A 230,686-nucleotide genomic window follows, 5' to 3' on the forward strand; every position below is an offset into this window, starting at 1 on the left:
TGGCCTGCACAGCCAGCAACAACGCCATGAAGCCCACAATCACGGCACATGCAATCGCCACGCCAGAGCGGTGAAAGGCCTGTCCCGCGCCACGAGGCCAGGCGTGATCCTGCCAGCTGTCTTGACGCACCTGCGCCAACACACCGGGCAGGTTCAGCGCAAATTCATGGGGTTCGGTGTACTGACAGGCGTAATAACACCCCCGACAGTTGTGGCACAGGTTGGCCAGCTGCGAGATGTCACCATCGCCAAAGGTCTTTTGTTTGGTGATCGCCGGGAACACCGCGCAATAGCCTTCGCAATAACGGCAGGCATTGCAGATTTCGATCTGGCGGCGGGCCTCGTCGATGGGGTTCAGGGTTTCGAACGCCTGAGGTGTTTGTTCAATGGACATAGGCGGCGGCCTCCTTGCCTGCGATGCGGCCAAAAACGGTGCCGATGGTCATGCCGAACCCGGCCAAATAGCCCTGACCCAGGATCGACCCGGCCATGGTTTCGCCGGCAGCCCACAGGTTTTGGACTGGGCCTGTGGCTCCTTGGACCTGGGCCTGTGCGTCGACCTTGAACCCGAGATAGGTAAAGGTCACACCGGGGCGCAGGGAATAGCCATAGAATGGCGGGTCGACGATGGGTCGGGCCCAGTTGGTCTTGGGTGGGTCCAATCCTTCGGTCGCCACCCCGTCCAATTCGGTCGGTTTGAAATCACCGTTTTGGCAGGCGGCGTTGAATTCAGCAATGGTGGCGGCCACCGCATCCGGCTCCAGCCCCAGTTTCACTGCCAACTCGGGGATCGTGTCGGCCGTCACCGGCGGGAACACAGACGGCATGAACAGGTCGCGCGATTTTGAATCGATGATCGAATAGGCCACCTGATCGTCTTGGGCAGCCACCAACCGTCCCCAGATCGCATAGCGTTTGGGCCAAACGTCTTCGCCTTCGTTATAGAACCGCTGACCATGGGTGTTGACCACCACGGAAAATGGCACACAGTCCAACCGGGTCACGATGCCGCCGTCGAATTTGGGGGCGCGCCCGTCAATGGCAACCGCATGGCATTGGGTCGGATCCCCAATGGATTGCACCCCCTGATCCAGCAGGTCAAACAACACATCACCACGGTTATAGGGCGTGCCGCGGATCAGGAAGTTTTCAGCCTCGGGTCCCCAGGCCGCAACCAACCGTTCGATATTGCCCTGAAACCCACCCGAGGCCACGACCACTGCGCGCGGGGTCAGGCTGTGTGCAGTGCCGTGTTGGGTGAAATCGACCCGCGTGATGCGGTCGCCCTCCAGCTCCAAATGGTTGACATGGGCATCATACAGCACTTCGACGCCCAGCGCCGCAGCGGTGCGGTAATAGGCATTCACCAGTGCTTTGCCGCCACCCAGAAAAAACGCATTGGTGCGCGACAGGCTGAGCGTACCTGACAGCGACGGCTGAAACCGCACCCCATGCGCCTCCATCCACGGCTGGCTCTCCTGGCTGCCGCGAATGGCGATGCGGGCCAGGTTCTCGTCGGTGTTGCCCTTGGTGACCAACAGCAGGTCGTTGTAATATTCGTCTTCGCCGTAGCTGCCGGTCAGCACCGACAGCGGGCCATCATGCATACAGCGGAAATTGCGGGTGTGGCGCGAATTGCCGCCGCGATACTCCTTGGGCGCGCCTTCAAGGATCAGCACCCGCGCACCTGCTTCGGCAGCCGTGATTGCCGCGCACAAGGCAGCATTGCCGCCCCCGACAATCACAATATCGGGCGTTTTATTGGTCATATTCAGGGTGCTCTCTGTCCAGGCGCCGCAACAGGGCGGGCCATTCTTTCCATCCGTGCGGACCGTTTTCCGGCGCGCCCCATTGCAGCAGCGGGTCAAGCGCATCAGGCGAAATCAGAATCGGGTCATCCGTCGCCGCCATCACATCCACCTGTATCTTGCACGATGCTTCGAGGTGATAGTGATACATGAACACCTCTGCCGCCGTCCGGCCCAGCGTCAGCAAACCGTGGTTCTGCAACAGCATCGTATAATTCTGCCCCAGATCCGCCGCGAGCGCCGCGCCTTCATCCGCCACGGCGGTGCTGTCCTGAAACGGGTGTGTCGCCAACGTCCCCAGAACAAATCCCGAATGCTGCGAAATCGGCAATAATCCCTGTGGCATCGCCGACACGGCAATCCCGGCGCGCGTATGGCTGTGCAATACAAAGTTGACGTTCGGGCGGGCCTGCAAGACCGCCGAATGGATCTCGTGCCCAGCCCGGTTGAGCACCCGCCCCGGTGTCAGCATCCGACCATCAAAGCTGATCTCACACAGCGACGACGCGGTGATTTCATCGAACAGTTCGTCGTGGGCGTTCATCAGATAGGCATCATCACGCCCCGGAATCCGGGCCGAAATATGCGTGCTGGTCAGATCGGTCCACCCATAGAGGTGACACAAACGGTAAAGGGCCGCCAATTGCTGGCGGGCCTCTTGTTCGTTTGTGGGGCGCGGGCAGGTGCTCATGCTTTAGTCATCCGCTTTTTTGAACAGATCCTTGCGCAACGTCATCAGCGCCTTGGGGTCGATCTTGGCCTGAATAACCGTGGTCTCATTGCTGGCGATCGCCTGAACCAATGCATCGCCCAGCGCGCCGGGGCCATCGACCCAGATGCCCTTGCCCCCGCAGAGTTCGGCGAATTTGTCATAGCGTGGCGATTGGATTTCCGCGCCCAGCAGACGCCCGCCATAGAACTCCTCCTGATAGGCCTTTTCCGCGCCCCAGGCTTCGTTATCCAGAACCACCGCCACAATGGGAAGCTTGTTCTGAATGGCCGTTTGAATTTCGATCATCGTGTACCCCATGGCCCCGTCCCCCATGATCGCCACCACCGGACGGTCTGGTGTGGCGGCCTTGGCGCCGATGGCGGCAGACAGGCCAAAACCCACCAGACCAAAATCCAGCGGCGTGATCAGCGACATCGGTTGATAGTGCGCTAGACGGTCAGCACCCTGCAGACAGGTATTGCCGGTGTCCAGCGTGACAATCGCATCCCGTGGCAACGCACCGCGCAGTTCGGCCAACGCCCGACGGGGGTGCATCGGCAGGGTGGCGATTTGGGCCTCTTCAACCCGCTCGGCCATCAGGCTGGCCCAATCGTCCCGGAAGGACGCGCGCCATGCATCGGCGGCAGGCTTTTGCGTCGCGTTGGTCAATGCTTCGGCCGTCAGGCGGGCATCGGCCTGCACCGCGATCTCGGCGGGGAAGTAGCGCCCAACGGCTGAACCATCAATGTCCACATGGGCAATGCGGGTGTCTGCCCCCACATAGTCGTTGCTGTGAAAGGTCGAATTGAACCCCAGTCGCGCGCCCAGCACCACCATCACGTCGGCTTCGCGTGTCAGACGGCTGGCCACACGGTTGCCGCGCGGACCGGCCTGTCCGGCGAACCAGGGATGGCCGTGTTCCATCACGTCCGCATGCCCGGTCGATGCCACAACCGGCACCTCCAGCTTTTCGGCCAATGCGGTCAGGGCGTCACGACCCTGCCCCCATTTAAAGCCACCGCCCGCAAAGATGACGGGACGTTGCGCGCCGGAGAGCATCGCCGCGATCGCCTCGACATCTTCACCGGCCGCAGGGCCGGGGCGGGCGATGTTCACAGGTTTGGGGTCATTGGCCGGGACCATGTCGGCAAACAGATCGCGCGGCACATGCAACACCACCGGCCCCCGACGGCCCGAGTTGGCCAGACGAATTGCGTCCTCCAGCATCGCAGGCAGGCGTGCCGCGTCGCTGACCAGTACCGATTTCTTGCTGATCGGTGCGAACAGCGCGACCTGATCCACCTCCTGAAAGGTGTCCTTGGCATGGTCACACCGGCTGATCGCACCAGCAATCACAACCAGCGGGCTGTACGCCAATTGCGCCTCGGCCACGGCGGTCACGATATTGACCACGCCGGGTCCGGCCTGCGCGCCCAGAACGACGCCGGGTTTGCCGGTCATCCGCGCCCAGGCGTCAGCCATATGGCCAGCCGCACGTTCATCGCGGGCACCGACATAGTTGATTGCGCCGTCCTGATACATCGCATCATAGAGTTCGAGCATCGAACCACCCAACAGCCCGAACACAGTGTCGATTCCATTGGCCTTGAGCACGCGATAGGCGGCTTCCCCGCCCGTAATCTTATTGGTCATCTTCAGTCCTCTGAACGGGGGCGCAGGTTCTGCGGGTCAAACACCGCGTCCTCATGCACCGTCACATCGTATTCTGTATTCAAAATCTGCACTTTCAGGCCCTGCTTGGGCGTGCCCTTGCGCACGAACAACCAGCCCAGGCTTTTACCGACGGTATAGCCATAGCCGCCCGACGTGGTCAGCCCGACAATCGCGCCGTTACAGACAATTGGCTCGCCACCGTGGATGTCGATGCCATCGGCGTGCAGTTCACCATAGAACAGCTCCCACGTCGGAGTGCGGTCCATCACGGCGTCGCGACCGACAAAATCCCGGTCGATGGCGCGCACAAACCGATCCAGACCAACGTCATAGGGGCCCACATCAGTGGTCAGTTCACCTGACGCGCGATAGGCCTTTTCCATGCGCATGCCGTTAAAGGCATAGCTGCCCAGATCGACCAGCCCGTGTTTGCCGCCCACCTCGTGCAGCGCGTCATAAAGCGTGCCCATATGTTCCAGCGGGGCGTGCAGCTCCCACCCGAGTTCACCGACAAAGGAGACCCGCAGGGCGTAGACCGGGATGCCCGCCACAGTGATCTCCTGCCCCGACAGCCAGGGGAACGCCGCGTTGGACAGGTCCGCGTCGGTCAGGTCGGCCATGATCTTGCGGCTGTTGGGTCCAGACAGCGCCAGCATCCCCCAGTCGGCTGTGTGGTTGACCATATGCACGTCTTCGCCGTCGCGGATGTGCGATTTGATCCAGGCAAAATCCGGGTTGGCGCGGGCAATCGGCGAGCCGGTGAAATAGCGCCCCTCGGCGATGCGCCAGATGGTCACTTCGGTTTCGAAGCGGCCCTTGGGAGTCAACAGATGGTTCAGGGTCAGCCGCCCGTCGCGCGCCGGGATCTTGTTGGCCGAAATCCGATCCAGCAGCTTGCCCGCGTCACGCCCGGTGATTTCAAACTGGGCAAAGGCACACAGGTCGATGACCCCGGCCCCGGCACGGGTGGCTTTGGCTTCGGTCAGCGCATTGGCGTGCCAGGCCTGATGCCCCCAGCCCATCTGTTCGACCTCGCCCACATCGCCGAAATAACGCGGACGTTCCCAGCCTGCGACTTCGCCGAACACCGCGCCTTTGGCGGCGAGACGATCATACAGAACATGCCGGTTCAACGGGCGCATGGCGTTGAACTGTTTGCCCGGTACCGGGGTGTCATGGCGGCGCATAAATTCGTCTTTGGTCCGTTCGACGATGTAATTGTCGGTCGAGAAATCACCATACCGACGCGGGTCCATCGACCGGGTGTTGATCTCGGCCTCGCCATGCACCATCCAATCGGCGAGCACCTTGCCCGCACCCCCGCCCCAGGCCAGCCCAATGGACGACCCACAGGACAACCAGACATTGGGCGCGCCCGACGGGCCAACCAGCATACCGCCATCCGGCGTGTGGGTGATCGCCCCCCGCACCACGCGTTTGATGCCCAATTCCGCCAGGATCGGCATCTTGTCAAACGCCACCATCAGGAAATCGCCGATGCTGTCATAATCGGCCTCGAACAGCTCGTTTTCGGCCTTCCACGGCGCGCCTTCGGGCATGGTCCAGACCGTTGGGCAAACGTGCCCCTCATAAATCCCGATCAGACCGGACTTCTGCTCCTGCCGGATATACCCACCAAAGGAGTTATCCCGCATCACCGGCAGTTCGGGACGGTCGGCAAATTCGGGCACAGTATCGGTGACCAGATAGTGGTGCAGGCAGGAAACGGACGGGATTTTCAACCCGAACCATTCACCGACCTGATTGGCATAGGACCCGGCAGCAATGACCACATGTTCGGCCAGAACCTCGCCGTTTTCGGTTTGCAGCAACCACATGTCGCCTTTGCGCGAGGCACCCGTGACCTGATTGCGGCGTTCGATCTTGGCCCCGCGGGCGCGCGACGCGGCGGCCAGCGCCATGGTGACCGAACTGGGGTCGATGTGACCGTCTTGGAACGTCTGGATCGCCGCCTTGACGTTGTCGACCTTGTAGAACGGGTTCACTTTGGCGACCTCTTCGGGGCCGACCAGCTCCATCGGCAGGTCCAGCAAACGCCCGACCCCCATGATGGATTTCATCCAATCGACTTCGTCATCGGTGGTGGCGATGCGAAATCCGCCGACCTCGTGCCAACCAATGCTTTGCCCGGTTTCCTGTTCAACCCGTTTGTACAGTTCCAGCGAGGTTTTGTTGATCCAGCCGGCAATGCGGCTGCCAACGGCATGCGCGATCTGGCCCGCAGCATGCCAGGTCGACCCGGATGTCAGTTCGGCCTTTTCAAACAGGATGGTATCGGTCCAGCCGTTTTCAGCCAATTGCAGCTGGGCCGCGACCCCCATGATGCCGCCGCCGATGATGGCGACTTGGGTTGTTCGGGTCATCAGTTTGATCCTTTGAATGCGAATTTCGCGGGTTTCAGCGACGCCTTGGCACTGTAGCGGGTACAGGCGATTTCGACCTCGAACCCGTCAACGATGTCCTGACTGACCAGCGCCTCCAGCGGCGCGTCGATCATTGCCAGCGCAACCGAGCGGCCAAAGCGATAGCTCCAGGCGGCCGAGGTGATCTGACCCACCACCTGACCATCGCGACAGATCGGTTCATCATGGATCGGGAGCGCGTCCGGATCGTCAAACAGCATCGACACAATGCGGCGTTTGGGTGGGGTCGTGCGGGCGGCCAACAGGGCGTCCTTGCCGACAAAATCGCTGTCCCAGCCAATGAACGCCTCGGTCCCGGCCTCGAACGGGGTGACGCCGGGTGACATTTCGTGCCCCCATGCGCGGAACCCGCTTTCGATGCGCAGTGAGCCGCTGGCAAACAGCCCGGCGTGGGTGGCACCGGCAGCGATCAGCGCCTCATAGGCAGCCATGGCCATATCGGCGGGGATGTAGAGTTCGAACCCTTCTTCGCCGGTGAACGACAACCGCCCGGCCCAGCCGCTGGCCAGCCCGATTTCGACCGGGGCAAAGCGGAAGCGGCCAATATTGGGCAGTTTTGCGGTCGATGCCTTTTGCAGGATTTCCGCCGCACGTGCCCCGGCCAGCCCCAGAATGGCATAGCCCGAGGTCACATCAGTCACTTCGACCCGGAAATCTCCTTTGGTTTCGCGCAGGCGTTTCATGTCGCGTACGACCTCGCCCGCGCCAACGATCAGCATATAGGTGTCGGCCCCGTGGCGCTGCACGGTGATGTCGGATTCAATCCCACCGCGCGCGTTCAGGATCTGGCTATAGACAATGCGGCCCGCCGCGACGTCCATGTCTGCGGCGCAGACCCGGTTCAGGAAATCGCAGGCGTCCGGCCCCTGCACCATGATTTTGCCAAAGGCGGATTGGTCCAGAATGGCAGCCCCATCGCGACAGGCGGCCACCTCGGCCCCGACCTGATCGCGCCATTTCGGTGCCTCAAAGGTCAACGGCAGGTGGTTTTCGTCGCCGCCGAAATGTTCGACCCGTTCCCATCCCGCACGCGAGACGAATTTGGCCCCGACCTGTTGCAGGCCCGAATGGATCGGGCTGCGCCGCTGGCCACGCGCGGTGTCCATGGAGCGCCCCGGATAGGCAATGTCGTAATGGCGGCCCAGAACTTCGGGGATCCGGGCCTCGAGCGCGCCCAGCACGTTCATTTCGGGGCCAAAGCGGCGAATATCGGCCTCGTTCAGCTCCATCGTCGGTTCGCCTGCCATGATCCATTCGGCCATCGCCATGCCCGCGCCACCCGCCAGCGCAATGCCGGTCGAATTCATGCCGCCCATCAGGAACAACCCCGGCACTTCGGGGCTTTCGCCCATCATGAACTGGCTATCGAGCGTGAAGCTTTCGGGCCCGTTTAGCAGCATGCGCACCTCGGCCTGTTCCAGCGCCGGGATACGGTGCAGGGCGTTCTCCATCATCGGCATGAAGTGGTCCCAATCCTCGCCCAGCAAATCAAAGCTGAAATCGGCGGGAAGCTTTTCCATTGGCAGCCCCTTGGCGTGGGGTTCAAAACAGCCGACCAACAGCCCTTCGACATCGTCGCGGGCATATAGAAAGGCGTCCTGATCGTTCAGCGTCGGCAGATGCGCGCCCTTGCCCAGCGCCTGTACCTGTTCCAGCGGCTTGGTCAGGATGTAGAAATGTTCGCAGGCATACAGCGGCATATGCGCGCCCGCCATTTCGGCGACCTCGCGCGACCACAGCCCACAGGCGATCACCACCTCGTCGGCCTCGATCACATGATCGCCGACCTCAACCGCGCTGATGCGGCCGCCCTGTTTTTGCAGGCCCGTAACGCGGGTGTCCTCGAATATCTGAACGCCGCGGGCACGGGCACCTTTGGACAGCGCCAGCGCCACATCCGACGGGTTCACCCGGCCATCAACCGGCGAATAGACCGCGCCGATCACATCGTCGGTGTGCAGCAACGGCCACAGTTCTTCGACCTGCTTACGGTCCACCACTTCGGCTTCGAGCCCAAAGGCCCGGCCCAGTGAAACCTGCCGTTTCAGGGTGGTCAGACGGTCCTGATTGGTGGCAATCGACAGGCTGCCGGTCTGGGTCCAGCCGGTGCCCTGCCCGGTCTCCTGCTCCAGGTCCTTGTACAGGTCGATCGAATAATTGATCAGCTTGGTCAGCGTCGCGGACGGGCGCAGACGGCGTACCAGCCCGGCGGCGTGCCAGGTGGTCCCGGAGGTGAGTTTGGAGCGTTCCAGAACCACGATATCCTTGCGCCCTTCGCGGGCCAGATGATAGGCGATGGAACATCCAATGACCCCGCCGCCGATGATCACGGTACGGGCCTGTTTGGGCAGAGACGTCATGGGGCAATCACTCCTGCTTCGGTCAACTCACCGAGCGTTTCGTCAAAAATTTCAATGGCTTCGTCAACCAGATCCGGGGTGTGGGCGCTGGACGTGACACAGGAGGTGAACGACATGAAGTCCACCCCGCGTTCCAGCAGTCCATTGCGCAGCCCATTGACCAGCGCCGGGGGCACGGTGCGAATTTGCGCCGCTGTCAGCCCGTCGATTGAGCTGCCGCCGAAATAAAGGTGGCACGTCGAACTGTCGCCATAGGCCACCGCCGCCATGCCGCGGTTGGTGAAACAGGTGTTGATGCCGTCGCGCAGACGTGCGGCCATGGCGTCGGCCTGTTTCTGAACGTCACCGGTGGACAACAGCTTCATCGCGGCAATGGCACCTGCGGCGACCATCGGGGCAGCGTTGAACGTGCCCTTGTGGCTGACCGGCGGGGCCAGACCGTCGCGCGGTTTGCCGGGATCCAGCAGCTCCATGATATCGCGTCGCCCACAGATCGCACCGCCAGGCAGCCCACCGGTCACGACCTTGGCCAGCGTGGTGATGTCTGGCGTCACCCCATCGCGCGCCTGACGCCCGCCGGGGGCCCAGCGGAATCCGGTGATCACCTCGTCAAAGATCAGAACCTTGCCGCGCGTCGTGGCCAGGTCGCGAATGCCGGACAGGAAGCCATCCGGCAAAGGCACCGAGCCATAATTGGCCCCGGATGCTTCGACAAAAATAGTCCCGATATCGTCGTCCTGATCCAACAGCGCCGCGATGGCGTCAACTGACGGCGGTGCCACCACGGTCAGATCGGTGATCGCCGTTGGCACGCCCAACGACGGTGCCGTGTTGGTGCCAGGTTTAGCCCCTTTGATCAGCATATCGTGCCAGCCGTGGAAATGCCCGTCGATGCGCAGCACCTTGTCCTTGCCCGACCACGCACGTCCCAGACGCAGCGCCAACATGGTGCTTTCGGTGCCTGAACCGGTAAACCGGACCAGATCGGCCGAAGGATACAGCCGCGCGATCCATTCCGCCCATTCGATTTCCAGCGCGTGACAGTCACCGGTATAGGGCGTTTTGGTCAGCTGTTCGGCCACGGCCTGCATCACCTCGGGACAGGAGTTGCCCAGGATCTGGCTGGCAGCGCCCAGTTTGAAGTCGATATAGCGTTTGCCTTCGACATCCCATTTTTCCGCGCCCAGCGCGTGATCGATATAGATCGGGTGCGGCGCGCGATAGCGCAGTTCATGGCTGACCCCGCCGGGCATCACCTGGCGGGCGCGATCTGCGAGGGTCTGGTTGCGTGTCATGTCAGCTCTCAGTTCGATGTCTCAGTGGTTCAAAACGATGGATTTCGTGGCGCAATAGGCGGCGAGCCCCGCCAACCCCTTTTCCCGGCCAATGCCGCTGTGTTTGACCCCGCCAAACGGCACGGTATCGCCGCCTTGCAGGAAGCCGTTGACAAACACCTGTCCGGCCTCGACCCGGCGGGCAAATTGCATCGCGTGGGTGGCGTCGGCGGTATAGATCCCAGCGACCAGGCCAAAATCTGACTCATTGGCGAGCGTCAGGGCGTGATCGGCATCTTCGCAGATCTGGGTGACCAGCACCGGGCCGAACACTTCGTCGCGGGCGATCTCGCTGTCAGCAGGGACATCCGTGAAAATGGTCGGGGCATAGAACAGCCCGTTTGGCAAGGCGTCGGGGCGAACCCGATGGCCGCCAGTCACACAACGCAAACCTGCGGTACGTGCGCGATCCACAAAGCCGTCGACTCGCGCGAGCTGGCTGGCAGACACCAGCGGCCCCAGATCCGGGTCGTCCAGGGGATGGCCAAATGTCAGCGCCTCGGCCCGTGCGATCACCCGTTCGATCAACGCATCATGCGCATCACGGTGACAGATCAGCCGGGCACCGGCGGCACAGACCTGCCCGGCGTTAAAGAAGATCCCGCGCACCACGCCATCCGCGGCGGCATCCAGATCGGCATCGGCCAGCACCACCACCGGGGATTTCCCGCCCAGCTCCAGCGTCACACAGGCCACAGGAGCCGAGGCCGCTTGCATCACGCGGCGGCCCGTCGCGGTCGATCCGGTAAAGGTCACATGGGCAATGTCAGCATGCCCAGCCAGCGCCGCGCCCACGTCGCCCGCACCACAGACCACGTTGAACACCCCCGGCGGCACCCCGGCCTCCAGCGCCAATTGCGCAACCATGATGGCAGACAGCGGCGTCAGCTCGGACGGTTTTGCCACAATCGTGGCCCCCACCGCCAACGCCGGGGCCGCACCACGTGCCAATGTCGAAATCGGGTAGTTCCACGGCAATATGTGGGCGGTCACACCCACCGGTTCCAACACGGTCAATGCTGTCTGATCCGGTCCCAGGGGAATGCTGTCACCGTTCAGCTTGTCACAGCATCCGGCGTAGAACCGGAAATACGCCACGGCCCGGATCACGTCGCGGCGCGCCTGAGACAGGGGTTTGCCCACGTTCACCGACTCGACCGCGGCCAGCCGGTCGGCCTGTCCCGCGATCAGATCGGCGAGGCGAAACAGCACCTGCGCGCGCGCACCCGGCGCGGTGTCGGCCCAGCCGCGCAATGCTCCCTTGGCGCTCGCCACGGCCTGCCCCACCTGCGTGGGGTCAGCGTCGACAACCGACAGATAGCTCTCTCCCGTCGCCGGATCGATCAGCGCGCGGGGCTGCCCCCCACCGCTTTGCGCCACCCCATCGATCAGGTGATGCGGCAATCGATCCAAATCAGGGGGAAAGAGCGGATGCGCAGTCATCAACCGCGACCGATTTGTGCAGAGCTGAGACAGATGTTGAACCGATCCCGCAATTCGGCGTCTTTTTCATTCGAGATATGCGCCGGGAAATGACTGGCCAGCAATTCCCGCGCCTTGTCGCGGGCTGTATCGCCAATCGGGCGCGATCCGTCTTCTTCCCATTCACGCGGCGTGCGCCGGTCGCCCAGATGCGGATAGAAATAATCCGATTTCATCCGGCTGAACGTGTGACGATGCCCCAGATAATGCCCCTCGCCCCGGCAGACATCGGCGATGACCTCGGCCCCGATGTTCTCGGCGTTGACCTCGATCCCACGCACAGTGCGCAGAATGTTGCCCAGCATGTCATTGTCGACCACATAGGCCTCGAGCGAGACCCCCAGCAGGCTGGCCTGCATGCCGCAGGATTGGGTGATCAGATTTGAACCCGCATGAGCTGCAGATGACACGGCGAGGTTCTTTTCGCTGCCATATTGGGCATCGAGCGTCTTGGAGTCGGAAATCCCGGCAATCGACGTGGTGGGCAGATTGTAATAACGCCCCATCTGTGCCGCGCCGGCCATCAGGATGGCCTGTTCACCACCGCCCGCACACATAGATCCGGTGCGCAGATCCGCAACCAGCGGCTTGGGGCCAAACAACGCCGCCACATTCGGGTCGACCAGACGGGCAAAGACCAAACCGGCCAGGGTTTCGGCCACGGCCTGAACCAGCGACCCGGCGATGGTCGCGGGGCTGGTGGCCCCGGCCTGTCCCGCCGAAATCAACTGAACCGGAAAGCCCGCCAGAATGGCCGCCTCCAGCGTGTCCAGCGCCTCTTCGGCAAACCGCATCGGTGGCACCACGTGACAGACCATGACGGTCAGAAAGGGACGGGCCCGGAACGCGTCTTCGGATCCGGCGAGCGCATAGCACAGATCGGCCAGCTGCTGGAGGTTCTCGGGCTCAGATACCGACACCGAGACGTGTTTGGAGGTGCCCATCAAACAGGCATAGGCCGTGTTCAAATCCATGTCCGCGACATTCTCGACGTCGCGCGCCACGATCGAGCGGCTGAAATGGTGGATGTTCTCCATCGCGTCGCAAATCCGCGCCGCGTCATACAAATCCTTGAGCGATCCATCGCGATAATGGCCATCGTCGATGTCAAATACCCCCGGCGCCCCCCCGCCCGAGCTCATGTGAACCCGTGCGCCTGACAGATCCAGATCATGTTTGCGGTCCTGACCGTACAGCACCACATCCCGGCGCGCCTCGGCCACGGTTTTCAGAACCAGATCACGGGGGAACAGCAGACGTTTGTCATCCGTATACGTGCCGCCATGGGCACAGACCTTTTCGATCATCGACGGGGTCGCCTGCGACAATCCCAGGGTTTCGAGCAGCATCAGCACTGCTTCATTCACCTCAGTCAGATTATCATCGCTCAGCGGACGAAACGCCCCCCCCGTCAGTCCGCCCCAAACCGGAGGCTTTTCGTTGCCCGGGTTCGCGTTGCTTTCAATGCGGGCTTCTCTGCCTCTGCGACCTGATCTGCCAGCCATGTCAAACTCTCAACGTCTGTTTCGGTTGCCATAGGGGTACGCAACCGGGCAGCCCCAAGCAAAAACATGTTTCTCTTGCTATTGGTGAGTAAACCTCATCTATAGTGCCGACATGACAAATCTTCCTTCCCTCCCGGCGCTGCGGGCGTTCGAGGCAGCCGCCCGGTTGGGCAGCTTTCAGGCCGCGGCCGAAGCGTTGGGCGTGTCGCCCACGGCGATCAGCCACCATGTGCGCGGGCTCGAGGCGCGGCTGGACGTTCAGCTGTTCACGCGCGGCACCCGCCAGGTCCACCTGACGGACGAGGGCGAGCGTCTGGCACATGGGGCCACCACCGCGTTTCGGGTGTTGGAGGCCAGCGTGGAATCGGTGCTGAATCGCCCGCGTCAAAAGCCCAAAATCCGCATTGCATTGGGGCCCAGTTTCGCCACCCGTTGGCTGTTGCCCCGGTTCGCCGAATTCTGTGACCAATTCCCCGCGGTCGAGCTGGAACTGGTGCAGACCCCGCTGCTAGTATCGCCGCAGAACGTCGACGCAGATATCTTTATCACCTGGGGGGACGGGAGTTTTCCCGGAATGATTGCCGAACCATTGGTCAATGTTCTGTCGGCCCCCGTGGCCAGCCCCGGGTTGCTGGCCCGACTGGGACGTCCTGATCAACCGTCAGATCTGTTTCGCTATCCGTTGATCCACCAACGGGACACACTGGGGTGGAACGCGTGGTTCATGGGCGCGAATGTCACGCCTCCGACCCTGCACGGTCCGGTCATCGAAGACACAAATGTGGTGTTGCAGGCGGCCATTGCCGGTCAGGGCGTGGTCATGGGATGGGTGCCGCTGATCAACGCGGAATTGGAAAATGGCACGTTGGTTCAATTGTTCGATGCGGTTCTGAGCGAAAACCGGGCTTATCATCTGGTGCGCCGCAAATCCGACCCGCGCGAGGCAGAAGTCAGCGCGATCTGTACCTGGCTTCTGGCGCAGGCCGAAATGTGACCCGGCCGCCCCCAGAGCAAAGTCAGGCAGCCCTGTGCCCCGAATTGCTGCGCCAGAGGATAAAGAGCCCCGACACAACGATCAGGCCACAGCCGACCACCATGGCAACGGACAGGGTTTCGCCGAACAGCACCACGCCACAGCCAATCCCGAACAGCAACCGGGTATAGCGAAACGGCGTGACGGCAGACACATCGCCCGTACGCATCGCCTTCATCAGGGCGCTATAGGCCGCAACTCCGGCGAACACGGCCCCGGCCATGATCCCCCACGTGCCCGCGTCGGGCAGAACCAACGGGCGGGCCTCCCACAGCGAAAACAACGCACCCGCGACAATGACGGCCAGAAATCCGTATACGCCCAGAACCGACGTCCCCAGCGAAGCAGGCGCGGCGCGGCTGGCCAGATCACGACCGGCAAACCCGAACATCCCCAGCACCGCTAAAAGCGACAGGATTGAAAAGCTGTCGGCACCGGGCTGGATGATGACGATAACCCCTAACAGGCCGACGAGAATGGCAGCCCATCGGCGCCATCCCACCCGCTCTCCAAAGAACAGCGCAGCCCCGGCCACCACGACAATCGGTGTCGCCTGCAAGATTACGGTCGCAGCAGACAATGGGGTCAGCGCAATGGCCAGAACATAAAACAGCCGCCCCAGTATTTCGAACACGACCCGGATACGCATGGGGCGTGACAACACCGCCCGCGACACCAACGCGTCACCAGTCACGCGTGCCCAAAGAGCAAAGACAGCCGCCCCCCCGGCCCCGAACATCATCAGGATCTGGCTGATCGACAGAGTCTGTGCTGCGATCTTGAGAAAAACATCCTCGATGGCAAATCCGGCCATGGCCGCAACCATCCACAGACTGCCGATCAGATTGGCCCGGCGGCCATGGTCCACATCGTTCATCCTGCCCGCTCCAATCCGGTCCCGGACTCCGACTGAAACACGGGCCCATCCTGTGGCTTACGCGAAATCCCGCAGCGGGCCAAGATACCACCGCCGACGGACAGCGCCGTCTGCCTGGATGCCACCCCCGGTTCAGTGGTGCCCGAATATGGCGACACCAATCAGAACAAACACGGCGATAAACACCGTTTCGGCCACGATCAGACCAATTGCCTGTCCGCCTACGTCCAGAATTCGTTTGAGCGAAGTTTTCATTCCCACCGCGGCGATCGAAATCAACAGCGCCCAACGGCTGAGGCTGGACATCCAGTCAACAACCACGGCCGGGATCAACCCCAATGAGTTCAACGTCGCAAAGATCAGGAACCCGATGACGAACATGGGCAGGATCGGCGGGCGATCTCCCCCCTGTGCAGTGTCATCAGCGTGGCGACGCACCATGATCGAAATCACCAACACCACAGGGGCCAGCATTGCAACGCGGATCAGTTTGACCAAAGTGGCAACTTCACCAGTTTCATTCGACACCGAGAACCCGGCACCGACCACCTGGGCCACATCGTGGATTGTGCCCCCCAGAAAGACGCCCGAAACTTCATCGTTAAAGGCGAAATATTCGGTCAGGATCGGATAAAGGATCATCGCCAGTGTCGACAGCACCGTGACCGAAAGCACGGTGAAGATCAGATTGCGTTCGGAATGTTCGTTTTTGGGCAATACAGCCGAAATCGCCATAGCTGCCGAAGCTCCACAGATTGCAACCGATCCGCCCGTCAACAATCCAAAGCGCCACCCCCGACCCAGCACCCGCGCGCCCAACAGGCCAAACAGGATGGTCACAATCACGCCGATGACCACAACGGCAATCAGCTTGGGGCCCAATCCAACCATCAGTTCAACTGAAATCCGCGCGCCCAATAACGCCACCCCGAACCGCAACACCGTGCGGGCGGTGAATTCGATGCCGGGTTTGCACACACCCTCTTCGGCAAGAAAGTGAAAGGCGATGCCCAACAACAGCGCCATCAGCATTGCCGGGGCACCGTAATGTTCCGAAAGGAACTGGGCCGCCGCTGCGATGACGGCAGACACCAGAAACCCCTGCCCGTTCTTTTGCGTAAATTCGATAAGCCCGGACATCGGGCCGGACGAAATGGTCTGCATCAAGGTCATCCTTCATTGGTCCCGCGCACTTTGGCTGTGTCGCGACCCCGGGGGGTATCGGTGCGCGGCCCCCGCATGTTTCATCTGATCCATACCCGAGTTCCCTGACCTGGTCCTGACTTGGTGCTGACCTGGTAATACCGTGGTCGACATTCCGATGTCAGGCACCTGTCATGGCTCGTAATCTGTGATCACAGTTATGGTATCGCAACCTCTGGGCGCCTGCAACATCGGCACCGTCAGCCAGTGCTCTATTTCCGTCAACCTGCACCACGACAGCGCAATTGCACCCAAAATAAATCGGCTCAGACAGAGACCTTGCGGTCCTCCAGGATCATGTCGCTGGCCTTTTCCCCGATCATGATGGTGGGCGCATTGGTGTTGCCCGACACGATGTCCGGCATGATCGACGCATCCGCAATCCGCAATCCGGCGATACCTCGCACCCGCAGCCGGTCATCGACCACCGCCTGATCATCATGCCCCATCCGGCAAGTGCTGGTGGGGTGATAGATGGTCTGGCTGATATCGCGGGCACATTGCAGCAATTCTGCGTCCGATTGCGGATTGTTGGCGGGAACATGTTCGCGCAGGACATAGGGGCTGAGCGCCTGGGTTCTGGTCATGGCGCGGGCGAATTTGACGGCCCGGACGGCACACAGCTGATCCGCCGTTGCAGACAGGTAATTCGGCACGATTTTGGGATAGTCCGACGCATAGGGTGTCGCGATGTGGATGTGGCCCCGGCTTTCGGGGCGCAATTGGCACACCGACGAGGTGATGCCGGAAAACGGATGCATTTCAATCCCCGGCTTGTCGGCGCTGAGCGGCTGGAAATGGAACTGGATATCCGGCGTGGCCAGCCCTTGCATGGATTTGGCAAAGATACAGACCTGGCTGGCACCCAGACTCATCGGGCCCTTGCGGAACAGCACATAATTCAACCCGATCCCCATGCGGGGAACGAACCGGTTGATGGCATCATTCAGGGTCTGGGCATTCACCTCATAGACCAGCCGGATCTGCAGGTGATCCTGCAAACATTCCCCCACGCCGGGCAATTCGTGGCGCACCTGTACCCCCGCCTTTTGCAGGACGTCACCCCGCCCAATTCCAGACAGCTCAAGGATCTGTGGCGACCCGATGGCCCCTGCCGACAGGATGACTTCGCCACCTGGGTTCAACAGCACATCGTGCACCTCGCCCTTGCGCGAATACCGCACCCCGATCACGCGGCGCGGGTCATTCCGGTCGAAAATCAGCTGTTCGGTATGCGCATGGGTCACAACTTCAAGGTTGGGTCGTTTCTTGGCCGGGTTTAAAAAGGCACGCGCGCTGGAGCAGCGGAAACCGCCGCGGGCGGTCTGGTGAAAATATCCGACCCCTTCCTGATCGACGCCATTATAGTCTTCATTGCGCGGCACCCCCATTTCCACAGCGGCGTTGATAAAGGCCTCGGAAATATCGCTTTTGGCCCGGATCAGCGAGACCGACAGACCGCCGTCTCCCCCGTGATAGTCATCAGCTCCGTTTTCATGGGCCTCGGACCGTTTGAACAGGGGCAGCACGTCGTCATAGCTCCAGCCGCGATTGCCGCGTTGGGCCCAGCGATCATAATCTTCCTTCTGGCCGCGCACATAAAGCAACCCGTTGATCGAACTGGACCCGCCCAGTGTCTTGCCCCGCGGCCAATCCAGCGACCTGTCGCCCAGCCCCGGATCCGGTTCAGTCTTGTAACACCAGTCCGTGTTGGGATTGTGCAGCGTTTTGAAATAGCCCACCGGCACATGGATCCACGGATTCACGTCCCGCCCTCCCGCCTCAAGCAGAATCACCCGATTCGCAGGATCTTTGCTCAGCCTGTTGGCCAGAACACAGCCGGCAGACCCAGCGCCTACGATCAGAAAATCGGCTTGTTTCGGTGACATACGGTGTTCCTCCCCGGGCTCAAGTCGCGAGGCGTTCAAAAACTCCTTGCGTCACACTTCAATATGACACTATTAATGAGACAACAAGTCTCAATAATCATCAAACGGGAGGAAATTTGGATGAGTGTTGGTGGAAACCTGCGAGGCATCTCGCGTCGTGATCTGTTTCGTGTGGCAGGTCGGTTCGGGATGAGCTCGACCTTGCTGGCAGCTGGTGGATTTGGCGGGGCGATGTCGCTGGCCAATCTCGCGGCGGCAGCTGAATCGACCTATGAAAAGCGCTATTCCAAACCGGCGAAGCACACGCTCAAGTTTGGTGCATCAGGCTTTAACGCGCAGAACCTGTTGATCGAACGCGCGGGTGCGCTGGAATTCGCCCGTGATCTGGAAAGCCGCACTGATGGCGAGATCCGGATTGAATTCATCGGCAACAACCAGATCTGCGGCCAGACATCCTGCGTCGAGAAAACCCAGCAGGGTATCGTCGACATCTATGCGGCATCGACCCAGAATTCGGCCGGTGGTGCGCCCTATCTGAACGTGCTGGACTATGCCTATATGTTCCCGGGCCGCGCCTCGCAGTATCATTTCCTCTACAGCCCCGAATCCCAGCGTATCCTGCGTGACCCGCTGGAAAAACGGCACGGGCTGAAATTCCTGTTCAGCCATTGCGAACTGCGCGGTATCCAGCTGGGCCTGGGATGGCAGGACAAACCAACTGTGACCAAGCTGGAACAATTGTTCGGCACCAAAAACCGCGTCACCGGCACTCAGCTGGGCCGCATCGCCATGCAGGCATTGAACCTGAACCCGGTTCCCGTCGCATGGGAGGAAACCCTGGATGGTCTGAAACAGGGTCTGATTGATGGTGCGGAAACCTGGGCCTCGGCTGTGGCCTATGCCAATATGTCCCCTGTGGTCAGCCAATCCGTCGATCTGAAATTCTTCTGTGGCACGGAACATACCTCGATGAGCGCGAGCGTGTTCGACAGCCTCGAAGGGTATCTGCAGGACGCGGTGATGGAGAGCGCCTATTGGGCCCAGACCCACGTGCAGGCCGCCAACGAAGCGGCGCTGGTCAAGACCGTCGGTCATTCCGATCCACAGATGCCCGGCACCATTTTTGCGGAAAACAACGTCCGCAACGCCTTCCTGGCCGACGACCAGATCAAGATGGCCGAAGAAATGTGTTCGCCCGAGTTCCAACCGCAATTGTGGGAACAGTGGCGGGATCGTCTGAACAATTGGGCCGGTGGCATCGACACCTATCAGGAGATCTATGACATCGCCCGCCAAGTCCCCGCAGACATGAAGCCTGAAAACGTCGAGCCACGCCGGTGGTGGAAAGCCTGATCTGACAGGCAAATTTTCGGGTCGGCGCGTGGTATCATGCGCCGGCTTGTTTGCATTTACCAAGACCGGGCACACCCGGCGCACAGGAGGGGGAGGATCCAATGGCACTCTGGTCCGAGATCAGCGACATTTTCAGCGCCTTTGCGTCCCAGGACAGCTGGGAAATCCGCAACGCACTCAAATCTAACGGAGCCTGGGTGTTCGGTGCCGTGGCGACCGCTCTGGGCGGGCTGGCCGTCATGTGGATCTATAGGTTGGTGCCCTGGCTGGACCGACATCTGGAACGCACCATCATGGTCTATAGCTATCTGGCGATTGCGTTCATCATCTTTTGGGGTGTGATCGACCGGTTCATATTCTCCAATCAACAACCCTGGTCCACAACCATTCCACCCTTGCTGTTCATGATCATGGCATGGTTTGGCGCAGCGTTTAACGTGCGGTTGCGCACGCATCTCAGCTTTGCCGAATTTCGAACCATTATGCCGCGCGGTGGACAGATGGCCTGTTTGACGCTGGACGCGGTGCTGTGGTTCATCTTTTCGGTCATCGTGCTGGTCACGACGGCCCGTATGACGGCATTGTCGGCCTCAAACTTTCAGATCGTTCTGGGCACTGACAACGTGATGCAGTGGTGGTTCCTGATCACCGCGCCAATGTCCTTTTTGCTGATGGCCGCGCGGGTATTTGAGAACCTGTTCGAAGACATCGCCAATTTTCGCAGCGGCGACCCGCTGATCAAACAAGCCGTGATCGGGGGAGATGTATGATGACCGATGGAACCTGGGTTACGCTGATCTCTCTCGGGGTCACCATGTTGTTCATGCTGGGGGTGCCGGTGCTGTTGGTCATCGCCTATTGGGTGATCGGCTGTTCGTTTGTGCTGGGACTGACGTTGGACAATATGGGGGCCGAGCTGCTCAATGTGTTCAACAAGGGGTTCGCCTTGTTGGCCATGCCCCTGTTCATCCTGACCGGCGACCTGATCAATCAATCCGGCATCGCCCGACGATTATCCGATTTCGCCTATTCCTGTCTGGGTTGGCTGCGCGGTGGGCTTGCCATGGCTGCGCTGGGAGCGTGTGGGTTGTTTGCCGCCATTTCGGGGTCGAATTCCGCCACGACTGCCACCATTGGCTCGATGTTGCACCCCGAAATGGTCAAGGGCGGATATGACGAACGATTTTCCGCCGCCACGGCCGCTGCGGGTGGCACCGTGGGCATCATCATTCCACCGTCAATCATTTTCATCGTTTACGGGTTCCTGATGAACCTGCCAATTTCGGATCTGTTCGTGGCCGGCATTCTGCCCGGTGCCCTGATGGTGATCGGCATGCAACTGGCCTGCTGGATCATCTGCCGCATCAACGGTTGGGGCTACCTGATCCCGCTCCAGCTGAACCGGGTGCTGAAGACAGCCTTTGGGGCCTGGCTGGGATTCTTTGCAATCGGGCTGGTGCTGTGGGGCATCTACACGGGGAAGTTCTCGCCGACAGAAGCCGCCGGGGTGACCGTGGGATTCTGTGTGATTGCCGGGCTGGTCAGCTATCCGTTGAACCGGATGATGGGGTCAACGCCGGACAAACCGGTTTCGGACAAAAGCTATGGCGAGATGTTCGTCGTCGAAGGGTTCACCCCGTTTCAGATCCCGTCCATCGTGGTGCGATCAGCCCAGATCACTGGCATTCTGGCGCCGTTGATCGCGATTTCGGTGGTGATGCAACAAATTCTGTCGTTGCTGGGAGCACAACAGACCATCGGTGATTTCGTCACCTCGATGGGTGGCTATCATGCGGTCTTGTTCACCTCGATGGTGATCGTGTTCTTTTCCGGCATGGTCCTGGAAAGCCTGCCTGTCACCATTATCCTGGCTCCGATCCTGGCCCCGATTGCGGCCTCGGTCGGGATTGATCCGATCCATTTTTCGGTGATTTTCCTCGTTGGTGCGTCGATCGGCTTCATCACGCCGCCCTATGGTCTCAACCTCTATGTCGCATCGGGTGTGACGGGCGTTCCCTACTTCCGTCTGCTGCGCTATACAGTGCCCTACCTTGCAGCCTTGATCGGCGTTTGGGTGCTGGTATCGCTGGTGCCGGAGCTCGCGTTGATCCTGTTGCCCAACAGATGAACGTGATGCGATGCCCGACCCGACCCTGGACAATGCGAGCCCGGAAAAAGAGGCGCAGATTCCCACCAATCTGCGTCTTCTTCTGCTCCTCGAAGAGGTCGCCCGCCTGGGCACCGCCGTCAAACCCGGTCAGCTGATCGGCACCATGGGATTGCCCAAGCCGACCATCCACCGGCTGCTGCAAACCGCCGAGGCCGAAGGGTTCCTGCAACGCGACCTGGACGGGCGGTCCTATGGGCCGGGGCCGCGGCTGCGGGCGCTCGCGGTACATACGATGTCCTCCGAACATCTGCGCACCGCACGGCTCGCCATTCTCAAGGCCGTCGCCGAGGAAATCGGCGAAACCTGCAATCTGGCCACGCCCGACCGCGAAGGCATGACCTATCTGGACCGGGTCGAAACCAAATGGCCCCTGCGTATCCAATTGCCCATCGGCACCCAGGTGCCGTTCCATTGTACCGCCAGCGGCAAGATGTACCTGTCCACCCTGCGCCCGGCCACGCTGCGCGGCGTGCTGTCGGCCCGGCCACTGGAACGTCAGACCGGTCGCACCATCACCGACCCCGACGCGCTGATCGACGAACTCGCACGGACCCGCGCCCAAGGTTATTCTACCGACGATGAAGAATTCATGAACGGCATGGCGGCAATCGCGGTGCCGATCCTGGACGGTCAGAACCGATTGCTGGCCACCCTGTCGGCCCACGCCCCCGTCCAGCGCCGCACCCTGGACGACATCAAGGCCTTCCTCAGCCCGCTCAAAACCGCAGCCCACAAAATGGCCAAATTGCACACCGACCCGACATGATGCACGAAAAATGCCCACCTGTTTCCAGGTGGGCATTGTCGTCTGTCCGGTATGGTGGCGGATCAGGTCGTAGCCGCCGCCAATTCGCGCTTCTCTTCACGGGCAAAGAAGATCAGATAGAACACCGGCGCAGCCACCAGGGTCAGGATCGTGGCAAAGGCCAAACCACCCATGATCGTCACCGCCATCGAGACAAAGAACGCATCCCCCAGCAGCGGCACCATGCCCAACACAGTGGTCACCGCGGCCAGCATGACGGGGCGCAGACGTGACACGGATGCCTCGACAATCGCCTCGCGCAGCTGTTTGCCGTCGGCGCGTACCAGGTCGATTTCCTCGACCAACACAATGCCGTTCTTGATCAACATCCCCGACAACGACAACAGCCCCAGCAACGCGGTAAAGGTAAACGGCAGCCCGGTTCCCAACAGGCCGATCACCACCCCGTTCACCGACATCGGCACCAACAGCCAGATAATCACCGGCTGGCGGATCGCATTGAACAACAGCACCGAAATCAGCACCATGATCAGCGCCGACAGCGGCAGTTGTTTGCCCAGGCTTTCCTGGGCTTCGGCTGAATCTTCGATCTCGCCGCCCCACGCCATCTTGTAGCCCGGCGGCAACGGCATGGTGTCGATGCTCTCTCGGATCTCGGCCATAACAGAGACCGCTGTCAGATCCGGCGGAATATCGGTGCCAACGGTCAGCGTCGCAACCCGATCACGGCGATGCACCAACGTGTTCTGAACTTCGGTTTCCACACCGTCGATCATCTGTTCCAACGGCACAACAGTCCCCGCCGAGCTGGAAAACACCATCTGATCCATCAGGTTATAATCGCCGTCGCGTGGGCGTCGAATAATGATCGGGATCAATCGGTCACGCTCGCGAAATACGCCCCCGACGATGCCGTCAGTCGAAAACAGCAACGTATCGGCAATGTCCTCGCGGCTGATGCCAGCCGTCTGCGCCCGGTCGGTGGCATAGGTCGGTTTCAACACCAGTTCCTGTTCGCGCCAATTGTTGCGCACATCCAAAACGTTGTCCGATGCAGCAACCAGCCGGTTGGCGGCTTCTTCTCCCAGTTGGCGCAGCACCTGCGGGTCCGGGCCGTAAAACCGCACCTGGATCGGATCGCCGCCTCCGGGGCCAAATACCAGGCGTTTGGTGCGGAATTCACCCTCGGGGAACCGTTCCTTGCCAAAGCGTTCTAGATCGGCCTGCAGCGCGGGAATGTCATCAATGGTTTCGGTGCGAATGATCAGATGGCCATAGCTGGGATTCGGCTTTTCCGCCGAATAGGTCAGCATAAAGCGGCTGGCCCCCTGCCCGACAAAGCTGGTCACGGACACCACGTCATCGCGGTCTGCCAGCCACGTCTCATACACACTCAGATGGGACGAGGTGGTGGCGATGGCGGTGCCTTGCGGCAGCTTGTAGTGGACAAAGAACAATGGCGTGTTCGAGTTGGGAAAGAACTGTTGCTTCATCAGGCCAAAACCCGCGAAGCAGACAACCGTAACCGCCACCAGACCAATCACCACCAGCCAGCGCAGCTTCAGTGCCAGCCTCAGCATGGAACCATAAACGCGGAACAACAGACCGTCATAACTGCCGGCATCGCCGCTTTTGCCCTGTTTAAAGAAGTAATGCCCCAACAATGGTGTTGCAGTCAGCGCCAGCACCCAGCTGAGCAATAGCGAAATACCGATCACTGCAAACAACGAGAACAGGAATTCCCCGGTCGCATCCGGGCTGAGCCCGATCCCGGCAAAGGCCATGATCCCGATCACAGTGGCCCCAAGCAGCGGGATTTGGGTTTTCGAGGCGGCTTCGTCCGCGGCATCGCGCGAAGATTTTCCCCGCAGCATCGAAATCTGCATACCCTCGGCAACCACGATGGCGTTGTCCACCAACATCCCCATGGCAATGATCAGCGCGCCCAGCGAAATCCGTTCCATTTCGATGGAGAACAGGTTCATGAACATCAGCGTGCCGACCACGGTCAGCAACAGCGTTGCCCCCACCACGATGGAGGCCCGCCACCCCATGAAGATGGCGAGCACAGCAACCACGATGGCCACAGACATGGCCAGATTCACCAAAAAGTCGTTCGACGCCTGTTCCACCACCACATGCTGTTGGTAAATCGGTTCCAGTTCGACGCCATACGGGATCTGCGGCCCCAGTTCGGCCAGCTTGGCGTCAACGCGTTTGCCCACATTGACGATGTTTTCCGTCGCCAGACCGGCAATCCCAAGGGTAAAGGCCTCGGTACCGTTGAACCGTACGATCAACGCGGGATCTTCCTTGCGGGCGCGATACACATCCGCCATGTCGATCACATTGATGACCTCGCCCTGGGCACCGACCGACAGACCGGCGATCTCGGACACGCTGTCAGAGCCATCCGGAACCTGCAGGATCGTCTTGGCCGGACCGGCATCCAGCGCCCCGGCAGAACGTACCGAATTCGAAGTGGCAATGGCGTTCCCAATCGCGGACATCGGTACATTCTGATTGATCGAAATCGCCAGATCCGGTTCGACAAAGATCGCCTCTTCGGGCAGCCCGGACACTTCGACATCAGCGACCCCGTCCACGGTCAGCAATTCGCGCCGCAAAAAAGTTGCCAGTTCGTGTTTTTCGGCGTCGGTATAACCATCTGACGTGACCGCGTAAAACAGGCCGAACACGTCACCAAAGCTGTCATTGACATAGGGCTGCCCGACACCATCCGGCAATCCACGCGCAGCGTCACGGATACGGGCGCGCAGTTTGGTCCAGATTTCAGGCAGTTCGGTACCGTCATAGGTCGATTTCACCTCGACCTCGATCAGCGAACTGCCGGGGCGGTTGATCGAGGTGATCAGCTTGACCTCGCCCATTTTCTGGATCGCTGATTCCAGCGGTTCGGACACCTCCAATGCCACCTGTTCGGCGGTGGCTCCGGGGTATTGGGTCGCAATGACCACCTGTTTGATGGTAAAGGCCGGATCTTCGAGCCGCCCCAACGACAAAAACCCCCATATGCCGCCAAACAGGGCGATCAGCATGATCAGCCATGTGATCAACGGCCGTTCAATGGATGCGCGTGCAATGTCCATGATCGCAGCCTCAGTTCGCAAAACCGGTAAAGCGGCGCACCGCTTGACCGTCTTTTAAGGCGTTGCCCCCCACCAGGACGATTTCCTGCCCGCCGGTCAAACCGCTCAGCACCTGAAAGGCACCCTTTTGGGTCGGCTGTATTTCGACAGACGTCCAGGTCACAGTGCCTTCGTCTGCGCCCATGGGGTCAAAGACCATCACGCCGATGTCACCGCTGGGCTTGGTGACCAAAGCGGTAGGTGGCAATGTGATTGCAGTTTGGTCGGTGTTGACCCGAACTGAAACGGTCGTCGACGACCCCGGATAGATCTCGAACCCGTCGGGCGGGGTCAGGGCGAATGTCACACGAAAGGTCTGACCGACATTGCTGGCTTCGGCGTCGAATTCCAGAATGCGCAACGGAAATTCTTCGTTCCGGCCCGGAAAGGTCGCGGCAATGTCGAACCCGCTGTCACCATCGGTGCGCTGGAACAGGATTTCGGGTACGTCGACTTCGATGTGCAGTTCGGACATGTCGTGCAGACGCACAATGGGCGTGCCAGCCGATACCGTTGAATAGATCGCCACTTCGCGGCTCGAAACCAACCCGTCGAATGGCGCGTTCAGGGACGCATGTTTCAGGTCGTATTCGGCATTGCGCAGGGCAATGGCTGCCAGCGCGGCGTGGGTTTCGGCGTCATCAATCGAAACCTGGCTGACCGTGCCCTTGAGACGGGTCAACCGTTCGACGGTGCGTTCGGCCTGTTCCAATTGCAGCCGGGCCTGGTCCAACTGCAACTGGAACTGCTCCAGATCCAGTTCGGCGATCAAATTGCCCCGGTTGACGATGAATCCTTCGGTCACCGGGAACAGGACCACCTGCCCCCCGACCTGAAAAGCCAGATCAACCGTATCCTTGGCCGCGACCTGACCGTAAAACTGGCGTTCCACCGCCATGCCGCCTTCTTGGGTGGTCATCAATTTGACCGGTTTCAACACCTCCTGCGCAAGGGCCGGATGGGTGGTGGTGAACAGGGGGATCATAAGCGCCAGAAAGGCAGTTCTCATTCGCATTTTGCGAGTCCTTCGGGAAAGCTGTTGCGCATAACATTGTCATGGATCTTGTCTGCCAGTTCGGCAAAGATCCGGGTTTCTTCCGGCGAAAGACCGGCGGTGGCGCGGAAGAGTTCCCCGGCCGTCTGTTCCATTTGGCGTCGGCGTTCCCATCCGGCTTCGGTCAGCTGCAACAGCCAGGCGCGCCGGTCTGCGGGATCGCGTTTGCGTTCGATGTATCCCAGGTTCTCCAGGCTATCGGCTGCGGCAGTGATCGCGGAGGGCACCGTCAACATCAGCCGTGCCATCACCCCCATCCGGCGCGGTTCATCCAACCGGATGATCATGTGGCATTCCTGATCTGCCAGCGCCGGTTCGACATTGATGCTCTCGATGCCTTCATCGAGCTTCCAGTAAAGCGCGAACACCCCCATCATCGCCCGGATTTCAGGCGTCAGGGTTTTCAGCTCGTCATCGGATTCATCCAGGGCCATGCCAACGCTCCGCATAGGGTTGCGAGCTGATATACTTCTGAATTTGAACTATTCAATAGGCAAAGCAATGGTTTTTTGTGCACCCAGCGCGCACAATTGCGCGGCTGCGCACAGGCACAGCCGCGATCACAACCGCGATTGGGCTGACACAGTGTCGCCGCCCTATTGATTATCGGATCACAAAAACCGATTGCGTCGCGTGTCGGGCAATACGTGCAGCATTGGGGCCGATCAGATAGTCCTGCAATTGCGATTTATGGGCGCCAACGACAATCGCATCGGCCCCGATGATTTCGGCTTCCTGGAGGACACGGTCGTAGATGGTGCCCTGATCCACCAGGAAATGCACCTCGGGCAGGTCGGCGAACCGGTCCTTGCCCCATGTCTCCAACGCGGTGCGCGCCTCGGTCAGGATTTTCTTGGAGTGTCCGGGCCCAAAGAACGACCCGACAATGGCCATGCCATAATCGGGCACCACGTTCATGACGTGTAGCGCGCTGCCGTCGGCTTGCGCCATCTGCATGGCCACTTCGGCGGGGCGTTCGGCCCCTTTGAAATCGTTGACGTCAACCGTCAGCAGGATTGTCTTGAACATCTTGTCCTCCCTCAAAAGGCGGGTTGCGTGGCACGCGGACGCTGGATCAACACCAGCCCCGCAAGCAGCAACAGCGCCGGGATAAAGAACAGCTCCTTGGGCAAGCGATCATTTTCAACCTGCACCTGGGCAATGACCACCGGGCTGTCGCCGTAGAAATCATATTCGTTGCCCAAAGCTTCGAAATGCGGCGTGCCGGGGAAGGGTTCGTCCAAAAGCAGGGTGTCACCCTCTTCGATCACGCTGAGCCCCTGGTCCGACAATGCCGTCACTGCATCCCCCGCCACGGCGGGGATTACCACGGTTGTCGGACGGATCTTGCCCGTGTCAAAATCGGGTCCTTCGATCAACAGCCGAATGTTATTGCCGCTGGCCTGATCCGTCATCAGGCTCAAGGCCGCAGGCCCCGAAGATGAAGCGTATTTGTCCGACACCTGATCCAGGAAGAAATCAGGCCGGAACAGCATGAAGGCAATGACCAACAGCAGCGCGCTTTCCCATTTGCGGGATTTGGCGATGAAATACCCCTGGGTCGCAGCCGCGAACAACAGCATGGCAATCAGCGCAATGACAAACACCAGCACCGCCTTGAGCGGCCCCACGTCGATCAACAGCAGGTCGGTGTTGAAGATGAACAGGAACGGCAACAGCGCCGTGCGGATGTCATAGCCAAAGCCCTGAATGCCGGTTTTGATCGGATCGCCGCGGGAAATTGCCGCCGCCGCATAGGCCGCAAGCCCCACAGGGGGCGTGTCATCCGCCAGAATGCCGAAATAGAACACGAACATATGCACCGCGATCAGTGGCACCACCAGGCCCGATTGCGCCCCGACCGTCACGATCACCGGCGCCATGAGCGAACTGACAACGATATAGTTCGCCGTGGTCGGCAGCCCCATGCCCAGCACCAGGCTCAGCACCGCCACCAGGAACAGCAGGATCATCAGGTTGCCACCCGAAATCACCTCGATCACCTGACCGATCACCTGATGGGCCCCGGTCAGGCTGATGGTGCCGACGATGATACCGGCAGCCCCGGTGGCAACGCCGATACCGATCATGTTGCGCGCGCCCATGATCAAACCCTGAACAAAGTCGCCCCAACCGGCGCGGCCCTCGCCACCGATATCGCCACCGCGAAAGAACGCCTTGAGCGGGCGATGGGTCAGCGCAATGATGATCATGAAAATGGTGGCCCAAAACGCCGACAGCGCCGGCGACAGCCGGTCCAGGCTTTCGGTGCGCACCATCAGATTCCACACCAGAATGAAAATCGGCAGCGCGTAATAGGCCCCACCAATCAGCGTCGGCGTCAGGCGTGGCGCATGGGGGACGGGCGCGTTGGGATCATCCACCGCAATATCCGGGTACCGCGCGGCCACGGCCACCAGAAACACATAGAGCACCGCAACAATGGCCACGGCGGCATAGACCGTTTCCCCCATCATCGGCTCCAGCAGCATCCGCACGCCAACCATCAGAAACGTCGCCACACCCAGAAAGATGAAGCCGGAAAGGAACAGGATCAGGATCATAAGAACGCCGATCTTGCGACCATCCTTCTTCAACCCTTCCAGACCCATTTTCAGGCTTTCCAGATGCACGATATAGAGCAGCGCAATATAGGAGATCACCGCCGGCAGAAACGCGTGTTTGACCACGTCGATGTAGGGAATATTGACGTATTCCACCATTAGGAAGGCCGCAGCCCCCATCACTGGTGGCGTCAGCTGACCATTGGTCGAACTGGCGACTTCGACCGCGCCGGCCTTTTCCGCCGGAAAGCCAATGCGCTTCATCAGCGGGATGGTAAAAGTGCCGGTGGTCACCGTGTTGGCAATCGAGCTGCCCGAAATCATCCCGGTCATCATCGAAGACAGGACCGACGCCTTGGCCGGGCCACCGCGCAGCGCGCCCAGCAGCGCAATCGCCACCTTGATGAACCAATTGCCCCCGCCCGCACGGTCCAGCAATGCACCAAAGAGAACGAACAGGAAAATCATCGTCGTGGACACGCCCAAGGCAACGCCGAACACGCCTTCGGTCTGCATCCAATAGTGCCCCAATGCCTTGGTCAAAGAGGAACCGCCGTAGTTGGTGATATTGCGGATCCATTCGCTTTCACCGCCAAAGAAGGCCAGCAGCAAGAACGCCGACGCAATACAGACCAACGGCAGCCCAAGCGAACGGTAGACACAAATCAGCAGCACGATCAGACCGATCGCGCTCATCACGACATCGGATGTGCTCCACAACCCTGGCCGGTCTGCAATCTGGTAGCGAAAGAAAATGAGGTAGAGACAGGCGCTGACCCCGAGGATCAGCAAAGCCCAGTCATACAGCGGGATCCGGTCCTTGGGTGAATTCTTGAACAGGGGAAAGGCCATTGTCGCCAACGTGATGGCAAAGGCCAGGTGCACGAACCGTGCCTGCGCCACGATATTGGCAAAGTCGGAAAATCCGGTGGCCAGCGCCAGAACCCCCGGCAGTTTGGAGGCGATATACAGCTGAAACAGAGACCACAGGATACAGATCGCAATGATCGCCCGCCCCTGAATGCCGGATGGATTGCGTGCACCGGTGTCCGCTTCGGCCACCATGGCGTCGGCTGTGGCGGTGCCATCTGTCTGATGATCTTGTGCCATATCACTCCCCTATGTTCTTTTTGGATGCGCCCCTCGTTTGGTGGGGGCGCATCGCATCATTCAAACATCCGTTGGGAAAAGGTTACTTCAGACCCAATTCCATATAGGCTTTTTCGGCCCCGGGATGCAGCGGTGCGCTCAGACCGTCGCTGACCATTTCTTCGGCTTTCAGATTGGCGAACGCCGGGTGCAGCTTGCGGAAGTCTTCGATGTTTTCCATCACCGATTTGGCAACCACATAGACAACGTCATCCGACACAGTAGCCGACGTCACGAATGTTGCGCCCACACCAAAGGTGGTGGTGTCGCCATCGGTGCCCTTGTACATGCCGCCGGGAATGACCGCCGTGCGGTAGAACGGATTGTCGGCAACCAGCTTGTCGATCTCGGGTCCGCTGACCGACACCAGTGTTGCGTCACAGGTGGTGGTGGCTTCCTTGATCGCGGCGGCGGGGTGACCGATGGTATAAATCATCGCGTCAATATTGCCATCACACAGCTGTTTGGCCATTTCTGACCCTTTGTATTCGGTTGCCAGCGCCAGATCACCCATACCGATGCCAAAGGCGTCCATCACCACTTCCATGGTTGCGCGCTGACCGGATCCGGGATTGCCCACATTGACCCGCTTGCCTTTGAGATCGCCAAAGCCTGCAATGCCGCTGTCGGAGCGCACGATCAGTGTAAAGGGTTCCGGGTGGACCGAGAACACGGCGCGCACATCCGGGAACGGGTTGTCCTTGAATTTGGAAGTGCCGTGATAGGCATGGTACTGCCAATCGGACTGGGCAACGCCAAATTCCAGCTCTCCGGCCTTGATGGTGTTGATATTGTAAACCGACCCGCCGGTGGACTCCACGGCGCAGCGAATGCCATGTTCCTTGCGGCTTTTGTTCACCAGACGGCAGATCGCGCCACCTGTGGGATAATAGACCCCGGTGACACCGCCGGTGCCAATGGAAATGAACTCTTGCGCAGTGGCTGCACCCGAGAATGTCATGGATGCGATCAATGCCGCACCTGCCAATTTAAGTTTCGAAATCATCTGTACTCCCCTTTTCTAGTATAGCGATGATCATATTTCGGTCGGCGTTTCGTGTCCGATCACCCGATCTCTGCGCGGGCCTTGGGTTGGATCCCAAAGTCCCGGAGTACCGAGCGCATACCTGCAAGCATATGCCGCCATATTCTGGACCAGCTGCCTTTCCTTTCGGTTCAGTGCCAAGACCTTGGGCAGAGCCAACCATGAAGGCCCACAGGCGTAACGGAGAAAAAAATCAAACTCTCGTCACCAGAGCCGTTTTGCTCGAAACTGCCCCACACCCAAATTCGGCTTGCATCGCTCACCGCGACCGGCACCAAACGTGAGAACCCTCACGATAGCACATCATCCCGGTATGCGGTGACTGGCTTGCATCACCTCGTCCACGAATCCTCCGATCGCAGTCAAAGGATTTCACTTGGTGTGCCATGCGTCAACATCAGGCTCCGTAACGTCACCCTGGCGAAATCCGTTTCGGATCAATGTTTTCAACGATCCTGTTCACCAAACAATGCCCGGTGGGCCGAGCGCAAAGACAGACGCCGCCCCCTGAGGGACGGCGTCATTTTCATCACCCGACGGGACAATCTGCAATGGTCGGCTCTATTTTGCAGGTGCGTCCATCGCGGCCCGAACACCATCCTGCAGGATATCGAACATCTGGTTGATTTGCGTTTTTGTTATGATGAGGGGGGGAGAAAAGACGCACATGTTTATGATTGGTCTCAGGATCAGGCCGTTTTTCTGGCAATGTGCATCGATGATGGTTCCGAGTTGATAGTCGTTTTCCAGGGATGTTTTGTCACCCATTTTGCATTCGACACATCCCATCAGGCCCATTCCGCGTGTATCGGCGACGATGTCCAGCTCAGACAGCGCGTGCAGTCGTTCCTGGAACAGCGGTGTGACCTCACGCACATGATCCAGGATGCCTTCGGATTCGATGATTTCGATATTCTTCAGCGCGGCCGCGGCGCTGACCGGATGACCCGAATAGGTAAACCCGTTCGAAAATGTCGCCCCCTGCGCGGCGGCACCGGATACCTCGTCAATCAGCCGATCCGAGATAATGCAGCCCCCCATTGGCACATAGCCTGATGTCATGCCCTTGGCGCAGGTGATGATGTCGGGGGTGATGCCGAACACCTCCTCGGAGGCGAACCAATGTCCCAAACGGCCAAAGCCGGTGACGACCTCGTCGGAGATATACAAAACATCGTGGCGGCGACAGATTTCGAGGCAGCGTTTGTGATAGCCCGGCGGCGGTACGATCACCCCACCAGAGGCCAGAATGGGTTCTGCGATAAAGGCCGCCACCTTCTCTGCGCCCAGGTGCAGGATCGCCTGCTCCAGATCCTGCACCTTCTGGTCCAGAAAATCCTCCATGCTGGTGCCTTCATCCCGGTGCAGCGGGTTCACATCCGGCAGGAAATGCGCCAGCCCCTCGGCCTTGTCCAGCCACAGCCGGTCACGCTCCTTGCCGCTGACGCTGGCCGCCAGATAGGTAGAGCCATGATAGGCTTTGTGCCTGGAGATCACGATCTTCTTTTCCGGGTGTCCCAACAGGTTGTTGCGGAATTGAATGAACCGCAGTGCGCTATCGACCGCCGTGGACCCGCCGGTGGTAAAGAACACATGGTTCAGATCCCCCGGCGTACGGGCGGCAATTTCATGGGCCAAACGCGCAGCGGTCGAATGGGCATTGTTGAACGGCGAAAAATAGGCCATCTGACGGGCCTGATCGGCCATGGCATCGGCCATGTCATCGCGCCCATAGCCAATCTGGACACACCACATGCCCCCCGGCCCGTCGATCAGACGATCGCCTTTTTCGGTAACCACATAGACGCCCTCGCCCCCTTCAACAAAGGTACGCTCGTTGTGGCCAATCGCCTCCATGCCCTCCCAGGGGTGGACAAAATTCTCATTGTCCCAGCGGTTCATCGTGGCGTGATCATTGTATTTCAGCATGTCATACCCCCCATCAGACGACATTGGCGCGTGGGGCCGGACGGGTCATGGTGTCGGCCTCAAAAACGATGTCGAATTCGCTGCGCACCTGGGCATCTGCGCCCCCAAAATAATTCGGGAAATGGCTGTTCAGGATGGCGTCGGATTTGACCCTGGCCCGCTCCAGCAGGTCGGTCTTGCCTTCGGTTTCCCAGGTGTCCGTGCGTTCGCGGTCCATCAGCTTGGGATAGACATATTCGTTGTTCATATAAGACAACGTATGCGGATTGCCCAGGAAATGCCCCGGATCGATCGCGCAAGTGTGGATGACGTCAACGGCCAGGGTCTCGTCCGACACTTCGATGCCGCGCAGAGTGCGCAGGATCATGCCGCCTGCTTCATCATCAATCACCATGCTCTCGAAACTGCACCCCATAAGGGATCCGATCATGCCGCCAAATTCGCACAGTCGATTGGCGCCGGCATGGGCCGCAAGCGTAAAGGTCAGCGCCTTTTCCAACCCGTATTGCGCATCCGGGATCTTGGCATCGGTCATGCCCGCGCCCACCGACGTGGGCAGGTTATAGAAATTGCCCATCTGAACCGCGGCTGCGCCGATCAGCGCCTGTTCTCCGCCACCGCCGGTGAAGGATCCGCTGCGCAGGTCGGTGATGAAGGGCCAGGCCGCAAAACACACCGGGCACCCCGGATTGATCAGATTCACAATCGCCACACAGGCCAGGGTTTCGGCAACGGCCTGCGCCAACGTCCCGGCCAAAGTCGCGGGAGCTGTAGCCCCGGCCTGCGGCGGGACGGCCAGATCGACGGTCAGCCCCAATTTGGCCGTGTCGATCATCAATTCCAGGTTTTCGCGACCAAAACGCAGCGGCGACACCACAGGGCAACCGCCAAAGATCACCGAAGGTTTCTTTAAAAAGCTCCCTTCGCCACCCGAGGCCAGATCGAACATGCGGATCGCATGGGGCAGATGGCTGCGATCGCGGAAGGTCAGACAGGCGGGTTTCTGACTGCCCGCAAGAATGGAATAGGTGACATTCATGTCATGGGCCAGATCGCCCGTCACATCGGTGGCCAATACCGTGTCACCCAGCATGTGGATGTTTTCCAGCTGATCGACCAGCCGGGTAAAATCATAAACGTCCCGCAGGGTTGATGGGCGATAGGATTTGGTCTCGGCGTCAAAGGTGGTAACCGCCGTGCCCGAGTTCGAGAAATATACGCTTTGCGCGGTGCAATGCATGTCGTCTTTGCCAGCGCGCTCGCCCCGCGCATGGACATAAAATTCGCGCGCCGCCCCAGCCAGCAGATCCTCCATCAAGGCGCGGGGGAAACACAGCCGGTTGTGCGCATTCAGCACGGCCCCCTTTGGCAGCACCAGATCCAGCAGCTCGGGCGTGTGATCGGACAGGCCGGTTCGGTCCAGAATGGTCAGCGCCGCATTGTGGATGCGCTCCATGTCGACATCCGACAGGGGCTTGTAACGCCCCCCGCTCAACCCGGCGCGCACCGCTTCGTTGCCGGTGGTTTCGGACTGGGTAACAAGGCGGGCCTGACGCCCTCCGCTGCGGCGGCTGGGGCGTCTTGCGGACATGTTGGGCATTAGATTTCCCCTTCTTCAAGGTCGATGATTTCACGGCGGAACCAGTCGCGGTCCACCTCTGTGTCTGAGCGTTCAAAATTCCGGGCAGCCATATGTCCGCTGTATGTCGCGTCTGCGATGAGCGCCGGGGCGGCGGCGTCCCCGATGAGCTGGAGAGTTTTGAGCCCCTTGGCTTGCAAACCGGTGTAAAGCGCCGTTTCGCGGGTGCGTTCGGTGACCAGCACCGCAGACCCGCAGGAAAACTGGGTGGGACGGCTGGTAAAACTGCAGACACTCTGCACCGTGGCCGCGTCCACCCCGGCCAGGATCTGATTACAGCGGATGTCCACCCCCAGCTCGATCAGGCGGGTCTGGATGCGGTGCTGTTCCAGGGTCAGCCCGGTAAAGGACGACACCAGCGGTTCGGGGGTGACGAAGGTCACCGCATGCCCGGCCACGGCCAGCTGTTCGGCGATCACCCCGGCGATATAGGCGTGATCATCATCATAAATCACCACCGGCCCATCGGGCGGCCGGATCCCGGCCATGATGTCATCCGGGGTCAGGATCACCGCGTCCGGTGCAATCGTGGGACGCGCGCGCAGCGTGTTGCGCCCGACACCATCGGCGCGCCACTGGGCCCCGGTGGCGACAAAGACATTGGGAATACCCAACTCCAGCACTTGGGCGGCATCAAGGCGGCTGTCCGTATAGATCTGCACATTGGCGCGTTGGCGCAGGTCGTGCAGACGGTAATCGGCCACCCGGATCCAGGCCCCCAGGCCAGGCAGCCGGCTTTCGCACAGCACCCGTCCGCCCAGCTCGGCGCGCGCTTCGGCCAGGGTCACCTGATAGCCGCGCCGGGCCAGTTGCATGGCACATTCCAACCCCGCAGGACCGGCCCCGATCACCAGCGCATCCTCCTCCTCGCCCTTGGCAGCGATCTGTTCAGGATGCCAGCCGCGGCGCCATTCCTCGCCCATGGTTGGGTTCTGGGTACAGCGGATCGGAACCCCGGCGCTGTCGGCAGCAACACAGATGTTGCACCCGATGCATTCGCGGATCTCGTCCACTCGACCCTGTTCGATCTTGGTCGGTAGGAAGGGATCGGCAATCGACGGGCGCGCGGCACCGATAAAATCGACAATCCCCTTGCGCACCATCGACGCCATCATGTCCGGCGAGGTCAGCCGCCCGACCCCGACCACTGGTTTGGAAGTCACGGATTTCACGAACGAGATATAATCGTTCTGATACCCATCGAGCGGCTGGAACCGTGTGGTGGCGGAATCATTGGCCCAACTCGTCACATTCACGTCCCACAGATCCGGCAGCTCTGCCAGCATCTCGACCACGGCGCGCCCCTCTTCGGCGGCCTGCATGCCATCCGCGCCCAGCATCTCATCGACAGCGAACCGGAATGCCACCGCACAGGTATCACCCACCGCGTCATGGGTCTCTTCCAACAGCTCGCGGGTCAGACGCAGCCGGTTTTCCAGGGATCCGCCATATTCATCCGAGCGATCGTTCATATGGGGTTTCAAAAAGTGATGCGCCAACGTCATGTCATGCCCGGCATAGACATATACAATGTCAAACCCCGCCTCGCGCGCCCGCAGCGCCGCCGCCCGATGCCAGCGGCGCAGATCGCGAATGTCGGATTTGTCCATGGCACGGGCCTGTTTGGGATAAACCAGCTCCAGCGACATGTCCGAGGGGGCCAACACCGGAGCCCGGCTCAGCAGGTTCTGGGCGTGGCTGCCATTATGGGCCAGCTCTATGGCGGCCAGCGACCCTTTGGCGTGCACGCCTTCGGTCATCAGCCGCAACGCCGGAATGTCGCGGGCATCCCACAGCCGGTTTTCCGCATAAGGCGACAGATCCGAGGTCGGGTGGATCTCGGTCTCCTGATTGCAGACCACAGCCCAGCCACCTTCGGCCTTCATCGCCCGCATTGCCGCCTCTGCACGGGGGCGCAGATGGCCCATGCCATTGCAATGAGGCACCTGAAAGAAACGGTTGCGCGCGGTCACCGGACCGATCTGCACCGGTTCAAAAAGCACAGAATATGGGTTCGCCTCTGACATGAGAACGCCTTTTTGTCGGGTGATTGTCGGGGACCCCATATGGAGCCCCCGGTGTTGGGGGTGTTTAGAAGCCGGCCTTGATGCGCTCGAATTCCTTGAGCATCTTGGCTTCAAGCTCGGGTGTGACCGCGTCAAAGAACAAGCTGCCTTCAAAGAAGGATTTGGGGTCGTCAAACCCGTATTGCGCAATCAGGTCCTGATCCGAGATACCAAAGGCCTCGGCATTGGCATGCGGATAGCCCCAGCTTTCGATGATGTATTTGCCGCTGGCCGCATCCGAGAGCGCGTTCAGGTGATCATAGATCTGATCCACCGGCGTGGTTGACGATTTCAGATGCACATAGCCGCAAACCCAGGTGGCAATGCCCTTGTCGATGTCGCGCATCATCTTGGCCGGGGTTTCATTCCAGATCAGGTTCAGCTCGGACTGGTTCCAGGCCCAGCCCATCTCCAGCTCACCTGACGCCATCGCCTGGTCCATCTGCCCTGCATCCGACCAGTAGAACCGCACATTGGGATGGATCGAACGCAGGAAGTCGGAGGCCTGTTGGAACTGTTCATCGCTGAGGCTGGTGTAATCAGCGCTGTTGCCCGTCGCCAAGGATGCCAACGCATAGGCCGACGAGGCCGCATCCGGGATCGAGATCTTGCCCTGATAGGCCGGATCAGCCAACAGCTGCAGTGCGATCTGTTCATCCGTGATCTTGTCCGTGCGATAAATCAGACCGGTGTTGCCCCATTCAAACGGCAGCATGTACAGCTTGCCATCCAGCATGATGCCATCGACATCCTTGATTTCAGGCAGCATCGCGTCCCAATTGCTCAGCTTTGCGGGATCCAGCGGCTGGATCAGATCAGCTGCCACCCATTTGCGGACCGCATCCGAACAGGGATGCGCCAGATCCGCCGCAAACCCGGACTGAAGCTTGGTGAACGCCTCTTCCTGGCTGCCAAAGAACGTATAAGACGGGGCCGCGCCGTATTTCTCCATATAGGCCCCAAAAAACCCCTGATCCTCGTAGCCGGACCAGTCAAACACCGTTAGCGCCGATCCATCGGCCAAGGCCGTGTTGGCGGTCAGAACGGCCGAAATGGCCAGTGACCCGAATGTTGTAAATTTCATCTGTATTCTCCCTGAGTGATTATTGGTTGCGGTCCTGATCGGCCCCCGGATCAGGCCCCAGATCAATCACCGAGGCGCTTTGCACCCCCAGCCAGACCTGATCGCCGGGCCTGTGATCGACAGTGTGGAAGTAATTCGGAACCGAGGCCGCAATCGGCCTGTCGATGCCCGCCACCTGCACATGGTAGTGAACATTCTCTCCGTAAAAGGCGACATCGCGGATGGTGCCCTGCACGGTGGCGTCATAACCGTCGGGCCGAGTGCCCGAGATCTCCAACTGTTCGGGACGGATCCCGACCGAGATCACCCGCCCGCCCGGGCGGACATTGGGATTGCGATCAATGGGCAACAGACCAAAACATGGGGTTGTCACGGTGATCCGATCCCCGTGGTCGTCGGTGATTTCAGCGGGCAAGAAATTCATCTCACCAATGAAACTGGCCACCTCGCGGGTGCCGGGTTTGGCATAAAGCGTCTGGGGCGCATCAACCTGTACCAATTCGCCGTTGAACATCACCCCGATGCGATCGGACATGGTCATCGCCTCGTATTGGTCATGGGTGACCATGACGAATGTGATGCCCAGGCTTTGCTGTAGATGACGCATCTCGAACTGCATCTGCTCGCGCAGCTTCTTGTCCAGCGCAGACAGCGGTTCATCCAGCAACAGCACCTTGGGCCGCATCACCAGCGCGCGCGCCAGAGCCACACGCTGACGCTGACCACCTGACAATTCGGTGGCACCGCGGGTTTGCAAGCCGCCCAGCTCGACCATCTCCAACGCCTCGCTGACGCGGGCCTCAATCTCGGATTTGGCAATCCCGCGCCCGCGCAGACCATAGGCCACATTGTTACCCACGTTCAGATGCGGAAAGATCGCATAGCTCTGGAACACCATGTTGGTGGGCCGCTTGTTGGCCGCAATCCCATCCATGTCCTGACCGTCGATCAGAACCTGACCCGCTGTCGGGTCCTGGAACCCCGCGATCATCCGCAACACCGTGGTCTTGCCACAACCCGAGGGGCCCAACAGCGAGAAGAATTCACCTTCGCGCAGGTTCAGAGACAGATCCGATACCGCCTGGAAGGTGCCGAACCGTTTCTGCAGGCCCTTGATTTCGATAATGTTCTTCTGGTGCACGGGCGGCCTCATGATGCTGTGGATCGGGCAGATCTGGTCGAGCGGGAACGGAAGTATTCGGCCACCACCAACAGCAGCACCGAGGCCAGCAGCAGCAGCGACCCCAAGGCCAGCGTATTGGGCAACTTGGCCGGAAAGCGGATCTGGCTCCAGATATAGACCGGCAGCGTCGGCTGGTTGCCCGACAGAAAAAACGCCAGAACAAATTCATCAAAGCTGACCGTGAAGGTGACCAGAAAACTGGCGACAATCCCCGGAGCCACAATGGGCAACGTCACCCGGCGAAAGGTCTCGACCACACCACATCCCAGATCGTATGACGCCTCCTCGAACGAGACATCAAAATCGTCAAACGCCGATTTCAGGATCGACACGGAAAACGGTAGCGCCAAAAACGTATGCCCCAGCATCACGGCGGTCAGCGACGGCTTCAGCCCCATCGAGATGAACAGAACCAGCATCGAAGACGCCACGATGATCCCCGGAATGACCAGCGGCAACATCACCAGCGCCTCCGACGCCTCCTTGCCCCGGAACCGGTAACGCACATAGGCGCGCGCCGCGAACAACCCCATCGACGTCGCCATCAACGCCGTCACCATCCCCACCAGCAGGCTGTTGAGCAACGCCTGGATCAGCGTCTCCTGCCCGCCCAGCTGGCGGTACCATTCCAGCGTCCAGCCCTTGATGGGAAAGGCCACGATGGTGCCGTCATTGAACGAAAACAGCGGCAGAAACAGCACCGGCAGGTACAGAAACGCCAGATAGGCCACCGCATAGATCGTCAGCGCATTGAACCGCTTCATTTGATGCGTCTCCCCAATCCGGTTGCCGACAACACAAACAGCACCGCCACAAACCCCACCGCCAACATCGCAAGCAACGACAACGTCGCACCCAGCGGCCAATTGTTCGCCGCGCCGAATTGAACCTGGATCAGATTGGCAATCATCTTGCCGTCCGAGCCCCCCACCAGCGACGGCGTCACATAATCGCCCACCGTCGGGATAAAGATGATCAGACAGGCGGCAATGATGCCCGGAATGGTCAGCGGCAGCGTCACCCGCCAGAACCGCTCGGCTGTGCTGGACCCCAAATCCCGCGCCGCCTCCAGCAGCGAGGGATCTATTTTTTGCAACGACACATAAATCGGCAGGATCGCAAACGGTGCCCAGGCATGGGCCAGCGTCAGCACCACCGCAAATTCATTGTACAGCAGAAACGTCAGCGGCGTGTCGATCACACCCAACCCCAATAGCGCCGAGTTCAACACGCCGTTGAACCCCAGGATCAGCTTCCAGGCAAACACCCGCAGCAGATAGCTCGACCAGAACGGAATGGTGATCAATAGCAACCACAACGTCTGACGCCGCGCCCGCAACGCGATGAAATAGGCAATCGGATAGGCCAGCGCCACCGTCACAATCGTCACGGCCCCCGCAATCAGGATCGAGCGGATCATCAGATGACGCACCAGTGGATCATGCAACGCCTCGACGTAGTTGGCCAGCGTCACCGTCCTGTCAATCGACACATATGTCTGCGTCCACAGCGAATAGGCCACCAGAATGACCAAAGGCGCCGCAACCAGGAACCCGACGTAGACCGTCGCAGGCGCGCTCAGCGCCACTCCCCGTCCCGTTTCGCTTCGCAGATTGAACACTTCGCCCTCCCAGTCGGGGTCTACCAAAATCACACCCATTAATGGACGATCGTTCATTAAGTATTGCCCGCATGCCGCGTTTCTGTCAATCTCGCAGACAGATAATCTCGCCGCTCAACCCATTTGAGGATCTCACGACCTTGAAAACGAACACAAAAAAATCCGACAGCTCAGATCAAAAACGCACCGCGCGAAGGAATCCAAAGGCCAGCAAGGAAACTCTCATCCGCGCAACTCTCGACACAATCGCTGAAATCGGAATCACAGACACAACAGTCTCCAAAATCATTCAAAAGGCAGAGCTGTCGCGCGGCATGATCCATCTGCATTTTGGTGGCAAAGACCAATTGCTGGTTGCGGCAGTTCATTCCACAAGCATCGAATACTATCAGGAAGTCGACCGGCGGGTTGCCATGGCCGGGAACAATCCGGCCGATATCGTCATGGCCGTGATTGAGGCAGATCTGAGCGAAACCCTGCTCAATGAGCGGTCGGTCCGGATCTGGCACGCCTTTCGGGGGGTCGCCAGAACAAACCCGGAAATCGCACGCTACAGCAGCACCCGGGATCGCCGCCTGCGCGACATGATCCGGGGCGCATTCGACACATTGGCCGAAGGTGGCGATCCCGACGAGGCAAGAGTTCTGGCCCGTGATGCGACATCGGGAACCCTGGCGCTGTTGGAAGGCATGTGGGTGGACTTCATGTCCAACACCGACGATTTTTCCCGCCCGGTCGCCGTTTCAATCGTGTGCAGATTTCTGGCCGGGCTATTTCCGTCCCATTTTGAGAACAGGCGTCAGCCCGAAACACCCTGACGCCCGCTGTCAGGTGCGGTGGCACGCCTGGTTTTTCTATGGTGCAAACCCGCCATGTTCCCCCCTGCTATCGAATATTGAGTTTGCACGGGCAAACACATCACTTGGGCCAGGGCCTCCGCCCTGAACCGATGGCCTACATTCTGCGAGCGACATGAAATTGCCTGCGGATGCCGCTCCCGGACCATGGGCGATCCGGGAGCCTGATAATTTTGGTTTCAGGATTGCAACGGAGAAGCTGTATGAAAATCGCCCGCATCGAAGTTTACTCGGTGACTTTGCCCTATGCTGGCGGCACCTACCGCCTGTCAGGGGGGCGCAGTTTCACAGCCTTTGCGGCCGTGTTTACCCGGGTCATGACCGAATGCGGACTGGAAGGATGGGGCGAAAGCACGCCGTTTGGGTCGACCTATATCGCGGCCCATGCTGGCGGTGTCAAAGCTGGCCTGGCCGAACTGGCTCCGGCGCTGATCGGGATGGATCCGCGCCACCATGACCGGATCTATGACGCGATGGACGCCGCCCTGGTTGGTCATGCCCATGCCAAAACCCCATTGGATGTCGCCTGTTGGGACATCGCGGGCAAGGCCGCTGGAGTGCCCGTCTGTGACTTGTTGGGAGGGCGTGTGCCGGGGGCAGTGCCGCTGATCTCCTCGATCGGCTCTGACGATCCACAGGCGATGCGCGAAAATGTGGCCCGACACCGTGAACTGGGGTTCCTTGGCCATTCCGTCAAGGTCGGGTCAACCGAAGCTGAAGGTGGCCCGATGCTGGACGCCGAGCGGGTACAGGCGTGCCTGGCTGACCGTCGCCCCGGTGAATGGTTTCTCGTTGATGCCAATGGCGGGATGAGCCCGGAACAGGCGTTGCGGTTCCTGGCATTGCTACCGAAGGGGCTGGATTTCACATTCGAGGCCCCCTGCGCCAGCTGGCGGGAAACCCTGAGTTTGCGCAAACGCTGTCGAGTGCCTTTGCTGCTGGATGAACTGGTGCAGTCCGACGCCGACATCGCCCAAGCAGTGGCCAGCGATGCCTGTGATGGGGTCGGGCTCAAGATCTCGAAACAGGGCGGGCTGACCCCCACCCGGCGTCAGCGTGACATGGCGCGGGCCGCTGGGTTGGTCATGTCGGTGCAGGATACCACCGGATCCGACATCGCCTTTGCCGCCGTGCTGCATATGGCGCAATCGACGCCCCGCCACGTGCTGCGCTGTGCGCTGGACACCCGGTCGATGGTTTCACTGACCACCGCTGCATTTGACGCCCCGGTCCAGGGTGGCGGTGCCCAGGCCCCCGCCATACCGGGATTGGGCGTTATGCCCGATATGTCGATCATGGGGGCCCCCATTGCAATTTACGAGGACACGCCATGAAGATCACACGCATCACCGTCTATCAGATTGAACTGCCGCTCAACGAACCGTACTGGCTCTCGGGGGGACGATTGAAATTCGAACGCCTCGATAGCACATTCGTGCGCATAGATACCGACGCTGGGTTGACGGGCTGGGGCGAAGGATGCCCCTGGGGCCATACCTATCTGCCCGCCCACGGCCCCGGCATCCGCGCCGGGATCGAAACGCTCGCGCCGTTTCTGATAGGCGAAGACCCCCGCAGTCTGGACCATATCAACCGGGTGATGGACCTGCAGTTGCCCGGACATCCCTATGTGAAATCCCCGCTCGACATGGCGTGCTGGGATATTGCCGGACAGGCCGCTGGGATGCCGCTTTGGCAAATGTGGGGCGGTGCCGAGGCGGCGCAAGTGTTGGTCAACTCGTCCATATCGACCGGCACGCCGGACGATATGCTGGCGCGGATCGAAACGGCGGCGGCAAAGGGCTATACCGTGCATTCAGCCAAGGTGGGCGGCACCGATATCGGATTGGACATTGATCGGATCGAGGCAATTTCAGGTGGGCTGCCCAAAGGGCACAAGGTGACCTTTGACGTGAACCGCGCCTGGCAACCCGGCGTGGCGGTGCAGGTGCTGAATTCGGTCAGCGCCCGTGATTGGGTGGAACAGCCCTGTGAAACACTGGACCAATGCGCGCATGTGGCAGCGCGTGTCTCCAACCCGATCATGCTGGACGAATGCATGCATACGTTCATCGATCATCTCGATGCCTGGAAACTGCGCGCCTGCGAAGGGGTCAAAGTCAAACCGAACCGTGTCGGTGGGCTGACCCGCGCCCGCCAGATCCGCGACTTTGGTGTTTCAGTCGGCTGGCAGATGCATGTCGAAGATCTGGGCGGTTCGGCGTTGGCGGATACGGCAGCCATTCACCTGGCCGCATCGACACCCGACGCCAATCGGCTGGCCAGCTGGTTGTGCCACTACCATCTGTCAGTCGACCCGGTTCCCGGCCAGGGTGCGCGCAACGATCATGGCGTCGCGACCCCGCCCAGCACGCCGGGGTTGGGCGTCACCCCCGACCCCGAACTGCTGGGCCCGCCGGTAGCCACCTATGAGTGACCTGTCATTGCCCACGCAGCTGCTGCACAACCTGACCACCCTCGCCCGTCATCACGTCGGGGAGCTGGACTGGTTCGCCGATCGCATGCAGGACCTGCCCCGGATCGCGACCCAACCGCACGCCTTGCCCGTATGCCGTCTATTACCAGCGAGCGCCGGCGCAGCTTCGGACCAGACACGGGACACCGTGGCGGCGCTGATCTCCGCCGCCCCCGGGCTTTGCTGGCAACAAAGCTATAGCGAAGCAGACGGGTTTTCCCGCGACTGGCTGGACAATTATGGCTGGGTCAATCTGGTTTCTCCCGAAGGGATGTTCCATTCCGACACGATCCGGGTGTCGATCGGATATTGGGGTGCGGGTCAGCATTATGATGAACATTCCCATGCACCCGAAGAATTCTATCTGATCCTTGCCGGTCGCGCCCGATTTCATTCCAAAGGCCGTGGTTCTGTGGATGCAGGTCCTGGTGACATCATTCATCACCTTCCTCACCAGAAGCACGCCATCGACATGGTGCCCGGCCCGCTGTTGGCAGCCGCCTTTTGGCGGGGCCAGGATCTGTTGCGAAAATCGGATCTTGGGGCCCGTTGAGACAGCCCTGCTGGCAAGGCGCATTTTTGGCTTTGCCAGCCCTTGGCCGGATTTTCCCGGACACGCCAGCAACCGCGCACATGCGGCCACTGGCCCCTAAAGATCCAGCGCCAGCTTGCGCCCGTCATGAAACGCCAGCGCGGCGTTGCGCGGCGCATGGGCATCGCCGATCAACTGGGCCGAAATCCCCAATTCGGCCAGCGCAGGGCGCAAGTCGCAATTGGCCCGGTTCACCGTCGACAGCACCAGCGAGTCCGCCGCCATATGCTCCTGCGCGCCTGTGAGCAGCGATTGCAACACTGCCCCCGCATCGCCCCATCGCATCACCACGGTTTCCGGGCGGAACACGACCCCCAAACCGGCCAGCGTCCGACGCAGCGGAAAGTCGGCAGAGGGGCGCTGTAGCTCTTTGCCCACCAAGCCGTCCGGCGTGACAATGGTGACCCGATGCCCTGCCTCGGCCAAGGCCCAGGCTGTCCCGCAGCCTTTCCAATGCCCCCCCTCGTCCAGCACGATAACACGATCTCCCAAACGCGCGGCCCGGCCCATCACATCAGCGACGGACCAGACATTGCCGTCCAACCCCGGCAGTTCCCGCAGGTGCGGCAACGCCTTTTGGAACCCCGCCTCATCCGGTAACGAACCGGTCGCCAGGACCACCTCGTCCATCTTCAGCGCCGCGATGTCGTCAGTTTCCAGATAGGTGTTGCACCGCACATCCACGCCCAGACGTGCCAATTGCCGGTCATACCACGCCAACAGGTCCAGGATCTGCGCGCGCCGCGGTTGTTCGCCGGCCAGTCGAAATTGCCCACCTATCTGTGGTCCGGCCTCGACAAGAACCACGCGATGGCCCCGTTCGGCTGCCACCCGAGCGGCCTCTAAACCCGCTGGCCCGGCCCCGACCACCAGCACGGATTTCGGGCGATCCGTTGTCGCAAACCGATCCCCGCCCCATTGATGTTCGAACCCGACAGACGGGTTGATCAGGCAGGAAATCCAATAATCCCGCCCGCGCCGCCCCCAACATTGCTGGTTGCAGGACAGACAGCCACGAATGTCATCTGCCCGCCCTTGTTCGGCCTTGGTCACCAGATGCGGATCCGCAATTTGGCCGCGCACGATTGACACCATGTCCGCCTCGCCCGCGCCCAGTACCGTATTGGCGTTTTCTGGTGTGCGAATGTGGCTTTCCGCCGTAACCAACGCGTGTTTCACGACCCTCTTCAATCGGGCGGCCAGATCCACGCCCAGCTTTTCGCCATATTGAAAGGTTGGGATAATACCATAGAAATCAAGATAGCTGCTGGACCCGACAGTGACATAATCCATCAGCTGTTCGCCGTCGTGCCATGCGACAATCTCAGCCAGATCCTCGCGCCCCAACGCGGCTTCGACGGCCGGTTCATCCGAAATTGACAGACCTATGATGAAATCCTCGCCACAGTCCGCCCGGATCCGGCGCATGATTTCCCGGCTGAACCGGGTGCGGTTTTCCAGGCTGCCGCCCCATTCGTCGGTGCGTTGGTTGGAAAACGGTGTCCAGAACTGTTCCAGCAGGCAATGATAGGCCGCCCAGACTTCGACCCCATCAAAGCCCGCCTGTTGGCAACGCCGCGCCGCATCAACAAAGCCCTGGATGGTCTCTTCGATTTCGGCGGCATTCATTTCGTGGCTGCCGTCACTGTCGTGATAGCTTGGTCCACCAGACGGGGACCAGGCCGCGTGAAAGCTGTTGTCCTGATCACCATGGGCTCCGACGTGATAGAGCTGCTGGATCATCACCGTGCCTTCGGCCTGGCAGGCCTCGGTCAGGCGTTTGAAATGCGGAATCACTGCGTCGCTGGAATGGCGGAAATTGCCCCGGGTCAACACCGCTGCCGGATGGACAGGCATCGGTTCAACCACGATCATGGCCGCGCCCCCCATGGCCCGCTCCCGATAATAGGCCAGATGCTGATCCCCGGGCAGGCCGTTTTCGGCCATATTGGTGGTATGGGCCCCAAACACGATACGGTTGCGCAGGGTCTTGTGCCGCAGAGTAACCGGCGAAAACACATGTTTGAACTTCATCAGCCGCCTTTCAATTTTTGTGGGCAGGACCCGGTTGCCCCCCAGGTCCGTTGTCCCAGTTTACAGGTCCTTCATAGTTCTGAGCGCATCATAGATTGCGGCGTGTGTGTTTCTGGCGCTGACGGCGTCGCCGATGCGGAAGAGTTGGAATGTGGCGTTCGGGTTTGTGTTGATGGTCTGGGGCTGGCCGGTGATCAGGGCGGTGTGGTCCACTTCGCCCCGGTTTGAGGACAGCGGTTTCAGGTCGAAGTAGAGATCGTCAAGCGGCAAGGTGCCGTAGTTGACCACCACCTGATCATAGGAGGATTGGGATGTGAAATCACTGTAATCCGTGCCGATTGTGGCGCACAGGCGATTGCCGTCGCGCATCACGTCCAACAGGCGGCGGGTGACGGTGAATGTCACGTCGCGGGCCTGCAATTCGCGCATGTAGGGCACCAGGTTCATCGCCATGATATCGGGGGCAAACACCCGATCCGGGGTCATGACTTCGACCTTCGCGCCCGCTGCTGCGGCGATTTCCGCCGCCATCAGACCGGGATGATCGCCGCTTTCGTCATAGATCAGCACCTGTTGGCCCGGTTTGACATCGCCCGAGATGAGATCCCAGGCGCTGACCACCAGATCGTTTTCCTGGCCCGATTCGAACAATTCGGTATTGGGCAGACCCCCGGTGGCGATGATCACCACATCCGGGTTCAGCGCGGTGACGTCATCGGCTTCGGCCCAGGTGTTGAAACGAAAGTCCACATCCCGCGCGGCGCATTGCGCCATGCGCCAGTCGATGATGCCGATCATCTCGCGCCGGCGTGCGTGTTGCGCGGTCAGCCGCACCTGACCGCCGGGATCGGGCTGGGCCTCGAATACGGTCACGGCGTGGCCGCGTTCGGCCGCCACCCGCGCCGCTTCGAGCCCGGCCGGACCGGCACCGACGATGACCACCCGTTTGCGGGTCTCGGCAGGGGCGATGTCATGGGGCATCGACAGCTCGCGCCCGGTGGCGGCATTGTGCAGGCACAGCGCTTCGCCCGCCTGATAAATTCTGTCCAGGCAATAGGTTGCGCCAACACAGGGGCGAATGTCATCCTCGCGCCCTTCGACGATCTTGCGCACGATATGCGGATCGGCCATATGCGCCCGCGTCATCCCCACCATATCCAGAAGCCCCGCCTGCACCGCATGGCGTGCGGTGGCCACATCCGGGATACGCGAGGCGTGGAACGTAGGCATGCCGGTGGCCCGTTTGACCGCGCCGGCAAAATCCAGATGCGGTGCCGATGGCATCCCCTGCACCGGGATCACATCGGTCATCGCCGGATCGGTGTGGATGCGCCCGCGGATCACATTCAGAAAATCGACCATGCCGCTGCGCGCAAGCCGCTTGGAAATCTCGATGCCTTCGACCGGCGTGATGCCCCCGGCGGCGGCCTCATCGGCCGTATAGCGCAGCCCGACGATGAAATCGTCGCCCACCCGGTCGCGAATGGCGCGCAGCACGTCCAGCGGGAATTTCAACCGGGAATCAGGTGTTTGCCCCCCGTATTCCCCATCCAGATCATTGGTCAGAGGCGACCAGAACTGGTCCAGAAGATGGCCGTAGACCTGCAATTCAACCCCATCCATGCCCCCTTCCTTCATCCGTTCGGTGGCATCGGCGAAATCGTTGATGATGCGGGCAATGTCCCAATCCTCGGCCAGCTTGGGAAACGCGCGATGCGCTGGTTCACGGTGTTTGGAGGAACTGACCGAGGGCAGCCAGTCGCCCTTGTTCCACCCCGTGCGCCGCCCCAGATGGGTCAGCTGGATCATCACCGCACAGCCATGCGCGTGGCAGGCATCGCTAAGGCGGCGGATGTGGGGCACAACCTCGTCCTTGTAGGCCAGGATGTTGTTGAACACCGGCGGGCTGTCCCGGCTCACGGCAGCCGACCCCGCCGTCATCGCCAACGCAACCCCCGCCCGCGCCCGTTCCGCGTGATAGGCAACATAGCGCTCCTTGGGCATCCCGCCCTCGGGATACGCAGGCTCATGGCTCGTCGTCATGATCCGGTTCTTCAACGTCAAATGCTTCAACTGATAAGGCTGCAACAAAGGGTCAGTCGACATGGGGGGTCTCCCGGAAGGTCCAGAAAATGGGCTACTCGACACAAGTGTCGAGAAAGGTGTGATTCTGTCAATACCAAGCATCCGGCATCGACGCTTTTTTGTCAGTGATGAACGCCTTGAGCGCCTCGTCGGTGGCCACATCCATGGGCGGTGCCTCATAGGCTGCCAGCGTATCCTTCCATCGTTGGTTGGCACGCTGCGCCGAGTCGACACTGCCCTGTTCCTCCCAGCTTTCAAAGGGTTGATCGTCGTTCTGCCCGCTGTCCCAGTAGGCCGTCTTGTAATGACGCAGCGTGTGGTCCGTTCCGAACAGATGTTCCCCTGGGCCATTTTGGGCCAGAGCGTCGAACCCAAGCGTGTCGTCGTTCACGTCAATCCCGTTCAGATACGCGTGCATCGCCCCGCACATATCCGCATCCATCACCAGTTTTTCGTAGGACATCGACAGCAGCCCATCGAGGAACCCGGCCGAATGCAGGATGAAATTCGCGCCCCCCTGAACGGCCGACATCATCGACATCATCGACTGTTGCATTGCCTGCCCATCAGGAAGCTTGGACGTGCTGAAATTTCCGGCGCAACGCAACGGCATCTCCAACCGCCGGGCCAATTGCCCCATGACCAGCGATCCCAGCGCCGGTTCCGGTGTTCCAAAGGTGGGAGACCCGGTCCGCAACGACATGGACGACAAGAACCCGGCCAGCACCGTCGGAGCGCCAGGCCGCACCAGTTGTGCCAGCGCGCAGGAGGTCATGGATTCGGCCAGACATTGCGCGATGGATCCCGCCATGGTCAGCGGCGACACTGCCCCGCCCAGCAGAAAGGGCAGGTGAATGGATCCCTGCCCTGCTTGGGCATAGGTGCGGATCCCGGCCGTTGTGGCCCCATCCAGAACCAGCGGAGACGTGGTGTTGAAATTGCCCATGATGACGCAATGGCTGTCGACAAAATCGGATCCGAACAGGATACGGCACATTTCGATACTGTCGGCGGCCCGGTCCGGGGCAGTGATCGACCCCAGAAACGGACGGTCCGAATACCGCATATGGGCATAGACCATGTCCAGGTGGCGTTTGTTGACCGCGATGTCGGTTGGTTCGCATATCGTGCCACCCGAGTGATGCAACCAGGGCGAAGATTGCGCCAGTTTGATCAGGTTTTCAAAGTCCTCGATCGTGCCATAGCGACGCCCTTTGTCCAGATCCATCACAAAGGGTGACCCATAAGACGGCGCAAAGACCATCGCGTTACCGCCAATCTCGACCGTGTTGGCCGGGTTGCGGGCGTGTTGGGTAAATCGGGCCGGGGCACTGCGGAGGATTTCGCGGATCATGCCCGGTTCGAATTTGATGTTCCAGGCGTCTTGGGACAATTGGGACACCTGCCCGCCAGCCTGGCGAAACAGATCGACCGTGGTGGGATCTTCTCGGAACTCGATGCCGATTTCGGCGAGGATCCGATCGGCGGTGGCTTCGATCCTGATCAGCCCTTCTTCGTCCATCAGGTCATAGGGACGAATGCGTCGGGTGATATACGGAACGCGCAGATGCAGGTTTTGACCGATCGTGGCCGTGCGCGCGGTCTTGGTCTTGCCTGCGTCACGACGAGAGCGACGGCCGCGTGGTGCCAGTTTGGGGTCGGAAACGGTCATGGATCTTGTCCTTGTGTAACCGATGCGGGCCCGGCCAGGGCCACCACATCGGGATCATCGTGGCGAACTTCTGGAGGTCAAAATCAGCAGATATGGTCGGTCTGGCAATCTCCTAAAAATTCACACAGACTTATTTTGGCTAAGCCAAAATATCGGAAAATATACACTCTTGATGGATCATTTGAGAATTAGTATGAATTCTTGTCATGCCAAATCGCCCTTATGATCTCCCTCCAGTCAGCGCGCTTCTCAGCTTTGAGGCGGCCGCGCGCCATGAGAGTTTCAAAACCGCTGCGCAGGAACTGAATGTGACCCCCGCCGCTGTCAGCCACCAGGTCAAGGCATTGGAAAACGATTTACGCCAGACCCTGTTTCACCGTCACCACAGGGGGGTCGAACTGACACCGACAGGGGCCTATCTGTTGGTCAGCCTGCAACGCGGGCTCGAAGGGATATCGGACGCCATTTCTCAGCTCCGGTCACAGGCGTCACGCGCGATGATTACGATCCAGGCAACAACAGCGGTCAGCGCGTTGTGGCTGACGCCCAAGCTGGCGCAGTTCTGGCGCGCCCATGGACATGTTTCAGTGGCACAGAATGTCAGCGATACAACCGGCCCGGCCCGTCACTGTGATCTGAGCATTCACTATGGCGAAATTTCGCGGGAAAGCGGCGATTGCCGCATCCTGTTCCAGGACCGGATCATGGCATTGGGCAGCCGGCAGTTTGCGCAAAAACACCCGGTCCATCACGTGTCGGATTTCGCCCGGACTCCGCTGATCCATCTGGACGCCGAAGATACCGGCTGGACAGATTGGGCGACCTGGTGCGCGGCTCTGGGGTATAACGGGCCGTTGGCCAGCGGGTTCCGGGTCAACAATTATGTCATCGCATTGCAGGCCGCACAGGACGACATGGGCGCGGTTCTGGGCTGGGGGGGGCTGGTGGGGCAACTGCTGGAGACAGGGGTTCTGGTCAAGCTGACCAAAGATGAAATCGCCTCGCCGTTGGATTTCTATATCAAGGTCCACCCACAGGCATCACCACGGGCTCTGTTTCTATGCGACTGGTTGCTAAACGCCGCTCAAACAGGTGAAACCCCCGCCTTTGGTGTCCACCCGGCCCCGAAAAAAACCACGGATTTGGGCAAATTGAAGCCGGATGAGTAAAACCCACGGCTTGCCCAAAAAGCAAAACTGGTCAACAACGGACCGAATCAAGCCATTCTGCGAAGCGAGACGAAAATCATGAGGCTGGGTCATCATTCCTCGACGAACTCCCCACAATCAAAACCCCTGCGATTCGTATTTGGTCTGGTGCCGAACTATTCAGCCATGTCGCTGACACACGCGCTCGAAACCTTGCGGATTGCCAACCGGATGGCCGGATCCAAACGGTTCGACTGGGTGATTTGTGCCGAAAACGGAGAAACCGTCGAAGATTCGCTGGGCGCACGTTTTCCTGTGGACCATGGGTTTGAAGAGGCTCACCGCGATGACGTGGTGATCGTGTGTTCCGGCCAGGACGTCCAGAAACAACCATTGACGGCCGTCACCAATTGGATCCGCCGATGCGCCCGAAACGGCTGCCGGATCGGCGGCCTGTTTACCGGAGCCTATGTTCTAGCAAAATCCGGACTTTTGGATGGGCACGCCGCCACGATACATTGGGAAAACCGCCAGGCATTTCTGGAAGAATTTCCCGAAGTAAACCTCACGGAATACACATTTGTCTGCGAAGGGTCCCGCCTGTCCACAGCCGGGGGTACCGCCGCCATCGACCTGATTTTGCACATGGTGGCCGAGGCCGAGGGAGAGGCGCTGTCGAATTTGGTGGCAGATCAGCTGCATTACACCAACATTCGTGTGTTGCAGTTCTCGGCCCGTATGCAGGTCGCGGACCGCATTGGGTTCCGCCATCCAAAACTGTCGGAAATTTTGGCTCTGATGGAAACCAACCTCGAAGAACCGTTGCGCCCCGGAGATCTGGCCGAAACGGTCAACATTTCGACCCGCCAGCTGGAACGGCTGTTCCGTCGCTATCTGCATTCGACACCCAAGAAATATTATGTCGACATGCGGTTGCAGCGGGCCCAGAACCTGCTGCTTCAGACCAATATGTCCGTTACCAATGTCTGTGTCGCCTGCGGTTTCAACTCTACCTCGCATTTTGCGCGCCTGTTCCGCCAACGCTATGGGGTATCACCGCACCGCCTGCGCAAAGGTCAGCCATCAGGCGACGGCGCATAGCAGCACCGATCACCCTGCGCTCTGCTCTGGGGCAACCGGCTGTGCCACGACAGACAAACCTGTGTTTCCAGGCCATTTGTCGATGAGCGATCCTCTTGGGGAAATACAGATTCACGTCTGGACAGACGACGCCCGAGTTTTGTATGCTCACACTTAATGGCATTTAATACAGACATAATGCCATGGTGCGGAGCACTCCCGTCTCCGGCTCAGGTCACGTTGATTGAAGGAAATCCGGACCTGAACATGCGAGGATCATCATGACCAACGCAATTGTCACGCCCCTGACCCAAGCACTGGCAGAGGGCAAACTCACCCGCGAAGAACTCAAAACATTCATGCAGCGTTCAGACGGACCGGCCATCCGTCGGCTGGCACTCTGGCTTCTGGTGCTTGCCGGTACCAGTTCGCTGGTTGCACTCAGCTGGAACAGCTGGCTGATCTGGCCCGCCATGTTTGTGCATGGGGTGGTGCTGGTACACCATTTCTCTCTGCAACATGAATGTGTGCATTATTCGGTGTTTCGCACCAGATGGTTGAACAATCTGGTCGGCAACATCTGCGGGTTCATCATCATGTTGCCCCATAAACACTTTCGGTATGAACATTGTGATCATCATACCTATACCCAAGTCGAAGGTGACGACCCCGAGCTGGTGCCCATGCCCCAGACCCTGGGGCAATATCTGTTCTACATCACCGCGATCCCCTATTGGCGTACCAAGTTCACCGAACTGTTTCGACATGTTGCTGGTCGGCTCAGCCCCGAAGAACAACGTTTTGTTCCCAAAGTTGAACACAACGCCATCTATCTGGAGACCCGTTTGATGTTGGCGGCCTATGCGCTGATCGTTCTGGTGATGGCGCTCACGGGGTGGTGGGATCTTGTGTGGTTCTGGTTCATTCCCTTGATCCTGGGAGAACCGGTGATGCGGTGGGTGCGTATGACCGAACACGTAGGCCGCCCGACCGTTGCGCAAATGCATGAAAACACAAGGACAAACCTGGTGTCTCGACCCTGGCGGTTCCTGTGCTGGAACATGAATTACCATGCCGAACATCACTATGTCTCTTCCGTACCCTATCACGCGTTGCCCCAGCTTCATGAAAAGTTGAAAACCCACATCTACGTTGAAAAAGACGGGTACCTGGGGGCCCATCGTGACATCCTGCGACAACTGTTTTCCAAGCCGACAGGAGGATCAGCCAATGGCCAGTGAACCCGACTGGATAGATGTGGTTGCCGTGTCATCTCTGGAAAGAAACTGGGTCACACGCGTGGACCTCGGCCGCCGAAGGTTGGCGATCTATGACACGCCGTCGGGAATCTTTGCCTCGCTGGCGTTGTGCAATCACGGCGGCGCCGATCTGTGTGACGGATATTTCGATGGCCATGTGATCGAATGCCCGCTGCATCAGGGCGCGTTTGATGTCCGCAACGGCCAGCCGATTGCAGCACCCGCAACACGGCCGATGAAAACCTTTGAAACGCGGGTCGAAAACGGCACCGTACAAATCAGGGCCTGACTGGCGGGCTGGCGGCACCGATCGGGCCGCCAGTCTCCCAGACCATACCCCATCAGGAAAGCCCGCACATGGCGCTGAAACCAAGCCGCGATCTGGTCACCGGGTCCATTGGCTCTCACTTTCGAACCCTCGCGGTGCCTGCCGCAATCGGGATGCTGTTCAATACCCTGTACAACATTGTCGATATCTTCTTTGCCGGACTGTTGTCGACAGACGCCCAGGCCGGGCTGGCGATCGGATTCCTGACCTTTTATCTGGTGATGTCGGTCGGAATCGGATTGGGCGCAGCCATGGCCGCGCTGGTTGGCAATGCGTTGGGGCAAAAGGATGCCCGCGTTGCCCGGCGATTGGCTGCCCAGGGTCTCAGTTTCGGAGTGTTGTCATCCGTCCTGTTGATCCTGTTGGGGATCTGGCTGGGTCCGTTTGTGATCCGGTTCATGTCCGAATCCGGCTCCTATCAGGACGCAGGTGTCCGGTATTTTCAGGTGATGCTGTTCGCCCTGCCCGGTTTTGTCATGGCCTTTGGCATCAACGGTGTTCTTCAGGCCCAGGGGGACAACAAGTCGATGCAATGGGCAATGATGCTGGCCTTTGTGGCCAACATAGGCCTCAACCCCTTGTTGATCTATGGCGTTCCCGGCCTCTGGGGCGGGATCGGATTCGACGGGTTGGCTGTGTCGACGGTACTCAGCCAGAGCGGCGTCATGATCTATCTGCTCATCCAAGCCTTGCGGTCCTCAGCCATGGAGGGGTTGCGGGCCCGCAATTTCATCCCGCGCCTGTTCAGTTTCCGTGAAATCGCCACCCAATCCATCCCGACCAGCTTTGCCCTGTTGATCATGTTCCTGTCCGGAATAGTCGTTCAATTTGCGCTCAAGGGGTTTGGCGAACATGCGGTGGCCGGGTTTGGCATCGCAATCCGAATAGAACAGATACTGTTGCTTCCCATTCTGGGGATGACCGGGGCGTTGTTACCCATTGCCTCGCAAAATTTTGGGGCTCGAGATTTCAATCGGGTCAGGGAGTCGCTTTTTCAGTGTTGGAAAATTGGCCTGATCATGTGCCTGATAGCCAGCCCCACCCTGTGGTTTGGAGGAGAATTCATCCTGGGGCTGTTTACTGATGACCCCCAAGTAATCCGCGTCGGTGTGGCCTATTTGCGGGTCGATGGCGTGATACTGCCGTTTTACATGATGCTGTTTTCAATCAATTCCTTTCTGCAAGCGCTAAAGAAACCAATCTGGAGCCTCTGGATCGGCATCTATCGACAGGGAATCGGAGTCGCATTGTTTGTCTGGATCTTTGTCGGGCTGTGGCAGTTTGATGAAACCGGCGTCTGGTATGGGGTGGCCAGCGCTGTTGTTTCGGGATGGGTGATCGCGATGATGATCACCACATCCATCGCGCGCCATCAGATCAATGGTTTGTGGAGGGTTTACCCCATCCGCGTTACACCAAGGGCAACAAAATCAACAAACTGACCGGAATCGTAAACAGCGCCAACATGGTTTGCAGCGTCACGATCGCCGCCATCATGGGAGCATCCCCCCCCAATTGGCGGGCCAACGTATAAGATCCGACACCCGTTGGAACCACGGAGTAGATGATCGCGATCTGCAGGATCTGCTGAGGCAGCCCCACCATCAGCCCAATCAGAACCACTGCGATCGGGAAAACCAACATCTTGCCTGCAAAAGACACCAACAGCGGCAACGCCGCAGCCGTCATGGCGCGGATGCGCAGATTGGCCCCAACCGCCAAAAGCGTGACCGGCAGCGCCGCGGCCCCCAGTATTCCTGTCGCTTCATGCACAACAGGAAGTGGTGCCCCGTAGTGGAAATTGACCAGGATCGCCAGAATGATCGAGACGATATGCGGGTTGCGTGACAGGTCGCGCAGAATGGCCTTGGGCAGGCCGCTGCGTTTGCCGGGCTGCAACGCGATCACCATCAGGATCACCACCACCACATTGGTGACAGGGACCAGAATGGCCGTAGCGATAATTGCAATTTCAAACCCGGCCGCGCCATACAGATTGGCCGCCATCGCCAGGCCAATGAACGAATTGTGCCGGGAACACCCTTGCAGGATGGATGTGGCCTGAGCGGGCTTGTAGCCCAGCAATCTGGAAACCAGCAGCGCAAAAGCCAGCGCAGCAAAAAAACCACCCAGAATAGTTGCCGCATATGGTCCCAGCGGCGTGTCGCCCAGCGACGCCACCGAGATTTTGTTGAACATCAGACAGGGCATCAGAACCCAGTAGACCAGCTTGTCGTTCAGGTTCCAGAACTCGACACTGGGGATCCCACCTTTGCGCAACGCCAACCCCAGCGCAATGATGATAAAAATCGGTAGGATGGATGTCAGAGTGGCCAGCATTTGACGTCTTCCAAAATGAGCGGCAGATGCTGCCTGTCTACGCCAATTTTCGGAGCCAGGCGAGAGACAGGGCACCCGCACCGACCAGATATCTTTTGTTTTTCAGTTCATTTGCCCACTATTTCAACACCCAAAGCGTGGACAATATACACATTCCAAAAACATGTTCAGGCTCGCTGCTTAAACCAAAAAAGGCAGCCCGCATTTGGGGCTGCCTCAAGAACGAGTCGCACGGGGCGCTCGGCGCTCACCTACGGTCTTCGGTATCGTCGATCACCGCCATCGCGTCGATCTCTACCAACAGCGACGGATCAGCCAGACCCTGGACCACCACGCCGGTTGAACAATGATGCACGCCCTCAAACCATTCGTTGATCGCCGCATAGACCGCCGGGCGATAAGAAATGTCAGTGACATAAACGGTCAGCTTGCACACATCCTGCAATCTGCCCCCAGCCTCTTCCATCCAGCGTTTGATGTTCTTGCAGGCCTGATGCGCCTGGGCACCGGGGTCGCCTTCGCCAATCAGCGTGCCGTCCAGCAAAGTCCCCACTTGCCCCTGCATGAACACAAAATCCCCCCGCGCCCGGATCGCCTTGGAGTATGTGGCCTGGGCGTGATATCGGGTTTGATAGGTGTGAATATGCGTGCGGCTCATGGGGAATTCCTTTTGGTTATGCCGTTGCCCGGCTCAGGTAATCTTCTACCAGATTGGCAAAACTCTGCTCGATTGCAAATTCAAACCCGTCCTCAATCCGTCGCACCAAAGCTTTTAGATGGAAAACTTCGGTAAAGGTGACGGCGTGATCCGAAAACACGGCAGGATGCAGGTCCAGCGGGCTGGCAATCGCCATGATCTGGGCCGCATCAGGGCCTGTGACCTGGAAGAAGGTCATCGTGTCCGACACGCGCACAATGCTCAGATCAGGCGGGGCATCTTCGGGTTTCAGGGCCTCCAACAGGGCCTCTTCGCTGCCGATTTCGGCGCGCAGGATCCAATGGTCACGGCCAATATAACACAGGGCCATTCCGCCCTTGTCCGTGAACGTGTTTGGTTGCTCAGGGAAGGCGGGAAGATGGGCCCCGGCCCAATCTGCCACCCCCTCGGCTTTGCCTTTGAGATCAAACAATGCGCTGATCTTTTGGCGTTGGAATGTCACGTCATAGCCCATATCAAGACCTCAGTTTCTCGCCCGCCGGGTCATAGTGGACCGGAGCGGTGACTGTTGCGGGGATCACCCCATCTTTCAGGCGCACATGCACTGTTTCGCCGTGGCGGGCATGTCCGTTGTCCAGCAATGCCAGCCCAACCCATCGTTTATTGGCGACGCTCCAGACACAGGCGGTGGTCAGCCCTTCGGTGGCTTCCTTGCGCCCGCCCGGCGTCAAGGGTGCGCCTTCGGGAATGGCACGGTTGGGGTCGGTTGGAACCACCCCGACCAGTTCGCGCCGGGTGGCACCGGCCGAGCGGCGTAATTCGACCGCCCGCTTGCCCAGATAATCCGGCTTTTTCTTGGACATGACCCAACCCATTCCCAGATCATGGGCATCGACAGTTCCGTCCACTTCGTGCCCCAGGGACAGGAACCCCTTTTCCACGCGCAAAACATGGCTGGCCTCGGATCCAACCGGCTCAATGCCAAAGGGTTTTCCAACCTCCATGACCTTGTCCCACAATTCACGCATATGTCGGGTTGCGACATTGACCTCGAACGACAGCTCGCCGGTAAAGCTGACCCGCACAACGCGGGCCGGGATGCCCGCAACGGTGCCGTCACGATAGGACATGAATTTGAAACTGTCAGGCGACAGATCAATGTCGGTCCCCAACGCCTGCAGAACATCCCGCGCTTTGGGACCACAGATTGTGGCATTGTTCCATTGGCTGGTAACAGTGGTGATTTTCACCTCCCACTCGGGAAACTCGGTTTGCAACAGCTTTTCCATATGCTGGTTCATGGCATCCGCGTGACCGGTCGATGTGGACAGGATCCAACGGTGTTCGCTCAGCCGGAAAGTCACCCCGTCATCCAGGATCAACCCATCATCCGACAACATCAGCCCATAACGGCCGTTCCCCGGTTTCAGCGACGACATCACATTGGTGTAGAGGAAATCCAGGAACTTGCCGACATCACATCCTTTGAGCTCGAACGTCCCCAGGGGCGAGCCATCATAGACCCCGACCCCGTTGCGCACAGCTTCGCATTCGCGGTTCACTGTCTCCTGAAAGCTTTCGCCAGACCGCGGGAAATACCCCGGACGCCGCCAACGGGCACCGGCCTCGTACATGAATGCACCGTTGTCGTGGTTCCAACTGGTCACCGGTGTGTGACGGTACGGGAACAACACCGAGTCCTCGCGGATACCCGAAATCGCGCCAAAGGACACAGGCGTATAGGGAGACCGAAAGGTCGTTGTCCCAACATCCTGTAACGGAACGCCTTTTTGCAGGGCAACCGTGCCGATGATATTGATATTCCCGGTTTTGCCCTGATCAATACCCATGCCACCCGTGGTATAGCGTTTGACATGTTCGACGTTGCTGTACCCTTCGCGCAACGCCAGATGCACATCATCCACCGAAACGTCATTCTGGATATCAAGAAACGCCTTACCCTTGCTCGTCCCACCTTCGACTCGCCACAGCGGGTCGATCGCATAGGCAATGTCGGTACTGGGTGGAACCTCGGGTGTCGTTGATGCAAATCCACAGGCTTGGGCTGCGCTGGCACCTGCTTCCGCTCCGGTCTGCAAGGCTTGTGGCAGGGTCATCTGACCGTCTGCTGATCCCGCGCTCAACGTCGCCTGTGCCCGCTGATCCGGCACAAAACTGGCCAGCGTCTCGTCATAGCGCAATGTGCCGCGCGACTGCGAAAACAGATGTACCGCCGGGTTCCAGCCACCAGACTGCCCCAACAGATCGCATTGGATCTGACGGGTCGCACCACCAGCACGCGGCATCACGGTAACGGATCGCACCCGTTTGTGGCCTTTGACGTCGGCAACGACATACCCCTCCAGAACCTCAACCTCCCGCACCAGGGCAAGCGCCTCGGTCGGAACAGCCGTGCGGCTGTCCACGATGGCCGCAATGTCGATCCCTGCGGCCTTCATCGTGGCAGCTGCGGCATAGGTGCTGTTGTTGTTGGTAAAGAGAACTGCGCGTTTCCCAGGTCGGACAGCATAGCGATTGACATAGGCCTGGATGGCCGACGCCATCATCACGCCAGGACGGTCATTGTTTGCAAACACCATGGCCCGTTCAATGGCCCCGGTTGCGCAGATGACCTGACCGGCCCGCACACGCCAGCTGCGTTCGATCACGCTGGTATTTTCGGGTTGGCGTTCGTTGACAATCATCAGGTTGTGTTCGCGATAGGCCCAGACAGTCGCGTTTTGCAGATGAACCACGTTCTCCATCGCGGCAAGTTCGCCAACCGCTGCCTTGACCCAATCCATGCCCGGGTGCCCGTCAATCTCCAACGTTTGGTTCAACAGACTGCCACCGGCCTCGGTGCCCTCATCGGCCAGAAAAACCCGCGCACCGCTGCGACCGGCAACCAGCGCGGCCATCAACCCGGCCGGACCGGCTCCGGCAATCAGGACATCGGCATGGGCATTGCGGCTTTCGAAATGTCCGGTGGCTGGTGGGTCAGACGGTGCCCCGGCCAATCCAGCGGCCCGTCGGATCGACGGTTCAAACAGGTGCCAATTTGGCCATTTGAACGTCTTGTAATAGAAACCAGCCGGGATGAATTTGGTCAGCAGTTGGTTCACGCCCCCAACATCAAATTGGGCAGATGGCCAACAATTTACCGATTTTGCCCCGAGCCCCTCCGTCAGCTGAACGGTCGTGATCGGGCAGTTTGCCGATGCGTCCTTGCCCTCCAGTTCCACCAGAGATGCCGGTTCTTCAACGCCCAGCCCGACGATCCCGCGTGGGCGGTGGTATTTGAAACTGCGCGCCGTTACCGAAACCCCATTGGCAATCAATGCCGAAGCCAGCGTATCGCCTTGGACTCCGTGATAGGGTTTACCATTGAAGGTAAAGGGAATTTTTCGGTCGCGATTGATGCGGCCACCGGTCGGCAGGCGATTATTCTGAGCCATTGGGGGCCTCCACGATGTCATGTGTCCGGGTGTCGCGCCAGATGGTCAGCCATTCACCGCATCCTCGGGCGTGCCACCATCGTTCCTGAACCGGCCCCAATGGATTGGGGACAATGGTCAGATATTCAACCCACTGCGCATCCGATACGGCATTGGGATCGGGACGGTCGGCCCCGACCGGACCGCCAAAAATAAATTCACTTTCGGTGCGTGGCCCGCAGAACGGGCAGGTGATTTTCAACATGGTCCTGTCCTCTCCTATCGGGCCGTGGTGGTGCCGGATTCCATGACGAAATCCAGGTGTTTAAAACGATCCAGCGTAAAAGAAGACATCAACGGATGCGGATCCCCCCTGGCCACCAGATGGGCCAGTGTCAGACCGCCCGCGGGAATGGCCTTGTAGCCGCCCCACCAGCCTGCGGTGATGAACAGCCCATCGACATCGGTGCGCGACATGATCGGAGAAGCATCATGGGCAATGTCCAGGTGCCCGCCCCACTGACGCATCAGCTTTAGCTTTTTAAAGGCCGGGAACAGCGACAGCATGGCCGTGACCGTGTCCTCAAAAACATGTTGTTTGATGTCACGGCGAAAACTCTGCCCCATGTCCGGTGCGCCGCCAATAACCATTTCACCCTTGTCCGACTGGCTGAAATAGAAACCGCTATCCGGACAATTCACGATGACATCCACCAGTGGTTTCACCGGTTCGGATACAAAAGCTGTCAGGTTCATCGTCCTGAGCGGAAGTTTCAGCCCTGCCGTTTCGGTCAACGTCGTTGTATGCCCCGAAACCGCCACAACCACCTTTTTGGCCTTGACCGTCCCCCGGTTCGTTTCGACGCCACAGATCGCACCATCCGACCCACGGATCAACGAGGTCACAGGGGTCTGCTGATGGATCTCGACCCCCAGCGCATCCGCCCCACGGGCATAGCCCCAAGCCACCGCATCGTGTCGATTGACGCCCGCATCTGTATGCACCATGCCGCCAATCACGGGCAGACGCGCATCCGGCCCACCGCCTGTCAACGCTGGGATGCGGCGGCGCAACTCCTGGGTGTCGATCTGTTCATAGGTTGATCCATAGATGTCCATGGTCAACTGACGCCGACGCAGTTCTCGCATTTTTGGATAGGTCTGAACCACATCGACCATGGTGCGTTTGGAATGCATCATGTTGAAGTTCAGCTCTTTGGTCAGCCCCTCATACATGGCCACCGATTTGACGTAAAAGGGAATGGATTCATCGCGCATATAGTTCGACCGGATGGTGATTGTGTTGCGGGCGATGTTGCCCCCCCCCAACCATCCCCGGTCCAGAACAGCGACATCGGTGATGCCGAATTCTTTGGCCAGATAATAGGCAGTGGCCAACCCGTGGCCGCCCGCCCCGATCACAATGACTTCGTACTGGTCCTTCAGCGGCGGACTACGCCAGGCCTGCTGCCAGTTCTTGTGCCCGCTAAGTGCATTACGGGCCAGGGAGAAGAGTGAATAATTTTGCATGATGGTAATAATATTTATCAAAGGTTATCGCCGGTCAAGTAAATTAGTTGCACAACAGTAAAATTGGGTGTCATTCTGGATTTACCGATGCCATCTGGCGTGCCAATGACGCCCCCAAAGCCAAAAGGAGAGCAGAATGGCAGGAGATTCGGAGATTGATGCGGCAGTGGGACGGGCTTTGCATCGCCTGCGCCAGGAACGCACGATGACCGTGACCGAGCTGGCGTCAAAGGCAAATGTGTCGATGGCCATGATTTCCAGAATCGAAAATGGCCATGTTTCACCATCTCTGAACACGCTTCAGTCGCTGGCGGATGCTCTGTCGGTTTCCATCATGGCGCTGTTCTCGCACAGCGAGAACACGGCAGACGTCCATCACGTCAGGGCCGGAGATGGCCTGCCTTCGCGCAGAGTCACGCCGAATCACGCACATGACTATCTGTTGCTGGGCAAACACGCCGACCCGGGAGGCAGTTTTCAATCCGCGCGCATCCGTATCCAACAAAAGGATTCAGGAACGCTGCCTTCGTATCAACACGAAGGGCATGTGTTCATTTACATGATCGAAGGTCAGGCAACCTACAGATGTGGGACCCAGATGTTTGTAATGGCCACCGGCGACACGCTGAGCTTTGACGCCAAGCTGCCGCATGGATTTGCCGAGGTCCGGAGCCCAGCCATCGAGTTCATCACAGTGTCATCACGCCCCGCCTGATCGGGTGGGTCAAACAAAAACCCCCGGCCCTCTCGTCAGAGCACCGGGGGTTTCCTGGCTTTCACAGGATCTTCGAAAGCCGGTTAGTGGCCCAAAAGCTGGCTCAGGAACAGCTGGGCCCGATCGCTTTGCGGATCGCCAAAGAAGGCCTCGGGGTGTGCCACCTCGATGATTTCACCCTCGTCCATGAACACAACCCGGTCCGCCACCTTGCGGGCAAACCCCATTTCATGGGTCACACAGATCATGGTCATGCCCTCTTCGGCCAATTCGATCATGACATCCAGAACACCGGCAATCATTTCCGGATCCAGCGCCGATGTCGGTTCGTCAAACAACATGATCTTGGGCTTCATGCATAGCGACCGTGCAATGGCCACGCGCTGTTGCTGCCCCCCCGACAATTGGGGGGGATATTTGTCAGCCTGTTCGGCGATGTGGACCCGCTCCAGATAGTGCATTGCCAGATCTTTGGCTTCGGCCTTGGTCGCACCCCGATTGCGGATCGGCCCCAGGGTCAGATTGTCCAGGATCGACATATGCGGGAACAGGTTGAACCCCTGGAACACCATGCCGACTTCGCGCCGGATCTGTTCGATGTTCTTCATGTCCGGCGTCACCTCGACACCGTCCACATGGATTGTTCCCTTTTGATGCGCCTCCAGCTGATTGATGCAGCGGATCATCGTGGATTTTCCTGACCCTGACGGGCCACAGACAACCACCTTCTCGCCTTCGGCCACCGTCAGGTTGATGTCGAACAGCGCGCTGAAATCGCCATACCATTTGCACATGCCGCGTATTTCTACGAGCGGGTTTGCTGTTGCGTCTAGCATACAGTCTCTCCTAACGATGGGATTTGGCCGCGCGACGTTCGAGCCAGCCGAACAACACCGCAAAGCTGTAACACAGGACGAAATACATCGCGCCCACAAGAATCCAGGTCTCGAAAACCTTGGTTGTTGTCGCGGCGACTTCGGTGGCCAGGAAGGTCAGTTCCTGGATCGAAATCAGCGACACAATCGCCGAGTCCTTGATCAGGGTGATGAACTGACCGGCCAGCGGCGGCAGGATTTTGCGGATCGCCTGGGGCAGGATGACATCGCGCAGGACATTAAAGGGCGACAGCCCGATGGCGCGGGACGCCTCCCATTGGCCCTTGCCGACAGATTGAATGCCTGCCCGTACGATTTCGGTGATATAGGCACCTTCGAACATGGCCAGACACAGCATCCCGGCCAGAAAGTTCGACAACAGCTTTGGGTCACCAAACATGAAATGGAACACGGCATTGTCGACCAATGCGTTGTCCGGGTTGATGCTGTCCACCCCAAGCGCCGGGAACAGCTGGCTTGAGATGAAGAAAAAGAAAATGAAGATGAAAACCAGCGGCGGCAGGTTGCGGATCAGCTCGACATAGCTGCGGCTGATGATGCGCAGCGTCAGGTTCTCGCAGGTGCGCCAATAGCCCATGACGACGCCAATGATCGTGGCAAGTATCGTGGCCCAGACCGCCAGCCGCAACGTAGTGGCCAGCCCATAGAGCAGCAGGTTGGCGACATAGCTGTCGGATTCAGCGTCATATCGGATGAGAAAATTGAAAACCCGAGACCAGTCCCAATCATACACCAGAACGTCGCTCACGCGGTATCCGGAATAGAAAACAAACCCGATGACAACGGCAAAGAGCCCGAAATCAACAGCAGTCAGTCGCTTTTTGGGCGGTGCCGGAGGGGGGGAATTTCGATCCATTGGATCCTCGTGCAGAACTTGTTGGAAGAGGCACAAAACTGTTGCGCCTCTTCTGTTGGCAGGTGATTGCTCAGGTGCTTATTTGGCAACCATGTCCTTCCAGGCGGACTGATCTTCGAACCAATAGGCGTGGGTTTCCTCGAGCCACCCGTTTGAGGTGTTCACCAGGATCCAGTTCGAGAAGAAGTTCACCGCATCCGCGTCGCCCTTGCGCAAGGCAAAAGCTTCGTCACCGCGCGACAGGTTTTTGCCGTCGTTGGCCACAAAGACCTTGTCAGGATAACCATCGGCCCAAAAGCGCGGCTTGGGTGCCGACGAAATCGTCGCATGGGCGTTGCCGTTCACAACCTCCTGAAAGGCCTGCGCGTCGTCATCAAACCGACGCAATGTCGCCTTGGGGAACCGCTTTTGCGCAAAATTACAGGGTGTTGCACCACGGCGGCACGAGATGGTCACGCTGGAGTCGTTATAGTCATCCATCGAGGTGAAATCGCCGGCCAGTTCGATATTTGACGCCATCTGCTGCCCCGAGTGGGCATAGGGTTGGGTAAAGTTGACGGTCAGGTTCCGCTGGGGTGTGATCGACATACCACCAATGATAACGTCGAATTTCTTGGCGATCAGAGCGGGAATGATACCACTCCACGCGGTTGGGACAAATTCGACTTCGACCCCCATATCGGCGGCAACCTTTTTGGCAACATCGATTTCAAAACCGATCAGATTGCCTTCCTTGTCCCGCATGGCCCATGGAACAAAGGTTGCCATGCCAACCCGCAGAGTGCCGCGTTTCTGAATATCGGTCAGCACACCTTCGGCGGCGACCGGTGCTGAAGAGGCGGCAAAACTAGTTACGGCCAATGCGGCGGCAGCCATCAAGCCTTTGATGGGTTTCATAAATTTCATTATTTCCTCCAGTGTTGAATGTACCGGTTATCCCGGCTTTTTCTTGGGTTCGCGTGTTATGGTTTGGCTACGCTTTAGCGTTTGTTTTTATTGAGAGTTCTTTCAAACAGGCTGACGCCGAATGACATGGTGACCGTAACCGCCAGATAGATCCCGGCCACCAGGAACCAGATCTCGAATGCCATGAAGGTATCTGCAATCAGGTTCAAACCCGCAGTGGTCAGTTCAGATACCGCGATGACGCTGACAATTGCCGAATGTTTGATCAACGAAATGATCAACCCCGTGAGTGGCGGCAAAATCAGCGGCAGCGACTGCGGCACGATGATAAAGCGGTATTTGTCGGACAGGCTCAGGCCAATGGCGTCCGCGCCTTCGAACTGCCCTTTGTCGACCCCAATGATGCCGCCGCGGATGATCTCGGCAGCAAAGGATCCCTCAAAGAAGGCAAGGCACAGAACACCCGCCCAAAACCGGTCGATCCCGAAAATTGGGGCAAGCACGAAATAGAACAGGAACAACTGGACCAGAAGCGGCGTGTTTCGGATCGCTTCGAGATACCATTTGGCTATGAGCCGCCCCGCGATCGAATTGGATAGTCGCGCGAATGCGGTGACAAACCCGATGGCGATCGCAATAACGCCGGCAATCGAGGCCAGCTTTAGCGTTTGGATCAAACCACGCACCAAAGGCCCCCAGATCACCTCGCCATCAATGACGCGATAAAAGAACGGCTCGACCCGGTACCATTGCCAATTGTACTCCATGGCATCGGCACCGCGCCAAATCAGATATCCGATCACGGCGAACACGATGATCGCCTGGGCAATCTGCCAGAGAGTATGCGACAGCGCCCGCACGTCCAGACCAGCCTTTTCCCGCTGGCGCAAGTTCCGTGATGTCGCTGAAAGAACGCGTTCTTGCATTTCGCCTCCATGGTCGATGCCAAAACATGTGAAGGAAGTATTGGTTTTCCGGTATAGCCCTGTCAATAAAAATTACCCTTCTTCATTCAAAAATATTATGAATTGCATATCAAGTTGTGTAATCTTGGGCGGAAAGGGGATAAAGGGTGCATGAAAATAACCTTTCGCCAAGTTGACGCCTTCCGAACTGTCGTTTCGACAGGCACGGTCACCGAAGCCGCCGCAATGCTGGGAATCTCTCAGCCAGCGGTGAGTCGGCTGTTGTCTGATCTGGAAGCCGAAGTCGGATTCAAACTGTTTCAGCGCACGGGACGGGTTCTGGTCCCGACCGAAGAAGCGCGGCTGCTGGTGGAAGAAGTCCGCCAGGCGGTCAGCGGCATGGAACACATCAAGGAAACGGCCGTCGCTATTCGAAATTTTGGCCATGCGCGATTGACGCTGGTCACAACCCCAACCTTTTCGACCCTGGTCGCCCCCAGCCTGATCGGAAAATTCGCACAGATGCGCCCCTCTGCGATGGTCAAGATGGAGATTGGCCCTGCTGACGATGCGGTGGAATGGATGGTGTCCCAAAGCTATGATTTTGGCATCACCACCAGCGAAACCCAGAACCCGTCGTTCGACAGCCTGACCATCACCAATGATGACGTGTATTGCGTGGTCCCCAAAGGGCACCCGCTTGCGGAAAAACGCATCGTAAAGGCGCTGGACCTGGCCGACGAAAACTTCATTTCCTACATCGCCACGTCGCGGTTCCGCTTTGAAATCGACAACTTTTTTGAATCCAAAGGTGTAAAGCGGCGGCTCCAGTACGAGACCAGAACCACCGATGCGATCTGTCGCCTTGTGGCGGCGGGGCTGGGTGTGTCTGTCGTGGGCTCCAGCGAAGGGTATCTCAGATCCCTACCCGGCTGCGTCGCGCTGCCCTTTGCCGCGCCGTTGAATTTTCGGGCGGTGTTGATCTGGTCGAACCGTCGCCCGCTGTCGGCGATTGCCCAGGATTTCCTGGACATCGCCAAGGCGAACGTGGATATCCATTAACCCCGGTTCAGGGCCTCGCGAAAGCTTTGCCGCGCGGCTGCGCTGTGAATGTAATTGTAGTCCCGCGGGTATGGATCCCCGGGCACAATCTCCAGCACAGACATTTGTGGACCATCCGCGCCAAGCACCTCGGGCAACCCGTCCTCAAGGGCCCCGAGATCATCAAAACTGCGGGCTCCCGCATAACCTGCAGCCCTGGCCAGACCTTCGAAATCCACCTTGTCCGCCCCTGGCAATGGATGCGCGCCATTCACTTCGTAAACGCGATTTGCCGCCAAAAAATGGTAAAGATTGTTGACGCCGGCATTGGCAATCGTGACCAGTGTTCCCAGGTTCATGAGCAGACTGCCATCGCCATCCAGAACAAAAACACGCCGGGTTGGATTGGCAAGCGCCAGCCCCAGCCCGTGCGAGGACGCCTGCCCCATAGCCCCCACTGCAACATAGTTCAGGTCGCGCGGGTTGATCGCAAGCCAATCAAAACAGCTCTGATAGACAGCAACAACAATGTCATCATTTTTTACGTGTGGAATCAGTGCCCTAAGGGCATCATCTCGGCGTAGGGTCATAGTGCCTCCGGGGAACGGCCAATCAGAAAGATGTGGGGGCGCGACTGTGCATAGGCCTGCGCGATCGCGTCTGGAATATGCGCCACATCGTCGGGCTCTTCGATCAGGGAATGCGACAGTTCCATTGCGTCCAGAACCGGGCGAATGATGCGCACACCATACGCGGCCGATTGATCCGGATGAACAGCCGGATCTTTGCCCTGCAGTCCCACCATCATGACAATCGGCAATTCATAATCCACACCAATGGCGCGGATCGCGTTCAGCGAATCCATCAATCCGGTTTGCTGCATCATCAGAATGGCCCGCGTTCCATTATATGACATCGCCCCGCAAATGCTGACGCCCTCGTCCTCCTTGCACACACGGGTAAGCCTAAAGTCCGGGTCCCGAGAGATCGGCCATAACAGGCCGTCGCTGGTCACAATATCCGGCACCGCCACGATTTCGCGCAGGCCAGCCTGCTTGATCAGATTTATGATTTCAGCGCCTGACGGATGCGCAACCTGCGGCGCGTCTGTATTCAAAGCGGGTGCAGCAACCATCACAAATCCCCTTTCAGAAACTCTGAAATCCCATCCAGCGTGGCTTGCATATCTGCCCTCTGTCCAATCGTGATCCGGATGTAATCCCGATAGGCCGGCGACGCAAAACGGCGAATCGCGATCCCCTTGTGTCGCAGGAATTGATCCACGGATTCCGCCGATTTCTTTGGATCCGCAAACTTGACCAAAATGAAATTCGCCTGACTGGGAATAACCTCGAGCCCCAGTTCTTCCAGCTGCTTGCTGAGCCAGCTTCGGTTCTTGAGGTTTTCATCATAGACGTATTTCAGATGCTCCGTGTCCTCCAACGCGGCCACGGCCGCCGCTGCCGATGGGGAAGCCGCCGGAAATGTCACACCAATCCGGCGCACCGAGTCCACCACATCGTCTGGCCCGTAAAGCCAACCGACGCGGGCACCCGCAAGGCCAAAGATCTTTGAAAAGGTTCGGCACATGACAACATTGTCGGCCTCCTCCACCAGGACATGCGCAGGTTCGTAATCCGCGGCATCCACGTATTCCTCATATGCTGCGTCAATCACCAGCAAAACATTGTCGGGAAGGGCCGCGTGCAGGCGTCGCACCTCTGCTCCGCTCAGATAGGTACCCGCCGGATTCTCTGGATTCGCAAGATAAACGATGCGGGTCTTTTCCGTCACCGCAGCGATCATCCGGTCAACCGACGGCTTGAAGTTGTCATCGGCCACCGAAACCACATCCGCATCATTGGCATGGGCGTAATTGGGCACCTTAAGGTACCCATTGGCCGTGCGAACCAGCTCGGTATTTGGTCCCAGATAGGCCCGCGCCAAACGCGCCAACAGATCATCGGACCCCTGACCAATCGTGATCCGACGTGCATCCAGACCAAAGTGCGCGCCAATCGCTGGCGCAAGCAGGCGGTCAGGGTTCTCCAGATACCGCTCCAGATCGGACACCGCAGCGCAGGCAGCGGCACGTGCAAGAGGGCTGGGACCAAAGACGCTTTCGTTTGAGTTCACAAGAACCGCCGCCGGCGGAACCGCCTGATCAGCCCCGCCGATCATATGTGCCTTTATTCGTTCAATTCCTGGTTTTGCGCGCGCGACTGCCATTCAGCCCTCCTGATCTGCATTTTCAATCCATCACACAAATGCATAATTTTTGCAATTCACTTTCAAAAAAATTATGCTAGAAAGAATTGCGAACAGAAACCCGCATCTCGGCATCAGGAGCGTGAACAGGTATGAAACGCAGCAAAAGCAGACTGTCATTGACTGTCGATCTGGCTCGGGACGGACGCCAGACAGGGGATCTGATGCTGCGATGGTCGGACAACACAAACCCGCTGGGGTATCATCCGGTCCCGATCATCAGCCTGAAAAATGGCGACGGGCCGGTTGTGATGATCCTGGGTGGCACCCATGGCGACGAATTCGAAGGCCCCGCAGCGATCATGCGGGTGCTGGCGCGCCTCTCTCACACCGACCTTTCGGGGCAGATCATTCTCATTCCTGCCCTGAACGCACCGGCGTTTCAGGCCTCCTCACGGGTTTCGCCTTTGGATGGCGGCAATCTCAACCGGGCGTTCCCAGGCGATCCGGACGGCGGCCCCACACAGATGATCGCACATTTTGTCGAAACAGAGCTGATGCCGCGCTGTGATGGCGTGATCGACCTGCATTCCGGAGGCAAGGCCTCCTTCTTTCACCCCTGTGCGCTGGCCACCCGAACAGCAGATGATGACCTGTTTGACCGCAACCTTGCTCTGGCAAAAGCCTTTGGCTTACCCTTGATCTGGCAATTGGGGGCCAACAACGACAACCGATCGGTCAACTCTGCGGCAGAACGCGCGGGCGTTCCAATGATCGCGGCCGAGCTGGGCGGTGGCGGCGGCGTGGATCCGGATATCACGTCAGACACCGAACTGGGATTGCTACGCTGCCTGACCCATCTGGGCGTTATCAATCAAAAGTTCCCGAACCCACCAGCCGCGCGCCGGGTCGAGATCACATCGGCATCCCATTCGCTTTATGCGCCGTCAAACGGGTTGTTTGATCGCCAGATCCGCGCCGGTCAGAATGTAACTGCTGGCGCATTGGCCGGGCATTTCCACTTTCCTGGCGAACCCGACCGCGACTCTCTTGCGCTCAAGTTCCCGCACTCCGGACTGATCCTGGCACATTGCGCCCGTGGGTTGGTGCGCCGGGGCGAACTGTTGGCCCTGATCGCGACAGATGTCCCAGACGCCCCACCAACCTGATCAGCACGACAATCCCCCCATCACGACAGGGCACCCGGACGAGATGAGCCACAAAGAGGTCAAGACGATGCAAAACTATCAGCCCTATGTAGATGGGCGCACGATACCCTGGTCTGGTGCCTGGATTGACAGCGTGGATCCTGCCAATGGTCAGGTGTGGTCCCGTGTTGCCCGCTGTGGCGCGGATGAGGCAGATTTGGCGATCAGGTCTGCTGACAAAGCATTTCGCGAGGGTGCTTGGGCTGATGCAACTGCGGCTCAGCGGGCCGACATTCTGGACCGTCTCGCCGATCATCTGGAAGCCCATTGGCAGGTGCTGGTCGAACCTGAAGTGCGCGACAATGGCAAGCGCATCACCGAAGTGCGCGGGCAGTTTTCGGGTTTGCACAGCTGGTATCGCCACTTTGCCGCCGAGGCCCGCACGCTGACTGTTGAACCGCAGGCCAACGCCATTCCCGGTGTAACCAGCGCCGCACATCCGCAACCTTATGGCGTCGTGGTGGCGATCACGCCCTGGAATTCGCCGCTGATGATCCTGGCGTGGAAATTGGCCCCCGCTCTGGCCGCCGGTAACACTGTGGTTGTGAAACCGTCGGAAATGGCCTCGGCCTCCACCGTCGAATTTGCCCGGCTGGCGCATGAGGCCGGGCTGCCCGCCGGGGTTCTGAACGTGGTCACCGGATTAGGGCACGAGGTTGGCGAGGCATTGGTGCGCCACCCGCTGACCCGCAAGGTGACATTCACCGGATCTGACTTTGGCGGCCGCAAAGTGGCCGAGGCCGCATCAGCCGGCGTGGTGCCCACCACGCTGGAGCTGGGTGGCAAATCAGCCCAGGTGGTGTTTGCCGACACTGATATGGACAATGCGATCAACGGGGTTCTGTCGGGGATTTTCCTGTCCAATGGCCAAACCTGTGTGGCCGGATCGCGGCTGTTGGTCGAAGAGACGGTCAAAGACACCTTTGTCTCCCGCATCATTGAGCGCGCCCGCGCGCTGCGGCTGGGTGACCCGATGGATCCCGATACTCAGGTTGCACCGCTGGCCAACGAACCGCATCTGCGCAAGGTCCGTTCGATGATCGTGCAGGCCAAGGATGACGGGGCCACCTGTCTGCTGGACGGATTGGAAACGGCAGCGGGGCGGGACGGATATTATGTCGGTCCAACGATCTTTGACGACGTCACCACAGATATGCAGCTGTGGCGCGAAGAGGTATTTGGCCCGGTTCTGGCTGTGACCAGCTTTGCCAGTGAGGCCGAGGCAATCGCGCTGGCCAATGACAGCGACTATGGGCTGGCTGGCGGCGTCTGGACCACGGATGCCGTCAAGGGCGCCCGGGTGGCCGATGCCATCCACAGCGGCACCATCTATATCAACCATTATCGCAGCGTTGACCCCGGCGCGCCTATCGGCGGCATCAAGCTGTCCGGTTATGGCCGCGAATTGGGGCCGGATGCGGTGAAGGACTTTTTGCAGGTGAAATCCATCTGGACCGGCACAGCCCCGGTTCCGGATCCATTTCCCTGACCGCCAAACACGCCTGAACACGCGCGAACACAGACACATAAAGACAAAGACGACATCGGAGGACCCCATGAACGAGACATTCAAAGCGCCCGAAGGCGACTTTCGCGGCCATGACCAGCAATCGGTCTGGTCCCAGCAACCCGATCCCGAGCTGAGCGAAGTTGGCCCCGGCACGGATTGCGGCGAATATATGCGCAGGTTCTGGATGCCGGTGGCAATGACCGATCAAATCGGCGATCTGCCCTATCGCATCCGCATCCTGGGCGAAGATCTGGTGCTGTTTCGTGAAACCGGCGAAGGTCGGTTGGGGTTGACCCACCTGCATTGCGCGCATCGCAACATGAGCCTGGAGTTTGGCATCATCGAACCCGGCGGCATTCGCTGTTCCTATCACGGCTGGAAATACGGTCTGGACGGCACGATCAAGGAAACCCCCTGTGAACCTGTGGCCTCGCAGGTCAAGAAGAAAGCCTGTCTGGGTGCCTATCCGGTGATCGAATACAAAGGGTTGGCCTTTGCCTATATGGGGCCGCGCGATCAGCAACCGCCGTTCCCGGTGATGGATACCTTTGACGAAGACGGCGATGAAATGTTGCCGTCGCTGATCAAATCCCCCTGCAACTGGCTGCAGGTGATGGAAAACGCCTGGGACCCCTTTCACGTGGTCTATCTGCACACGCTGGCCGCGCGGGTGCAGTTCCATGAGAGCTTTGCCCATATGCCGATGATCGAATTCCACGAGGCCAAATTCGGGGAGTTTTATACCAATGTGCGCCGCGACGGGGATTTTGTCTGGCTGCGGATTCACGACCATATGATGCCTTCGTTCACCCAGAATGGCGCGCATTTCCCGGTGCCCGATCGTGAACGTTACTTTGGCCGCTGTGGTCTGACCCGTTGGGTGGTGCCGATCGATGACACCCACACACAGGTCGTGACCTGGCGCCATTTCCGCGACGGCGACGACCCGCGCGGCCTGACCGACAAGTCCCAAGTGGGCTTTGGCAAAACCGATTTTTACGGTCAGGACCCTGATCGCCCCTATGAAATGCGCCAGCGCGATCCCGGCGATTACGATGCCTGGGTCAGCCAGGGACCCAAAAACATCCACAGCCGCGAAAACCTGTCCTTTACCGACCGTGGCGTGGCCAAGGTCCGGCGCATGCTGCGCAACGAAATCCGATCCGTTGCGGCGGGCAATCCGGTCAACCACCCCACTGATGACTATGATGGTGTGTTGCCGACCTATGCCGGTGATACCGTGCTGCGCATCCCTGCACAGGACGGCCGTGATGATGGCGCGGTGCTCAAAGAAATCTCCTTTGCTGTCGCCGGTATTTTCAAGGATGGGGATGAACAACCCATCGAGACGCGCAAACAGTACATTATCGATGCGCTCAAGGCATATGAGGCGAGCTGGGCATGACACGAATTCCACACAACCCCGGTCGGGTCGACTGGTCGGGGGAAAACCCCGGTATCTATCTCAAGACCGACCCGGCAAACCCCCAATATGACACGCTGGCGCTGTTTTTTCGGGTGGTGCTGTCGCCTTATGGTCGCGGCAATGCCGCGATTGTTCTGGGCGCGCCGGATGAGGCACGCGGTTGGCCGCATGTGCCCAATCTGATCATGACCGACAACCAGCGTCTGATGCGCTGGATCGTCGATGGCTGGGTCACCAAAATGCCGACATTCATCGGCAAACCGGGTCTGGAGGCGATGACCTGGCTGGATTGCGACAGCGTCGAAAAACGTCCCGGAGATCTGAAGACCCGGTATTCCGAAACCCTGCGCGGGTCGGGTGTCACGCTGGAAATGATCTGGCAGGACATGGGCCCGCCGCTGCCAGTCGAAGTGACCAAGGAAAACTCGGCCACCAAGGAACACGAGATGTATTCCGTGTTTCTCGAGGCCAAGCAGGCGCAGGTCAAACTCAACGGTACCGCCCTGCCCGGTCAGGTCGCGGACCGCCAGTTCTTTGGTCGCACCATGAGCACCGCCTTTCTGGCGTTTTCCGAAACCTGGGTCACACCGCAGGAGGGTAACTGATGCCGCTGAACGAACCAATTACACCCGGCGTGGTGGACTGGACCGGTGAAAACCCCGGTATTCTGTTGAAAGACGCCGATGGCAACTTCTCGGCCATGGCGTTGTTTTTCCGCGTGGCCTGGTCACCGGTGGGCCAGGGTCAGGTCCTGTTGCTTTACGGGACACCGGATGCCGTCCAAGGGTCGGACGAGGCCCCCAATGTGATCCTCAGCGACAATCCAGCGCTGACGGCGTTTCTCAAAGAGAATTTTATCAGCAAGCTGGCCGCCTTTGCCAATGCTCCTGCCTTTGACACCCTGCCAGAACTGGGTGCCCAGGTGGTGCGGACTTCGGGTGATCCGATGGGGCATCGTTATAGCGAAACGCTGGTGGCAGCGGGGCTGACGGTGGAACTGATCTGGGAGGATCTGCAACCGCCGCGCGCGTTGGAACTGTCCCCGCACGAGGTTGCCTCGGGCGAACAGAACATGTTTTCGCTGCTGGTGCCCGCACATGCCGCGCAGATCATTGTGAACGGAAAATCCCTGCCCGGGCAGCTCGGCACACGTGTGCAGGCCGGATATGAGACCACCACGGCGTTTCTCTATTTTTCCGAGACCTGGATCATCCCCCCGGAGGCATCATGACATTGCACCCAGCCGATCAACTGGCCTTTGACAGGGCGATGGTGACCCAACCTGTTTGGAACCGGTTCAACACCGCTGGCGAAGCCCTGGGGCTGGCGCAAAATGTGCTATTGCACGCCGGCCCGGCCTTTTCCAGCCCGGACCTGATCACGGCACCGATCCTGAATTCCGCCTGCGTTGCAGCAGTTTACGAAGGTGTCGCGCGGGATTTTGATCAGGCCGAGGCGATGATCAGGGCCGGAGAGATCCTGCTGAAACCGGCGCAGGATCATGATGTGGTCACGCCGCTGGCCGCGGTTGTATCGGCGTCCATGCCCTTGCACACGATCTATGACGCCTGGCGCGGGACACAGCGGATATTTACGCCAATCAATGGTGGATCCCGTCCGGCCATGCGGTTGGGCCTGCGATCCGAGGCGGTGCTGGAACATATTCGCTGGCTCAACACCCGGTTCCTGGACGTGTTGGAAAACGGGTTGGCCGAAGGCATGGCATTGGTGCCATTGGCCGTGGTCGGATTGGCAGGCGGTGATGATTGCCACGGGCGGACCCCGGTGGCCGGTGCCGCATTGGCGGCCGAGCTGATGGATCGCACCACCGGTGGGTTGACCGACGAAGACGCGTTGCAATTCTTGCACAGCTCGCCTTCGTTGTTTTTGAACCTGTGGATGGCGGCATCCAAGATCATGATGAAACTGGCCGAAGGCATTGATGGCTCCAGCTTTGTCACCGCAGCCGGTGGCAATGGGCGCGACGTCGGCATTCAGATCTCAGGCCTGCCAGGACAGTGGTTCACCACGCCCGCTGCCGCACCCCAAGGCAAATTCGATGTGGATCTGCCCACAGACCGTGCGTTGGGCGCCATCGGCGACAGCGCCGTGGTCGAAGCCTTTGGTCTGGGGGCCATGGCGATCGAGCTGAGCCCCGAGCAGAAAAAGGGATTGGGTGCTTACCTGCCCGACAATGCACGGGCGCGGACCTCGGGCCTGTCGGTGGGGGCACACCCCTATTTCCGCGATCTCGACATCCGGTTGGGCTCGACCGCGCGCGGCGCTGTGGAACAGGGCGCGGGCCCTGTCATCAGCCTGGGTATTCTGGATCGCCTAGGCGAAGCCGGGCGGCTGGGAGGCGGCATCTATGACATGCCCGTCTCTCCCTTTTCCGCCGCAATCGAGGCGCTGTCCGCATGAGTGCATTGAACCAGCTCTCAGCGACGGACATTGCCCGCCGGATCCGGGCGGGCGACACCACCCCTTCGGCGGTGATGCAGGCACATCTGGCCCGCATTGCCGCACGGGAACCGCAGGTGGGGGCGTTCCAGACCCTCGACGCGGACCGCGCCATGGAGAGAGCCAGGGCCGCTGATGCACTCCCTGTCAATGGCACCCCCTTGGGCCCTCTCCATGGCGTACCTTTTGTGATCAAGGATATTATTGACACCGACGACATGCTGACCAGTTGGGGCAGCGAGATCTATGCCAACCGACAACCCGAACGCAACGCGGCCTGTGTTCAGACCTTTCTGGATGCGGGTGCCATTCCGATCGGCAAGACCGTCACCACCGAATTTGCCTACTTCAAACCGGGCAAAACCGCCAATCCGCACAATCTGGCGCATACACCGGGGGGATCGTCGTCGGGGTCCGCTGCTGCGGTGGCTGACTTTATGGCCCCACTGGCGTTTGGATCGCAGACCGCCGCATCGCTGATCCGCCCTGCCGCCTATTGTGGCGTGACAGCCTTCAAACCGACAACCGGCGGCTTTGACCTGACCGGTGTCATGGGGCTGTCGACCTCATTGGATACGTTGGGCGTTCTGGCCCGTTCGGTCACTGATCTGATCCTCGCCCGCGCGGTTCTGTTGGGCCAGAGCCTGCCGCCATCGGCAGATTTTGACGAAACGCTGCCCCGGATCAACCTGATGCGGGGGCCGCATTGGCAGGACGGCAGCATCGAAATGCGCGACACCTGCACACGCGCCATGGCCGCGCTGGCCGCCACCGGAGCAGACACCGGCGAAATCGCCACGCCACCATCCTTTGCCGATCTGACACAGGCACAGATTACAGTCATGGGTTATGAAGCTGCGCGCGCCCGGATCAGCGAATATACGGCCGGTGGCGCAACCATCAGCCCGCAATTCCGTGCCCTGATTCAGGAGGGCCAACGTGTCAGTCAACAGGCCTATGATCAGGCCTTGACGCTCAGGAAACGTGCAAACCAAATGCTGGATGTTCTCTTCGCGGATTGCGATGTGCTGTTGGTCCCCTCTGCTCCGGGTGCCGCTCCCAAAGGGTTGCAGGCCACTGGCGATCCGCTGTTCAGCCGGATGTGGAATCTGCTGCAACTGCCCTGTGTCGCCCTACCCTTTGGGACAGATGCAGATGGGTTGCCTTTGGGAATTCAGCTGATCGGGCGACGCGGTGATGATGCGCGCCTTCTGGATGTCGCGGCCTGGGTTCAGGACCAGTTGCACCGCGCCTGACCATTTCAAATTCAAGAAGGATCTCCCCCATGCCGACCATCACTTTTGTCGACCACAGGGGCGTGCGTCGGGACATTGAAATTGCCGAAGGGCACAGCCTGATGGAGGGCGCGCGTGACGCCGGGATCGACGCCATTGCGGCTGACTGCGGTGGGGCCTGCGCCTGTGCCACTTGTCATGTCTACATTGATGACGCCTGGCAGGCCCGGGTCAGCCCGCGCGATTCAATGGAGGAGGAAATGCTCGATTTTGCCGCCGCCCAGACCGACAGCCGCTCGCGGCTTGCCTGTCAGATCACGATCAACGCATCCCACAACGGTTTGACGGTCCACACCCCGGAGACCCAAGGCTGACCCCTCGGGGGCGTGCTCAGGGCGGGTCCGGTGGCTGGCGTTCAGCGCCTGCCTTTATCCAACCTGTCGTCCATGTGACCACACCCCCCGCACCACTGGTGTGCCTTGCACCCGACCAATGCGGACAACGTCACCATGCAAACCTGGCTGGAGCATACCACGATCTGCCAACCCTGCTGCCCGCGCCGGCGCGGCGGTGACGGTTGCGATGGCCCGCGGCAAGTCATCCCACAGGTCAGCCAACAAAAAGGCCGACGTCATAAGCGCGGACGGCACATAATCCGACGACAAGATGTCAAGCAAACCACGGTCGGCCAGTTCATGAGCCGCCACATTGCCCGAATGTGACCCGCCCCGGATCAAATTCGGCGCGCCCATCATGACCGCGATCCCATGTTCATGACAGGCTTGGGCCGCCTCGATCGTTGTGGGGAATTCGGCCAGGCGGATGCCGTGCTGGGCGCTTTTTGCAACATGGGTCGCGGTGGTATCATCGTGGCTGGCCAATACGGCACCGTATCGCTGCGCCGCGGCGACGGCCTGAGCTTCGTGATGATCACCGTGGGCCGCGCGCAGGGCATACAATTGGGCGACATGGGCGTCAAATTCAGGATCGCTCATGCCCTGTTTTCCCTGCACATAGGCCTTGAGCTTGCCAATATCGCGGAACTGGCGCTGACCTGGGGTGTGGTCCATCAGGCTAACAATGCCAACCCGGTCCCGAGGTCCGAATTCGTCCATTTCCTCGACCAGGGTTTCCGAACAGACCTCGGCGCGCAAATGCAGAAAGTGAGAAATGCGCAACGCTCCGGCGGCCCGCATTTCCCACAGTTCGGTTGCCAGGTTGCGGGCATATTTTGCGTATCTGGCGCGGCCTGCCGGAATCGACCCGACACGCATCGCATCAAAAACAGTGGTAATCCCGACACTGGCCAGTTCGCCGTCGTGGGCCAGGATGGCTGCGGCATGGGGCCAATCCACCTTGGGGCGCGGCTGGATGTGACGTTCCAGGTTATCCGTGTGCAATTCGATCAGGCCGGGGATCAGCAGATCGCCATTCATGTCCTGGGCTCCGCTGATGGCAGTGCCGCCAGTCGCGATCGTGCTGATCCGCCCGTCTTTGATTTGCAGGCTGCCCTGGATAACCTCCTCGGGCAGAACGATCTGGGCGTTTGAAAGAATAAGGTCGTGCATCGGGTGTCCCGCCTTGCAAGCCCCCCATTTGCCATAGCTGTGTCACAACTGTGTGACGTGTATGATCCGGGGCGGTTCAGTAAACTATCAGGTGAATTTCGGTTTCTCTTGTTCCAGACGCAGCGCATCAACAAAGGCCCGGGTCGCCGCCGACAAAGAGCCGGAGTTGTCGATCGTGATGACCTCCAGACCTTTGGGCAACTTCATGCAAGCGCGGTCCAGACGGCGCGCGATTTCCTCTGTGCTTTCGCGCCCACGCGCCAAAAGCCGCGCCTCCAGAACCGCTCGGCTGGCCGTGACATGCAGAACCTTCAGCTCTGGGAAAACCCGCGCTGCCTCGACCAGCATGGCACGTGATCCGTTGAACAGCACACTGCGCCCCGCCGCCAGGTCATCGTGCACCTGAACCGGGATGCCATAGAACAGCCCATGTGCCTGCCACGACAGGGCGAACCCGCCCGCCGCGTCGCAAAGCGCGAATTCTGCCGGGCTGACCCCGGTAAAGGCTTCACCGCCTGCCGCTTCGGGCCGGGTTATCACGCGACGCACCAGACACAGGTCAGGCACTTCTGCCAGCGCCGCCTGCATCAGTGTATCCTTTCCGACGCCCGAAGGGCCGACGATGGCAAAAATCCCCCCCATCAGGCTGCTTGCTCCCGAGTAAAGGCCGACACGTCAATCTCGTGGTCTGCGACGCGGCGTCGGGCATCACCGTCATGGAAAATCCCGATGATCGCCGCCCCACGGGCCTTGGCCTCTTCGATCAGCGACAACACCGTATCGCGGTTGGTCGCGTCCAGGCTGGCCGTTGGTTCATCCAGCAACATTGCCGGATAGGTATGTGCAAAACCCCGGGCGATGTTGACCCGTTGCTGTTCGCCACCTGAAAACGTGGTGGGCGACAGGGACCACAGCGCTTGCGGGATATTCAGCCGCACCAGTAGGTCCTGCGCGCGGGCATGGGCCACCTCGCGTTCGCATCCGACCGCCAATAGCGGCTCGGCAACCACATCCAATGTCGCCACCCTGGGTACCACCCGCAGGAACTGGCTGACATAACCTAATGTTTCGCGCCGCAGGGTCAGGATTTCGCGCGGCTCGGCGCGGGCAACATCCACGCCGTTGACCAGAATACGCCCCGAGGCCGAGAGGTAATTGCCATAGATCATCCGCATCAGAGTGGATTTGCCTGCACCGGAATTGCCAATCAGGGCCACGCATTCGCCGGGGGCCACGGAAAACCCCGCCCCCTGCATGACCGAGATGACGGCACCTCCCTGATTGTGCAGGGTAAAGCTTTTGGAGACATTTTCGATTTGGATCATGGTCAGGCCTGCAATACTGAGGACACAAGAAGTTGGGTATAGGCGTGTTGGGGATCGTCCAGCACCTGGTCTGTCAGGCCGGTTTCCACCACATGGCCCGACTTCATCACCATCAGCCGGTCCGCCAGCAAACGCACAACCGCCAGATCATGGGTCACGATGATGGCCGACAGACCCATTTCGCGCACCAGACCGCGCAACAGGTCCAACAGGCGCGCCTGCACGCTGACATCCAGCCCGCCTGTGGGTTCATCCATGAACACCAACCGCGGACCAGTCACCAGGTTGCGGGCAATCTGCAACCGCTGCTGCATCCCACCCGAAAATCCTATCGGGCGATCATCCACCCGGTCTGAGTCAATTTCGACCCGTCCCAACCAATCGATGGCCTGATCGCGAATACCCCCATAGTGGCGCGCGCCCACCGCCATCAACCGTTCGCCAACATTGCCACCGGCGCTGACGTTCATCCGCAAACCATCCCGCGCGTTCTGATGCACAAAGGCCCAATCGGTGCGCCCCAGCATTCGCCGTTCAGGTTCCGACATGGACACGGTATCGCGCGGGCCCTGATCACGGGTGTCAAACAGGACCTCGCCCCGATCCGGCACAAGATGGCCCGCCAGGCAATTCAGCAGGGTGGATTTGCCCGACCCGGATTCGCCAACGATGCCCATGACTTCGCCCGGATAAAGGTCAAAGCCGACATCGCTACACCCGATACGATGCCCATAGGTCTTGTGAATTCCACGCACTGACAAAAGCGGGGTCATGCCGCGTCCTCCTTTGGGCTCAGTCGCCCTCGATGCCCGCTGTCGCAGCGGGTGGCACAGTAATCGGTGTCGGAGCAAACGAACATCCGGTTGCCCTGATCATCGACGATGAGTTCGTCCAGATAGCTGCGATCGGCACCACATAGATCACAGGCGTGATCCGCCTTTGTCGGCTCGAACGGGTGGTCTTCGAAATCGAGGCTCACGACCTGTGTATACGGCGGGATCGCATAGATCCTTTGTTCACGCCCCGCCCCGAACAGCTGGATCGCCGCGCTTTCCAGCTTGGGGTTGTCGAATTTCGGGATCGGTGACGGATCCATGACATAGCGCCCTTCGACCTTGACCGGATAGGCATAGGATGTGGCAATATGGCCGTGGCGCGCGATGTCTTCGTACAGTTTCACATGCATCAACCCATACTCTTCCAGGCTGTGCATCTTGCGCGTTTCGGTCTCGCGCGGTTCCAAAAAACGCAACGGCTCGGGGATCGGCACCTGATAGACAAGGATCTGGTCCTCGCTCAGCGGTTCTTCGGGAATACGGTGGCGGGTCTGGATGACACTGGCCTGGCTGGTGTGGGCGGTCACCGACACCTGGGCCGTGTTTTCAAAGAATTTGCGGATCGACACCGCGTTTGTTGTGTCATCCGCCCCCTGATCAATCACCTTCAACGTATCTTCGGGCGTCAAGCAGGCCGCCGTGACCTGCACCCCACCTGTGCCCCAGCCATAAGGCATCGGCATTTCACGGCTGGCAAAGGGCACCTGATAGCCGGGAACCGCAATACCCTTCAGAATGGCGCGGCGGATCATCCGTTTGGTCTGTTCGTCTAGATAGGCAAAATTATAGTCGCTCATTCCGCCGCCTCCATGTGGGGTTTCGTGCCGGTATCTCCCAGCACCTCGGCGCGCAGTTTGCGGATCAGTTCCAGTTCGGACTGGAAATCAACGTAATGCGGCAGTTTGATGTGTTCGAGAAATCCGGTCGCCTGAATGTTGTCCGCGTGGCTGAGCACGAATTCCTCGTCCTGCGCCGGCGCACCCAGATTGTCTTCGCCCAGCTCCTCCCAACGCAGCGCCCGGTCTACCAGCGCCATGGAAATCGCCTTGCGTTCGGTTTGACCAAAGACCAACCCGTACCCGCGCGTGAACTGGGGCGGTTCCGATTTGGACCCCGTGAACTGGTTCACGGTTTCGCATTCCGTCACTGTGATCTCGCCGATTTCGATGGCAAAGCCCAATTCTGGAATTTCCATTTCCACAGGCACGCTTCCGATGCGCAGCTCGCCGACAAACGGGTGATTGCGGCCATATCCGCGCTGGGTTGAGTATGCCATGCCCAACAAAAACCCTTCGTCCCCTCGCGTCAGGGATTGCAGGCGCAAAGCCCGATTGGCCGGATACTCCATCGGTGCGCGCGTCATATCCGGCGGTGTGTCATCCGACCGAGGCTCGCTTTGAATCAACCCGTCACGGTTCAGGAAATCAGTAATCCGCGGCATTTCGCCAGGCTGTGACGGGGCAGTCTGCGCTTTTGGCACCGGTCCATCGGCGGCCAATTTGAAATCCAGCAGACGGTGGGTATAGTCAAATGTCGGCCCCAACACCTGCCCCCCCGGAGCGTCCTTGAACGTGGCGCTGATCCGACGGTCACAGGCCATGGCCCCCGTCTCTACCGGGAGAGAATGCCCGATCCGGGGCAATGTTGTGCGATAGGCGCGGATCAGGAAGATCGCTTCGATCAGATCTCCGCGTGCCTGTTTGATCGCCAACGCCGCAAGGTCGGGATCATACAGAGATCCTTCGGCCATGACCCGATGCACGGCCAGCGACAATTGTTCACGGATTTGATCCAGGCCCAGCTCGGCCACATCCGGATCGCCGCGGCGGTCCTGGGCCAGCCAGTCATGGGCATTTTCAATGGCCCGCTCGCCCCCTTTGACTGAAACATACATCAGCGTTCCTCCACTCGGGTCGATCGCGGCAACGCCGCAAGGCTGGAACCAGCAGTGAAATAGAAATCCAGCCCCAGCGGAAAAAGGGCCCGATTGGCGACAAAGGCGGCAGTCTCTGGCAGCGACAGATTTGCCGCCTCCCTGATCCCCGGCCCGGTCAGACGCGCGCCTTGTTGGTTCAGGTGCTCCACTTCGACAATGACCGTGGCAGAGCGATCCGGGTATTCTGGTGTGCCAATTGGCAAAAGCGGCAATGGAAGCCCCGACCAGCGACCCACTGCGAATTGAGCTGAATCCGGTTCAACAATGGGAGCGCCGATATGAAACGCCACCCAGTTGCGGATATCCGGTGTGTCGAACCCGTCCGCCAGAAACAGGCGCGTATCCTGATCGCATAATGTCAGCAGCAACGTGGCAGCCGCCCGCGACATCGGGGCCGGAGCCTGTGCCCCTTGAATGGTCTCGATGTTTCCGGGTCGTGCCATCACGGACAGCGCCGCACGAAAGGCAGTGGCGGATTGAACTGGCGGGTTGTCAAACCCTCCTTGCAGGCTCTGATCCAGCATCAGTCTTCTCCTCGTGCCATTGTAAAAAATTCAACCTTCGTGGCCGCAGCATGTGCAGCACGGTCTTGTGCACGGCTGGTGGCCTCGCTGGCCAAGGGCCCCAGAATTTGAACTTCGATTTCGTCGGCACGGGGCGTCTGCATCAGCGCATCAACCAAAGCGGCGCGTCCGGCGTGATCACGGTCACGCCCCTGCACATAGCCATGCCCGACCTCTCCACTGTCAATTCTCAGCGCACACCGGGTCACAGTCATTTCGCCCAGGTTAAACGGCGCACCTGTGCCCCCCATTCGGCCCTGCACCATGACACCGCCCGTTTCCGGCACCCTTAACCAACTGTGGTCAGGATGATCCCCAAGACCATCCAGCAGCATTTGCAGCCGTAAGGGGGAGGCTTTGGCAAGCAGGCTCATCCAGCGCTTGCGTTCCGGTTCCGTGATCGCGGGGTTGGTCATTATACACCTTGCCGATTTGTCTAGATAACTATACAACTAGACAAATCATTACGGACCCGATGTACATTCGGCAAGTCGTTTACTGTGAAATTTTGGTGACAGGCATGACCCGCATTCCAGTTTGGAAAACCATCACGACCACATTGGATGATGACATCGCCAATGGTCATTATTGCACCGGGGACAAGCTGCCGACCGAAGCTGCGCTTGCAGTACGCTTTGGGGTCAACCGGCATACGGTGCGCCGTGCCCTGGCTGATATGGCAGATCGCGGGATCGTCCGGTCCCGACGCGGTGCCGGGGTCTTTGTCGAGACCCCACCCGCCGATTACCCGATCGGGAAACGGGTTCGGTTCCACCAAAACATTCGCGCAACCGGACGGTTACCGGCCAAACAGATGCTGCGTCTGGAAACCCGCACCTGCGCGCCCGGAGAAGCCAAGGCGTTGGACCTGGCGGTGGGCGACCCGGTGTTGGTCTACGAGGGGCTTTCCCTGTCAGGCAACGCGCCGATTGCACATTTCCTAAGCATTTTCCCACAGACCCGCGTCCCAAATCTCGCAGAAACCTTTGCCACGGTCACATCGGTCACCGAAGCCCTGCGCCGCAATGGGATTGACGATTACACCCGCCGCGACACCCGGATTTCAGCAGAATTGGCCGATACGGTTCAGGCCCTGCATCTTCGGGTGCGCGAAGGTGCCCCCCTGCTCAAATCGGTGGGCATCAATGTCACCGCCGACGGCCTCCCCATCGAGCTGGGAAAGACCTGGTTCGCAGCAGATCGGATCACGTTGACGGTGGCGAACGACTGACGGTTTCATATTTTTCCAGAAACGCCTGGATCGGCAACGACCGGAAGTCTTCCAGACGATGGTGCAAGGTTTCGTGATCCCAATTCCACCATGCCATCGCCATCAACCGGTCTGCGATCTGCGGGGCAAAGCGCGCCCGGATAGGCTTTGCCGGGACCCCCGCAACAATCGTGTAAGGAGCGACATTCCGTGTCACCACGGCCTGTGTTGCGACAACGGCTCCGTCACCGATGGTGATATCCGGCCGGATAACAGCGCCATGTCCGATCCAAGTGTCATTCCCGATCCGCGTTCGGCGCGATTTGCGATGTGCCATGAACGTCTGATCCATGTCGGCCCCATCGAAATAATCCGATGACCGATACAGAAAATGGTGCTGGGATGCCTGCTGCATCGGGTGATCGGTCGGGCCGATACGGGCAAAGCTCGCGATATTGCAGAACTTTCCGACACTGGCGTTGGCAATGTCTGCAAACCGGTCACAATAGGAATAATCGCCGATTTCGGAGAAGCTGAGCCTGCTGCCCTGCCCGATTTCCACATAGCGGCCAAACGTCGTTTCTGTGATCTGGCAACCTGAATGGAGGACAGGGCTCTGTGCGCAAAGCCTGCTCATTATTCCCCCTTGATGAGACGACGTCTCAACCACCCGGAAAAGCTATCCATCATCATCACCATCAGAATGATGAGCACGATGTAATAGGTGACCTCTTCCCAATCCTTCTGCGTGATCATCGCCTGTGTCAGCAGCAGGCCGATGCCACCGCCGGTGATTGCACCGATGATCGTGGCTGATCTGGTATTGGACTCGAGGTAGTACAACACCTGACTGAGCAGAACCGGCGTGACTTGAGGGATCACCCCAAACCGATACCGCTGGATCGTTTTGGCTCCGGTTGAGGCCACGCCTTCAATCTGTTTTTCATCGACATTTTCCAATGCCTCAGAGAACATTTTGCCAAAGCTACCCGTGTCGGTCAGCAGGATCGCCAGCGCACCAGTCATCGGTCCGGGACCAAAGGCCCGCGACAACACGATGGTCCAGATCAACCCATCGACACCCCGCAGGAAATCGAACACCCTGCGAATACCAAAACGAGCGGCCCAAAAGGGGGAGAAATTGCTGGCGGCAAGAAAACCAAGCGGCAAGGCAACAATCGCAGCACCGAATGTGCCCAGAAATGCCATCAGGATGGTTTCAAACATCGCCCAGGCCACATCTGCATGACGCCACATTTCGTTGAACCAGAAATCATTCCAGGCACCCGCAATGTTGGAGCGGGTGGGATCAATCTGTTCACCGAACAGGATCTGTAACGGGCCATGTCCGTAATAGGGGCTCTTCAGCGTAAAGAAGAACAGCTCCCAACCGGGGAAATAGTTGAACACTTCGGTCTTGTTGCGGGTCAAAGACACGCGGCCTTCGGGCGTGGTGATCGCCAGGCGGGTTTTGGACAGGGAAATCCAGCCCGGAATATCACCGGTCAGATTGGTGACGACCTTGCGCCCCTGTATGGCTGCTTCGATCGTGCCAAAACCCGGGATTTCGTAGCGCAAACCATTGCCCGGCAAAAAGTACACAGCATGCCCAGAGCCCAGATCGACCTGGGTCGTGGTGCCGTCCAGCGTCACCCACTCAGGTGCCGTTCCCTGCGGATACTGCCCTTTGCGTTCACCTTCGATCGCGGCGCTGATCTCGCCTGTTCGATTGTCGCGTGTGACGTGGGTCTTGTGGCTCCACGCATCACGGGTCAGCGTCTGGGCATTGTCCCAGCGGGCCCGTTCGGCAAGGCCGGGAATATCGAAGGCAAAGAAGACATAGACCAAGTAGGCCAGAATGACTGCGGGCAGCCCCAGCGTGAACAGACGTTTGCGCAGGAACAGACGGTCGGCAGAGGCGTATAGATCGACGGATGCCATATCAGTGGCCTCCCTTATGTGTCAGCCCGTTGCGCACATGGCTCGATAGCTGGTCAAAGATGACGATGGTGACGAACAGCAGGATAAAGATCGCGGCGGCTTCGTCGTATTTCCCCAAACCCCAGCTCATCGCGTTCTTGAGCTCGTATCCGATGCCGCCCGCACCAACAAAGCCCAGAATGGCCGAGGCCCGGATGTTGATTTCGAACCTCAGCAAGGCATAGCTGAAATAGTTGGGCGCGACCTGGGGGAGAACACCCAGAAACATCCGCTGGAACCAGCTTGCCCCGACAGACGACAGTCCTTCGACCGGCTTCAAATCGGCATTTTCATTCACTTCGGAGAACAATTTGCCCAGCGCTCCGGCGGTGTGAAACGCGATTGCGATCATCGCAGGCACCGGTCCACCACCCAGAATAAAGATCAAAACCAGCGCAATCACGATTTCAGGGATCGCCCGCATGATGTCCATCGTCCGGCGAAACAGTGAGATCAGACGGGGCCAGCGTGCCAACCCGCGCGTCGAAAGCAGCGACAGGACAATTGCGAACCCTGCCCCGATCATCGTCGAAACAGCCGCGATATTGATTGTTTCAATCAAGGCCGGGAGATAGGTCAGAAAATGCCCCGGAAGTTGATCCAGCTTGGGAAGCGTATCGGCCAGCACATCCGCCGGGAAATCCAGAATATTCGGCAACCCGGCCCAGAATCCACCGGCATTACGGTCGTCGGCCAGCATGAAGCCGGAAATCAGCAACAGGGCAAACACCCCAAGCATCAACCCGCCATATAACCGCTTGCGCTGAATGAGAGCCAAATAATGGCTGCGGGTGGTCTCCAGTTGGTCGGCGGTATGGCTCATGGCAGGGTGTTTCCATCAAAGAAACAGCCCCACGCAAAATCGCGCGGGGCCATAAGGTTGGTATTGAATTAGTTTGATTTCAGCTTGCGTGCTTCGATGATGACTTCGTATGCGTCATGACCGATCGGCATGACGCCTTTGGCCTCACCCGACAGAACGCCATAGGCACATTCGGGGTCCATCGCAGGTAGCGACGCCATCAGCGCCGTGAATTTGACTTTCACGTCTTCTGGCAAATCCTTGCGCAGAACAATCGGGCCTTCTGGGATCGGCTTGGACTGCCAGATTTGCACCAGGTCGTTCATGTCAACCAGGCCAGCATCAACCGCACGACGCAGCGCGCCCGAATTGTAGCCGTCTTCCCATTCACCCAGACCGTCGGCCCAGGTCACGCCGCCGTCCACATCGCCTGCATTTACCGCAACGATGGTCTGTTCGTGACCGCCGGTAAATTTCACTTCACCAAAATAGTCGCCCGACGTCATGGTCGATCCGGTTGCTTCGGGAATTTCGATCGACGGGATCAGGAAGCCGCTGGTCGAGTTGGGATCGCCAAAGCCAAAGACTTTGCCTTTCATGTCGTCCAACGATGAAATGCCGCTGTCCTTGCGGGCAAAGCCAACCGAGTAATAGCCATAGCCACCATCATTGTTGACTTTGACCAGGATCGGCTCGACCGCTTCGGGGTCAGACAAATAGGTTTTGGCATAGCCCGAGGCACCCAGCCACGCCATGTCAATGGTACCACCCAGCAAGCCCTGGATCACGCCATTATAGTCGGCCGGCGCGAACAGTTTGGTTTCCACCCCCAGCAACTCTTCGGTTTTGGCGCGCAGGCACTCGTTGTTGTTCAGACGGTCCTGTGCGTTTTCACCGCCCAGGAGGCCGATATTGAACGATTCGATGTCGGCGGCCAGGATCGGTGTGGCCAGAGCGGTGGATGCCAATGCGGCAGCGATCAGATTTTTCATGATGTTTTCTTTCCAGGTTAAGTGAAGTCTGTTGCAGAAAGTTTGGAGTGGGGTTCGCAATGCGCGCGCCCTGCAGGGGGTGTCAGGCGAATTCAGGCAAGACGACCTTGGGCGGGACCAGTGCCGGCTCACGAATTTCCGTAGATGTGGCCGCTTCGGAAAAGTCATCCCCTGCGCCATAGATGTCCCGGGCCACGCCGGTGGTCAGCTGTTCGGGCGTACCATCAAATACAATGCGCCCATCGCGCATTCCGATAACCCGGTCGCAATAGCGCCGTGCCGTGTCCAAGGTGTGCAGATTGGCCAGAACAGTGCGCCCGTCTTCTTCGTGAATGCGGCGCAGGGCCTCCATCACGGTTTGCGCGTTCATCGGGTCCAGCGATGCGATCGGTTCATCCGCAAGAATGATCCGGGGATCCTGCATCAACGCACGGGCGATCGCGACGCGCTGTTGCTGCCCCCCCGACAGGGCTTCGGCCCTTTTGGGAGCATGATCCGCCATGCCCAATCGGTCCAGAATATCAATGGCCTGGTGGATGTCCGATTTGGGAAACAGGTTAAACACAGTCGTCAGGGTTGATCGTTTGCCCAATGTGCCGTGCAAAACGTTTGAAACCACATCCATTCGCGGCACCAGATTGAATTGCTGAAAGATCATCGCGCAGGACGCTTGCCACGCACGTCGGTCCTTGCCCCTCAGCGTGGTCACATCCGTGCCTTCAAACAGAATGCGCCCCGTTGTGGCATCCGTCAGCCGATTGATCATGCGCAGCAATGTGGATTTGCCCGCCCCGGACCGTCCGATCACTCCAATCATCGCCGGGCGGTCGATCGAAAAGCTCGCATTGTCGACGGCCGCATTTGCGCCGAAACGTTTGGTCAGATTCTCTACGGTCAGCATATTTGCCCCCAGTTAACTCCGGGGGACATGGCAAGACTTCCGTTGCAATTGCATGACGGTTTCTTGAATGTTTTGTAAATGGAGGGGGCATGGCTTCATTTTGGATGATGCCAAATCGCCAACCCAATCGCCAAAGGTCGCCACGGTTTGACGGGCCTCTCCAGGTTTTCCGAACCGAGCAAGCCAATTGCCCGAAAGCCACCAACTGGCTAAGCTCTACCAGGGGGGCTCCTATACATTTTTGAAAAGCGCGGTTGTCAGCGGCGGCCGGAACTTGAGACGGGAATTTAAACGCATCAACATAGGGAAGCAGCAAAATGGCATTTAAACTGGACTTGGTAGAGGTCGCACACGGCCTGGGCTTTCCCGAAGGGCCCGTTGCAATGAACGACGGTTCGGTACTGTTCGTCGACATTGAAAAAGAAACCCTGGTGCGCCTGGAGCCCAGTGGCGCACGTCATGATGTCGCGGAGATCCCCGGTGGCCCAAACGGCGTAGCAATCGGGCCCGATGGTGCGGCCTATGTCTGCAACAACGGCGGCGTCTATTGTTTCAAGAACGCCGGCCCTGGTGGGGTGAACATCCCTCTTCCTGATCCAGAACATTACACCGGTGGCTTGATCCAGAGGGTGGATCTGACGTCTGGTGAGGTTACGCCCTTGTACACGGAATGTGACAGCAAACGGCTTCTGGCCCCCGACGACATCGTTTTTGACAAGGCCAAAGGGTTCTGGTTCACCGAAACCGGCATTCAGGATGATGAAACCCTTCGCAAGGGGGGGCTGTATTATGCGACGACAGATGGATCGTCGATTGTGCGGATGGCCACGATTCCGATGGCAAACGGTGTTGGGCTATCGCCTGATGGAGACACCGTTTTTGTGTCGGATACGATTTTCGGGCGGCTCTGGAAGATGAAGATCAAAAGAGACAGCAGTGGTAACCCGGTTGGTCTGGACGATGGACCAATCCAGGGCATCATGCCCGGTGAAGTCGTCCAAACCCTTCCAGGGTTTCAGTGGCTCGACAGCCTCAAGGTCGAAGCGGATGGCCGCGTCTGTGTTGGTACGATCTTTACCGGAGGTATCACCATTTTTGAAATGGATGGCACGACCGAGCATGTCGATGTACCGGATATTTTCACCACCAATATGTGCTTTGGCGGCGAAGACATGATGGATATGTGGATCACAGCGTCCAGTACCGGAAAAATCTACAAGACCCGCTGGCCACGCCCCGGTCTGAAGCTGGAATTCACAGCATAGTTTGTTGCCCTTTTTTTCGGACTACGTAGACGGTAAAAGGGCGCATCACAGCGCCCTTTTACACTGCGATGTCTTGCGCTCCCAAACAGGCCACAACGCAAAACAGGCGTATTTGCCCGTGGCGTTCAGGTCTTTTGGCACCCGCATTGCGCTCCTGTTTCTTCTGGCCCTGCGCATAGGTTGAAAAGACCATCGCCCAGCCTGATCAGGCCAAGCTTTGCTAGCGTTTCCATCAGGATATTGTAAAATATCTTAATAATGGATGAAACACCCGCCATACCCGAGATCCAATCGACGCGTTTGGGCGAAAGGCGTCTGGTCTCCGTTCTGTTCACCGATATGGTGGGATATACCGCCATCGTCGAGCGACTTGGCGCGGAAAAAACTCTCCAATTCACACGAATGGTTTACAAGGAACTGACCGGTGCCGTTCAGGATCATGGCGGGTCTGTCCGCGGCTTTGCCGGGGACAGTGTCATGGCAGTTTTTGGCATTCCAGACGCCCAGGAGGATGCCGCGCTGAGGGCCTGCCAGGCGGCGTTGTCGATCCAGAAAACCTTTGGCGACGCCACCGAAGACATCGAAGCGAGATTTGGTGAACGCCCCAGTATGCGGGTCGGTGTGAGCTCGGGCACCGTCGTCATGGCCCATGTCGAGGGCGAAGGGTCGCCTTTGACAGCGGTCGGCAATACCGTGAACCTCGCGTCGCGTATCGAGGCGTTGGCCCCCAGAGGTGGCTGCCTGATCTGCGACGCAACTCGAAGTCTCGTCGAATGGCTTGTCGACCTCAGCTTTGATGACGAGTATCAGATCAAAGGCGTGGCAAAACCGCAAAAGCTATGGCGGTTGCTGTCCATCCGCGAAGGGGCCACGCGGTTTGATGCCTCGCTGGCGCGTGGACTCAGCCAATATATCGGACGCGATGCAGAGCTGGCGACGCTGGCTGGCGCGTTGGAACGCGCCCGTGACCAGGTTCAAGTGGTGGATCTTGTTGCCGAACCGGGACTGGGTAAAACCCGCCTGATTTTCGAATTTCTAAATCCGATAACAAAAGAAGACGCCTTTGTGCTGACCGGGCATTGCTCGGCCAATGGCCAACAAACCCCGTTTTTGCCGTTTCTCGAAGTTATGCGCGGATCATTCCAGATCCGCGACGAAGATGAGCCGTTTGAAATCGCGCGAAAGCTAGAAACCGGGCTTCGCCGGGCGGGGCTGGATACGCCCGAGAATCTGGGCCTTCTGCTCAACTTGTTGGGCCTTCCCCCTCCAGACGGATCACTGGACGGGCTTGACGGTGTTCTGATTGGCCTGCGGACCCGCGATCTTCTCCCTGCGTTGTTGCAGGCGCAATGCCAGGCGACACGGGTGGTTCTTTTGATCGAGGACATCCATTGGATCGATGGCGCGTCCGAAGAGATGCTACGCAAACTGATCGAAAGCGGAACGCAGTCGAATCTGTTGATCCTACTGACACGGCGCCCGGAATATGATCCCGGTTGGTGCACCCTGCCCTGCGTGAATGCGTTGGCACTGCAACCGCTTGAGGATGGCGACATCTGGCAACTGGCCCGCACACGTCTGGGCGTTGAAACCCTGCCCGATGCTCTGATCCAACAGGTCACAGAACGCGCTGGGGGCAATCCGTTGTTTGGCGAGGAGATCCTGAGCTATCTAATCGACCAGGGCGCGTTGCGCATCACATCGGGCACGGCCGAATTTGACGCCGAAAAGGCGACAAGCGGGCTTCCCGCAAGCATGCAAAGCCTGCTGACGGCCCGCATTGATCGATTGCAGCCCCAGGACCAGGCGTTGCTTCAGGCGGCGGCCACAATTGGTCGGCGTTTCGATCCGGGCCTGTTGTCTCTTGTGATTGGACGCGCGGGGGAAACAGGTGCAGCCTTGCACAGATTGCAGGCGCAGGACATTGTCTACCGCGAAACCAACTCGTCGGATTACATGTTCAAACATGTGCTGCTGAGAGACACCGTCTATCAAGGGTTGGTGTCCGATCGCCGGGCTGATCTGCATTTGGCGATTGCCGAAGCTCTGGTCCAACGCAACCAGGACCGGCTTGCCGAGGTGGCCGATACCCTTGCCTATCATTACGCACAAACCGACCGTAAGGATCTCGCCTTTCGGTACAGCGCTTTGGCAGGTGCAAAAAGTCTGGGTGTTTTTTCACACGATCAGGCCAACCGGTATTTTGCCTCTGCCCTGGCGCTCTATCTGGATGATCCGACCTGTGCCAGCGACGCGGAGTTTGCCGAATTCCTCGCGAATTATGCGCTGTGTTCGAACATCTCGCTCATGGTCAAACCCATGATCGAACTGGCCCCCAAGGTCAGACCGATTCTCAATGGCATTGGCGATAGCGGTGACCACGTTCTCTTCTTGCATCATTATGTATCCTGTCTGGTGTGCAGCGGCCGCTATCGCGATGCGCTTGGTGTCCAGCAGGAACTGACGGCAATGGCCAATCGTTTGGGCGACCCCAAGTCGATCGCCTATGCATTGGTCAACGAGCTATCGGTGTCGATCTATTGCGCGCCCATTCCCGATGATGTTTTCGAGACCAAGCGACAGGAAGCAGAGACTGCACTGACCTGTTTCGACGATGCCTATTTGAAAAATTTCTTCGTTGCCACCGTGGGTTGGAACGAGCTCACCCGCGGTCGGGTCACAAAAGCGCATGAAGCCGCGGACCGCATGCGCGCCGAAGGCATTTCCAAGAACGATCCTCGTTCCCTGGGGTACGGAACCGCGATGAAGGCGTTGATTGCCATGGTCACCGACGACCATCAAACCGCGCTGGAGATATCCGAACAGGCACACAGCGTTTCCCGGGCCGAATTTGAAATGGCAATTGCCGATTCATCGAGATTCTCTGCTTTGGTTCCATTGGGCAAACCAGGGGCGCTGGAGGACGTTCGAGGGTACGTAGATATGTGCAAGCAGAACGGGTGGGCACTGTTCGCGGAAGGTCCGGAAACCATGCTGGGGGTCGCGCTGGCGATGGACGGTCAGATCGGGGCCGGGTTGCGCCAGATCGAAGACGCGATTGCCCGTCGGGAAGCCGAAGGCACCAGGATCGCCGCCGATTGGAACCGGTTGTTTCTGTGTGAAGTCTATCTCGAAATTCTATCCGGCGAAGGCGGCGCATCTCTCGGCGTGCTCATGCGCAATATCGGTGCCTTGACTGGTGTTTTCCTGTTCGGTGGCAAGCGGATCATTGAACTGATCGAACACGTGCGCGCCAATCCTCAGTTCGATCCCGCAGGACATTACATCGCCCGAAGCGAATTGATCCTGGGATTGCTCTACAAGATCAAGAAGAAGAAGGCCCAGGCGCTTCAGCATCTGAACGAAGCCAAACGGATCGTCGAGCCAGCAGGGCAATCCCCCATGCTGACACGGATCAACGTGGCATTGGCCGAACTGAACGCGTGACAGGCCAGATAACCCGTCAGCCCGTCAGCCCGTCAGCCGGGACAAATAGCGGATCGCAGACAAGCTTGGCAAAAAGGTATAGGCTCCGCCGCGTGTGGTCACAAACCGGGGAAACCCTCTCAGTCGAATAGTCCCCTCTTTTGGGAGCGTCAGGTCAAACCAGCTGGTTTCCGGAGAATTGGCCCCAATCAACGGATCATTGGAGCCGGTAACAGTCGGATCCTGCAGTCCCAGGTTCAGCCAATCACACATGACCGCTTCGAATTGGGCCCCGAAATTCGCGCCGATAAAGTTACCCAACAGTCCCCGTTCCTGGCTATCGGGATTGGCGGGGTCAAAGTCGGGGCCATAAGACATACCGCGCCGCACAAGCCGGCGCGTGTAGTTGGCAATACGTTGGACGATCGGACCGCCCCGCGGGTTGACGCGCCGCATATGCGCCCCTGCTGGGCATCGGGATCCGTGATGGTAATCGAAATTTGTGAGCGCGCCGGGCTCCTCGGATTTTGGCCATTGCGCATCTGGCGAGGTTTCATACGGCATGCCGTTGCGCCAACGTCCACACATCTGCGCCGCCACAACCTCGCGCAGGGCACCATGGCGATCCAACCCCGCACCAATGCGGTCTTCGGTACCCGGAACCACCAGGTCCTTGGCCCTGGGATGGGTCAGCAACATGTCAGCGGCCTTGTCCAGATAGGTTTCAAACCCCTGTGCATCCTGGGCCAGGATGCGAAAGGCATTGAAGGCCCCGTTAAATCCCAGTTCGCGGGGCTGAGGAATACTGAATTCAAGCCCTTGCATCCGCGTCGGATAGCCCAGCAGAACAGTTCCCAAGGGATCAGTGGGTTCATTTGCAGCGGCTTGCTCAGGATCATCAACATGTCGGAACTTGGGTTGCGAGATGCTGTCCTGATAGCCAAAGAACACCTTTTGATCGGCCAGATTACGCCCGTTCCTGACGCCAATCACATTAAAAGCACGCGCGACCTGCCCCTGAACGACATCAAGATGACGTTCTTCGTCCACATAAATCGATGCTATGATATGCACCCGCTCAGGCTGGTCGAACGGCGCAGGCCAATGTTCGGGCGCGCTCGACCCAAAATCACCAAGCTTCATGGCGCGCGCGCGCATTCCTTCGACGAACTCCGTAGGGAAACTGTCCAGGCATTCGCCTGGTGTCCCCAGCGCCCGCAACCCTTCGTAGGTCACGCCTATGTTGAAACAGACATCGGGTTTCGTGGCCCACCATGCTGATCTGGTAATCTTTGGTACATCTGCGTCGGTCCCATCGGCCGACGCCGCAAGAAACCGCCGCGCTGCAGCCAGGTCCGACACCTCGAGAATGAGGTAACGCACCATATTGTTTCGGTAGCCCCGCAAAATGTTGCCCTGGACTTCGTTTGAATCATAAGCTTCGCTCATTACCAACCTACTCCCAGTTTGCGACGGACCTGTGCGGCGGACACTCCGGGATACGCACGATAGCCGCCGCCCAACGAAATATTGGGGTTCGCGTTCAGTTGCAGAATCAATTCTCGTGGCAGGCTCAACAATTCATGCGGTGGACCATCAGCGGAACGGCCCGCGGCTGCATCCTGCAGACCAAATAGGTCCGTTGGGAAATCCGGTGCCTGGAACAGGTCGTGATCCTGCACCCAGTCAATGAATTTCTCGACATTCTGCGCCGTTGGCTTGAGTTCCTCACCGCCGTCCACCAAAGTCATCACATCGTCGAAAACGCTGCCGATGGTCATGATGAAGTCGCGGATATAATTGCTGAAATCACCATCATAAACCGAGATCATGCAAATATAGTCGTCGATCAACAGAAAGCGGGCGAAATGCACCGTGCCGACATTGTCCAGACCGGCGAATATTTCGTCCACGTTCGTAGCAATTGCCATGGCGGCCTTGGCGCGCCCCACAGGGGTTGGATCCTTGAGCGGCATCACCAGATTCATCATGCGCTGCACGTTTTCACTCGGTTGCGGCGAAGGACGCGGACCGCCCGGCAGTTTTGGCTTTTTTTCGCGCCAGACCCAATACGGCACAACCACATAGGTCGACAGAAATTTGAACCACCCCCGTTCCGGGAGGCTGTTGACGTACCGATTGAACCAACCGCCATCATCCGTCATGAATTCAGCTCCCTGAAAATGGGCAAGGTGTCGCGTCTCGCCGTTTGCTCGAATATTCATAGGCCTCGCGCCGGATTTTCAACACCGGATCGTCCGAAGCCCGGATGCCATCCGTCAAGTTGCAGGGATTGAAACTGATCTTTTCCAGATCCCCGTCCGCGCCCTCGATTTTTTTGTCCAGCGTCAACGTCCCCATCATCACCCGTTTGCGGTGAGGGGGCCAGGCGCGGGTGGAGTCATTGAAATCATCGCCCAGCTCTCCGATCATCATCATCAGGGAAAACCGCGCGCCTCCCTTGTCCAGACACTCTTCCAGCTTCTCCTTGAGGTATGTGTCGACAATGGGGTCCTTGGGGGTGGTGTTTTGCACCCCCGCAATAGGTTGCCATGTAAACCGAACCCAGCGTTGCGTGCCGTCCGGAGCCGTGACGATGAATGTATGCACCGCATGATAGGACGCCCGTTCATAGCTGACCGGAGCCCCGATCGTCGCGGCCTGCAATACCGCCAGTTGTGCGAATTTATTCTGATCCGCGAACCGGATAGCACCTTCGTTCGGCCTGACATCCTGTCCTGGGTAGGGATCTGGCATGGGGATTGTCAGCTTTAGAAAATCAACGATTTTCCGCCAAGGTGACAGGCGTTCACACGGCGCTGGTTTTGCTTCTTTGGCGAACTCCAGAAATGTTTCAGGAGTCGGTGCAAAAAATTCGGGTAGCGTCATCGCCACCAAATCTGTTGCACCACCATCAGACAGGTGAAACCTGGTTGCCATGCCGCGCACATCGGACCAGCCATCCCGCTCTATCGCGCTGCCCGACCCGTTTGAAAACCGAACAGTAACGTCCAGCTGTTTGCCTTGAAAATGCTCGGCGGTACAATAATCGCGGGCGACTGGAGACGCTTGGAAATACCCTGCCACGCCTGTGCCGATGGTGTGAACGGGGCGCCTCACAAGACCCTCTACGGGATTGTCGTCAGGCAGAACAAGCGCCTCAACCAGTTGCTCGGCAATGTCGGGATCGTTCATCTCTATCCACTCCCAGCAAAATTCATCAAAACCAAATTGATGTTTCGTCATATCATATCTCACGCATTAAATCACCAATGTCCTGTCCGAAGCTTGGTGAAGGTAGGAACTCCCGGGTCTTGAGCGCTCCCTAGCGACCCGCCTGCCCGCGTTCGGGCCATACGCACGGGTCCCTGCACCAAGAGCCACAGCACGGAACTGACACCAGTTTTTGGGAGGTTGGCACGCATAACACATCGGGATCATACCTGACCCGAACGTTCACAGGCGCGTCCACTGGGTCGCTCGATCGGTCACGATCAAAGCCCCTGCCACAAAAGTAATTTTCTGTGCCACTTTTCCGCTTGCAGTCCCCGATGATTAGATCTACATCAGCCTCAATTGACGCGGGATGGAGCAGCCCGGTAGCTCGTCAGGCTCATAACCTGAAGGTCGTAGGTTCAAATCCTACTCCCGCAACCAATTGTACCCAATAAAACAAACACTTAGAACCCGAGTAAAACACTGGGGAATTCTAAGTGCTGTTTTACCTCAACGCCACCTCAACGTTTGAAGAGTCGTGTAGGAAAATCGCACGAAATCAATGCGGTATAGAGCCTTCAGATTGCCTAAGCCCCCCCTGACCCGGCACTCCGCCAAAGAACTTAAAGGCGCGCGCATGAGCCAATATGGGTGCCAGAGTGTCGCTGGAAAAGCCGACGAATTACTCCGGAATGCGCAATCCTCAATACTGTCTCACTTGCGCCACTTCCAAACCGATTGTTCGGAGGTCCCATATTTCGCCGCAGAGATCCATGCGGGATCATCGCTCGTCTGAAGAACAACATGTATCATCGGTGCTGTCTTAGCCTGACCATAAAGTTGAACCAACATGAAACGCTCCTTTTGGGATATCCCCAAAAACAGATCCTGCCATGAAAAATGCAGAACGGCCAAGGTCTATGTGATCGTCAGGTGTAGGGCTGACAATCAAGCATGAATCACCGCAAATGAGTTTTTTGGGGTCGACTTTGTTTGTTGTTTCGTTTTTGCCTTTGAAAAGAACTTCGTAATCTCCTGATATCTAATCCGGGTGTCCTCCAAGGTTTGATAATACCGAAACAGCTCCTTTAGGGGCATCGAAAAGTCTTTGTGTGCAGCAAGCACTGCAACAAGCGCCCCCAGACTGATACGTCCCTCTATGACGAAGTATCCACCTAGCGAATAGAATAGGAAGGGCGTGAGCGCGGTCAGAAAGTTGTTTAGCGCCTTGATGAAGAACTTCAGTCGGAAAATCCGCCTTCTCACCCGCTCAAGCTCCCGAAAACTTGCGTTGGTTGGCGCAAGTAGCGTTTTGTCCCCGGATTCCACCCGTATCTGATCGCCAAGGTGCCGACCCAGTTCCCGCACCTCCGCAATTCTGGTCCGGGAGAGCACGTTAAGCCTGCGTTGAAGCTTTGGCAGCAGGATCAACTGTACCGGCAGGACGGTTAGTGCCGCAGCGCCTAAAACAGGGTCTTGAATGAACATAAACAGTAGAATTGTCACGAGCGTGCCGCCTTGCAGGATTGGCAAGGTCAACACATCAGCCGCAAAAGCACCAATTGGCTCTACTTCTTGTGCAAGGATCGGAATAATTTCACTTTGTTTGCGTGCGGTGGGATCTTTCCGCCATTGCCGATAGACCAACAGTCGAAAACGCCGCAGAAACCGCTCCGCCACGTAGCCTTTGAAGATGTTCAGACCATATTTGCCTATTCCGTTCAGAATGATTGCCAGCAGATAGAGACTGCAAAGTACCATTAAAAACGTGAATTGATCAAAGTCGCGATCGAAAACTTCCACCGGAAAGCGATTTGAATTCAGGGCGTTGTTCACGATCTGCTTGGGCAACTCCAGTGTCAGATACAATATCGGCAACGAAATCAGACTTAGGGCGATCATAATGACCTGTTGCTTTTTGGAGTATCGCAAAACGGAGCTAAACAGGCTTGTTCCCAAGCCTTGAACGTGACTTGGCTGCGGTTCCACCAGCTGCTGAGTCTGTACAAATTTGAGTCCGCTGCGAATGATCAGATAGCTACCAACCCCAATCAGTAAGGTCGGGGCAAATACCAGGATCAAGTGAATGAAAGGATGGACCCAATCGGGCGTAGCATCATTAAAGACATATCCAAAATCCGAAGATATTTTGTGCACAACTGCATGATATTGATCCAGGAGTGACATCTTGCCGACCCCTACTAGCTCTTGGAACGCGGAGCGAGGTGATCGTGGACAATGATGACGCCCCACATGCCTGCTTCCCGGTGGCCAGGAATAAGACAAGCATACTCCAGATTCATTATGCTTGAAAACTTCCAAACGATTTCGGCAGTCTCCCCGGCCGGGACCTTTACTGCGCTAGCAACGTCATGCGGCAAATCCGGGTTTCTGCGAAATGACTGTCGCCGTTGTTCAATTTCGTCGAATGTTCCTAAAACGAGCTCATGCACTAACGAGCCTGTATTAGAAACAATGAAACGAATTGTTGTGTCATGCTCAATATGAACAACGTCGGGATCAAACAGCATGTCGCCGGAACCCGTTTCACGCACAAAGATTTCAATCGTCCGATCAACATTCTCAATCCGACCGGGAGTGCCGATTGTACTTGTGACGTGGCCCTGTTGCAGGTCATGGCTTGAGTGAAGCGTCGGAGCTGCCTCGACATGAGGTGTCTGAACAAACGTGGCGGCAACGAAGAGTAGAGAGTGTATTTTGTTCATTTTTCGTCCTGCCTGATTCAGATGGTGCGAGAGGTCGGCACGGTTCAAAATGGCATGTACCGTCTTGTCGAAGGAACGGGTGGCAGAATGCGCCGCCACCCGCCAGACGAAGCCTACTCCTTGAGTTCGACGACGGTCAGCTTGCCTTTCACACGGTCGGCCACAAATTCGATGTCCTGCCCTTTGGACATCTTGGCGATCATCTCTTCGTCAGCGCGAAAGACCATTGTCATTGCGGGCATGTCCAGGTTCACCAGCTCTTCGTGTATGATGGTGACCTTGCCCGCTTTCGAATCGATCTTTTTGATCGTGCCTTTGGTGTAGTCACCACCGGCAAGTGCGAACCCTGATGATAGGGTCAGAACTGCGGCGGCAGTCATCATGATATTGCGAAACATTTAGCTATCCTTTGTTCAGCGTTTGAAAGTGGTGCTCAGTTGACAACCAACGGGCCGTGCATGCCGGATTCGTAGTGACCTGGGATCAGGCAAGCAAATTCGAACGTTCCAGCGTTTGAGAAGGTCCAGACGATTTCACCCGATACGCCGGATTCGAGCCGCACTGCGTTGGGATCATCGTGTTCCATCTCAGGAAACCTCTCCATCATTGCCTTGTGTTCTACGTTGGCCTCGACAGTGTCCATGACGAACTCGTGCACTTGCTCACCGTCGTTGGTGATCTTGAATCTGATCGTCTCACCCGACTTGAAACTCAACACTGACGGCTCGAAAATCATGTCGCCATCGTCGGTCTCTTGCATTGAAACCTTCACAATGCGGGCATGGTGGTCATCGGCAGGCATGCCAATGGCCATTTTCTCATCATGCCCGTGCCCATCGTCAGAGTGGCCCTGCATCGCGACGGGTTCTTTATCGTGTCCGCCGCCGTGCGTGCCGGTCGCGAACGAAGGTGTGGGCAATGAGAACGCAAGAGCAGTCGTCAGAAGAATTTTTTTCATTTGTTTTCCTTTGGATAGTGTTGCTTGAGATTTGTTCTCGAAGGCGTTCAGCCCTTCGAGGTTTGTTTAGGTGTAATCAGCGTTTTCGGGCTCGTGTTGGTGGCAAACTCGGGCAGCTCACCCGTCCATTCATAGGCCTGCTCACCAGGAGGGTTCACGTACCAACCCGGATCGCTGTAATCGTCAGCTCCAATGCCTTCTCTGACTTTTACAACTGAGAACATGCCACCCATCTCAATCGGGCCATGTGGGCCCCAGCCAGTCATCATTGGAATCGTGTTGTCCGGCAGCTCCATTTCCATGACACCCATATCGGCCATGCCAGCAGTTCCCATAGGCATGTATTCGGGTTGGAGTTTCCGGATTTGTTTCGTCAACTGCCGTTTGTCGACCCCAATGAATGTTGGTATGTCGTGGCCCATCGCATTCATTGTATGGTGTGATTTGTGGCAATGGATTGCCCAGTCGCCTAGGTTGTCAGCCACAAATTCGTAGGCACGCATACCGCCAATCGGGATGTCGACTGTGACTTCAGGCCATTGCGCCGCTTCCGGAACCCACCCGCCATCGGTACAGGTAACTTTGAAGTCGTACCCATGCATGTGGATCGGATGATTGGTCATAGTAAGGTTACCAACCCGAACACGCACTTTGTCGCCCTGATTGACCACCAAAGGGTCGATGTCAGGGAATATCCGACTGTTCCAGGTCCATAAGTTGAAATCCGTCATCGTCATGATGCGAGGCACGTATGTACCAGGATCAATATCAAAAGCGTTGAGCATGATCAGAAAATCCCGATCTACTCTCATGAACTCTGGGTCCTTTGGGTGCACTACAAACATGCCCATCATACCCATTGCCATCTGCACCATCTCGTCGGCGTGAGGGTGGTACATGAAAGTGCCCGACTTTGTCAGATCGAATTCATAGATGAAGGTCTTGCCAGGTGGGATGCCAGGGTGGCTAAGCCCGCCGACACCATCCATGCCTGAGGGCAGGATTAACCCATGCCAATGGATACTCGTGTGTTCTGGCAATTTGTTAGTCACATAAAAGCGAACCCGGTCACCTTCGACAGCTTCAATAGTTGGCCCGGTGGACTGGCCATTATATCCCCAAAGATAGGCGATCATCCCGTCAGCTAATTCTCGCTCCACAGGTTCGGCAACCAAATGAAACTCTTTGACACCGTTGTTCATTCGATACGGCAGTGTCCACCCGTTCAAGGTTACGACCGGATTGTAATCAACACCTGTCGAAGGTCGCGTAGGTGATTGAGTGGCTGCCGTGTCCATCACTGCGGCTTCCGGCAACCCTCTGTTTGAAGTTTGGCTCCATGCCTGAGACGAGACTAAGGCCCCCGCAGCGGCACCAGCACCTAGCAATTGGCGTCTGTTCATCATTTCAGTATTCCTTTCAATGTCCTGCGCCGCCGCCAGCGGCTATTGCCATTCCTTCACCACCGCCCGCCGCTCCGGAACCACCGCCGTAAATCGCCGCCTTTACGTTGGCCTGAGCCAACCAGAAGTCCCGCTTGGCGTTGGACGCCTCCAACGAGCTGCCGAGTTTCTGGCGCACATCCAACAACAGCTCAAAAGTGTTTGTTATCATGCCATTGTAGCTCAGAAGCGCTTCCTCTTCGATGGTTCCGCGAAGCGGGACAACAACGTCTCGATAGTGTCGGGCAATTTGGTAAGACGCATGATATGCAGCTTCTGCACTGCGCGCCTCAGAGCGAACATTTACGGCCCTTTCAGCCAGGACATTGGCAGCCTGCATGTAAGACAGCTCTGCCTTTTTCATCCGCGCTTCACCATTATCGAAAATGGGAATTGCGAACTCCAATTCCAGTTGAGGTCGAGTGTCCGTTGTCGTGTCTCCTCCGTCGTTTTCACGCTCGGATTCAAATCCGGCGATCAGCTCAAGGTCCGTTACCAACCGTGTCTGATCCGTCAAGCCAAACGCCTTGGCTTGTGCCTCCAATCCAATTTTGGCCACCTTCAGGTCAACTCGATTTGCCAGCGCTGTCGCTTCAATGGAAGACACTCGACGCAAAGATGTCGGCAGAGCCGGGAGAGCATCGGGAACGAAATAATTTACATCAGTACCCCAGAGCCCCATAAGGCGAGTCAGCTCTTCCTTTGCCAGCGTGGCGTTAAGTCTGGCTTTTGCCAGTTGACCGGCCAATTCTGCATTGAATGCAAATTCTCTGGCTTGCCCGGCCTTATTCAATGCACCTGTTTGTCCGAGCTTCGCGGCCAGTTCAGATCCTGCAGCCGCTGCGTCGCTCGCTTGTCTCAGATAGCTGACCGTTTCAAACGCGGACACGGCGTTGATCCATGCCTGTCGAGTTTGATTGGCCAACATGAGGGTCTCATTCACAGCGTTCATTTGGGCTTGCTGAAACTGAGCACTTGCAAGGGCTTTACGCTGTTTGCGTGTGGCGGCATCCAAAAGGTTGAAGGCAATTGTGGATTCCAGTGCCCTGTATACACCTAATTCGGGTGCCCCAATCCCAAAAAGACCGATGGAGACTACTGGGTTCTTCAGCAATGATTGCTGCCAGACCTCGGCCCCCGATATCCCGACAGCAGCGTAGGACGCCTGCAGCCCCTTGTTGTTCAACAAAGCCGCCTGCACGGCAGTGTCCGCCGATATCGTTTTCCGGTACACCATGCCGTGCACTTGTTTGTTTAAGGCAACGTTTTCAGCCTGCGTCTGCGCAAGGACCGTCCTCTTTCCAATTGCAGCCGATGTCTGAGAGGAAACCTCCAGGAAACCTGCCTTTGGGTCCGTATATTTTCCCGGGATTTCGGTGGCACAGGCCGCCAAAATCAGGGGCGTCACAATTAGAGCGGGCCATTTTCTGACTGACATCAATTGCCCTCCGTTTGCGCGTCATTGAGCTCGCGCCAGGAACCCGGTTCTGACGGTTCTTGACGCCGGAAGCCCGCCAAGGGATTTTGATACGCGAAGTGTGATCGGGGCGCGGATACAGACGAAATCGCTTGTTGCGGCGATACGTTAGGAAGTGGTCGCGGCTCGGATGAGCATGCGCCAAGTGCCAAGGCTGATGCCCCCAGCAAAAATTGGATTTTCATGATTTTCCCTGAGATTTAGTAAACTTGCGGCCGCACAATGAGGCGCGAGAACCAAAAGCCGCTTTGACAGCGGCGTACTAAATCACAAAGAGGGTGGGCGCAGAAAGGCCTGAATATCGCTTGATACCAGCGTGGGAGGGACGAAACCATTTTGCGCACTGCCAGTTTCAGGCTCGCCAATCGCAGATAGGTTAATCAAAGCAAGAGTCAGGCACATGCCCGAACAACACTCTCCGTCGTGATGATCGTCGGTTTTGCTGTGGATGGGTGACCCACACTCGTCACCCGCGATTTCAATCACGTCCGATGGTTCATGCTGATGCTGATCAGCAGATGAAATTTGCCCAACATTTTCATTCATCATGCTGGCATGAACTGAAGGCGCTTGGACAAGCAATGCGCCAACCGCAAGTGCCAACATCACTGCTTTCAGCGACCATATGATATGAAATTGAGCGTTCATTCCACCATTCTGTTTGCGGCCAATGCTCTTGTCAACGCCAATCATGTATTTTTGACTCACCGTTGTGTGAAGTTGCCTAAGACAGGTCCGCACGTCCATGTTCAACGCCTTCCAAAAGAAACTAAATCATGCAAATTCAAAGCGCTAATTGAATTTTTCCGAAACATCCTTTCGGCAGGATTAGTGATAGAAACGACGTCATTTTCGCAACAAAAATCAAAATTTGTCGGGGTGGTTGTGGGGAGCAATTCCATTCGAAGGTGTTTTTCAACCAATGTTTTGACCAATACCGTGTAGATTCTTGTTGTGAGCGCAGGGCGGAAGCAGGCAGTTCAACATTTTCCGCCAGAAACCAAACCAGATTCCTTGGATGACAGAGGCCGGAATCGGATCAGCATCCCCAGTGTCCGCAGGTTCTTCACCGACCTGCAGGGATAGAAATCCGGGGGGCCTATGTGAATCCCGTCCGATCCCAGAGAGCCATCATTCGGCTTTGCAAGCACCCAAGTTATCCCTCCAGCGCCTTCTTGCGGTTCTGGTATTCGTCCGAGTCTATATCCCCGCGAGCAAGACGCTCCTGAAGAATATCGAGCGCCGAAGAGCGTTTTCCATTGCCACCGTTCTGGCTCAGCCACCGGATGGCGAGTACGGTGCATACAATTGCTGCGATCCAGAAAAGTATCATCACCGCGCCACCCAGTACCCCGTGGCCATAGCCGCCCATCATGTGACCTCCATAGCCATATTGTTCCGGGTCAGCCCAGGCCGTGCCCCCGGTCAGGACCATTGTCACAGCACTCACAATAAGGATTGAACTTTTCATCTCTTTCTCCTTTACGTCTTCGGTGTCCGTTTCATGTCCACGCCGGTGCAGGGCAGTGTGACCACCACTCTGAGTCCTCCGCTGGATGCTGCGCCCAGCAAGATATCTCCGCCATGGGCAAGAACGATGGCTCGCGCGATAGCCAGCCCCAAGCCGGTACCGCCGGTGTCGCGTGACCGCGAAGTCTCCAGCCGCACGAAGGGGTCAAACACCCGTGTGCGATCAGTTTCCGGAATGCCGGGGCCGTCATCTTCGACAACGATCTGGACCATGCCCGGCCCTGTTGACAGCCTTACTCGCGCCTTTTCGCCGTACCGAACCGCATTCTCGATCAGGTTGCGTAATGCACGACGTAAGGCTCCGGATCGAACCCGGCACATTGCAGGACCAGATGCCTCCAAGGTGGCGCTCGCCGGGTCGGGAAGTTCCTCGGTCAACTCCGCCAACAGCGCGGCCAGATCAGTTTCGATCGCGGGTTCGGAGGTGGTCGTTCCTCGCGCAAATGACAGCGTGGCCTCGGCCATTTCTTGCATTTCAGCGATGATAGCGATCAGGCGTTCGCGGGTTTCCTCGTCCTCGACCATTTCCGCACGCACACGAAGGGCTGTCAAAGGCGAGCGCAGGTCGTGACCCAGAGCGGCAAAAACCTGAGCGCGTTCCGTAACGAACCGGCTGAGGCGGTCCTGCATGTCATTGAAAGCACCTGTCAACCGGCGCAGTTCGTCTGGCCCAGTGCAGGATATCGGCGTGATCTGTTCACCTCGGCCTAACCGATCGGCGGCATCGGCGAGAACGCGCAGAGGGCCAGTCAGACGCCGAAGTACCAGCCAGAGGACAAGCACGACCATCAGGGCCGTCAGGGTAAAGGTTGCGATTTGCGACCAGGCCCATTGCAATGGGGGGCGATGGAAACGTGTGGTCACATTCAACCATTGGGCCTGCCGCAGGCCAATGGCGATCTGCGTTTCCACCGTCGCCATCTCTAAGGGCATTTGGTGATGCATCCGGACCATCTCGGGTGGCATTCCGGGCAATGGTGACAAGGGCTGTATTTCCTCATGGCTTTCCACTCGGATTTCAACCTCGGTGCTGAACAGTTGGGCGCGGATACGCCTTGCGATCTGTGTATCGCCGTGGCCGAGATGGTCGACGATCGGCACTGCATCAAGGCTGAACCTTGCCAGAGAGGAATTCGCGGCCCGCAGGATAGAAGGATGCAAATCGGCCGGAACCTCGGTGATCAGACGCGCGACATTGGCAGCACGATCCGCGGCTTCAAGCCCTAGTGCATTGCGGACAGCCAGACCGCGCTCATCAAAGAACATCCACAGGCTGATGGCCTGTGCCATGGCCAGAGCTGCCAGTATCATCACGATCAGCTGGCCGGACAGCGTTCGGGGCAGCAGCCGTTTCATGGTTCGGGCCTGACATCGACCGACAGGCTGTAGCCACCGCCGCGCACGGTTGCGATAATTGTAGGGCGTGCCGGGTCCGCCTCAATCTTGTGACGCAGGCGGCTGACTTGATTGTCGATCGTTCGATCAAAGACCTGTCCCGTACGGCCCGAGGTCAGATCCAGCAATTGCTCGCGGCTCAGGACGAAACGCGGACGTTCCAGCATGACGGTCAGAAGTTTGAATTCAGCCGTAGTCAGCGAAACCTCGTGTCCATCGTCATGGATCAGGCGGCGTTGGTCGGTGTCAAGTACCCATGAACCAAAGCGCACTCGCAGGCTGGCCAGGGTGCTAGCAACCCGCGCAGGGCGTTCCGAACGGCGCAGAATGGCCTTAATCCGGGCCAACAATTCACGCGGATTGAACGGCTTGGACAGATAATCATCAGCGCCAATCTCAAGCCCAACAATCCGGTCCGTGTCTTCGTCCAGCGCGGTCAGCATCAGGATGGGAGGCCCACGCTCTGCGGTGAGTCGTCGACAGATGGACAACCCGTCTTCACCCGGCATCATTACATCAAGCACAATCAGGTCGAACTGTCCCACTTTCAGTTTGGCATCCATCTCGACGGCATCCCGTGCCGACGTTGCCCGCATCCCGTTCTTCTCCAGATATCGCGTGACCGCATCGCGAATCTCGCGGTGATCATCGACGACCAGAATATGCAGCAATTTGCTCATACTCGGTTCATACCCGAGCGGCGCAGTGATTGGGCAATGAAATTGTCGCAGAATGTATCAGATCGCCCGGCTGACACAGCCCGATACAAATTCGCCTCCTACTGGCATCGTCTTGCGACAATAGACGCCCAGATAAGCTTCATCGAAACATCAAATGATAGGGTGACATGATGAAACGGAAAACAGTTTTCGCACTTGGTCTGATCGGAGCGACTTCCCTTGCGGGTGTAATTGCCTTGCCAGCACTGGCAAGCGGCGGGGGTCACGGCGGCCAGGCAGGCCACAAAGCTCATGGCGACCAGAGTGGAATGGGCCAGGGCGGGATGAGCCACGGGCAGCATGGGATGGCAGGCGGCCAGAGTGGCCAAGGGATGATGGACCCGCAGATGATGCAGATGATGATGCGCATGCACGGCCAGATGATGGGCGGCGGCGGTATGATGGGCGGCATGATGGACAATCCCATGTTCAAGTCCTTTGATACGGATGGGGATGGCCGCGTCAGCCCCGAAGAAATGCGCGCGGGTCAGAAGGCCAAGCTCGAGCGATTTGATGAAAACAGTGACGGCAGCCTGTCGCTGGACGAATTCGAAGCCCTGCACAGCGCAGCCATCCGCGAAATGATGGTCGATAAGTTCCAGAAGCTGGACAATGACGGCGACGGACAGGTGACCTCCGAGGAAATGGCCGCCCCTGCCAGGAAAATGGAACGCATGCAAAAGATGCGGGCTCAATCCGGCCAAAAGCACCCAGGTGCCATGATGGGCGGCGACACCGAGACGAGTGAAGAAAACAACTGAATGTCGTAGGGCGGGGTAGATCCCGCCCCATCGTAGTGACCTGTGGCCGCTGTGGTGGCCACATTTTGCGCAACAGTTTTGATGCCCCTCAGCCGACCCGCCGCCGGAAATCGTCCCCGATGGCCTAAAATGAAAAGGAAATCACAATGATTACGCACAATTTGGGCAATTTATTTGGCGGAGTGACGTTTGCAGCACTCGTGGTAGGCGCAGCCTCCGCTGAGACTGTTTTCATTCCAGAAGGTAGTGCAGATTCGATGCTGATCGTGGATGCGGCGACTGGCACCACGATCCGCCGGATCGAAGGGCTGGAGGCAGTGCACGGTTTGTCTGGTGCCCCCGGCGTGCCGGTGCTGGTGGCAGGTAGTTATACCGAGATTGAACGCACCAAAATCACCGAAATAGAGCAACCCATAGGCGTTTCTGCAGATGACCATGCCGCACACCATGCGGCTGCGCCAAAGCGTCTGGGACCAGCTGATGCCGGGCTTAGCTTGCTCAGCATTCTCGATGCGACATCCGGTGAGATATTGCGCCAGATAGAAGTTCCGGGCGCCGTGCATCACACCGCTGTGTCGCCCAATGGCCGTTTTGCCATTGCAACCCATCCTTCCGGTGACGGAATTTCAGTGGTTGACCTTGTGGATTTCGAGCTGGTCGCCTTTGTGGTGACCGGTAGTATGCCAAATTATGCGGTTTTCGGGGCCGATCCCGATATCGTTTATGTCACGAACACGGGTAACGGGACGATCAGCGAAGTTGATCTGACCCGTGGGATCGTGCGGCGCAACTTGATTGCGGGCGAGGCGCCCGAGCACATGGTTGCCGATCCGGATGCAGGAGTACTCTATGTCGCGGACGCTGATGTCGGGCAAGTTCTGGAACTTGATCTAACTGACGAAACCGCGCGCCGAAGCTTCGACATTGGTGGCGAAATCCATGGCCTTGGCCTGTCGGACGATCGCACCCGGCTTTTCGTTGCGGGGCGCGGAGAGAACAAGTTGGCAGCAATTGACCTGGACAGTGGCTCGGTCACAACCGTCGCTCTCACGCCCGAACCCTATCATCTGACGACAATTCCAGGCACCGGACGGTTCTTCGTGTCTTCAAGGGCTGAGCCCATGGTCTGGATCGTCGAAGACATCAACCTGAGCGTCACCGGCGAGTTCCCAGTCAATGGCGAGGGCCACCAAATGGTAGCGACACAATGATGTTTTTGCGGCTGTGTAAACAGAACTGCAGCCTTCCGCAAAATGACTGCTGAGAAAGGGTTTGAAATCATGATTATCTTCATTTTATTCGCCGCCGCAACCACACTGTTTTTCGGTGCCGCGCATTTGCTGCCGACTGTGCGACGTGTTGCAGTCGTAGCCAACCGCAGATCCTAGGCGCGTACGACATATACTGCCGCACGGCTTGGAGGCTGGCCTCAGGTCGGCCTCCAAGATCAGGGCGAGACTCTCAGTGACGGCGCGCCTGGGCGAATGGAAGGAACACAAACCATGTTACCATTGATCTATTTTGCCACCGTTGGCGGGATGTTTTTTCTGATCCTGCGCCTGAGTTGTGGACCCTGTGTAATGGGGCGTGCAGAAGCAGATGGTGCCATCACAAGCCATCGCCTGCCGATCATTCAGTTGGGGTGGGCGCTGAGTCTGTTTCTGGCTCTGAGCTTCATAATCTGCGTGGTCTTTGATCTGATTCTTCCGGGATATGCGATGTATGAAACCTGGGCGGGCCTTTTGCCGGGCTTTGTCTGGCTGTCGCCTGGCGCGTTCCTGCTCGGTCTCGTCGAGAGCTTTCTTTATGGCTGGTATGTCGCGTTGATCTTCGGTGGGCTCTACAACGCCGTTGCAAATCGGGAGTGATTGCCATGGCCCGCATTGCCCAACCGTCGCTGCGTTTTCCCGGGACCGCCGGTCTGATTGGCAAGGTTGACCCTACCGTGCTGGAAGGCTGCAAACTCGGCGTCAAACGTAACACAAAAGGAAATCCGTGATGAACAGCCACTCGCACAATGGTTCTAAGTCCATGGACACGGTTTACACTTGTCCGATGCATCCCGAGGTCCGGGCTGAGGAGCCGGGCGACTGCCCCAAATGTGGCATGCATCTGGTGCAACATGGCAAAGGGGCGACGCACACGGGCCACGATCACCACGCGTATGCACATGCGGCACATGATGCAGGCAGCAGCGACGGCGACGGGTACGACACCGTTCCCGCGGGCCATGAAGGCGAGGTCTATACCTGCCCGATGCATGCGCAGGTGCGTCAGACGCATTCCGGTTCCTGCCCGATCTGCGGAATGGGGCTGGAGCTGGAAAGTTCGGCCATGACCGAGGCGGGACCGAACCCAGAGCTGGTCAATTTCACTCGTCGCTTCTGGGTTGGCACCGTCCTGAGCATCCCGCTTTTGATTCTAGCGATGGGCCCCTATCTGGGTCTTTCCGCGGTCCGCGAGATTTTTGGCGAACGTGGAACGCTCTGGGTCGAACTGGTGCTTGGAACGCCAGTTGTGTTCTGGTCGGGCTGGCCGTTTTTGGTGCGCGGCTGGAATTCGTTCCGGACGATGAACCTCAATATGTTCTCGCTTATCGCAATGGGCGTGATTGCCGCCTGGCTGTTCAGCGTGGTCGCAGTACTGGCGCCAGGCATATTCCCCGACGGTTTCCGAGACGCCGCGGGCAATGTCGGGGTCTATTTCGAAGCGGCTGCAGTGATCGTGACGTTGGTGCTGCTGGGCCAGGTGATGGAACTACGCGCCCGCGAAGGCACCGGCAAGGCGATACGGGCGCTTCTGGACATGGCCGCCAAGACCGCGCGGGTGATCCGTGACGACGGGAGCGAGGCGGATATCCCGCTAGAGGATGTCCGGGTTGATGATCGCTTGCGCGTGCGCCCCGGTGACAAAGTGCCGGTCGATGGCATTGTCATCGACGGGCGCTCGTCGGTTGATGAAAGCATGATCTCGGGCGAGCCGGTGCCGGTGGAGAAAACCATCGGCGATCCGCTGACGGGGGCCACGATCAATGGCACCGGCAGCCTGATAATGGAAGCGACGCGGGTGGGCTCTGATACCATGCTCGCCCAGATCGTCGAGATGGTGTCGAACGCGCAAAGGAGCCGTGCGCCGATTCAGAAATACGCCGATCAGGTCGCGGGAGTTTTCGTGCCTGCGGTGATTGGCGTTGCCGTGCTGGCCTTTCTCGCCTGGGCGATATGGGGCCCGGCACCGGCTCTGTCATATGCGTTGATCTCGGCTGTGGCGGTGCTGATCATCGCCTGCCCCTGTGCCCTCGGACTGGCGACACCGATGTCGATCATGACCGCAACAGGTCGCGGCGCGCAGGCCGGTGTTCTGATCAAGAACGCCGAGGCGCTGGAGCGGTTCGAAAAGGTCGATACACTGATCGTGGACAAGACCGGCACCCTCACCGAGGGCAAGCCGCGCCTTGTTGCGGTCCTACCCGAGGCGGGGCATGACGAGTCCGAGGTGCTGCGCCTCGCGGCTTCGCTTGAGCGCGGCTCCGAGCATCCGCTGGCAGAGGCCATCGTCCGGGGTGCCGAGGAACGCGGCGTGGCACTGGCCACGGCGAGCGACTTTGAGGCCGTGACGGGTAAAGGCGTCAGGGGCGTGGTCGATGGCCGCTCAGTGGCGCTTGGCAACCTCGCGCTGCTTTCAGAAATGGGCCTTGAAGGCGGCGAGCTGACCGCCAAGGCCGACGCGCGCCGGGATGAGGGCGAAACGGTGATGTTTGTTGTGCTGGAGGGCCAGATCGAGGGCCTCGTCAGCGTTGCGGACCCGGTGAAAGTGACGACACCCGCAGCCCTTGAGGCGCTGCATGGTCTGGGTTTCCGCATCATAATGGCAACGGGCGACAACAAGCGCACGGCCAAAGCCATCGGCGCGCGCCTCGGAATCGATGAAATTCGCGCCGACGTGCTGCCCGAGAACAAGGCCCGCCTCATCCGTGAGTTGCAGGATCAGGGCCGCAAAGTGGCGATGGCGGGTGATGGCGTGAACGACGCACCGGCGCTAGCGCAGGCCGATGTCGGTATTGCCATGGGAACAGGAGCGGATGTCGCCATTGAAAGCGCCGGTTTCACCCTGATAGGAGGCAACCTTGACGGTATCGTGCGCGCCCGTCGTTTGAGCCGCGCCACCATGAACAACATCCGCCAGAACCTGTTCTTCGCGCTGATCTACAACGCCCTGGGCGTGCCTGTCGCAGCAGGCCTCCTCTATCCGTTCCTCGGCATCCTGATTAGCCCGATGTTCGCGGCCTTCGCCATGAGCGCCTCGTCGATCTCTGTTGTGCTCAATGCACTTCGGCTGCGCCGGGCCAAAATCTGATGTAAGGATATGAAAAATGAAAAAAGTAACGCCTTTCACCGACACGAACGAGACCACAGAACCGGGCAAAAAGAGCTTCTGGCGATCGCGCACTGGGGTATACCTGATCATCGCTTTTCTGCTCGGTGGATTGCTTTTGGGTTACGAACACAAGGTTCACATCTTCGCCAGCAGCTGGATATTTTATCTGCCGCTTCTGATCTGCGTCGGAATGCATTTCTTCATGCATGGTGGACACGGAGGGCACGGTTCGGGTGGTGACAAGTCGTGACCGATCCGGGGTCTTCTTATGGTCTGTGGCTGCTTGTTTTCGTTAATTCAGCAGTTTTCATCCTGTTCGCTTTCAGCTTTTTCAAACCACAGACCACCCGTGATTGGCGCAGCTTCGGTGCGTTCAGTGCGTTTCTTGTGGCGCTCTTCACAGAGATGTACGGCTTTCCGTTGACGATTTACTTTCTGTCGGGCTGGCTGCAATCGACTTGGCCTGACATTGACTGGTTCGCCCACGACAGCGGGCATTTGCCTGAGATGATGTTCGGCTGGACCGCAAATCCGCATTTCGGGCCGTTTCATCTGCTCAGCTTCGTGCTGATCGGCGGTGGATTCTGGCTGATCTCGGTGGCCTGGCACCACCTTTGGGCGGCGCAGCGGCGGGATCGGCTGGCTGTAACCGGGCCCTATGCTCGAATCCGCCACCCCCAATATGTGGGCTTTATCCTTATCATGCTGGGTTTCCTCGTGCAGTGGCCGAAGCTGTTAACTCTAGCAATGTTTCCCGTGTTGGTCTGGATGTATGTCCATCTCGCGCGCAGCGAGGAAGCGGACACCCAAGCGCGGTTCGAGGCAGATTATGACTTGTACGCGAAGCAGGTTCCGGCATTCATCCCCGTTTCCTTCGCGACCCGAGCCGGAAATAGTGAAACGCTGTAGGCAAGAAACCACTAGTATTTAGGATGTCGGAATGAAACGCGAACACCAGAGCGAATCTTACGAGAAAGGCTCGATTGGCCTCGGCAGTGCGGTGGCGATGGGCACCGGAGTGATGATTGGCGCAGGTATCTTTGCGCTAACCGGGCAGATCGCACAACTGGCCGGGACGCTGTTTCCACTGGCTTTTATTGCAGGTGCGGTCGTCACCGGGTTCAGTGCCTATAGCTACATCAAGATGTCGAATGCCTGGCCATCCGCGGGCGGTATCGCGATGATCCTGGAAAAAGCCTATGGGCCGGGGGCGATTGCTGCCGGTGCCGCTCTTTTGATGGCGCTGTCGATGGTAATTGCCGAAAGCCTCGTGGCACGGACTTTTGCCACATATGTGCTGCGCCCCTTCGATATAACAGGCGGACCTCTGGTGCCGTTACTCGCGGTTAGCGTGATCCTGTTTGCCTATCTGATCAACCTCGCCGGAAATCGTTCAGTCGGAGTTTTTTCGTTGATACTGGCTGCGGCCAAGATCGGTGGCATCGCGATTTTCGGGATCGCGGCGATCTGGGCGAGCGGGTTTCAGTTCGCGGCGACAAGCGAGTCCTCCGGGGCATTCGATGCGACCGGCTTTATCGCCTCTGTCGCGTTCGCGATTCTTGCCTTCAAGGGATTTACCACCATCACCAACAGCGGCGCTGAGGTCACTGACCCGCATCGCAATGTGGGTCGGGCGATTATGATCTCAATCGCGATTTGTGTTGTCATCTATCTGTTGGTTGCCTTCGCTGTCAGTTCAAGCCTGACAATTGACGAGATCGTGGCGGCGCGCGACTATTCACTGGCCGAAGCCGCCGCGCCCGCATTTGGCCAGGTCGGGTTTTACGCCACCGTCCTCCTGGCCGCCGCTGCCACGGTCTCGGGCGTGTTGGCCAGCGTCTTTGCGGTGTCCCGTATGCTGGCGATGTTGACGGATATGAAGATGATTCCACATCGCCATTTTGGCATGTCGGGACCGATCCAGAAGCATACGCTGGTCTATACAGTGGTGATTGCATCGACTCTTGCGGTGTTCTTCGATCTCAGCCGAATTGCGTCACTTGGCGCGTTTTTCTACCTCGTCATGGACATGATTGTGCAGTGGGGAGTCTTCCGTTTCATGCGACACGAGATCAAGGCTGCGGGGCCGGTATTGCTTCTGGCGCTCGGTTTCGATGCAGTGGTGCTGGTGGCATTTACATTGATGAAACTTCAGAGCGACCCGGGGATTGTGCTTTACGCGACCATAGGCATCGGTGCAGTCTTCGCTTATGAGCGGGTCTACCTGTCACACTGGCTGGCGCCAAAGAGCGGCCACAGCCACTGATGCAGCGCAGGGTGTTCACTGACCGTAGGCTATGATGGAGCGGATTTCCTTATTATGGCATCGCGTTGTCTTAGAGTCTGATTCAAAACTAACCGAATGTTTTCAGGTTCTTGCGAGCAAGCGGATGATGCGCCTGATATGGGCAATGGGGTCACGGCGGCCAGGCAGCCCACAAAGCTCATGGCGACCGGAGTGGTATGGGCCAGGGTGGGATGGGCCACGGGCAGCATGGGATGGCAGGCGGCCAGAGTGGCCAAGGGATGATGGACCCGCAGATGATGCAGATGATGATGCGCATGCACGGCCAGATGATGGGCGGCGGCGGTATGATGGGCGGCATGATGGACAATCCCATGTTCAAGTCCTTTGATACGGATGGGGATGGCCGCGTCAGCCCCGAAGAAATGCGCGCGGGTCAGAAGGCCAAGCTCGAGCGATTTGATGAAAACAGTGACGGCAGCCTGTCGCTGGACGAATTCGAAGCCCTGCACAGCGCAGCCATCCGCGAAATGATGGTCGATAAGTTCCAGAAGCTGGACAATGACGGCGACGGACAGGTGACCTCCGAGGAAATGGCCGCCCCTGCCAGGAAAATGGAACGCATGCAAAAGATGCGGGCTCAATCCGGCCAAAAGCACCCAGGTGCCATGATGGGCGGCGACACCGAGACGAGTGAAGAAAACAACTGAGTGTTGTTGGGGTGGGTAGGTCCCGCGCCCCCGCATCCCTAAACCGGAAAGGATAGTTCGATGATGGGGTTTGGAATGCTACTTCTGACGTTGCTGGCAATTTTGACGCTTGTTGCGATAGTCAAATACCTGAACAATTCAAACCAGACATATTACGACAGGAGACATGAGCATGAGCTACACCATTAACCGCCTTATCGCGGATGCCGATTTTGAAGAAGTCGATGCGCGCGTTCGTAAGGCGTTGGGCGATCACGGCTTTGGCGTACTGACGGAAATTGACGTCAAAGCGACAATGAAAAAGAAGATCGACGTTGATATGGATCCGTACCGAATTCTTGGGGCGTGTAACCCGAACATGGCGTACCAGGCCATCGGGATGGAACCGCGGGTCGGTGCGATGCTGCCCTGCAACGTGATCCTGCGCGCCGTTGATGGCGGTGTCGAAGTCAGCGCCATTGATCCGGTCGCTTCGATGCAGGCAATCGACAATGACGAACTGCATTCTGTCGCAGGTCAGGTGCGCGACATGCTGGCCGAGGCCGTCGCGGGCGCATGATCGGCCAGCGCCTGTTCCGCCGCACGGTTCTGATAACTGCCGTGCTCGCAGGTTCGGGAGCCTTTCTTTGGTGGTGGTATTTTGGACAGCACGAGGGCTTGTTGACCCGTGGCGGGGTCGAACAACTTGTAGGACATCTGGGGCGTTGGGGCCCGGCGCTGATCATTGGGTTGATGACGCTGGCGGTGGTTGCAAGCCCGATCCCCAGCGCGCCAATAGCCCTTGCCTCCGGGGCCGTTTATGGGCACTTCTCAGGCACGATCTATGTGCTTATCGGAGCGGAGCTCGGGGCGTTGATCGCCTTCACTTTGGGTCGCGCCTTGGGGCGGGAAACGCTCCAACGCTGGTTCAGCACCCGGATCGACGCCGGGCTTCTGGGATCGCAGAACGCCCTGATGCTGATGGTTTTCGTCAGTCGGCTTCTCCCTTTCGTCTCCTTTGATTTAGTGAGCTATGCCGCTGGCCTCAGCTGCTTGCAATTTTGGCGCTTTGCAGTGGCAACACTGGCCGGAATTATTCCCGCAAGCTTTTTCCTGGCCCATCTGGGAGGCGAGGCCGCAGCCGGGAACGCAAAGGGGGCGATCCTGACAGCTCTCATTCTTGGTTTGGCAACCGGTATTCCGCTGCTGTGGATCGCCATCCGCCCGGCACGGGGCTGATCAGGGACACGATCAGACCGCAATCTGGGTCACAGATCCATTCCTTTCCCGAATAAGTCTTCACGAAATCCACCAAAAGCATCGTGAACCACCCTATGTTGTTCCATGTGTCCTTCCGTGTGAAGTCATCATGTCGCTCTCGATCAATTAGTTGTTTTGTTTGAATATTTAATCGTGATCTGCCACCTTCAGCCAATCTCTGGGTCGCTATTTTCCTACACGAAATCCCAGCTGCTCCAGAGCTGGTAAGACAAACTGGAAATTCTCACTGTTTTGTTATCAAGAAACCGTTTGACCTTCCCGCGCAGGAAGCTGGTTTAAAACCGCAAAAGTCGGCAACCCGATATTTCTGGAGGCAGAGGGCGATGAAAACGTTCGACAAAACTACGAGTCGGCGGCAGTTTCTTATTGGTGGGGCAACTACGGGTCTGATTGGTTTGGCGACGCCAGGTGTTTTGCGCGCGCAGCAAATTCAGCTCCCTGAGCCGGAGGAAGAAGCACCTGTACGCCGGAACGTATCATCCTTTCGTGCTGAGAGTTGGCAGGATCATTTCGATACGCTTAAAGGCGGGGTGATTTTGTCTGATACAACGTCAAAAATGCTCCAGTTCTGGTCGGAAGACGAAAGCGTCTACAAGGTTTTCCCAACCAGCGTTCCCTTGTCCGAAGATCTGACCCGGCTTGGGTATACCAAGATTATTCGCAAAGTGGATGGACCCAGCTGGGCCCCCACGCCGTCGATGAAGAAGCGCAACCCTGAATGGCCGGATTTTGTAGGTCCCGGGCCGGAAAATCCGCTGGGGACGCATGCCCTTTACCTGTCCTGGCAGTATTACCGAATCCATGGAACCAACGATACGCGCAAAATTGGGCGCAAGTCGTCCAACGGGTGTATCGGGCTTTACAATGAACAAATCGCTGAACTGTTTGCGCTGACCAAGGTCGGGACGCAGGTGAAACTAATCTGACCCGGCGCTGCCAGTGACTAGCGGCCAGCCAACTTGAGAGAGCAGACAAGAATGAACAGAAAAGTTGTTTACGGATTGGGTGCGGTGGGGATAGCCGCTGTCGCGGTGTTTCTACTGCAATCAAAAGATCAACCCGGCCCACAAGGTCATTCGATGACGCCACCTGACACGTCATCCATCGCGCAGGGTGATCCGATCATGACTGTTGCACTTCCTGCCACACTGTCATCGGATGCGCAGATTGGAAAACGCGGCTTTGATGCCAAATGCGCCCAGTGTCACGGCGAGAATGCCGCCGGTCAGAACGGTGTCGCGCCGCCGTTGATTCACAAGATTTACGAGCCGAACCACCATTCAGATATGGCGTTCATCCTGGCTGCTAAAAATGGCGTTCGGTCTCACCACTGGAAGTTTGGCAACATGCCCCCGGTCAAGGGCCTGACAGATGCCGATGTCAAATACATCGCTCGATATGTGCGCGAACTTCAGAAAGAGAATGGTATCTTCTGATGCAGCAGGGGCAGCGTGCGCATTTTTGGTTGGTGTTTCAGGCAGCTGTTTTGTCCGCACTGTTTGCTTTTTTCTGGCTACCGCAAACAGCCAGCGCGCATCTGGATATTGGCGCTGACACCTATTCGACCGTTAATATCCAACACAAAGACAACCCGGCTTCAGATGGCCCTTTCGGAATGTTCGGGCATTATCATTCCGGATTGGATTGTTCGGTTCAAGCGGCCTTTGCCTCTGGGTGTGATGCCCGGTTCATTGACGCTGATCTTCGACCAAATTTTCGATCCGTTGACAATACCATGGTCAGCTGGCCTGTTTCCTTTGATCCGCCGCTACCGCGAGTCCTGTCCTGATAAACCACCAACCCTGCAACCAGGAAATGCTAGGACGACAAGATGAACCCCAAAGCAATTGTAATGAGCGGCGTGTTGACAACCTTTGTGGCAGCCACGGCTTTCGCGCATGGCAATGCGAGGGGCAGCGCATTACCCGGCCTGTCATACCGGGCGAAACTTTACGGACGCACTGTGGGGCCGTGGACAATCTGGCCTATGCTTTGAAAACCGGTGTCATGCCATCCGGTGGCGCGCTTGGCGGAACCATGGGCGAAGTTGTTTTGCAGGGAACATGGTTTCTGACTGACGGGGACCGCAAAGCAATGGCGATCTATCTGATGGACGATCATGTCGGCGAATAATACCGGGACGGGCGAACCTGTTACCCGCCCGAAGAGAGGAAAGAGAGACATGAACATCTCGAGAAGACGATTTGTAGGGGTAGCCGGTGCTGCCGGGTTACTTGCCTCCGCCCCGATCCGGTCGCTTGCTGAAGACCTGAACAACCCGGTTCTGCAGGCGCAGGTGCGAAATGTTCAGCTTGCGCCAGCGGGCTATCCGCAGACCGAGATCTGGGGATACGGCGGGCAGACGCCCGGCCCGGAAATTCGGCTGCTTCAGGGGCAAAGCCTGCATCGCAGGCTGAAGAACACACTGCCGCAAGCCACCTCGGTGCATTGGCATGGCATCAGAAGCGACAATGCAATGGACGGCGTGCCCGGGTTGACGCAAGAGGCCGTCATGCCGGGTGCGGAATTCGACTATGATTTTATCGTGCCCGATGCGGGAACCTATTGGTACCACGCGCATAACCGATCCGCTGAACAGGTAGCTCGAGGTCTGTATGGCGCGTTGATTGTCGAAGAGGCGGATGGCCCCGACGTAGATCGCGAAGAGGTTCTGGTGCTCGACGACTGGCTGCTTAACCCCGAATCCGCGCAGATCGATCCGGACTTTGCGGCACAGCATGATCGCAGCCACGCGGGAAGGCGCGGGAATTTTGTGGCGACCAATGGACGTTTTGAACTGACGCTTCCGACCACTCGTCACGAGAGAATGCGCCTAAGGATCATCAACGCGGCCAACGCCCGGATATTTGTCCTTGCATTGGAAGGGCTTGAGGGATGGGTCGTCGCGTTGGACGGCATGCCGTTGCCAGAGCCCGAGCCGGTTACAGAGGAATTCCTGATAGGGCCGGGTCAACGCGTTGATCTGATTGTCGATGTGACGGCAGAAGTTGGTGATACCGCCTATCTGGTGCGCCTTGAGAGCGAAGAGGCGCGCGCCCAGGCGTCCTTTCCGGTGACAGTGGCGGGCAGCCGGGCCCGCCGGGACGCTCCGGAGGCGTTGCCCCCAAATCCTGATCAGTCAGTTACTGGTCTTGAGGGCGCACTGTGCGCCCGCCTGACCATGGCGGGTGGTGCCATGGGGACATTGCAATCCGCAATTCTGAATGGCGAGCAGGCGTCCTTTCGACAGATGGTGCAGGCCAATGAGTTCTGGGCATTCAACGGGACCGTCGGGATGACCGAGACACCATTGGTCGAGGTATCTCTGGGCCAGACGGTGCGGGTGGAGATTAACAACGACACATCTTTTCCTCATGCGATGCACCTTCATGGCATGCATTTCCGCGAAGTCATGCAGGGCGGAAACCTTGGGCCGCTTCGAGATACGCTGATGACATTTGCGGGCCAGACGCGCGAGATTGCCTTTATGGCAAACAACCCCGGCGATTGGCTGTTCCACTGTCACATGCTGTCCCATGCGGATTCCGGCATGATGACTTGGCTAAAGGTGGTCGCATGAAACGATACGCGCTTATGGTAATTGCGGTGTCCACCCTTGCACTTGGGGGATGGGTTTTATTTTCGCTCTCTTCCCGGTCACCAATTACATCGGCAGATAATGCAGATCCCGCCGCGGGCGAGGCTCTCTATCAGGCAAACTGTGCCTCTTGCCATGGGGTCAATTTGCAGGGGCAGCCAAATTGGCGATCTCAGGGCGATGACGGGCTGTTGCCAGCCCCGCCGCATGATAAAACGGGCCATACCTGGCATCACGGAGACGGGCTTTTATTTTCCTACACCAAACTTGGCGGCAAAGAAGCTCTGGCCCAACAGGGCGTCGACTTTGACAGTGGCATGCCAGGCTTTGGCGATCAGCTGAGTGATCAGCAGATCTGGGATATTCTTACCTATATCAAATCCACCTGGCCTGACCGCGAAAGAGAGCTTCAGGCCACACGCAGCGAGGCCGAGCGCCTTCAGAAGGATGCAAACCCATGAACAAACTGACCACAGTCACACTGGCGATCCTTATGGGAGGGCTTCCGTTTGTCGCCTCTGCTGGGGAACTCAGCGAGGCCCGAATCAAGGAACTGGTGTATGAGGCCATCCGGGAGAATCCAGATATCATTATGGAGGCCGTCGCCATCCTGCAACAACGCGAGGACGAGGCGCAGGCATCCGCTACACAATCGATCCTGAGCGATCAGCGCGCGGCGCTGGAACGCGACCCCAATGCGCCGGTTCTGGGGAATCCAGACGGCGATGTGACGGTTGTTGAGTTTTTCGACTATAACTGCCCCTATTGCAAACGCGCCATGACCGAAGTTCAGGCGCTGCTTGAGGCGGATGCGGATGTCCGGTTGGTCTATAGAGAATGGCCAGTACTGGGCGAGGGATCAGTCTTTGCCTCGCCCAGTACTGGCGGCCCGGGCGCAGGGGAAATACGAAGAGTTCCACCGGGCGCTGATGGGTTCCCGGGGCCGGGTCGAAGAAGCATCCGTTCTTCGCATCGCAAAAGAAGTGGGCCTTGATCTTGAAAGGTTGAAGGCGGACATGCAGTCACCCGAAGTGGAAGAGCATTTGGCCACATCAATGCAACTGGCCCAGTCCCTTGGCTTTAACGGCACGCCATCTTTCGTGATCGGCGACGCGTTGGTCCCGGGATTTGTGGAACGGGCGCAATTGCAGGAAATCGTGGGCGAGAACCGTAAGAACGAGTGAGAGTTACGGTTTTCCGGCCACAGCCGGGGAAGTCAGGCCGAAATGAGCAATCCTTCCGGCTTCAGCTCTCAAGACACTGAAAACTGACCCATCATGCCCGCATCCTCATGTTCCAGAATATGACAATGATACATGTACGGCGCATGGTTCGGGGCTGGCTGGTCAAACCGCATCAAGAGTTCCGCCTGCCCGTCAATCAGCACTGTGTCCTTCCATCCCCGGTTTTGTGCGGCCGATGGTTGACCGTTCTCGCTCAGAACCTGAAATCGGGTGCCGTGAACGTGGAACGGGTGCATCATCATCGGCGCCGACACCTGCCAGAGTTCTGTCTGGCCGCGCTTGGCTGCGACATTGATATGGCTCATGTCAAACGGCTGTCCATTGATCGAAAAGCCGCCGCCGCGCCGCCCCATCATGCCGCCGCCCATTCCCATATCCAATGTAAACTGGCGTTGAACCGCGCCAGTCGGATCAAGGTCTGGCAGCGCCTCTCCTATACCCGTGGGCAAGGTGGCAATGCGCGGGATTAGCCCCGGATCAACCTCAAATTTCTGCACGTCGAACGATCCGCCACCGCCGCCCATCATGCCGCCCATCATGGGCGTGTTGGAAACCGAAGCGCTCAAAAGGCTGTCTGCGTCGGTGCCGGAAAAATCGACCAGAATCTCAATGCGCTCGCCAGGGGCCAATGTGATGTCTTTCAGCGCCAACGGGGCAGGCAACAAACCGGCATCAGTGGCAACCATGTGCAGTTCCCGGCCTGAGGCCATGGAAAACCGGTAGACACGCGCATTTGACCCGTTCAACAGCCGAAGCCGCACGATCCCGGCAGGCACCACAGCCACGCTTCCGATCTGGCCGTTGACAACAACGGTGTCGCCCAGAAATCCCACCATCGATTCATGCATGCCACGCGAGTAGGTCATCCGGCCCCGGCGATCAAAGCGACGGTCCTGAACAACCAGTGTCAGGTCATCTGTGCCATAGGTGCTTGGCAGGCCGCGTTCGTCATCCCGCCCGTCGGTGATTTGCAGCACACCGGCCAGTCCTGCGTGAACCTGCTCGGCGGTTTGTTCATGGATGTGGGAATGATACCAGGCCGTTGCCGATGGTTGCATGATCGGAAGTGTCACGCGCCATGTTTCGCCTGCCAACACCGGTTGGTGGGGGCCGCCATCCACCTCGCCCGGGATCAACAGACCATGCCAATGGGTCGAGACCGGCCGGTTCAGGGCATTTTCAACGGTGGCCTCGGTTTCACCATGGGTCACCCGGATCACAGGTCCCAGATATGCCTGATTGAAGCCGAAGGTATTGCTGGCCGATCTGTTCAGAAAGTTCGTTTCCCCCGCCTGCGCTCGCAGGCTGAACCGCCTGGATTTTGTCGCGTCCAGCAGCGGTGGCATCGACAGCCGCTGCGATGACGTCTGGGCAGATGCCGAACCCGGCAGAGAAAACGCAACCCCAGCTGCAGCCATGCCTGCAAGACAGGTGCGCCGGTTCACCCTGCGGCCCTCACTGATTGCCATCAGATGAGTGTCGCTTCGTAACCGGCTTCCTTGATGGCGCCCAGTATCGCGTCATTGCCAAGAATGCTTTGGACCGCAACGCTTCGGTCTGACAGATCACACGATACCTCGGCCATTTGATCTGCGCCTTTAATTTCTTTTTCGATGGCAGCGGTGCAATGGCCGCAACTCATGTCCGGAACTGTGAATTTTGTCATGTGGGTCTCCTTTGTCCTGACCATCTGGGTCCTTCCAGCGCTGGAGGGTCAAGAGTGAAACCCGCAATTTGTGATTAGGTCTTGACCTTCCAGTAAGTGGAAGCCCTATGTAAGAGGCGAAACCGATCTTGGGATGAGTCGCATGGGCGTTGAAAATCAACTGAAACTGTCATTGCAGGGAATGTCCTGTGCGTCTTGTGTAGGGCGCGCCGAAAAAGCCCTGAAGGGAATGACCGGTGTAACGGATGCATCCGTCAATCTTGCCTCGGAAACGGCGGTGGTGAAATTCTCGGGACTTGCAGATGCCCGGCAAACTCTGGCAACGCTTGATAAAGCAGGCTACCCGGCACGCACCGGATCCGTGACGATGCATGTGGACTCCATGTCATGTGCGTCCTGTGTCGGTCGGGTAGACAAGGCGCTGGCGGTTGTGTCCGGCGTGCTTGAGGTCAATGTGAATCTGGCCTCGGAAACGGCGACTGTTACCTTTCTTGAGGGACAGGTCAGTCCGGGGGATCTACTGCAGGCAGCGGCAGATGCCGGGTATCCGGCACGTTTGAAAGATGCGTCAGCGCCCGAGGACATGGGCGCGCGCAAAGCGGCAGAAGCGCAGAGCCTTGCGCGGCGGACATTGCTTGCAGCAGCATTGGCATTGCCGGTCTTTGTGATGGAGATGGGGGGGCACGCGATCCCGGCATTTCATGACTGGATTCGCCACACGATTGGCCATGAAACAAGCTGGTTGATCCAGTTCGTTCTGACCACAATCGTTCTTATCGGGCCAGGGCGTCAGTTTTACCTTAAGGGGTTCCCTGCACTGATGCGGGGCGCGCCGGATATGAACAGCCTTGTGGCGGTGGGAACATCTGCGGCCTATGCGTTTTCGGTGATAGCAACGTTCTTCCCGACGCTGCTGCCACAAGGGACCCGCGCGGTCTATTACGAGGCCGCGGCGGTCATCGTCGTTCTGATCCTTCTGGGACGGTTCCTTGAGGCCCGCGCCAAAGGGCGTACCGGAGAGGCGATCCGCAAGCTGCTGGGGCTTCAGGCCAAGACCGCACATGTGCTGAGAAGTGACGAGATTGTTGAAATCGACGTGGATCAGATTGTGGTCGGTGACATTCTGTTGGCCCGTCCCGGCGAGCGCATCGCGGTAGATGGCGATGTCACGCAAGGCACCAGCTATGTCGATGAAAGCATGATAAGCGGGGAGCCCGTTCCTGTCGCCAAGGCTGGCGGAGACCCGGTAACCGGTGGAACGGTAAACGGTGCCGGAAGCATCCGGTTTCAGGCCACCCGCGTGGGCGCGGATACAACATTGGCCCAGATCATCCGCATGGTCGAAGAGGCCCAGGGCGCCAAGCTGCCGATCCAGGGGTTGGTGGACAGGATCACCCTGTGGTTCGTGCCCGCCGTGATGGGGCTGGCCGCGCTGACCGTTGTGGTCTGGCTTGTGTTCGGACCGGACCCGGCATTGTCGTATGCGCTTATTGCCGGGGTTGCCGTCCTGATCATTGCCTGTCCCTGTGCCATGGGGCTGGCCACGCCGACTTCGATCATGGTCGGAACCGGGCGGGCGGCCGAGATGGGCGTTTTGTTCCGCAAGGGCGATGCGCTGCAAAGCCTTCAGGCTGTCAACGTGGTCGCGCTGGACAAAACCGGCACCCTGACCGAAGGCCGCCCCGAACTGACCGATCTCAGCGTGGCTGATGGGTTTTCGCGCGACGAAGTCTTGCGCCTTGTGGCCGCCGTTGAACGCGACTCGGAACACCCCATCGCCGAGGCAATTGTCCGGGCAGCAGGAAACGAGGGAATTGCTTTGCCGGATATCGGCGACTTCGCGTCGATCACCGGGTATGGGGTGTGCGCCCAAGTCGATGAACGATCAGTTCTGGTTGGCGCGGACCGACTGATGACCCGCGAAGGGATTGATCTGGAGACCCTGTATTCTGCGGGGGAGGCGTTGGGGGCTGAAGGCAAGACCCCGCTCTATGCCGCGGTGGACGGTCGGATTGCGGCTGTCATTGCGGTTTCAGACCCGGTCAAACCTACAACCAAAATGGCGATCAAGGCTCTGCATGATCTTGGACTGAAAGTTGCCATGATCACCGGCGACAATCGCGCAACGGCGCAGGCAATTGCTGATGCAATCGGCATTGACCACGTGGTCGCCGAAGTCCTGCCGGATGGCAAGGTCGCCGCCCTGAACGAACTGGCGCAGGGTGGCAAGAAGGTCGCCTTCGTCGGTGACGGCATAAACGACGCGCCCGCCCTGGCCCATGCCGATGTCGGAATTGCCATTGGCACTGGCACCGATGTGGCTATCGAAGCGGCCGATGTTGTCTTGATGTCGGGTGACCTGCGTGGTGTTGTGAATGCGTTCGACGTCTCTGCACGCACGATGGCGAATATCCGTCAGAACCTGTTCTGGGCCTTTTCTTACAACTCAGCACTGATCCCGGTCGCCGCAGGTGCGCTGTATCCGGCATTCGGGCTGTTGTTATCGCCCGTTCTGGCCGCCGGGGCCATGGCCCTGTCCAGCGTGTTTGTTCTGAGCAACGCGCTGCGATTGCGGATGGCGCAGCCAATAATGCCTGAGAAGGCTACCCAAAGTCCAGCCGGCTCAGAAATGCAACCGGCCCCCGCTGAATAAGGAGACAGAAGAATGAACATCGGAGACGTATCGCGCTTGTCCGGGCTTCCGGCGAAAACCATTCGCTATTACGAGGAAATCGGCCTTGTCGATCCGCTGCGCAGTAGCAATGGCTATCGGAGTTTCCGCAAAAGCGACCTGCACAAACTTGCCTTTCTGGGGCGGGCCCGGTCCCTGGGTTTTTCCATTGACGATTGCCGCGACCTGCTGGCTCTTTACGATGACAGAACCCGTGCCAGCGCCGATGTCAAAGCGATCGCAAAAGAACATCTGCTACGAATTGACCAGAAATTGGCAGAACTGAATGAAATGCACGAAACGCTATCGCACCTGGTTAATGAGTGCGCCGGAGATCACCGCCCAGATTGCCCGATCTTGGCAGATTTGGCGGCCACATCAGAGAAAGATGCTACCGCTTTGGCAAGCTAGCGATGCTAGGATTCGTTCTTCGTATTAGTCCTTGTTGATTGCTGGTCGAGTGTCGTTGTTCCGTTTTGACGGCAATTGAAAATTTCCAGAGAAATCTCTTAGTATGCAGAACAGGCCCGTGTCTGTTCCCGCATTTCGGCATAATCGATTAGCATTTCTGCGATTGCCGATTTCGCGGGCAGCAGCTTGATTTCTCCGACTGCCCGCACCTGAAGTTCCCTGCTGTACTCTACGAATGGTGGACAGACAGGCACGGCGCGCAGTTTAGAACTCCCCGTCGCGCAAGCGCTGAGCAAGCTCATCGCGATTACGCGGACGACGAGCCGCCGCCTCCAGCATCCGGCGTTGAACTTCATTGATTTTCTCCGTGGTTTCAAGGCGCTCGACCAACCGCCCGATGCGTTCGCCGGATCGGCGCAAGGTCAGCAGAAACAGGACAATGGCGAGCGCGATGGCCCCATAACGCAGTGCGGCCCGAGCCAATGATCTGGCGGCGATCCCACCGAGCAAGGTGGTGATCATCGCTGCCCCTGTTTCCAATCATCCCAGCGCGCATAGATCGCGACCGCAATGCCAGCCAACGCCGCGGCGATAAACACCCAGCGCAACGTGTCGAAATACGGAACCAACGGCAGGATGGCAGATTGCGTATCGCCCAGAACACCCTGCGCAACCTCAACCCCAGCCGCACCGATCGTAGCAACCCCAGCCGCCCCACCACCTTTCATGGTGCGGCTTTCAGCCAGGATTTCCCGTGCCAGCGGCGGCTCAACAGCAAAGGCGGTCTCCCGCACCGGAAACCTCTGCCCCCATTGCCGCGCAGGCCCCAGATCCACATGCATGAACCCCGAGCGCCGATAGAATCCAAACCCCAGAAACCCGACCTCCCTGGCCGCGGCCTCGAACGCCACAGGATCATGGTTCGACATGGCGATATCAAACGCTGCGCTCTCCATGTGCTTCGAACGTTTCGCGCCTCCGACAGCTAGGTTGTGTTCCGGGCTGCGATAGGCCGAGCGGACAATCAGCGGCTTACCAAGGCGATCCCGCAACGCCTGCAGTTTATCCAGCGCGGGTTCGTTGATCAGCAACTTGCCGGTGCCGCGGCAGGCAATCTCTGCGGGCGAGAAGTTGGGCCAGCGCCAGGCGGTATCCGGCACATCGCGCCAGTGGTCATAGAATGTAGGTGTCATGGGGTTCTCCATAGGAAAAGGCCCGCCAATTGGAGGGCTGGATCAGGGTCATCAGGTTTGGTGCTGGTATCGAAAGCTCGGCACGCGCCGATCAGGGCCCGCCACCAAAGAACCTCAGCTTCAGCGCCACGCCTGCGAGCATAGCGAGGATCAGTCCGGTGGTGATGAGATGTACCGTGGTCTGCACCGCGGTGCGGCGCACGAAGCGGACGCAATCCAGCAGCGAGCGCAGATCGCGAATATCAAGCGCCGCGTCTTTGCCGTCGAGACCAACATCGGCCAGTGCCTGCCGGGCCCCTGCCTTGGCTGCACGTGCCATCATCGCCTCAAACTCGGCCTCAGGGATGCGGAGATTTGTGCCATCACGCGAAGGTGGTGTCATGGGACGTGTCTTTCTCAAAATAGGGTCTGTTTGGTGCCGGGACCGCGCCTCTCAGGTGTCACCCATGAAGCCAATCTCGAGGCTGGCAAGATCGGCCCAGGTCCAGGGCACGCCGGTTGCCGGGTTCAGCGTCCATTCAGAACTCAGCGCCTCGATCGACCCACCGGCGGGTGATTGACCCGTGGCGTCATAGTCAGTGCCGCCAATGCGCAAGCGGTTCACAACCGCGGCCGGGTTTGGCGTCTCCACCGCATTGCGGGCGTAGCTGGCGAGGATGATCTTGCCGATGGTGCCCGGCGGTGCCGCGCCGGGGGTGAGGGTGGAGGTCACGGCATCACCGGCGGCGCGGGCATAAGCAAAGGTAGCGGGATCGCCATCGCCAAGCTCAGCATGCCCACCTTCAGCCGTGGCCAGGGCTCCGGCTCCGGTCGGGCGCAGAATGCGAAACCGTCGGCCTCGCGTGTCCAGATCAGACACCAGCACGTTGGAGAGAAAAAACCGCGCATTGCCATCGAGGAAATCTGTGCCGCCGAAATCAAACCGCACCGGCGGTGCACCGTTGACCTTGTCTGCCTTTCCGATCACCTGCCCGAGGAGGCTGAGACCCACATAGAGTGTCACCCGAAAATCATCGACGTTGCCTGCCACTGCCGCGCCGGTCTCGATATGCACATCGAGAGTAAAAAGTTGCGCGTCGGGAATGCCATCAACCGGCGGTCCGGTCAGATTGGGGGTCGCGTAGCTGGTCCCGGCATAATCCAGCGTTTTGTCTCCGTTGGAGAAATCAACCATGACGATGCTGGCGTTGGGCACTGCCACGGTCCAGAAATTGCCGTCGCCATTGGAGGTGAGGTCGAAATCATCATAATAGCAGTCTGCCCGGATCCAGAGATCGTTGAGGGCTGGCAGCGAAATGCTGGCCGCTTCGACTTCATCAAAGCGGAGGGCGTGATCAGCGTGCTGCGGATCAAAACTGCCCGGGACCGAGGCGTCCTCGATGCCACCGAGAAGGGCGGCGCTGTTGGTGATCAGATAATCGGTCATGGGCGTTTCCTGTCAATGATGGGGGCACAGGCGAAAATTGCGTGCGGGTTTGCTGGTCTCAGGCCACGCTTGAGGGTTTGCCTCTACGGCAGCATCTCGATCACCAATTCCTGAGCGCTGATGCCCATCTCCGGGGCTTCAAAACTGAGGATCATGTGCTGATGCAGCAAATCGATGCCCGGACCGGTGAAACCCAGGATCAGATCCTGCCAGGCCACATCGACGCCGGGGCCGGAGAACAGGATCGCCAATTCCTGATCAGTGATCTGAACCTTGCCACCGATGAGAACCCGGTACTCGCGAAAGGCGCGATCCTCATATCCGTCCCGCACAGCACGTAGGCGGATGGCGGCCATCTCAACCCCGATTGGCGGTTGCGGATAGTCGGCATCGGTGAGGGTGAGCGAAGTTGCCTGTGCTGCATTGATCACGGCGGCCGCAGGCTCCAACGTCGCACCTGTCGCTGTATCGACCCAGTGAATGCGGACCTCATAGGCAACCCCCGGTTCGGGTCCGATGTCGGGTCCGGTGTAGTCATCAAACACGCTGCTGGTCTGGGCCAGCCGGTCGCGATGCGCCCAGCTTAGCGCTGCTTCGGTGCCCGACAGCATCTGCACAAACAACCCATCGCCGCGGAAATTCCCCGGCGGCAGCGGTCGGATCGCCCGGCTGGCCAACACAACCTGATCCGCCGGGGCCTGCGCCAGTGGCAGGGTGCCAAAGCCAGTCTGAGGCAACATCTTCACCGCGATGGTCTCCCCGGCGGCAAACTGGGTTGCGGTGGCATTGGCCATGTGCTGCCAGCAGATCACCGGCGTTCCCGCGAGATGGTTCATGGGAAGTGTATCAAGACATCCGCGCCCGACAGTGAGAGAGGTGGCGCTGATCCCATCGATGCGAACAAACTCGCCGCCGATGGCGGCCAGGGTTCCGGTGGTCAGGTCCTCAAGTCCGGTCCAGTCGCTAACGGCAAGCACCCGCTCGGTCGGATCGTCGGTGACATCAGCGGCCAAAACTGCCGTTGGCACAAACTCCACCGGCTCTTCCGGGGCGTATCCTGTTCCCGGATCGATCCAGACCTGCGTTGACAGCGCGTCCGATGACGGGCGCTCGCCAGAAGCAATCAGAACCCCGGTATCGGGATCCTCTGCAAGCAAGGTATCGGCCTGCGTATGCCCCAATTCCTGTACCAGCATCCAATACGGCGCTTCCTGCACAATGCGGCGCGACAGCGGTTGCGGCGCTGTAATCAAGGGCACGGGATCACTGGTCTCGCCGCCAATCAGCGCGGTTTCCCCGAGTGAAAACACATCCTCAACGATGCGCAGGCGAACACCATTGGCGCGCCCGTCGCCGTGATCGATCTCAACCACCCGAACCACGAGCGCGTCGAGACCTTTGCGGTCACTGTCCAGAATAATGACATCGCCTGGATCAAGATCAGACCCGGCGCGTGACACAGTGATCTCGCCAGACAGCAACGGGGCCGACAATCCGCGCAGATCCCGTTCCGCCACGCGCACGGCGAGGCTTTCAAACCGGATGCCGGGATAATCCACCGTCGTACTGATCACCTGACCCATCAGCTGTACCAGCGCCGTATCAGTCACACTGACCGAGCCGGTCTGATCGGTGCGCGCATCGGAAAACTTCACCGTGACGCTGTTGATCTGATCAGCCGCCTCGCGTCGGCCGAGCTCACCCCAGTCGACAACGTTGCTTTCGTCAAAAATTGGCAGGGTCGCGGGATCAAAATCATCGCGAATGAGGCGCAACTCCCAGCGACCGGAGCGGCGATCGACATAGAGATAGGCATCAATGTGGCTCAGAATGTCGGCGATGAAATCCTCGATGGTGGATTCTCGCTGCCAGAGCAGCGAAAGACCAAAACCCTCGGTGAAGAGCGTATCAGCCGCACCGTTGAAGCTGGCACCGATATCCGCATCGCCATATCCCAGCCCCCAGGCGGAGTTGGTCAGGCATTCGCGGACGATATGGGCCGGATTCATGTCCGGGCCACGCCCGAAGGCAGCGCGTACCGAGGCGACCAGCGCGTCCGCGTCGCCCGCTGGCACCACCGGAACGCCGTCCACCGGCGTATTGTCCAATTGCGCCGTGGCGCTGATATCTGACAGGGCGATATTGAAAGCAAAGACATCGACAGCGGAAATACCGGCCAGCGTTGCTTTCGCCGTCTCCAGCGATGAAGCCGGACTTGGCGCACCATCCGTCACGAAGATCAGGACCCGGCGTTTGCTACCAGCGCCAGCAAAGAAGGCACTGGCCTGACTAACCGCCGCCCCGAAGTTGGTGCCAAAAGCGGTGGCGGTGGAAAGCCCATCGACCCAGGACTTCAGCTCGCCGTAAGCGACTGCATCTGCGTTCCGTCGGGTAATGCTGCCGGTGATGGTGGCGTTGTAGGTGACGATCTCAATGTCATTCAGCGCATTGGCATTGTCACTGATCTCGCCGATCAGGGTCGAGACTGCGGCCATCTGGGCGGCCATACGGGCACCTGACATGGAGCCCGAGGTATCCATGGCGATGTAGATCGCCGCATCGCCAATGCGCGCGGCGGCAATGATCTGGGCTTTTTCGGGGTACCATTGCTCCGTCCCGTCCTCAGCCGCAAGAACCCGGGTCAGCCGCACCGCCCATGGTTTGAGGTAGGGGTTGAGCCCGAGATAGACCTGCCGCAACACCAGCGAGCAAAGTCCACGATAGCCCGGCACGTTTGCCCCGGCGCGGGCGGCAAGATAGTCGTTCTGGCCCTGGGAGGGCTCTCCCATCAGCACGTCGATGTCGCCGACAATACCACCTTCGCGGCTTTCCCCGCCAAACAAGTCCGGTTTGTTGATCCGGATCTGGTTAGTGACGGGAGCCTCAGCCTCGGGTTCTGGCGCAGGTGCTTCAACGGGATCGGCAGAGGTGAAGGTGACAGACTGGAGGGCAAAGGACACAGTCCGAGGATCGACCAGCAAGGTGGTCAGCCCGCCCTCGCCATCATTGGCGATAGAGCGCACAGTGACAATGAGGCTGGTGCCATCGGTCTGCAGTTCCAACTTCAGGGCTTGTCCAATGCTGAGACCTGTCGGCGCACCCGGACCCTGGATCATCACCATGGACCAAGTGCCTTTCTCGTCGGCAGGAAATCCCGAAACGCTGTTGAATGTCCCAAAGCTCTGAACGGCCCCAACGCCGGTACCAGCGACTGGTGCAGCCCCTTCTCCGATCGACCAAGCGGTTTTATCATCAACGAGGATTTCCCGGATGGCATCGACCGGGCCATGACAGAGCGCCAGATGCGCGCCAAGCGAATAGCGATATCCAACCGTCTGGGTGCTTGAGGACCGGCTACCCATCGCAACTGTCCTCTCTTGCCATGCGGGCCTCTCTAGCCATACGTGCCCGGGCTTGAGCGATCACCCGCATTGCCAGCGCATCGCCTGTGGTTTCCAGCGTCTCTGCTTCGATGCCATTGGCGAGAAAATCCTGCCAGCTGAACCCGTGCCGGGCCAGCCAGGGTCGTGCGCCCTGAAAACAGAGCTTTGCGGCGCGCAGGTCCTGAACAGTCACGATGGTCTTTGGCTCTGTGATCTTCGGTGTTGTGGCATCCTGTTCGTTCACTTCTTGCCTCCGGATTTGCGGATCGGATCGACCTTGAGATCACCTGCCCAGACCACGTTTGGCCCGCGCAGCAGCACGGTGCCGAACACCACCGGGATGGGGCGGCCTTCCTCGGCGGTGGGCAGGTTGAAATCATCCAGTCCTGCCGCTTTTGGTGGTGTGGTCTTCGGCTTTGGGGACAGCGCATAGGAGATCGCCGTCAGCACCAGGCTGACGACGATCTGGACGATGAAATTCCAGACCATAAGAAATGTGCCTCAGATTATGCTGGAGCCGCCGAAGGGATTGCGGCCCGGGATGTCGGGGAAACCGCCGAAGTTCAGCAGGTTGGCGAATTTGGCATCACAGGTGTCGCGACGCAGATCGCAGCCGGGTGCGATATCGATGGCCGGGGTGATGATTGGATCGTCAATCGCGGCCTCAAGATCCGGCATGCGCCCCGCAAGTGTGAGGGTAGTGCCCGTGTGCCCGGTGATGAACCCCAGAAGACCGCTGTGGCGCAGCACGCCACCGCGATACCAGCCATTTGGTTGGGATGCGGCCTCGGGAACAGTGACCTGCAATCCGGCCCGGGAGGTGGCTGTGCCTGCAACAAAGAAGGTCTCGATGTCCAGCCGACAGCCCCCGGCATAGAGCGCATGGCGACACAGGCGCTGGTACTTGGCGCGTACGCCCTCGCGGCGCATGGCCGTAAACAGGGATTCGCAACGCAGGATGATACGTGGACCTTCGGTGCGGGCTGACACCACCCGGCCTTTCCAGTGCGCCACAACTTCCATGGGCACCTGTTCGTGGCCGCGAAAGATCGTCAGCGTGGTGACTGCCCGGCTGCGGGGGCCAAGATAACGGCGCGCGAAGGGATCGGAGATCGGGAAGGTAAGGCTCAGATCAACCCGGCGCGGATCGCTGCTTTGCACGACGGGACCGTGTGACAGCGCAGATGCTGTCCATACTGTCTCGCTTAGCTCCCCGGCAATCGCACCCACCGGAGCAACCCAGTCAGTCGCCCGGCTGCTGAACCGCCACAGAGCTGACCCTTCGGCGAAAAGGTAGAGGAAATACGGCCGACCCTCGGCGGTCGAGGTCTCCAACTGATCATAGCTCATACAAGCACCTCGATCACGGTGGCGCTCATCGCGGTTCGGGTTGCGCTGTGCTCCAACTCAATCCGGTCGGTATCGAGGCGCATCTTTGTCAGAACATGCACCGGGGTGTCAGCCGGGATATCAACACCCGGCGGCACCATGGTGAGCCGATGCCCCAGTGCCTCAAAGCTGGCCGCAGTGACCTGCCGGAATATTCCGCCGGTGGGCATATCGATCATGACGTGACGATTGATCCAGGTCGCGAGGTCGAATGTCGGGGCGACGATCAGAAAATCATCATCCGCCAAAACGTCGGCCTGCAGCACCAGTTCCCGGCCCCATGTGGGCAGCCAGAAACTCCGTTGCCGTCCGCACAATGAATGCAACCATCGCCGCCGCGACCAAGCAATCTGTCGACCATAATCCAAAAACGTGAGTGTCGAACGGCGCTGCAGATAGGCGCGCGTGGGCTCGATGACAATCGGTCCAAAACCGTTGTCGATCGTCTCGATAGTCTGAGCGATGGTGTCGCGCAGCGGCTGGCGCAGCACAGTTGGATCGATCAGCACATCGCGCCCGAGATAAATGGGCAGACCGGTGAACGCTCTGCGCAAGGATGAGAGCAGCGTGTCTATGTCCCCTGGTGCGATGACGGGCACGCCATCCTCCGGCGTGTTGTCCAGCAGGGCGGTGAAGCTGGTGTCGGTAAGGCCGATGTTGAAGCCAAACACTTCGACGTCGGAAATGCTGCCAAGCGTTGTTATGGCCGGGTTCACCGAAGCAGCCGGATAGGGCTCGCCGTCGGTGAGGAACAGGATAACCCGCCGTTTGGCACCCGCACCGGCAAAGAAGGCCTCAGCCTCGCTCACCGCCACCCCGAAATCCGTCCCGCCACCCAGAGCACCCTGCGCGGTCAGCCAGTTAGCGATGTCCGCAAAATCCGCCGTATCCGCATCGCGGCGCAGGATCATATCCCCGACTGCCCCGTGCCAGGTCAGGATGCAGATATCGTTCCGGACCGCGGGTGGTACGGTCAAGCCGAGGTCGGCAATCAGGGCCTGCACGGCGGCAATGGCTCCAGTCATCGCAGCACCCGACATTGAATATGAGTTGTCGATGGCGATATAAATCGCCGCACCGGAAATCCCCGACAAATCGGCGCTATCAAGCAGGTGGAAACTGGCGGTGACAATGCCCTGACCCTGACGGCGGCGTTCGATCTCCACCGGCGCAGTCAGAACTGCCCGGCGCACCGGTGCCACGATGGCATGGGTCAGGTTGACCCCGACTGGTGCAACAAGTTCCAGACGATCCGAGAATACCTGCGCTACTTCCACCAGATAAGTCTCGCCACCATCGCTTGCCAGTGCCGCAAACCCCGGGCCACGGTAATCGGCATCGCGGGTAACCATCGGAATTGTCGTGTCCGTTTCCAGCACGGTGATCCCCGGCGAGGTTGCCATGGCCCAGAGCGGCACCAGCCATTCATCAGCAAATCCCGACCGTGCCAGTTCCGCCGCCCTTGCCATCCCATCTGCGCCCAGCAGATGGCGACAGGTCAGTGTCTCGCGCGGTGTGGGGCGCAGAGCGATGCGCTGCTCTCCCTCCCGGCTGGCAAGAACGTCCGTGCGCCATTCCAGAACTTCACTGCCCGGCTGGCGCGCCGGGAAGGACCAGAGTGTTGGAGCGGGGTCAGGCAGCAAGACCGCCCCGGTTGCGCCGGATCACGTTGATGATGGCGCGTTCCCCGGCTGGCGTAGCAAGGTAATCTCCGACAATGCCCGGATCGAGCACGTTGATGATCCGCGTGGCGGCCGGTTCGGGTTGCGGCGCATTACCTCCATCGACCCCCAGCCGACCACCCGGGCCGCGGCGCAGCGGCAGGATGGCTTCGGGCCCGGCTTCGCCCATCAACCCGATGCCTTTGGAGAACGGAAACACTGTTGGCTGATTAACAACACCGCCGCGGGCAAAGGCTGTGATCTCGCCTGCCTGGCCGAAGGCGCCACCCTGTGCAAACAAAGCGCCCCCGCCACCGAACAGCCCGCCAATGGCTTTGGTGAGAAATCCAAAGATGCCACCGCCGCCGGTACCACCACCTTTGCCGCCGCCAAAACCACCACTGAGTGCTTTGAACAGCGCGTCTTCGATCGGCTTGAAGGCAGTGTCGATCAACCGGTTGGCGAGGTTCTGCGCAATGCCGGACACAGCGCCTGCGAATGTCTGCCAGCTGATTTCGCCGGACTTCAATGCTTCTTTCAGTGGACCGGTGATGTCATCGGCAATGCCGCGGGCCATTTCCTTGGTGCGCTCAATTGCCATTTTGGCACCCTCCCAGGCTTGCCTGGCAACGTCCGCTGCACCTTTGAGGGCACCACCTGCACTCCCGGCGGCAGAAGTCGTGTCATCAAGGGCCGGGTTGGTGCCGGTCTCCGTCAAGGCGGTGTTCAGTTGATCCGCTGCAGCCGTGGCGGCATTGAGCGCATTTGCGCCGTCTTCACCACTGCCTCTGACGGCATCCTTCAGAGCCTGCCAGCTGGCCAGCGGCGCTGTTGCGCCCGCTGCAAGCTCTGCGGAAACGGCGCTATAAGCCTCAGCAGCGTTCCGCGCTTCATTTGCACCGCTGGCCAGTCCAAGATCGGGAACAGATAGTGGATTATCCGCAAACGCGCGGTCAAAAGCTTCCTTCGCCACCGTGCCCGCGCGCCCGGCTGCACCGGCAAAGCGGTTCTGGATCTCGCCAAGATCCAGATCACCCAGGATGGTGATGCGACGTTCTGATCCCAGGGCTTCGAGCCCGGTGTTGATGCCTTTGATAAATCCGTTGATCCGGGCAACCACGCCGTTGAGCATACTCTCCACACCTTCAATCAGGCTGTTGGCTGCCTGGAATGCCAGATCACCAATCGCAGCAGGCAGCAGACCCCAGATTGAGGTGATTGCCTGGTATGCGCCTTCAAATGTATTGGCTGCCGTGTTGCCAAACCCGACAACGCTCTCAATCGCGCTTTGCATGCCACTGGCCGCGTCGGCCTTGATCCCGGCAAACATTGCCGTGGCGGCAGCACCTGCGGAGGCGGTTCCCAACTTCAGCCGGTCCCAGGCTTCACCGACAACATCCCGGAGCAAACCCATGGCGTTGCCAAAGCCACCCGCACCGGAGACCAGTTTTGTGAACTGATGTACCAGCTCACCCGCGCCGACGATCAGGGCGCCGATGCCGGTGCGAATGAGCGCGCCGCGCAGAACCACCAGCGTTGTGGCAAGACCACGCACGGACAGGGCAGCCGCGGCCAGTCCGGCAACCCAGCGTCCTGCCATCATGGCAGCGAAGGTGGCGGCGTAAGTGGTAAGGCGGCCGAGATTGTCGAACAACCCCCGGATGGCGATGCCGATCGGCCCTGTGCTGCGCGCCATGGACGCCATCGCGTTTGCCACTGCTTCCAGCGCCGGGGCTGCAGCCACCGCCAGCTGGTTCGACACCCCGCGCCAGATCAGGCCTAGCCGGGAGATCGCGTCATTAGTGCGTTCGATCTGGTCCGCATCCTGTTCGGAAACGACCACACCGAAATCCCGCACATCATCCGTGGCCTGTCGCAATACGCCCGTATCAATGCGCGACATTGCAATGCTGCCTTCCTCGCCGAAGAGCTGACCTGCAAGTGCGGCGCGTTCGGCCACTGGTACGAAGGCGTCGATAGCTGCGTTGATTGCACCGACGCGCTCATCCAGCGGCAGAGCCATCAGATCCTTGGCGGACAGGCCCAACTGATCCAGTGCCTTTGCCGCCGGACCAGTGCCGGATGCGGCCTGGCTCAGCCGCCGGGTCAGGTCCTTGGTGGCCTGTTCCACACCTGACATGGACACACCGGCCAGATCGCCCGCGCGCTCCAGCACCTGAATGCTCGCAACCGTAGTGCCCAGCGATTGCGCCAGCTTGGCCTGCGCATCCACCGTTTGCAGGCCGGAGCGGATCATCGCGACGCCAGCGGCAACGGCCGCTGCGGCGGCTGCTGCTGCCATTACCTTTGCCTTGCGGGCGAACCCTGCCATTCGCGCATTGGCGGCTTCCATTTCGCGCGACAGACGCCCCATGCCTTTGGCACCGGCCTCACCAATACCCTCAAGCTCGGCGCGCACCTGTCGTCCGCCAACCGCCGCCAGACGAACAGACACCCGTTTCTCAGCCATTTCTTACACCTTCAATCTGTTCATTGGCCTTGCGCACCATCACGGCTTCAATTCCGGGCAGCAGTTCTGCGGCAACCAGCCTGTTCACGCCCAGCGCCTCTGCCAGCATCATTGCGGCACCAAGATCCCAGCCCAGAACTGTGCCGGGGATTACACGCAGCTGGCCGCCAAGACGGCCCACCAGATCCCAGATCTGCCAGCCCTCAAAGGTCAGGGGTTGGTTTTGCTTTGCCGGACAGTCCGGGCAGCTGCCTTCGCACGCGCCGCAGTAGTTTGCGCCCCCGCCGAACTCCCATTCGGCAAGGGCGCAGAGACGTTTTTTTCCGCGTCCAGCAGCAACCCCTTGCTGACATAATCCGTCTGGAAGGCTTCAAAGATCGGCCAGATCTCCAAAAGCGCATCAATCCCCTCCGGGCTGACAGCGACGGTATTGCCCTCCGCATCCCCAACACCCTCCCAGTCCAGCACCGCCCGGCGCGCCACGGCTTTCGCCATGGCCAGCGCCAGTTCTTCGGTGCTGGCGCTCTCGGGAAGACCTTCGACGGCGGGATCGGCGCGGGCCGAGACCATCAGCGCTGTGGTCAGCGGGGCCAGAAGCAGGCGGACACCGGGAGCGAGAGTCAGCCAGGTGGGTGTGTTGGTAAGGTTGAGTGTCAGCATGGGATCAATAGACCTCGATATCATTGACAAGGGTGGCGGTGCACATGCGGCCCAGCACCGGATCGCGGGCCGCCTGCCAATCGAAACTGGCCTGCACACCCTGTGGTCCGGAAATCTCGATCCGCGGGCGCGGCAGATAGACCGCGTGCACCGTGAAGGTGAGGCCTTCGCCGGAGGGGAGCGTGTAGGCGAACTCGAACGTGCAGGGATCACCATTCAGTGCTTGTGTCACCAGCGTCTGATCGGCAAAGCGCACTTCGATCCGGCCGGTGAGGGCAGCAATGGAGGGATCAGCACCATCAATGCGGCCGTCCGAGCGGATGGTCTCGATCCGGTCGAGATTGTTGGCATAGGTGATCTCGGCCGAGACCACATTGCCCAGCGCGGACCCGTCGCGGGTAATCGCGCCGTTGAAATGACCAAACCGCTTTAGCGCAAGATCGGCTGGTGTGCCGACCCCGCTGGCAGCTCCTACGGTCTCGCCCTGAGCAATCAGACGTGCGGTTGCGGTCAGCAGCCCCGAGCGTTGCACCTGCCAGCTGAGCTGATCCAGCACGCAGCCGGAATAGAGCGCATAGCGGGGCACCTCCGGCATGCCGGTCTCTATCGTGAGGCTTGGCAGGGTCCAGTTGCCCGACTGAAACACATGGGTCCAGGGGCCGGTACCGGTGGTGACCGGATCGCCGAATGTCGCCTTCAGCCAGAACCCGAAGGCTTCAGCATCAATCGGCACCACCACATCGCCATCCGCAGTCACCGCGTCCTTGATCGGGGCCAGCGGATCGCGGCCATAGCCCAGCAACTCCGAGTTCAGCAGCGGCTGTTCAGCCCCCAGCGATGTGCTGGCAAACGGCATCCGGGTGTAACCGCCCACCGGGGCGGTGCCATAAATCGTCTCGAATGCAAGCGCCATCTGCGCCCGTGCCCCCTGGGCTCGTGCCATGTTAGTATCTCCTTTTGCATGCTTGGTGCTGTCTGGTTAGGGTTGGTCCGGCCCGGGTTGTGCCTGCGCGACAGGGCCCGCCCAAATGATCGGATTTAGAAAATGTCGAACCCCACACCGAGTGATGCCCAATCCAGCAAGGCGAGCCAGGGTGCGCGATCGCTTCTGAGCGCAGGTTCCAAGATCACCGGCGACCTTGCGTTTCCGGGGCTGGTCGAAGTGCTCGGGCGCATTGATGGTCAGCTCTCGGCTGACTCTGTTGTGATTGGCGAACAGGGTGAGGTCGAAGGCAGCATCAAGGCAAAGACCATAGCCATCAAGGGCAAGGTCAACGGTGAAATCACCGGAGGCTCCGTTACACTGCACACCGGCGCACATGTCAGCGGGGAGATCACCTATCAACAGCTTGTTGTGGAGACCGGCGCAGCAGTCGATGGTGGCATTCACAAGGCAGAAACTGGCGGGTCAACCTGATCCAGGGAGCGGATCCAATCTAACAGAGCGGATCATCCGTCGAATAGGTCAGAACAATTGGAATGATCCCGGCCTTCAGCGTGGCGGCACCTTCAACTGGCAGATCGACCGGTTTGGGTGCTTCCGGCTCAACCCAGTCGCAGAACCCGCCCAGGGTGTGATCTGTGGCGATGGCGGTGCCGACACTGGCGATCAGCGCGTCGAAACGGACATCCCGATCCGTTCCCTGCACCACAGCTTCGATCTCGACCCGGTGCTGAAAATGATAGCGCAACGGCGACAGTGTCACCTCCGGATTTCCGGGGTCTCCATCGCGCAGGATAAGCAGACCAGCCGAGGGCACGCGTTCAGGCAAAATCTCGCCGCGTAGAGCCGTCGCGGACAGAGTTTGCAGGAGGGCATGCAAGGCCGTGAGGATGGATTCGCGGGGGGTGGGCATTTTCTGGCTCGTGAAGGGTAGTTGCTTCTATCAAGCATAATGATATGCTAATGGTAATACCTCTGAATACCCATGTGGAGTATCCCGATGAATGCTATCCGCCCCGTTGCCGTGAAGCTGGACGAAGACACGCGCGATCGCCTCAAGCGGCTTGCTGAGGCCAGGGACCGGTCCACGCACTGGATGCTGCGTGAAGCGATTGCCCAGTTTGTTGAACGCGAGGAACAGCGCGAGGAATTTCGTCAGGCCGGGCTTCGGGCCTGGAATGATTATCAGGAAACCGGTTTGCACGTTGCGCATGAGGAAGCCGACGCATGGCTGGCAAAACTGGAAGCGGGCGAAGAGGCTGAGATTCCTGAATGCCACAACTGATCTGGTCGCCCGCGGCCCTGAGGGATGTCGAGCGGCTTTATCGGTTTGTGGCTGACAAGAACCCGGTTGCTGCGCGCCGGGCGGTAAAGACCATCCGGGAGGGTATGAATATCCTCGAAACGCAGCCCGCCGCGGGAAGACCCGTGCAGGATATGGACCCGGCGTTTCGCGAATGGTTTATCACGTTTGGCGGCAGTGGGTATGTTGCGCTTTACCGCCTTGAAGGTGAGCGAGCCGTCATTCTGGCCGTTCGCCATCAACGTGAAGCGGGTTATTGATCGCTTTTCCATTGTTCAGACTTTTCCGTCAACCCATTTCGCCACAATCAATCCCGGAATACTGTCCGCCGCCCGCATTGCATCGCGTGCCAGATCCAGCCGTTTTGCCAGTTTCACCTGCGACACCAGAATGAAGATCGGTGCGCTCACCACGCCGCGCCCGGTTTTTGAGCGCGACCGCACGGCTTTTCCGCGGGTGTTCAACCGGGATTCAGCCACCAGCAGGCTGGGGTGATTGCGCCGATATATGAAGCGCAACCGTAGGCCTGAGCGCTGCTCCCATTCGCCCGGTGTGATCCGCCCGCCGCGCCTGGATTTGCCTGCGGCGTCGGTCGGGATCGCCAGCCAGAAGCCATGGCGGGACCGGATCAGGGGTCCGGTGTCATGGGCGTTGATGACCTTCGGAGCTTTTGACCAGATGAGTGCTGCCGCATTCAGGCTGGGTTCCCGCTTGGGATAGAACTCTGATCGGATGCTTCTGGCCAACCGCCGCCCCAATCCCGCTCCGATGATCTGATCGCGCCAGTCGGATTTCAGGCTGGTGCCTGCCTCGCGCATGGCCGCGCTGACAGCCTTTTCACCGGCAAGGATTTCGGCCTGCATCAGGGTTACGATGTCTGGGTCGATGTCGAGCTTCAGCTTCATGACGGTCGCAGATCCAGCGCCCAGATCAGCCGCTCTGAGTCACGCGTAGGTTCTCCCTGAATGACAAAGCTGTCGGTGCCAAGAATGATCAGATCGCCTGGTTGCGGATTGGGAAGTTCACTGACACGCACATCCACGGTAGTGGTATCACTGAGAATGCGCGCAGCCCCAAACTCGGTGATGTGATCCGGCGCACGGCGAATGATCCGGATCGGGCGCTCTTCTGATGTGCTGCCCGATATCCAGACCGCCGCCGCCGCCATGTTGGTGTCTGCAAAGATACGCTCCATGGCGGTCGCAAAGGCATTCACGGAAACGCTCGTCAGTTCGAGCTGTGCAGGCGGATGGCCAGACGGGGGCGTTTGTTCACCGGCAGCACCGAGGCTTCGGTCATCAGATCAATCCAGCGGCCCTTTTCATCGAGATGCTGGCGGGCATAGAGCGGCAGGCCAACCGTGTTGGCGGCCTCCAGAAGGTTGGCAGGTCCGCCATAGGTGGTGAACGTGTCAAACGTGCCCAGCGGAAAGGCAATGCCTTCGCCTGCCGGGATCAAACGCTCGGAGGTGCCATCTGAGAGCGTGACGCTGCCATTGTATTCTTCGAACAGGATGCCGCCGAACGGGAAGTTGCGGCGCATATCATCGCGCAGCGGCTGCCCGCCGGTGGCGGAGAAGAACTTGTAAGCGTCGGCCGTCTTGGCATGCGAGATCAACTTGTCAAAGAACTCCGAGCTGACCAGCGCATAGGCATTGGTCATGGTTTCCCCGAGAAGATTGTCTTCGATGCTGCGCAGCACGGTGCGGATCTTGCCCTGGACATTGGTTCCGGCAGTGCCGAGCACGAAGTCCACTGCGATTTGCGCCAGGCCAAACTCGGTGAAGTAATTGTAGAGTGTGGTGCCAGCCCCGTCCTTCACAATACCGCGCAGGGCGTTCATCTCCATATATTCCCTTGTCTGGGCATGCTTGCGCCGCATCAGGGTCAGCTTGCGGTTCATCACCGTGAGCAGCGGATCAGCTGCATCTGATACGCCAATTGCCGGAATGCCCTGAATGTCGGCGGGCAGGATCACATCATCATGCGGAATCCACGGCAGGGCAAAGGAGCGCATCGAGCGGCCCTCGCGGGTGCCGACAGTGGCCGGAGCCCCCAATGGAACCGAGGGCAGCAGACTTAGCACACCTTCATGTTGTTCAATGACAATGCTGCGCTGGGTGACGCCTTCAAAGCGAAACAGGCCGATCTGGGCCAGGCGGGTGTAGAGGTTGGGCAGGATATTGATGGCCTGCGTCATCTCGGCCAGCGAATAGCCGCCAGCGTCAAAGGGATTGCGGGTGATGGTCATGAGGGGCTCCGAGGTATGAGGAGGTGAAGCGGGATGGATCAGGCCGCATCGCGGGCGATGATGCCAAGTGCTGCCAGCTCAGTAATCTTGGTGGTGATTTTGGCCGCATCATCAACCGATGCGTCATAAGCAAGCCCGGCGCGGGAGACGATTGCCGGACCGCGGGTCACGACAATACCGAGGGCATCAGCGAGCGTGGCATCCACCGGGTAGAGCAAAACAGCGGCGGCGGTTTCAGCGCCATCTGTGCCGCCATCGCTGGCCAGCGTGTATTTGCCATTGACGGTGATGCGCCCAAGGACAGAACCGACAGGATAGGTGATGCCCGCCAGCAAGGTGATGGTGTCGCGGGTGTAGTTCGGATTGACCTCATATTTGAGGACATCGCCCATGCTGGGCGGTTGCGTGAGGACGGTCATGGGTCAGGCTCCGTGAGTGTGGAAAGGCATGGGGTGGATTGGAGTGCAATCAGCGGGCGGCGTCGGTTGCAGCTTTGCGGGCGGCGGCAACCAGCGGGCTGTCTTTTGCAGCCGCGGCGGCAGGTGCCGTGGCCACGATCGAGGTCGCGTCACCGCGTGCGGCCAGATCCTCGAGCACCTGGGCGCGCAGGGCGTCAGGCTTGAGCCCGCGGTTCACCGCATCTGACGCATCGATCTGCACCCCAAGCCGGGCGGCTTGAGCGCAGACCTGAGCCACTTCTGCTGCTTCGGCGCGGATGGCATCGGCGGAAATAACCGGGGTGGGTGCTGGAATGGCGGCTGCCGGGGCGGCTGGTAGTGCCACCGGTTCAGGGGATTTTGGTTGCGCCGAAGACGGTGGCGCTGTGGTAAACGGCAAGGCCGTCTCTGTTTTTGCCTGCGATGTTTCCGGTTGCGACGCGGATACTTCGGTTTCCGTTTCATCGGCGGGTTCTGTGGTTGGGTTCATGGACGTCTCCTTTCGGGATTGCGGGGTGAGCGTGCGTGATGGCAGGGGCGGAACCGGGATGGTGTCGGGATGGTTCAGGGATTCCGCGAAGGCCTGGAATGCACTGCGGGGATCTGCGACAGCGTCGGCCAGTCCGGCGGCGACGGCCTCAGCGCCATGCAATACTGCGGCTTCGGTATCCAGTGCCGCATGTACATCCAGCCGGTTGCCGCGTCCGGCGGCGACGGTTTGGGCAAACAGGGTTCTCAGGCCTTCAAGTTCGGATTGCATTCGCGCCTGCACAGGTTTGGGCAGAGGCTCATAGGGATTGGCATCGGTCTTGTGTGTGCCCGCGTGCACCAGCGTGACGGTGATACCTTTCTGCTCCAGCATGCCGCTCATTTCGGTGTGCAGGCTTACGACACCAATGCTGCCAACAGCACCGGTGCGCGGCAGGGTGATGTGATCTGCCTGGGCGGCGAGCACATAACCCGCCGAGAGCGCATGCTCGACCACAAAGGCACGTACCGGTTTAATCTCTCTTGCCGCACGAATGCGATCAGCGAGATCAAATGCCCCGGCAACCTCGCCGCCAAAGCTGTCAATCTCCAGGGCAATGCCCAGCACGGCCGGATCAGCAACGGCCGCTTCGATCTGCGCGGTGATACCCTCATTGGAGGTCAGTCCCGAGGATTGCCCGATCCAGGCGCCGCGATGCACCAGAGTTCCGGCGATTTCGATCACGGCAATGCCATCGATCAGAAGGAACGGATGGTTTCCCTGATCGCCGTCACGTTCCGTGAGGTTTCCGCCGATCAGCGATGTTTGGGCAGGCAAGCCAGCGCGTACAACATCAGTCTCAGCCAGATCGCTCCCCTGGAAGATGATCTCCTGCCCGGCAATCCGGGGTCCCAGCCCGGAGAGAAAGGCCAGGGCTTTGGAGGGCTCCACCATAAGGGGTGTGTTAAACGCGCGCTGCGCAATCCGGGCGTGATGCATCATTTCTCTGCCTCGCTGTCAGACCGGCGTTTGCTGGCCTCCTGATCAGAGTCCTCCGCTTCCCCTTCGGTGTCGTCGCTCTGCGTGCCACCCTGACCAGGGGCCTGCGCGGGCGATCCCGGGCGGCGGAAGTCCAGACCCAAGGCCTGTTCGCGGTTGCGTTCAGCCGCAATCTCCCGCTCGACCTGTTCGGCGTCATAGCCGCGTTCAGACAGCGCCTGGGTGCGGGATTTGAGGCCCGCTTCGATCTGCAGGATTTCAGCTGAGGCGTCCTTCATCGGATCCACCCAGTCCCATTTGGTGGGCAGCCACATGCAGGCCTGGTACTGACGCCGTTTTGCGTCATAGCCCGGCAACTCCAGTGCCCCGGACAGCACTGCCATATCCATCCAGCGCATCCAGACCGCCCGGCACATCTGATAAACCAGCACGCCATGCTGCCAGGCCGAGATGCGGCGGCGAAAATCCACCAGCGAGATGCGGGTATTGGAGAAGTTGCCCTTTGCCGTATCGTTGGTCAGATAGCCATAAGGGATGCCCAGCGCTGCCGAGATCTGCAGCAGGGTGCGGTATTGAAACGGCTCATAGGTGGAGCCGGAATCCGGAGTGGTCGGGGTGGAGACATCCTCGCCCGGATCGAGCCGCACCACTTGGCCGGGTTCGACCTCCAGATCCTCGTCGGCCGGTTCCAGCGGGGTTTCCGGCGCAGGCGACGTGATAAACATCGCGAACATCGCCGCGGTCTTTTTGCGCTCGAGCTCTGCATCATCATAAAGGTCCAGCGTGAACAGCTTGACGATGGCCGGGGTAAAGCGGGAGACGCCGCGCAACTGGCCCGCCTCAACCGGATCGATGATGTGGATGATGTCTGACGCAGGAACGCGGACAGTTTCACCGGCAAGACCCGGATCGGTCATATCACCGGGGTGGCGGCGCAGGAAATGATAGGCAACGCGCCTGCCAATGGCGTTGAACTCAATGCCCTGCCGGATCAGCCCGGTGCCGGGCAACTCGCGGTTCATGGCAAGCGGCAGCATTTCTGAAGGCAGCATCTGCAATTGCAGCGGTACGCTCAGCCCGTCTGATGCTCGCCGGGGTCGGATACGCAGGAACACTTCGCCTGCCAGAAACACTTCGCGGGTGGCGCGGCGCTGCAGCCCGTAGAAATCGGTCAGCCCTTCGGCGTCGGCCTCATCGGTCCAGGCCAGCCACAGGGATTGCAGCTTTTCTTTTAGGACCGCATCGGCAATCGACGAGGACGGCTTGATCCCGTCACCGACCACGTTGCAGGCAAAGGACTCAACCGCGTTTGCGGCATAGCCATTGTTACGTACCAGCCAGCGGGCCCGGGCGGTGATGGTCTCTCCAGCCCCGGCAATCAGCGTGTTCACATGGGCACGCGAGGCGCGGAACCCTCGCAGGCGGCGATGCATCTGCGCGCCGTCAAAGCCGCCGATCACCGCGCCCAGCCGCTGGCGGAACCCTTCAATCCCCACGCGTCAGAGCCCCTTGGTCGCCACGGTGCCCCAGCGGCGGCGGCGTGGGGACCCACCGGCCGAGGCAATCCGGCCCTCAAGATCGGTAATCGCCGCGGCCATTTCAGCGTCCGAGCCATAGGTGACGCTGCGCCCGTCATAGCTGATCGAGCGGACCCCGGCGTAGCGTGCCTCCTGCAGCGCGCTCAGCAGGGTGCGCATTCTGTCGAGTTCCATCTCAATCCCTCATGAACTTTGGCGTATAGGCCCGGCGCTTGCGGCGCGGGGTTGTTGGTGTTCCGGCCTTGGCGGGTTGCGGAGCCGTCGATTGTGCTGTCGGGGTTTCGGGCGCTGGTGTTTGCAGGCGGGTTTCAACACCCGCCTGTTCTTCGAGCCGCCGCCAGGTTGCCTCGTCCCAGCGATCCGCCCCGAGAATCCAGGCAGCCGACCGGGCATAGACCCGGCAATCGAGCGCCTCGTTGCGTTCGCGCAGCTTTTGCCATTCCTGTCGGGTGTAGCCGAGCTTGCCCTTCACCGTGACCAGTTGCTCCGCCACCAGCTGTTTCAGCCATTCGGTGTCGATCCAGTCCGGCAGATGCACGGTGCCGGGCGGATCAAGCGCGCCCGTTTCCCGCTCTTCATCGCTGGGCCGCTCCAGTCGCAGGAAGCGGTAGGTTTCGATTTTGAAGGTCGCTGTAGCGATCGACCAGAGCCGTGCACCCCGGCGCAGTCGTCGTCCGCCGATTGTGGCATCGACAAAGGTAGGGCCCGAGACCGGGGTTGAGCGGTTGAAGCCTTCCAGCCCCTTGATCGGCGCAACCTGCTCAAAGCCCTGAGCGCGGGCCCAGCTATAGACGGCAGAGGATTCATAGCCGGAATCTATCGCCAGTTTGGCAATCGGCATCACCGCACCATTGGCGTGTTGCCAGGTTTTGCCCAGCAATGCGGTCAGCTGATCCCAGGCCTGCGCATGATCCGGTCCACCGGCAATGACGATGTGATCGATAAGCCAGCTTGTGATACCCCGGCCCCAGGCCCAGACATCAACCTCGATGCGGTCTTTCTGCACATCAACACCGGCCGTTAGGAACAAGCCGCCTTCCGGGATCTGTACTTCTCCAAAATTCTCCCGCCGGTCGGCCAGCCGCTGCCATTCCGGCGCTTCGCCGCTTTCCACCCATGTTTCGCCCAGCAGAGTATTGCGCGCGGCGCGCAGCATGTCTTCGGAGCCTTGCGCCGCCAGCCAGTCCCGCGCGATCTGCTCCCAGCTTTTCCAGCCAATCGGCGAATAAAGCGCCGAGATATGAAAGCCGATCGAATGTGGGTCCAGGGTTTGAGCGGTGCTGCGCCATTCCCCGCCTGCCAACATCGCCGTCTTGTGATGCTCAGCGATCGGGGCTTCGCATCCTGCACAATGATACGCCGCCGTCTCCGGCTGCCCCTTCGCCCAGCGCAACCGCTCAAACTCCAGCCACTGCATGTGACCACAATGCGGACAGGGCACGAAGAAGCGCCGCTGATCACTGGCCTCGTACTCCCGTTCAATCCGGGACAGTCCCCTGATTGTCGGGGTCGACACCATGAACACCTTGCGCCGGTGCGCAAACGTCGTCGTGCGCGCTTCGGCCAGAGAAACCGGATCACCTTCCTCATCTGCGGAAGCCGGATAGGCATCCACCTCATCTAGAAAGATGTAACGCGCGGGCATCGATCGCAGGCCGGTGGCTGAATTGGCCCCGGTCAGCACCAGAATGCCGCCGGGGAATTCCTTGGACAGCATCGAATTGCCTGCATCCCTTGAGCGGGCTGGATTGACCCGTTCACGCAGGGCAGCGCTTTCTGCAATCAGCGGATCAAGGCGCCCCCGCGAGGAGCGCTTGGCCATCTCCACCGTTGGCAGCACCGCCAGCATGGGTCCCGGAGCGTGGTGGATCACAAAGCCGATCCAGTTGTTGCCTGCCTCGGTCGCCCCGACCTGTGCCGCTTTCATGAACGAGATGCGCTGCGCCGGGTGATTGGGTGAGAGCGCATCCATGATCTCGCGCAGATAGGGCGTGCGGTCCGTGCGATAGCGCCCGGGCTCGGCGCTGGCGCGCGAGGACAGCCAGCGATGCTGATCGGCCCATTCGGACACTGTCAGGTCTGGGTCAGGCCGCATTCCCCGACGCCAGGCGCGCAGGATGTCTTCAGCTCCGTCAAAGCTCAGATCAAGATCTGCGCCAAAATCAAAGCCTTCCTCATTCAAGCGAGACCCGGAGATCGGCGAGGGCGTCAAGCTGTTCGCGGACATGGGTTTCCAGCACCCTCTGGAGGATCGCGGTCTCGATTGTCACTGACGTTCCCGTTGCCGTTTCCACCTCTGCTGCCACCTGTGCCGCCATCAACGCCGCGACGCGCGCAGGCCAGGTCACCCAGACATCGCGCTCCTGGCGCGCCAGCCGGAACACCAGGGTTTCGGCGCGGGCGCGATCAACCAGCGCGCCTTTCTTCTTCTGGATGGCCAGCTGGCGTTCCTGCGCCTGATAGACCGTCAGGGCGGTGCGGGCCTTGAGATAGGATGTGCCGTCAGCCGGGCCGGTAAAACCACCGTCACTGCCAACGGACCGGCGCTGTTGATCTGGATCGGTCATTCCGGTGCGTCGTGCATCCGAGGCTGCCGCATTGATCGAACCATCGGCAAACAGAACCATGCGTCCGGACTGCTTGGCCTTCTGGATTGCTCCGCGCGACAGGCCGGAATGGGTGGAGTATTCGCGCTCGCTCATACCTTCCATGGCCACCCAAACTCACACTTAAAGCAATGATATTGCTTGCTATTCAGTTGATTGAGAATCCGAGTGGAGCGATTCTGATTGTACATGAACGACACACCAGCCGGAGATAAGTCCATGGTAAACCGACCCGCCAAAAACAATTCCAAAGCCCTTGCCGCCTTCATGGTCCGCAAGGCCGAGATCGACACCATGCTGGCGCGCCTGCAGGGTCTGAGTGACGAGCATTTCAACGCCAGCCCCGATGCGATCAACTGGGGTGATGTCGGCACGCTGGACCACTATGCAGGCCTGTTGCGGCGCATCACCGACAGCGCGTTTCACGAGGGAGAGCACGGACATGGCTGAGCTTACCAAAACCCAGACCCGCATCCTCACTATCGGAGCCCAGCGCCCCGGTTATCTCGCAATGCCACTGCCCAAAGGTTTGCATGGCGCTGCCGCCCAAAAGGTGGCCGACATGCTGATCGGACGCGGCTTCCTCGAAGAAGTCGACGCTGATATTCGCAAGGGCGAGCCATTCTGGCGCGAGACCGGTGATGGTCATGGCACCACGCTGGTGGTGACTGAGGCCGGGCTTGCCGCCATCGGCGTCGAGCCGCTGGGCGAGCAGACGAAGAAGCCTCTCCGAAAGGCGGAGAAGACGTCCAAATCGGCCATTGCGCCCAAAACTCCGCGCACAGGCACCAAGCAGGCCCAGCTGATCACGATGCTTCAAACGCGTGACGGTGCCAGCATCAACGAGATGGCAGCCGCCACCGGCTGGCAGGCCCACACGATACGCGGCGCGATCTCCGGGGCGTTGAAGAAGAAGCTGGGGCTGGATGTCAGTTCGGAAAAGACCGACGGGCGTGGCCGGATTTACCGAATTCTCTCCTGAACACCACCGGGCTTTGACGCCGCTGCCCTGCCGGGGCGGCGGTTTCCCGTTTGTCCCTACAGGCTCTGATTGCCTCGAACAGACGCCGCAGCGCGAATGACCTGACAATGCTGATGAGGGTGAACGCGGTCGCGAGTTTCAGGTTCTGGGGCAGCGACATGTGCAGACCAAACCACGGAAGCACCAGTATTTGCGTTGCGATGGCGACGCCGTAACCGACAATCACATTGGCAATGGCTTCGACCAGCGACATGGTGCGGGACTGTTTCAAACTGCCGACCTCTCGGCCTTCATGTCTGAGAATGTCTCGCCGGTCTCTGCCAGCTCTGCCACCTCGCCGGTGAACTGCTGCCATCTTTCAATCGCCACATCGACATAGGCTGGGTCCAGTTCGATCCCGAGGCACACCCTTCCGGTGGTTTCCGCCGCAATCAGCGTGGTGCCAGACCCCATGAACGGCTCGTATATCGCCTGGCCCGGGCTGGAATTGTTCAGGATCGGGCGGCGCATGCATTCCACGGGCTTTTGCGTTCCGTGAACCGTGTCGGCATCCTGATCCTTGTTGGCGATTTGCCAGAGAGTTGTCTGCTTGCGGTCTCCGGCCCAGTGGCCCTTGCCGGTCTTTTTCACGGCATACCAGCAGGGTTCATGCTGCCAGTGATAATCTCCCCGGCTGAGAACCAGGCGATCCTTTGCCCAGATGATTTGCGCGCGGACATTGAACCCCGCTGCCACAAGGCTCTCGGCAACAGTGGCCGCGTGCAACGCGCCATGCCAGACATAGGCGACATCTCCGGGGAACAAGGCCCAGGCCTCGCGCCAGTCGGCACGATCATCATTCAGCACCTTGCCGGTGCGTTTGGTGGTCGAAGCGCCGGCTTTATTGCGCCAGCCCGGGTCGTATTCCACGCCATAAGGCGGGTCGGTCACCATCAGCAGGGGTTTCACCAGGCCAAACAACCGCTCAACATCTGTGGCCACCGTGGCATCCCCGCAAAGCAACCGATGATTGCCCAGCGCCCAGAAATCACCGCGTTGGCTGACCGGATCCGCTGGCGCCTCGGGAACATCATCTTCGCCCTCGATCGCCCCATCGCCGATTGCATCCGGGTCCTGAAGCAGCGCATCCAGATCCTCGTCCGCGATGCCCAGCAACGTCAGGTCGAAATCCTCCGCCAGCAACCCGGCGATCTCATCGCGCAGCACCGCCTCGTCCCAATCGCCCATCTCGGTCAGCTTGTTATCTGCGATCCGATAGGCCCGCCGCTCAGCCTCATCCAGATGCCCAAGCCGGATCACCGGTACTTCTGAGAGCCCCAGCCTGGTTGCCGCCAGTACACGGCCATGACCTGCGATCAACTCGCCATCATCGGCCACCATGCATGGCACCGTCCAGCCGAACTTTGCCATGCTGGCCGCGATCCTGGCCACCTGATCATCCCCGTGCATCTTGGCGTTGTCGGCATAGGGGCGCAGGTGTTCGATCGGCCAGGTCTCGATCTCGCCTGGTGCAAATACCAAATCCATGAAGATCCTCAATGTACGGGGGGAAGCAGATGCCAAGGGCGCGCGCCTGGAATTGCCAGCGCGACCGGGTCTGATCTGAATTGTCGGAAACGGGAAAAGAAAAACGCCCGCGAGGGGGTTCCTCCGGGCGGTCTGCTTCGATGATCAAGGTATGAGTCAAGAGGGGCAGACCTGTCAACAGAAAATCTGAAGGCGGTTCGGATGGTCTTTGGCTTGGATTCCGGGGTGGCTTCCTCCCTGGCTGGTTTGGCCAAGGTGGATTCTTGAGTGGTTTACTAAAGAATCCACCCAAGATGGCGCCTCTATGCTCGTAACCTACTGTTTTATCAATGCAATAAATACCCAATTGTTTTACGTGGCTTCCAAGTGGATTCCCCCACAGAATCCACTTTCGCTAGCGAAAACCCGCGCCTGGCCCCCCCGTATACAAACGCCGCCTGGGAGGAACCATGGCAGGGGGGCTGGGCCTTCAATTCGTCCTGAAAACAACTATCCTCCATCGGTTTTACTCGCCCGCTTTCTCCTATCAAGACCAATAGGGGATCAACGTATGAAAATTCCTAAATACGAACGCGGGGGCGCAAGCGCGCATAAAGCTGAACGCCAATTTGATGTTCCAGTTCCACAACCACAGCAAAGCGCTGTCGCGCCTCGCCATCTGCCCATCCACCTGCACACCGCACTACGAGGTAGTACTCATTACCATACTCCAAGGTGTCTCTTGAGAAGCTGACCTCTGCAGATTGTAAAGTGTTGCCGGCGCGATGATTGGGACCTGGCATGAGCTTGCAATTATACCGATCACGCATCTCTACGTGAGTGCCTTCTTCCCCGGTGTAGCTTCTGAAATGGTCTGACACTTGGTCCGCGGGACACCCTCGGATAAGGCGGAAATCCATCTTGGTCCCAAGATATTCCGCCCGAGTGCGCCGAACTGGCGGATCAAAGGCCAGCGAGACACGGATTGTGCGCTTGCCCCCGGTTTGAAACTCAGCCGGGATCGGCACACGATAAATCGCGAACTTGTCGATTTCGAGCACGTCATCAGCGATATAGACTACACGGTGATCGTCCGAATAGGCCGCTTTTAGAGGATCCACGTAGCCGTTGCCGACAATATGGTAGCGATCCGCATGATCCATACCGGAAAGGCGTCGTTCAGCTTCCTCCGGTAAGGAAGCAGCTCCGGCGAGGAGTGCGCGGATGAGGTTGGCCGAGGCATTTGGATAGCGCCGCAACAACGTCGCGGCCTTGCGTGCAAGGATTGGTGCCGAGAAAGAGGTCCCTCTGCCGCTTGTGAAAAGCTGTCTGACAAAGTCATGGTTGAGCGTTACGATGCCAGCTTCTGCTACTTGCGGAGCGCTTTGCAGTGAACGTGTTACTGCTCTGAAGATCATTGTGCCGCCCATTTCGACAAAATCGGGCTTAGTTATTTCAGCAGCACCTGGCCCAGCCCGCGTGAACGGAGATGGCTCTAGAGGGCCAGACGTAATCGCCCGAACATGAGCATCGCCGTGGTGGTGTGCGGCAAGACCGCTGGCATGGGAGAGCGCGCCAACCGTCACCACATTGGCCGCTCCCGAAGGTTCATAAATTCGGTTGGCCTGTTCCAGCAGGTATCCAGGATACTGCGTGACGCTTTGCTCGACGGCGTTGCCCCCGCGCGGGGATCGATTGCCAGCCGATACAAAAATCAGAACATCAAGCTCGCGCGCAAGCTCATCTAGCGTCATCGCCCAAGGGCCGACCCGTCCGCGTTCAAACCATGGGCGGTCGTCCCCCAGAGAGATGACGAAAATCCTGCACCCGTAAGTCTCGGTGAGCCGTTCGAACACGATCCTCATTTGACTGGGTAAAGTCCGGCGTTCATAGAACTGGCCAGTGTCCGTGATGACCTTGGCTGAAATTAAACGGGCGGCTTTGAGTATCCGCCCGGCTGCGATTTGATCACGTAGATCGCCGAAAACGGCTGCGCCACCGACCCTGGAGCCATGGCCCCAGACATCGGCTATGCCAAGCTCAGGTGGAAATGCTTCTGACGCAAGTAGTGCGTCTCCAAGCAAGGGATGCGCGTTGATACCACTGTCAACAATAGCGATAACCGGTGCGTCCTCAGCGACGGATTCCACTGGCGGCAAATCGTCCAGTGCCATCTGAACAATCGGTTGTGCTTCGATGTCCGGCTGTGGTGGAAAATCGACCATAGCGACCTCAGGTACCGACAGAATGGGACGGATAGCATGGCCTTGTGCTTCAACCCGCACGATTGTGAGAGAAGGCCCGACATAGGTATCAAAAACCACACCTTCCCGCTCCTCGATAAAGGAGCCAATCTCCTCGGCTTTGCGGCGACGGGCCTGTTGCCCAGCAAAGTCCCATAGCTCGATGTCCACAACGTAGGTCTCGTTGTCCTGAAAATCTGCAACTTCCGTGAAGCCGCGTTCCTGAAGTCGAACGCCAAGCCTATCGGCAGGCTCCAAAGTGTCTATACTCTCAATGCGGTTTATGAACCCGGAATAACGTCGACTGGCTTGCCCCTCAGGAATAGGTCCCTCATAGGCCGCTAGTTTTTCGCGAAACTCTGTCAGTTCTTCGGTTGATGAGAATAGAATGATTGTGTTGTCTTGGTCATTGGACAGCAGGCGCAAACCTACCTTGTCCCATTCGTCTTCTAATGCGAGACCGCTCATCTCGACCTTTAAGATCAGCGAAGGATCGACAAACTCCACTGGCCTTTGCTGGCGCTGCTCTTCTACGGCCTCGTCCACCTCCCCACGAACGACAAGTCCGTGTCCACCATCCCGCCGTGGCAGGGGAGGTGGACGCCCGGTCTTTCGGCGGTCAAGATTCTCAGCGAGCCGAGCGAGCTGCAGGTGTTCATGTTGGGGCAAAGGAAGCCTGTAAACAGTTTAGCCGACTAAACGTTGCGTGCGTTTTTCACGTCGCTTTGCGTCGTTGACGGCAGCATTGAAATTCCGCAAGGACACTGACTTTGCGCGTCCAAGGATCGATAGTTTAATAGCCTGGGTGCAGATTTTTTCGAGCTCTGCATATGAATATCCAGCCACTTTGTCTGTAAGCTGGCTTGGTTCGAACTCGACCGATACGTTTTTAAAAGCATTTGTCAGATATTTGCGCGTCATGCGCTCATCTGGGGCATCAAACCAGACGACTTCATCAAATCGTCGCCAAACCGCCGGGTCGAGTGTTTGGTCTAAATTGGTGGCCGCGAGCAGAAAACCACTTGGCTGGATCTGGTCGATGAACAGCAGCAAATTATTGACGACACGCCTTAGTTCGCTGTGTTCCCCACTGTCATTGCGCGACCGAGCGATCGCGTCAAACTCATCCAAAAAGAGGACGCATGGCTGACGGCGGGCAAACTCAAATATTTTGCGGATGTTGGTTGCAGTTTCACCAAGGTAGGACGACATCAGGCGGTCAAGCTTTACGACAAAGAGCGGCAGGTCCAACTCGTTCGCAAACACCTCGGCGCACAGCGTTTTACCGCAGCCGGGTGGGCCACAAAACAGAAGTTTGGAGCGGACTGGCAGACCGTGCATCTTAATCTGTTCAGACTTGCGATACTCGCGCAACAGGCCAACAAAGAGCCGGGTGTTCTCGGCAGACATCAATATGTCTTGCGCGCTTCGATTTGGTTCGACTTTCTGGATAAACTCATCGGCTTCATCCGGAAACGGCAACAGCGGGGCCAGGCCCTTGGGCTGGGTCGTTTGCCCGATGTTGTCGAGGGTTTTGCGCAAAGTCTTAGCAAGCACGCGGTTCTTTTTGCGTTCTTCTTCTCCGATGATCTGTTCAGCAACGGCGCGGAACTCATCCTCATGGCCAAAACTGGCCAAAAGTTTCTTCATGAGTTCCCCGCGTGCCACCAAAAATACCCCTTGCCTGTTAACAGAATCTTAGAGTGGCGTGACCCAAATTGCCACAAAAACCTCACGTGACAACCAACTGGACCCCAGTTTCAAAGCAGCGCCGCAAATTTGGGCCAGAAACGCCAGTTCAGGTTCACCAAAGGGCTTTGGTCGAATTTCGAGTTCGGTGAATTCAAGCTGCTGCAAAATGGCTTCGGGTGGATGTCGGCTCTGGATCGAGGGCGGCGGTGCCGGAGGATTTTATCTGGTAAATGCTGCAAAAATTGATCCTCGTCCGGTTTGGGGATATTCAAGGGTGCAACTTGCAGCCAAGCGATTGGCGACAAAGTGCCGAGCGCTGCCTAACTTGCCCAAGGTCTGATTTTCGGCATCGCCTCCGTCACTTCCACTTCCCGCAGCATCCCACCATCCTTCAACCCCTCCCGCACCCAGCCCAGCGCCTGCCACCAATCACCATAGGCCCGCCGTGCCCCTGCGACCTGTTCCGGATGCGGTCGCCAGGTCACCGGGCAAGCCAGCACCTCAACCGTCCGCCATCGCCCGCGATAGAGCACGCGCTCGATCCCCACGACCTCGGTCTTGGCTCGTTCCCCATGCTGGTTGCGCCTTGTTTCGACCGGAACGCAGCGCGGCACAGCGCCGGGCATCCAGTCCGGTGACAGCCCGGCGCGCGCCAGCTCTGCTACCCTGATGGCCATGCGTTTACCGCCCAGCGCGTCTGGCAGCCCGGCCAGCGTCGCGGCAACAACCTCGGCATCCTCATGGGTGTAGCTGCCCATCTTGTACCGGCCGCCATCAACCTGGCAGCCAAGCCGGGCGCGCTGAATAAGAACGTATTCAAGGCCATAGCCGCTGGCTTCTTCAACAGCCTCAGTTGGCGGCGGCAATTCCAGCTGCGCCTTTTCCACCCGGAAAGCCCATTCCAGAACTGCCTGAACACCCAGCGCGCGTTTTTGTTTTCCGCCACTGCGAGTAATGCGTCCATGAAAGGTCATAACACACCCCGCATGCGCAGCTGTTGGGGTGTGACCAGCCCCTTCGCCAACATCGCATCGCGCATGACATTGCCGATCATGTTGGGGGGAAGAAAACAATCGGAATTCACCAGATCGGTGTAGAATTCCAGCTGCTCGCTGAGACTCGCTCTGAGGCCTGTTGCACCCCGTTGCGCATCCTTGCCCTTCCGCGACATCGCAGGTGACTCTGACGGTCGTCTCCGGCGCTGGGCGGCCCGCTCCATTGCCCGGTCGAGGGCCCTGGGCCCGTCCGGCGGCGTGGGGTGGGCGTGTCGCGTTTCTTCGGCGACTTCGAGGATCTCTGCCTCTGACAATCCCAGATCATCCCGCCAACGCAGCACATGCGACCTGGCAGATGAGCCCTGCCACCAGCCGGGAAGCGCACCAACTGGATCGATGCCCAGCGCTCTCAGCAACTCTCCAAAGAATTCATCTGAAAGGCCCTCGCGCGCCTGCGCGTCCTCCTCCTCCTTTACTGGTTCCCTTAAAGGTTCCTTTACAAGGTTAGTGTCCAGAATCTGGACACGGCTCACCCCATTTTCTGGACACGGGTCGGTTGCTATTCTGGACACGGCTCCGTGTCCGGAATTGAGACACGGAGTTTCAGGCGAGATATCGGTGAAGGCGTTGTTTTCATTTGCATTACCTGAAACACCCCCGTGTCCGGTTTCTGGACATGGGATAGTCGTGCCACTTGGCCCCGCTGCGGCTCCTTGCGGCCCTGTTTCATCGGATGGCACCGGGGTGAAGCCCTCCTCAAACCCGAGGATATATCGCGTCGACATCTGCCGCCGGGTGATCGGATCAACCCGCCGAACCCGCCGTAACAGACCGCGCTGTTCCAGCTTGTTCAAATGGGTATTCAATCCGGCCCGGCTGATCTCGCAATCACAGGCCAGACGATCCTGTGCGGGAAAGCAGCCATAGTCCGGATTGTAGCGGTCACACAGGTGCCAGAGCACAATCTTGGTGGTGGGTTTCAGCCCGCGTTGCTGGATGGCCCAGTTGGTTCCCTGATGGCTCACGGTGCGATCCTCCGGGGCTTGGAGGGGAAATGCGGTCCAGGGTGAACGTCCAGCATGCGGGTGATGAACCCGTGATCTGCCAGAGCCGACAGCGCGTCATCTACAGAGCGCACCAGCGCCCAGGCCAGTCCCTGCGCCTGCACAGCATCACGAAACACCATTTGCGCCGGGCTGAGGTGACCGGTTTTGCTTTTGACCTCGAGAAACAGAACCCGCCCTTCGGACAACACGATCAAATCGGCAAAGCCGGGATGCACGCCCATACCAACAAGGATGGCCTGCCGGGTTTTCCCGCGCCGGTCCCCCGATGTGACCTCATTGACAGAATGATGCACAATCGCCCCACGGGGCAAGACAAAGCGCAGAGCCTGTACGATTGCGCGCTGGGCGTCGGCTTCGGGGGTTTTGCGCCGGGTCATGCCACACCGCCGTTCCGGGCCGCGTTGCCCCTGTCTGACGGTTGATTGCTCAACAGGCGCATCACGCCCAGCGCGTCAGCCTGTTCAGCGGCATCTGAACCGTGGGTGCAGATCACCCGGCAGGCCAGAACAACCAGCGTTTCCGGATGGTGAGCGACATCGGCCAGAACGCCACGCGCCTCAACCAGGCGGTCCTGTTGCCATTGCTCACAGAGGGCCTTGTTCCGGGTCATCTGCTTGACGTTGGCAGGCGGCGTGGCAGGTGCTCCGGAACCCATTGTCGTATTGCAAAGGCCGCTCATCTCCGGCCTCCTGATTTTCTGGTGCGCGATTGCTCCTGTTTCAACAGCCAGGCCTCCACAGCGCTGCGCCGATAGAACACTTTGCGCCCCGCTTTGATGCAGGCCGGGCCCGTGCGCTGCCGCTGCCAGCGCCCCAGTGTGTCGACCGTGACTCCCAACTCGTCAGCGAGTTTCTGGCGGCTGATCCACCCGGCCAGCAGATTGCCCGGTTGCGGTCGTGTTGCGACTTGCGTTTGTTCCATGTCCGTCCTCCGATGCATCGCCCGAAACGGGCTGATGTCCGTGAACAGAAGGAGCAGACGGGAGGGGGTGGCAGGGTGGCGCAGGGTGGCGCTCATTTGCCGATATCGATGCCACCCCTTGTTTCATTGACGCAAACGCAAGTGGGCCGAACCGTCATTCGCAAGGGCGTTAGAATGCAACCGACACAATTGAGCTCAGTTGACGAATTTCAGGGGTACCGGGCGCTTTGAAACCGGAAAAGCTCCTGAACATCGTCCGGCCCGTTATCGGAGCATCCTGATATGGAAAGATTCGAGAAAACCCGACCGAAAATCGACCGGCGAGTGGGGTGCGCGAAATCATGCTGACGAAGGTGCCGTCACCGGCATTCAGGCGTGATTCAGTGCCGCCAATTGCCGGTGAAACGCAGAAGCACTTCGTAAAGGGTGGCGGGGTGGCACAGGGTGGCGCTCATTTGGGGATACCGATGCCACCCCTTGTTTTGTTGGCTAAAATGCCTCCGGGATGATCTCCCATACCTCGGTGAGCGCCGCGCGCCAGGTTGAATTTGAAGAGAATCCGCGACCGGATTCTGGACGGGCCTGTCAAGATCAAAGACCCGGGCGAGCTCTCAATTTGAGGCTTGTAGAATCGGAGTGTCGTGGCGAGTTTCGCCGTGGCTGCAGCCCCGATTTTTGCGCCTGACCGCTACCTCGCGGAAGGCTCGTAATTTGCCCGGGCGGAGCGGCCTAAAAAACTTCTTCAGAGCGCAAAAGACCCCAAAACAAAAGAGAGCAATACGCGCCAATTCAAAACAAAGGCAGAGCAGGCATGGGATTACCACCAAAGGCATATTATTCAATTCATGAAGCAGCGGGGCGATGGGATTGCAGCCTGTCGGACATTGCGGGCTGGGCCTCTGTGGGGCGGTTCGACATTGTGACTGGGATTAGTCCGGCGGTTTGTGGATCGCGGACAATTGCGGGGTTCGTCGCTGTTTCGGTTTCCGACATTCTGCCACTGTTCAGCTGCACGAACGCTGGCCTGAACAGCCGACGATTGAAACGCATCCGTGTCCTGGGCGAGCAGGACTGGCAGACTGTAACGAAACCCGCCAAAGGTATTTCCATAACCCTTGGTGACCTGATGATTCTGGCAGAGGAGGCCCGGCGGTTCGAGGAAGACTGCGATCTGCTGCGCCGACCGGCCGAGCATATCGGATCAACTCCAAATTATGACTGGGACGGCATGTATCTCACCCTGGTCCTGCGGGTGCACGAACAGGGCGTGCCACCTACACAGGCCGAATGGGTCGGTGAGGTTCAGGAGTGGTTTGTTAAAACATCCCAAACCGGGAAGGTGCCCGACGAGCGCACGATCCGCCGCCGGATTACTCCGATCTGGAAGGCCCTGCGCGATCCCTGCTGTTAACCATCCAGAGGACGAATTTCAGGCACGTTTTTGTGTCTGGTCCGCGTCATGCACCAATGTCGGGCGTGGGCGGAACACACTGGCCACGGCATCGACACCGGCGCGCAGGGGCGAATCCATCAAATGCGCATAGCGCTGGGTGGTTTTGAGCTGGGAATGGCCCAGCAGCTTGCCGATCATTTCCAATGAGGCCCCGCCGCTGACCAGCAGGGAGGCAAATGTGTGGCGCAGATCATGGATGCGGACATCTTCCAGACCAGCGGTCCGTTGGATGCCGGTCCAGAACCGGCGCAGCTCAACCACCGGCTGGCCCGGCACATCGCCGGGAAACAGCCACGGGATCCCGTTTGGCACGATCAACTGGCGCTGCCGCACAATGGCGACGACCTCGTCTGAGATCGGCAACCGGTGCACCTTGCGCTGTTTTGTGGCGGTGGCAGGCTTCGACCAGCTGCCAAGCTCCAGATTGAATTGTTCGAACCGGGCTTGCCGCACCTCGCCGACGCGCGCACCGGTCAGCAGGCACATGCGCATAATGGTGGCGGCGCGCTGATCTTCGGCTGCATCCAGTGCCTCGGCCAGCCTGCCGATCTCGTCCTTTGACAGAAACCGCTCGCGTTCATTTTCCACCCTGCGCCGGAACCCCGATGCGGGATTGTCGGTGCGCCACTTCCAACTGATAGCCAGTGTAAACATCTTGCGCAGCACTTCGCCCACCCGGTTGGCGCGGATCGGCGTCGGTTTAGGCCCTTGCAGCTTGCGCGCCCGGTTGTTGGGTTTGGCTCTAGAGGGGCGGGCACGACCCGCAGCGATCTTGGTCAACAGCCGTTCGACGTCAGACGAGGTGATTTCTGCAACCAGAAGATTGCCCCAGTCCGGTTCGACCAGTTTGCGCAGCATGGATTTCTGATCCGAGGCATTGGTGGGCGACAGATGTGGCAGATGTTCTTCGATGTAACGGTCTATCAGATCTTTGAACCGCGGGGCTTCGCGTCTCTGTTCGCGATTGCCAAGCGGATCGGTCCCGGCATCGATCTCGCGCCGCAATTCCTTGGCGCGCTCGCGCGCCGCGGTGGTCGACCATTCCGGCCAGCGCCCGATTGTCATGCGCCGTTGCCGCCCAGCGCTGCGATAATCAATGGTAAACGCCCGGCTGCCGGAACGGTAGATGCAGATAGCAAAGCCCCGCACATCACTGTCAAAGATCTGGTAATCCTTGCCTTTGACCGGTTCGGCTTCCCTTACGGATTTCTCGTTCAATCGTATACGCTTCGGCATGAAACACAGCTCCCTTCAACTATGACATGACGCGTAGATTCGCGCTCTTATCAAGCCAATCATGAAAAAAGGGGTGGCGGGGTGGCGCTGGGTGGCACTCATTTGGTCAACGCCGCGCCACCCCAGTGTTTTATGGGTTTTGCGTCTTTGTGGTTCGAGGAGGAAAAAATAGTAGCCGCCCCCACACCGGACCTTCGTGCGAGGCGCGGCTAACGGCGGCCCCGAGCCCAGGGCAGCCATTGCCATTTCTCGATGCGCGTGCTCGCAGCACCGAATATTCTGCGCAGGCGCAAAAATCCGTGACGCAGCGCGGCGGGGATTTCGGCCATTCGTCGACCGCGCAGCATTTTTGAAGGGGCAAATTTACAGGTCGCGGGACTAAACCGTCGTTTGTTCAATGCCCGCTTCGGTGAATTCATCCGGTTTCGGATACTTCAAATAATGTATCCAGTATCGGGCAGTCGGGAACATCACCACGACTGCATTCTGCCGCCATCACTTCCAGCGCGTCCTCTAACCGATGCAGGGCTAGTATTTTCTCCTTGACCGCCGCAAGGTGATTGACCGTCATGCTGTGAACCTCGCCGCAGGTGAAGTCGCGTCGATCCACCATTTCCAGCAAGGCTCTGATTTCTTCGATGCTAAATCCAATTTCCCGCGAACGCTTGATGAAGGATAGGCGCTTGAGCTGGTCGTGGTTGTATTGCCGGTTGCCGCCCGCTGTTCTGTCGGGCTTTGGCATGATCCCAATCCGTTCGTAGTATCGGATCGTCTCGATGTTCACACCTGTGTGCTTTGACATCGCGCCAATGGGATAGCCTCGCGCGTTCGTGAAGTCAGCCATCGAAAACCCCCCTTGCTTCTGTAGTTGCTACAGATCGTATCTTACAACTCGAAACTTGAAAAGCGGGTTCTTGAATGACTGACGTGATTGATGTCGATCTCAAACAGGTCGACCCTGAAACTAAGAAAGCCCGCATGATTGCGGCTGGTGGTGTCCTTGGTGCTCTTGCAGCATCAACCTGCTGCGTTGTTCCATTGATCCTTTTCAGCCTTGGCATTTCCGGTGCTTGGATCGGCAATCTGACCGCACTTGAACCTTACAAGCCTATCTTTATCGCGCTTACACTTGGATTTCTCGGCTATGGCTTCTGGATGGTTTATCGCAAACCCAAGGCCTGCGCGGAGGGAGAAACCTGTGCGCGGCCACTTCCAAATCGGTTGGTTAAATCCGCGCTTTGGGCATCAACGGTTCTCATCTTGATTGCGTTGTTTTGGAACTGGATTGCGCCAGTCGTTGCCCCCATTCTTCTTGGTCTGTGAAAGGAACCATAATGAAACTCCACACTCCCGTCTTAGCCCTCATCGGCCTATTGGCCGCTTCTCCCATTTTTGCGGGAGAGCAAACCGTGACATTCTCGGTTCCCGGCATGCATTGCCCGAGCTGTCCCTTTATTGTTGAATCAGCGATAGGCAGCGTAGAAGGCGTCACGCAAGTAACGGCGGATTCTGACACACTGACAGCCGAGGTCGTCTTTGATGACTCAGTTGTAAGTGCTGAGGAAATTGCTGTCGCATCAGCCGCTGCCGGGTATGAAGCTGATCTTGTCGCTGTACCATCCGATTCCTGATCGCCTCAAATGAAAGACGGATCGGCAGGTAGAATCCTTGCATTCATAGTTGCTGCCCCGGTGGTCGTGATCTGCTGCGGCGGGCACGCCGCTGTCCTTACATCAATGTTGAGCGGGGCCATCGGTACAGCAACCGGCCTTGATATTCTCACCACCCTGTTGATCGCTGTTGGAGTTGGTGTGGTCGTTCTTGCTATTCGGACGATTGCTCAAAGCCGTCGGGACGGAGACGCCAGAGACAGAAATACAAAGGAAACGTCGTGAATAACAAACTTCTCAAGACAGGCATTGTCGGCACAGTGATAGCTGCGCTTTGCTGCTTCACGCCCCTGCTCGTTGGCCTTCTTGGTGTCGTTGGGTTGTCTGCTGCTGTCGGCTATCTCGATTATGTTCTCATGCCTGCTCTGGCGATGTTTGTCCTCATTACGATCTACGCGCTGATCCGTCGCGCACGAAACGCCAATTCCTGAAAGGCTGCTCCATGTCAGATTGCTGCACACCTCCCAATACTGAAACTGACACCTTTGACCTTGTTGTAATCGGTGCGGGTTCTGCCGGTTTCTCCGCCGCTATTACGGCAGCGGATGAAGGCGCGCGTGTCGCCTTGGTTGGATATGGCACGATTGGCGGCACATGTGTGAACGTCGGCTGTGTGCCTTCCAAGACCATGATCCGCGCCGTAGAAACGCTGCACACTGCAAAGGCGGCCAGTCGTTTTGATGGTATTGAAGGCTCTGGCCAAGTCACCGACTGGAAAGCGATGATCGCACAGAAACAGGCGCTGGTTGATGATCTGCGAGCCGCGAAATACGTCGATGTGCTGCCAAACTACGAGGCCGTGACCTATATCGAAGGTCAGGCCGTCTTTCAGGAAGACGGTTCGATTCAGGTCGGTGAACGTAACCTGAAACCCACAAAGGTCATCATTGCGACCGGATCATCCCAACATGTCCCTGACATTCCTGGTTTGGCTGATCTTGATTGGCTGGACAGTACGTCCGCCTTGCAACTTGATCAGCGGCCTGCGTCCCTAATGGTTATGGGCGGGGGTTATATAGGCGTCGAGATTGCGCAAGTCTTTGCGCGGGCGGGTGCGACCGTCACGATTGTGACCCGTCGCGGGCTGCTGCCCGAAGCTGAGCCCGAAATCAGCGCTGCACTTACGGAAGCCTTTGCAGATGAAGGTATCTCGGTTCTCGATGGACTGTCCTATGATCGGCTGGAAACCACCGATACCGGCGTGCGTTTGTACGCCACTCGAAACGGTCAGCCCATGACAGTTGATGCAGAAAAAATAATGCTGGCGACGGGGCGTGTTCCAAACACCAGATCACTGGCGCTTGATGTTGCCGGGATCGCCACGGATGCGAGAGGCGGGGTTGTCGTTGATCCTGCAATGAACAGTTCCCGCGATGGCGTATATGCTGCTGGCGACGTGACTGGTAATGATCAGTTCGTCTACATGGCGGCCTATGGGGCGAGGCTGGCGGCAAAGAACGCCATGAACGGCAACTCGCTTAACTATGACAATAGCGTCATGCCCTCCGTGGTCTTTTCTGATCCCCAGATTGCCAGTGTCGGAGTAACCGAGGCGCAGGCCACTGCAAATGGCCATGAAGTCGTAACATCTGTGTTAGGTCTTGAACATGTCCCGCGCGCACTCGCGGCGCGTGACACTCGTGGTCTCATCAAGCTGGTGGCAGATAAGCAAAGTAAAAAGCTGCTTGGGGCCCATATTATCGCACCAGAGGGATCAGATACGATCCAGACCGCTGCGATGGCTCTGAAAATGGGCATGACCTACGATGACTTGGGCGACATGATCTTTCCCTACCTCACGACTGTAGAAGGGCTGAAACTGGCAGCGCAGACATTTGAGAAGGACGTGGCAAAGCTGTCTTGCTGCGCCGGATAATGAATACTCTTGACCGCAGCCCCTACCTGGACTGGTCAGACGTGGCTGACCCCGTAGCGGATGACGCACTGCGATCCCTCTTGACTGAAGAACGGCTGCGTGACCGGTGGCTCGATCTGTCGAAAGAGACACTGTCTGTTCACAGGTTAATTCTTGAGAGTTTTGTCCGACGTGCTAGGCCACCAACGCGACAAGAATTATCAGAGTTGGGGTTGCCAAATTTACAAACCAAGGACGTGTTGGAAGAACTGGACCGTCGCGACCTGATAGTGTTTCGGCGGGGCGCAATCCAATCTGCGTATCCGTTTTCGGCCAGCGATACTTTGCACTCTGTCGAACTGGCCGGGGTACGCAATTGGACAGTTTGTGTTATCGACGCGCTCGGAACCGCAGCAATGCTCAGAAAAGCTGCAACTGTTCGATCAAGTTGCCCCATCTGTGGCGAGAAAATAGAAATCGACGTAAACAAAAACGGGCTCTCGGCAGATAACATTAGTCCCTCTGACGTGATTGTTTGGGCGAGCGTTGCAGAGACGGAAGGGTGTGCTGCCGACACACAATGTCAGTCAATGCTGGCGTTTTGTTCAGACGCTCATCTCAAAATATGGAAGCCTGAAGGGGTGATTGGATTCCAACTTACACCGCACCAGGCAATCCAGGTTGGAGCTGCCATTTTCAAGCCGTTTCTATGAACAAGTGTCGGCTGAGCGCCGCATCTATGACAGCTAGCTGCGGAACGGAGATTCAAACTCATTCTAGTTGGCGAGGACATGACCAGAGTTACTGGCAAGCACTTTCGAAGCAGTCATTCGCCGCACGGCGGAAAGTGGTAAGTCTGGGCTCTTTGCCGCCATGCGGTGTTGCAGCGATCCACAATGCCGTTGCACGCAAAGACCGGCCTTTCGCCAGGACCCCGCCCTTTCCGGCGAAACATCTGCAAACGCACGGGTTTCTCGAACTACCAAGATGATCGTGTGCCGTTCTTGATCTGGCAACGGGCATTCCGGCCAGGAGCGGCGAAATCAACGGTAGAGCCCCACTTTTACCGATGCTGCAGGGCGCATGAATGACCGCTACAACGGCTATCGCCTAAATGTGGTCATCGTTTTAAACCTGCAAACCGTGCACCGGAGAGAACAGTCATGTTCTGTTTCCAAGTGGTGATATCACGTGAATTAAAATCGCTTAGCGACGCAGGACCACATGGGTTTATTCAGATTGACCTCGGATCATGATTATCGCAAAACTGTCAGAGATGGTTTTCAGCCACCGAAAATGTAGCTGAAATGAAAAGGGAATACGGTGAGGAGGAGCGAATACGCGCCGAATCCGTAACTGCCCCCGCAACTGTGAGCGGTGAGTGACCCCAATGGATACCACTAAGCCTTTCAGGCTTGGGAAGGTAGGGGAAACGCTGATCCGCAAGTCAGGAGACCTGCCATCGAACGGCACTTCAGTGTCGTCAATGCAACTCAACCCAGACGGGGAGTCTGGTTAGGAGATTATGATGGTGGCACGGGATATCCTTGGCCTGAATACATATCTGACCTGCACCCCGCTTCATCGCGGAGGGCGATATGAAAACAGAGCTAAACCACAAAATCAAAGTTTGCACGTCATGCCGACATAAAGGCACGGAATGTCGGCCAGGTTATGAACTAATACAAAAACTTCGGGCCGCGATCAAAGACGCGGGCGATGCAATTCCTGAGAGCTTCGAGGTTTCAGGCGTTGCCTGCATGGCGGGGTGTGATCGTCCGTGTACGGTCGCATACCATGGCAGCCGCAAGGCCACCTATCTGTTTGGCGACATTGATCCGGCCGATGATGTTGATGATCTTGTCACCTTCGCGAAGCAATATGCTTACCTGCATGATGGCTGGTGTTCGTCCGTGGATCGGCCTGGCAAACTGCGCAAATCCACATTGGCACGTGTGCCGTCCGCGATGATTGCGGTCGAAGCCAGCGACATTCGTGCATCATGAGGGCGGCAGACCTTGTCGTGCAGGACGTCAGTTGGACGCCTTTCAAATCGGCTCAACCTGTGTTGCACGCGACGACCTTTAACGTTTCCGCTGGGCGGGTGTTGGGCGTCGTCGGCCCGAACGGTGCGGGCAAGTCCACACTGCTGCGTCTACTGTATCGGTTTCAAAAACCCCAAACAGGTCAGGTGCTTGTCGATGGACAAGACATCTGGTCAATGACGGCACGTAAGGCCGCAACACAGATCGCAGCTGTCCTGCAAGAGCAAGCATCAGCATTCGGTTTGACCGTCCGAGAGATCGTCCGACTAGGCAGGACACCGCATCGGTCTGGCTTTACAACGACCGGTTCAGGGGACGAAGATGTCATCGATGATGTTCTGGACAAGCTCTGCCTGAATTCCTTGGCTGATCGTGATTTCGGCACCTTATCTGGTGGCGAAAGACAACGTGTCATGGTGGCCCGTGCCCTTGCACAAGAACCTCGCGTTTTGATCCTTGATGAGCCAACAAACCACCTAGATGTGCGCCATCAGCTAGAGGTCATTTCGTTGATCAATAACCTTGGGCTGACCATCGTTGTGTCTTTGCACGACCTGAACATGGCTATTGGCACTTGCGATGATGTGCTGATCCTCAAAGATGGTCACCCCCAAGGTTTCGGCCCTCCACAGTCATTACTCTCTGATAAACTTGTGTCGGATACGTTCCGCGTCACCGCGCAGCGCGAGCATCTCAGCCTTAGTGGTGCATCTCATTTTTCTTTTAACCTTCCGAGCTGAAAGACCCTCAAACATGAAACTTACATTTACCACGTTGGCCGCTCTGGCTTTGGCAAGCACTGCAATGGCCCAAACTACGGTTCAAAGCTGCGACCGTACGGTGACGTTCGATGCGCCTCCTCAGGCGGCGATATCCAACGACGTGAACCTGACCGAGATGATGTTGGTTCTTGGCCTTGCAGATCGCATGGTTGGCTACACAGGAATTTCTGGCTGGAAAACACTAGACGAAGACATGACCGCTGGCGTGGAAGAACTACCTGAACTTTCGGCCCTGTACCCGACCAAAGAAGTGCTGATTGGTGCTGACGCTGACTTCTTCTTCGCGGGTTGGAACTACGGTATGAAAGTCGGAGGCGAAGTCACGCCCGAAACTTTGGCCCCCTTCGGCATCGCGGTTTACGAATTGACTGAAAGCTGCATCCACGTCGGCGAAAAAGACGCCGCCTCTATGGATGATATGTACAATGATTTACGCAATCTCGGAGCGATCTTTGACATCTCTGAGCGCGCCGAAACATTGATCGAAGGCTACCAGACAGAGCTGGCGACATTCCTTGAAGAACAGCCGGCACTGAACGCCGCCCCACGGGTGTTTGTCTATGACAGCGGCGAAGATGTGCCCTTTACCGCGGGCCAATACGCCATGCCCAATGCTCTGATCGAGGCCGCTGGCGGCACCAACATCATGAACGATCTGGACAAAAGCTGGGCGACTGTCGGCTGGGAAGCGGTGGTCGACCGCAACCCAGAAGTCATCGTGATCGTTAACTACGGCGAAGTCACGGCTGATCAGAAGATTGAGTTCATGACGTCAAACCCCGCTTTCGCGGATATCGATGCCGTGCGTAACAAACGTTTCGTGGTGCTGGAGTATGTCGAAGCCACGCCAGGCCCGCGCAACATCGCAGCGGTCAAGACCCTCGCCGCCGCCTTCCGGTCTGAGTGATCCCAGATGACACAGGCAGCAACCAACACAAATCCCACGAAGGCTACAGGTCTATGGATTACTGCCCTTTTGGGGGTCGTGGCACTTTTGGGCTCACTGTCGGTTGCCGTCAGCGTCGGGGCCGTCGCGGTTTCCCTTGAAACCGTCTGGGGCATTCTGATCAACAAGATTGCCCCAGACACGATTTCCCAAGACTGGTCGAAAGGACGTGAGGCCATCGTCTGGGATATCCGTTTCCCAAGGGCGATCCTCGCCTGTTTTGTCGGCGCAGGTTTGGCCATGGTCGGCGCGAGCCTTCAGGCTGTGACACGCAATCCATTGGCTGATCCGCATTTGTTGGGCATTTCGGCGGGCGGCGCGTTCGGAGCTATTTTGGCTCTACTGCACACGGGGCTGTTCCTTGGCCTATTGACCGTCCCGTTGTTGGCATTTCTCGGCTCTCTTGGCGCGACATTGATCGTACTAGCGGTTTCTCGATTCGCCTCCGCAACCAGTGCTGACAGGTTGGTTCTAGCAGGTGTGGCCGTGTCTTTCATCGTGATGTCAGCGGCGAACGTCCTGATCTTTCTCGGCGACCCAAAGGCCACTCATACGGTCGTGTTCTGGATGTTGGGCGGCCTTGGCTTGGCGCAATGGGATCAATTGATGTACCCAGCATCCGTTCTTCTTGCCTGTGGCACGTACCTGTGGCTCAAGTCAGGAACACTAAACGCAATGACGGTCGGGGACGAAACGGCGACCACGCTTGGAATCCCTGTCGACCGCTTCAGGCTGACAATTTTCGTGATCGGTGCCTTGATCACAGGGGTCATGGTCGCGTTCTCAGGTATCATAGGTTTTGTCGGCCTGATGATCCCGCACATCGTGCGTCTGCTCGTTGGTGGAGACTATCAACGTCTCCTCCCGATTTCAGCACTGTGCGGTGCTGTATTCCTTGTTTGGGCTGACATCATCGCCCGGACCATCATGGCACCAGATGATATGCCGATTGGAATTGTAACGGGCCTGATTGGCGGGGTGTTTTTCGTTTGGATTCTGAGGAGAAGGATTGGCTGAGGTCAAAACATCAGAAATGAATGCCGCCATTCGTTCTAGGAAATATAGGTCGGCTTCGTCCCGCTCAGCGTCAGCTTAGGCCGACCGCAGCGAAATGGTGGTTTGAAATTTGCCAGAATTGACACCGTCGGAGGTCCGGTTTGGTGAAATTCGCTGCACCAACGAAAAGATGCCGCTGTAGGTGCGAGGAAATGCTGCATGAGCAATAGCGGCGCCAGCAAAAGTCCGGTGAGTCCCGCATCTGAGTCCTTGGAAACGGATGCAGCGAAGGTCCGGAACCCACCCTGGGTGTCGAAGAAAGGGGCTGGCAAGATGACAGGATTTGTAGGGCATTTCTTGTCACCGTTTGAATAAAAAATGTCACAAACTGGAAATGGGAAACGCTGGCGTAAGTCTCATCGATGATTAAAGCGCTTATGATTGTCGGAACTTTCGCAAATCAGTTCACCTCAACGCCACCTCAACCCTCGAACGCCGTTTTGGCGCGGTCTGTGCAGTCGAATGTCGCCCAATGACGGTGAATGTTGGAACCAATATCTTGCGATATCAAATGTTTAACAGGCAAGTCACTGATTTCACTAACTTATTGGAATCATTGCGATTACGGCTCATAACCTGAAGGTCGTAGGTTCAAATCCTACTCCCGCAACCACTACTGTCGAACAGGCCACCTTCGGGTGGCCTTGTTTGTTTTTGGGCCTCTCCTAAACTTGGTAAACCTGCCAGTTCGCCAACCAATTCAATGGCCAGTCCGTCGCCCTCAGGGATAAGCCGGATCTCCGTCAAAAGGCTACGGATGATATCGGTGGCCTCGGCCTTTGTCGCAGGATCATTTAGGGCGCGAGACAGGTCGGTCACAGTATCACGGTAGAGATCCGCAAGACCGGGATGAAGCAAGACAGGCGGTTCTGCCTTCGCGTTCGCCAAGTCGTTCTCTAGGTCTGCCTTACGGGCCCCCAGACTGTCCATCTTGGTCTTCCTGCTTTCGTGAAACATGCCCTCGGCAATGGCGTCTACAATGCGGTCGGTTTGACTTATGACCTTCGTAAATTCGTGCTCTGTCTTAACCTTGTTGACGGAGGTTTGGGCAGTCAGACGATTGTGCTCTTCTTGGTAGGCTTTGACAAACTCGGCAATGAGGCCGGGGTGGAACAACTGGTCCTTGAGGCCGATCAAAACACGCTCTTCCAGCTCACTCCGTTTGATGGTGACGCGATTGGAACAGGTGCCTTTGTTACGGGTGGCAGAACAGCCGTAGTAGTGCTTACCAACCTGAATGACGCCGCCACCACATTCCCCGCAGGTCAACATTCCTGAAAACAAGTGTTTGGCGCGCTTGGTTCTTCCAAGCTTACGCACACCGTCGCTGATGGCCACGTTGCGTGTGGCTTCCTGGTGGGCTTTGACTGCGCTCCAAAGGTCTTGGGGCAGGATGCGCAGGTGGAATACATCTTCAATGACCCAGTCCTCCGGCGGATTGAGGCGAGCTGGTCGTTTGCCGGTGTTGGGGTCTTTGATGAACCGCTGGCGGTTCCAAATCAGGCGCCCGATGTAGAGTTCGTTATTGAGAATACCGGTGCCGCGTCGCCAGTTTCCGTAGATGGTTGATGCCCCCAGCCTCTACCACGCGGCCCATCTACACCTTCGTCATTCAATTTGCCAGCGATTGCGCGAGGGCTGATACCGGCAGCGTAGTCTTCAAATATGCGACGCACGATGGTGGCCTGTTCCTCATTGACAGTCCGGTCGCCCGTAGAAACCTCGCCGTCGGCTGTGAAGCTACGCAGCACATCGTAACCATAAGTGACACCGCCTGCCGACTTGCCTTTGCGCACACGACCCTCAAGGCCGTGATGGGTCTTCTGGGCCAAGTCTTTCAGAAAGAGGCTGCTCATCGTGCCCTTGACGCCGATGTGCAGTTCGGAACTCTCGCCCTCTGCGACGGTCACAATCGGGATGCCCTGAAACCGCATCTGTTTGAAGAAACCGGCGATATGTTCCTGATCCCGGCTGATCCGGTCGGGGCCCTCGGCAACAACGACATCAAAGGCGTTACGGCGTGCATCTTCCAGAAGCCGTTGATATGCTGGTCGCAGATGGGAGGCCCCGCTTAGACCACGGTCAGAATAGGTCTCTGCTTCGCGCCAACCGTTACCTTCAATAAGACGCAAGCACAGACGGTGTTGATCTTCTATGGACGCATCACTTTGCTGGTCAGTGGAATAGCGGGCGTAAATCGCTGCACGCATGGGGTGGGCCTCCGATACATCTTGGCCCGCCCTATTATTGGCACGAAATCATCCTTGTCTTCCACTTTCGATTGCAACAAGTTGCAATGTAATATTGATAAATATCAACGTTTTAAATTGTCGCTGAGACAGGTATCTCCTTACATGCCAAACAACTGGAAAGTGCCGAAAGCCGAATGCAGACATTCAAACAAGGGCGAGCAAACGGCGGGTATGCGGGACAAACTGAGCTTTCGTTACGGCTGCACGGAAGGCCGCTCTGCAAGGCATCGCTACTTCCGCCGAACCAAATTGACCAAATCAACCGGTTAGCTCGGCCTTGAGCGAACCGAACACAGAAACGATATTTTTTACCACCGTCGAACGATCTGACAACCCCCTGCCGTTCGTAGTGAGCAAGTACAGGTGTGGTCTGAGCGTGATAGGCGGCCAAGCGGCTCTTGACGGTTTCGGCGGTATCGTCTGCTCTTCTTTTGAACTTAGTTGCACCACAGCTATCGCAAACGCCCTCGACTTTGGGGCGCTTGAAAGTCACGTGATACCCTTCATCGCAATTCGCGCATGTGTGCCGACCAGTGAGTGTCTTTACCTGAACCAGGCGGGCCGAACAGCACGAGAACCTTAGCCGAGCGGTTGTTAGCGCGCGAAGACATCATGTGTTCTCCCCCTATTCAGGTAATCACGGTGTTAATGCCGAGCACCTATCGAACGACATGGACTGCACAAGACGCATGTCGTACGACACGCGCCGCCGTGGAGCCCAAAAGATAGTCCTGGAGCCCTGGGCGGTGACTCGCGATGACGATGCAATCTATGTCGTGAGAGATTCCGAAATCGAGGATTGTGCGTCCTGAATGCCCTTCGACGATCTCGATGCTGGCCCCTTCGGTCCCATCAACGATTGGTTTTAGTTTTTCTCCGATCACAGCTTTGGCAACCTCAAGATGGTTTTCTGGAAGCAGATCGCTGGAGTATTCAGGCAAGTGCTCAATCACATGCAGAGCCGTGATCTTGCCGCCTTCGCCGCAAAGCGTCTGTGCGACTTCCAACGCCTTCTTTGCGTCTCTGTCTGCGTCAAATGAAATTGGCACGAGGATATTGTTGTACATTGATCGGTCCTCAAAGTCGTGACGGGGTAAGTATTCGATGTAAAAGGCGGTTCACGGCGCGTCAGACACGGCCGTGGGCCAGATCAGGAAGGTTAAGCGGGAGCGAACAAGTCTTTGTATTCTTCGCGCAATTCCTTCTTTTGCACCTTGCCCATCGTGTTTCGTGGGAGTTCTGGCAGAACGACCAACTTTTGGGGGTGCTTGAAACGCGCGAGGGAACTGCCGATGTTGCCTTTGATCGCGTCGAGGTCGAGTTCGGCACCTGCTTCGGCGACAAGAACGCCAACAACGGTTTCACCAAAGTCTGGATGCGGAACACCAACGACAGCGCTTTCAAGAACACCGTCTTCCTCATCCAACAGGAGCTCGATCTCTTTGGGGTATATGTTGTAGCCGCCCGAGATTATCAGGTCTTTGTTGCGACCAACGATGTGCAAGTAACCGTCTTCATCGATCTGTCCGAGGTCACCAGTAATGAAGAAGCCGTCTTCCCGCAGCTCCTCGGCTGTTTTCTCGGGCATCTGCCAATACCCTTTGAAGACGTTGGGGCCACGCACCTCAATCTCGCCGATATCACCTTGGGGCAAGGTCGCGCCCGTGTTGCTGTCAGTGATCTTGATCTCAACGCCGGGAAGCGGAAAGCCAACAGTGCCAGCACGACGCTCGCCCTTGTATGGGTTGGACGTGTTCATGTTGGTTTCAGTCATGCCGTAGCGCTCAAGGATACGGTGGCCGGTGCGTTCTTCAAACTGCACATGTGTTTCTGCGAGAAGTGGTGCGCTCCCCGAAACGAACAGACGCATGTCTTTCGCCAAATCTTTGGTGAAACGCGCGTCTTCCAACAGGCGTGTGTAAAACGTCGGAACGCCCATCATGGTGGTTGCCGTCGGCATTCGTTCAATGATTACATCCAGATCGAATTTCGGCATAAAGAAGATCTTGCTGCCCGCCAGAAGCGAGATATTTGTGGCTACAAACAGTCCATGGGTATGGAAGATCGGCAGAGCGTGAAGCAGAACGTCCTCAGAGGTGAATTCCCACTCCTTTGCCAAAGCTTTGCAATTTGATAGTAGATTGCCTTGGGTCAGCATCGCTCCTTTAGAACGCCCTGTTGTTCCGGATGTATAGAGGAACGCGGCCAAATCATCTTCTGAACGCTCGACAGTCGAAAATGCAGATGGCATCACCTCGGCCTGCAAAGTAAAACTTCCGGTGCCGTCGTTGTTCATTGTTTCCAGAACTGCGCCTGCCGCCTCAGCAACAGGTTGCAAAGCTTCGGATCGTTTGCCGTCGCACAGCAAAACCCGCGCGCCGCTGTTTTCAACAAAATATGAAACTTCGTCAGGTGTGTAGGCGGTGTTCAAAGGCAAGAAAACGATCCCGGCCTGAACACAAGCTGCGTAGACGGCCAGAGCTTGTGGTGACTTTCCGATCTGGACCGCAACGCGATCACCGGGCTTGACGCCAAGCTGTGTGAACACGTGCGCGTATTGCGCAGCAAGTTCCAGGTATTCGTTGTGCGAAATGATCGTGCCATCCGCCAACTCCAGAAACGCTGTCGTCTTACCCTGGTGTTGCCCGAAAAGTGTATCATACAAAGGGTTTGCCATTATCAATCTCCTTAGCTTTTGGGTGTCACCGACCCGCTCAGCGTTTTTACTGCGGCGGACGCGACAACGGTCTTTTCACCGACGAATTGTTCGTGATTTTGTGAGATCTGGGAGAGGTCGTAGAGGTAGTTGACCATTGTCCCGTTGGACTGCTTGCGCCCATTGGGCGAAACATCTGCTTCGGCGTGTACAGCATGAACCATCGCACCATTGCCGAGATGGAACCGGGCGACAGGATCAAATGGCATGCCGTCTGACCTCTTGGCCTCCAGCAAATAGTGCGCAGCCAATGCTTGATTGTCGGCTGCTTTCAGAGCGTCCAGATTTGTTCCGCCCAGCCATTTGTTCAGACTCGGGATCGGTGAGAGGGTTACAAATGTTGTGAGGTTTGGCAGGTCTTTGGATAGGTCCGAAACAACCTGTTTGATCAGCGAGTTGCCAAACGAAATACCTGCAAGTCCAGACTGACAGTTGGAAATTGAGTAAAAGACAGCAGTGTCAGCATTTTCCGCCTCGATCTCTTCGCGTTCATCTGCGAGCAAATCTTGAACCGAGCTTGGCACACCTTTGGTGAGCGCGACCTCAACAAAGATGAGAGGTTCGTCGGCCATCGAGGGATGGAAAAAGCCGAAGCAACGGCGGTCAGTTGGTTTGAGACGGCGTCTGAGGTCATCCCAACTGTCAATTTCATGCACAGCCTCATACGCGATGATTTTTTCGAGAATGTCCGCAGGGCTGGCCCAATCGATAGGGCGGAGCACAAGGAAACCTCGATTGAACCAGGATGCAAAAAGGTGTCGGAAGTCCACGTCCAGCGGTTCAAGGTCCGGCCGTTCATTCATCATTCCCAGCAAGTCTTTGCGCATTTGAACCAGCTGGCCGGTTGCGCCCGGAACTTGATTGAGGCGCCTTGCCAGTTCCTGGCGTCGCGGCTCGCAGGCGGCGGCAAAGGCACGGTATGTGCCTTTGCTGGGTTTTTCTTTATAAGCGTTCAGCGAGCTGACGACTTCTTCAGGATCAATCTCAAGCTCATGTGTCATGAACTCGAAGAATGCTATTTTTTCTTCGTCGCTCATCGCTGCGTAGCGATCCAACAGGTTGCGTGCGAGAGTTACACCCGACACTTCCCCATGGCTACTGAGCAGTGCCTCACACAAATCTGCCGTTGTCCTGCCATCGACTTCATTGGAGAGCGCTTTTTGGTAACGCCGCTCGAATACCGTCGAGATCAGTTCGCTGAAGTAGCTCATACCGCTTCTCCCATCACAAAGTCAGGCAACCAAGTTGCGATGCCAGGGAAGAAGCAGAGCAGGATAATTGCGATCACCATGCAGGCCACGAAAGGCAGAGACCCCTTCAGGATGGTCTTGAGCGAGATGTCCGGCGCAATGCCGTTGATCACGTAAAGGTTCAGACCCACTGGCGGTGATATCAACCCAATCTCCATGTTGATCGTCAGAACAACTGCGAACCAGATCGGATCGAAGCCAGCGGTAGTGATGATTGGCAACAGGATGGGTGCAGCCATCAGGATCACAGCCACAGGCGGCAGGAAGAAGCCCGCGATCAACAGGAACAACATGACAAATGCCATCAGCACCCAACGGTTGACATCCAATGTTCCGATCCACTCGGCAATCGCTTGCGTGATGAAGAGGCTCGACAACATGTAGGAAAACACACCCGCAGCGGCGATGATGAACATGATCATCACGCTTTCCTTGGTGCTGTCCCGAAGAACAACCCACAGGTCTTTGGGATTCCAAAGCTTGTAAATGATCATGGCGATCAGCAGGCACAGAAGTGCACCAACAGCGGCTGTTTCCGAAGGTGTCGCGATGCCGCCGTACATGGCGTAGAGCACACCTACGATGATTGCGAGGAACGGCAGTACACGCGGCAGGATTTCGAACTTCTCTTTCCAAGTGTAGTTCCCTGCCGACAACAGTTGCTTATCGCCAGACTGCCAGGTCGAATAAAGCGACCAGATCATGAACAACAACACAAGCAGCAACCCAGGAAGAACGCCCGCAAGGAAGAGACGGCCAATCGAAGTTTCCGTCGCGATGCCGTAGACGATCATTGTCACGGATGGTGGGATCAAGATCCCCAATGTGCCGCCCGCTGCAATTGAACCCGCCGCCACGCCATCAGGATATCCACGCTTGCGCATCTCGGGGATGCCCATTTTGCCAATCGCGGCGCAGGTTGCCGGGCTGGAGCCGGACATCGCCGCAAAAAGCGCACACGCCCCAAGGTTCGAAATGACCAACCCGCCAGGAACACGGGTCAACCAGCGTTCAAGAGCTTCGTAGAGGTCTGCCCCCGCCCGCGTCGAGGCGATTGATGAACCCATGATGATAAACATCGGGATCGAAAGAAGCGCAAAGTTGTCGAGCTTGCCGAACAGAATTTCAGGAATGAGTTCAAGAGAACGCAGACCATCGAAGATCAGCAAAAACCCGGTTGAAACGATTAGCAGTCCCAGAGCAACCGAAACGCCGGAGAAAAGCACCATGATTGTCGCGATTGCGACGATGCCACCAAGTAGGATCGGGTCCATTACACGTCCTCCAAACCAAAGGGTGCGTCAATTTTCAGGAGGACGGCGACCAGATCAGCGATGAGCTGAAGCAAGAACAAGCCAAACCCAACGGGGATCGAAAGATACGGGATCCAAAGCCGGACGGCCCAGATCGTGTCGGACTTCCAATTGCGCTCGTAAGCGAGGTGCCAATGCTCGTAGCCGTAGAACAGGACAATCGCGACAATCGCAATCGAGAGCCCCATGGTCAGCAGATACATGTAATATCGAGCGGTTTTGGACAGCGCCAGCGGGACCAGGTCAACATTGACGTGCCCACGCAGTCGTTGCACATAAGGCAGCCCAACAAGCGTCGCACCAATTGCGAGATAAACAACAGCTTCTGTCTGCCAAACGGTCGATTGGTTCAGAACGAAACGTACGAATATCATTTGGCAGGTGATTGCGACTGCAGCAACGATCATGGCCGCAGAGCACCAACCGGCGAGGGTAGAGAGGGCCGCTACACCGCGCAGAAATGGGTTATTACCCGTGCGCGAAGTGACGGCTGAGCTTTGACCAGCCATGTCAGCTTTCCTTCCAAGAATAAGAAATTTTCTGAATTGTGCGACCGCCAATCACTGGCGGTCGCCAATGGTGGGATTACTCGACGGCGAGAGCCATATCGAGCAATGCCTGACCGTCCGGAACATCCTCAACAAACAATTTGTAGGATGTTTCCTGGGCCAGAGCGCGCCATTCCGCGAAGTCTTCAGGCGACATTTCTGCGATTTCCACACCGGCTTTCTCGAAGACCTCAACCGAAGCGGCGTCTTGTTTTTTCGCTTCTTCCAAGTAGTAGGCTTCGGCCTTTTCCGACGCGGCCAACAGTGCTGCCTGTTGTTCAGCACTCAATCCTTCGAAGGTCGATTTGTTCATCAGAAGGGGTTGGTACATGAACCACAGCGCAACGTCTTTTGTCGCTGGTGTGTAGCACGCCGCCTGCTCGTAAATCCGATAGGAAACGAAAGAGGAAGACGATGTGTTCGCTGCATTCAGAATTCCGGTTTGCATCGCGTTGTAGATTTCGGAAGACGCCATCGAAGTGATCGACGCATTCGCTCCAGCCAACATCTGCTCGAAAGCTTTACCGGCAGCACGTGTTTGAAGCCCATCAACATCGGAGGGCTTGGTGATGCATCCTTCCTTGCCGACAAAACCGCCAGCCAGATAACCGTGCACCAGCACCATCACATCATCTTCAGCCATTTTTTCTTCGAGCGCTTCCATATATGGGGAATTGCTCAAACGGGCCGCGTGATCGTGGTTTTTCACAAGGCCAGGCATCAGCGTCAGGTTGAAGGCAGGCTGTTGGCCGCCCGCGTAGCTCAACGGCAAGACAGTCATGTCCAACTGGCCGCGGCTCAACGGGCGATATTGCTCGCGCGGTTTAAAGAGTGATTTTGACCCAAAGATCTTGATTTCGAGATCGACATCGGCAGCAGCGACTTCATCGGCAACGATCTGCGCCACTTGATTGCGGATGTCTTTTGTTGACCACTGATGTGACAAGCGAAGTTCTTCGGCGCTGATTGTCGACCCAATGCCCATTGCCGCGACCGCAGCGACAGTCGTAAGAAATTTCGTTTTCATGGTTTCCTCCCATTTGTGAGCCGACTCTCCTCAGGTACGGCAATAATCCATCATTGCGAATTTTGCATCACCAATCAATATTTTTGTATACAATATCTAAATTCTTGCGCCCCAAAGGGGATTTATAGTATGGTGCTCGCATGGGATTGAATCGAGCAGAACAGATTGCGGAATCACTTGAACAGCTTGTGTTTCAAGGAGAATACGAGGACGGTGAGAGACTTGATGAGATCAAGCTCGCTGAACATTTTAACGTGTCGCGAACCCCCATTCGGGAAGCTCTCCAGCGGCTCGTCATGTCTGGAATGGCTGAACAAATTCCGCGTCGGGGTGTTTTTATCCGCCAGCCAGGCCCCGTGGAACTGCTCGAAATGTTTGAAACAATGGCGGAGCTAGAGGCAGCCTGTGGACGCTTCGCGGCGGCCAGGATGAGCGACGATGATCTGGAACGCCTCGTAGAAGCAAACCTCAGATGTCGGGATGCTGTCGAAAAGGAAGATGCGGCTGGTTACTATCATGAGAATGAAGTCTTCCATCAGGAAATCTATAGGGGCGCCACAAACTCCCATTTACAAGGCGAAGCCTTGCGTTTGCAGAATCGTCTGAAACCATACCGGCGCGTGCAGCTCCGGTTTCGCGGGCGTATGGCCCAATCTCTGGCAGAACACGACGAGATTATCCAAGCCTTAAAGTCTGGGGATTCCGAACTTGCCGCCAAACTTCTCCGCGCCCACGTCACGGTGCAAGGCGAGAAGTTTCAGCAATTAATGGCCGGACTTAAGAACTAGAAGCGGGTCTACTTAGGCCGGAGACTGGTTCGATAGCGCAACAACATCATGCGCGGCTAACTCAGATTTCCGCATTATTCCATCCCTTTGTTCGCACGACAGAACAAACCGCGAAGTAGCCTTGGGCGTCAGCTAACGTGCGGATTGCTGACATCTGTGCGACTCGCAGCATTTGTGACTTTGGGCTCCCTGCAGCCATCCGCACCTGGTGCAGTGAACGGCAGTAGGGAGCCCGAACCTGACATTTCTTGATCAAGCCTATATGTTGGATGTGCCCTGTGGCAGAAATTTCGAACTGAAATCAATTTGTGTAAATCGCGTGACAATATACTTACTTGATATTTTCCTAAGGAGGACGTGAGGATGAAGCATACTGCTATAGTCGCGCTGGTGGTGATTTGTTCCACCTTTTTCTCGACACCGGCAGGTATGGCCGAAGCCTCGAAAGTTCCGGATGTCGGGCCACTTGGTGATGATGCTTTTGTACTCGAGTTGGATGCGCTGTGCGGGGTCGGTAAAAAATTAGCTCAAGGTTGCCAAGCTATCCGAGAACGCGAAATTGTGGATGCATCGATGCCGCCATGGAGGGCTATTGGTCGCGTAAATTTCGCCAGCACCGAGGTCAGACAACATTGCACCGGAACACTCCTGTCCGAGCGAATTGTACTCACGGCATCGCATTGTTTGTACAACTTCCCCCGGAAATCATGGATTCCTGCACAAAGCATTCGGTTTGTCGCAGGTTACCAACGAGGTGCAGGGGAAGCTGTTTCTGAGGTCGCCAGGTATATTGTCGATCCGGTGCAGAACATCCACAGCCGTGATTTCAGGAGTAACTTCTCTCAGGATTGGGCTTTGTTAGTTTTGAAGGACCCAATCGGTCGAGAGACAGGATTTCTGACCCCGCACTCGATGGACACGAGAGAACTTGAAGACACATCTTTCCTCCTCGCAGGGTACGCGGCCTTAAGACCACATGTTCTGTCGGTCGCCGGTGATTGTGGAGCTCCAGAGAACAGCGTGGATCACAGGCTAATTTTTCAAAAGTGCTCCGTGATGCATGGCGACTCTGGCGCACCAGTTCTTGCCCATATTGATGGCGAGGAAAAAGTTATTGGTGTCTTTTCCGGCACCGTTTCGAACCAGTCGGAGTTTCTTAGCATTAGCATCCCAATATCCAATTTGGGAACTGCCCTGCGATTGGAACTCAATTGGGAAAGTCGGTAGCGAGTTTACACCGTCGAATTCTCCGTCTCTGAATCAATCCAATCCCACTGATCCAACACCAACGATGGAAAATCGGGGTGAAGCAGATAAAGCTGGACGCAAAATCCAACGGAAGGAAAGTCCCGCAGTGCGGTCGCATCTTTCAAGTGACAGTAATATCCGCTTCGGGCTGCCTGCAGCCATCCGCACCTGGTTCAGCGAACGGCAGTAGGGAGCCCAGAGCGGACTAAGACTTCGCGCTTGAATTATTGGACTATGTCTCACCTGCGCAGGGCGGATGGTGTTTTCCCTGTCCATCCCTTGTAGGCTCGAATGAAGTGTTGCTTCGACGAATAACCAACTTCCTCGGCAATTTCGGACAGCGTCAGGGTCGTTCCCGTAAGTAGTTTGTCTGCCTGTTCACGACGAAGCCCACTCAGCAGATTGCCAAAAGTTTCACCCTCAGTTTTCAACCTTCGTTGGATGGTGCGCGGCGTGACACCGACTTTTTCAGAGACTTTGTCCAGATCGAAGATGCCGTTTTGAACAAAGGGCATGCATAGATGGCGCAGAACCTCGGCGAAACTCTCAGATGGTCGGCTAGAGACAAGTCTTCGCAGGTCGCGCCACGTGAAAGTTTCCAAGCGGTCTTGCTCATTGGTAGGTTCGTGCAAAACTTCACCGATGAGTTCGGTGCCGATTGCGCATAGCTGCACTGGTGCCCCGAAAAACGCGCTCAACCTTGCAATTCGCGTGGCATCCGCCGCCGCAACCTTAATCAAAGTGGGCGACCAGTTGTCGTTCGAATACATTGCGACAAGGTTTATCAAAAGGGCAGCGATACCGTCGCTTTGATGCCAGCTTCCCAGCGCCTTTGGAGTGGGTGGAACATAAACAATCCGCAACCGGCAGTCAGTCAACGTGACGTCCAACCGTGAGCCTGACTCGTGATACCGTAAGGCCCGCACGGCCCTTTCCAGAGCGGTGCGCAGCGTCGGGGCAGAGGTGACATATTGCCCATAGAGCCCCAAATCGGCAAATTGAACCGTGCTTCCGATCTTGGCCCCGAAAATCGGTTCTCGTGTCACGCGTGCGCAGGTTTCGAGAAAGCGCATGTATTCCGCGTTCGGAAGCTGCATTGACTGGTCCTGCAACAGCCTCTCCGAAAATCCGTGCTCTGAGAATACACGCCGAGTAAGTGCGTGCCCGAACATCTCGTCTACGGCACTCGCAATTGCAGCAAACTCGCTCGCGCTGACCATGGGTATCATGGGATTGGGCATTGCTTCCTGTCTCAGTTGGTGTTGCCACAATGAATGCCATTTTGTCGCGAATTGGCACCCTCGCATCTTGTATCATACCCAAAACGAGACAGGAAAAGGAGCTTCCAATGCTACTCAACAAGTTGAAATCCGTTGCAGTTTTGGCGGTGGTTGGCTTATCGCCGACATTGGCATTGGCAGAGACAAACAAGCCCAACATCGTCTACCTGTTGGTGGATAATTGGGGCTGGGGCGACATTGGCCTTCAGGGCGGCACCGTCCCGACGCCAGAAATTGACGCGCTAGCCGGGGAAGGAATGCGGCTGCTCAACTTCAATATCGAGAACCAGTGCACCCCGACCCGGTCTGCCATTCATACCGGTCGTCTTCCGATCCGCAGCGGCACTCAGAAGGTTGCGGCCCCCGGTGAACCCGATGGTCTCGCGCCTTGGGAATATACCATCGCCGAACTGCTGTCCGATGCGGGCTACAGGACCGCTCTCTTTGGCAAATGGCACATTGGTTCGCAGGTCGGGCGGCACCCTAGTGACCAGGGATACGACGAGTGGTGGGGGATTAACGAAGGCTCCAATGCGGCAGCATATACCGCCACGCCTGAGTTCGACCCTGAGGTCGCGGCCGTGCCGCACTTCTGGGAAGGCAAGAAGGGCGCTCCATCCTACGAAACAGAACTCTACGACACTGAAGGCAAAACAACCTTTGACCGCAACATTACCGACCGCGCGGTTGGCTACATCAAGCAACGCGCCGGTGATGATGAGCCCTTCTTCCTTTACGTCGGTTTCACACAGTTTCACCCGCCCTGGGTCATCCACCCGGATTTCGACGGGGTCTCGGACGCGGGCATCTACTCGGACATCAAATACGAGGTCGATCACAACATCGGCCGCATCCTCGACACGCTCGACACCTCGGGCATTGCGGAAAACACAATCGTCGTGCTGACTGGTGATAATGGTCCCGGCACACTTCCGCAGGGGCTCGGTTATGCCACCGGCGAAGTTGGTGGCTCGACCGGACCGTGGCGCGGTGGCCTCAGCACCGGGTTCGAGGGCGGGTTACGAACGCCTGCAATGGTCCGCTGGCCCGGACAGGTTCCGGCGGGCGTCGTATCGAACGAGATCGTTTCGGTGCTCGACATCTATCCGACACTGGCCACTCTTGCCGGAGAAGCGGAGCGCATCCCGTCGGACCGCCCGATGGACGGCGTTGACCAAAGCGCGTTCTTTCTTGGGGAGCAGGAGGCTTCCAATCGAGAACACGTCGTAACGTTCGTCGGTGATAGCGTCTTTGCCGTGAAATGGCGTGACATCAAGGTGCACTTCTTCACAGCAGAAAGCACATTCTCGGAAATCAGGCAGAATACATTTCCTCAGGTCCACAACATAAAGGAAGATCCAGCGGAACAGTTCGAGCTTTGGGGCAATGAAGGTTTCTCACACGCTTGGGTAATGACTCCAGTGACCGGTATTCTGAGCGACCTCACGGCAAGCATGGTGAAGTTCCCGAACATCAAGCCTGGAGAGGATTTCGACGGCTACAAGTAAACGGCAGCATTGTCCGCAGTGCGGTCGCAACCCACAAATGACAGCAATGTCCGCTTTGGGCTGCCTACAAGCATTCGCACCTGGTGCGGTGAACGCCAGCCGGAATCGATAGGTTCGCAACACGGTCGAATCCCGTAGGCTTTCCTCCTAGCGGTTATCTAGGAGGAAAGCCGCTCAATCAGAGCGTTCACAAGATCTTTATCCGAATGCTTCAGCGGATCGCCAATACTTTCAGCGAGACCAAGCATTAGAACCAAGCCCAAGGAGGCCGAATGGATAGCAAATGCTGTTTGGCGCGCTTGGTCAGGTGATCCATCGAGCTTCTTTGCCAGGGCGTCATACAATCTTGATGTGGTTTTATGGATTTGGTCGAGAACATCGCCGTCTCGTGTTTCTTGCATGCCTGCTTTCAGAGTTTGTGGCGCGAGGTACATCATCCTGTACCGATCAAGATTGTCTCTGTGGAACTGTGTGATTGTACGTACAAAGACGTCAATTGCTCCATTCGAGGTTTCAGCTAATCTTAGACTCTTCTCAGCCTCTGTGGCCTCTGCGTCCAACCAGTTGACGAACATCGCAGCGAGCAAATCGCTTTTGGAGGGAAACCAATACAGCACTGCCTGTTTAGAAATTCCAAGCTGTCGGGCGATTGCGTCAAAGGAAGCCGCGCCAATGCCGCCAGACGCAAGAAGCAACTGCGCGGCACCAAGGATCTTTGTGTCGGTTTTGAGGTTGCTCATACATTTCTCTTGATTGCTTACCATTGGTAAGCTACAACACTTACCATTGGTAAGCAAGTGCAGCGAGTGGGCGAAACATTGGAATTGTTGAACTTGGAAAACCCAGTATTTACAGCGTATGTCATCGCGGCCTCTCTGATGGTGTTGAAGGTCATGGGGCAAGGTTGGATGACAGTTCACCGCATGCTGAAGATCGGCGGCGGGTGGGCCAGTCCTGAGGATCTCAGGAGGGGGCTCATCAACAAAAAACCTGATCCAACCCAACTTGAAGGCAATGACTACGTAGACCGCTCCCGGAGGATGCACCGTAACGATCTGGAAAACATCCCGGCGTTCTGGGTTGCTGGTCTTTTGTTCGTTCTCGTTGATCCCCTGTTGCTTCTTGCGCAGCTACTGTTCTTCGGGTTCGTTGGAGCGCGCTTTGCCCACTTTCTGGCCTATGCAACCGAACAATCGCACGAAGTTCGAGCAACGTTTTATACCATGGGCTCCGTGATCGTGATCTACATGGCTATACATGCAATTTGGTCGGTATTTGCCTAGTTGGTCAAAGGAATATGACCGTTAAATCTGCGGTGCGGTCGTAACCCACAAGTGACAGTAATATCCGCTTCGGGCTGCCTGCAGCCATCCGCACCTGGTGCAGCGAACGGCAGTAGGGAGCCCATATTCATAATGCTGCAGTGTACATGAACGGCAGCTATAAGCAGTAAAGTGAGGTTGGCAAAATCTGGCTCATTTCCCGACAGCGGGCCTTGGTGAGAGGTGCAGCACATCCTGGCTCCAAGCCCATAATGGCTGACGCTGCATAAAAAATGAACAACGACCATACGCGTAAAGCCAACATCGATAAGTTTAGCGAGAGGCCCAGTGGGCCCTCTTTGGAGAACAAAAGGCACCTCATTTATGGTGAATCCTGTCCGCTCCCTGGAAATCAGAGCCTGTGAGTACGACAAAAACGCTTCGCTTTTGCTTAGAACTTCCAGCGAACCCCGGCGAAGAAGGCTGTCGATGCTTCATAGTCGAACGCCTGATCATCGTAATCATAGTGGCGTAACAATCCGAATATTTCGATATTTTTCGCCTTTATCTGCTGAGACACCGCAAACCCAATCGAGCGGGACTGAGAACCAGGTCCGGTGATGTTATTGCCGTTGTAAACATCAATCGAAAAGGCCGTTTGTCCCATCGGCAAGAGATCCCGGAAAACGCCCAGCTTGAAATAGTTGTACTGCCCTGAAACCGAGCTGTGACCCAAGGCCATGGTGAAATTCAATCCGGTCTGATGGTGCAAAGCGGAAAGTGAGCCCGAGGTCACGTCTTCGTCGCCCTTCTTGCTGTGGCCTGCTCCGGCACTAAACCGCACACCGTGGAAGTTTCCTTCGTATCGGGCGGCTATGTCGGCATAGATGTCGTCGTCCGAATCCAGAACCTCTTTGCCCACTGCGAAAGAAACCTTAAGACCCTTGTAGTCCGGAGTGTCATAGCGAATTCTCAGCTTTCGGCTTCCGTCTGAATTGTAGCCCGTGACGTTGTCGCCGTCGAAGTTGCTAAAGACATCGCCGATTATCAAAGAGGATAACCGACCGTCCGTTAGACGCAAATACTGCCCTCCGGCTGATTGAGAGACAGCGGAGTAAGCAGTGACCTTGGTGTGCGACAAGTCAATTTCAGCAATACTGTCGGTAGCCATGCTGCCTTGACCCAGCGAGAGAGTACCCAACCGGTCATTGTCTAAGATTATTTCCAGTTTTCGGACATTGGTGCCATCGAACGAGAATCCGGTACCAGAGTTGTCAATCTGGTTAATTGAATTGGAGGCTCTTGGCGTGATGCCTCCTTCGAATCTGGCAACTGCGTCGATCCCCCAGATTGGATAGAGTTGCCAAAGAAATCCGACACGTGTGCTGGCATTCGAATTGTCCACTGGTGCATATGTTTGCTTGGTCCAGCCATCGTTGTAATATAGCAAGGCCTGGCTAATTTGGCCATACATCGTGATGGGCTGACCTGTGAGAGTCGTTCTGGTTCGCCAGTCATCCGTTGGGTCGGTCAACGGGGTCAGAAGATTTCTCAAGCCCAAGTCCTGCGCGTAGGTTTCCCCTGCTGAGACAGCACCAGCCACGCCGCAAATGAATGCTACAAGCTTTCGTGACACCAGTATTTTTAACCTTTCCTGTTTTCAGCAGTTGGCACGGGGAACGCTGTCAGCTTCAAACTCCCCCGCTTTGACTTAGCCAGCGCGTTTACACCTCTGATCAAACAACCCGAGCCTCCTCGGCATCGCGATTTGGAGGCCCGCAAGCACCGCAAGTTATTGGCTCAGCGCTAAGACATCGGTTTCAGGCTGCGGTTCAAAAATCAAAAACCTAGTCTCCGATTGTGATCGAAGCTGAGGATTTCCAGATCATGATGCCATCGTCGTCTTTTACGCAGTGCAACAGTTTTGTGTTGTCTTGTGCGCGCAATTCGTTTCCACCGTTTAACGCTCCATTGTTGTCCGACGTTTGCAGCTGTCGCTTTTTGCCAGAGACGACAATATAGGAATTCTTTGAGTAGGCACGGCCATCATAGTAGCAAAACCGCATTTCTGCGCCTTCTGGAATGGGCGAGGCCGTCGTTAGGACCGACTGGGCAAACCCAGATCCGCCTGACAGGGTCAAAGCTGTGACAAGAATAAGCCGTATCAATCTAAACTCTCCTTTTTTAAAGCCGACCAAAACTTTTGCGGTCTCCTAGACACGAACAATCCTGTTTTGGGATAGGTGCACGGCTTGAGACATGCGCCTATCCGAGGCCTTATTCGTTACTTAAGGTCGTATTCTTCATTGAATGAATCAACCATCTCTTTTTGAACGTCATCGACATTCCATCGGCCTGCTTTGATCGCGTCCGTGACAGGGTCTTTCAGACCTGTTGTATCCGGCGCTGGCGCTGCCTTGGGACCGGGAACGGACCAAGCTTCTTCCGTCCCAACAACCATGCGCTCGGTGATGCCATCATTTGTAATGTTCCAGACCATATTGTCCGTCGCCAATGACAGCGGACCATCATAGACGTCGCGCACACCATCATAGATCCCGAAACGCGTCGCTTCCTCGTTAAAGAAATGATAGCCGACCGCCAGCTTCGGTTTGATCTCTGCCATGACCTTGCCAAATGCAGGAGGCGAGGTGTGAACCTGGGTCCCGACACCGATCGCCTGTGCGGGCGATTGTGAATATAGAGAGACAAGTTGATCAGGTGTCAAAAACACTTCGTGAATGGCGAGATCGGCGTCCTTGGCATAGTTTACATACCACTGGTTTGGAAACGTATCGCCCCCGATGACAATCTTCATCCCCTGCCAGTAGACCCCATAGCTGACGGGTCCGTCACCGGCATGGATAGCCGGCCAAGAGCGGATCTCGACACCGTTTTCGCTGTAGATCACCTCGTTTTCGCCAAGGTAGTCGAATTCTGTCACCTCAACGACACCCGGCGCTGGGTTGAGACGATAATTCCGGGTCACAAGGTCCCAGTTAAAGGCCTTTAGAAAGTGCTCAATGGCGTATTTTGTGCCCATTTCCGGCGTTTCGCCGCTTGGGCCCCAAACCTTGAGTGATCCGGTGCGCCCAGACGTCCAGCCGCCGGCCCAAAGGGTCACGAAATCACCCCAGTGGTCCGTGTGAAGGTGGGAGAAAAAGACTTTGTCGAGAAAGTCATACGGGATCATGTAGCTGGCAACATTTGCCATTGAGCCCGTACCAACATCAAAGAGGAATTTGTCACCATTGCCCAGTTCAAGCAGAAAACACGTGGCTGCTTGCCCACGACGTGCTGCCGGAAGGCCGGTACCACAAGCGGTCAACCTCATTTCATCCGAGCCAAGCTCTTCTGTACCAGGGTAATACACATAGCGATCGGGCGCGACACCATTGGGGTCTTCGACCTTTCCCCCAGCGGCCCAAACACTGGCCGGTGCCATCAACAATGCGGCTGCAAAAGCGAATATTCGTCCCATTTTGGCTCTCTCCTCGAGGTCAAAAAGATATCTGAATCAAACATACCAAAAGGTACGGAGTAAGTATAGACTTTCAGGCTCGGACCTTTCAGATTAGTCATGCGTCCGTGTTTTTGGTGGCGACCGGCTTGGTCGAGAGCCAGAAGGCGGTGTCTAGTAAAGGTAATCCTGTGACCATGGATCAAAACAAACCCAAGAAGCGGTATGATCGAAAGCGATGGCTGGAAACGGCGCTAGACGTTCTGGCCCATAAGGGGCTGGCGGCTGTTCGGGTCGCCGACCTGGCTGCACGACTGAACGTTACCAAGGGTAGTTTTTATCACCACTTTAAGAGCCGAGAGGCCTTTTTGGATGCGCTGGGGGAATATTGGACGCAGGCCTATACAGATCGGGTCATAGAAACAATCGGGCCACCGCAGGGCGACGGACGCGAACGGCTTCTTACACTCATGCACTATGTCGCCGAGCGCAAACTGGACCGATTTGACATGGCGTTTCGGTCATGGGCGGCACAGGATGCCAGAGTTGCCAGGGTCGTTGAACGGGTCGACGAACGCAGATACCACTTTATTCGGAGTTTGTTTGAGGATGCTGGACACACCGGGGTTGAATTGGAAGCCCGCACCACTGCTTGGCTCGTTTTTTCGAGTGCTTTGCATTCTCTTCACTTTCCGGAAACAGGAAGCAAAGACCAGCCTAGCCTCGAAGATCACTTCCGCGTGTTCATGGATTGAGGCCTGGCTCTCGGGACTGCAGATCCGAGAATGTCACGGTATCCGAGCCTCGGCGCCGCAGGTTTTACCGAGTTTCCCGATGCGGATGTTCCATAGGGCTGTGAATGCAGTTTCCATCCTCATAGCCGCTGGATTGGTGGTGATTTCAGCGGCGACTTCGCTGCGAGCAGATTTCGTGCCCTTCAATGGCTCTGAGGTTGCCCCAAATATCGCCATCATACGCGTTTCGGACAGGGGGGTGACTGTTGAACTGGAAGTGTTCGTTGGAGATATGCCTGTATTCGCGGATCTCTTGCCAATTGAGTGGCTGCCTGAGGACGCTCAGGTGGCGGCAAATGGAGTAGACAGACTACGACGCTTTGCTAACAGAGGGCTGTCGGTGCGCACGGCCGAAGGCACGAGACTGCCTGTCCAAGTGACCCTAATTGAACCGCGGCAACGCATTGACCGCGCGTCTCCTTTTGCAGGCCAACGTGATCCGCTCAGCGGTCAGGTCGTGCCAGCCCCACCGGAAGACCCTCGCGTTATTTATGCTGAATTGTTTTATTCCTTTGGCGAATTGCGACCCGACAAGATAAGCATTTCACCCCCGATGAAGTCAGGTATTCCGGCGGCAGTAATCGGAACTCTGATCTATGATCGAGACGTGCCAGTCACTGATTTCAGGTTCCTGTCCGGGCCTGCCGATCTGAACGTCAACTGGTCTGATCCGTGGTACAGCCAGTTCGCTCAAAAGAACCTGAACCGCCGCGCGCAATCGGTTGCCTCCTCGTTCCTGTACATCGAGCCTCGCGAACTGCGTCACGAGACCCTTATTCGCTTGCGGGAACTTGCGCCCTGGCTAGGCGTTGAAGCCCCAGAGGGTGCTGTGATCTCACCTGACGAGATTGATAATCTCACCACTTTGGCCGCAGCCTATTTGCAAAAGAGAAACCCGGTCGACATAGATGGCGTTTCGGTCAACCCGAAAACCGCCACGGCCGACATTTTGTCCTTTGAGCCACGTGGGTTTCAAATCGCTGAGGCCAATGCACCGGTCCCCGTCAACAATGCGTTCGTTGGTGTGATCCTATCCTTCCCCGTGTCAGACATCCCTGACACGGCAACGGTGCACTGGGATATGTTTGACGAACACATCACGGCAGTCTCGACCACTTCCACTGATGCGGCCAGTCCATTTTTTGGCGAAGTGACGCCCCAAACCCCCATCTTTCAATGGCGCAATCACCTCCTTACCTATGAACGCCCAGAGGTCACCTCTATCCCGGTTGCACCGGAACCGGTTTGGATTTCCATCCTGTTCTGGCTCGGGTTGGGCTTGGTCGGCAGCGGAGTGGTTATGGCCATTCTTCGACGGCAAGCATTTCTCCGGATCGGAATCGGTCTGGCGCTCTTGGGTGCGATCTGTGCATCCGTATTCTCGTCACGGATTGGCGGATTGCCCTGGTCAGCCGGGAGGCTGCCATCTCAAACAGAAGCCTCGGCAGTTTTCCTATCAGCCATCGAAAACCTCAATATCGCGGCATTGGAAGTAACGCCGGAAAGCCGCAAGCGCGAACTTGGGCCGGTTGTGACACGAGAAGCGATCAGCCCGGTTGCAAACGAACTTGAACGCGGTCTGGCCATCAGGGTCCCAGGTGGCAGTCTGGCGCGGGTGACCAAGATCGAAGAATTCAAGCTCGAAAAAGTGAGTGAACTCACGGATGAACGTGGTTTCAGCGTTCTTGCATCATGGTCTGTTCTGGCCGAGGCCGGGCACTGGGGCCACGCCCACACACGATATGTGACCTACCGCGCCCTTGCCGACATGGTGCCGCAGGATGGTTCATGGAAATTGGGCGGCATAACAGTCATCGAGGCACGAACCCCAGATGTATAGAAGAACAACAAAACTCCGGCCCGTAGCAGCCATACTAACGATCGCTCTTTTCATAATCCCAGGGCTAGCCGCCGCGCACTTCCTGTTGAACCTCAATGTCCGTATCCTGCATATCGAACATGTGGAGAGCGGGTTGCGTGTCTATTACAGGACTCCCATGCCCTATCTGGTGGCAGACAAAGTCGGAAAGGCCGATGGCGATGATTTACCCCTGCCAGCCCCCTTTACGACCAACGCATTTGAAAACGATCAGCTGGTCCATTACGTCGATCCGGGCGCGATCCTGCGGGATGGAGTCGGACTAGGCCAAATCGCAGAAGCTGGCCTGTCCCTTAAAACAGGAGGCACACGCCAGACAGGTGTCGTTGAGCAGGTGCTGGTCTATCGGGTTGGCGCAGAGCCGGGATTTGCGACCCTCGAGGAAGCCCGGACAGCGATGCAGAGCGCTATGTCTTTGGATCCACCGCCCTATGTTGGTGATGCCGTCGCCGATATCACCATCCGGTATGATCTCGCGGATCTGGGCCATGACTATACGATCTCGAGCACTTTGGATCCAGGCCTGCCCGATCAGGAGAACACTGCCAACCTGATCCTTGATTATGGTAGCGACAAGCCGCAAGTGTTCCGCTCAAGCGGGCTCATGTACGAGCCCATCGTCATCCGCCAAGGCGGCAGTGGTGGCTTCTGGAGCTTTGTCGTTGAAGGCGTCCATCACATTCTCGCGGGTCTTGACCACGTCCTCTTTGTCATCTGCCTTGTTTTAGGGGCAGGAACGCTTCGGACACTGCTACAGCGCATCACCGGATTTACGGTTGGGCACAGTGTGACGCTGTCCCTTGGCTTCTTTGGCTACGTGCCGTCAGCCGATTGGTTCATCCCAGCGGTCGAAACCGGCATTGCACTGTCGATCATCTATGCCGCTTGGATGGCAATCAGGGCAGACCATGTGGCTGGGCAATCAGACGGGAGCATCCTTGTCGTCACCACATTGATCGGCCTGCTGCATGGGTTGGGGTTCAGCTTTGTCCTTCAAGAGATTCTTCAGGTTTCGGCACCGAATATCTGGCAAAGCCTTCTGGCCTTCAATCTGGGGGTCGAGATCGGCCAGGTCATGATCGTGCTGCTTCTCTGGCCGGCGCTGATGTTCCTTCACAGGCGCTCGGCAACAGGCTGGCGGTATGTCGCAACGACTCTGGCGGCTGCCTGTATTGTGCTTGCAATATACTGGGTGGTTGAGCGGTCAATTCAGGTGGTCGCTGCGATGGCCTAGGTTCGAATTTATCAAACCCTTTGATGTTGGGTGGTTGAGTTCAAAAATGTCGGGCGAAACGCGTTTCGTGTTCTTCACTCAGGCAAAAAACCTTTCGCTGCAATAAGACAGGCCCGCTAATTACATAAAACAATTAGCTGATACTCAGGCCTTCGGCTCCGAGAGTCGAATATCCACTTTCCTCATTTTGGTGGTATCACTCAACTTCTGCTTTGAGCTAGGAGCGGACGGCCGGAAAGATATAGTAAATGGCGGTTTGGTTCCGCATTGCCGATCTTAGTCCAGAACGCGCCGAATGTCTGTAATCCGGTCTTTTCAACCCCGCCGCTGAATTCACGGATGCTAATGTGGTTCAGAGCTGTTGTCTGACTCTTATAGTTCGTATGACTATCCGACCGTGACTGTACCGAGCTAGTCGCCACACCCAATTGGCGGTTAAAGATCGTAACTAAGGGTGTGGCGATCTTAGCTGCGTGCGTGAAAAAATTTTGTAAACATCGTTGGTAGCGAGGTCCCGCAACCACTACTGTCGAACAGACCACCTTCGGGTGGCCTTATTTGTTTTTGGGCCACACCAAAACTCAGCAAACCCGCAAGTTCGCTCACCAACTCGATGGACAAACCCTCACCATCCGGGACAAGGCGCATCTCTGACAGGAAGCTGCGGATGATATTGGTGGCTTCATCTTTTGTGGACGGATCATTCAAGGCGGTGCCTTCTTAAGCACATGTCGGCAAGACCTTGGTGCAGCCAGACCGGCGACTGCGTCTCGGTGTTCTCCAGATCGTTCTCCACCTCCGCCTTGCGGTCCTCCAATGTGTCCATCTTGTCCTTCATGCTGGGATGGGACTTGCCCTGTGCACTGGCGTCGACGATCTTGTCGATCTGATTGGCGACCTTGGATAGCTTTCGCTCAGAATTGGCTTTGGCCTCATAGTGCTTTTCCGCGATGTCCAATGTTACGTGACCGAGGATATCGCGAATGATGCCGATATGCTCGGGGTGGAGCTCGGCAATCGACGTTGCGGTGATGTCGCAGAATGCGTGAGCACTCGCCACGAACATCAGCTTCCACGGACAGCATGGGGCTGCACGAAGGGAGAAGATCGAGTGACCGGTTTGGGCCGCCCGCGAAGGCGGCCCCTCCGCATCAGATCTCAATGGCTTCCGCGATGGCCAAAGCGTCTTCCAACTCAACGCCCAAATATCGAACAGTGCTGTCCATCTTGGTATGTCCCAACAGGAGCTGAACGGCCCGCAGATTGCCAGTCTTCTTGTATATCTGTGTCACCTTGGTGCGCCGCATTGAATGCGTACCATAGGCTGTTGCCTCAAGACCTATGGATGTCACCCAATCGCGAACGATCCGAGCATACTGGCGCGTTGAAATGTGCAACCGATCGTGGAAACGGCCTGGCCACAGAAATTCAGAGCCAACCATAAGAGGGTCCGCCACCCATCTCGCGACTGATGCTCGCGTGCCTTCCGAGATTTCAAAACGAACTGGTTTCTGCGTCTTGCGTTGCAGAACAGACGCGCGTTCCTTGATCCGACCGGACGCCATCACATCCACAACCTGCATGCGAACGAGATCACAACCCCGAAGCTTGCTATCAATTGCCATGTTGAAAAGAGCGAGGTCTCTGTAGTTTTCGGCGAGTTCAAGGCGAACCCTTATTGCCCAGACATGTTTCGGTTTCAGTGGGCGCTTCTGTCCGACGATCCGACCCTTGTTCCAAGCAGGGCGAAGTGCGCGAATGGCAGGTAAATTTGGCGTTTCCATGATTGATCCTCCGATCCGCCACACCCTCCCAGAACGACAACCCGACGTTGACGGCCAACCATATCACAGGATGCCGTATTGCATTCGAGGTCGGCTCGGAACTCCAGAGCGACGGAGGCTGCACATCAAACAAATGGCCACTTCCAAGAAGTTGCTAGCGTCCAGCTGTCGGGATCAATCGGGATCAACACACAATGATGTAGCCAAACAACTAAGCCGGGCTCATTCCTGCCCATGAAACCCGTTACTCTCAGCTTTCACCCAACCTACAGACGGCAATGCAAAGCGACGTCCCAATTCGAGGCAACGGCTCTCGGAGCATTTTTCCAGCAGTGACCTGCGTGATAAACTGCCTTCCCTGCATCTGCATCGAATGTGAAAGGCCAGTCAGGATGTCAAAATTGCGCAGAAGAGCGCAGCGCATCATCGGCGACAATCGCCTCTCGGTCGCCGCTATTCACCAGCACCGACACATGGCCTGGCGAGTGCCCCGGCGTTGGGATCACTGCACAAACCCCGCCAAGAATTGAAGAGATCATCTGGCCTTGGGTTGATGGCTACTGCACGTTCATGAAGGCCGATCACACATTCGACATCGATGATTTCGGGTCATGGCGTTTCATCTCCTTCACCGCATTTCCAGAAAATGGGAACGACTGAATGAAGCGGGATTTCATGCGGGTTGACGGACAGCTTCGCGAGTTGGCGCTGGGGTCAGTCCCGGAGTTCAATAGCTCGGAGCGATGTATATACCCTTCCCCTGACGACCCGCCATATTGGGGCCAAGCCGCATCCGAGACTGGCGAGCCGGGATACGAGGCCGTTGGCTAAACAGGAAGGATCACGGCATCTCAACAGGACGCCACGGCGTCTGTGATGTTCAAGGGCGACTGTGGGGGCTGTTTTTTTTGCGGCGGTAAATTTCGAATGAGCAACCGATCGCACGCCGGTAACAGCCTACGGTCAGGACCGATATCTGTCCATCTGCGAAAATGCGGACTTGATCTGCGGAAACCATCAAGGCCAGCGAGCTTGCGGTCCGCGCAATCAGGTCGGACACAAGGCCGTATCATCGGTCAGAAACGACCGCTGCTGCCAAAACAGGTCCAAGCACGCGGCGCTTGCCGTTCGCCTATTCAGACTGGATTTACGGTCGCGCTGCTGCATTGGTTAGACTCGCGCCCAAATTGCGTGTTTCTGCGCGATGAATGAATGTCTGCAATAGCGTGTTTCACGTCGGTTGCGCGATCCGGGCAATCCGTTGAAACTTCTTGCGATAGGCAGCGGGTGTCATGCCTGTGCCGCGTTTGAAAACCCGTCGAAAGGACGCCGGATCGTCATAGCCGATGGCGGCACCCACGTCGTCATTGCTGATCTGGTCCATCTCCAGCATCTGCTTGGCCTCTTCGACCCGCAGCGCCTGCACATATTCGATCGGGGCAAAGCCCGTGGCCGTTCGAAAGCGGCGTGAAAACGTTCGCGGGTTGAGACCTGAATGCTCAACCATCTTCTCCACCGGGTTGGCGGTGGCATAATGTTCGGCAATCCATTCCTGACTGTCGGTGATCGGGCCGTCGTTCGATTCCATGGGCCGGGTCATCACCGCATATGGCGACTGGCCCTCGGCATGTCCCCCGATCAGGAACACCTTGGCGGTTTCAATCGCAACCTGATAGCCACAGAAACGTGCAATCAGGTAAACCACCAAATCATGCCAGGCACTGACACCTCCGGCGGTGACGATCCGGTCTCCCTCCGCCGCCAGGCACAGCACCGATTCCGTCTGGAACGAAATCTTGGGGAAATGCCGCTGGAACATGTCACGATAGGCCCAATGCGCCGTGGCGCGATGACCATCCAACACACCCCCTTCGGCCAAGAGCAGCGATCCCGAGCAGACCGACGACAACAGCGCCCCGCCCGCATGCATCGCCTTCAGCCAGGCAATCTCACGCGGGTAGCGCCCGTGCGGCACATCGTAGATCGTGGTGTACATGTCGCAGACAACCACCGCATCAGGGGTCTCGACATCGCCGATGGCGGCGTGTGGCTCCACCGGGATGTTACCAATACAACGGAATGGCTTTCCGTTGGCGGTGACAATCTTCACGTCCAGCAACTCATCCCCCGGTTTGCCGACCACCATATCCAGATAAACAGCCCCCGCCGACATCAACACATCATAAAGCCCATACAGCACCGAAGCCGAAGTCTCGGGCGCGGCCAACAACAAGATCTGCGGCTTCTTCGCCATTTCTTCAATTCCCCCTTACGGCTCAAATGTCCAAAACGGCCCGGTTTTGACCGATCCGCCATAATCACTTGTCCAGTATGCCGCAAAACTGGCAATATTGCCACTGAGCGCACCAAGCCCGATGCGTTACCCTTTCTGAATATGAAGGAAAGGATTTGATCATGAGCACCCCAGACACACATATTGCCGGCTTTGAAGGTGAGCTTCTGACGGCAGGGGCAGACGGTTATGACGCGGCCCGCGGCGTCTGGAACGCGATGATCGACAGGCGGCCCGCGCTGATTGCGCGGTGTCGGAATGCGCAGGATGTGATGGCAGCTGTGCGCCATGCCGCAGCCCATGATCTGGGCATTTCAATCCGCGCGGGCGGCCATAACGTTGCAGGCCATGCGGTTTGCGATGGCGGGTTAACGGTTGACCTTACCCAGATGCGGGGTGTCAGCGTTGATGCCGAACGACGCGTCGCTTTGGTGGAGGGCGGCGCGCTCTGGGGGGACGTGGACAACGCCACCCAGGCCCATGGGCTGGCCACCCCCGGCGGTCTGATTTCGGATACCGGCGTAGCAGGGTTGACGCTCTCGGGCGGCATCGGCTGGCTGCGGGCCAAGCACGGGTTGTCGATTGACAACCTTGTGGCGGCGGATGTGGTGACGGCCGATGGCACGCTTGTACACACCAGCGCCGATGAAAACCCAGAGTTGCTTTGGGCGCTCCGGGGCGGTGGCGGCAACTTTGGTGTGGTGACCCGGTTCGAATTCTCGCTGCACCCGGCCGGGCCCGAAGTGATGTTCGCCGCCCCGATTTACGCAGTAGAAGACGGCCCCGGCCCGATCCGCGCCTGGCGGGATTTCATGCGCGAGCATGACGGGCTGATCGGGTCGTTATGCGAATTTTCCACCGCAGGCGGCGAAGACTTCCCCGAGGAAAGCTGGGGCAAGCGCGTTTATACATTGGCCTGCGTGTACAACGGAGACGCTGCCGAAGGCGAAGTGCTGATGCAGCCCCTGCGAGAGCTGGGTAACATGGTCACCGATTTCTCCGGCCGGATGGGCTATTGCGAGGTTCAGACACTGTTTGACACGCTGATGCCCGCTGGTGATTTCCGTTGCTATTGGAAGGCACGCTACCTGACTGATCTTTCTGACGAGATGATTGACCTTGCTATGGCCAATGCTCAGGCCGCGCCGTCGGAAAACTCGATCTCCTCACTCTGGAACTTCGGCGGGGCCACCGCGCGGGTGCCTGCGGATGCCACCGCCTTTGGCGACCGTTCTTTCGGATGGATGTATTCGCTCGATGGTGTCTGGCCGGATGCAGCAGACGACGCTGCAAACATTGCCTGGGCGCGCGATGGATGGGACAGTGCCGCACGCTTCGGGCACGAGGGCCGCGCCTATCTCAATTTTCCCGGCCATGGCGAAGACAATGATGCGCTGACCCGTGCGGCCTTTGGGGTCAACTATCAACGGCTGGTCGAAATCAAGACAAAATACGACCCGCAAAACCGCTTTCGCTTTAACCAGAACATCAAGCCGGAGGCGTGAGGCATGACCCGCACCAACCCAACCCCCGCCACGACCACCGGTGCAATTTTCCTGACGGAGGGCGGCACCGAGACTGAGATCATGTATCGCCACGGGTTCGAGTTGCCCGAGTTTGCCATGTTCCCGCTGCTGGAAAACCCCAAGGCCGTAGTCGCCCTGCGGCAAGTCATGTCAGATATGCTGGACGTCGCAGCCGAATTTGGCCTGTCGTTCATGCTGACCGGGTTGGATTACCGCGCCAGTCCCGATTGGGGGGCAAAGCTCGGCTATTCTCCCGCTGGTTTGGCCGATGCCAATATCGCCAGCATCGCGTTCCTGCGTGAAACCGCAAAGCCCTATGCTGGCCAGATCCCGCAACTTTTGATCGGTGGCTGCATTGGGCCGCGTGGCGATGCCTACGGGATGAACGCCGAAATGACCGCCGACAGCGCTGAAGACTATCATTCGGTGCAGCTGGAAACGCTGAAAGCGGCAAACGTGGACTTCGCCTGTGCGGCAACTTTTAACAACATCCCCGAGGCCATAGGTGTTTCCCGCGCCGCCGCCAAAATCGGCGTGCCGCTGTCGGTATCACTGACATTGGACAGCTCACATCGCCTACGCTCCGGACCTACTCTGGCCGAGGCCATCCCCGAAATCGACCGTCAGGCGGGTGAGGCCGCGCCGGACTATTACCTGCTCAATTGCTCGCACCCGCTGGAATACGAGCCGGCGATAGACGGCGGTGATTGGATAAATCGCCTGCGTGGCGTGCGGCCCAATGCCTCCAAGATGGAGAAAATCGCATTGTGTAAACTGGGCCATATCGAGGACGGCAACCCTGTGGAACTTGGTCAACAACTGGGCGATCTGCGGGCGCGCCATCCGCATATGGACATCTTCGGTGGCTGCTGCGGAACCGGCCACGTCCACCTGCGCGAGATTGCCCGCGCACTGGTTTAGGCAGGTGGGAAGGCGACAGCGCAGAACAAACCTGTCGTTCGGGCCATATAGATTCCTATAACCGGATCGTCGCCCCGCGAGCGATCGGTTCTGACCGCCACGAAAGCTTGATCTGGATTCTGCCGAAATTAACCCAGTCGAATGGCCGTATTCGGGAAATCCGCTGCGGTGCAACAAACAACACCCGGCAGACGCGCGCATTTTCTGCGCGAGCAGTATAGGCGTCAGCAAAAGGCGGGACGGTCCCGCTCAGCGACCATTGGTACGTCGTGTAATCAATGGTCGCTTAGCCCTATTGCAGACAGGCATACCCGCTCACGCAGGCAATATATTGTGGTTCATTCTGAAAAGGTTGTCCGGATCATATTTACCTTTGATCAGAGACAATTTTTGACCGTTGTCGCCATAAGCACCCGCCATGTGATCCGCTTCATCTTCGGGCATGAAATTCACATAAGCACTGCCGGTAGAGTAAGGTTTCATCCGATCATAAAGGGTACGCGCCCATGCGATACACTCATCGTCCTTTGTGGGATCCTCCCAGCGGGTGTGCACATTCATGATGAAATGCGATGATCGTTCTGGGTATGCAGTCTCATCTGTTCCAACCCGTTCCATTTCACCGCCCACATGAGCGATGAACACTTCACAAGCCGGATCCGGCAAAGTGGAGATCCCTTCCAGAAGTGTTGTAATCGCATCTGAAGAAAGAGCGGCGAAATCGTGACTCTTCCAATAATTGCGTACTCCGGGTGACAGGAGCGGATCAAAGGCGGCCTGCCAACCTACAAATGGATGCGGAGAAATGACATCTACTATCGGGCTTCCGAGGCCACGCAAATCCGCCATTGCCGTCTCGCCTTCATCCATGGGCCCGGCATAACAAGCAGCGAGAATGAGGACCTCACGTCCGTGCCATTCTTCGGGAAGAAATGGCAAAGGCGGGGCTTTGCGCATCACGCTCCAGACTGTCAATTCATCCGGTGCGCTGTCGGCAATTTTTGTGACTTCTGCCAGCAGATCGGGTGCCTCTGCGATCGGATGAACGATCAATCCGGACAGGACTTCTGGCCCCAGAGGATGCAGTTGGAACTCAAAGGAGGTAATCACGCCAAAATTGCCACCGCCGCCCCGTATGGCCCAGAAAAGATCTGGGTGGCTGGTCGCTGATGCCGTGACGATAGATCCATCCGCTGTTACCACTTCGGCTGACAAAAGATTGTCGATTGTCATTCCAAACTTCCGGGTGGTCCACCCAAAGCCGCCACCCAACGTGAGACCTGCAATGCCGGTGGTCGAGTTTATACCTGTCGGGACTATCAGCGCGTGCGCTTGGGTCTCGCGGTCCACGTCGGCCAGAACGGCTCCGGGTTCCACCCGGGCGGTTTGGTTCGCTGGATCAACATACACCGAACGCATCTGCGACAGATCAAGCATTACTGTTCCATCGGAAACCGCATGACCCGCAATCTGGTGGCCGCCGGATTTCACCGACATTATAAGTCCGTTGTTGCGAACGAAATTTACTGCTTGTTGTACATCGCTGGCCCCCAAGGCCCGGATCACAAAGCCTGGGTGGCGGTCAACCATTCCATTCCAGATCGTCCGGGCGTCGTCGTATTCTGCACTGCCCTTAAGATGCACCGCCCCTCTGAGTGACATATCAAGTCCGTTCAGAGTCTCTTGATCTATAACAGAAGTATCGCCGTCGAGAGTAAATAGTTCGAACATAAGAATTGGCCTTCCTTTTTAAGGTAAGGCTTCTTGCAAGACTGCCTCGACTGAAGAAAAAATGCCTCTATTCACCTGTTCTCGGTGACGGGGCAGAATTTGTAACCAATGTAAGTTTTGACCCAGATCACTAAGCAAAGAGGCCGGGATCGATCCGATCCACGGATGTTATAACATCTGCTGGGATATTCAGGCGTTCGGCTGCTTTTCTCAGGCTGTCTTCGTCGGGTGCTTCGTACAGACAGTATGTCTTGCGTTTATCAGCGCTCAGAAACGAAAAAATCCACTCGACGCCCTCTTCGTCATTGATCTCTTTTATCTGAATTTTGGCGTCATTGTCTATTACGAGCTGATCCGCAAAGTTTCTTTCAATAATAAATCTTGGCATATTTCACCCCAAAACGTGTTCGCAGAGTTTCTAGGTCACTTGTCCTTCGAGTTTTGATTTAAGGGATATCATACCCAGATCCCGAGCCGTTGCCAACGCTTCTGCTTCTAGGTGAATAGCACGTTCCGCATCTTTGAGACGGCCGCGACGTCGCAAGGCAAACGCATATGCCGCCTTGCTATGGGCGATCCATGGTGGCGCGGCCATGCTCGTGTCAATTTTGATCGCCTTATCAAACAAGTTATCCGACGTTTCCCAATTCCCCATCAATGCGGCAAGGCTGCCGAGCCGACGAGCTGCGGCACCAATGCAGGCCGTTGTCGCACCCGCAGTGATTGTAAGGTTTTCGTAAGGAAGCAGCATGCTGAAGATGGTTTTGGCATGGTTTTCGTTTTCTACCGCTACACAGATGTCGGCCAGATACGAAAGTGTTGTCGAATACATAGCGTCTGGCGAAATCGCAAATCCAGTATCAGCGAGTTCGTTCAGTATGCGTTCAGCCGGTTCTATGAAGCCCAATTCGGCAGCGACTACTCCGAAACCTGGTTTCCAACGCGCATCACCAGAACTCTCTGTCATCAGGCGTTTGATGACGGGCGCGACCTCCTGCAATCGACCTTGCTCCCTGCGGATAGTAAACATCTGCACGCCATAAACACCTTCAACATGTTTGCCATGCGTTTGGCGTCCAATCTTTACAGCTTCGTTGGCATAGCTCTCGGCGCGCTCAAAGTCCCCCTCCAGGGTGGCAACCATCGCCCGGGCATGTGTTTGCACCCAATAAAGCTGACGGTGATTTTCTTTGGTCGAAATCTCGGTCAAAAGCTCAAGCGAGTTATCCATCAACTGGCGATCCGCCATTTCTGCTCCGACAAACAGACTCAGCGTTCGGTCCCGCCCCTGATCAATCGTACCCAATTTCTCGGCAACCTTGTGCATGGCCTCAAGGTTTTGGCGCCAATCGCGCACTTCGTCTTCCTGTCTTGCAACAAATGACGCAGCAAATCGCGCCATCATGACGTGGAATTGGGATTTAAGATCGCCCAGTTTTGCCGCCAACTTCAGACATTGCTGACTGTATTCTGCGCTTGCCGTAAATTGACCCGTGAACATGTAAGTGCGCGCCAGCTGGCTCATCAATTTGCACCGGCGGACCTCATCATGCTCCGGCAAGTCATTCAGAGCCTTCAGGCAAACCTTGATGGCTTGTTCATGCAATTCACCCGCCATCATGCTTGAATCAGCGAAATGGTGAGCAGCATCTGCCGCGATTTCAACATCTCCGATCTTGCAGGCGGCTTCTGACGCTTCTTTGAGAGTGGCGATACCTTCCGGCAATCGACCGACGCTATCATAGCCTCTTCCGACAAGGATTTTGCCAACGATCACTTCCCGGCTGTTTTCACCCCCTAGTTTGTGCGCAGCATTAAGGGCTTCATTGGCGTTCACCATCGCCTCATGACTGGCAGATCGAGCAAGGGCCATCTCGGTTGCGGATTGCCAACGTTGAAATGCTGCTGCCCAATTTTCTGCGGCGGTCAAATGGTGTGCGACCAGTTCAGGGCGACGCTCGATTTCGACGGATCGAAGCAGCGTCAGAGCGCCGGCGACTTTCGCGTGCAGCTCCCTGCGGGTTGAGGCCAGCATAGATTGATAGGCTGTGTCTCGGATCAGCGCGTGTCGGAAAACAAAGTGGCCACGGTTATGGCCGCTTTCGAATATCAGGCCCGATTTGCAAAGATCATCTAGGCAGTTCCGAATTTCGGCCTCGTCTTTATCCATTGCAGACCGCAGCAACGCCGGTTCAAATTCGCGACCTATTACCGAGCCCGCCAAAGCCACTTGCTTTGCTTCAGGTGTAACAGCGTCAAGGCGTGCCATCAAAGTGCCCTTCAAAGACGAGGGCACTTTGAATTTCCCTTTTTCACCCGATGCTACGATTGCGCGTGTCAATTCCTCGACAAACAGTGGAATGCCATCTGTTCTTTCAACAATTGTCTGAACAAGGTTTGGCTCTGGCTCGCTTCCGGAAATACTTCGAACCAAATTGGCAACATGTTCAAAATCAAATCGGCGCAGTTGAAGCGTTTGTACATGGGCGTCGCCATCGTCGCGGTCCAACTCCCAACCGGGACGGTGTGTAATCAAGAGCATCAGCGGAAGATCCGCACAAATGGCTTTGAAACGATCCAGCAAAGCATTGGTGGACGGATCAACCCAGTGGGCATCCTCAATGAACAGAATAACCGGACGCACATTTGCGCGCGCTTTGACGGTGTCAATCAATGTCTGAATTGTAATGTCGCGCTGCTCTTGTGGGGATAGATCTAGAATTTTCTGGGCAACCTTACTGCGCGGTGCCACCAGAGCGGCAAAAACCGGAAGCACCTGATCAATGTCCAAACCCTGCCTAGTTTCGAGCATTGCCTGTACTTGTTCCAGAACACGGTCATCGTCAAAACCCGGTTCGACACCAGCGTCCTGAGAAATGCGTTCGGTAACCGGGTGGAACGGACTACTGGTGAGATAAGGCGAACAGTTCAGCCTTATTATATCAGCATTGCCTGCAATAGCTTCATCAGCCAGAAACTCTTCGGTCAGACGGGATTTGCCGATGCCTGCCTCACCCGCAAGCAACACAACCTCGCCCTTACCGCCTTTGGCACCATGCCAAGCCTGATGAAGGATGCCGTTTTCAAGGTTTCTACCAACCAGAGCGCTGTTTGAGTCCCCGCGATGCGCAGCACGAAATCGGCTTTCGGCACTGCGCTCAGCAACGACCTGTAACAGCGTGCGCTGGCCATCAAACCCTTTGAGTTCAACTTTCCCAAGTGAAGAAAACTCGAAAATTCGGCGCAGCGCCGCTTCTGTTTCCTCTTCTGGCAGGACGATCGTGTTAGGAGGAGCGTGCTCTTGAATACGTGCCGCAAGGTTGAGGATCGGGCCTGTCATCGCTCCTTCTTCGTATGTGTTTTTTCCGATTGCATCACCGACGACCACTTCGCCGCTTGCGACGCCCATCCGAACGGCCAACGGCTCGCCATCCGGCGTTTCCAACTCTTTCACACGCGCGACCGCGTCCAGCCCAGCTTTCACAGCGCGAACTGCGTGATCTTCGTAGGCGCTAGGCCAGCCAAAAAACACCAAGAGCCCGTCACCGAGATACTTGGCAACGTAACCTCCGTATCGGCTGACGGCACCGGCTACGGCATCCTGATACCTCTGTAACAGGATGCGCATATCTTCGGGGTCCAGACGATTGGTGAGTTTGGTTGATCCGACGAGGTCAGCAAACAAAACTGTCAGGTGGCGGCGCTCTGCTATTGCGTTTGAATTGGGTTTTGACGAAACCGCCAAATCTGGTGCGGCGTGTCCAGAACTTTGAGAGGGTTCAGGCTGAAGGGGCTGCTCGCGCAGATATGGCTTCTGCTCGGGCGTCGAAAGACTAGCTAAGTTGTTTTTGAGGTCTTTGAGAGCGGCCAAAATGATCTTGCGATGGCCCAAGCTTACGCCCAATTCTTTTAAGTCATCCCCAGTAAGCAACGGCAAGACTCTGTCATCCACATCATTAGTGATGAATGAATCGGCATACTGATCCAAACCTAGTTCGGTGAGCCATGCGTCGACTTTAAAGGCCATACCGGTAACAATGCTTGTTTATGAGATTTCGATCAAGATATTGATCTCGGCACGGAACTCACTCTCCCAAACACTGAACAACCATCGACTGAATTTGGGAGCCCGCCATATGGTGTTGCATCATGCATGACACCCGACTGATCCGGCCGGTGTAACCCCGGCCTATGCGGCTCTTGAATCAAGCATGTTCGACAGCCATTCGTTCCTTGGCGAGAAATTTTTCCATTTCCGAAACTGACGACGCCTTCGTTTCAGCAACGTTGACAATCTTCCGTGGCTACAGATTTGCCCTTTGCGCCAATATCCAACAAGGACAAGTTTGGGCGATCAGCACCGAAGAGGTTGATCTGAATGAAGGTCAGTTAAGCCCGCACTGCCGTCCTTGACCGGATGAGTATACGGCACGATGCAATAGCGACTGGTTTGGTGAAGCCGCAGCGCAGCTTCTGGCACAATATTGGAGGTCTCCTGTGGGCCGTACCAACCTCATTTCTCTTTTTCAGTGTGTTGGAAAACACCTTTATTGCGTCTGGCAACGCTGGTTGCACCCTTCCGCAACCAAAACCAAAGAACGGCACCTTCCCCCCCCTGTTACCAGCGGCGGAAGATACCCGTCTCCCTTTCGTCCAGTGCGCGACAGATCAAACCGCGGATCACTGGAAAACGTATTTGATACCGATATACGGCCCGTGTTGTTCAACATCATAGGCAAACGGACCACCAGCCAAAGTCGTGCTGTAATCCATGCTGAAGTAGCGATAGCCGAATATGACCGATGTGTTTTCCCAGGGTTTATAGTCAAACCCGGCATTCACCGCGACTTGCAGATCATTCCCGCCTGCGCCAAATCCACCGAACTCCATTGACGCAACTGTCGTCCATCGGTCGTTCAGCTCCCATTTACCACGGGCTCCGATAACGGGCTCCCACCAGCTTTCATCCCCCCCCAGTGTCACCCCTGGAACGGGCGTGGCGATGTTGACTGTCTGGCGCAACGAATTGTAGCGAGCCCCCGCCTGAAGATCGACGGTAAATCGGTTTCCGCTCTGGCCGTAAGTGCCATTCGCAATGCGGTATGCACCAATCAGCCCCAACCATTCCTGCCGCACATTGATCCCAACTGGTGCCCCCGCCGGGCCTGGGAGATTTCCATCGGCGCTCAGCGAGTAATAATTTGCATCAACCAGAATGCCCCAATCCCCTTTCCAAGCCTCAAGCCGACCTGATGCAGCAAAGTCGAGATTTTCCAGCACCTGCCCCAGATCCAGATCGACCGGTACCGTGACGCCAGATATCGTTGTTGTTCCGGTGGTCCGCGCTGGCAGGAATGCATAGAACGCGCCAGTGTAACGCCAACTTGCATCATTTTGGCCCTGAGGCGTCATTGGATCGGCCACAACCATTCCCGTAGCAAGGACCGTTGACGAAAGGAGCATGGCGGCAATCAACAGGTTCTTTTTCATTCCATGGTTTCCTTCAGATGACTTTGGCCGCCGCTGGAGCGGAGGCGGAATTGGAGGTGGGCAAGTATTTCTGTCGTTTTATGGATCGTTCTATTCAGCCTTCATACCATAATATTGTATTTTTTAGGGACAAATTCAAATAGCCAAACGTGTTCAAGAATATTTCTTTTTCTCGCGTTACTTTGCGCCAAATGAAATAACGGGCATATATGCACTCCCTTTGGCCGCGGTTATCGGGATGGCTCTGTCGTAACCAGATCCATAGGGCTGTTTTGTGTGCCCCCCCCCCTTTGCTGTGCCTTTCGTTTCACAGTCCACGACTGCTGCCAGGTTTCGCTGGCTCAGCACACCCCGGTGGGCATGGGGTCGCCAATTGGCTCCCGCTTGGCGGATGCTGCTCTGTCTTAGCCGCTGGCTGAGCGTTCCGTGCACCCACTGAAAGCTTGGGCAATGGACCGGGAGTTGCCGATGATATCGACGCTGTTGGACCAGCCAGAATAGGTCGCGCCATCCTTTGGCGGTTGGAAACCAAATCGCACTGAGACAAAGTTCGGCTTGGATATGCTGGGAGACGGGCTTTGTAATACATAAATCTTCTGAGTGGCGTCATTTGAAAAAACACCCCGCGCATAGAGCGATGCACCGCACCAATAGATGGCATTCTCCGAGAAATCGGCAATGACTTCGAATGTGTTGTCTGACAGCCGGTACGCTTCATAGCGGCTTTCATTTCCCGCCAACGCAATCTGAGCAGGAAACAGTGTCATGAATAATGCCAACGTCAGGCGGTTTGCCGAGGTCCATTTCTGAGGCATGGTGTGCATCTCCCTTTTCATCGAATACGCACGCACCGCCTTTTTGGATCAATCCAACCTGTTCAAAACATACATGCACCTGTTCGGTGCCTCAAATCGCGGCCAGTGGCCTGATCGTGCGTCTTTGTTCAAAACAATCGAATTTTTTCTGATCCGACTTCACCAAGCGGACGTAATAGAGCTATGATTACTCTTAGCGCTGATAAACTCTGCACTCGACCGTCGCATGTCGAGATGTTCTTAGGGGATGGTAAATCTTTGTCGCAAGAGAATACGGAGTTATCAGACCAAACGGCCTGGATGCTTGCGGTTCGGGACCGACGGGACAAAGACGCCTTTGCGGCGTTGTTTGACTACTTTGCGCCGCGCCTGAAGGGCTTCATCATGCGCAAAGGCACATCGTCGGCACAGGCCGAAGAAATTGTTCAGGATGTCATGCTCACAGTTTGGCGCAAGGCCGCGATGTTTGACCCACATCGCGCTCAGGTGTCGGCATGGGTCTATCAGATCGCCCGGAATCGACACATCGACATCCGGCGTAAGGAAAACCGCCCCGTACCCGAAGAGTTGTACGAAGATCCGGGAACTGAGCCGGATGCCAGCCAGATCCTGGCCATTGATCAGGAAGCCAGCCATCTGAAACAGGCACTGGCGCAACTGAGCGCGGATCAACGAGAAATTGTCGAAAAGGCCTATCTGGGCGAGTTGACACATCAACAGATCAGCGAACAGACCGGGCTTCCTTTGGGCACTATCAAATCACGAATACGTCTCGGGCTGGAACGCCTGAGGCGCGAATTGAAGGGACTGCGATAAATGTCCGCAATCACTCACCATGTCCCCGACGCAATGCTGGCAGCCTATGCTGCCGGATCCCTGCCCTATGCCTATTCGGTTGTTGTCGCGAGCCATGTTTCGCTGTGCGATCAGTGCCGTACGGCGCTGGGAGCGCATCAAACCGTCGGAGGCCTTGTGCTCGAAGGGTGCGACACCATTGATGTCTCCAGCCGTCTTAAAACGGATGTTCTGGCGATGTTGGATAAGCCCTATACACCAGAGCCTGTTTACGACCGCGCGGGCGTATACCCAGGACCGGTCGTCGAAGCCCTGCGTGGCACATCCCCCCGCTGGAAGACACTGGGGATGGGGGTGCGTCAGAGCATCCTGTCTGCCGATCGTGAAGGATCGGTTCGATTGTTGTCGATCCCGCCTGGACAGGCCGTACCGGATCACAGCCATAATGGTCTGGAACTGACCCTGGTGCTCCAGGGTAGCTTTAGCGATGAAACCGGTCGCTTTGGCGTGGGGGATCTGGAAATCGGAGACGAAACCCTGCATCACACACCAACAGCAGATGCTGGTGAGGCCTGCATTTGCCTTGCAGCAACGGATGCACCACTGCGGTTCAACGCTTTCATGCCGCGCCTTTTGCAGCCCTTCTTCAAAATCTGAGTTCGCTAGCTGCAGCCACGAAACACAGGAGCGGAACCACCGCCGCTCTCTGAGACGGCGCGGGCATTGGGGGCCTGTGCTGAGGTGTTCTGGCAAATGACGTGCGCGCCGTTAACCCGCGCATATCTGTCCTGCAGGTCAGAGTTCAGGACGTAAATGGGTCAGGCACCCCGATATACGATCCAGTCAGGAAGCACTCCATATAGCTTCAGCACCCAGGAGAACGGCACCGGGAAATCGGTTCTGAAACGGCGCGACCGCATGGCCCTGACAGTACGCTCAGCGGCCGCTTGCGGTTCCATGATCATGGGCATCTTAAAGTCATTCTTGACGGTCAGGCGGGTTTTGATGAAACCGGGATTGACCACGCGGACAATAACACCCGTGCCTTTGAGGTCGTGGCGCATGGTTTCAGCAAGGCTGATCAACGCGGATTTGCTGGCACCGTACCCCACTGCAGCAGGCAGGCCGCGATACCCGGCAAGCGAACCGACAAGGGTGATGTCCCCGATCCCCCGATCCAGGAACGACGGCAGCATTTCCCCCAGAACCCTGAGCGCCCCACAGAAATTGACATCCACCATGGTCAAAACCGCATCCCTGTCCCAGGCCGTGGTCTTCACCGGCTCATAGGCCCCGGCGTTGTAAACAAGACCGTCAATTTGGCCGACCGCCGCACAGGCCGTGCGCACGGAAACGGCGTCGCTGACATCCATGGGAATCGCCCGCGCGCCTGGCAATTGGGAACATAATTCCTCCAACCGCCGTTCATTGCGTGCAGACACGATCACCTGCGCTCCGGCGTCGGTCAGGGCCTTGGCCAAAGCCCGGCCCAGCCCCTCACTGGCCCCGATGAGCCATATCGTCTTGCCCTGAAACTCTTTCACGACCGGTTTTCCCGATACACTGGGGTCTCGGACAGAATACTGTCTGGTGGCGCTGGGGTTTTCATGAATGGCGCACGTTTCAGAAACAGGATGGCCGCTTGCCAGTGGATCAACGCCAGGACCCGCAAAGCGCCTGCGGGGCGACGTACCGCCGCCCACATTAACGACGTGCTGGTCGCCCTGCCCCGCGCACCGGAAAATGTCGCGATGACACCTTCATCGCCATTTTTGTAAGCAATGCGGATTTTGATCGACCGTTTGGTGAATTTGAACTGGAACCTGTAATCGCCCTGCACCTTTTGAAAGGGGGACACATGCATGATCTTTTCCGCAATCAGCATGTCAGATTCCCGGATCGGGCCGAAATTGTCGTTGGCGCAAAAATAACAATGGCGATGACCAAAGGTGTTGTTGACCTCGGCCACAAAGGCACAGGGTTCGCCGTCGATCAGAGCAATCCAGAAGCTAACCGGATTAAAGTGGAACCAGAGAAAACTGGGTTGGGTCAGGAGAACCAATTGGGCCCGGTCTAGCGGAAATCCGCGTTTTGACAGCTCCTCTCGAAACCACTCGACGCCCTGCCCGTTCCCCCGAGGACCGCCATGATGCCGATCCCAGAGCGACCACAGATTGAAGCGGTTTCGGGAAATGGGCCACGGCAATGGTGCGGTCAAATCGGTCAGGACAAAATCAACACCATAGCGAAAAGCATTTTTCAGGCTCCCGCGGCGTGCATGACTTGTCTGCGCTTGTATGTGTTCGAGCATAATTGAAATACGTGTGTCCCGCTTGTCTGGATCACCCAAAGTCAAAAATAAAATCAAAATGATCCAACTGCCAATACCCCGCGTATTCTCTTTTAAACACAAGCTTTAAGGGGACTGCATGCTGGATCATACGCAAGCGCGGCGAAAGAAGATTGCCATTGTCGGGGGGGGCATTTCGGGTTTGTCTTCTGCCTACTACCTGTCAGCCCATCACGACGTCACCTTGTTCGAAGCCGAACCCAGGCTTGGCGGTCATGCGCGCACCGTCCTGGCCGGAAAGAATGGAGACCAACCGGTCGATACCGGGTTCATTGTCTTCAATTACGTAACCTATCCACATCTGACACGCCTGTTTCGGGATCTGAACGTCCCTGTCATCAAAAGCCACATGAGTTTTGGTGCCAGCATCGACGATGGGTCTTTGGAATACGGGCTGAACAGCCTCAAAGCCATCACCGCCCAAAAACGCAATCTCGTTCGGCCGCAGTATTACAAGATGGTCGCCGACATCCTGCGGTTCGGAAAACATGCCGAACAGGCCGCAAAGGATGACGACAAGACAATCGGAGAACTGGTTGACGAACTGGGATTGGGAAACTGGTTCCGCGACAAATATCTCATGCCGATGTGCGGTGCCATCTGGTCAACGCCCGTGGATAACGTCGATGCCTTCCCGGCAAAATCTCTGGTTCAATTCTTTCGCAACCACGCGTTGCTGGCGGGCATTAAGGAACACCAATGGTGGACCGTCAAAGGGGGTAGTATCGAATACGTTCGGCGGCTTGAAACGGCGCTTTTGGGCCGTGGCTGCAAGATCCTTGAAAACACGCCGATTGCCAGCATTCACAGATCCGCCGACGGTGTGGTCGTGATCGACAACCGCGGAAACCGGGCACAGTTTGACGAAATCGTCCTGGCCTGCCACTCGAACCAATCGCTCAAAATTCTTGGCGGGGAAGCCACCCAGGAAGAGGTCGAGGCACTGGGTAGTATCCGCTATCAGGCGAATTCGGCAGTTTTGCATTGCGACACCAGCCAGATGCCCAATCGGCGCGCAGCCTGGGCCAGTTGGACCTATCGATCGCAACCCCAAGGCATAGGTGTCACCTATTGGATGAACAAGCTTCAGGACATTCCCGAGACTGACCCGCTTTTTGTTACTCTGAACCCATCATCCCAGATTCCCAATGACAAGATCTATGACAGGGCGGAATTCGACCATCCGATTTTCGACAAGGCGGCCCTGAGGGCCCAAACCGTTATTCGCGCAATGCAGGGCCAAAACCGAACCTGGTACGCAGGTGCCTATAACAGGAACGGTTTCCACGAAGACGGAATTGCCAGCGCCATGCGGATCGTTCGCATGATCAACCAGCCATTTGAAATCAGCGGAGCACAAAATGCATTTGACCAGCAAAGCCCTGAAAACGGAATTCCTGTCCACCTGCGCGCAACTGCGTGACGGACGCCTGACCCTGCGAACGCCCGAAGGTGAGCGCTATGAATTCGGGACATCGGGACCCGAAGCCGAAATGGTGATCCGCGATTGGTCAGCGGTGTCAGCGATGGCAGCCCATGGCCAGGTGGGGTTGGGCGAAGCCTATGTTCAGGGACTGTGGGACACACCGTCAATCGAAGGGCTGATGAGCGTGGCGATGCGCAATCGCGAACACTTTGGCCGCTATGACCGGGCGTCTGCTTTCAACCACATGAAATTTCGTCTTGTAGACAGGGTGTTGCGGGCCAATTCCCGTGGTGGATCGCGCAAGAACATCCGGTCTCACTATGATGTTGGGAACGAATTCTACCAACTGTGGTTGGACGACGGGATGACCTATTCTTCGGGTCTGTTTCAATCCGGCTGCACCGATCTGGCCAAGGCGCAGACCCACAAGAATGCCCGCGCGTTGTCCCGACTGACGGACAGGGAACAGGTATTGGAAATCGGCTGTGGTTGGGGCGGCTTTGCAGAACATGCGACCCGTGAAGGCCGCGACGTGACCGGCGTAACCATATCACGCAGCCAGCACAGCTATGCCGAATGCAGGCTGGATGGCACGGCTGACATTCAGCTGCGTGACTATCGCGATATCAGCGGAAAATTTGATAACATCGTGTCCATAGAAATGGTCGAAGCCGTCGGCGAACGCTATTGGCCCGAATTCTTTGCCACCTTGAAACAACGCCTTGCCGAAGGTGGACGGATCCTGTTGCAGGCCATTACCGTTCAAGATGACTATTTCAACGCATACCGAGCGTCATCGGACTATATCCGCCAATATGTTTTCCCCGGGGGAATGCTGTTGTCTGATACAGTGATCGCGCAACAGGCCCGCGACGCGCATTTGCAAGTCAGCGACAGCTTTGCGTTTGGCCAGGACTATGCCAGAACCTGCCGGATTTGGGGGTCACGTTTGGTCGCCCAAAAGCAACGCATCCTGGAACAGGGGTTCGATACCGCCTTTTTCCGAAACTGGCAGTACTACCTCGAGATCTGCGCAGCATCCTTTGCGGTGGGGCATACAAACGTGGTTCAGGTCGAGTTGGCCCATGCCTAGGCTGTTTGTCATTCTGGCATTGTTGTGTGCGCCGGCTCTATCGCAGGCCTCTGCAATCGAGGCCTCCTTGTCGGATGCCACCCTGCGCGGCAAAGCGGTGTTTCGGTTCATCGGCCTTCCTATCTACGAGGCGCGGCTCTTTACGCCTGCTGGCGCGCCGTTGGATTGGAAACAGAATTTCGGGATTGAGCTGAAGTATCTGCGCCAGATCAGCAAGAAAGATCTGGTTGCGAGCACCATGGATGAGCTGGGCCGCACAGGCGCACGCCTGCCAATACAGGACCAATTGTCCCGTTGTTTCGACGATGTTGCCAAAGGAGACCGCTATCTTGCGATAACCAGAGGCCCAGACCAGATCGACTTTTGGCGAAATGATGTTCCGGCCTGCTCGCTCGGTTATCGGCAGATATCTAAACGCTTTATGGCCATCTTTGTCGGCGAAAACACCCGCTCGGCATCGTTCACCCGTAAACTCAAAGGCGAATGATGGTCTATCCTAGGGTCAGCCTGTATGCACTGATGCTGGCGGCGGCTGGCATCCCGCTGTACATCCACCTCCCCCGCTTTGCCTCGGTAAATCTGGGCATCGGGTTGGGCGTTGTCGGAACGCTGCTTTTGGCGATCCGGGTGGTTGATCTGATTCAGGACCCGCTGATCGGCTGGGCCATCGACCGCTGGCCTCGGCAGCAATTGCCCTTTGCAATGTTGGCTGCTGGTGGTTTGGCGATCGGTTTCCCGCTGCTCTTTGCATTGCAACCCGGGCCGCAGGTGGTTGTCGCATTGTTGGCGGTTCTGGTCCTGTTGTTTTCAGCCTACAGCCTTGGAATGATCCTGCTGTACGGGCGCAGCGCGACTTTGGCGCACAGCCCCCGGCCCAAAGACCTCATGACAGTGTCGGCCTATCGCGAGGCAGGCATGTTGACCGGCGTGATTCTGGCGGCAGTGTTGCCGGCGATATTTGCAGCATCAGGTGCACCAGATGGTGGCTATCGCGTTTTTGGGTTCGCTCTCGGGGTCATCGCTGTTGCGGCAGGGGTGGCCACCATCCCGATCTGGCGACGGCCCCCAATTCTGGGAACGGCTATTTCGCTGTCCGGGATGGCCCGTTCCGGTGCCTTTCGGTTGCTGCTGTTGGCCCTGATCAACAGCCTGCCAGTTGCCATCACGTCAACGCTGTTCCTGTTCTTTGTCGAAGACCGGTTGCTGTTGTCTGGCAAGTCGGGATTGCTGTTGATCATCTTTTTCTTATGCGCAGGCGTGAGCGTACCCCTCTGGGTCCGTGTGAGCCGCCACCTTGGCAACAGACAGACCCTGTTGTTGGCAATGCCCCTCTCCATTCTCGGCTTTGTCGGTGCCGCCTTTCTGGCCCCTGGAAACATGGCCGGGTTTACCGCGATCTGTATTGCCTCAGGGGCGGCGCTGGGCGCGGACATGGTCCTGCTGCCCGCCATGTTTTCCGTCGCTCTGACAAACGCCGGGTTAAAGGCATCTGCAGCCTTTGGGCTCTGGTCCTTTGCCGGGAAGCTGGGCCTGGCGCTTGCGGCCTTCACCGTTCTGCCCCTGCTAGAGTGGAACGGTTTTTCCCCCGGCAAGCCCAACACAGCACAGGCACTGACCGCGCTGAACCTTGCCTATGCTGTCATACCTTGTGTTCTCAAACTCGTCGCCATCGGGTTTGTTTTCTCGCTCGCTCAAAAGGATAGAGCCCAATGAAAATTCTGACCGCCATTCTTGTTCTTGCGATGCTGATCGTTCTCGCCAAAACGCTTTTTCTCAGCTTTCAGGCGCAATCACCATTAGATTATGCCAAGACAAACCCAGCATTCGATATCAAGAAGCACCTGTCAGGAGCCATCCTGTCCGAAGGGCTGATTTTCGGACCAACCGGCAAGATGACCAGCAGCTTTGTTGCAGAAATGGTCGGAGAATGGGACGGTGACACCGGCACGTTGACCGAGCATTTCACCTATTCGAACGGCGCAGTGCAGAACAGAAAATGGTTTCTGACACTGGGGCCGGGGAATACGTTCACCGCCACCGCGGATGACATCATAGGAGAAGCCAAGGGCGAGGTTTCGGGGTCCACGGCGACGCTGACGTACAAGATCGTTCTTCCAGAAGACGCCGGAGGGCATGTTCTGAACGTCACCGACTGGATGTATCTGACCGACAACGGAACAATCATGAACAAGTCTGAAATGCGAAAATTCGGCATCAAGGTCGCTGAACTGGTCGCAACCATGCGCCCGTCACCTATCGGCAAAGACTGAACCCCAGGATGAAGATGCCAAAGCCATCAAGCGTCTCGCCGACTTCTTCGCAAGGCGGCTTGATGATCTGGTGTCTTTGGCCGATGGGGTCGACGATCTGTTCGCTGTCACGAGATTGGTCGGACCAACAAACTGCCATGGAAACCGGGCACATGGACAGTGGGCAATCCGTTATCTTGACGTCCTCCATGGGTTCCACAAAGACCATTCTCAAGCTGTTCCAGAATCCGGAAGAACACGGTATCAGCCCCGGACTTGGCTTCGACATTCATGATCAGGCAATTGTCGGAATTGCCTGTGACACTTTCTGAGTTGATGAGGATCGGTGAACAGGTGAGCAAAACAATTCCGTCAATCCGGGGTCACCCTAAACTCTTTGCTTAGAAACGCTCGATCTAGTCGCCCTTGGAAGCCAAGGCAAATAACACCCAAAGCGGACATGTCATTTGTCCGTTGAACACTCCAACGTTTCCCAACTGTCTGGATCAACCAAGGCTGATTATCCGCGTCTGTAACAAAGCCCTTGGCCCGGATCACCCCCAAGCTCCCTTTGGTTAGTGATTTCGCAAGAGCCTCGGCATTCACTGGCCCCGTTGGGATCAGAACCAGGCTTTCAAAAAGCGAATCCGAATGCGCAGCGTTTTGTCCCGTGCCCGGTGACGTGATCAAACCCAAAAGAGCGTCGGGAAGGACCTGCCCATGTTGCGTCGGAATTTGAATGGCGGCGGGTGCAGCTTCGGTTATCCAGTCCGCTACCTGCTGTGCAGTCTCTTCCGAAACGAGGTCAAGTTTGTTGATGATGATGCATTCTGCATCGGAAATCTGCCTTAGGATCGTGTCGCCGATATACTCATCTAATGCTGCCTTTCGCACGGTTTCCGCATCGACAACAACCACGATCCCGTCCGAAGTCAGGCCCGGCAACAAAGACAGGCTGGCTACAATCGCCCCAGGTATCGCTACGCCGGAGCTTTCGATTATGACCGTGTCTGGCGGGGGAGACATCTGAGTCATTGAGGTCAATGCACCAAGCAGGTCGTTGCCAAATGAACAGCAAATGCAACCTCCCGCGATCGAGATCAGGCTATCGTCTTCGGCTTCGATCAGGTCTTCGTCAATGGGCAGATCGCCAAATTCGTTAACCAGAACTGCCAGGCGTCTGCCGTCTGCGTTGCGTAGAAGATGGTTTACCAGCGTTGTTTTTCCGGAACCGAGATACCCCCCAATTGTCAGCACCGGGAGAAGAGCGGTGTCTTGTGTCACAGGTCATCCACCGAAAAGATCCGCCCCCCCTGCACAGTGCCCCATACGCCAATATCCTTCAGAGACCCCGGCTCTACGCCAGTAGGGTCATCCTCCAGAACTGCAAAGTCTGCCCGTTTTCCAACCTCGATCGAGCCAACTTCTCCGTCCATGTGCAACGTGTACGCGGCACCCAGAGTGATGGCCCGCAGGGCAGCGTCAACGTCGATCTTCTCGCCCGCCCCCAGAACACGTCCAGATGCAGTGATCCGGTTGACGGCGCACCATGCCGTGAACAAGGGGCCAAGTGGGGTGACCGGAGCGTCTGAATGGATTGTCATTGGCACGCCCGTGTCCAAAGCTGTACGACAGGCATTCATGCGTTCGGCCCGCTCAGGACCAACCGTCAGACGGTAATGTTCATCGCCCCAAAAGAAATGATGGTTTGCAAACAGGTTCACGCACATATCGAGTTTGGCCATTTTGCGAAATTGCGCTGCATCAGCCAATTGGCAATGTTGCATGGTAAAACGATGGTCAGCGCTTGGGTGCGCCTTCAGAGCCGGCTCAAGCATATCCAACGCCATTTGTGTCGCCTGATCACCATTTGTGTGAGTGTGTACCTGAACCCCGGCTGCAAGCGCGCGGTGGTACAGATCCGACATCTGTTCAGGCGCGGTATACCACAACCCGTTTGGGGCACCGTTATGGTAACCCGGCCAGCGCATTCTCGCAGAAAAACCCTGAATTGACCCATCGGCGATGGCCTTGATCCGCCCAAGACGCAAGCGGTCCGTCGATCTCTCTTTGAGCTTCAGAACATAGCCGACGATCTCTTCTGCCGACATTCCAAGAAACACTTTCAGAGGGACGATACAGGCGGGGAAACTGTCTTCGCCGGTGACGCGCAACATCATGTCCACGCTTTCGTCTTCCAGCCGTGCGGCGAGATCGGTGCAAGTGGTGACACCAGCGCGGACGCAGAGTTTGGCGTAATCTCGCAAACCTCTTTCATCACAATCGGTCAGTGATCTGTCAAACCCTACAAATGGCCCGACCGGGGTCATTGCGTCGGGCCCATACAGCTCGCCCTTGGGCAGGCCACCGTCACCCAAGGGAATGCCGGGATGGTTGACACCCGGCTTCAGCAACCCAGCCAGTTCCAACGCCTTCGAATTCACGTTCATGATGTGGCCCGACGCGTGCAATACACCAATTGGCCGAGTGGTTGAAACGCGGTCCAGATCGTGCCGTGTGACACGTTCGTTGTTCATGTAAATCGGGTCCAACGACCAACCCGCCAACGGTGCATTTGGATCGGTCAGCTTGGTTTCTTCTTCGCTGAGCCGCGCGATTACAGCATCAATTGTCTGCAATCCCGACCAAGTTTTCCCGTCCGGGTCCGTCCGATCAAACCAGCCGACATAGACATTGCGCCAAAGCGTACCTTCCATGGTGTGGGCATGGCCCTCAACAAAGCCTGGCATCAGCACCTTGTCGGCAAAACGCTCATCCAGTTCATAGGTGCCCCAAGGTGTCAGGTCGCTCAGGCTGCCGGCCCCGAGAATGCGGCCATCCCGCACCGCCACATGGCTGACCTCGGGTTGGTTCGGGTTCATCGTCAGTATCTTACGCGCGCAATAAATGGTCGTTTTGGTCATAATGTCCTCGAAACCTCAGGCTTTCCCAAAGGCTAAGGCGCTTTCATTTGCCTGAAAAATAGTTTTAGCTGACGATAAACCCCGGTTTTTTGGCGGAATGAGAAATGCTGAACTTCACACTCAAGCAGTTGCGCTATGTCGAGGCCGCCGGTCGCCTTGGCTCCATCGCCAAGGCCGCGACAGAGTTGAGTATCTCACAAAGCTCTATTACAGCGGCCATTGATGCGCTGGAGCAATCGCTGGACTATGATATCTTTGTGCGCACCCCAGCCAAAGGTATTCAGGCCACGCCATCCGGGCTGGAAACGCTGCATCTCATCAAAGGTTTTCTGGATCAATCACGGCATTTCGAAGGTGAAATCCAATCGGTGGGCAGCGACGCCGCCGGTTTGGTACGCATGGCCTGTTATGCGACCGCCGCGCCATCGTTTTTGCCGCCGATCCTCAAGGCAATTACAGAAGAATTTCCTGGGATTTCCATCAAACTGCTAGAAGGCAACATGGCCACGACCATGGAGTTCCTGTCCGAGGGCGAGGCCGATCTGGTGTTTACCTATGGCGAGGTTACTGACAATCGACACAACTTTATGCCGTTGTTCGAAGCACCTGCATACGCGCTCGTATCCTGTCACGATCCAGCTGCTGATGACGACAGTATCACGTTTGCGGATTTGGCCCAACGGCCTATGGTCCTGCTGGATCTGCCACGGACCAAGGACTATTTCCTTGGTATGTTCAAGGCCCGTGGACTAAATCCAAACGTTGTCCACACCAGCCGCTCATCCGAGATTTGCCGAAGCCTTGTCGCCAGTGGATTTGGCTTCTCGATCTTGAACATCCTGCCTCCCGAAGCACTGGGAAAGGGGTCGCCTTACCGTGCTTTACCGATTCAGGATGCGGGCCCAGCGCCCGTCTTTGGGATTGCGACGATGACGGGGGCACGCCAGCCCAAAACCGTGCGGGCCATTATCGAAACCTGTCTTCGCCTCAAGTCACGAGAAAGTTTTTCGGAAATCACGGTTTGAGAACAGGGATTTTGATTCCCTCATAAAATGTGTCTTTGAGGATTATTAATTCTGTTTTTTGCCGGAAAGATCCTGCGCTAGGCTTTCACCCAATAGGAAAAAAAATGTGTAATTCTGGGAGGAACAATTGTGAAACACGCACTCAAGGGCCTAGTGACAGCGACCGCACTCGCTGCGGTTATGGCGACCGGCGCGGTGTCGGCTGACGAACCCAAGCGGGGCGGCACGCTGTTGACGACACTTCAGCAGAACCCACGAAACCTGAACCCTGCGGTCCAGTCCGGAACCGTGACCGGCTTTCCGGGTGCGCAGCTGTTTGCGTCACCTCTGCGCTATGACGATGATTGGACCCCGCAGCCCTACCTGGCTGAAAGCTGGAGCGTATCGGACGATGGCCTCACGGTTACACTGAACCTGGTCAAGAACGCGAAATTCCATGACGGCCACCCAATCACGTCCAGCGATGTTGCGTTTTCGGTCAAGGTTATTCAGGAAAAACATCCATTTAAGGCGATGTTTGCACCTGTGGCATCGGTCGACACCCCGGATGATCACACGGCAATTTTGAACCTCGACAGACCGCATCCGGCCCTGATGCTGGCCATGTCCGGACAGCTGATGTCGATTATTCCAGAGCATATTTACGGCGATGGGCAAGATCCCAAGTCGCATCCGCGTAACAATGCAGATGTTGTCGGGTCAGGCCCGTTCAAACTGGTAGAGTTCAAGAACGGCGAGCATGTCATTCTGGAGCGGTTTGACGATTTCTTCATCGAGGGGCGGCCCTATCTCGACAAGATCGTGATGCGCATCATCACCGATCCAGCAGCCCGTGCCATCGCATTGGAAAACGGCGAGCTGCACTTTTCGGGTTTCGAATCCTTGCCACGTATCATCAACCGCCTAAAGAAGGTCGATGGGTTGAATGTGACTGCAGATGGGTACGGTGCCATTGGCCCGCTTGACTGGCTGGCGATCAACACCACCAAGGGACCGCTCGCGGACAAACGCGTGCGTCAGGCCATTGCATATGCAGTAGACCGCAATTTCATCCAAAAGGCCCTGATGCAGGGAACGGCATCCGACGCCCTGACAGGCATTCACCCAGACAGCCCGTTCTATGAAGCAGACGTTAATCCATATGATCTGGATCTCGACAAGGCAAACGCGCTTTTGGATGAGGCTGGATTCGCCAAAGGGTCGGACGGAATGCGCTTTGGTCTGACAATTGACTTTGGTTGGCCCGATGTGAAACCGCAGGTCGAATACACCAAAGCCGCCCTGAAGAAAGTAGGCATTGATGTAACTGTACGGGCCTCGGCCGACTTTCCAGCATGGGCCAAACGCATGGGCACAATGGATTTCGAATTGAGCTGGGATACAGTGTTCAACTGGGGTGACCCAGTGATTGGTGTGCACCGGACCTATTTGTCCTCGAACATCGCCAAGGGCGTTTGGTCGAATACCCAAGGCTATTCAAATGCCTCGGTTGATGAGATCCTTGCCGCCGCAGCGGTCGAAACGGACAGCGACAAACGCAAAGCACTCTACTCGCAGTTCCAGAAGATCGTGAACGACGAAGTGCCGCTCTACTTCACCAACACCCTGCCTTACCACACGGTCTATTCAGACAAGGTCGGAAATCCACCGATTGGCATCTGGGGCACGTCGACTCCGATCGACAATATGTACCTGAAGTAAGGATTCACCGATCCAAGATGGCCCGCGGCGTTTCCTTCCGCCGCGGGCATTCTTTCCTAGACCGGGGGCAATTCGTTGAGATTCCTACAGACAACCCTTACCCGAGTTTTCTACGCCGTGCTGCTGTTGCTAGCCGTGTTGGTTCTGAATTTCTCTTTGATGCATTTGGCCCCGGGCGATGTTGCGGATACGATTTCGCAATCCATGGGCGGAGCCGACCAGGAAGTGCTGGACGAAATCCGTAGGGATTACGGATTGGACAAGCCTTTCATCGTGCAGCTGGGCCGATATATAGGAAACGTCCTGCAATTCGATCTGGGGTATTCGTTCTTCTATAACCAGAGCGTAACAAGCCTCATTCTGGGTAAGCTTCCCGCTACGTTGTTGTTGGTCATCAGCGCGCAATTGCTGGCTCTGATCCTGGGCGTGGTGATGGGTGTTTACTCGGCCCGCAAGCCCAATGGCATTGTCAGCCACTTCGTGACGCTGTTTGCCCTGTTTGGATATTCCGCGCCGGTCTTCTGGACAGGCATACTGCTTCTGATCGGTTTTTCCCTGCACATCCAGTGGTTCCCTGTGGCAGGAATGCGCGATGTGACCATTGAAGGCGGCTTCTTTGCCCAAGCTGCAGATATCGCCCGCCATCTGGTTTTGCCGATGATCACCCTGTCCTCCATTTTCATAGCTTTGTATTCCCGTCTGTCACGCGCAACGATGATGGAAACTTTGGGATCGGATTATGTCCGCACCGCCAAAGCCAAGGGCCTGACGACCCGGCAAGTGGTTTACAAACACGCTCTGAAAAATTCGCTGTCACCGGTGATTACACTGGCTGGTTTGCAATTCTCCGCTGTGGTGTCCGGCGCTGTTCTGGTTGAGGCGGTGTTCAGTTGGCCGGGTCTTGGCACTTTGGCGTTCCAATCAATTATCGCACGTGACACGCCAACCATTCTGGGCATCCTGTTTTTCTCGGCCTTGGTCGTGATTATCGGCAATCTGTTAACAGACGCAGCCCACCGGCTGGTTGATCCGCGCATTGGAGGCCGAAAATGAGCACCCTGCCCCCAATCCTCGAAGAGGAAATTCAAAAGGCCCGACATCCGGCAGCGGAAGCTTGGGAAATGTTTGCCCGCAACCATGCTGCAGTTCTGGGTCTGATCGTACTGATCGTGATCACCTTTGGAGCCATATTCGGCCCGTTACTATACCCGACGGACCCGTTTGAAATGGTCTGGGCACCGTTTTCTCCCCCCGGCGAGGAAGGTTTCCTGTTGGGCACTGATTACCTGGGGCGCGATCTTGTCGCGATGATCCTGAACGGAGCGCGCGTCTCTCTGATTATCGGCCTCGCTGCGGCCTTCGTGTCGATTTTCATTGGCGTGACGATCGGTGCATTGGCTGGGTTCTATCGGGGTTATGTCGAAGAAATCCTGATGCGGATCACCGAATTCTTCCAAGTGCTGCCGACCTTGCTGTTCTCGATGGTCATTGTCGCGCTATTCGGCGCGAGCCTGCCAATGATCACCTTGGCAATCGGCATCGTGAGCTGGACGGCCGTGGCCCGGATCACCCGATCCGAGTTTCTGCGCATCCGAGAGCTGGAATACGTCAAGGCGTCACGTGCGTCCGGAGCCAAAAACATGAAGCTGATGTTTCGTGTGATCCTGCCCAACGCTTTGCCGCCGATCATCGTGCAATCCGCTTTGATGGTGGGTTCGGCAATTCTGTTTGAGGCGGGCCTGTCCTTTCTAGGCCTCACAGATCCCAACGTTGTCAGTTGGGGACAAATCATCGGCTCCAACAGACAATATATTCTGGACGCCAGCTATACCGTTACATTCCCCGGTTTGGCAATTTTCATAACCGTTCTGGCAATTTCACTCGTGGGTGACGGGCTGAACGACGCGCTCAACCCGAAACTGAGGCAACGCTGATGGCTAATCCGCTTCTAAAAATCGAAAACCTCAGGATCGAATTGACGACACGTGACGGGGTCGCTCCGGTGATTGATGATCTGTCGTTCGAGCTGGGCCAAAATGAAGCCATCAGCTTTGTCGGCGAGAGCGGCTGCGGCAAGTCGATGACCGCATTGGCAATTATGGGGCTTTTACCAGAGAAGATCGGGCGCGTTGCCAGCGGGTCTATCCTGTTTGACGGAGAGGAGTTGACGCAAGCCAGCGACGCCCGTCTCAGGGAAATTCGCGGTAACGAGATCTCTATGATCTTTCAGGAACCAATGACCTCTCTCAATCCGGTGTATTCTGTTGGTGAACAGATTGCCGAGGTAATTCGGGCGCATCAGGGGCTGAGCAAAAAGGCGGCATGGGATATGGCCGCTGATCTTCTGGATGCGGTCAGAATTCCCAATGCACGCAAACGGGTGGGCGACTACCCGTTCCAGATGTCGGGGGGGCAGCGTCAACGGGTGATGATTGCCATCGCGCTCGCCTGCCAGCCGAAAATTCTGATCGCCGACGAACCGACCACGGCGCTTGATGTAACGGTTCAAGCTCAAATCTTCGATCTGCTGCGTGACTTGCGCAAAGAGACCGGCACTTCGATCATCATGATCACCCATGACATGGGGGCCGTGGCGGAAATGGCCGAACGAATGATCGTCATGTATGCTGGCCGGGGTGCCGAAATCGGCCCTGTGGACCAGATCATCGAACACGCCCGCCATCCATATACCAAAGGGTTGATTTCCTGTGTGCCTCATATCATCAGCCAACTGACCGAGGACCGCGAGCGCCTGACCGAAGTTCCGGGCATTGTCCCCGGCCTGGCCCAGTTCGGTCGTGACATGTGCCTGTTTGCATCACGATGCAATATCCGGTCAGGCCGATGCCTGGAGGAGCGCCCACCGATGCAGCGTTTTAAAAATGGTCAGCTCGCCGCTTGTTGGCATGCGGAGGACGTGTAATGGGAAATGACAAAATCAACGCCCCCATTTTGACCGTCGAAAACCTGGGCGTTCGCTTCTCGGTCAAACGCGGCGGCACCTTTGGAAAGCGGGCGTTCTTGCACGCCGTAGACGACGTTTCCTTTAGCGTCAACAAGGGTGAAACCCTTGCCATCGTTGGTGAGAGCGGGTCCGGAAAAACAACAGCTGCTTTGGCCGTGGCCCGGCTTGTTGAGGCCTATACTGGTCATGTGAACCTGGATGGCCACGACATTCTGAACATGGACGGCGAAGACCTGCGCCAGGCGCGCACCAAGGTTCAGTTCATCTTTCAAGACCCTTACTCCAGCCTCAATCCTCGCCAACGCGCCGAGGATATCGTCCGCGAGCCGCTGGACAGCCTGACGGATACGACGCTGAGTGAGCAACGTGAAATCGTTGACAAATTGTTCTCTGCAGTTGGCCTGCGCCCAGAACAAAGACGGCTATTTCCACACCAATTCTCTGGCGGGCAACGTCAGCGGATCGGCATTGCCCGGGCACTGGCTACACAGCCAGAACTGATCATTTGCGATGAGCCCGTTTCCGCGCTTGATGTGGCGGTTCAGGCGCAAATCCTGAACCTGTTGCGCGACCTGCAGACAGAATTCGGGCTGACCTACCTGTTCATCAGCCATGACTTGGGTGTTGTTCAACACATGTCCGACGCCATCGCTGTGATGTACATGGGTAAGATCGTCGAACATGCCGACCGGCTTAGCCTTTTCAACAACCCACTGCACCCTTACACTGCTGCGTTGCTGTCTGCAGTGCCTTCGGTCGACAGCAAACGACGCGCCGAAACCAAACGCATTCTCATTCCTGGCGACCCACCCGATCCCGTAAATCTTCCCAAAGGGTGCCGCTTTGCCAACCGATGCCCGGTGGCCCAAGATATCTGTCGTCAATCTGAGCCCGAGTTGATTGACCGCGGAGAAGGTCACCGCGTCGCCTGCCACCTAATTGACAACACGAAAACACCACTTCTCTAAACAATAGATTGAACTACCAAATGGTAGTAATTTAACTGCTTAGGCCAGGAATCTACAGGAGAAATCAAAACAGTCAGTCAAGAGCCGCTTGTGGTGGATAGATGACCTTGGCGGAACGTTCGAAGTGGCCTTCAGGACGCTCCAGAACATCAGGCCAGAACATCAGGAGAGTCCCCGGCGGTCTGCTGCACACCAACGTTCTGAGCTCGGCGTTGTTCGCCGCAGTGTCCGACTCCAGCGCGGCCTCGACCGCCACGGTCGGTCGGATCACCACATCCGAGCTGAACCGGCGGGGATATTCCCAAAGTCTGGCGCTTGGCTCCTGGGCCGGGGCGGGCAGCCTCGACCTGTTGATCCCACCGACTATCGTGTTGATCATCTACGGGGTAGTCACCGAGGCCTCAATTGCCAAACTGTTCATTGCCGGTGTCGTCCCTGGTCTGATGATCTCTGCGTTTTATGCGGCCTATCACCCGCAGACCCAAAGCAAGAACGAGCGGTGGCACCAAACCTGGAAGAACCGCATCCTGCTGGAAAACTACTATCTGCCCGGCGATCTCTGGTAGCAAATCGACGCCTTCGTCGGGCACTATGACCATCGCCGTTAACAAGAGAGCCTAAGCGTTGCATCTGGCCCCCTCGTTGCCCCCCAAGCCTTCTGGTGCCCCAAATGGTATTCAGCCCCTCGGTAACTAGCAGCGGTCAAACTGGCCGAGCAAGAGGTTTGGGGATTCACAACTCGAACGTCAGCGTCTGGGAAGAACGTCTGGCCTAACGAGTTGAAATTGGAAGCTACGCGACGCATCAGGGAAGACGGTCAGTCAGCCGGTGATGTAGCTGCAGAGATCGGTGCCCATGAATGCCTCGTGTGACTTGCTCCCCATTGTGTCCGCTAAATTAGGTTAGCTCTGTTGGTGTTTTGGTCCTTCTTTGGCCGGCTAGCACATTCTGCTGGTGTCAGGTCAGAGAGGCTTGAATATGGGCGGTGATGGTTGAAGTCGGTGTGCCAAGCGGCCACCCGTTTTCGGGCATGACGCAGGCTTTCTTGAGTAAAGAGACGCGACGTAAAGCTCTCTCACTTCGACCCATTTATTGTCTGCATTTTCTGGCGTACCCAAGGGCAAAACTGAATGGAAGCTAGAACTCCACAAGTCGTCCATCAGGTGGGAAGCTACCTTAAAACCCGCCATTCATTAACCATACCGAGGTCTGCGCAAGTTTCTTCTCCCTTTGCAAGATCGGTTTCAGCAAGGGCGACTAAGTTCTCATCACCGTTCGCAAGCGCCGATAGGTAGATAGCGGTTGAACGATAAAAATTCTCTTTGAGGACCGCCTGCAGAACTGGCCAAACTTGACCAGACTCGCCTTCTACAAACTCCTCTTGGGACAGTATTTCTTGCAATGCTCCGTCATCCGCCATCCCTGAAGACAGAAAGGAATTGATTTCATTTTCGAGTTCATCAAATGAACTCAATATGAGAAGCGCGAATGCTCGTTCGATACCAGAAAATTTTCACCCGCCAGAGAGCTATTTGGTAGTGAAAAGGTCCTCGCTGAAAAACCGGCCAGATGGACAGCAGAAGCAGCTAGCACTTTGTAAAACCCTCGTGATGAATCATTTAGACCACCCTTCGAAAATGCCGCTTCGATAGCCTCACCTGATTGCTCAAACGCGTCCAGTACAACTGACTGGAACTCCGTGTCAGGACGAAGCCTTAAACCAAGAGCAAGAAGCGACGTACCATAGGATTTCAGATCATAGGACAATCGAGGAGGATAATCCGGTGATCCTTCCTCTAATTCGACGTCTTTCCAGATAAATGATCGAGCTTGGCCTCGTGCTAGAAGGCGTCCACGGAATGCCGGAATCGCGAAAGTTACGAACGCGATGTCCGTTTCTCTTTTCTCAGACATTAGTGAAGATGATATCAATGCTCTTGAAGAGCTTTTCAAAAAGGACATCGACCCAGATGTGAGCTTGCAGATGATCGTGGTCATAAACAGAAATGGCGCAGCACGAACGAATTTGTGCAAGATCGGCAACTGACACCCATAGGGCACCCAAGCCGCATGCGACAGCCACGATGACGATGTCCCCGGTAAGTTTATTTCATTTACTTCAGAAATTTAAATGGTGCCCGGGGGCGGTGTTCTATTCCCGTTACAGGCACCTTCTTCAGGCCTCCCGTCAGCAAAACAAGGGGTATCGCGACAGCCAAGCCAAGGTCAACAGGCGCGTTGTGTACTACGGTTTGTACTACGGCGGCGCGAAGACCCCATTGCTGGCTTGGCTCAGTGCGATTCCCGGGGGCGTACTCACATTGCGTATGCTGGAGCGGCGCTTATAGTTGTTTGCTGGAGTGCTGGGTGGCATTGAAGCCATGGGGGGAAGTGCGAACGCCCCGATATATGTTGAGGCGCTCACATTTTTCTGGCTCAAACATCCGCGATGAAGCAGGAGTCGTCCACAAAGCCGATACCACCCCAAGTCATTGTGAAAGCGTTGCGACATTCAGTTTTACCTGTGGTGACTTCCGCAACCCCCATGTCTGCCAACCCGGCCTTGAAGGTTTCGTGGTTGCGGATGCGGCGTCGAAAGTTGGAAGCGTCATAGCCAAGAGTGGACCGCAGTTTGGTGAACGGCAACGTCCCTTCAGGATAACCATCGAAGAACCTCTCGATGTAGGTCAACGCCTCTTGAACCTTGCCTTTGGGTTTGCTCTTGCTGGGCTTCCATGCCCTGATCTCGCAGCCGGGGAAGACCTTGGGTAGTAGTTTACGAATTCCTGACCGCTTCGGGGCGATGATGTAGGCGTTGCAGGGACCACACTCGGAGCCGCTGCCCAGCCTGACTGCGGATCGACACAAAGCCTGCAAGATGTGGTGCATGTGTTCTCCTGCGGCCATCTCTTCCACGAGGGTCTTGGAGAACTCGCTATCATTCGCGATGCCGCAATAGTATCGCGCTTTCACCTCATAGTCTGTCTCCGGGTGGTTGTTCATACCTGCCAATATGACGTTCTGGATATGGCGATACTCGTTCGTTCCCTGATGCTTGCCCCAGTTGAGGAATCTAGCACGGTCGGGGTTTGAACTGAGCAGTCCCCTGATCTGATCTGGAATGGCCCCATTCTTGACCCCCTTATGATACACAACCAACCACTGCTCCTCGGGCTTGCTGTCGATCAGTTGGGCAACCTCCCTAGCCAGAGCTTCACCGTTCTTCAACCAAGCGTTCTTCCCAGATCCCTTGTCCATGACGTGGACAGTGAGGTTCCCGTAGCTCTTGGCTGCTGAGGGCAGTCGCACGAGGTTCCCCAGATGCTCCTCCCAAAGCTCATAGGTCGCACGAACACGCCCAGAGGCGTCGAGGATCACCATAGGGGCCAGATCGTCTGGTATCGCGTCTCGGCTGTCGAGCGCAGTGATGACCGTGGAAGCGTTGTTGGGCTTTCGTAGGAGAACGCATCGCCCTGAAAGAGTGTAGAGGGCGTCGAGATAGGAGGCATGTCGTTGCTCCAGGCCCCGACGGGCAGACAACAAGCTGACCCCTGTGGTTTCTTCGACGTCAGGCCAAGTGCAGATCCCTTGACCACCTGATGTTTCAAGTTCACCCTCAAGCCTCTCGATCAGCTCAACCAGCGCCGGATGTAAGAACCTCAGCGGGTCACGCAAGGACGCAAGCTGATCCGTGTTGAGGGAGACCACCTCGTTGCGAAGCATCGCCTCATCCCATACCCGGACAGCGCGGACCTGGCCCTGATACTGGAAGATAACAGCATCCCTGAAGCTACTGCGGCAACGGCTCATGACCATGGCGTGGGTGGTGAACAGAACACGGGCCTCGCTTGGCGGTACAGAACTCAGAAGGTTGACCTCTTCGTCAGAAGTCAGGACCGCGAAGTCAGCCCTATTGAGGTTCATCTCCTCGACCAGACGTTCAATCTCCTCCAGCCGGGAGACGCAAAGCAGGACCGCCACGCTGTCATGACGTTCAGACCTCAGGAGATGCTGGACGAAGTGGATCAACGTTGTGGTCTTCCCAACCCCGGGATCAAGGCTGGAGAGGGAGAAAACGGGGGGCGCTACCCCTTCAGCCATAGCGACCATAGCAGCTACAAGTTGGCTGAACGCTATCTTTGCGTCCTGTGGCGGCTGACCCTGTCCACGCCGATCCAATTCGGCAAACAGGCTAGACGTCACAGCTTCGAGCAAATCGCTGGAACCGTAGCTGGTACAATCTCTATAGAAGGGTCTTAATGATAATTGTACCACCGAGGCAGACCCATGCTGCAAAGAGCAAGCTGCCCCAATGGTCTGAGCAGATGCTAGAGCCATAGGCTTTTCCTTAACTGTGTTTTTATGAGATGGGGGAGGAGGTCGAAGCGGGCTCGCCTATAACTTCCCGGAAGATCACCCGGACAGGACGAGAGCCTGAAACGACATCGGGTAACTTCAATGGTGGGCCTCAATCCAAGTTCAAACCGACAATGGGTTGGTCTTGAAACGTCAAGAATTGTTGGGTCTTGGATGATAGGTTCAGCGGGCTCAAGCTTTCACGCAACCCAGCATTTACTCAAAAGAAAACCCAGACCAATTAGCCTGGGCTCACTCTTGTTTCCCGAAACTGGCGTTATTTGATCACCCGCGCTCTAGGCGAGCAGATCATAGACCGCGCTCCCAATCTGCAAATTGATCTGATCCTGTCCCTGACCATCGACCAATGCCCAGATGATCTGGCCTGTAGGTTTGTAGATAACGAACCCTTCCTGCACAGCATCGTCGCCTGAGCGTTCGCCAGCGTCGTTCTCGGTATGCGCTAGGTTCACCTGGAAGTCGCTGGCCGATGCAGCACTACCGCCCCAAAGCAGAACATCGCTCTCGGCTGACGCATAGTCCTGAACCCAGTCGGACCCGTGCCCCTCCACACCAACATGGAAGAACTTATCCGCCCCGGACCCTCCGTTGATCCGGTCGTGGCCAAAGCCTCCGTTGACAAAGTCATTTCCCGCGCCACCGAACACTAGATCACTGAAGGCCGAACCGGTAATCACATCGTCGCCGTCCTGGCCTTGGAGCTCATCAACCCCAGCGCCGCCCGCGATGGTATCGTTGCCGTCCTGGCCAAACACCAGGTCGTTGCCAGCCCCCGCATCTACAGAGTCGTTGCCTTCCCCGGCATAGATTACATCACGCAGATCGTCGTCATGGGGTCCGCCCAGAATGGTGTCGTCGCCCGCACCACCGTTGAGCGTATCAGACCCCGAACCACCGTCCAAACTGTCGTCACCCGCGTCGCCCAGCAAACGGTCGTCAGCCTCGAGACCCCAAACGGTGTCATTGCCCGGACCAGCGATCAACACATCAGCCTCTGGTGTGCCTGCCAACGACAGGGTGCCTTGCTCGATCCTGCCTTCAACCACGGCAATCAACATCTCCGTTGTCCCTTGCCTATCGGTGAAAGAGAACCGAACGGATACCTCAGCTCCGACATCATCCTGCGTAAGTCCATAGATGGAGTCGGTTGCGCCAGAGATCACTGTGCTATCGCGCAGCCATTGATATGCGATGGTCTCGGAAACGATCCCGTCCAGGTCTGCCACGCCGGACGCGTTTGCGGTCAAAGTCTCGCCCTGCCGCGCCGTGCCCGAAACCGTAACGACCCCCGTCGGAGCATCATTGACGTTTTCGACCGCATCGGTGGCCGTGCTGGTGACGGCCTCGTTTGTTTCG

Annotated in this window: 212 protein-coding genes, 1 tRNA gene, 4 pseudogenes and 1 riboswitch (2 of these 218 cut by a window edge); of the genes and pseudogenes, 83 read left to right on the plus strand and 134 right to left on the minus strand. The window is 57.7% G+C overall.

Translation table 11 applies throughout. The annotated features are described in order from the left end of the window. The 9 genes in view from tcuB to K3727_16145 are tightly spaced (at most 21 nt apart) and all read right to left on the minus strand, a layout consistent with a single transcriptional unit that may run on beyond the window. Positions 1–394: the 5' portion of a tricarballylate utilization 4Fe-4S protein TcuB gene (tcuB, locus tag K3727_16105; GenBank protein UWQ90296.1), read on the minus strand. The gene continues 695 nt to the left of window position 1, outside the view; the window shows 394 of its 1,089 coding nt (coding positions 1–394); the start codon lies at positions 392–394; its stop codon lies off the left edge, out of view. Then, on the minus strand, positions 384–1,769 hold the full coding sequence (gene tcuA, locus K3727_16110) for an FAD-dependent tricarballylate dehydrogenase TcuA (protein ID UWQ90297.1): 1,386 nt from the start codon (positions 1,767–1,769) through the stop codon (positions 384–386). The genes tcuB and tcuA overlap by 11 nt, the downstream gene beginning before the upstream one ends. After that, a complete protein-coding gene (locus tag K3727_16115) occupies positions 1,759–2,499 on the minus strand; it encodes a class II aldolase/adducin family protein (GenBank protein ID UWQ90298.1) in 741 nt (246 codons plus the stop codon). The genes tcuA and K3727_16115 overlap by 11 nt, the downstream gene beginning before the upstream one ends. 3 nt (positions 2,500–2,502) lie before the next feature. Next, positions 2,503–4,173, minus strand: coding sequence for a thiamine pyrophosphate-binding protein (locus tag K3727_16120; protein UWQ90299.1), 1,671 nt, complete (start codon positions 4,171–4,173; stop codon positions 2,503–2,505). A gap of 2 nt (positions 4,174–4,175) precedes the next feature. Continuing rightward, positions 4,176–6,587, minus strand: a complete 2,412-nt coding sequence (locus tag K3727_16125; protein UWQ93415.1) for an FAD-dependent oxidoreductase — start codon at positions 6,585–6,587, stop codon at positions 4,176–4,178. Beyond that, positions 6,578–8,998: an FAD-dependent oxidoreductase gene (locus K3727_16130; GenBank protein UWQ90300.1), complete on the minus strand. Its 2,421-nt coding sequence runs from the start codon at positions 8,996–8,998 to the stop codon at positions 6,578–6,580. Before K3727_16130 ends, K3727_16125 begins: the two co-directional genes overlap by 10 nt. Further along, complete coding sequence (locus tag K3727_16135) at positions 8,995–10,293, minus strand: aminotransferase class III-fold pyridoxal phosphate-dependent enzyme (protein ID UWQ90301.1); 1,299 nt, start codon at positions 10,291–10,293, stop codon at positions 8,995–8,997. The genes K3727_16130 and K3727_16135 overlap by 4 nt, the downstream gene beginning before the upstream one ends. 21 nt (positions 10,294–10,314) lie before the next feature. Then, positions 10,315–11,775 (minus strand): aldehyde dehydrogenase family protein, encoded by a 1,461-nt coding sequence (locus tag K3727_16140; protein UWQ90302.1) that lies wholly within the window; start codon positions 11,773–11,775, stop codon positions 10,315–10,317. After that, positions 11,775–13,319 (minus strand): trimethylamine methyltransferase family protein, encoded by a 1,545-nt coding sequence (locus K3727_16145; protein UWQ90303.1) that lies wholly within the window; start codon positions 13,317–13,319, stop codon positions 11,775–11,777. The genes K3727_16140 and K3727_16145 overlap by 1 nt, the downstream gene beginning before the upstream one ends. A gap of 112 nt (positions 13,320–13,431) precedes the next feature. Between K3727_16145 and K3727_16150 the strand changes: the two genes are divergently transcribed. After that, entirely contained in the window at positions 13,432–14,313 is an 882-nt protein-coding gene (locus K3727_16150; GenBank protein UWQ90304.1) for a LysR family transcriptional regulator, read from the plus strand. Between the two features lie 22 nt (positions 14,314–14,335). Here the strand turns inward: K3727_16150 and K3727_16155 are convergent, their stop codons facing one another. The 3 genes from K3727_16155 to K3727_16165 form a co-directional block, all read right to left on the minus strand. Then, positions 14,336–15,178, minus strand: coding sequence for a DMT family transporter (locus K3727_16155; protein ID UWQ93416.1), 843 nt, complete (start codon positions 15,176–15,178; stop codon positions 14,336–14,338). A gap of 183 nt (positions 15,179–15,361) precedes the next feature. Continuing rightward, on the minus strand, positions 15,362–16,402 hold the full coding sequence (locus K3727_16160; protein ID UWQ90305.1) for a YeiH family protein: 1,041 nt from the start codon (positions 16,400–16,402) through the stop codon (positions 15,362–15,364). A gap of 296 nt (positions 16,403–16,698) precedes the next feature. Then, positions 16,699–18,321, minus strand: coding sequence for a GMC family oxidoreductase N-terminal domain-containing protein (locus K3727_16165; GenBank protein UWQ90306.1), 1,623 nt, complete (start codon positions 18,319–18,321; stop codon positions 16,699–16,701). A gap of 120 nt (positions 18,322–18,441) precedes the next feature. Here K3727_16165 and K3727_16170 point away from each other — a divergent pair, with 120 nt between their 5' ends. From K3727_16170 to K3727_16185, 4 genes are all read left to right on the plus strand, one after another. Further along, a complete protein-coding gene (locus tag K3727_16170) occupies positions 18,442–19,674 on the plus strand; it encodes a TRAP transporter substrate-binding protein (GenBank protein UWQ90307.1) in 1,233 nt (410 codons plus the stop codon). Positions 19,675–19,775: 101 nt separating this feature from the next. Continuing rightward, positions 19,776–20,444, plus strand: coding sequence for a TRAP transporter small permease subunit (locus tag K3727_16175; protein ID UWQ90308.1), 669 nt, complete (start codon positions 19,776–19,778; stop codon positions 20,442–20,444). Continuing rightward, positions 20,444–21,802 carry a TRAP transporter large permease gene (locus tag K3727_16180; protein ID UWQ93417.1) on the plus strand — a complete coding sequence of 453 codons (1,359 nt, stop codon included), beginning with the start codon at positions 20,444–20,446 and terminating at the stop codon, positions 21,800–21,802. The genes K3727_16175 and K3727_16180 overlap by 1 nt, the downstream gene beginning before the upstream one ends. Before the next feature lie 10 nt (positions 21,803–21,812). Further along, positions 21,813–22,610, plus strand: a complete 798-nt coding sequence (locus tag K3727_16185; protein UWQ90309.1) for an IclR family transcriptional regulator — start codon at positions 21,813–21,815, stop codon at positions 22,608–22,610. Positions 22,611–22,672: 62 nt separating this feature from the next. On the opposite strand, the gene K3727_16190 is transcribed toward K3727_16185, so the two are convergent. The 13 genes from K3727_16190 to K3727_16250 form a co-directional block, all read right to left on the minus strand. Then, positions 22,673–25,720, minus strand: a complete 3,048-nt coding sequence (locus K3727_16190) for an efflux RND transporter permease subunit (protein UWQ90310.1) — start codon at positions 25,718–25,720, stop codon at positions 22,673–22,675. Between the two features lie 10 nt (positions 25,721–25,730). Next, positions 25,731–26,774, minus strand: coding sequence for an efflux RND transporter periplasmic adaptor subunit (locus K3727_16195; protein ID UWQ90311.1), 1,044 nt, complete (start codon positions 26,772–26,774; stop codon positions 25,731–25,733). Then, entirely contained in the window at positions 26,765–27,190 is a 426-nt protein-coding gene (locus K3727_16200) for a MarR family transcriptional regulator (protein ID UWQ93418.1), read from the minus strand. The genes K3727_16195 and K3727_16200 overlap by 10 nt, the downstream gene beginning before the upstream one ends. A 226-nt stretch (positions 27,191–27,416) precedes the next feature. Continuing rightward, positions 27,417–27,842: a universal stress protein gene (locus K3727_16205; GenBank protein UWQ90312.1), complete on the minus strand. Its 426-nt coding sequence runs from the start codon at positions 27,840–27,842 to the stop codon at positions 27,417–27,419. 11 nt (positions 27,843–27,853) lie between these two features. Next, positions 27,854–30,487 carry a TRAP transporter permease gene (locus tag K3727_16210; protein UWQ90313.1) on the minus strand — a complete coding sequence of 878 codons (2,634 nt, stop codon included), beginning with the start codon at positions 30,485–30,487 and terminating at the stop codon, positions 27,854–27,856. A gap of 82 nt (positions 30,488–30,569) precedes the next feature. After that, entirely contained in the window at positions 30,570–31,532 is a 963-nt protein-coding gene (locus K3727_16215) for a TAXI family TRAP transporter solute-binding subunit (protein UWQ90314.1), read from the minus strand. Positions 31,533–32,132: 600 nt separating this feature from the next. After that, positions 32,133–33,500 carry an aminotransferase gene (locus tag K3727_16220; protein ID UWQ90315.1) on the minus strand — a complete coding sequence of 456 codons (1,368 nt, stop codon included), beginning with the start codon at positions 33,498–33,500 and terminating at the stop codon, positions 32,133–32,135. Positions 33,501–33,513: 13 nt separating this feature from the next. Further along, positions 33,514–35,100 (minus strand): trimethylamine methyltransferase family protein, encoded by a 1,587-nt coding sequence (locus K3727_16225; GenBank protein UWQ90316.1) that lies wholly within the window; start codon positions 35,098–35,100, stop codon positions 33,514–33,516. After that, positions 35,100–37,166: an NAD(P)-binding protein gene (locus K3727_16230; protein ID UWQ90317.1), complete on the minus strand. Its 2,067-nt coding sequence runs from the start codon at positions 37,164–37,166 to the stop codon at positions 35,100–35,102. The genes K3727_16225 and K3727_16230 overlap by 1 nt, the downstream gene beginning before the upstream one ends. Before the next feature lie 64 nt (positions 37,167–37,230). Next, the gene (locus K3727_16235) at positions 37,231–38,289 is read right to left on the minus strand and encodes an extracellular solute-binding protein (GenBank protein UWQ90318.1); all 1,059 of its coding nucleotides are present in this window, start codon (positions 38,287–38,289) and stop codon (positions 37,231–37,233) included. A gap of 19 nt (positions 38,290–38,308) precedes the next feature. After that, entirely contained in the window at positions 38,309–39,442 is a 1,134-nt protein-coding gene (locus K3727_16240; GenBank protein UWQ90319.1) for an ABC transporter ATP-binding protein, read from the minus strand. Continuing rightward, complete coding sequence (locus K3727_16245) at positions 39,439–40,236, minus strand: ABC transporter permease (GenBank protein ID UWQ90320.1); 798 nt, start codon at positions 40,234–40,236, stop codon at positions 39,439–39,441. Before K3727_16245 ends, K3727_16240 begins: the two co-directional genes overlap by 4 nt. Continuing rightward, the gene (locus tag K3727_16250) at positions 40,233–41,132 is read right to left on the minus strand and encodes an ABC transporter permease (GenBank protein UWQ93419.1); all 900 of its coding nucleotides are present in this window, start codon (positions 41,130–41,132) and stop codon (positions 40,233–40,235) included. Before K3727_16250 ends, K3727_16245 begins: the two co-directional genes overlap by 4 nt. Before the next feature lie 32 nt (positions 41,133–41,164). Here K3727_16250 and K3727_16255 point away from each other — a divergent pair, with 32 nt between their 5' ends. The 4 genes from K3727_16255 (at position 41,165) to K3727_16270 (ending at position 44,979) form a co-directional block, all read left to right on the plus strand. Continuing rightward, positions 41,165–41,911: a TetR family transcriptional regulator C-terminal domain-containing protein gene (locus K3727_16255; protein ID UWQ90321.1), complete on the plus strand. Its 747-nt coding sequence runs from the start codon at positions 41,165–41,167 to the stop codon at positions 41,909–41,911. 242 nt (positions 41,912–42,153) lie between these two features. Continuing rightward, positions 42,154–43,284 (plus strand): mandelate racemase/muconate lactonizing enzyme family protein, encoded by a 1,131-nt coding sequence (locus tag K3727_16260; GenBank protein UWQ90322.1) that lies wholly within the window; start codon positions 42,154–42,156, stop codon positions 43,282–43,284. After that, positions 43,281–44,387, plus strand: a complete 1,107-nt coding sequence (locus K3727_16265; protein ID UWQ90323.1) for a mandelate racemase/muconate lactonizing enzyme family protein — start codon at positions 43,281–43,283, stop codon at positions 44,385–44,387. Before K3727_16260 ends, K3727_16265 begins: the two co-directional genes overlap by 4 nt. Next, complete coding sequence (locus K3727_16270) at positions 44,380–44,979, plus strand: AraC family ligand binding domain-containing protein (protein UWQ90324.1); 600 nt, start codon at positions 44,380–44,382, stop codon at positions 44,977–44,979. The genes K3727_16265 and K3727_16270 overlap by 8 nt, the downstream gene beginning before the upstream one ends. 96 nt (positions 44,980–45,075) lie before the next feature. Here the strand turns inward: K3727_16270 and K3727_16275 are convergent, their stop codons facing one another. The 3 genes from K3727_16275 to K3727_16285 form a co-directional block, all read right to left on the minus strand. Next, complete coding sequence (locus K3727_16275; protein ID UWQ90325.1) at positions 45,076–47,052, minus strand: FAD-dependent oxidoreductase; 1,977 nt, start codon at positions 47,050–47,052, stop codon at positions 45,076–45,078. 60 nt (positions 47,053–47,112) lie between these two features. Then, positions 47,113–49,158: an NADH:flavin oxidoreductase gene (locus K3727_16280; protein ID UWQ90326.1), complete on the minus strand. Its 2,046-nt coding sequence runs from the start codon at positions 49,156–49,158 to the stop codon at positions 47,113–47,115. A 67-nt stretch (positions 49,159–49,225) separates the two neighbouring features. Further along, on the minus strand, positions 49,226–50,809 hold the full coding sequence (locus tag K3727_16285; protein UWQ90327.1) for a trimethylamine methyltransferase family protein: 1,584 nt from the start codon (positions 50,807–50,809) through the stop codon (positions 49,226–49,228). A 206-nt stretch (positions 50,810–51,015) separates the two neighbouring features. Between K3727_16285 and K3727_16290 the strand changes: the two genes are divergently transcribed. The 5 genes from K3727_16290 to K3727_16310 all read left to right on the plus strand — a co-directional run bounded on the left by K3727_16290 (position 51,016) and on the right by K3727_16310 (position 56,066). After that, on the plus strand, positions 51,016–51,978 hold the full coding sequence (locus tag K3727_16290) for a LysR family transcriptional regulator (GenBank protein UWQ90328.1): 963 nt from the start codon (positions 51,016–51,018) through the stop codon (positions 51,976–51,978). A gap of 78 nt (positions 51,979–52,056) precedes the next feature. Next, entirely contained in the window at positions 52,057–53,058 is a 1,002-nt protein-coding gene (locus K3727_16295; GenBank protein UWQ90329.1) for a GlxA family transcriptional regulator, read from the plus strand. A 260-nt stretch (positions 53,059–53,318) separates the two neighbouring features. After that, on the plus strand, positions 53,319–54,278 hold the full coding sequence (locus tag K3727_16300; GenBank protein ID UWQ90330.1) for a fatty acid desaturase family protein: 960 nt from the start codon (positions 53,319–53,321) through the stop codon (positions 54,276–54,278). After that, positions 54,268–54,585 (plus strand): non-heme iron oxygenase ferredoxin subunit, encoded by a 318-nt coding sequence (locus tag K3727_16305; protein UWQ90331.1) that lies wholly within the window; start codon positions 54,268–54,270, stop codon positions 54,583–54,585. Before K3727_16300 ends, K3727_16305 begins: the two co-directional genes overlap by 11 nt. A 68-nt stretch (positions 54,586–54,653) precedes the next feature. Continuing rightward, a complete protein-coding gene (locus tag K3727_16310; protein UWQ90332.1) occupies positions 54,654–56,066 on the plus strand; it encodes an MATE family efflux transporter in 1,413 nt (470 codons plus the stop codon). Here K3727_16310 and K3727_16315 read toward each other — a convergent pair. The 6 genes from K3727_16315 to K3727_16340 all read right to left on the minus strand — a co-directional run bounded on the left by K3727_16315 (position 56,035) and on the right by K3727_16340 (position 62,586). Continuing rightward, a complete protein-coding gene (locus K3727_16315; GenBank protein ID UWQ90333.1) occupies positions 56,035–56,964 on the minus strand; it encodes an AEC family transporter in 930 nt (309 codons plus the stop codon). The genes K3727_16310 and K3727_16315 overlap by 32 nt on opposite strands. Before the next feature lie 247 nt (positions 56,965–57,211). Continuing rightward, positions 57,212–57,622, minus strand: a complete 411-nt coding sequence (locus tag K3727_16320) for a RidA family protein (GenBank protein ID UWQ90334.1) — start codon at positions 57,620–57,622, stop codon at positions 57,212–57,214. Positions 57,623–57,638: 16 nt separating this feature from the next. Beyond that, a complete protein-coding gene (locus tag K3727_16325) occupies positions 57,639–58,136 on the minus strand; it encodes a sarcosine oxidase subunit gamma (GenBank protein ID UWQ90335.1) in 498 nt (165 codons plus the stop codon). Position 58,137: 1 nt separating this feature from the next. After that, positions 58,138–61,077, minus strand: coding sequence for a sarcosine oxidase subunit alpha family protein (locus K3727_16330; protein UWQ90336.1), 2,940 nt, complete (start codon positions 61,075–61,077; stop codon positions 58,138–58,140). Continuing rightward, on the minus strand, positions 61,064–61,321 hold the full coding sequence (locus K3727_16335) for a sarcosine oxidase subunit delta (GenBank protein UWQ90337.1): 258 nt from the start codon (positions 61,319–61,321) through the stop codon (positions 61,064–61,066). Before K3727_16335 ends, K3727_16330 begins: the two co-directional genes overlap by 14 nt. A gap of 14 nt (positions 61,322–61,335) precedes the next feature. Then, positions 61,336–62,586 carry an FAD-dependent oxidoreductase gene (locus K3727_16340; GenBank protein UWQ93420.1) on the minus strand — a complete coding sequence of 417 codons (1,251 nt, stop codon included), beginning with the start codon at positions 62,584–62,586 and terminating at the stop codon, positions 61,336–61,338. A gap of 136 nt (positions 62,587–62,722) precedes the next feature. On the opposite strand from K3727_16340, the gene K3727_16345 reads away from it, so the two are divergent. Continuing rightward, entirely contained in the window at positions 62,723–63,301 is a 579-nt protein-coding gene (locus tag K3727_16345) for an XRE family transcriptional regulator (protein ID UWQ90338.1), read from the plus strand. A gap of 83 nt (positions 63,302–63,384) precedes the next feature. Here the strand turns inward: K3727_16345 and K3727_16350 are convergent, their stop codons facing one another. From K3727_16350 to K3727_16365, 4 genes are all read right to left on the minus strand, one after another. Further along, complete coding sequence (locus K3727_16350) at positions 63,385–64,137, minus strand: amino acid ABC transporter ATP-binding protein (GenBank protein ID UWQ90339.1); 753 nt, start codon at positions 64,135–64,137, stop codon at positions 63,385–63,387. A gap of 10 nt (positions 64,138–64,147) precedes the next feature. Further along, complete coding sequence (locus K3727_16355; GenBank protein ID UWQ90340.1) at positions 64,148–65,053, minus strand: amino acid ABC transporter permease; 906 nt, start codon at positions 65,051–65,053, stop codon at positions 64,148–64,150. 78 nt (positions 65,054–65,131) lie between these two features. Next, positions 65,132–65,959 (minus strand): transporter substrate-binding domain-containing protein, encoded by an 828-nt coding sequence (locus tag K3727_16360; GenBank protein ID UWQ90341.1) that lies wholly within the window; start codon positions 65,957–65,959, stop codon positions 65,132–65,134. A gap of 74 nt (positions 65,960–66,033) precedes the next feature. Beyond that, positions 66,034–66,885 carry an amino acid ABC transporter permease gene (locus K3727_16365; GenBank protein UWQ90342.1) on the minus strand — a complete coding sequence of 284 codons (852 nt, stop codon included), beginning with the start codon at positions 66,883–66,885 and terminating at the stop codon, positions 66,034–66,036. Between the two features lie 150 nt (positions 66,886–67,035). On the opposite strand from K3727_16365, the gene K3727_16370 reads away from it, so the two are divergent. Next, positions 67,036–67,926, plus strand: coding sequence for a LysR family transcriptional regulator (locus K3727_16370; protein ID UWQ90343.1), 891 nt, complete (start codon positions 67,036–67,038; stop codon positions 67,924–67,926). On the opposite strand, the gene K3727_16375 is transcribed toward K3727_16370, so the two are convergent. The 3 genes from K3727_16375 to K3727_16385 are packed head-to-tail and all read right to left on the minus strand — an operon-like array spanning position 67,923 to position 70,134. Then, positions 67,923–68,495 carry a thiamine pyrophosphate-binding protein gene (locus K3727_16375; protein UWQ90344.1) on the minus strand — a complete coding sequence of 191 codons (573 nt, stop codon included), beginning with the start codon at positions 68,493–68,495 and terminating at the stop codon, positions 67,923–67,925. The genes K3727_16370 and K3727_16375 overlap by 4 nt on opposite strands. Next, the gene (locus K3727_16380) at positions 68,492–69,040 is read right to left on the minus strand and encodes a decarboxylase (protein UWQ90345.1); all 549 of its coding nucleotides are present in this window, start codon (positions 69,038–69,040) and stop codon (positions 68,492–68,494) included. The genes K3727_16375 and K3727_16380 overlap by 4 nt, the downstream gene beginning before the upstream one ends. Continuing rightward, entirely contained in the window at positions 69,040–70,134 is a 1,095-nt protein-coding gene (locus tag K3727_16385; protein UWQ90346.1) for an aminotransferase class I/II-fold pyridoxal phosphate-dependent enzyme, read from the minus strand. The genes K3727_16380 and K3727_16385 overlap by 1 nt, the downstream gene beginning before the upstream one ends. 131 nt (positions 70,135–70,265) lie before the next feature. Between K3727_16385 and K3727_16390 the strand changes: the two genes are divergently transcribed. From K3727_16390 to K3727_16425, 8 genes are all read left to right on the plus strand, one after another. Beyond that, on the plus strand, positions 70,266–71,282 hold the full coding sequence (locus K3727_16390) for a succinylglutamate desuccinylase/aspartoacylase family protein (protein UWQ90347.1): 1,017 nt from the start codon (positions 70,266–70,268) through the stop codon (positions 71,280–71,282). 67 nt (positions 71,283–71,349) lie between these two features. After that, entirely contained in the window at positions 71,350–72,810 is a 1,461-nt protein-coding gene (locus tag K3727_16395) for an aldehyde dehydrogenase (GenBank protein ID UWQ93421.1), read from the plus strand. 67 nt (positions 72,811–72,877) lie between these two features. After that, on the plus strand, positions 72,878–74,236 hold the full coding sequence (locus K3727_16400; GenBank protein UWQ90348.1) for a Rieske 2Fe-2S domain-containing protein: 1,359 nt from the start codon (positions 72,878–72,880) through the stop codon (positions 74,234–74,236). Next, entirely contained in the window at positions 74,227–74,862 is a 636-nt protein-coding gene (locus tag K3727_16405; GenBank protein UWQ93422.1) for a hypothetical protein, read from the plus strand. Before K3727_16400 ends, K3727_16405 begins: the two co-directional genes overlap by 10 nt. Next, positions 74,862–75,488, plus strand: a complete 627-nt coding sequence (locus K3727_16410) for a hypothetical protein (GenBank protein UWQ90349.1) — start codon at positions 74,862–74,864, stop codon at positions 75,486–75,488. The genes K3727_16405 and K3727_16410 overlap by 1 nt, the downstream gene beginning before the upstream one ends. Further along, positions 75,485–76,678, plus strand: coding sequence for a DUF1116 domain-containing protein (locus K3727_16415; protein UWQ90350.1), 1,194 nt, complete (start codon positions 75,485–75,487; stop codon positions 76,676–76,678). Before K3727_16410 ends, K3727_16415 begins: the two co-directional genes overlap by 4 nt. Further along, entirely contained in the window at positions 76,675–77,973 is a 1,299-nt protein-coding gene (locus tag K3727_16420; GenBank protein ID UWQ90351.1) for an amidase, read from the plus strand. Before K3727_16415 ends, K3727_16420 begins: the two co-directional genes overlap by 4 nt. A 29-nt stretch (positions 77,974–78,002) precedes the next feature. Next, positions 78,003–78,326 carry a (2Fe-2S)-binding protein gene (locus K3727_16425; GenBank protein UWQ90352.1) on the plus strand — a complete coding sequence of 108 codons (324 nt, stop codon included), beginning with the start codon at positions 78,003–78,005 and terminating at the stop codon, positions 78,324–78,326. A 54-nt stretch (positions 78,327–78,380) separates the two neighbouring features. Here the strand turns inward: K3727_16425 and K3727_16430 are convergent, their stop codons facing one another. From K3727_16430 to phnG, 8 genes are all read right to left on the minus strand, one after another. Next, positions 78,381–79,520 carry an alpha-D-ribose 1-methylphosphonate 5-triphosphate diphosphatase gene (locus K3727_16430; protein ID UWQ90353.1) on the minus strand — a complete coding sequence of 380 codons (1,140 nt, stop codon included), beginning with the start codon at positions 79,518–79,520 and terminating at the stop codon, positions 78,381–78,383. An 87-nt stretch (positions 79,521–79,607) separates the two neighbouring features. Then, the gene (phnN, locus tag K3727_16435; protein ID UWQ93423.1) at positions 79,608–80,165 is read right to left on the minus strand and encodes a phosphonate metabolism protein/1,5-bisphosphokinase (PRPP-forming) PhnN; all 558 of its coding nucleotides are present in this window, start codon (positions 80,163–80,165) and stop codon (positions 79,608–79,610) included. Next, positions 80,162–80,845 (minus strand): phosphonate C-P lyase system protein PhnL, encoded by a 684-nt coding sequence (gene phnL / locus K3727_16440; GenBank protein UWQ90354.1) that lies wholly within the window; start codon positions 80,843–80,845, stop codon positions 80,162–80,164. The genes phnN and phnL overlap by 4 nt, the downstream gene beginning before the upstream one ends. Positions 80,846–80,847: 2 nt before the next feature. Next, on the minus strand, positions 80,848–81,618 hold the full coding sequence (gene phnK, locus K3727_16445) for a phosphonate C-P lyase system protein PhnK (protein ID UWQ90355.1): 771 nt from the start codon (positions 81,616–81,618) through the stop codon (positions 80,848–80,850). Further along, positions 81,615–82,478, minus strand: a complete 864-nt coding sequence (locus tag K3727_16450; GenBank protein ID UWQ90356.1) for an alpha-D-ribose 1-methylphosphonate 5-phosphate C-P-lyase PhnJ — start codon at positions 82,476–82,478, stop codon at positions 81,615–81,617. Before K3727_16450 ends, phnK begins: the two co-directional genes overlap by 4 nt. After that, entirely contained in the window at positions 82,475–83,575 is a 1,101-nt protein-coding gene (locus K3727_16455; protein UWQ90357.1) for a carbon-phosphorus lyase complex subunit PhnI, read from the minus strand. The genes K3727_16450 and K3727_16455 overlap by 4 nt, the downstream gene beginning before the upstream one ends. Next, entirely contained in the window at positions 83,575–84,141 is a 567-nt protein-coding gene (phnH, locus tag K3727_16460) for a phosphonate C-P lyase system protein PhnH (GenBank protein UWQ90358.1), read from the minus strand. Before phnH ends, K3727_16455 begins: the two co-directional genes overlap by 1 nt. Next, entirely contained in the window at positions 84,141–84,596 is a 456-nt protein-coding gene (gene phnG, locus K3727_16465) for a phosphonate C-P lyase system protein PhnG (protein ID UWQ90359.1), read from the minus strand. The genes phnH and phnG overlap by 1 nt, the downstream gene beginning before the upstream one ends. A gap of 104 nt (positions 84,597–84,700) precedes the next feature. Between phnG and phnF the strand changes: the two genes are divergently transcribed. Next, entirely contained in the window at positions 84,701–85,411 is a 711-nt protein-coding gene (gene phnF, locus K3727_16470; GenBank protein ID UWQ90360.1) for a phosphonate metabolism transcriptional regulator PhnF, read from the plus strand. Here phnF and K3727_16475 read toward each other — a convergent pair. From K3727_16475 to phnC, 5 genes are all read right to left on the minus strand, one after another. Beyond that, positions 85,386–86,027 carry a chloramphenicol acetyltransferase gene (locus tag K3727_16475; protein ID UWQ90361.1) on the minus strand — a complete coding sequence of 214 codons (642 nt, stop codon included), beginning with the start codon at positions 86,025–86,027 and terminating at the stop codon, positions 85,386–85,388. The two genes, phnF and K3727_16475, sit on opposite strands and share 26 nt — an antisense overlap. Continuing rightward, positions 86,027–87,331 carry a phosphonate ABC transporter, permease protein PhnE gene (gene phnE, locus K3727_16480; protein UWQ90362.1) on the minus strand — a complete coding sequence of 435 codons (1,305 nt, stop codon included), beginning with the start codon at positions 87,329–87,331 and terminating at the stop codon, positions 86,027–86,029. Before phnE (K3727_16480) ends, K3727_16475 begins: the two co-directional genes overlap by 1 nt. Position 87,332: 1 nt before the next feature. Beyond that, complete coding sequence (phnE, locus tag K3727_16485; GenBank protein ID UWQ90363.1) at positions 87,333–88,193, minus strand: phosphonate ABC transporter, permease protein PhnE; 861 nt, start codon at positions 88,191–88,193, stop codon at positions 87,333–87,335. 68 nt (positions 88,194–88,261) lie between these two features. Next, positions 88,262–89,164 (minus strand): phosphonate ABC transporter substrate-binding protein, encoded by a 903-nt coding sequence (gene phnD, locus K3727_16490; GenBank protein ID UWQ90364.1) that lies wholly within the window; start codon positions 89,162–89,164, stop codon positions 88,262–88,264. 82 nt (positions 89,165–89,246) lie between these two features. Further along, on the minus strand, positions 89,247–90,065 hold the full coding sequence (gene phnC, locus K3727_16495; protein UWQ90365.1) for a phosphonate ABC transporter ATP-binding protein: 819 nt from the start codon (positions 90,063–90,065) through the stop codon (positions 89,247–89,249). A 317-nt stretch (positions 90,066–90,382) separates the two neighbouring features. Between phnC and K3727_16500 the strand changes: the two genes are divergently transcribed. Together K3727_16500 and K3727_16505 are read left to right on the plus strand one after the other, a co-directional pair. Then, positions 90,383–91,330: an SMP-30/gluconolactonase/LRE family protein gene (locus K3727_16500; protein UWQ90366.1), complete on the plus strand. Its 948-nt coding sequence runs from the start codon at positions 90,383–90,385 to the stop codon at positions 91,328–91,330. A gap of 258 nt (positions 91,331–91,588) precedes the next feature. Continuing rightward, positions 91,589–94,777 carry an AAA family ATPase gene (locus K3727_16505; GenBank protein ID UWQ90367.1) on the plus strand — a complete coding sequence of 1,063 codons (3,189 nt, stop codon included), beginning with the start codon at positions 91,589–91,591 and terminating at the stop codon, positions 94,775–94,777. A gap of 24 nt (positions 94,778–94,801) precedes the next feature. Here K3727_16505 and K3727_16510 read toward each other — a convergent pair whose 3' ends face one another. From K3727_16510 to K3727_16520, 3 genes are read right to left on the minus strand one after another with little or no spacing between them, the layout of a single operon-like run. Continuing rightward, entirely contained in the window at positions 94,802–96,205 is a 1,404-nt protein-coding gene (locus K3727_16510) for a hypothetical protein (GenBank protein UWQ90368.1), read from the minus strand. Continuing rightward, entirely contained in the window at positions 96,205–96,921 is a 717-nt protein-coding gene (locus K3727_16515) for a hypothetical protein (protein UWQ90369.1), read from the minus strand. The genes K3727_16510 and K3727_16515 overlap by 1 nt, the downstream gene beginning before the upstream one ends. 4 nt (positions 96,922–96,925) lie before the next feature. After that, positions 96,926–97,951 carry a catalase gene (locus K3727_16520; GenBank protein ID UWQ90370.1) on the minus strand — a complete coding sequence of 342 codons (1,026 nt, stop codon included), beginning with the start codon at positions 97,949–97,951 and terminating at the stop codon, positions 96,926–96,928. A 385-nt stretch (positions 97,952–98,336) separates the two neighbouring features. On the opposite strand from K3727_16520, the gene K3727_16525 reads away from it, so the two are divergent. Further along, a tRNA-Met gene (locus K3727_16525) sits at positions 98,337–98,413 on the plus strand. A 507-nt stretch (positions 98,414–98,920) separates the two neighbouring features. On the opposite strand, the gene K3727_16530 is transcribed toward K3727_16525, so the two are convergent. The 10 genes from K3727_16530 to K3727_16575 all read right to left on the minus strand — a co-directional run bounded on the left by K3727_16530 (position 98,921) and on the right by K3727_16575 (position 108,180). Beyond that, positions 98,921–100,159, minus strand: a complete 1,239-nt coding sequence (locus K3727_16530) for an ABC transporter ATP-binding protein (protein ID UWQ90371.1) — start codon at positions 100,157–100,159, stop codon at positions 98,921–98,923. Between the two features lie 14 nt (positions 100,160–100,173). Next, positions 100,174–100,698, minus strand: coding sequence for a copper oxidase (locus tag K3727_16535; protein UWQ90372.1), 525 nt, complete (start codon positions 100,696–100,698; stop codon positions 100,174–100,176). A gap of 113 nt (positions 100,699–100,811) precedes the next feature. Continuing rightward, entirely contained in the window at positions 100,812–101,081 is a 270-nt protein-coding gene (locus K3727_16540; protein UWQ93424.1) for a copper-binding protein, read from the minus strand. A 50-nt stretch (positions 101,082–101,131) separates the two neighbouring features. Beyond that, the gene (locus K3727_16545; protein ID UWQ90373.1) at positions 101,132–101,656 is read right to left on the minus strand and encodes a cupredoxin family protein; all 525 of its coding nucleotides are present in this window, start codon (positions 101,654–101,656) and stop codon (positions 101,132–101,134) included. Between the two features lie 47 nt (positions 101,657–101,703). Then, positions 101,704–103,062: a copper oxidase gene (locus K3727_16550; protein UWQ90374.1), complete on the minus strand. Its 1,359-nt coding sequence runs from the start codon at positions 103,060–103,062 to the stop codon at positions 101,704–101,706. 13 nt (positions 103,063–103,075) lie between these two features. Continuing rightward, positions 103,076–104,536, minus strand: coding sequence for a TolC family protein (locus K3727_16555; GenBank protein ID UWQ90375.1), 1,461 nt, complete (start codon positions 104,534–104,536; stop codon positions 103,076–103,078). Between the two features lie 306 nt (positions 104,537–104,842). Beyond that, on the minus strand, positions 104,843–105,322 hold the full coding sequence (locus tag K3727_16560) for a hypothetical protein (protein UWQ90376.1): 480 nt from the start codon (positions 105,320–105,322) through the stop codon (positions 104,843–104,845). A gap of 409 nt (positions 105,323–105,731) precedes the next feature. Further along, complete coding sequence (locus K3727_16565) at positions 105,732–106,010, minus strand: SHOCT domain-containing protein (protein UWQ93425.1); 279 nt, start codon at positions 106,008–106,010, stop codon at positions 105,732–105,734. A 47-nt stretch (positions 106,011–106,057) separates the two neighbouring features. After that, positions 106,058–107,461 carry a HAMP domain-containing protein gene (locus K3727_16570; GenBank protein UWQ90377.1) on the minus strand — a complete coding sequence of 468 codons (1,404 nt, stop codon included), beginning with the start codon at positions 107,459–107,461 and terminating at the stop codon, positions 106,058–106,060. Further along, positions 107,458–108,180: a response regulator gene (locus tag K3727_16575; protein ID UWQ90378.1), complete on the minus strand. Its 723-nt coding sequence runs from the start codon at positions 108,178–108,180 to the stop codon at positions 107,458–107,460. Before K3727_16575 ends, K3727_16570 begins: the two co-directional genes overlap by 4 nt. Positions 108,181–108,524: 344 nt before the next feature. On the opposite strand from K3727_16575, the gene K3727_16580 reads away from it, so the two are divergent. From K3727_16580 to K3727_16655, 16 genes and pseudogenes are all read left to right on the plus strand, one after another. Further along, positions 108,525–108,980: an EF-hand domain-containing protein gene (locus K3727_16580; GenBank protein ID UWQ93426.1), complete on the plus strand. Its 456-nt coding sequence runs from the start codon at positions 108,525–108,527 to the stop codon at positions 108,978–108,980. A gap of 146 nt (positions 108,981–109,126) precedes the next feature. After that, the gene (locus K3727_16585) at positions 109,127–110,191 is read left to right on the plus strand and encodes a YncE family protein (GenBank protein UWQ90379.1); all 1,065 of its coding nucleotides are present in this window, start codon (positions 109,127–109,129) and stop codon (positions 110,189–110,191) included. A 291-nt stretch (positions 110,192–110,482) separates the two neighbouring features. Beyond that, positions 110,483–110,848, plus strand: a complete 366-nt coding sequence (locus K3727_16590) for a hypothetical protein (GenBank protein UWQ90380.1) — start codon at positions 110,483–110,485, stop codon at positions 110,846–110,848. A 130-nt stretch (positions 110,849–110,978) separates the two neighbouring features. Then, positions 110,979–113,336, plus strand: a complete 2,358-nt coding sequence (gene cadA, locus K3727_16595; GenBank protein ID UWQ90381.1) for a cadmium-translocating P-type ATPase — start codon at positions 110,979–110,981, stop codon at positions 113,334–113,336. A 16-nt stretch (positions 113,337–113,352) separates the two neighbouring features. Next, positions 113,353–113,607, plus strand: a complete 255-nt coding sequence (locus tag K3727_16600) for a DUF2933 domain-containing protein (protein ID UWQ90382.1) — start codon at positions 113,353–113,355, stop codon at positions 113,605–113,607. Beyond that, positions 113,604–114,266, plus strand: a complete 663-nt coding sequence (locus K3727_16605; protein ID UWQ90383.1) for an isoprenylcysteine carboxylmethyltransferase family protein — start codon at positions 113,604–113,606, stop codon at positions 114,264–114,266. The genes K3727_16600 and K3727_16605 overlap by 4 nt, the downstream gene beginning before the upstream one ends. 31 nt (positions 114,267–114,297) lie before the next feature. Continuing rightward, a complete protein-coding gene (locus K3727_16610) occupies positions 114,298–115,623 on the plus strand; it encodes an APC family permease (GenBank protein ID UWQ90384.1) in 1,326 nt (441 codons plus the stop codon). A gap of 233 nt (positions 115,624–115,856) precedes the next feature. Beyond that, the gene (locus K3727_16615) at positions 115,857–116,312 is read left to right on the plus strand and encodes an EF-hand domain-containing protein (GenBank protein ID UWQ93427.1); all 456 of its coding nucleotides are present in this window, start codon (positions 115,857–115,859) and stop codon (positions 116,310–116,312) included. Positions 116,313–116,484: 172 nt separating this feature from the next. Continuing rightward, on the plus strand, positions 116,485–116,871 hold the full coding sequence (locus tag K3727_16620; protein UWQ90385.1) for a DUF302 domain-containing protein: 387 nt from the start codon (positions 116,485–116,487) through the stop codon (positions 116,869–116,871). Then, entirely contained in the window at positions 116,868–117,530 is a 663-nt protein-coding gene (locus K3727_16625) for a VTT domain-containing protein (GenBank protein ID UWQ90386.1), read from the plus strand. The genes K3727_16620 and K3727_16625 overlap by 4 nt, the downstream gene beginning before the upstream one ends. 365 nt (positions 117,531–117,895) lie before the next feature. Further along, positions 117,896–118,498, plus strand: a complete 603-nt coding sequence (locus K3727_16630) for a L,D-transpeptidase (protein UWQ90387.1) — start codon at positions 117,896–117,898, stop codon at positions 118,496–118,498. A gap of 51 nt (positions 118,499–118,549) precedes the next feature. Next, entirely contained in the window at positions 118,550–119,008 is a 459-nt protein-coding gene (locus tag K3727_16635) for a cytochrome c (protein ID UWQ90388.1), read from the plus strand. Positions 119,009–119,543: 535 nt separating this feature from the next. Further along, positions 119,544–119,705, plus strand: a complete 162-nt coding sequence (locus tag K3727_16640; protein UWQ90389.1) for a hypothetical protein — start codon at positions 119,544–119,546, stop codon at positions 119,703–119,705. Between the two features lie 49 nt (positions 119,706–119,754). After that, positions 119,755–121,152 (plus strand): multicopper oxidase family protein, encoded by a 1,398-nt coding sequence (locus K3727_16645; GenBank protein ID UWQ90390.1) that lies wholly within the window; start codon positions 119,755–119,757, stop codon positions 121,150–121,152. Further along, a complete protein-coding gene (locus K3727_16650; protein ID UWQ90391.1) occupies positions 121,149–121,631 on the plus strand; it encodes a cytochrome c in 483 nt (160 codons plus the stop codon). The genes K3727_16645 and K3727_16650 overlap by 4 nt, the downstream gene beginning before the upstream one ends. Then, positions 121,628–122,354 (plus strand): annotated as a pseudogene (locus K3727_16655) (DsbA family protein). The gene K3727_16650 and the pseudogene K3727_16655 overlap by 4 nt, the downstream one beginning before the upstream one ends. Before the next feature lie 68 nt (positions 122,355–122,422). On the opposite strand, the gene K3727_16660 reads toward K3727_16655, so the two are convergent. After that, on the minus strand, positions 122,423–123,832 hold the full coding sequence (locus tag K3727_16660; protein ID UWQ93428.1) for a multicopper oxidase domain-containing protein: 1,410 nt from the start codon (positions 123,830–123,832) through the stop codon (positions 122,423–122,425). 50 nt (positions 123,833–123,882) lie between these two features. Continuing rightward, positions 123,883–124,080: a heavy-metal-associated domain-containing protein gene (locus K3727_16665; protein ID UWQ90392.1), complete on the minus strand. Its 198-nt coding sequence runs from the start codon at positions 124,078–124,080 to the stop codon at positions 123,883–123,885. A 142-nt stretch (positions 124,081–124,222) separates the two neighbouring features. Here K3727_16665 and K3727_16670 point away from each other — a divergent pair, with 142 nt between their 5' ends. Next, a complete protein-coding gene (locus K3727_16670) occupies positions 124,223–126,733 on the plus strand; it encodes a heavy metal translocating P-type ATPase (protein UWQ90393.1) in 2,511 nt (836 codons plus the stop codon). A gap of 12 nt (positions 126,734–126,745) precedes the next feature. Beyond that, entirely contained in the window at positions 126,746–127,162 is a 417-nt protein-coding gene (gene cueR, locus K3727_16675) for a Cu(I)-responsive transcriptional regulator (GenBank protein UWQ90394.1), read from the plus strand. A gap of 264 nt (positions 127,163–127,426) precedes the next feature. On the opposite strand, the gene K3727_16680 is transcribed toward cueR, so the two are convergent. The 13 genes from K3727_16680 to K3727_16740 all read right to left on the minus strand — a co-directional run bounded on the left by K3727_16680 (position 127,427) and on the right by K3727_16740 (position 140,287). Then, positions 127,427–127,684 carry a hypothetical protein gene (locus tag K3727_16680; GenBank protein ID UWQ90395.1) on the minus strand — a complete coding sequence of 86 codons (258 nt, stop codon included), beginning with the start codon at positions 127,682–127,684 and terminating at the stop codon, positions 127,427–127,429. After that, positions 127,681–128,355, minus strand: coding sequence for a DUF882 domain-containing protein (locus K3727_16685; GenBank protein UWQ90396.1), 675 nt, complete (start codon positions 128,353–128,355; stop codon positions 127,681–127,683). The genes K3727_16680 and K3727_16685 overlap by 4 nt, the downstream gene beginning before the upstream one ends. Before the next feature lie 91 nt (positions 128,356–128,446). Beyond that, positions 128,447–128,737 (minus strand): hypothetical protein, encoded by a 291-nt coding sequence (locus K3727_16690; protein UWQ90397.1) that lies wholly within the window; start codon positions 128,735–128,737, stop codon positions 128,447–128,449. Between the two features lie 51 nt (positions 128,738–128,788). Next, entirely contained in the window at positions 128,789–129,781 is a 993-nt protein-coding gene (locus K3727_16695; GenBank protein UWQ90398.1) for a hypothetical protein, read from the minus strand. An 83-nt stretch (positions 129,782–129,864) separates the two neighbouring features. Further along, a complete protein-coding gene (locus K3727_16700) occupies positions 129,865–133,143 on the minus strand; it encodes a VWA domain-containing protein (GenBank protein ID UWQ90399.1) in 3,279 nt (1,092 codons plus the stop codon). Beyond that, positions 133,136–133,360, minus strand: a complete 225-nt coding sequence (locus K3727_16705; protein UWQ93429.1) for a hypothetical protein — start codon at positions 133,358–133,360, stop codon at positions 133,136–133,138. Before K3727_16705 ends, K3727_16700 begins: the two co-directional genes overlap by 8 nt. Before the next feature lie 44 nt (positions 133,361–133,404). Next, complete coding sequence (locus tag K3727_16710) at positions 133,405–133,653, minus strand: hypothetical protein (GenBank protein ID UWQ90400.1); 249 nt, start codon at positions 133,651–133,653, stop codon at positions 133,405–133,407. A gap of 12 nt (positions 133,654–133,665) precedes the next feature. Continuing rightward, the gene (locus tag K3727_16715) at positions 133,666–134,514 is read right to left on the minus strand and encodes a phage BR0599 family protein (protein ID UWQ90401.1); all 849 of its coding nucleotides are present in this window, start codon (positions 134,512–134,514) and stop codon (positions 133,666–133,668) included. Continuing rightward, complete coding sequence (locus K3727_16720; protein ID UWQ90402.1) at positions 134,511–136,196, minus strand: VWA domain-containing protein; 1,686 nt, start codon at positions 136,194–136,196, stop codon at positions 134,511–134,513. Before K3727_16720 ends, K3727_16715 begins: the two co-directional genes overlap by 4 nt. Further along, entirely contained in the window at positions 136,186–138,684 is a 2,499-nt protein-coding gene (locus K3727_16725; protein UWQ90403.1) for a phage tail tape measure protein, read from the minus strand. The genes K3727_16720 and K3727_16725 overlap by 11 nt, the downstream gene beginning before the upstream one ends. Then, complete coding sequence (locus K3727_16730; GenBank protein UWQ93430.1) at positions 138,677–138,898, minus strand: hypothetical protein; 222 nt, start codon at positions 138,896–138,898, stop codon at positions 138,677–138,679. Before K3727_16730 ends, K3727_16725 begins: the two co-directional genes overlap by 8 nt. Next, positions 138,895–139,344: a hypothetical protein gene (locus K3727_16735; GenBank protein ID UWQ90404.1), complete on the minus strand. Its 450-nt coding sequence runs from the start codon at positions 139,342–139,344 to the stop codon at positions 138,895–138,897. Before K3727_16735 ends, K3727_16730 begins: the two co-directional genes overlap by 4 nt. A gap of 4 nt (positions 139,345–139,348) precedes the next feature. Further along, a complete protein-coding gene (locus K3727_16740; GenBank protein ID UWQ90405.1) occupies positions 139,349–140,287 on the minus strand; it encodes a hypothetical protein in 939 nt (312 codons plus the stop codon). 102 nt (positions 140,288–140,389) lie between these two features. Here K3727_16740 and K3727_16745 point away from each other — a divergent pair, with 102 nt between their 5' ends. Further along, entirely contained in the window at positions 140,390–140,761 is a 372-nt protein-coding gene (locus K3727_16745) for a polymer-forming cytoskeletal protein (protein ID UWQ90406.1), read from the plus strand. Positions 140,762–140,780: 19 nt separating this feature from the next. Here K3727_16745 and K3727_16750 read toward each other — a convergent pair whose 3' ends face one another. After that, positions 140,781–141,200 carry an acyl-CoA transferase gene (locus K3727_16750; protein UWQ90407.1) on the minus strand — a complete coding sequence of 140 codons (420 nt, stop codon included), beginning with the start codon at positions 141,198–141,200 and terminating at the stop codon, positions 140,781–140,783. Positions 141,201–141,287: 87 nt separating this feature from the next. Between K3727_16750 and K3727_16755 the strand changes: the two genes are divergently transcribed. After that, positions 141,288–141,572: a ribbon-helix-helix protein, CopG family gene (locus tag K3727_16755; GenBank protein UWQ90408.1), complete on the plus strand. Its 285-nt coding sequence runs from the start codon at positions 141,288–141,290 to the stop codon at positions 141,570–141,572. Beyond that, positions 141,560–141,850: a type II toxin-antitoxin system RelE/ParE family toxin gene (locus K3727_16760; GenBank protein UWQ90409.1), complete on the plus strand. Its 291-nt coding sequence runs from the start codon at positions 141,560–141,562 to the stop codon at positions 141,848–141,850. The genes K3727_16755 and K3727_16760 overlap by 13 nt, the downstream gene beginning before the upstream one ends. Positions 141,851–141,865: 15 nt before the next feature. On the opposite strand, the gene K3727_16765 is transcribed toward K3727_16760, so the two are convergent. The 9 genes from K3727_16765 to K3727_16805 are packed head-to-tail and all read right to left on the minus strand — an operon-like array spanning position 141,866 to position 149,994. After that, on the minus strand, positions 141,866–142,495 hold the full coding sequence (locus K3727_16765) for a hypothetical protein (protein UWQ90410.1): 630 nt from the start codon (positions 142,493–142,495) through the stop codon (positions 141,866–141,868). After that, positions 142,492–142,806, minus strand: coding sequence for a hypothetical protein (locus K3727_16770; GenBank protein UWQ90411.1), 315 nt, complete (start codon positions 142,804–142,806; stop codon positions 142,492–142,494). Before K3727_16770 ends, K3727_16765 begins: the two co-directional genes overlap by 4 nt. Positions 142,807–142,817: 11 nt before the next feature. Then, entirely contained in the window at positions 142,818–143,840 is a 1,023-nt protein-coding gene (locus K3727_16775; GenBank protein ID UWQ90412.1) for a major capsid protein, read from the minus strand. Between the two features lie 38 nt (positions 143,841–143,878). Beyond that, the gene (locus K3727_16780; protein UWQ90413.1) at positions 143,879–144,259 is read right to left on the minus strand and encodes a head decoration protein; all 381 of its coding nucleotides are present in this window, start codon (positions 144,257–144,259) and stop codon (positions 143,879–143,881) included. 49 nt (positions 144,260–144,308) lie between these two features. Beyond that, positions 144,309–145,745 carry a S49 family peptidase gene (locus tag K3727_16785; GenBank protein UWQ93431.1) on the minus strand — a complete coding sequence of 479 codons (1,437 nt, stop codon included), beginning with the start codon at positions 145,743–145,745 and terminating at the stop codon, positions 144,309–144,311. After that, positions 145,745–147,241, minus strand: a complete 1,497-nt coding sequence (locus tag K3727_16790) for a phage portal protein (GenBank protein ID UWQ90414.1) — start codon at positions 147,239–147,241, stop codon at positions 145,745–145,747. Before K3727_16790 ends, K3727_16785 begins: the two co-directional genes overlap by 1 nt. 3 nt (positions 147,242–147,244) lie before the next feature. Beyond that, positions 147,245–147,457, minus strand: a complete 213-nt coding sequence (locus tag K3727_16795; GenBank protein ID UWQ90415.1) for a hypothetical protein — start codon at positions 147,455–147,457, stop codon at positions 147,245–147,247. 1 nt (position 147,458) lies between these two features. Then, entirely contained in the window at positions 147,459–149,510 is a 2,052-nt protein-coding gene (locus K3727_16800) for a phage terminase large subunit family protein (protein ID UWQ90416.1), read from the minus strand. Then, positions 149,458–149,994: a hypothetical protein gene (locus K3727_16805; protein UWQ90417.1), complete on the minus strand. Its 537-nt coding sequence runs from the start codon at positions 149,992–149,994 to the stop codon at positions 149,458–149,460. The genes K3727_16800 and K3727_16805 overlap by 53 nt, the downstream gene beginning before the upstream one ends. A gap of 114 nt (positions 149,995–150,108) precedes the next feature. On the opposite strand from K3727_16805, the gene K3727_16810 reads away from it, so the two are divergent. Together K3727_16810 and K3727_16815 are read left to right on the plus strand one after the other, a co-directional pair. Beyond that, the gene (locus tag K3727_16810) at positions 150,109–150,339 is read left to right on the plus strand and encodes a hypothetical protein (protein UWQ90418.1); all 231 of its coding nucleotides are present in this window, start codon (positions 150,109–150,111) and stop codon (positions 150,337–150,339) included. Then, positions 150,332–150,871 carry a DUF3489 domain-containing protein gene (locus K3727_16815; protein UWQ90419.1) on the plus strand — a complete coding sequence of 180 codons (540 nt, stop codon included), beginning with the start codon at positions 150,332–150,334 and terminating at the stop codon, positions 150,869–150,871. The genes K3727_16810 and K3727_16815 overlap by 8 nt, the downstream gene beginning before the upstream one ends. Before the next feature lie 64 nt (positions 150,872–150,935). On the opposite strand, the pseudogene K3727_16820 reads toward K3727_16815, so the two are convergent. The 9 genes and pseudogenes from K3727_16820 to K3727_16860 form a co-directional block, all read right to left on the minus strand. Next, positions 150,936–151,142: pseudogene (locus K3727_16820) on the minus strand (hypothetical protein). Next, positions 151,139–152,398 (minus strand): site-specific DNA-methyltransferase, encoded by a 1,260-nt coding sequence (locus K3727_16825; GenBank protein ID UWQ90420.1) that lies wholly within the window; start codon positions 152,396–152,398, stop codon positions 151,139–151,141. Before K3727_16825 ends, K3727_16820 begins: the two are co-directional and overlap by 4 nt. Before the next feature lie 560 nt (positions 152,399–152,958). Continuing rightward, positions 152,959–155,088: a S8 family peptidase gene (locus K3727_16830; protein UWQ93432.1), complete on the minus strand. Its 2,130-nt coding sequence runs from the start codon at positions 155,086–155,088 to the stop codon at positions 152,959–152,961. A 219-nt stretch (positions 155,089–155,307) separates the two neighbouring features. Further along, a complete protein-coding gene (locus K3727_16835; GenBank protein ID UWQ90421.1) occupies positions 155,308–156,270 on the minus strand; it encodes an AAA family ATPase in 963 nt (320 codons plus the stop codon). A 362-nt stretch (positions 156,271–156,632) separates the two neighbouring features. Further along, positions 156,633–157,286 carry a hypothetical protein gene (locus tag K3727_16840; protein ID UWQ90422.1) on the minus strand — a complete coding sequence of 218 codons (654 nt, stop codon included), beginning with the start codon at positions 157,284–157,286 and terminating at the stop codon, positions 156,633–156,635. Further along, positions 157,283–158,332 (minus strand): helix-turn-helix domain-containing protein, encoded by a 1,050-nt coding sequence (locus K3727_16845; protein ID UWQ90423.1) that lies wholly within the window; start codon positions 158,330–158,332, stop codon positions 157,283–157,285. Before K3727_16845 ends, K3727_16840 begins: the two co-directional genes overlap by 4 nt. After that, entirely contained in the window at positions 158,329–158,751 is a 423-nt protein-coding gene (locus K3727_16850; GenBank protein UWQ90424.1) for a VRR-NUC domain-containing protein, read from the minus strand. The genes K3727_16845 and K3727_16850 overlap by 4 nt, the downstream gene beginning before the upstream one ends. Then, the gene (locus K3727_16855) at positions 158,748–158,984 is read right to left on the minus strand and encodes a hypothetical protein (protein UWQ93433.1); all 237 of its coding nucleotides are present in this window, start codon (positions 158,982–158,984) and stop codon (positions 158,748–158,750) included. The genes K3727_16850 and K3727_16855 overlap by 4 nt, the downstream gene beginning before the upstream one ends. Before the next feature lie 65 nt (positions 158,985–159,049). Continuing rightward, positions 159,050–159,295 (minus strand): helix-turn-helix domain-containing protein, encoded by a 246-nt coding sequence (locus K3727_16860; protein ID UWQ90425.1) that lies wholly within the window; start codon positions 159,293–159,295, stop codon positions 159,050–159,052. 811 nt (positions 159,296–160,106) lie between these two features. Here K3727_16860 and K3727_16865 point away from each other — a divergent pair. Further along, on the plus strand, positions 160,107–160,706 hold the full coding sequence (locus K3727_16865; GenBank protein UWQ90426.1) for a hypothetical protein: 600 nt from the start codon (positions 160,107–160,109) through the stop codon (positions 160,704–160,706). Positions 160,707–160,724: 18 nt separating this feature from the next. Here K3727_16865 and K3727_16870 read toward each other — a convergent pair whose 3' ends face one another. After that, positions 160,725–161,984 (minus strand): tyrosine-type recombinase/integrase, encoded by a 1,260-nt coding sequence (locus tag K3727_16870; GenBank protein ID UWQ90427.1) that lies wholly within the window; start codon positions 161,982–161,984, stop codon positions 160,725–160,727. Between the two features lie 415 nt (positions 161,985–162,399). After that, on the minus strand, positions 162,400–162,828 hold the full coding sequence (locus K3727_16875) for a helix-turn-helix domain-containing protein (protein ID UWQ90428.1): 429 nt from the start codon (positions 162,826–162,828) through the stop codon (positions 162,400–162,402). Positions 162,829–162,902: 74 nt separating this feature from the next. Between K3727_16875 and K3727_16880 the strand changes: the two genes are divergently transcribed. The 9 genes from K3727_16880 (at position 162,903) to K3727_16920 (ending at position 170,299) form a co-directional block, all read left to right on the plus strand. Continuing rightward, entirely contained in the window at positions 162,903–163,307 is a 405-nt protein-coding gene (locus K3727_16880; protein ID UWQ90429.1) for a mercury transporter MerT, read from the plus strand. An 11-nt stretch (positions 163,308–163,318) separates the two neighbouring features. Beyond that, complete coding sequence (locus K3727_16885) at positions 163,319–163,615, plus strand: cation transporter (protein ID UWQ90430.1); 297 nt, start codon at positions 163,319–163,321, stop codon at positions 163,613–163,615. A 260-nt stretch (positions 163,616–163,875) separates the two neighbouring features. Then, positions 163,876–164,085, plus strand: coding sequence for a mercury resistance system transport protein MerF (gene merF / locus K3727_16890; GenBank protein ID UWQ90431.1), 210 nt, complete (start codon positions 163,876–163,878; stop codon positions 164,083–164,085). A gap of 11 nt (positions 164,086–164,096) precedes the next feature. After that, positions 164,097–165,530 carry a mercury(II) reductase gene (gene merA, locus K3727_16895; GenBank protein ID UWQ90432.1) on the plus strand — a complete coding sequence of 478 codons (1,434 nt, stop codon included), beginning with the start codon at positions 164,097–164,099 and terminating at the stop codon, positions 165,528–165,530. Positions 165,531–165,571: 41 nt separating this feature from the next. Further along, the gene (locus K3727_16900; GenBank protein UWQ90433.1) at positions 165,572–166,222 is read left to right on the plus strand and encodes an alkylmercury lyase family protein; all 651 of its coding nucleotides are present in this window, start codon (positions 165,572–165,574) and stop codon (positions 166,220–166,222) included. A gap of 547 nt (positions 166,223–166,769) precedes the next feature. Beyond that, positions 166,770–166,988: riboswitch (cobalamin riboswitch) on the plus strand. A gap of 119 nt (positions 166,989–167,107) precedes the next feature. Further along, the gene (locus K3727_16905) at positions 167,108–167,515 is read left to right on the plus strand and encodes a DUF1636 domain-containing protein (protein UWQ90434.1); all 408 of its coding nucleotides are present in this window, start codon (positions 167,108–167,110) and stop codon (positions 167,513–167,515) included. Then, on the plus strand, positions 167,512–168,294 hold the full coding sequence (locus tag K3727_16910) for an ABC transporter ATP-binding protein (GenBank protein UWQ90435.1): 783 nt from the start codon (positions 167,512–167,514) through the stop codon (positions 168,292–168,294). The genes K3727_16905 and K3727_16910 overlap by 4 nt, the downstream gene beginning before the upstream one ends. Before the next feature lie 13 nt (positions 168,295–168,307). Continuing rightward, positions 168,308–169,243, plus strand: a complete 936-nt coding sequence (locus K3727_16915; protein UWQ90436.1) for an ABC transporter substrate-binding protein — start codon at positions 168,308–168,310, stop codon at positions 169,241–169,243. A gap of 6 nt (positions 169,244–169,249) precedes the next feature. Further along, entirely contained in the window at positions 169,250–170,299 is a 1,050-nt protein-coding gene (locus K3727_16920) for an iron ABC transporter permease (protein ID UWQ90437.1), read from the plus strand. Between the two features lie 608 nt (positions 170,300–170,907). Here K3727_16920 and K3727_16925 read toward each other — a convergent pair. From K3727_16925 to dctP, 8 genes and pseudogenes are all read right to left on the minus strand, one after another. Then, positions 170,908–172,548, minus strand: a pseudogene (locus K3727_16925) (recombinase family protein). A gap of 112 nt (positions 172,549–172,660) precedes the next feature. Continuing rightward, entirely contained in the window at positions 172,661–173,146 is a 486-nt protein-coding gene (locus tag K3727_16930; protein ID UWQ93434.1) for a hypothetical protein, read from the minus strand. Between the two features lie 103 nt (positions 173,147–173,249). Then, positions 173,250–173,657 (minus strand): universal stress protein, encoded by a 408-nt coding sequence (locus K3727_16935; GenBank protein ID UWQ90438.1) that lies wholly within the window; start codon positions 173,655–173,657, stop codon positions 173,250–173,252. A 92-nt stretch (positions 173,658–173,749) separates the two neighbouring features. Next, a complete protein-coding gene (locus K3727_16940) occupies positions 173,750–175,267 on the minus strand; it encodes a malonyl-CoA synthase (protein UWQ90439.1) in 1,518 nt (505 codons plus the stop codon). An 11-nt stretch (positions 175,268–175,278) separates the two neighbouring features. Beyond that, entirely contained in the window at positions 175,279–176,517 is a 1,239-nt protein-coding gene (locus K3727_16945) for a malonyl-CoA decarboxylase (protein ID UWQ90440.1), read from the minus strand. After that, complete coding sequence (locus K3727_16950; GenBank protein UWQ90441.1) at positions 176,514–177,830, minus strand: TRAP transporter large permease; 1,317 nt, start codon at positions 177,828–177,830, stop codon at positions 176,514–176,516. Before K3727_16950 ends, K3727_16945 begins: the two co-directional genes overlap by 4 nt. Continuing rightward, the gene (locus K3727_16955; protein UWQ90442.1) at positions 177,830–178,378 is read right to left on the minus strand and encodes a TRAP transporter small permease; all 549 of its coding nucleotides are present in this window, start codon (positions 178,376–178,378) and stop codon (positions 177,830–177,832) included. Before K3727_16955 ends, K3727_16950 begins: the two co-directional genes overlap by 1 nt. A 76-nt stretch (positions 178,379–178,454) precedes the next feature. Then, entirely contained in the window at positions 178,455–179,444 is a 990-nt protein-coding gene (gene dctP, locus K3727_16960; GenBank protein UWQ90443.1) for a TRAP transporter substrate-binding protein DctP, read from the minus strand. Between the two features lie 140 nt (positions 179,445–179,584). Here dctP and K3727_16965 point away from each other — a divergent pair, with 140 nt between their 5' ends. Then, entirely contained in the window at positions 179,585–180,232 is a 648-nt protein-coding gene (locus K3727_16965; protein ID UWQ90444.1) for a GntR family transcriptional regulator, read from the plus strand. 363 nt (positions 180,233–180,595) lie between these two features. Continuing rightward, a complete protein-coding gene (locus tag K3727_16970; GenBank protein UWQ90445.1) occupies positions 180,596–181,459 on the plus strand; it encodes a trypsin-like serine protease in 864 nt (287 codons plus the stop codon). Positions 181,460–181,719: 260 nt separating this feature from the next. On the opposite strand, the gene K3727_16975 is transcribed toward K3727_16970, so the two are convergent. Beyond that, on the minus strand, positions 181,720–182,721 hold the full coding sequence (locus K3727_16975; GenBank protein ID UWQ90446.1) for an AraC family transcriptional regulator: 1,002 nt from the start codon (positions 182,719–182,721) through the stop codon (positions 181,720–181,722). 107 nt (positions 182,722–182,828) lie between these two features. Here K3727_16975 and K3727_16980 point away from each other — a divergent pair, with 107 nt between their 5' ends. Beyond that, entirely contained in the window at positions 182,829–184,268 is a 1,440-nt protein-coding gene (locus K3727_16980; protein ID UWQ90447.1) for an arylsulfatase, read from the plus strand. Positions 184,269–184,426: 158 nt separating this feature from the next. Here K3727_16980 and K3727_16985 read toward each other — a convergent pair whose 3' ends face one another. Continuing rightward, positions 184,427–185,008, minus strand: coding sequence for a TetR/AcrR family transcriptional regulator (locus K3727_16985; GenBank protein UWQ90448.1), 582 nt, complete (start codon positions 185,006–185,008; stop codon positions 184,427–184,429). Between the two features lie 78 nt (positions 185,009–185,086). Here K3727_16985 and K3727_16990 point away from each other — a divergent pair, with 78 nt between their 5' ends. Continuing rightward, a complete protein-coding gene (locus tag K3727_16990) occupies positions 185,087–185,551 on the plus strand; it encodes an MAPEG family protein (protein UWQ93435.1) in 465 nt (154 codons plus the stop codon). A 430-nt stretch (positions 185,552–185,981) separates the two neighbouring features. On the opposite strand, the gene K3727_16995 is transcribed toward K3727_16990, so the two are convergent. From K3727_16995 to K3727_17005, 3 genes are all read right to left on the minus strand, one after another. Continuing rightward, positions 185,982–187,166: a porin gene (locus K3727_16995; protein ID UWQ90449.1), complete on the minus strand. Its 1,185-nt coding sequence runs from the start codon at positions 187,164–187,166 to the stop codon at positions 185,982–185,984. Positions 187,167–187,377: 211 nt separating this feature from the next. Then, positions 187,378–187,698, minus strand: a complete 321-nt coding sequence (locus K3727_17000; GenBank protein UWQ90450.1) for a hypothetical protein — start codon at positions 187,696–187,698, stop codon at positions 187,378–187,380. Positions 187,699–187,814: 116 nt separating this feature from the next. Further along, positions 187,815–189,011, minus strand: a complete 1,197-nt coding sequence (locus K3727_17005) for an MBL fold metallo-hydrolase (GenBank protein ID UWQ90451.1) — start codon at positions 189,009–189,011, stop codon at positions 187,815–187,817. Between the two features lie 176 nt (positions 189,012–189,187). Between K3727_17005 and K3727_17010 the strand changes: the two genes are divergently transcribed. After that, positions 189,188–189,745 carry a TetR/AcrR family transcriptional regulator gene (locus K3727_17010; protein UWQ90452.1) on the plus strand — a complete coding sequence of 186 codons (558 nt, stop codon included), beginning with the start codon at positions 189,188–189,190 and terminating at the stop codon, positions 189,743–189,745. A gap of 1,964 nt (positions 189,746–191,709) precedes the next feature. Continuing rightward, the gene (locus tag K3727_17015; protein UWQ90453.1) at positions 191,710–192,897 is read left to right on the plus strand and encodes a HupE/UreJ family protein; all 1,188 of its coding nucleotides are present in this window, start codon (positions 191,710–191,712) and stop codon (positions 192,895–192,897) included. Positions 192,898–193,362: 465 nt separating this feature from the next. Here K3727_17015 and K3727_17020 read toward each other — a convergent pair whose 3' ends face one another. The 4 genes from K3727_17020 to K3727_17035 all read right to left on the minus strand — a co-directional run bounded on the left by K3727_17020 (position 193,363) and on the right by K3727_17035 (position 196,935). Beyond that, the gene (locus tag K3727_17020) at positions 193,363–193,605 is read right to left on the minus strand and encodes a hypothetical protein (GenBank protein ID UWQ90454.1); all 243 of its coding nucleotides are present in this window, start codon (positions 193,603–193,605) and stop codon (positions 193,363–193,365) included. Then, positions 193,598–193,963, minus strand: a complete 366-nt coding sequence (locus K3727_17025; GenBank protein UWQ90455.1) for a hypothetical protein — start codon at positions 193,961–193,963, stop codon at positions 193,598–193,600. Before K3727_17025 ends, K3727_17020 begins: the two co-directional genes overlap by 8 nt. A gap of 85 nt (positions 193,964–194,048) precedes the next feature. Next, complete coding sequence (locus K3727_17030) at positions 194,049–194,681, minus strand: tyrosine-type recombinase/integrase (GenBank protein ID UWQ90456.1); 633 nt, start codon at positions 194,679–194,681, stop codon at positions 194,049–194,051. Positions 194,682–195,912: 1,231 nt separating this feature from the next. Further along, positions 195,913–196,935: a helix-turn-helix domain-containing protein gene (locus tag K3727_17035; protein ID UWQ90457.1), complete on the minus strand. Its 1,023-nt coding sequence runs from the start codon at positions 196,933–196,935 to the stop codon at positions 195,913–195,915. Positions 196,936–197,096: 161 nt separating this feature from the next. Here K3727_17035 and K3727_17040 point away from each other — a divergent pair, with 161 nt between their 5' ends. Both K3727_17040 and K3727_17045 read left to right on the plus strand, forming a co-directional pair. Beyond that, positions 197,097–198,479 (plus strand): FAD-binding oxidoreductase, encoded by a 1,383-nt coding sequence (locus K3727_17040; protein UWQ90458.1) that lies wholly within the window; start codon positions 197,097–197,099, stop codon positions 198,477–198,479. A 3-nt stretch (positions 198,480–198,482) separates the two neighbouring features. Continuing rightward, on the plus strand, positions 198,483–199,421 hold the full coding sequence (locus K3727_17045) for a homocysteine S-methyltransferase family protein (protein UWQ90459.1): 939 nt from the start codon (positions 198,483–198,485) through the stop codon (positions 199,419–199,421). Between the two features lie 315 nt (positions 199,422–199,736). On the opposite strand, the gene K3727_17050 is transcribed toward K3727_17045, so the two are convergent. The 5 genes from K3727_17050 to K3727_17070 all read right to left on the minus strand — a co-directional run bounded on the left by K3727_17050 (position 199,737) and on the right by K3727_17070 (position 207,457). Next, complete coding sequence (locus K3727_17050) at positions 199,737–201,152, minus strand: FAD-binding oxidoreductase (protein ID UWQ90460.1); 1,416 nt, start codon at positions 201,150–201,152, stop codon at positions 199,737–199,739. Positions 201,153–201,282: 130 nt separating this feature from the next. Beyond that, positions 201,283–201,540 carry a DUF4242 domain-containing protein gene (locus tag K3727_17055; protein UWQ90461.1) on the minus strand — a complete coding sequence of 86 codons (258 nt, stop codon included), beginning with the start codon at positions 201,538–201,540 and terminating at the stop codon, positions 201,283–201,285. A 30-nt stretch (positions 201,541–201,570) separates the two neighbouring features. Continuing rightward, positions 201,571–205,179, minus strand: coding sequence for an AAA family ATPase (locus K3727_17060; protein UWQ90462.1), 3,609 nt, complete (start codon positions 205,177–205,179; stop codon positions 201,571–201,573). A gap of 653 nt (positions 205,180–205,832) precedes the next feature. Continuing rightward, on the minus strand, positions 205,833–206,642 hold the full coding sequence (locus K3727_17065) for a hypothetical protein (protein UWQ90463.1): 810 nt from the start codon (positions 206,640–206,642) through the stop codon (positions 205,833–205,835). Between the two features lie 404 nt (positions 206,643–207,046). Beyond that, positions 207,047–207,457, minus strand: coding sequence for a hypothetical protein (locus K3727_17070; GenBank protein UWQ90464.1), 411 nt, complete (start codon positions 207,455–207,457; stop codon positions 207,047–207,049). Between the two features lie 300 nt (positions 207,458–207,757). Between K3727_17070 and K3727_17075 the strand changes: the two genes are divergently transcribed. Together K3727_17075 and K3727_17080 are read left to right on the plus strand one after the other, a co-directional pair. Beyond that, entirely contained in the window at positions 207,758–208,273 is a 516-nt protein-coding gene (locus tag K3727_17075; GenBank protein ID UWQ90465.1) for a sigma-70 family RNA polymerase sigma factor, read from the plus strand. Then, complete coding sequence (locus K3727_17080; protein ID UWQ90466.1) at positions 208,274–208,909, plus strand: ChrR family anti-sigma-E factor; 636 nt, start codon at positions 208,274–208,276, stop codon at positions 208,907–208,909. A 161-nt stretch (positions 208,910–209,070) separates the two neighbouring features. Here the strand turns inward: K3727_17080 and K3727_17085 are convergent, their stop codons facing one another. Continuing rightward, positions 209,071–209,796, minus strand: a complete 726-nt coding sequence (locus K3727_17085; protein ID UWQ90467.1) for an SDR family NAD(P)-dependent oxidoreductase — start codon at positions 209,794–209,796, stop codon at positions 209,071–209,073. Then, positions 209,793–210,563, minus strand: a complete 771-nt coding sequence (locus K3727_17090; protein ID UWQ90468.1) for a DUF1365 domain-containing protein — start codon at positions 210,561–210,563, stop codon at positions 209,793–209,795. Before K3727_17090 ends, K3727_17085 begins: the two co-directional genes overlap by 4 nt. Positions 210,564–210,681: 118 nt before the next feature. Here K3727_17090 and K3727_17095 point away from each other — a divergent pair, with 118 nt between their 5' ends. Genes K3727_17095 through K3727_17115 form a run of 5 tightly spaced genes read left to right on the plus strand, consistent with a single transcriptional unit; the run spans position 210,682 to position 215,391 of the window. Beyond that, on the plus strand, positions 210,682–212,025 hold the full coding sequence (locus K3727_17095) for an FAD-dependent oxidoreductase (GenBank protein UWQ90469.1): 1,344 nt from the start codon (positions 210,682–210,684) through the stop codon (positions 212,023–212,025). Then, positions 211,964–213,121: a cyclopropane-fatty-acyl-phospholipid synthase family protein gene (locus K3727_17100; protein ID UWQ90470.1), complete on the plus strand. Its 1,158-nt coding sequence runs from the start codon at positions 211,964–211,966 to the stop codon at positions 213,119–213,121. Before K3727_17095 ends, K3727_17100 begins: the two co-directional genes overlap by 62 nt. Next, entirely contained in the window at positions 213,114–213,608 is a 495-nt protein-coding gene (locus K3727_17105; protein UWQ90471.1) for a hypothetical protein, read from the plus strand. Before K3727_17100 ends, K3727_17105 begins: the two co-directional genes overlap by 8 nt. Further along, positions 213,608–214,834, plus strand: a complete 1,227-nt coding sequence (locus tag K3727_17110; protein UWQ93436.1) for an MFS transporter — start codon at positions 213,608–213,610, stop codon at positions 214,832–214,834. Before K3727_17105 ends, K3727_17110 begins: the two co-directional genes overlap by 1 nt. Beyond that, positions 214,831–215,391, plus strand: coding sequence for a DUF3833 domain-containing protein (locus tag K3727_17115; GenBank protein ID UWQ90472.1), 561 nt, complete (start codon positions 214,831–214,833; stop codon positions 215,389–215,391). The genes K3727_17110 and K3727_17115 overlap by 4 nt, the downstream gene beginning before the upstream one ends. Before the next feature lie 351 nt (positions 215,392–215,742). Here the strand turns inward: K3727_17115 and K3727_17120 are convergent, their stop codons facing one another. Next, a complete protein-coding gene (locus K3727_17120; GenBank protein UWQ90473.1) occupies positions 215,743–216,654 on the minus strand; it encodes a GTP-binding protein in 912 nt (303 codons plus the stop codon). Next, the gene (locus tag K3727_17125; protein UWQ90474.1) at positions 216,651–218,294 is read right to left on the minus strand and encodes an amidohydrolase; all 1,644 of its coding nucleotides are present in this window, start codon (positions 218,292–218,294) and stop codon (positions 216,651–216,653) included. The genes K3727_17120 and K3727_17125 overlap by 4 nt, the downstream gene beginning before the upstream one ends. Before the next feature lie 104 nt (positions 218,295–218,398). On the opposite strand from K3727_17125, the gene K3727_17130 reads away from it, so the two are divergent. From K3727_17130 to K3727_17160, 7 genes and pseudogenes are all read left to right on the plus strand, one after another. Next, entirely contained in the window at positions 218,399–219,319 is a 921-nt protein-coding gene (locus tag K3727_17130) for a LysR family transcriptional regulator (GenBank protein UWQ90475.1), read from the plus strand. A 129-nt stretch (positions 219,320–219,448) separates the two neighbouring features. Next, on the plus strand, positions 219,449–221,020 hold the full coding sequence (locus K3727_17135; protein ID UWQ90476.1) for an ABC transporter substrate-binding protein: 1,572 nt from the start codon (positions 219,449–219,451) through the stop codon (positions 221,018–221,020). A 75-nt stretch (positions 221,021–221,095) separates the two neighbouring features. After that, positions 221,096–222,073, plus strand: a complete 978-nt coding sequence (locus tag K3727_17140; GenBank protein ID UWQ90477.1) for an ABC transporter permease — start codon at positions 221,096–221,098, stop codon at positions 222,071–222,073. Further along, a complete protein-coding gene (locus K3727_17145; protein ID UWQ90478.1) occupies positions 222,070–222,954 on the plus strand; it encodes an ABC transporter permease in 885 nt (294 codons plus the stop codon). Before K3727_17140 ends, K3727_17145 begins: the two co-directional genes overlap by 4 nt. Next, complete coding sequence (locus K3727_17150) at positions 222,954–223,943, plus strand: ABC transporter ATP-binding protein (GenBank protein ID UWQ90479.1); 990 nt, start codon at positions 222,954–222,956, stop codon at positions 223,941–223,943. The genes K3727_17145 and K3727_17150 overlap by 1 nt, the downstream gene beginning before the upstream one ends. Further along, positions 223,943–224,953, plus strand: a complete 1,011-nt coding sequence (locus tag K3727_17155; protein ID UWQ90480.1) for an ATP-binding cassette domain-containing protein — start codon at positions 223,943–223,945, stop codon at positions 224,951–224,953. The genes K3727_17150 and K3727_17155 overlap by 1 nt, the downstream gene beginning before the upstream one ends. 167 nt (positions 224,954–225,120) lie before the next feature. Next, positions 225,121–225,423 (plus strand): annotated as a pseudogene (locus tag K3727_17160) (TRAP transporter large permease subunit). 422 nt (positions 225,424–225,845) lie between these two features. Here K3727_17160 and K3727_17165 read toward each other — a convergent pair. The 5 genes from K3727_17165 to K3727_17185 form a co-directional block, all read right to left on the minus strand. Then, the gene (locus K3727_17165; protein ID UWQ90481.1) at positions 225,846–225,971 is read right to left on the minus strand and encodes a hypothetical protein; all 126 of its coding nucleotides are present in this window, start codon (positions 225,969–225,971) and stop codon (positions 225,846–225,848) included. Between the two features lie 153 nt (positions 225,972–226,124). Then, a complete protein-coding gene (locus K3727_17170) occupies positions 226,125–226,427 on the minus strand; it encodes a hypothetical protein (protein ID UWQ90482.1) in 303 nt (100 codons plus the stop codon). Continuing rightward, a complete protein-coding gene (locus tag K3727_17175; protein UWQ90483.1) occupies positions 226,424–226,951 on the minus strand; it encodes a hypothetical protein in 528 nt (175 codons plus the stop codon). Before K3727_17175 ends, K3727_17170 begins: the two co-directional genes overlap by 4 nt. A gap of 438 nt (positions 226,952–227,389) precedes the next feature. Beyond that, positions 227,390–228,982: a hypothetical protein gene (locus K3727_17180; protein UWQ90484.1), complete on the minus strand. Its 1,593-nt coding sequence runs from the start codon at positions 228,980–228,982 to the stop codon at positions 227,390–227,392. A gap of 623 nt (positions 228,983–229,605) precedes the next feature. Continuing rightward, positions 229,606–230,686: the 3' portion of a hypothetical protein gene (locus tag K3727_17185; protein ID UWQ93437.1), read on the minus strand. 317 nt of this gene lie beyond the right edge of the window; the window shows 1,081 of its 1,398 coding nt (coding positions 318–1,398); its start codon lies off the right edge, out of view — the gene reads right to left on this strand; the stop codon is at positions 229,606–229,608.

This window comes from Rhodobacteraceae bacterium M382 (genome assembly GCA_025141015.1).
Taxonomy (GTDB): Bacteria; Pseudomonadota; Alphaproteobacteria; order Rhodobacterales; family Rhodobacteraceae; genus Aliisedimentitalea; species Aliisedimentitalea scapharcae.

What these genes read in the sequence shown, in the direction of transcription:
- tcuA (UWQ90297.1), bottom strand. Translation starts at nt 1,769, where the DNA reads ATGACCAATAAAACGCCCGATATTGTGATTGTCGGGGGCGGCAATGCT.
- K3727_16115 (UWQ90298.1), bottom strand. Translation starts at nt 2,499, where the DNA reads ATGAGCACCTGCCCGCGCCCCACAAACGAACAAGAGGCCCGCCAGCAA.
- K3727_16120 (UWQ90299.1), bottom strand. Translation starts at nt 4,173, where the DNA reads ATGACCAATAAGATTACGGGCGGGGAAGCCGCCTATCGCGTGCTCAAG.
- K3727_16130 (UWQ90300.1), bottom strand. Translation starts at nt 8,998, where the DNA reads ATGACGTCTCTGCCCAAACAGGCCCGTACCGTGATCATCGGCGGCGGG.
- K3727_16135 (UWQ90301.1), bottom strand. Translation starts at nt 10,293, where the DNA reads ATGACACGCAACCAGACCCTCGCAGATCGCGCCCGCCAGGTGATGCCC.
- K3727_16140 (UWQ90302.1), bottom strand. Translation starts at nt 11,775, where the DNA reads ATGACTGCGCATCCGCTCTTTCCCCCTGATTTGGATCGATTGCCGCAT.
- K3727_16145 (UWQ90303.1), bottom strand. Translation starts at nt 13,319, where the DNA reads ATGGCTGGCAGATCAGGTCGCAGAGGCAGAGAAGCCCGCATTGAAAGC.
- K3727_16150 (UWQ90304.1), top strand. Translation starts at nt 13,432, where the DNA reads ATGACAAATCTTCCTTCCCTCCCGGCGCTGCGGGCGTTCGAGGCAGCC.
- K3727_16155 (UWQ93416.1), bottom strand. Translation starts at nt 15,178, where the DNA reads ATGGTTGCGGCCATGGCCGGATTTGCCATCGAGGATGTTTTTCTCAAG.
- K3727_16160 (UWQ90305.1), bottom strand. Translation starts at nt 16,402, where the DNA reads ATGACCTTGATGCAGACCATTTCGTCCGGCCCGATGTCCGGGCTTATC.
- K3727_16165 (UWQ90306.1), bottom strand. Translation starts at nt 18,321, where the DNA reads ATGTCACCGAAACAAGCCGATTTTCTGATCGTAGGCGCTGGGTCTGCC.
- K3727_16170 (UWQ90307.1), top strand. Translation starts at nt 18,442, where the DNA reads ATGAGTGTTGGTGGAAACCTGCGAGGCATCTCGCGTCGTGATCTGTTT.
- K3727_16175 (UWQ90308.1), top strand. Translation starts at nt 19,776, where the DNA reads ATGGCACTCTGGTCCGAGATCAGCGACATTTTCAGCGCCTTTGCGTCC.
- K3727_16180 (UWQ93417.1), top strand. Translation starts at nt 20,444, where the DNA reads ATGACCGATGGAACCTGGGTTACGCTGATCTCTCTCGGGGTCACCATG.
- K3727_16185 (UWQ90309.1), top strand. Translation starts at nt 21,813, where the DNA reads ATGCCCGACCCGACCCTGGACAATGCGAGCCCGGAAAAAGAGGCGCAG.
- K3727_16190 (UWQ90310.1), bottom strand. Translation starts at nt 25,720, where the DNA reads ATGGACATTGCACGCGCATCCATTGAACGGCCGTTGATCACATGGCTG.
- K3727_16195 (UWQ90311.1), bottom strand. Translation starts at nt 26,774, where the DNA reads ATGCGAATGAGAACTGCCTTTCTGGCGCTTATGATCCCCCTGTTCACC.
- K3727_16200 (UWQ93418.1), bottom strand. Translation starts at nt 27,190, where the DNA reads ATGATGGGGGTGTTCGCGCTTTACTGGAAGCTCGATGAAGGCATCGAG.
- K3727_16205 (UWQ90312.1), bottom strand. Translation starts at nt 27,842, where the DNA reads ATGTTCAAGACAATCCTGCTGACGGTTGACGTCAACGATTTCAAAGGG.
- K3727_16210 (UWQ90313.1), bottom strand. Translation starts at nt 30,487, where the DNA reads ATGGCACAAGATCATCAGACAGATGGCACCGCCACAGCCGACGCCATG.
- K3727_16215 (UWQ90314.1), bottom strand. Translation starts at nt 31,532, where the DNA reads ATGATTTCGAAACTTAAATTGGCAGGTGCGGCATTGATCGCATCCATG.
- K3727_16220 (UWQ90315.1), bottom strand. Translation starts at nt 33,500, where the DNA reads ATGCTGAAATACAATGATCACGCCACGATGAACCGCTGGGACAATGAG.
- K3727_16225 (UWQ90316.1), bottom strand. Translation starts at nt 35,100, where the DNA reads ATGCCCAACATGTCCGCAAGACGCCCCAGCCGCCGCAGCGGAGGGCGT.
- K3727_16230 (UWQ90317.1), bottom strand. Translation starts at nt 37,166, where the DNA reads ATGTCAGAGGCGAACCCATATTCTGTGCTTTTTGAACCGGTGCAGATC.
- K3727_16235 (UWQ90318.1), bottom strand. Translation starts at nt 38,289, where the DNA reads ATGAAATTTACAACATTCGGGTCACTGGCCATTTCGGCCGTTCTGACC.
- K3727_16240 (UWQ90319.1), bottom strand. Translation starts at nt 39,442, where the DNA reads ATGAGGCCGCCCGTGCACCAGAAGAACATTATCGAAATCAAGGGCCTG.
- K3727_16245 (UWQ90320.1), bottom strand. Translation starts at nt 40,236, where the DNA reads ATGAAGCGGTTCAATGCGCTGACGATCTATGCGGTGGCCTATCTGGCG.
- K3727_16250 (UWQ93419.1), bottom strand. Translation starts at nt 41,132, where the DNA reads ATGGGTGTGATTTTGGTAGACCCCGACTGGGAGGGCGAAGTGTTCAAT.
- K3727_16255 (UWQ90321.1), top strand. Translation starts at nt 41,165, where the DNA reads ATGCCGCGTTTCTGTCAATCTCGCAGACAGATAATCTCGCCGCTCAAC.
- K3727_16260 (UWQ90322.1), top strand. Translation starts at nt 42,154, where the DNA reads ATGAAAATCGCCCGCATCGAAGTTTACTCGGTGACTTTGCCCTATGCT.
- K3727_16265 (UWQ90323.1), top strand. Translation starts at nt 43,281, where the DNA reads ATGAAGATCACACGCATCACCGTCTATCAGATTGAACTGCCGCTCAAC.
- K3727_16270 (UWQ90324.1), top strand. Translation starts at nt 44,380, where the DNA reads ATGAGTGACCTGTCATTGCCCACGCAGCTGCTGCACAACCTGACCACC.
- K3727_16275 (UWQ90325.1), bottom strand. Translation starts at nt 47,052, where the DNA reads ATGAAGTTCAAACATGTGTTTTCGCCGGTTACTCTGCGGCACAAGACC.
- K3727_16280 (UWQ90326.1), bottom strand. Translation starts at nt 49,158, where the DNA reads ATGTCGACTGACCCTTTGTTGCAGCCTTATCAGTTGAAGCATTTGACG.
- K3727_16285 (UWQ90327.1), bottom strand. Translation starts at nt 50,809, where the DNA reads ATGACCGTTTCCGACCCCAAACTGGCACCACGCGGCCGTCGCTCTCGT.
- K3727_16290 (UWQ90328.1), top strand. Translation starts at nt 51,016, where the DNA reads ATGCCAAATCGCCCTTATGATCTCCCTCCAGTCAGCGCGCTTCTCAGC.
- K3727_16295 (UWQ90329.1), top strand. Translation starts at nt 52,057, where the DNA reads ATGAGGCTGGGTCATCATTCCTCGACGAACTCCCCACAATCAAAACCC.
- K3727_16300 (UWQ90330.1), top strand. Translation starts at nt 53,319, where the DNA reads ATGACCAACGCAATTGTCACGCCCCTGACCCAAGCACTGGCAGAGGGC.
- K3727_16305 (UWQ90331.1), top strand. Translation starts at nt 54,268, where the DNA reads ATGGCCAGTGAACCCGACTGGATAGATGTGGTTGCCGTGTCATCTCTG.
- K3727_16310 (UWQ90332.1), top strand. Translation starts at nt 54,654, where the DNA reads ATGGCGCTGAAACCAAGCCGCGATCTGGTCACCGGGTCCATTGGCTCT.
- K3727_16315 (UWQ90333.1), bottom strand. Translation starts at nt 56,964, where the DNA reads ATGCTGGCCACTCTGACATCCATCCTACCGATTTTTATCATCATTGCG.
- K3727_16320 (UWQ90334.1), bottom strand. Translation starts at nt 57,622, where the DNA reads ATGAGCCGCACGCATATTCACACCTATCAAACCCGATATCACGCCCAG.
- K3727_16325 (UWQ90335.1), bottom strand. Translation starts at nt 58,136, where the DNA reads ATGGGCTATGACGTGACATTCCAACGCCAAAAGATCAGCGCATTGTTT.
- K3727_16330 (UWQ90336.1), bottom strand. Translation starts at nt 61,077, where the DNA reads ATGGCTCAGAATAATCGCCTGCCGACCGGTGGCCGCATCAATCGCGAC.
- K3727_16335 (UWQ90337.1), bottom strand. Translation starts at nt 61,321, where the DNA reads ATGTTGAAAATCACCTGCCCGTTCTGCGGGCCACGCACCGAAAGTGAA.
- K3727_16340 (UWQ93420.1), bottom strand. Translation starts at nt 62,586, where the DNA reads ATGCAAAATTATTCACTCTTCTCCCTGGCCCGTAATGCACTTAGCGGG.
- K3727_16345 (UWQ90338.1), top strand. Translation starts at nt 62,723, where the DNA reads ATGGCAGGAGATTCGGAGATTGATGCGGCAGTGGGACGGGCTTTGCAT.
- K3727_16350 (UWQ90339.1), bottom strand. Translation starts at nt 64,137, where the DNA reads ATGCTAGACGCAACAGCAAACCCGCTCGTAGAAATACGCGGCATGTGC.
- K3727_16355 (UWQ90340.1), bottom strand. Translation starts at nt 65,053, where the DNA reads ATGGATCGAAATTCCCCCCCTCCGGCACCGCCCAAAAAGCGACTGACT.
- K3727_16360 (UWQ90341.1), bottom strand. Translation starts at nt 65,959, where the DNA reads ATGAAATTTATGAAACCCATCAAAGGCTTGATGGCTGCCGCCGCATTG.
- K3727_16365 (UWQ90342.1), bottom strand. Translation starts at nt 66,885, where the DNA reads ATGCAAGAACGCGTTCTTTCAGCGACATCACGGAACTTGCGCCAGCGG.
- K3727_16370 (UWQ90343.1), top strand. Translation starts at nt 67,036, where the DNA reads ATGAAAATAACCTTTCGCCAAGTTGACGCCTTCCGAACTGTCGTTTCG.
- K3727_16375 (UWQ90344.1), bottom strand. Translation starts at nt 68,495, where the DNA reads ATGACCCTACGCCGAGATGATGCCCTTAGGGCACTGATTCCACACGTA.
- K3727_16380 (UWQ90345.1), bottom strand. Translation starts at nt 69,040, where the DNA reads ATGGTTGCTGCACCCGCTTTGAATACAGACGCGCCGCAGGTTGCGCAT.
- K3727_16385 (UWQ90346.1), bottom strand. Translation starts at nt 70,134, where the DNA reads ATGGCAGTCGCGCGCGCAAAACCAGGAATTGAACGAATAAAGGCACAT.
- K3727_16390 (UWQ90347.1), top strand. Translation starts at nt 70,266, where the DNA reads ATGAAACGCAGCAAAAGCAGACTGTCATTGACTGTCGATCTGGCTCGG.
- K3727_16395 (UWQ93421.1), top strand. Translation starts at nt 71,350, where the DNA reads ATGCAAAACTATCAGCCCTATGTAGATGGGCGCACGATACCCTGGTCT.
- K3727_16400 (UWQ90348.1), top strand. Translation starts at nt 72,878, where the DNA reads ATGAACGAGACATTCAAAGCGCCCGAAGGCGACTTTCGCGGCCATGAC.
- K3727_16410 (UWQ90349.1), top strand. Translation starts at nt 74,862, where the DNA reads ATGCCGCTGAACGAACCAATTACACCCGGCGTGGTGGACTGGACCGGT.
- K3727_16415 (UWQ90350.1), top strand. Translation starts at nt 75,485, where the DNA reads ATGACATTGCACCCAGCCGATCAACTGGCCTTTGACAGGGCGATGGTG.
- K3727_16420 (UWQ90351.1), top strand. Translation starts at nt 76,675, where the DNA reads ATGAGTGCATTGAACCAGCTCTCAGCGACGGACATTGCCCGCCGGATC.
- K3727_16425 (UWQ90352.1), top strand. Translation starts at nt 78,003, where the DNA reads ATGCCGACCATCACTTTTGTCGACCACAGGGGCGTGCGTCGGGACATT.
- K3727_16430 (UWQ90353.1), bottom strand. Translation starts at nt 79,520, where the DNA reads ATGCACGACCTTATTCTTTCAAACGCCCAGATCGTTCTGCCCGAGGAG.
- phnL (UWQ90354.1), bottom strand. Translation starts at nt 80,845, where the DNA reads ATGATCCAAATCGAAAATGTCTCCAAAAGCTTTACCCTGCACAATCAG.
- phnK (UWQ90355.1), bottom strand. Translation starts at nt 81,618, where the DNA reads ATGACCCCGCTTTTGTCAGTGCGTGGAATTCACAAGACCTATGGGCAT.
- K3727_16450 (UWQ90356.1), bottom strand. Translation starts at nt 82,478, where the DNA reads ATGAGCGACTATAATTTTGCCTATCTAGACGAACAGACCAAACGGATG.
- K3727_16455 (UWQ90357.1), bottom strand. Translation starts at nt 83,575, where the DNA reads ATGTATGTTTCAGTCAAAGGGGGCGAGCGGGCCATTGAAAATGCCCAT.
- phnH (UWQ90358.1), bottom strand. Translation starts at nt 84,141, where the DNA reads ATGCTGGATCAGAGCCTGCAAGGAGGGTTTGACAACCCGCCAGTTCAA.
- phnG (UWQ90359.1), bottom strand. Translation starts at nt 84,596, where the DNA reads ATGACCAACCCCGCGATCACGGAACCGGAACGCAAGCGCTGGATGAGC.
- phnF (UWQ90360.1), top strand. Translation starts at nt 84,701, where the DNA reads ATGACCCGCATTCCAGTTTGGAAAACCATCACGACCACATTGGATGAT.
- K3727_16475 (UWQ90361.1), bottom strand. Translation starts at nt 86,027, where the DNA reads ATGAGCAGGCTTTGCGCACAGAGCCCTGTCCTCCATTCAGGTTGCCAG.
- phnE (UWQ90362.1), bottom strand. Translation starts at nt 87,331, where the DNA reads ATGGCATCCGTCGATCTATACGCCTCTGCCGACCGTCTGTTCCTGCGC.
- phnE (UWQ90363.1), bottom strand. Translation starts at nt 88,193, where the DNA reads ATGAGCCATACCGCCGACCAACTGGAGACCACCCGCAGCCATTATTTG.
- phnD (UWQ90364.1), bottom strand. Translation starts at nt 89,164, where the DNA reads ATGAAAAATCTGATCGCTGCCGCATTGGCATCCACCGCTCTGGCCACA.
- phnC (UWQ90365.1), bottom strand. Translation starts at nt 90,065, where the DNA reads ATGCTGACCGTAGAGAATCTGACCAAACGTTTCGGCGCAAATGCGGCC.
- K3727_16500 (UWQ90366.1), top strand. Translation starts at nt 90,383, where the DNA reads ATGGCATTTAAACTGGACTTGGTAGAGGTCGCACACGGCCTGGGCTTT.
- K3727_16505 (UWQ90367.1), top strand. Translation starts at nt 91,589, where the DNA reads ATGGATGAAACACCCGCCATACCCGAGATCCAATCGACGCGTTTGGGC.
- K3727_16510 (UWQ90368.1), bottom strand. Translation starts at nt 96,205, where the DNA reads ATGAGCGAAGCTTATGATTCAAACGAAGTCCAGGGCAACATTTTGCGG.
- K3727_16515 (UWQ90369.1), bottom strand. Translation starts at nt 96,921, where the DNA reads ATGACGGATGATGGCGGTTGGTTCAATCGGTACGTCAACAGCCTCCCG.
- K3727_16520 (UWQ90370.1), bottom strand. Translation starts at nt 97,951, where the DNA reads ATGAACGATCCCGACATTGCCGAGCAACTGGTTGAGGCGCTTGTTCTG.
- K3727_16530 (UWQ90371.1), bottom strand. Translation starts at nt 100,159, where the DNA reads ATGTCACTCCTGGATCAATATCATGCAGTTGTGCACAAAATATCTTCG.
- K3727_16535 (UWQ90372.1), bottom strand. Translation starts at nt 100,698, where the DNA reads ATGAACAAAATACACTCTCTACTCTTCGTTGCCGCCACGTTTGTTCAG.
- K3727_16540 (UWQ93424.1), bottom strand. Translation starts at nt 101,081, where the DNA reads ATGATGACTGCCGCCGCAGTTCTGACCCTATCATCAGGGTTCGCACTT.
- K3727_16545 (UWQ90373.1), bottom strand. Translation starts at nt 101,656, where the DNA reads ATGAAAAAAATTCTTCTGACGACTGCTCTTGCGTTCTCATTGCCCACA.
- K3727_16550 (UWQ90374.1), bottom strand. Translation starts at nt 103,062, where the DNA reads ATGATGAACAGACGCCAATTGCTAGGTGCTGGTGCCGCTGCGGGGGCC.
- K3727_16555 (UWQ90375.1), bottom strand. Translation starts at nt 104,536, where the DNA reads ATGTCAGTCAGAAAATGGCCCGCTCTAATTGTGACGCCCCTGATTTTG.
- K3727_16560 (UWQ90376.1), bottom strand. Translation starts at nt 105,322, where the DNA reads ATGGACGTGCGGACCTGTCTTAGGCAACTTCACACAACGGTGAGTCAA.
- K3727_16565 (UWQ93425.1), bottom strand. Translation starts at nt 106,010, where the DNA reads ATGGTCCTGACCGGGGGCACGGCCTGGGCTGACCCGGAACAATATGGC.
- K3727_16570 (UWQ90377.1), bottom strand. Translation starts at nt 107,461, where the DNA reads ATGAAACGGCTGCTGCCCCGAACGCTGTCCGGCCAGCTGATCGTGATG.
- K3727_16575 (UWQ90378.1), bottom strand. Translation starts at nt 108,180, where the DNA reads ATGAGCAAATTGCTGCATATTCTGGTCGTCGATGATCACCGCGAGATT.
- K3727_16580 (UWQ93426.1), top strand. Translation starts at nt 108,525, where the DNA reads ATGGCAGGCGGCCAGAGTGGCCAAGGGATGATGGACCCGCAGATGATG.
- K3727_16585 (UWQ90379.1), top strand. Translation starts at nt 109,127, where the DNA reads ATGATTACGCACAATTTGGGCAATTTATTTGGCGGAGTGACGTTTGCA.
- K3727_16590 (UWQ90380.1), top strand. Translation starts at nt 110,483, where the DNA reads ATGTTACCATTGATCTATTTTGCCACCGTTGGCGGGATGTTTTTTCTG.
- cadA (UWQ90381.1), top strand. Translation starts at nt 110,979, where the DNA reads ATGAACAGCCACTCGCACAATGGTTCTAAGTCCATGGACACGGTTTAC.
- K3727_16600 (UWQ90382.1), top strand. Translation starts at nt 113,353, where the DNA reads ATGAAAAAAGTAACGCCTTTCACCGACACGAACGAGACCACAGAACCG.
- K3727_16610 (UWQ90384.1), top strand. Translation starts at nt 114,298, where the DNA reads ATGAAACGCGAACACCAGAGCGAATCTTACGAGAAAGGCTCGATTGGC.
- K3727_16615 (UWQ93427.1), top strand. Translation starts at nt 115,857, where the DNA reads ATGGCAGGCGGCCAGAGTGGCCAAGGGATGATGGACCCGCAGATGATG.
- K3727_16620 (UWQ90385.1), top strand. Translation starts at nt 116,485, where the DNA reads ATGAGCTACACCATTAACCGCCTTATCGCGGATGCCGATTTTGAAGAA.
- K3727_16625 (UWQ90386.1), top strand. Translation starts at nt 116,868, where the DNA reads ATGATCGGCCAGCGCCTGTTCCGCCGCACGGTTCTGATAACTGCCGTG.
- K3727_16630 (UWQ90387.1), top strand. Translation starts at nt 117,896, where the DNA reads ATGAAAACGTTCGACAAAACTACGAGTCGGCGGCAGTTTCTTATTGGT.
- K3727_16635 (UWQ90388.1), top strand. Translation starts at nt 118,550, where the DNA reads ATGAACAGAAAAGTTGTTTACGGATTGGGTGCGGTGGGGATAGCCGCT.
- K3727_16645 (UWQ90390.1), top strand. Translation starts at nt 119,755, where the DNA reads ATGAACATCTCGAGAAGACGATTTGTAGGGGTAGCCGGTGCTGCCGGG.
- K3727_16650 (UWQ90391.1), top strand. Translation starts at nt 121,149, where the DNA reads ATGAAACGATACGCGCTTATGGTAATTGCGGTGTCCACCCTTGCACTT.
- K3727_16660 (UWQ93428.1), bottom strand. Translation starts at nt 123,832, where the DNA reads ATGGCTGCAGCTGGGGTTGCGTTTTCTCTGCCGGGTTCGGCATCTGCC.
- K3727_16665 (UWQ90392.1), bottom strand. Translation starts at nt 124,080, where the DNA reads ATGACAAAATTCACAGTTCCGGACATGAGTTGCGGCCATTGCACCGCT.
- K3727_16670 (UWQ90393.1), top strand. Translation starts at nt 124,223, where the DNA reads ATGGGCGTTGAAAATCAACTGAAACTGTCATTGCAGGGAATGTCCTGT.
- cueR (UWQ90394.1), top strand. Translation starts at nt 126,746, where the DNA reads ATGAACATCGGAGACGTATCGCGCTTGTCCGGGCTTCCGGCGAAAACC.
- K3727_16680 (UWQ90395.1), bottom strand. Translation starts at nt 127,684, where the DNA reads ATGATCACCACCTTGCTCGGTGGGATCGCCGCCAGATCATTGGCTCGG.
- K3727_16685 (UWQ90396.1), bottom strand. Translation starts at nt 128,355, where the DNA reads ATGACACCTACATTCTATGACCACTGGCGCGATGTGCCGGATACCGCC.
- K3727_16690 (UWQ90397.1), bottom strand. Translation starts at nt 128,737, where the DNA reads ATGACACCACCTTCGCGTGATGGCACAAATCTCCGCATCCCTGAGGCC.
- K3727_16695 (UWQ90398.1), bottom strand. Translation starts at nt 129,781, where the DNA reads ATGACCGATTATCTGATCACCAACAGCGCCGCCCTTCTCGGTGGCATC.
- K3727_16700 (UWQ90399.1), bottom strand. Translation starts at nt 133,143, where the DNA reads ATGGGTAGCCGGTCCTCAAGCACCCAGACGGTTGGATATCGCTATTCG.
- K3727_16710 (UWQ90400.1), bottom strand. Translation starts at nt 133,653, where the DNA reads ATGGTCTGGAATTTCATCGTCCAGATCGTCGTCAGCCTGGTGCTGACG.
- K3727_16715 (UWQ90401.1), bottom strand. Translation starts at nt 134,514, where the DNA reads ATGAGCTATGATCAGTTGGAGACCTCGACCGCCGAGGGTCGGCCGTAT.
- K3727_16725 (UWQ90403.1), bottom strand. Translation starts at nt 138,684, where the DNA reads ATGGCTGAGAAACGGGTGTCTGTTCGTCTGGCGGCGGTTGGCGGACGA.
- K3727_16735 (UWQ90404.1), bottom strand. Translation starts at nt 139,344, where the DNA reads ATGCTGACACTCAACCTTACCAACACACCCACCTGGCTGACTCTCGCT.
- K3727_16740 (UWQ90405.1), bottom strand. Translation starts at nt 140,287, where the DNA reads ATGGCACGAGCCCAGGGGGCACGGGCGCAGATGGCGCTTGCATTCGAG.
- K3727_16745 (UWQ90406.1), top strand. Translation starts at nt 140,390, where the DNA reads ATGTCGAACCCCACACCGAGTGATGCCCAATCCAGCAAGGCGAGCCAG.
- K3727_16750 (UWQ90407.1), bottom strand. Translation starts at nt 141,200, where the DNA reads ATGCCCACCCCCCGCGAATCCATCCTCACGGCCTTGCATGCCCTCCTG.
- K3727_16755 (UWQ90408.1), top strand. Translation starts at nt 141,288, where the DNA reads ATGAATGCTATCCGCCCCGTTGCCGTGAAGCTGGACGAAGACACGCGC.
- K3727_16760 (UWQ90409.1), top strand. Translation starts at nt 141,560, where the DNA reads ATGCCACAACTGATCTGGTCGCCCGCGGCCCTGAGGGATGTCGAGCGG.
- K3727_16765 (UWQ90410.1), bottom strand. Translation starts at nt 142,495, where the DNA reads ATGAAGCTGAAGCTCGACATCGACCCAGACATCGTAACCCTGATGCAG.
- K3727_16775 (UWQ90412.1), bottom strand. Translation starts at nt 143,840, where the DNA reads ATGACCATCACCCGCAATCCCTTTGACGCTGGCGGCTATTCGCTGGCC.
- K3727_16780 (UWQ90413.1), bottom strand. Translation starts at nt 144,259, where the DNA reads ATGACCGTCCTCACGCAACCGCCCAGCATGGGCGATGTCCTCAAATAT.
- K3727_16785 (UWQ93431.1), bottom strand. Translation starts at nt 145,745, where the DNA reads ATGCATCACGCCCGGATTGCGCAGCGCGCGTTTAACACACCCCTTATG.
- K3727_16795 (UWQ90415.1), bottom strand. Translation starts at nt 147,457, where the DNA reads ATGGAACTCGACAGAATGCGCACCCTGCTGAGCGCGCTGCAGGAGGCA.
- K3727_16800 (UWQ90416.1), bottom strand. Translation starts at nt 149,510, where the DNA reads ATGTCCGCGAACAGCTTGACGCCCTCGCCGATCTCCGGGTCTCGCTTG.
- K3727_16805 (UWQ90417.1), bottom strand. Translation starts at nt 149,994, where the DNA reads ATGGAAGGTATGAGCGAGCGCGAATACTCCACCCATTCCGGCCTGTCG.
- K3727_16810 (UWQ90418.1), top strand. Translation starts at nt 150,109, where the DNA reads ATGGTAAACCGACCCGCCAAAAACAATTCCAAAGCCCTTGCCGCCTTC.
- K3727_16815 (UWQ90419.1), top strand. Translation starts at nt 150,332, where the DNA reads ATGGCTGAGCTTACCAAAACCCAGACCCGCATCCTCACTATCGGAGCC.
- K3727_16825 (UWQ90420.1), bottom strand. Translation starts at nt 152,398, where the DNA reads ATGGATTTGGTATTTGCACCAGGCGAGATCGAGACCTGGCCGATCGAA.
- K3727_16830 (UWQ93432.1), bottom strand. Translation starts at nt 155,088, where the DNA reads ATGAGCGGTCTCGCATTAGAAGACGAATGGGACAAGGTAGGTTTGCGC.
- K3727_16835 (UWQ90421.1), bottom strand. Translation starts at nt 156,270, where the DNA reads ATGAAGAAACTTTTGGCCAGTTTTGGCCATGAGGATGAGTTCCGCGCC.
- K3727_16840 (UWQ90422.1), bottom strand. Translation starts at nt 157,286, where the DNA reads ATGACCTTTCATGGACGCATTACTCGCAGTGGCGGAAAACAAAAACGC.
- K3727_16850 (UWQ90424.1), bottom strand. Translation starts at nt 158,751, where the DNA reads ATGACCCGGCGCAAAACCCCCGAAGCCGACGCCCAGCGCGCAATCGTA.
- K3727_16855 (UWQ93433.1), bottom strand. Translation starts at nt 158,984, where the DNA reads ATGACCCGGAACAAGGCCCTCTGTGAGCAATGGCAACAGGACCGCCTG.
- K3727_16860 (UWQ90425.1), bottom strand. Translation starts at nt 159,295, where the DNA reads ATGGAACAAACGCAAGTCGCAACACGACCGCAACCGGGCAATCTGCTG.
- K3727_16865 (UWQ90426.1), top strand. Translation starts at nt 160,107, where the DNA reads ATGGGATTACCACCAAAGGCATATTATTCAATTCATGAAGCAGCGGGG.
- K3727_16870 (UWQ90427.1), bottom strand. Translation starts at nt 161,984, where the DNA reads ATGCCGAAGCGTATACGATTGAACGAGAAATCCGTAAGGGAAGCCGAA.
- K3727_16875 (UWQ90428.1), bottom strand. Translation starts at nt 162,828, where the DNA reads ATGGCTGACTTCACGAACGCGCGAGGCTATCCCATTGGCGCGATGTCA.
- K3727_16880 (UWQ90429.1), top strand. Translation starts at nt 162,903, where the DNA reads ATGACTGACGTGATTGATGTCGATCTCAAACAGGTCGACCCTGAAACT.
- K3727_16885 (UWQ90430.1), top strand. Translation starts at nt 163,319, where the DNA reads ATGAAACTCCACACTCCCGTCTTAGCCCTCATCGGCCTATTGGCCGCT.
- merA (UWQ90432.1), top strand. Translation starts at nt 164,097, where the DNA reads ATGTCAGATTGCTGCACACCTCCCAATACTGAAACTGACACCTTTGAC.
- K3727_16905 (UWQ90434.1), top strand. Translation starts at nt 167,108, where the DNA reads ATGAAAACAGAGCTAAACCACAAAATCAAAGTTTGCACGTCATGCCGA.
- K3727_16910 (UWQ90435.1), top strand. Translation starts at nt 167,512, where the DNA reads ATGAGGGCGGCAGACCTTGTCGTGCAGGACGTCAGTTGGACGCCTTTC.
- K3727_16915 (UWQ90436.1), top strand. Translation starts at nt 168,308, where the DNA reads ATGAAACTTACATTTACCACGTTGGCCGCTCTGGCTTTGGCAAGCACT.
- K3727_16920 (UWQ90437.1), top strand. Translation starts at nt 169,250, where the DNA reads ATGACACAGGCAGCAACCAACACAAATCCCACGAAGGCTACAGGTCTA.
- K3727_16935 (UWQ90438.1), bottom strand. Translation starts at nt 173,657, where the DNA reads ATGTACAACAATATCCTCGTGCCAATTTCATTTGACGCAGACAGAGAC.
- K3727_16940 (UWQ90439.1), bottom strand. Translation starts at nt 175,267, where the DNA reads ATGGCAAACCCTTTGTATGATACACTTTTCGGGCAACACCAGGGTAAG.
- K3727_16945 (UWQ90440.1), bottom strand. Translation starts at nt 176,517, where the DNA reads ATGAGCTACTTCAGCGAACTGATCTCGACGGTATTCGAGCGGCGTTAC.
- K3727_16950 (UWQ90441.1), bottom strand. Translation starts at nt 177,830, where the DNA reads ATGGACCCGATCCTACTTGGTGGCATCGTCGCAATCGCGACAATCATG.
- K3727_16955 (UWQ90442.1), bottom strand. Translation starts at nt 178,378, where the DNA reads ATGGCTGGTCAAAGCTCAGCCGTCACTTCGCGCACGGGTAATAACCCA.
- dctP (UWQ90443.1), bottom strand. Translation starts at nt 179,444, where the DNA reads ATGAAAACGAAATTTCTTACGACTGTCGCTGCGGTCGCGGCAATGGGC.
- K3727_16965 (UWQ90444.1), top strand. Translation starts at nt 179,585, where the DNA reads ATGGGATTGAATCGAGCAGAACAGATTGCGGAATCACTTGAACAGCTT.
- K3727_16970 (UWQ90445.1), top strand. Translation starts at nt 180,596, where the DNA reads ATGAAGCATACTGCTATAGTCGCGCTGGTGGTGATTTGTTCCACCTTT.
- K3727_16975 (UWQ90446.1), bottom strand. Translation starts at nt 182,721, where the DNA reads ATGCCCAATCCCATGATACCCATGGTCAGCGCGAGCGAGTTTGCTGCA.
- K3727_16980 (UWQ90447.1), top strand. Translation starts at nt 182,829, where the DNA reads ATGCTACTCAACAAGTTGAAATCCGTTGCAGTTTTGGCGGTGGTTGGC.
- K3727_16985 (UWQ90448.1), bottom strand. Translation starts at nt 185,008, where the DNA reads ATGAGCAACCTCAAAACCGACACAAAGATCCTTGGTGCCGCGCAGTTG.
- K3727_17005 (UWQ90451.1), bottom strand. Translation starts at nt 189,011, where the DNA reads ATGGGACGAATATTCGCTTTTGCAGCCGCATTGTTGATGGCACCGGCC.
- K3727_17010 (UWQ90452.1), top strand. Translation starts at nt 189,188, where the DNA reads ATGGATCAAAACAAACCCAAGAAGCGGTATGATCGAAAGCGATGGCTG.
- K3727_17025 (UWQ90455.1), bottom strand. Translation starts at nt 193,963, where the DNA reads ATGTTCGTGGCGAGTGCTCACGCATTCTGCGACATCACCGCAACGTCG.
- K3727_17030 (UWQ90456.1), bottom strand. Translation starts at nt 194,681, where the DNA reads ATGGAAACGCCAAATTTACCTGCCATTCGCGCACTTCGCCCTGCTTGG.
- K3727_17035 (UWQ90457.1), bottom strand. Translation starts at nt 196,935, where the DNA reads ATGGCGAAGAAGCCGCAGATCTTGTTGTTGGCCGCGCCCGAGACTTCG.
- K3727_17040 (UWQ90458.1), top strand. Translation starts at nt 197,097, where the DNA reads ATGAGCACCCCAGACACACATATTGCCGGCTTTGAAGGTGAGCTTCTG.
- K3727_17045 (UWQ90459.1), top strand. Translation starts at nt 198,483, where the DNA reads ATGACCCGCACCAACCCAACCCCCGCCACGACCACCGGTGCAATTTTC.
- K3727_17050 (UWQ90460.1), bottom strand. Translation starts at nt 201,152, where the DNA reads ATGTTCGAACTATTTACTCTCGACGGCGATACTTCTGTTATAGATCAA.
- K3727_17055 (UWQ90461.1), bottom strand. Translation starts at nt 201,540, where the DNA reads ATGCCAAGATTTATTATTGAAAGAAACTTTGCGGATCAGCTCGTAATA.
- K3727_17060 (UWQ90462.1), bottom strand. Translation starts at nt 205,179, where the DNA reads ATGGCCTTTAAAGTCGACGCATGGCTCACCGAACTAGGTTTGGATCAG.
- K3727_17065 (UWQ90463.1), bottom strand. Translation starts at nt 206,642, where the DNA reads ATGAAAAAGAACCTGTTGATTGCCGCCATGCTCCTTTCGTCAACGGTC.
- K3727_17070 (UWQ90464.1), bottom strand. Translation starts at nt 207,457, where the DNA reads ATGCCTCAGAAATGGACCTCGGCAAACCGCCTGACGTTGGCATTATTC.
- K3727_17075 (UWQ90465.1), top strand. Translation starts at nt 207,758, where the DNA reads ATGCTTGCGGTTCGGGACCGACGGGACAAAGACGCCTTTGCGGCGTTG.
- K3727_17080 (UWQ90466.1), top strand. Translation starts at nt 208,274, where the DNA reads ATGTCCGCAATCACTCACCATGTCCCCGACGCAATGCTGGCAGCCTAT.
- K3727_17090 (UWQ90468.1), bottom strand. Translation starts at nt 210,563, where the DNA reads ATGCTCGAACACATACAAGCGCAGACAAGTCATGCACGCCGCGGGAGC.
- K3727_17095 (UWQ90469.1), top strand. Translation starts at nt 210,682, where the DNA reads ATGCTGGATCATACGCAAGCGCGGCGAAAGAAGATTGCCATTGTCGGG.
- K3727_17100 (UWQ90470.1), top strand. Translation starts at nt 211,964, where the DNA reads ATGCATTTGACCAGCAAAGCCCTGAAAACGGAATTCCTGTCCACCTGC.
- K3727_17105 (UWQ90471.1), top strand. Translation starts at nt 213,114, where the DNA reads ATGCCTAGGCTGTTTGTCATTCTGGCATTGTTGTGTGCGCCGGCTCTA.
- K3727_17110 (UWQ93436.1), top strand. Translation starts at nt 213,608, where the DNA reads ATGGTCTATCCTAGGGTCAGCCTGTATGCACTGATGCTGGCGGCGGCT.
- K3727_17115 (UWQ90472.1), top strand. Translation starts at nt 214,831, where the DNA reads ATGAAAATTCTGACCGCCATTCTTGTTCTTGCGATGCTGATCGTTCTC.
- K3727_17125 (UWQ90474.1), bottom strand. Translation starts at nt 218,294, where the DNA reads ATGACCAAAACGACCATTTATTGCGCGCGTAAGATACTGACGATGAAC.
- K3727_17130 (UWQ90475.1), top strand. Translation starts at nt 218,399, where the DNA reads ATGCTGAACTTCACACTCAAGCAGTTGCGCTATGTCGAGGCCGCCGGT.
- K3727_17145 (UWQ90478.1), top strand. Translation starts at nt 222,070, where the DNA reads ATGAGCACCCTGCCCCCAATCCTCGAAGAGGAAATTCAAAAGGCCCGA.
- K3727_17150 (UWQ90479.1), top strand. Translation starts at nt 222,954, where the DNA reads ATGGCTAATCCGCTTCTAAAAATCGAAAACCTCAGGATCGAATTGACG.
- K3727_17155 (UWQ90480.1), top strand. Translation starts at nt 223,943, where the DNA reads ATGGGAAATGACAAAATCAACGCCCCCATTTTGACCGTCGAAAACCTG.
- K3727_17175 (UWQ90483.1), bottom strand. Translation starts at nt 226,951, where the DNA reads ATGACCACGATCATCTGCAAGCTCACATCTGGGTCGATGTCCTTTTTG.